Genomic DNA, 230,686 nt, shown 5'->3' with positions numbered 1-230,686 from the left:
GTCGGCGGCGTCGGCCATCCGGGCGGCGCGAGCCGGGTGGGCGAGCGGCAGGACTTCGCCGCCGTCAACGCGGCCACGCTGGTCGAGCAGCAGCTCTACCGGACCGACCCGGGCGCCCAGGTGAAGGACGAGGGCAAGGTCTCGGTCAGCACGACCGGCAAGCCGGCCCGGCGCACCGACCCGGACGACAAGCTCACCGCCGCGGTCGAGTACGACGTCGAGTTCCGTTTCGTCGCGCGTTCCCGCGACGCCGCAGGCAGGCACCGGGCCGGCACGGAGGTCCGGGTGCCCGGCGGTTTCGTGGTCCGGCTGGACGAGGCGGCGGCCCGGGACGTCATCGGCCGGGACCTCTCCCCCGGTCTGCGCGCGTCCGCGCTCGCCGTCGCCGACGCGGCGAAGAAGCTGTCGGCCGCGGCGGCCCGCCTGGACGGCCTGGCCTCCCGGACGGACGCGGACGCCGACGCCGTCGCCGAGGCCGAGCAGTCCGTGACGGAGGCCGAGAACGCCTGGTGGGACGCCTACCGTGCGCACGAGGCCGAGGTGGCCCCGCCACCACCGGCCCCGGCTCCGCCGGTGGACGTGCCCGCCGCCGAGGTGGCCACGCCCACCGCGCAGGCCCCTGTGGTCGGCGACCCGGTCGACGTCACCACCGGCCGGGTCCTCTACACCGAGGTCGACGCCCGCCTGCCGGGGCTCACCCTGGAACGGACCCACCGCTCCGACTACCGGTGGGGCCGCTGCTTCGGCCCGGCCTGGGCCTCCACGCTGGACCAGCGCGTCGTCACCGACGACACGTACGCGCGGTTCCTGGCCGCCGACGGCTCGATCCACACGTACCCGATGCCGGCCGAGGGCGACGAGACGCTGCCGGTCGCCGGCCCCGGCGGGCCGCTGCGCCGGCTGACCGGCGGCGGCTGGCTGCTCACCGAGCCGGGCCGGTCGCTGCTGTTCGCGCCGGCCGACGCGCACGGCGACTCCTGGCTCACCGACGTGGTCACCGACCGCACCGGGTGGCGGATCGAACGCTCCGCCGACGGCATGCCCGGCCTGCTGCTCTCCGCGTCCGGCCTGGTCGTAGTGCCGCACTTGGCCGGCGGCCTGGTCGTCGGCGCACACGTCCGCGCCGCCGACGGCACCGTCCACCTCCCCTCCTTCGGCTACGACGACAGGCGGCGCCTGGTCGAGGTCCGCAACTCCTCCGGACACGAGACGCGGCTGCGCTACGACGACGCGGGCCGGCTCGTGCGCTGGCAGGACCGCAACGGCGAGTGGTTCGGCTACGACTACGACGAGGCGGGCCGCTGCGTCCGGGCCGGCGGCGGCGGTGACGTCCTGCGCTACTCCCTGCGCTACGACGACGGCGTCACGCACGTGACGAACTCGCTGGGCCGGGTGACCCGGTACGAGTTCGACGAGCGCCACCTGGTCACCACGATCGTCGACCCGCTGGGCGCGACGGTCCGGCAGGAGTGGGACGCGGCGCACCGGCTGCTGTCGCGCACCGACCCGCTCGGTCGCGTCACCCGCTTCGACCACGAGGCGCGCACGCTCACGCTTCCGGACGGCTCGACCCACCCGGTCCCGCCGCGCCCGCCCGCGCACGCGGACGACATCGAGTTCGACGCGCTCGGACGGGTCCGGGCGACCCGGGCCCCGGACGGTGCGGTCACGACGTACGGCTGGACCGCCGAGGGGGATCTCGCGTGGCGGGTCCGCCCGGACGGCTCCACGCAACGGTGGTTCTACGACGGTGAAGGGAATCTGGTGGACGTCATCGACGCATCAGGAAGGGCGGTGAGCTTCGAGTACGGCCCCTTCGATCTACCCACGGCACGGGTGGATCAGGCGGGGAACCGCACCGAGTTCACGTACGACACGGAACTACGGCTCATCGGGGTGACGAATCCGGCGGGCCGGACGTGGCGCTACGAGTACGACGCGGCAGGCCGGCTGTGCGGGCAGACCGACTTCGACGGCCGTACCCAGCGCTACGAGCACGACGAGGCGGGCCGGCTGGTCGCGCACACCGACGCCGCCGGCACCGTCACCCGCTACCGCTGGGACGCGCGGGGCCGGGTCGTGGAACGCCGGGTCGGCGACGCCGTCACCCGCGTCGAGTACGACGCCGACGGCCACGTGGCGGCAGTGCTCAGCCCGGACGCGCAGGTGCGGTTCACCCGCGACGCCGAGGGCCGGGTGCTGTCCGAGACGATCAACGGCCGGACGGTGCGCACCTCGTACACCGCCTCCGGCACGGTCGAGGCGCGCACCACGCCGTCGGGCCGGTCGAGCCGGTGGACGTTCGACGCCGCCGGCCGCCCGGAGAGCCTGACCGCCGGGGAGCACCTGCTCGGCTTCACCCACGACGACGCCGGCCGGGAGATCGGCCGGACCGTCGGCGGCCTGGTCGCGCTGCGGCAGACCTTCGATGCGGCCGGGCGGCTCACCGGGCAGCACATCGCCGACGCCGCCGAGCGCCGCTACACCTACGACGCCGCCGACCGGGTCACCGCGATCGCCGACTCGCTCGCCGGTGACCAGTCCTTCACCGCCGACGACACCGGCCGCATCCGGGCCGTCGACGGGGACGTCCCGCAGCGGTACGACTACGACGAGGCCGGCAACCTGGTCGGCGCCGGTGGCGGGCGCTGGGAGTTCACCGGCACCATGCTCGTGCGCTCCGACGACGCGACGTTCTCCTACGACGCGAAGGGCCGCCTCACCGGCCGGGTCGACGACGCGGGCGCGTGGCGCTTCGAGTGGGACGCCGAGGACCGGCTGGTCCTGGCCGTCACGCCCGGCGGTGACCGCTGGCGTTACCGCTACGACGGCTTCGGCCGGCGTATCGCCAAGCAGCGTCTCGGCGACGGCGACCGGGTGCTGGAGGAGGTGTCGTTCGCCTGGTCCGGTGACCTGATGCTGGAGCAGACGCACCGCGACGCCGCCGGCGCCACCACCACGACCACGTGGGACTACCGGCCGGACGCGGCGGTGCCGGTCGCGCAGACCGACGACGGCACGCTCCGCGCGGTGATCACCGACACCATCGGCACCCCGACCCACCTGGTCGAGCCGGGCGGCGGGCTGCGCTGGTGGTCGCGGGGCGACCTGTGGGGACGCGGCGCGGACCGGACCGCGACGCCGCTGGCCTTCCCCGGCCAGTACGTCGACGCCGAGACCGGCCTGCACTACAACCGGTTCCGCTACTACGACCCGGCCACCGGCCGGTACGTCAGCCCCGATCCGCTGGGCCTGTCCGGCGGCCCGAACCCGACCGCGTACGTCAGCAACCCGCTGACCGTGGCCGACCCGCTGGGCCTGACCAGTTGCACGCCCGCTCCGACGACGCCGCACCCGCTGGCCGCTGTGGAGCCGGCGCTCGCCGCGCCCTCCGACCAGACGCCCAGCAGCCTGCCCACGAACGCGGCGCCGCCACCGCCGAGCGCGCTCTACGGCATGCCGACCTGGGTGCGGGAGGCCAGGCGCAACCCGGACGGCACCGTCACCTACGAGTACGTGGAGCGCGACACCCCGTCGCCGCCGCCGCTGAGCACACCGGTCGGGCAGGTCACCGCGCAGGCCCAGGCCTGGTTCGACACTGTCGGTTTCGCCTCGCAGACGACGCTGGCCGACACGTCCTCGACGGCGTACCAGAGCTACCAGAGCATCCGTTCCGACCTGTACGCGAGCACCGGGCACCGCCCGCGTACCGGGCCGCGGAGCAACCGGGACGGTCACTTCAACGAGCCGATGGTCGGCAACCGCCCGTACAACAACGCGGAGGGGACCGGCCTCGGCGACCGGATCGGCGCGGAGGCAGACGGCGGTCGCCGGACCGCCGGCCAGATCGCGAACTACCTCCGTGGGTTCACGGCGCTGGACTCCATCACCAGCGCCGCCGGCCGGGAGTTCGCCACCGTGGTCACATTCGCGGAGCAGGCCCGCGGCTACGCCCAGGAGCGCCACGAGGCGGCGAACGCGCTCCAGGAGATCCACTCACTGGCGAGGAGCGAACGCGCACAGCACTACTGGGAGAACGTCGGTCACTGGTACGGCCCCGCCCGTCGTGGCTACGCCAGCGAGGAGGACTACGTTCCGCCGTCGCAGCGGCCCCGGCCCGATCAGCTGATCACCGGTACACGCAGGCCGCAGCGGACCACGACGCACGCGTTCGCCGTCGACGGCGAGCCGAGCGGCAGCCGTGACCGCAGCGACCGGTCGCGCAGCCCGCGGGACCGGAGCCGCCCCAGCGGCAGCAGCCACCGGCGGGGCCGTCGCCAGGAGTACGGCTTCCAGGGGCAGCAGACCGGCCCGGTCAGCATCGGCACCGCCTCTGCCGCGACGCAGGCGGACACCACGACGCCGCTGGCCGAGCAGCTGGCAGCGGCGCAGGGCGACCCGCAGGCACAGAACCGGATCCTCGACACCTTCCGGGACGCGCTGTCCCGGGACGTCCCGTTGAGCAACGGGTCGACGTTGCAGATCATGGCGGCGAACTCGCACGGCGGCACGGCCAACACCGCCGCCGACCTCGAGACGCTCAACGACGCGGACCGGCGGCACCTGCGGCAGATCCACCAGTCCCGCGACGCCGGCAACCAGAACGACTGCATCACGCTCACGATGGCGGTCGACAGCTACAAGCAGTCCGGGCTGATCACCCAGATCCCGTCGCAGACGCAGCCGAGGGAGCTGAGCGACCTCCAGAAGCAGTACCCGGGGCGCACCACCGAGGAGGTCGGCACCCTCCAGGGGCTGGTGGACGCGCTCGGCGCCATGCCGAACGGCACCAACGGCATCGTCGGCTTCCGCACGGGCGGTCCCGGCACCGTCGGCCACGTGGTGAACGTGTCGAAGGACTCGCGGGGCCGGGTGACGTTCGAGGACTCGCAGGTGCCCGGTCTGGCGACGCTGCCGCAGATCGGACCGGACGGCTCTGTCGTCCTGATCCGGACCAGCGACCCGGTGCCCGGCCCGTCCAGCGACGTGGACATGGCCTCGGTCCGCGACGCCGACAGCGACGTCGACATGGCCTCCGTCCGCGACGCCGACAGCGACGTGGACGTGGCCTCGGTCCGCGACGCCGACAGCGACGTCGACATGGCCTCGGTCCGCGACAGCGACTCCGACGTGGACATGACGGACTTCTCGCCGACCACCGAGACGTTCGCCGGGGTGGCGCCCGAAGCGGTGGCGAAGACCACCGCGGAGACGCCGACCGTGGGTGACCCGATCGACGTCACCACCGGCCGGATGATCCTCACCCACACCGACGCCGTGATGCCGGGGCTCACGCTGGAGCGGACCTACCGCTCCGACTACCGGTGGGGCCGGTCGTTCGGCCGGGCCTGGGCCTCCACGCTCGACCAGCGGATCATCGTCGACGGCGAGCAGGTCCGGTACCTGGCCGCCGACGGCTCGCTGCTCACCTACCCGCTACCGGCGGAGGGTGAGGTTGCGCAGCCGGAGACCGGCCGGACGCTGCCGCTGCGCCGGCTGGTGGGCGGCGGGTGGCTGCTGACCGATCCGACGTCCGGCCGCAGCCTGCTGTTCGCCGCGGCGTCGCGCACCGAGTCGCTGCTCACCGACGTCACCGACGGCGGCGTCCGCTGGACGATCCACCGCGACCGCCGGGGTACGCCGACGCAGCTGCTGTCGTCCACCGGGGCCACCATCGCGTTCACCTCGTCCGCCGGACTGGTCACGATGGTCTCGCTGCCCAACGCGGCGGGTGACCTGATGGCGGCATCGCAGTTCGGCTACGACGGCGACCTCAACCTGATCGAGGTGACGAACTCCTCGGGCGACCCCGAGCGCTTCACGTACGCCGACGGGCGGCTGGTGCGCTGGGAGGACCGCAACGGCGAGTGGTACACGTACACCTACGACGAGGCCGGCCGGTGCGTCGCCACCGACGGCAAGGGCGGCTACCTGCGCTACCGGTTCGACTACCAGCCGGGCCGTACGGTGGTGACCGACTCGCTCGGCGCGGTGCGCGTATACGAGCTCAACGACCGCTTCCAGGTGGTCGCGGAGACCGACGCGCTCGGCGCGACCACGCGTAACGTCTGGGACGAGGCGTACCGCCTGCGGTCCACGACCGACCCGCTGGGCCGCACCACCGCGAGCGAGTACGACGCGTACGGGCGGCTGGTCGCGGTCACCCGGCCGGACGGCAGCCGGTCCGTCACCACGTACGACGAACTCGGTCGCGCGGTGTCCTGGACCGACTTCGACGGCAGCACCCGCAACCGCCAGTTCGGCCCGGACGGCCTGCTGATCGCCGAGGTGGACGCCTCCGGTGAGGTGGTCCGGTACGAGCAGCCGGCCGCCGACGGCCGGGGCACGACCACCCACGTCGGACCGACGGCCGTCGTGCACGACACGGCCCGGCAGATCACCGCGGTGAGCACCGGGCAGGGCGAGACGGAGTACACCTACGACGCGCTCGGCCGCCTGTTCAGCATCCAGGACGACACCGGTCTCACCGAGTTCGGCTGGACGCTGGAGGGTGACCTGGCCTGGCGGGAGAACCCGGACGGTTCGGTCGAGGAGTTCCTCTACGACGGCGAGGGCAACCTGGTCGAGTGGGTCGACGCCGCAGGCCGCCGGACGATCCGCGAGTACGGCGCGTTCGACCTGGTCACTGCCGAGATCGACGACGAGGGCAACCGCACCGAGTACGCGTACGACACCGAGCTGCGGCTGGTGCGTGTCACCGACCCGGCGGGTGCGACGTGGAGCTACACGTACGACCCGAACGGGCGGATGGTGTCCGAGACCGACTTCGACGGCCGCACCCAGCGGTACGTCTACGACGCCGCCGGGCAGCTCGTCGAGCACACCGACGCGGCCGGCGAGGTCACGCACTACACGTACGACCTGCTCGGCCGGGTGGTGGAACGGCGCACCGGCGAGTCGGTGACGCGCATCGCGTACGACGCTGCGGGCCGGGCCGTCCCCGCCGAGGACGGCGGCTCGCAGGCCCGGCTGGAGCACGACGCCGCCGGCCGGGTGGCGAACGGCGCCACAGTGTCCACCTCGTCCGGCGGTTCCCTGCCGGAACCGCACACCGCTCCAGTACCCCGGCGGTGACCCGCCGCCCGCCCCGGCCGTCACGGCGGCCGGGGCGGGCATCCCGTCAGACGAACCACGACAGAGAAGGACTACCCGATGAACGCCGACGACGCCCGCACCCGGGCGCAGACCGCGCTGCGCCGGCTGGAGAACCCGGAGCAGCCGCTGACGCTGCTCGCCCCGGACGCACCGGCCGAGTACGAGTGGTGCTGGGTGTACCCGTTCAACACGGTCCGGGCCACCGAGACCGGCGACATCATGGACACGCTCGCGGTGGGCCCGCTGGTCGTGCCGAAGAACGGCGCCGAGCCGTGGGTGGCGCCGTCCGGCCCGCCGCTGGAGCGCTGGCTCAACGAGTACGCCGCGCGGGAGGGACTGCCTCCGGTGCCGGTCCCGGCCGCACCGGACCCGTTCGCCTGAGCCGGACGGACGGCCCGCCGTGACCGTACCGTCGCGGCGGGCCGCCGCCACCTGGAGGAACCATGACCCACGGCGCCGAGCCGCTCGACGTGCTGCTGCACCGGATGATGCGCGGCGACGCCGCGATCGAGCAGGTCCAGTCCGCGCTGCGCGCCTCCCCGCTCGACCTCGCGACGAACGGCGACGGCCGTCCCCTCGTCGTCCGCTCCTTCGACGACCTGCCGTGCGTGGTCGTGGCCACCTCGGCCGACGAGCGCGCCCGCACCTTCGCGCCCGGGTGGCGCCGGGTCGAGGCGGCCGAGCTGGCCGAGCTGCTTCCGGACGGCATCGACGTCCTGGTCGACCCGAACGGCCCCGAGCCGGTACAGCTGGCCGCCGCGATCGTCTGGCACGCCCTCCGGTTCGCCGACGAGGACACGGACGGATGAGCGACGACGAGTTCCTGTTCCTGCTCGACCCGCAGTGGCCGGCAGGCGAGGACGACGAACCGCCGTTCGAGGCGGTCGTCGGGGTGTGGCAGGTCGGCGCGGACGGCGAGGTGGGCGAGTTCCGGCGCAACCCGGACTACCGCCCGCACTTCCCGGACTCCCCCACCGACCCGGTCGACGCGCTGCTGCGCCTGGTCGCGGCCGGTGCGGCGCAGCCGGCTCACCTGCGGTCGGTGCTGCGCGCGTCCCCCCTGCACCTGGCCGTGAACGGCGACGGGCGGCCGCTCGTCGTCAGCGCCCCCGGCGACGAGCGGTGCGTGGTGGTCGCCACCGGCGAACCCCACCGCGAGCCGGTGCCGGCGCCCGGGTGGCGGCTGCTGGACCTGGCGGAACTGGCCGGGGCGGCCGGTGACGGTGACGTGCTCGTCAACCCGGGCGGCCCGGCGCCCGCCCGGCTGGCCGCCGCCTTCCTGCACGAGACGGCGGCGACGCGATGAGCACCGGTCTGCTGCACCTGCTCTGCCTGCGTGCCGCGGGCCGGATCCCGGACGGCGACCTCGCCGGCCTGCGTGGCCTGCTCGTCCACGGCGACCACGGCGACCACGGCGCCTGCGCCGCACGGCTGCTCGGCGCGTTCCCGCAGTCAGCGGCGGAGATCGCGGTGCTCACCGCGCTGCTGCCCCCGGAGACGCCGCTGCTGCCCGAACCGGCTGCGGACGAGAACGTGGACGCCGAACCGACGGCCCTGTTCATCCCGTTCCCGCCGGCCGACCTGCCGCTGTACGCGACGGCCGCGCCGCCGGTGGTGGACGAGACCGCCGGTGGCACCGTGGACGACCTCGACCGGGCCCTGCTCGACGTGCTGGACCCGGCGCGCACCGCCGGGGTGTGGCGCTGCTGGCGGATCACCCGAGGGCCGGACGGCACCGTCGACGCCGTGCGGGTCTACCTGGTCGAGGCGACGGCGCCCGACGACGAACTGCCCGCGATCGCCGACCGGGGACAGCAGGCCCTCGCCGACGCCGGGCACGCCGCGCCGGTCGAGGTGTACCGGCCCGACCTGCCGCTGCCCGCGTACCAGTGGGCGGCCCGGTCCCGGTCCGCGCTGATCTGGGCTCCTCAGCCGCCCGGCGAGGTGCACCTGGCCGCCGACGGGGACGCCCGGCTCCCGGTCGACGACGACGAGATCGCGGCGTTCGTCACCCACCTGCGGTCGGCGCCCGCCCTGACCGCGCACCTGCGCACCGACGGCACCTGGGTCTGGCCGGCCGACGTGGCCGACCGGCTGCTCGACGAGGGCGCGCTGGCCGACGAGGGTCTGCTGCGGCACCTGCGGCGGTGCCGGGCCGACCCGCCCGCGCCCGCCGACGCGGTCGCCGTCCACCGGGCGTTCGCCGCCCTGGTACGCGCGAGGGCGCTCTGACCGGGTGCACGAACGCCTCGGGTCGCGGTGTCCTTCGGGCACGAGCCCCGGCGCTGCGCGGCGCTCCCGTCGGCCGCCGTGGTCGAATGCGCCGACGCCCGCCGACGAGGACGCGAGGAGGCCGGGAATGACGGACCAGGACGAGCTGCACACCGCGCTGCTGCACCTCGGTGGCCGGGTGCCGGACGCGATGCTCGCCGAGGCGCGGCTGCGGCTCGCCGACACCGGCACGGTGTCTCTCCCGGAGCCGCCCGGACCGGTCGACCTGCCGTTCACGTTCGCGTCGGCCGTACCGAATCCGCGTGTCTTCGGTGGCCGGGTGCCGCCACTGGCCGACCTCACCGGCCGCGACGGCCTGATGGACGACACCGACCGGGTCGCGGTCGCCGCGGCCCGGCAGCAGCCCGGCGCGGTGGCGCTGTGGCGCGGATGGCGGATCGCCCCGGAGTGGGCGGCCTCGGTGATCCCGCCCGCGCCGGTCTACGTGCTGGAGACGAACGGGCCGCAGGCGGTGACGGCGGCGACAGTGATGCGGGCACTCGCCGGGGCCGGGATCTCGGCCCCGCTGGTCGAGGTGTACCGCCCCGGCGACAAGCTGCCGCCGTACGCGGCCGCGGCCCGCCGGTCCGGCGCGCTGCTCTGGGCCGGCCGGGACACCGAGCCGCTGCGGATCGCCCGCGTCTTCGACGAGGTGGACGACGACGGTGCTCGCTTCGCGCCGGACCGGGAGCGGCTGTCCGGCACCGACCTCGAACGGGCGGCGGCGTACCTCGACGCGGGCACGCCGGTGCTCGCCACCACCGCGCGCGGGCCCGACGTGGTGGAGCCCGGACGCGGCCGGGTCGTGCCGATGACCTACCGCACCGACGGACGCTGGCTCTGGCCCGAGTCCGTCGCCTACTACCTCCAGGCGTACGGGCTGGCACCGGAGCCGGACCTCCTGGCCCACATCCGGTCACGTGGTGACCGGCTCCCGGTCACCGACCCCGCCGACGAGCACCGCGCGCTGGCGCTGCTGTTCCAGTCGTACGCCCTCGTCCCGGCGGAGGCGGACGCGGACGCGGACGCGGACGCGGACGCGTGACGATCTTCGTGGCGGTCGCGTCGTACCGGGACCGGGAACTGGTGCCGACGGTGCTGGACTGCCTGGCCAAGGCGGCGCACCCGGAGGACGTCCGCATCGCGGTGTGCTGGCAGCACCTCGGCGACGAGGACATCTCCGCCATCCGGGACCTGCCGCAGGTGGACGTGCAGGAGTACGACGCCCGGGACAGCCGCGGCGCCTGCTGGGCCCGGGACAAGACGTTCCAGCGGTACCGCGGCGAGGACTGGCTGTTGCAGGTGGACAGCCACACCCGGTTCGCGCCGGGCTGGGACGTGCGGATGATCCGGATGGCGCGGGAGACGGGTGCGGCGAAGCCGGTCCTGACCGCGTACCCGGCGAGCTACGAGCCCGATCAGGAGTTCACCGGCGCGGGCGCGCCCGCCGAGATCGTCGTCAGTGACTGGACGACGTTCGGCGTACCGGTCTTCGGTCAGCGCCTGATCGAGGGGGCCGCGCCCGGCGTACCGCCCAAGCCGGCGCTGTTCCTGGCCGCCGGGTTCCTCTTCGCGCGCGGCTCGTTCGTCGCCGAGGTGCCCTACGACCCGGGCATCTACTTCCACGGCGAGGAGATCACCCTGGCCCTGCGCGCCTACACGTGGGGCTACGACCTGTTCCACCCCACCGAGGTGCTGACCTGGCACTACTACATCCGGCAGGACCGGCCGCGGCACTGGAGCGACCACGTCGAGCAGGACTGGTCCCGCTACGAGGAGCTGAGCCGTCGCCGGGTGCTCTACATGCTGCACACCCCGCCGGTCGACCGGCTCGGCATCGGGCCGGTACGCACCCTGGAGCAGTTCGTGGCGCACACCGGCTGCAACTTCACCCGGCGCACCTGGACCGACATGCTGGCCCAGGAACTCGTGCTGCTCTGATCAGCTGCCCCGCGCCGGCTCCCCGGCGCCGCTCGACCAGCGGGCCTCGGCGATGGCGGTGGCGAGCCGGTCCAGTTCCGGATGCTGCTGCGCATACGACGTGACGTGTTCGGCCAGCTCGTGCTGGGACTGCCACCGGACCTTCCCGGCGCGCACCAGCGCCCGGTCCAGCGCGAGCGGGTCGCCGCGCAGGTGACGCCGGACGTCGACCAGGACGCCGGTGAGCGACTGCTCCTGCTCGTCGGTGCCGGGCAGCGCCGTCACCATCGCCGGCAGCGCTGCCACCGTCTCGTCGTCCATGCCCGGCACCAGGCCGATGAGCGCCTTCTCGCGCGCCTCCGGCCGGGTCTCCGCCAGATACGCCATGCCCGCCTCGTCGGCGGCCAGGTGCCGCAGCGCGGGGTCGCGGCTCAGCTCCGCGACCGCCGCCGTCACGTCCGGGGCGGCGACGGCCGGATCGGTCGGGGGCGGGGCGGCGACGGCCGGATCGGTCCGCGTCGCGGCGGCGTCCGCCGTGACGGTGGGGACGGACGGGGCTGCCGTCCCGGTCCCGGCGGGTGCCGCCTCCGGCCGCCCGGCGCCCGTCCGCGCCGACCTGCGGGCGCGCAGGCCCAGCAGGAGGGCGGCGAGCGCCGCCGGCCCGGCGAGCGCCAGCAACGCCGCCCGGCGGCCGATCCCGGCGGAGCCGGACGCCTGCGCGGCCGCCTGTGCCCGGGGCGCCTCCTCGGGCAGCACGGCGGTGACGGAGGCGGTCAGGTCGATCTCCGGCGCGACGCCGCCGGTGGTCTTCGCGGTCTTCAGCACCCGGTTGCGGACCTGCGCCGGGTCGAGATCCGGGTACGCCGACCGGATCAGCGCCGCCTGCCCCGCCACGTACGCGACGGCGAGGTGGGTGCCGGCGCCGTTCACCGGTCGCGCGCCGGTGATGCCGAGGCTGGTCACGTCGACGCCGGGTGCGACCACGTCCACGCCGCCGGACCGGTAGCTGTCGGCCGTACCCCCGTCCGGCCCGATCCCGCCGACGCGCAGCACCGCGTCGTTCAGTGGCACGTCCGGGTCCGGTGGCGCCGACTCAGCGGCGGCGCCCACCACGACCACCACGCCGTCGTCGACCGCCTCGTTGACGGCGGACACCACCTCGGCCTGGCCGAGGTCCACCTGCGGCCCGAGCGCGACGACGGAGGCGCCGGAGCCGACCGCCGCCCGGATGCCCGCCACGCTCGCCGCGGTCGAGGCGCCGGGTGTCCGGCTGGCTACCCGGACCGGCATGACCGCCGCGTCCGGCGCGATGCCGGCCACCGCCGACCCCTTCACCGGCTGCGCCACGATCAGCGCGGCCATCGCCGTACCGGTGCCGAGACAGTCGGTGTCACCGCGAGCGCCGCCGGTCGCCCGGTCGACACCCGTCGTCACCCGGCCGGCGAGCGGGGGCAGGCCGCCGGCGACGCCGGAGTCGACGACGGCCACGAGCTGGTCCCGGCCCCGGCTGTGCGGCCACGCCTGGTCGGCGGCGACGCGCGGACCCGCCCACTGTGACCGGGCGCGCGACGTCGCGGCGGTGCGGCACCCCTTCGGCGGGCGGACGGCCGCGTCGCCGTCGGCGGCGGGCTGCCGTCCGGCCGGCGTGGACGCGCCGGGCGCCGGCTTCGCGGCCGGCGGGACGCCCTGGCGGACCTCGCTGCCGTACGCGTCCCACGGCAGCACCAGCACCCAGCCGGCCCGGAGCCGGGAACCGTCGGTGAGGGTGGTGCCGTCCGGCTGGATCCGCCCGGCGTTGAGCGCGAACAGCTCGGCCGCCCGCGCGCCGTCGCCCAGGAACCGCTCCGCGATCTCGGTGAGGTTCTCCGGCTCGCCCTGGTGGGCCGCCTCGACCGTGTAGTACTTGACGTGGTCGCCCTCGGCGCGGGCGGCCGGCGCGAGCGGCGTCAGCGCGAGCACCGCCGACGCGACGACGGCGGCGAGCGCGGCCCGGGCGGCCGCCGGTGCGGTCCGGGTCATCCGCGACCACCTCGGCTGCCGGCGCCGGTCACGGGTGTGGTCCCGGACGTTGCGTGGTGCCGCGAACGCCGGGCGTCCGAACCATCCGTCATCGATCCACTCTTGAACCCGGTCGAGAAGACTGTCCTTACCAGACGGGCAGGCTAGCATCGCGGATCTCCGATGCACGAAGGGCCGCCGGAGGGTCCGGGCGCGGCATCACCGCGACCCGCTTCGGCGGACGCAGGCGAGAGGCGGCCGCCTCGGGTGCCGCGCCGTTGTGGAATTCCCACCGCGACACATTCTCGTAAACGCGTGATGACGCGTGATCGGAAGGCGGTCAATTCGGTTTCCGACAGCCGGACCGAAGAGACCACTCCGAATCATCCTTTCGATGCCGGCGATTCGCCGAGAACTCATCCGCAAGCGGAGTGACAGCCGCCGGACAGCCGCCGGGAAGGACGGTTGGCGAGTTGCGTCACACGGCATCACTGCGGGAAACGACTGTCGGCTACCGGGTAGCGCCACACGCCCTCATGGAGTAATCGCCACGAGCACGCGCCGGCCGGTCGGAGACATCCCGCGACCACCCGTCCGGCCCGGGTGAGCGGCGCCTCCGGCCCGGTCCGACCCGGCAAGGTGGACAGATAGCGCGGATCCGGGTACGGACGGCCAGGTCCGACATCGCCGATCCGGACCGGGTCGGCCGGGAACACCGGAAAGGCGAGCCGGCCGCGTCCGCACGAATCGCCACGGTGCCGCATTTCCGACTGACACGCTCAGTCGTACTGCCGTCACCCGCCGAGTCGGAAAAGCATTGACACCCCCGATCGCGGTTCGGCAAAGTTCCTTCCGCCGACCGCAACCGGAGGACACTTTCCGGCGGCTTATCGCGATCCCCGAAATCCTTTCCGCACCGATCACCATCGCCGGCGGACAACCGTGCGCCCACCCGGGCGATTCCCAGCCCGCTCGCGGGCCGGTTCCGGCCGCCTCCGACCCGAACGAAGGAGCATTTCCGTGCCCATCCAGGAATCCGAGCTCATCGACACCGTCAAGCGCGTGCTCGCCGACGTGACGCACGACGACGCCGTCCTCGACATGGATCTCGACACCCAGCTCCGCGAGGACCTCGGGATCGACTCGATGACGTCGTTGACGTTCCTCATGGCGCTGGAGGACGCGGTCGACGGGTTCTTCGTGGACGCGACGACGCTGGAGGCCGAGCACTTCCAGACCATCGGCAGCATCTACGAGTACGTCCGGACGCAGCTGAGCACCGCGAAGATCGCCTGACCGATGACCGGCCTCTACGTACAGGCGGCGCACCACGCGGTGCTGCCCACCCGCGACGACCGGCACCCACCCCGGCCGCGCTTCGTCGAGTACCAGGCGGACCTGCACCGGATGGCCGGCGTGGTCCTCGACGAGGCCACACTCACCCGGGGCGACCAGTACACCTTCGTCGACCTGGCCGACGCGCTGGCCGACCGCACCGGACCCGGTCTCTTCCGCGACCTCGGTGTGCTCGTCACCAGCTACTGGACGCCGGAGTTCGACCCGGACGTGTCCGCGTTCGGCCCGTACCTGCACCACCGGCACCGCCTCGACTGCACCTCGTTCGACCTGGTCGACCAGGGCAGCATCTCCCCGGCGCTCGCGTTGCTGGTGCTCTGCGACTTCCTGCGGGCCGGTCCGGCGGACCGCGACGGCCTGCTGCTCAGCGTCGAGCAGACCACAGTCCCGGCCCCGGTCGGCGCCCACTTCCCCGGCCCGAGCCGGTCCACCGCCGGGGCGGTGCGGATCGGCCGCCGGCCGGCCGGAACGGAGATCCTGACCGTCACGGCGCTCGGCGAGCCGGCGGTGCTGGGCGACGACGGGGACCTGTCCCGCCTGGTCGCGCGCTGGTGCGCGGAGTACGACGTGGACCCGGCGGAGCTGACCGTGCGGGTCAACCGGGCCACGTTCCTCTACCGGCGGTGGGCCTACGCGTACGGGCCGGACTCCTGGCCGTGCCGGGTCGAGTTCCTGCCGCCGGAGCGCACCTGCACCGGGCTGTTCCGCTGGCTCGGCGCCGAGTCCACCACCCCGGCCGGCGGTTACGTCGCCTACGTCGAGGAGGACGTGGAGAGCCTGTCCGCCGCCGTGGTGCTGACCCGGGCGGTGACGCCGTGACGAACGTGCTGCGACTGCCCACCCGGCCCGCCGGGCCGGCCGCCGACCCGGTCGCCGTCCGGTTCACAGTCGGCGCCGCCGCTGCCCGGGCCCGCGAGACCGGCGCGTTGCCGGCCGGATCCGGCCGGGCCGCCGGGTACGCCGGGCTGGTGCTCGCCGACCGCGACGCGGCGCCGGTGGAGGCGTTCGACCTCACCACGGGCGCCGTCCTCGGGGCGGAACGGCTCACCGTCGTACCCCATGAGCTGCTGACCCGCGCGGGCCTGGTGGTGCTGCGGTACCGGGCGGCCGGCGGACCGGCCGACGCACCGGCCCTGCGGCTGTTCCGGCAGGCCCTCGCCGACGCCGAGCGGGACGCGCTCGGCGAGGCGGTCCGCTGGTGCCGGCGGTTCCTCGCCGGCCGGCGTTCGGCCGGTCAGCGGCTCAGTGCCCACCCGGTGGTGGCCCACCAGATGGCCGGGCTGGTGGCCCGGGCCGCCGCCCTGCGCCAGACCGACGCGGCCGCCGCGCTCGCCGAACCGGCGGGCCGGGCCTGGTGGGTCCGGGAGGTCGACGGGCTGGCCCGCGACCTGATCCGGATGGCCGGCGGCCGGTCCGTCCTCGCCGGGCAGATGGCGCAGATGCGCACCGCCCTGCTCTACGCCAACCGGATCTACCTGGACGGTGCCCCGTGTTCCGACTGAATCCCGACCGCTTCGCCGCCCGTTACGGGCTGGAGTGGCTGGCCGCGGCCACCTGGTACCGCGAGAACTCGCCGGCCGTGCCGGACGATCCCGACCTGGTGCTGCGGCACCTCGACCACCCGGCGGTCGCGCAGAAGATCGAGGCCGAGTTCGCGGCGGACACCCGCCGGCGGGCCGCGATGTTCGAGGCGCTCAGCTACGGCAGCGCGAGTTTCCTGCTCACCACTCCGGGCCCGTCGCTGTCCGGTGTGCTGCTGGACGCGCTGGGCACACCGCGGCAGCGGGCCTGGTTCCGGGAGCTGGTGTCCACCACCCGGTGCCGCACGTTCTTCGCGGTCACCGAGCCCGGACGCGGCTCCGACGCCGCCCACCTGGACACCACGCTGCGCGACGGCCGGCTGACCGGCGAGAAGCTGCTGTTCGGCAACGGGGCGGTGGCGCCCGTCGGCACCGTCCTCGCGCGCACCGGCGACGGTCCGCTGGACCTGGTGGCGGTGCTGATGACGCCAGAGCTGATCGAGTCCGGCGCGGTACGACGACGCGTGCTCCCGATGTTCGCCCTGCCCGGCGCGCAACTGTCCGAGCTGCGCGTCGACGGACTGCGGGTGCCGCCGGAGGCGGTGCTCGGCAGCCACCTGAAGGCCACCGAGCGCGGCATGATGGGCATGCTCAAGACGTTCCACCGCTTCCGGCCCGGGGTGGCGGCGATGGCTCTCGGCCACGCCCAGGCCCTCGTCGACTACGTCCGGGACCACGTCGGCGCCGCCCGCCCGGAGCTGGACCGGTTCGACCAGATGCTGGAGCGGTCGCGCGAGCTGAACGCCGCCGCCGCCCGCGAGGTCGACGAGGAGCCGCTGCGCGGCGCGCTGGTGTCGCTGGCGAAGCAGCGGGCCACAGCGGCGGCCGAGGAGGTGGCCGCGGTCCTCGCCCGGGAGCTGCCGGTGGCGGCGCTCGTCGACCACCCGTGGCTCGCCCGGTCCCTGACCGACGTGGTCGCGTACGAGTTCATGGAGGGCACCACGCCCATCCAGCTCGCCAACGTGCACGCCGGCTATCTGCGCCGGGAGGTGCCGGTATGACAGCCGTCGACCAGTCGCGCCCGGCCGGGGACAGCGCCGCGCCGCCGGTGCTCGGGCCGGTGCTGGCGATCGCGCTGCCGGTGCTGCTCGCGTCGCTGGCGAGCCTGGTGGCGCCGCTGCTGAACACCGCCGTGATCGGCCGGCACGACCCGGCCTACCTGTACCCGCTGGCGCTGGTGCTGCCGATGATCCTGTTGCAGAACTCGGTGAACGAGAGCCTGCGTGTCGCGTCGGTGGCGTTCGCCGCCCAGGCGTCGGGCAGCGGCGACCTCGACACGTACGCGCGGCGGCAGCGGACCGTGCTCGTGCTCGGCGTGGCGGTCAACCTCGGCGTGGCGCTGCTGTTCCTGGTGGCGCACCCGCTCTTCCTCGACCTGTACGCGGTGCCCGCCGGTTCGCGCACCCTGGTGTACGCGTTCGTCCAGCTCAACACGCTCACCGGCGCGGTGCTGGCGGTGAGCGTGGCGCTGATGTCGAGCCTCTACGGGCTGCGGCAGGTACGCGCGGTGACCGTCGGCACGCTGGTGAGCCTCGGCTCCGGGGTGGTGCTCACCGCCGCGCTCGTCGGCTGGCTCGGCGTGTTCGCCCTGCCGGCGGCCACCGCCACCACCGCGACCGCCACAGCGGTCTGGGCGTCCCGCCGCCTGGCCCGCTGCGGGGTGCGGCCCTGGGCCCGGATCGGGCGGCGCGCACCGGTCCGCCGGTCCTGGCGGGAGGTCTGCCGGATCAGCGTGCCGGTGAGCCTGGGCTACCTGCTGCTGTTCGGCAGCGGGCTGGTGCTGACCCGGATCCTCGCCGGCTACTCCCCGCTGACAGTGGCCGGGTACGGCGTGGCGTACCGGGTGCAGAACCTCGTGCTGCTGCCGGCCATCGCACTCGGTGTGGGCGCCGGCATCACCGTCAACCGGCTCGCCGCGCAGCGCCGCGGCGGGCGGGTCGGACCGTCGGTCGTCGCCGCGGTCGGGCTGTCGGCGGCGGTGTTCGCGGTCGTGGCCGCCCTGGTCTGGCTGCTCCGCGGGCCCGGGACCGGGCTGCTCACCGGCGATCCGGCGGTGGCCCGGGCCGCCGCCGACTACCTCGGCCACCTGGCGCCGGCCTATCTGGTCGCCGGTCCGCTGCTCACCCTGTCGATCTTCCTGGAGGAGACCGGGAACGGGGTCCGGGCGCTGGTCGTGAACGCCACGCTCACAGTCGTCCAGCTCGCCCTGGCCGCCGGGCTGGCCCGCGCCGGGCATCCGGTGTCCCACGTCTACCTCGCGCTGGCCGTGGCCCACCTGCCGGCCGTCGGCTTCGTCGTCCACGAGCTGCTCCGCGCCCGCCGCCTCGGTGGGCGGGTCAGCGCCATCCCCACGAGCTGAAGGAAACACGATGCACCGAACCCTGTACGACGTCCTCACCGCCACAGTGGACAGTCATCCCGACAAGCTCGCCCTGATCGCGGGACCGCACCGGCTGACCTACCGCGACCTGGCGGCACGCGTGGCCGGCCTGGCCGGCCGCCTCCAGGCCGACGGCGTGCGCCCCGGCGACCGGGTGGTGATCTGCGCCGGGAACCGGGTCGAGACGGTGACCGCCTTCTGGGCGGCGCTGGCCGCCGGCGGGGTGGCCGTGGTGGTCGGCCACGAGCAGCGGCCCGAGCGGGTACGCCACGTGCTGGCCGACTGCGCCGCCACCGTCCTGCTCGCGCTGGAGCCGATGGCGCGCTCCCTGACCGGCCTGGGCCTGCCGGCGTCGGTCCGGGCGGTGCTGCCGGTCGGCGCCGAGGACACCCTCTTCGCCGGTACGCCGGCACCCGTCGACGTGATCAGCGAGGATCTGGCCGCGCTGGTCTACACGTCCGGCTCCACCGGCGACGCCAAGGGCGTGATGCTCAGCCACGCGAACATGCTGACCGCGCTGGACTCGCTCAACGAGTACCTGCGCAACGGCCCGGAGGACGTGTTCCTCTGCGCCCTGCCGCTCGCCTTCGACTACGGGCTCTACCAGATGATCATGGCGTTCTCGCAGGGCGCGACGCTGGTCCTGGAGCGGGACATGAGCCTGCCGTTGCAGGTCGTCAAGGACATCGCCCGCTACCGCTGCACAGTCGTGCCCGGCGTGCCGGTGCTGTTCGAGCTGGTCGAGCAGTTCAGCCGCTTCGGCATGCCGGACGTGAGCAGCGTCCGCTGCCTGACCAACACCGGCGCCGCGCTGCTGCCCCGGCACATCGCCGCGATCCGCCGGCTGTTCCCCGGCGCGGACATCTACTCGATGTACGGCGTCACCGAGTGCAAGCGCTGCACCTACCTTCCGCCGGAGCTGCTCGACGCCAAGCCGGGCAGCGTCGGGCAGGCCATCCCGAACACCCAGATCCTGGTGGTCGACGAGCAGGACCGGCCCTGCCCGCCGTACCAGGTGGGGCAGCTCGTGGTGCGCGGCGGCACGGTGATGCAGGGCTACTGGGGACTGCCGGACGAGACCGCCCGCAAGATCCGCGAGCACCCGGTACGCGGCGGCCGCTGCCTCTACACCGGCGACTACGGCTACCTCGACGAGGACGGTCACTTCTTCTTCAAGGGCCGGATCGACGAGGTGATCAAGGTCCGGGGACGCAAACTGATCCCCCGCGACGTCGAGGAGGTCCTGCGGTCCGCGCCGGGCGTCGCCGAGGCGAGCGTGGTCTGCACCGCCCTCGACGACGGCGACCACGACATCGCCGCCTTCGTCGCCGCCGACCCGGCCGCCGTCGACGCGTCCGCGCTGCGTGCGGCCTGCCGGTCCGGCCTGGAGACCTGGCAGCGGCCCACCCGCTACGAGGTGCTCGCCACGCTGCCGCGCAACAGCAACGGCAAGGTGGACAAGCCCGAGCTGCTGCGCCGGTACCCGGTGCCCACTGCGGCCCTGGCACCGGCCGGTGCGCCGTGCTGAACCTGACCGCCGTGCAGGCCGTCGTGCCGGACGACCGGCCCAGCCTCTTCGCCCTCGCCGGCCGGTACGACATGCCGCGCGCCGAGCTGGCCGTGTTCCACCGGATCTACGGCCTCGACCGGGTACCGGTGTGGTCCGGCGACACCGCCGCCCTGGTCGAGGAGACGGTGGCGAACCTGCTCAAGGAGTCGGGTGTGGACTCCGGCCGGGTCCGCTGGCTGGTGCACGCCCACACCGGCACCCACCAGGACGTGGTGGGCCGCGCCGGCCTGGCCCGGATCTGCCGCCGGCTCGGGCTGGACCGGGCGCAGTCGTTCGGCATGACCACCAACAACTGCGCGTCGACGGTGTCCGCCATGCGGGTGGTCGACCGGCTGCTGGCCCGGGGTTCGGCCACCGACGTGGCGATCGTGGTGACAGCCGACGTCGCGTTCACCCCGATCATGCAGGTGATCCCGAACAGCTCGGTCACCGGCGACGCCGGGGTCGCCTGCCTGTTCAGCCGCCGCGACGCCGGTCACCGCGTCCTGGCCGCCCGGATCGACACGTACGGCCGGCACGCCGCCTGCCAGTGGCAGGACGAGGCGGCCAACGCCGAGTTCGAGGCCGAGTACCCGGCGCGGCTCGCCGACGTGATGCGCCGCGCGCTCGACGACGCCGGGCTGACCTGGCCGGACATCCGCATGGTGCTGCCGCACAACGTCAACACGTTCTCCTGGAAGCAGGTCGCGGCGCGCGCCGGCATTCCGTTCGAGTCGGTCTACCTGGACCAGGTGCCGCACACGGCGCACTGCTTCGGCGCCGACATCTTCCTCAACCTCGCCGCCGCCGACCGCGCGGGCCTGCTGCGGCCCGGTGACCGGCTGATGCTCGCCACGGTCGGGCTCGGCGCGGTCTTCGCCGCCGTGGTGCTCGAATACGGGAGTCACACATGACCATCGGATACCGCGCCGAGCTGCGCGACCGGCTGCTGGCCGCCGCCCGGCGGCACCCGGAGCGTACGGCGCTCTGGGTCGACGACCGCGCGTACACGTACCGGGAGCTGTTCGCCCGCGCCGACACCCTGGCCGGCCGGCTCGACGAGCGGGACGAGCCGTTCTGCCTGGTGTACTGCGGCCGGAACCTGACCCGGTACGTCGCGATCCTGGCGAGCCTGCTGGCCGGCAAGGCGTTCGTGCCGATGTGCCCCACGTCGCCGCCCGCCTACTGCGAGAAGGTGCTCAAACGGCTCGACGGACAGGTGGTCGCGGTCCTGGACAGCGGCGACCCGGACCAGGACGACCGGCTGCGGACGATGATGGCGCCGCCGGCGCCGGTGCTCGACCACGGCCCCGGGCCGCGGTGGGAGGGCGAGCCCCGGCGGCCGCAGGGCGGCGCGTACCTGATGTTCACCTCCGGCAGCACCGGGGTGCCCAAGGCCGTCCTGGTCACACTGGACAACCTCACCGCGTACCTGGACGGCGCGATCGAGCTGTTCGGCCCGACCTGCGAGGACCGGTTCGCCCAGGTCAACAACTTCACGTTCGACCTGTCGGTGCACGACATCGCGCTGCCGTGGACCGTCGGCGCGGCCGTGTACGCGCTGCCCGACCAGGCCGTCTACAAGCTCCCCGCGCTGGTACGGGAGCACGCGCTGACGTTCTGGCTGTCCGTGCCCACCACCGGCGTCAGCCTGCTCGACCTCGGCCTGCTCCGGCCCGGCGCGCTGCCCAGCCTGCGCCGGACGCTGTTCTGCGGGGAACCGCTGCCCCGGCGGCTCGCGCAGGCGTGGCACGCCGCCAACCCGGACGGGGAGCTGTTCAACGTGTACGGGCCGACCGAGTGCACGATCGCGGTGACCTCCTTCGGCTGGCGGCCGGACCAGGACCTGCCGGACGTCGTGCCGATCGGATGGCCGTACCCCCGGCAGGAGGTCCGCGTCGTCGGCGCCGACCTGGCCGGGGTGGCCGCCGGGCAGACCGGCGAGTTGCTGCTGCGTGGCAGCCAGCTCGTCCCGGGCTACCACGGCGACCCGGAGCAGACCGCGGCCCGGTTCGTCGAGCTGCCGGACGCGCCCGGACGCTGGTACCGCACCGGCGACCTGGTCGCCCACGACCCGCGCTGGGGGCTGGTGTTCAAGGGCCGCCGCGACGACCAGATGCAGGTCCGCGGGCACCGGGTGGAACGGCTCGAGGTGGAGACCCTGCTGCGGCAGGTGCTCGGCACCGAGGCCGTGGCGGTGGTCGGCTGGCCGGTGGCGCCGGGCGGCCTCGTCCAGGGGCTCGTCGCGTTCGTCGCGGACACCGCGACGCCGGTGCCCGAGATGCGCCGCCGGATCAGCCGGGAACTGCCCGAACACCTGTGGCCGAGCCGCATCCACGTCGGCCCGCTGCCGCAGAACCGCAGCCTCAAGGTGGACTACCCGCAGCTGCGGCGCCGGCTCGAGGAGGAATCGTGACCGCCGCCGTGCGGACACCGGCCGCCGGGCTGGACCGGATGCTCGCCACCTACCGCCGGCACACCCCGATGACCGAACCCGGACCGCACGCCGAGGCGCTGCGCCGGCTGCCGGCCGACGTGCCGGCCCTCGTGGAGGTCATCGGCGGGCTCTTCGCCCACTACGAGCTGGACCCGCCCGCGGCCGGCTGGAAGCCCGGACCGGACCGGCTCGCCGAGGTCGACCTGCGCACCACCCGGCGGATGCTCGACCGGGTGCTCGCCCTCGACCCGGCGCCGCTGACCCGGGCCCGGCCGCTGCACCGCCGCTGGCTGGGCGTCTGCCGGGACGCGAGCCTGCTGCTCTGCGCCGTGCTGCGGGAGCAGGGGGTGCCGGCCCGGCTGCGGTACGGCACCGCCCACCACCTGTACGTGCCCTACCGGCCGATGCACGACCACGTGGTGGTCGAGTACTGGTCGGCCGGCGAGGGCCGGTGGCGGTACGCCGACGGCCGGATGTACCGGACCGCCCGGGACACCTTCCAACTGCCCGACCACTACCGGGACGACGTACCGGAGTCGGTGTTCCTCACCGGCGCCCGCGCCTGGCGCCGGGCCCAGGAGGGCGAGCGTGCGGCGCTGCGCCTCAGCGGCCTGATGCTGAACGCCGACGCCGGCCGCTGGCAGGCCCGCAACCTGTTCCTGTACGACCTGGCCGCCCTCGCCGGCTGGGAACCGCTGATGTGGGACGCCTGGGGCTACATCCGCCGGGCCCGCCCGCAGTCCCGCCCGCGCGGGTTCCTCCAGTACCGCAAGCTCGGCCGGCTCGCCGCGCTCGACGACCGCGATCCGGAGCAGTGGCGCGAGCTGCTGCGCCGCTACCGGGCCACCCGCCTGGTCCGGGTGCCGGCCCGGGTGCTGTCGTGCAGCCCGGTCAACGGCCGCCGCGTCGTCGCCGCGCCGCCCGCCCGGAGGACACCCGATGATCGCGATTGACGCGGTGGTACGCGTGGAACCGGAACGACGGCTGTCGGTCACCGACGACCACGCGCTGCTCGGCCTCACCTCGGCCCGCGCCCGGGTGTACGGCCGGCTCTACGGCTACGACCGGATCCCGGTGGCCGCCGCCGGGCAGGAGTTCCCGATGCTGCTGGACGCCGTCCGGCGGCTGCTCGACGAGGCGCGCGTGACACCGGACCGCGTGGCGGTGGTGGTGCACGCGCACACCGGCCCGTACATCGGACCGGTGGGCGCCGGCCTGCCCCGGCTGGTCGCCCGGCAGCTCGGCGGCGACGCGCTGTGCTTCGGCACCCAGTCCAACAAGTGCGTCTCCAGCATCAGCGCGCTGGACCTGATGGACCGGCTGCTCGCGGGGCGGCCCGGCGACGCCGTCGGCGTCCTGCTGATCGGCGAGACCGCCGACAGCCCGGATCTGCGGGTGCTGGACACCGGCATCGCCGGGGACGTGGCGTGCGCGGTGCTGCTGCGCCGGAACGGGCCCCGCGACCGGGTGCTCGCCCACGCGGTCGCCACGCACGGCCAGTACGCCGGCGGCATCTACACCGAGCCCGGCGCGCCGAGCCGCCAGGAGTACGAACGCCGCTTCCAGGAGCATCTCGGCGACGTGGTCGACCGGACGCTGCGGCGGGCCGGACGCCGTCCCGACGAGCTGACAGTCCTGTTGCCGCACAACGTCAACGTCAACGTGTGGCGGGCGGCGGCCGGTGTGATCGGCGTACCGGCCGATCGGATCGTGCTCGACAACGTGCCCCGGTACGGCCACTGCTTCGGCGCCGACATCTTCCTGAACCTGGACACCGTCCGGCCCCGGCTGCGCCCGGGTGACCTGGCCCTGATGGCGTCCGTCGGGGTCGGCGGCACGTTCGGCGCCGTCCTGCTCGAACACTGACCCGCGAGGAGAGTCGCGTGAAGAAGCTGTACGTCATCCTCATCAACGACAACGTGATCCGATCCGGCCTGGCCGACCTGGGCCGGCTCGCGGACGCGGAACTCTGGCTGGTCTCCAGCCCGCACTACGCGCGCCGGCTCACCGACGAGCAGCGCGCCGCGTACGCCCGGATCGTCGTGCCCGACGACATGGAGACGACCGACCTGGTGGCGTTGCTGGACCGGGAGCTGCCCCGCCCCCGGCCGGAGCAGCTCCGGTTCCTCACCAACGACGAGTCCTGCGAGCTGATCTGCGCGCGACTCGCCGAGCACCTCGGCACGGCCGGCTGGCCGGCCGCGCGCCTGCTGCCGTTCGTGGACAAGATGGCCAGCAAGGCCGCGCTCGCCGGCAGCGGGCTGCGGCTGCCGCGGCACCTGCGCTTCGACCGGGACCGGCACGCCGCCGACCCGCGCGGCTACTGCGAGCGGATCGCCGCGGAGATCGGCTTCCCGATGGTGGTCAAGCCGGTCGACAGGTACGCCAGCATGGACGTGCGGCGGCTGGACGGGCCGGCGGCGTTGCGCGCCTGGGCGAGCTGGGCGTCCTCGCCGAAGGACCGCAACAGCTACGAGGTGGACGAGTTCGTCTCCGGCACGCTCTACAACTTCGACGCGCTGGTGCAGGACGGCCGGGTGGTGTGGAGCAACGTGTGCGCCAACCTCAACCCCTGCATGGAGTTCGCCGCCGGACGGTCGCTCGGCGTGTGGACGCTGCCCGCCGACGACCCGACGGCCGTGCGGGTGTCCGGGTTCGGCCACCGGGCGCTCGCCGCGCTGCGGCCACCGGACGGCGGCGTACACATGGAGGTGTTCGGCACGCCCGACGGCGAGCTGGTCTTCCTGGAGGTCGCGGCCCGGCCGCCCGGCGGCGAGATGCGCGCCGTCTACCTGCGCACCCACGGCGTCGACATCGACCTCGCGCACTACCTGCTGCGGGCCGGCGAGCCGTACGACGTGCGGGCCCGGCCGACCGGCGAGCTGGGGGCCTGGGTGATCACCCCTCGTCACGCCGGCCGGGTCAGCGCCGTCGACCTGCCCGCGCTGCGCAGCGAGCACACCGTGCAGGTGCACGTGTCGGTCGGCGAGACCGTCGCGCGCGCCAGCGCGCACATCGTCGAGCCGCCCTCCGCCGTGTTCATGGTCTACGGCGCCGACCGGGCCGCCTTCGGCCACGACATGGACCTGCTGCGTGACCTCACCCTCTACCGCGTGGAGCCCTGATGGACCTGAACCTCGCCGCCGACATCGCCGGCCGCACCCCCTTCTACCTGTACGACTTCGCCGCCGTCCGCCACCGGGTCGCCGAGCTGCGGGCGGCCCTGCCCGACGGTGTGCTGCTGCACTACGCGATCAAGGCCAACCCGATGCCGGCCCTGGTGCAGCGCCTCGCGCCGCTCGTCGACGGTCTCGACGTGGCCAGCCACGGTGAGCTGCTGACCGCGCTCGGCACCGCCGTCGACCGGGAGCAGATCAGTTTCGCCGGGCCGGGCAAGCGCGACCCGGAGCTGGCCGCCGCGATCGCCGCCGGCGTGGTGGTCAACGTCGAGTCCGGCGACGAGCTGGCCCGGCTGCGCCGGATCGAGACGGCGGTCGGGCGGTCCGCCCGGTTCGCGCTGCGGGTCAACCCGGACTTCCAGCTCTCCGGTTCCGGGATGACGATGGGCGGCGGTGCGACCCAGTTCGGCATCGACGCCGAGGCGGTCGGCGAGGTGCTGCGCGGGCCGGGCCGGCGCGGACTGTGCGGGCTGCACATCTTCGCCGGGTCGCAGAACCTGCGCCTGGACGCGCTGACCACAGGGGTCAGCCAGACGTTCGAGCTGGCCGACCGGCTGGTACGCGAGCACCGGCTGGACCTCGCGCACGTCAACATCGGCGGCGGGCTCGGCATCCCGTACTTCCCCCGCGACGAGGCGCTGGACCTGGCCGCGTACGGCCGGCACCTGGCCGTGGAGGTGGAGCGGTGGCGCCGCCGCCACCCGGACACCGCTGTCGTGCTGGAGCTGGGGCGGTACCTGGTCGGCGAGGCGGGCGTCTTCGTCAGCCGGGTGGTGGAGCGCAAGCACTCGCGCGGCGAGACGTTCCTGGTGGTCGACGGCGGCATGCACCACCACCTCGCCGCCTCCGGCAACTTCGGCCAGGTGGTACGCCGCAACTACCCGGTGTCCGCTGTGACCGCGAAGCCGGCCGACGAGCGGGAGACGGTCACAGTGGTCGGACCGCTCTGCACGCCGCTGGACACGCTCGGCCGGCGGGTGGAGCTGCCCCGGTGCGAGGTCGGCGACCTGGTGGTGGTGCACCAGTCCGGGGCGTACGGGCCGACCGCCAGCCCGGTGCACTTCCTCGGCCATCCGGCGCCGGTCGAGGTGCTGCTCTGAGTGGGCACGGCGCTGCGCCGCACCGCGACGGCCGGCACACCCGCCAGAGCGTCCTAGGACATTGGTGTGCCGGCTGCCGCGGGAGGCCGGGCTGTGGGTAGGCGTGTTCAGACCGGCCGGACGCAGCTCACGGGCAGGGTCCGCCCGCGCAGACGTCGATCACCTTGCCGGTGAGCAGGAACACCGCCTTCTGCCGCTGCGCGCCGGGCTGGGCGCGCGGGAACTCGTGCGAGTCCTCGCCGTACTCCGGTCCGGCGGGGGCCAGGTTGGTCGGCGGCGGCGCGTACGCGGCGCCGCTGTTCCAGACCACCATGGCCGAGCCGGCGTACGGGTACCTGCGGATCGGCGCGATGCCCCAGAACGGCCGCACGTCCGGTGACCAGCCGTCGGCCAGCGCCGGAGTGTGCAGGCGGGCGCCGATGGTGCGCGCCTGGACCTCCGCTGCGGCGGTCGAGACCTGCTGGTCGGCGAAGGCCACGTGCATCAGCACCCGGTGCGCCGGGGTACGCGGCAGCGGCCGGCCGGTCATGTGCTGGGCGTACCCGTTGGCCTCGGACCGGTCCCACAGCATCTGGAGCAGACCGAAGATGAGCTGCTGGTCGATCCGGTCCGGGTAGTAGCCGTCCATCACGGACTGGAACGGGGCGAAGTCGACGCTGCGTTGCAGCAGCGTCGAGTAGTTCATCGCGGGCACGCCGAGCACCGAGCGGGTCCAGTCCTGGGCGACGGCGGTGAGCGCGCCGCCGTTGATGCCGCCCTGGCTGTTGCCGTCGTAGTGCAGCCCGCCGGCCACGTCGATCAGCGGCCGCCCGGCGGCGTCGCGGAACGCCGGGTGGGCGGCGAACCCGCTGCGGTGGATCATCGTCCGGCCCAGGAACAGGAAGTTCAGGAAGCTCTGCTGGAGCCGGTCGGCCACCGCGGGAAAGGCGCTGAGGTCGGTGAAGGCGCCCGCCACGTACGGGACGTCGGCGGCGGCCATGCCGATCCAGCTCGTGGCGCAGAAGGTGAAGTCGTACGTCTGCGACATGGTCTTGACGTTGCCGGCGTTGACCTCGGTCGGCCGGCCGAGCAGGCCGTGGCCGTAGAGCGAGAGGTGGGCCGGCTTCGCGGCGGACGCGCTGCGCGGGATGTTGCAGACGAAGTCGGCCGCCACCGTCGTGCCGGACGGTGTGGGCAGCGCGTCCGGCGCCGGCGGGGTGCCGTCGCCGCCGGGCGGCCCGTAATGCAGCCGGGAGCCCGGTCCGCCGTCACCGGTCAGGTAGGACGGTACGGCGACGGTGCCGGTCACCTGCCGGGCGATCAGCGGATCCTGCTCCGGCGTGTAGTCGGTGACCTGGTTGACTGTGAACGAGGGCGCGCGGCGGCCGAGCGCGGCGAACGCGCCGTCCCGGACCGCGAGCATCCGCCCCGTGAGGCCCTGCCGGCTGGCCACCGTGAAGTCCCAGGCCAGGTAGAGGCTGTGCCGCTTGACACCGGCCCGGCTCAGGTCGGCGAGGATCCGCCTCATCTGCGGCGCGCGCGGGTCACGCCGGTCCAGGCCGGCGCCGGTCACGTACGCGCGGAACGCCTTCGGCGCCGGGATCAGCGCGCCGTCGCCGTCGCGCATGCCGCGCAGGCCGACGACGTACCTCGTGCCCTCGGTCAGCGCGACCGCCGGCCGGATGATCAGCGCCTGCCGGTCCGGGTCGCCGGCGGCGTGCGCGTCCAGTTCCGCCCAGTAGGGCGTACGCCTGCCGGTGCGGGCGTCGAGCAGCACGATCGGCGCGTCCGGCGCCAGCGAGCGGCCCACGTCGGTGACCGGCGCGATCCGCGTCCGCTCGGCGTCGAGGCCGGGTACGCGCGCCAGGATCGGCGATCCGGGGCTGAACCCGTCCTGCCGGTTCCACTCCGCCGGGTCGATCGGCACGCCGAGCACGTTGGCGGGCATCGCGGAGGCCGCGAACCGGACCCGCTTGCCGGTCGGGGTGCTGCGGTCCGGGACGGTGAAGTAGTCGTTGGGGAACGGCAGCAGGCAGGCCGCCGGGTCGATCGGGTCGCAGGACCGCTGCCCGGCCGGTGCGGGAGGCGCGGACGGCGCCGCGGCGGCGCCGGAACCGAGCAGCACGGCCGATGCGGTCACCAACGCGGACACGGCGAGACGGAGCCGTCTGGGGGTGGGCACGCGTGTCTCCTTCGACAGCGGACGGTGGTGTTCTTCCTACGCCCGTGACCGGATCCCGGCAAGGCCCACCATGGACAGGGCCGCGAAGCACTACGTGGTGCGACGGGCGCGGCCTCCCGCCGTCCGCCTCTTCCCAGCGGCGGACGGCGGGAGGGACACCGGGCTAGCCGACGACCACGACGCGGCCCTGGTTCAGCGGTTGCAGGTGCGCCGGGTCGAGATCGTCCGGTGCGCCCCGGCCGCTGTCGTAGACGACGCGCCCTCCGTCGCTCTCCCAGATCCTGATCCGGAACCGGTCCACGTCACGTCCGTCCGGGGCGTCGGCGACAGTGAGCTGGTACGCGTACCCCGGCCGGCCGTTCACCGTGCCCTCACCCTGGTACCGGCCCACCGGCCCGGCGACGGTCAGACGCTCGTGTGTCGTACCGGCGAACGTGAACTCGCGTCCCGGCAGCCGGAAGGTGGTCGCGCCGAACGGCGTGGGTGAACCCTTCACCAGGCCCGCGACGAAGGCGAACTCCCCCGGCCCGGTGGCGGCCACGTCGGCGCTGAGCGCGCCCGCCGGTGAGACGATCGCGCCGGCGCCGGCCACCGTCACGTCCGACGGGTCGTAGACCACGATCCGTACCGTCTGCTGCCCGGTTCCGCCGTCGTCGCCGGTCACCGTGAGGCGCGCGACGTGCACGCCGGGCCGGAGATCGCCGGTGGCGACGCAACCGCCCTCGTTGCGGTCCTCGCTGACCGCACCGGGCGTGGCCGGGGCCGGACCCCCGCCGTCCCAGTCGACCGCGCAGCGGTGGGTGTCCGGCACGCCCGGGTCGGTGAACGTGGCCCGCACGGTGACCGGACCGGCCACCCGCAACTCCTCGTCCAGTGCGATCGGGCTCACCTCGATCGGCCGGTTCGCCACGGTGACTGTCACCGTGTCGGTGGCGGTGCCGTGGCGGGCGTCGGTGGCGGTCAGTTCCAGCCGGTACGTGCCGGCCCGGTCGGCGCGGAACGACGGCGTGCGGGCCGGACCCTCCAGCCGCAGGCCGCCGCCGAGGCCGCCACCCTCCGGCTGGGCGAGCACCGTCCAGGACAGGGTCACCGGATCGCCGTCCGGGTCGGTGGTCCGGGTCGCGTCGAGGGTGACGGTGTCGCCCTCGACGGCGGTCCGGTCCGGCCCGGCGTCGGCTGTGGGCGGGCCACCGGCCGGCAGGACCCGGCCCACAGTCACCTCGGTACGCGCGGTGGCCCGCAGGCCGTCGGCGTCGGTGGCGGTGACCGTGAGGACGTGCCGTCCCTCGCTGAGCTGCCCCGGCGTACGGGTGGCGCCGGTGCCGAGGTCACCGTCGCGGTCGGAGGTCCAGCGCACCGCCGCCCCGTCCAGGTCGCCCTGTTCCGGGTCGGTGACGGACGCGGCGAGCGTGACCGTCTGCCCGGTGGCGAAGAACGTGCCGCCCATCGGAGCGGTGATCCGTACCGCCGGGTTCTTGCCGGCGACAGTGAGCGGACCGCTCGTCGCGTCGGCGGTGTGCACACCGTCGGTGACCCGCACCCGCAGCCGGCCGGTGGCCGCGCCGCCGGTGCCCGCGAGCTGCGCGGCGTCCAGCGTGTACGACGTCCCGGTGAGCCCGGTGGCCAGCACCCGCCAGTCGTCGGCGCCGTCCGGGCTGTACAGGACGCTCGCGGTGACCGGGCCGCCGTCGGCGTCGCCGGAGCTCCAGCCCACAGTGACCGGCCCGGTGGCCGGCACCGACGCGGGCGGCGCCTCGCCCGCCAGCGCCACGACGGGCGGGTTCGCCGACACCGGGAGGGTGGCGAGGTCCCGCCCGGCGCGGGTGTCCACGAGCGTCACCCGGCGGGTGCCGGGAGCGAAGTCGACGACCTCGTGGAAGGGACGAGTCGCGGCGTGCTCGGTGGCCGCCGGGGTGAACGGGTGCTCGGCGAGCGTCGCCCCGGCGGCGTCGAGCAGCCGCAGCGCGTACGGGCCGGGCGTGGTGGCCGGACGCTGGGTGGTGCGGGTCAGGCGCTGCCCGGTGAGGGTGGCGGTGCCGTCGCCGACGGCGCCGGACAGCGCCAGCAGGTCACCCGTCGCGCCCTGCTGGGCGGGCGGGTTCTGGACGCGGTTGCGCCACAGCCGCCACAGGTCGTCGGAGACCCAGGTGTTGCGGCAGTAGCTCATCAGGTCGGCGACCGGCGGGCTGGTGTCCGGCGCCCAGACGATCCGGCGCGGAGCGCCGACCGAGGCGTCACCGATGTCGTAGCCGGCGAAGCCGGGATTCGCCGGGTCCGGCCCGCCGATGGTGCCGCGCGGGTACGGGTAGGACCGGGGCCCGGTCTCGTCGCCGGGATTGTCCGTGCACTCCACGTGCCCGGCGCCGAGCAGGTGCCCCAGCTCGTGCAGGATGGTCGTGGGGTTGTGCGCTCCGCCGACCGCCACCCATCCGGGGATGTTCTCGGCGATGCCGCCCATCCGGTCCCGGTTCACCATGACCAGGTGGTAGACGCCGGGCTCCCGCGTCCCTGCCGTCGCCTGCCGGTAGCGGTCGAGCACCGAACGCGCGTCCTGCGCGTCGAGGAAGAAGCTGTCGTCACCGATCCAGAAGAACGGGTGGTCGTCGCGGTAGTCGGCGCGGGTGACCTCCAGCCGGCTCGTCGGCAGCGTGCGCCGCAGCAGCGACTCGGCCCGGTCCAGGTCGGACTCGGGAGGCAGCACTGTCTGTCCGTCGCGCTGGTAGCCGAACCGGATCAGCTTGACGCGTACCGGTTGGGACGCCTGGAAGCGCACCGTGCGCTCGGTCACGTTGTCCAGGTGGTCGGGCTCGGTGACCCGGCGGTCCGGGTTGATCTCGACCCGCAGCCTGATCTGGCCCTCGCTCGTCCACTGGGTGGGCAGCTCGAACAGGAACCCGCCGCCCAGTTGTCCGCGTCGCACCGTCCGGTCGGGCACCAGCAGGCGGCCCGGGTTCGCCGGGGCGAGCGGCGGGCCGAGCGACGTGCCGTCGGCCCGGAACCCGTGCAGGGCCGCGGTCACCGCGGGCGTCTGCGCGTCGGTGCCGACGTACGCCCGGACGACGGTGCGGCGGTCGGCGACCAGGTCGACGGAGTTGCCCAGGTCCTGGATGACCTGGGTGACCTCCAGCCCGCCGGCGGTCAGGTTCGGTCCGGGCGCGGTGCAGGTGTTCAGGTAGACGCGCAGGGTGTTGTCGACCTCGTCCAGGACGGCCACGTCGAGGGACTGGTTGTTGTCGAACCGCCCCACGGCCGCCTGCACCGGCTGGCTGCCCGCCGCGAGGACGGCCGGGGTGCCGAACGTGCCGTCGCCACGGCCCGGGAAGACGTAGACCGCCCGGCTGGCGTAGCCGACCACCACCAGGTCCGGACGGCCGTCCCGGTTGACGTCGGCGACGTCCACGTCGTGCGGACCCTCCCGCCCCGGGGTCAGCGGCCCCAGGTCCAGCGACGGCAGCTCCCGGGGCGCCGGCGGGAAGCCGCCGGACGGTGGGTCGCGGTAGTCGCTCCACAACCGGATGCGGTCCTCGCCGGGGATCGCGACGGCCGCGTCGAGCCGCCCGTCGAGGTCGAAGTCGGCGATCGCGGGCTTCCACGCCTCGCCGATCCCTTCGACCCGGGGCGCGGGGCTGTTAGCGCCGTCGCGGATCACCGACACCGTGCCCTGTGTGCGGCTGCTGACCAGGAGATCGGGCACGCCGTTGCCGGTCAGGTCGCCGGCGGCGAGGAAGTCCGGCTGGACGTACGTCGGCTGGTCACCGAGGAGGAACCTCTGGTCGAAGCTGCCGCCGTTGAGGTTGCGGAACACCCGCACCCGGTCGTCGTCCCGGTCGGTCCGGTCCTCCGGGTCGAGGGCCGCCAGGTCGGGCAGCAGATCACGGTCGAAGTCGGCCACCGCGACGTCCGCCACGCTGCGGCCGGCCAGGACGCGCCCTCCCGGCCCGAAGCCCGGGTCTCCACCGGCGGCGCCGAACCAGACACCCACCCCGTCGGTGGTCGCGACGGCGTAGTCCGGTTTGGCGTCCCGGTTGAAGTAGCCGACGGTGACGGCGCGCGGCGTGCCCGGCGCCGGATAGACCTCCGGCGGGGCGCCGGGCCCCACCGACGTTCGGAACGTCCCGTTACCGACGGCGATGAGCTGGTGCACGTCGCCGTCACCGCTCGCCGAGGCGACGAGCAGGTCGTCGAAGCCGTTCTGGTTGGTGTCGACCGCCTCGACGTCACGGGGAGCGGCCACACCGGCGACCGCCGGCATGGCCGTGAACCCGAACGTCTCGCAGCCGGCGACGAGGCCCGCTCCCGGCGGGCCGGCGACCCGGACCGGTGCCGCGGCGCCCGGCACTGTCGCCCCGGGCCCCAGCAGGACCACCGCCAGAGCGGCCGCCACCGCGCCGGTCCACCGGCCTGATCTTCGTGAACGCATCACTGCCACCTTTCCGCGCGCACGACCGTCCGGCGCGAGGCCGGACGGCGGCGCACGATCGTCGTAGGAGAGTGGGAAGTCTCGATCGGGTCGACCGGGAGACGGCCGGCCCGGGCCGGGTGCCGCACGCGGGGCACCGCCGGTCCGGTACGAGTCTCGTCCCCGGGGGACGTCCGGCTACAGGGTCGGCGGTCCAGGGCGGCGCAACGGCGTGCCGGATCTTTCTGCCCGCGCGCAAGACAACCCCCTGCCCGTCCGGCCACATCGGGCGGCCGAGTCGGGAAGACGATTGCGCGCGGCGGTGGACGCCGAGCCGGCTCGGCACCGCCGGCCGGCGGACCGCCACGGCCGGGGCCGCACGTCGGCACGCCGCGACGGCGGGCGTGGGAGATCGGCCCGGCTGCCGACGAGGGCGGTCACGACGACGAGGGCACTGCCGGCGCCGTCGCGAGTCCCGGGCCGGCCGCCCGGTTCCGGCCGCCGTCCGGCGGCGCACCGAGGGCGGCCGACAGGTCCCGTGCGGCCTGCTCGATCCCGCCGGCCGTCGCCAGCGCGAACACGAACCGGTCCGGCCGCAGCACCACCAGGTCGGCGCCGTGCCGCCGCAGCCACCCGCCGAGCACCCCGTCGGCGTCCACGACGTCGATCCGGTCCGGACGGCCGTCCGCGGACGACTCCGGCGGGCCGGCGAGCGGGTCCGGCAGGCCGGCGAGCGGCGTGCCGGACGGGTGGACCGCGACGAACCGCACCGGCAACCCCTGCCACCACGCGCCGGGCGGGTCGTCCACACCGGCGCGACCCAGCACGACGAAGCCGTCGCCGAGCGCCTCGTCGAGCAGGCGCTCACCGGGCGCACCCGGGATGAGGACCCGCGGCTGGGGGAACATGGTCCCGACCACGCCGTCCCGCCGCCCGCCGGTCATCAGGCCCCGCCGGTACGCCGGCACCGGCTTGAACTCGAAGCGCTCCACGAACCGCCGTACCCGGGGAACCGTCTGGACCGCACGCAGCGCGGTGTCACGCAGCCAGGCGGAGATCCGGTTGCGGGCCAGGAAGACGCGTCCCAGCCGGACGCTCGTCTGTGCCATCTCCACCGTGTGCGGGCGCCGCTCGGTCTCGTACGTGTCGAGCACCGCGGGATCGGCGGCACCGGACAGCACCAGCGACAGCTTCCACGACAGGTTCGCCGCGTCGCGCAGGCCGCTGCACAGGCCCTGGCCCATGAACGGGGGCATCTGGTGGGCCGCGTCGCCGAGCAGGAACACCCGTCCCTCCCGCCACCGCTGCGCGACGAGGTGGTGGAAGGTGTAGACGACCGCCCGGGTGACGGCGAACCGGTCCGGGTCGACGTACGGCGAGACGAGCGCGGCGACGGTCTCCGGCCGCTGCACCTCGTCCTCGGTCTCGCCCGGGCGCAGCATGAACTCCATCCGGTAGCTGCCGGCCGCGCCGGGAGAGACGAACGCCGGGCGCCGCCAGTCGCACACGAACGTGGTGTCGGCCACCCGCACGGCGTCGAGCGGCACGTCGCCGGAGACCGCGAGCCACGGCTCGGCGTAGCTCGCCCCGGACAGCGGGATCCGGACGGCGGCGCGGGTGGCGCTGCGGGCGCCGTCGCAGCCGAGCACGTACCGGGCGCGGACCGCCCGCCGCTGCCCGGTGACCACGTCGGACAGGAGCACCGTCACTCCGTCCTCGTCCTGGGTCAGGCCGACCAACTCGGTGCCGAGCGCGAGCCGGACGTGCGGGAAGCGGTCCAGCCCGGCGCGCAGCGTCCGTTCCAGTCGCGGCTGGTCGAAGAAGCGCAGCGGCGCGTGCCCGTACCCGAAGTCCGTCTCGGACAGCTTCATCCGGGCGAAGACCCGGCCCGCGCCGTTGACGTACTCGACCAGCGGCGGCGCGATCGTCTCGTCGCGTACCTCGTCGAGCAGCCCGGCCTGCTGGTAGATGCGCAGCGCCTCGTCGTCACAGGAGAAGGCCCGCGGCTGACCGTGCGGCGTGGCGCTGCGCTCCACGACCAGCGTGGTGACCCCGCGGGCGCCGAGCAGGTTGGCGGTGAGCGCACCCACCGGCCCGCAGCCGACGACGGCGACCTCGACCTCCTGGACCTCCTGGTGAGCCGGCGGCTGAGCTGATCCCATGGTGGTGCCCCTTCGGAACATGGTCCCGGACGGCTCCGGCCGTCCTACCCGACACCGACCAGGGCACCAGCCGGGCGTGGAACGGCTGTGGAAAGTGTGTGGAGGCGGCGTGGAGGCGGGATTCCACGCCGGTCAGAAGACGGCGAACCGGGGCAGCAGCAGCCCGGCGCCCTGTTCGGCGGCGATCCGCGCGCCGAGGTCCCACTCCGCGCGGTCGCGCCGGGCCGCGCCGCGGATCCGGTGCAACTCCGCGACGAAGACGCGCTCGCCCACCCGGTCCGCCACTGCCAGCGCCTCCTCGGCCAGTGTCGCCGCGGTGTCCGGACGGCCGCCGGTCAGGTACGCCTCGGCCATCGCGCAGAGCGTGATGGTCCGGGTGGACCGCAGTCCGGGACGGTAGAACTCCTCGGCGGCGGCGCGCATCGCGTCGAGCCGGCCGTGGTCGCCGCCGCGCGCGGCGGCCCACTCCAGGAAGTACGCGCCGGTCGCGGTCATGTGCGGCAGGCCGGTGGCGCGGCCGATGTCCCGGCACCGTCGCCCCGCCGCGTCGGCCGCGGCGACGTCGTGCTCCTGCATCGCCAGCCAGGCGGCGTAGAGCGCCGCGTTGGCCCGGCCGTACGGGTCGTCGAGGTCCTCGGCGAGGGCCTCGGCGGCGGCGATGTCGGCCCGCGCGCCGGCCGGGTCGCCGCGCATCGAGCGCACGAGCGCCCGGAAGTTGTGGCAGGCCAGCACCGGACGCCGGCCCACCTCGCGGCGCAGCAGCGCCCGGTCGACGGTACCCAGCCGCTCGATCCCGGCGGTGAGCCGCCGCTCGCTCTCGGCCTGCCGGCCGGTGAAGTAGGCGACCGCGCCCAGCAGGTACTCACCTGCGACGGCGGTCAGCCCGCTGCCGTCGTCGGGCGCCCGTACGAGCCGCCCGGCGAGGTCGGCGCAGATCGCGAACTCGGCCCGGTTGGCGGCGAGTTCGCCGAGCGCCCAGAGCGCGTGGCGGATGTCGGCGTCCGGCCCGACGAGCGTCAGCAGCTCTCGGGCGCGGGCGCAGACCCGGTCGACCGCGTCGCTGCCGACGCCCACCGTCATCTGGAGCAGGGACGCGCGGTGCAACTGGACGGTCAGCTCGGTGGCCGCCGCGTCGGGCGAGACCCGCGCGGCCGGGGCCAGCCGGAGCGCGGCGCGTTCGAGGTGGCCGAGCGCGTCCTCGTAGGCGACCCGGCGGGTGGCGTCGTCGGCGGCGCGCAGCGACCACCGCAGGTGGTCCTCGCCGTGGCCCAGACCGACCGCCTCCCCGTAGTGGTGGGCCAGCTCGGCCGGCGCGGTGCCGGCCGTCCGCTCGTACGCGGCGGCCAGCCGGGCGTGCAGCGCGGCCCGGCGCGGCGGGACCAGCTCGGCGTAGGTGACCTCGGCGATCAGCGGGTGGCGGAACGCGAGCGCGCCCGGTCCGGTCTCGACCACCAGCGCGGCCGGATAGGCCGGGGCGAGGTCCTCGGCGACGGTCTCGGCGGTGCTGTCCAGTGCCGCCGCCAGCACCGCCAGGTCCAGGTCGTGCCCGGCCACGCTGAGCAGGTCGAGGCAGCGCCGGGCGGGGCCGGGCAGTCCGGCGAGCCGCAGCCGCACGGTGTCCCGGATGCTCGGCGGCAGCTCCGCTGCGGCGCCCGGATCGGTCCGGGACCGCAGCAGCTCGGTGAGGAAGAACGGGTTCCCGCCGGTCCGGGTGACGAGCCGGGTCACCACCGGCTCCGGCGGCGCCACGCCGGTGCGGCCCCGGACCAGGTCGGCGACCGCCGCGGCGTCCAGCCCGGCGAGCCGGACCTGACCGAAGCCGCCCCCGCGCGCCAGCTCGGCGACCGTCGCCACCAGGGCCGGGTCGTCGCCGTACGGCCGCAGCGTGGCGACCACCAGCGCCCGGGACGCGGGCAGGGCGGTGGCGAGGAACCGCAGCAACAGCAGCGAGTCCGGGTCGGCGGCGTGCAGGTCGTCGAGGACGACGAGCAGGCCGCGCTCCCGGGCCGCCGCGTGCACCAGTTCCGACACCGCCTCGTACACCTGGAACCGGGCCGTGGGGTCGAGACCGCGACCGTCGGCCGGTCCGCTCGGCGCGCCGGCGGCGAACCCGTCCAGGCGGCTCGCCGAGCCGGTGGCGCGGGTCTGCGGCATCGCCACCAGCGCGCGTACCACCTGGCTCCACAGCCAGAACGGCGGCGCCTGCCCGACGTCCGGACAGCGGCCCCAGACCACGGGGACGCCGGTCGCGGCGGCGCGGGCGCCGAGTGCTGCGGCGAGGCTGGTCTTGCCGATGCCGGCCTCCCCCACCAGCGTCAGCACGCGCCCGCTCTGCCCCGTGGCCGCGTCCAGCGTGCCCCGCAGCCGTTCCAGTTCCGCGTCCCGGCCCACGAGCGGTCCGCCGTCCCGCTCCGGCGCCGCCCCGGCGGTCGCCGGGCCGCCGGTGTCCGCGGGACTGCTCCGATCAGGCGGTACGGCCTGCTCCAGGATCAGCCGGTGCACCGCGCGGGTCTGCTCGCCGGGGTCGATCCCGTACTCGCCGGCCAGGATCCGGCGGCCCTCGTCGAAGACGGCGAGCGCCTCGGTCTGCCGCCCCGAGCGGTACAGGGCCAGCATCAGCTGCGCCCGGGCGCCCTCGCGCAGCGGGTGCGCCGAGACGAACCGGCGCAGTTCCGGCAGCAGCGTCGCGTGCCGGCCCGCGGCGACGGCGGCTGTCAGCCGCCCCTCCTCGGCGCTCAGCCGCAGCTCGGCCAGCCGGGCCGCCTCCGGACGCACCGCGGTCAGGTCGGCCACGCCCGCCAGCGGCTCGCCGCGCCACAACGCCAGCGCCTCGGTGTACGTCCGCTCGGCGGCCGCCGCCTGCCCGGCCGCGAGCGCGTCCGCAGCCCGGTCCACCAGGCCGGCGAACCGGATCGCGTCCACCGCGTCGGCGTCGACCCGCAGCTCGTACCCCCCGGGGTGGCTGCGCAGGACGCGCGCCGGCTCGCGGTGGGACCGTTGGGGTTCCACGGCCCGGCGCAGCCCGGCGACGTACGTGCGCAGCGTCGTCCGGGCGCTGGCCGGCGGTCGTGCGTCCCAGAGCGCGTCGACCAGCCAGTCGGCGGCGACGAACCGGTTCGGCCGCAGCAGGAACAGAGCCAGCAGCGCCTGCTGCTTCGGCCCGCCGAGGGGCACCACCCGCCCGTGCCGGACGACCTCCGGCGGACCCAGCACCCGGAACTGCACAGTCACCTCGACGACGACCCCATCGGGCCGAGTATGGCAGCGCCGGTCCACTCCGGACACCGGCGATCGGTCAGGGGACTGTGAGCGGGGTGCCTGCTCTGCGCACCTCCCCCATGAAGTGCAGGATCTCCTCGTGGTTCGTCGACATGACCGCGGTCATGGCGCCGGTGCGGTAGTAGATGTCGACGCGGATCGGTTCCGGCTCCAGCGAGACCGGCTCGTCGGCGCGCATCCGCGCGAGGACGCCCGGCACGTCGTAGGCCAGGGTCACGTCCGGGCGGTGGAAGTACTCGACGCCGCCGATCTCGACGACGGCGAGTCCGTCCGGCTCGCAGACCGGCTGGGTCAGCAGGTCGTAGCGGTACACCTCGTCGAGGAACGGGCGGACGTCGGCCGCGAGCTGCCGCGAGACCACCTCCTGCCACCACAGCTCCAGCGCCCGCCGCCCGTCCGCCTCGGTGAAGAGGTAGCCGATGGCGGCCGCGTACGCCGGCGCGCCGCCGCCGTGACCCCGCATCGCGGCCTCCCGCAACGGGATCGCCTCCCGCGCCGTGGTGGTGTCCGCCCAGTCGGCGAGGCTGTTGAGGACCCGGGACTGCTCCCACCCGGCGAGCCGCCGCAGCGGCAGCCAGCAGTGACGCAGGACCGCGTTCTCGGCCATCACCCGGGCCCAGAACAGGAATCGCTGCATCACCGCGTTGTCCGCGAAGGTCATGGTGCGGTGGGCGAGCACGTACTCGAAGTCGTCGTTGTCGCCGCGCAGCGCGACGATGCCGTACAGCTCCTTGTTCTCCGCGTACTCGGTGTTCGGCAACAGCATGATCGGGTAGACGGCGATCCGGGACACGTGCTGGGCGAGTTCGTCGTACCCGGCCAGGAACGACTCGACGGTGTCGCCCGGCGCGCCCCAGATCAGCTCGGCGTAGCAGTCCAGCCCTTCCCGGTTGAGCCACCGCACCAGGTCACGCCAGTCGTTGACCTTCATGTTCCGCCGGCGCATCAGGGTCAGGGCGTCCGGGTTGAGCGACTGGAGGGCCAGGGTGAAGGAACTGCGCAGCCCCGCCTCCTTCATCCGCCGCACGATCTCGTAGAACACCTTCGACTTGTTCTTGGCCCACGAGCTCTCGAAGGCCAGCGGGAAGCCGTGCCGCCGCTTGATGTCGATGAGGTCGTCGACGAGTTCCAGGTCGATTGGCAGCATGCCGAAGTTGGCGTCGCAGGCGACCACTGTGTGCACGCCGCACCGGGCGAACAGTTCCAGCTCGGCGCGCAGCCGTTCCCGGGAGAACGCGCGTACCCGCTGGCCGACCGCGCCGCCCCAGTAGCAGAACGAGCACTTGTACGGGCAGCCGCGGTTGGTCTCGAACAGCGCGACGTCGTAGCGGAACCGGCCGTCGGCGTCGAGCAGTTCGACGGCTCCGGTGAGGAACGGCGACGGGATGATGTCGAGATCCTCGATCCGGGGCCGGTCCGGGTTGGTGACCACGCTGCCGTCGGCGCGGTGCCAGGAGATGCCCTGCACGTCGCCGAGGGCGTCGGGGGCCACGCCGGCCAGCCGGGCGCGGAGCAGGTCGAGGAAGGTCAGCTCGCCCTCGCCGTTGACCACCACGTCGATCTCCGGGTAGAGCCGGAACACGCGGTCGGCCTGCGCGCTGACGTGGGTGCCGCCGAAGATGACCCACCCCTGCGGGTTGAGCTGCTTGTAGGTGGCGGCGAGTGCCCCGAACGCGCGCTGGCTCCAGCCGAAGACGGAGAACCCGATCACGTCGGGCAGCGGGCCGGCGAACAGCCGGGCGGCCATCTCCCCGTGCGTCACCCGCCCCCGGAAGTTGCAGATCTCCACCGACACCTGGTCGTTCAGCTCGGCGTCGCCGGACACCATCGCCTTGAGGTACGCCGAGGCGAGCGGCAGCGACTCCAGCGGCATGTCCCAGACGCCCTGCTGCACCAGGACCACCCGAAGGCGCCGGCCCGCACCGCCGGCGCTCGTCTGGCTGTGCTCCACCGATCCGCCGCTCTACTTGCGGTAGACGGTGATGTGCCGCTCGTCGGAGTCGCGCAGTGGTCGTCCGTCCCAGTGACCCCAGCGCGACTCCATGGTGAGCCCGCCGAGGCGCGCCATCAGGTCCATCTCCGACGGCATGACGGTGCGGATGCGCATCGGGAAGAACCGGATGCCGTCGGGCCGCAGGACCGCGAACTGGATCGACGAGCACTGGGAGATCCGCTCGCGCCGGGTGAACGTCATCACGACGTGGTCCTTCTCCACCCGTACGGTCTGGGTGCGCTGGTTGCGGTCGTACCGCGCCGGGTCGGGGATCGACGTCTGGATCACGAACCGCCCGCCCGGCTCCAGGACGTCGGCGACCTTCTGGAAGCAGCGGATCTGCTCCTCCTGGTCGGTGATGAACGGCAGCGTGTCGAAGACCGCGTACGCCAGCGAGAACTTGTACGGCAGCGTGAAGTCGGTGAAGTCCTGCACGTGCACGTGCACCAGTTCGCCGCCGGGTTTGTCGCGCAGCTGCGTCAGCATCCCCTCCGACGCGTCGATGCCGTGCACCTCGATGCCCCTGCGGGCCAGCGGGACGGCGACCCGGCCGGTGCCGACGCCGAGTTCGAGCACGGGCCCGCCGCCGGCGTTCTCGGCGAGCCACTCGATCGTCTCCTCGGTGTCACCCGGGTCGCCGGCCCATCCCGTCCCGTCGAAGACGTCGGCGACGGCGTCCCCGTAGGTGAAGATCTCGAAGCCTTCCACCGTGTTCTCCTCCACGCCGGTGATTGGGGTACCGGCGAATCGTGGCGGACGAGTGCGCCTGACGCTGCGCTGTTGTGAGCACGAAGTGAGGGCAACTCGATTGGTGTATCGGTGGCGCCGCCGACGGTTCAGCCGGTATGCTGCCGAACCTTCGGGGCCTGCTGTCCATTCGCAACCGTCTAATGAGCAGGCCGGTCGCGACACACCCGGCGACCGTGGCGTGGACGACGGCGGATTGCTAGGCTCGGGCCACGCTTTCGATCGGACGACAAATCTCCAGGAGACATGAATGGCTGTCGGTCGCTTGGCGGCGGTAACACTGGATTGTTCCGAAATCGCCCCGCTGGTGGCCTTCTACCGGGAAGCGGCCGGCCTCGAGCCGGTGCACGAGTCGGAGTCCGGCGCGTTCCTCAGCAACGGTGACGGCGTCGCCGTGGCGTTGCAGCGGGTGGAGAACTACCGGCGTCCGGAGTGGCCCGGGCAGACGGTTCCCCAGCAACTGCACCTCGACCTGGCCGTCGACGACATCGAGACGGCCGAGACCGAGCTGCTGCGCCTGGGTGCGACGAAGCCCGCCGACCAGCCCGGCGACGCGAAGTGGCGGGTCTTCCTCGACCCGGCCGGTCACCCGTTCTGCGCCTCGGTCTGGGACTGAAAGAGAACCACGGAAGGAATGAGACAAGGTGAGCACCGCGACTGCTTCATTTACGCTCGACTCCTGGGACGAAGACGAGTGGCAGGAGACCCCCGACGGCATGAAATTCTCGCGGGCCTCGGTCACCAAGACGTATTCCGGTGAACTCGAGGGCACCAGCCGCGCGCAGTTCCTGTTCGCCTATGGCAAGGGCGGCGCCGGATACGTCGGTCACGAAGTGATCGAGGTGTCGATCGGCGGTTCCAAGGGCAGTTTCATGCTCCAGCACCAGGCCGTCGGGTTGATGAGCGACGAGGAGGGCGGCGCCGAGTGGCACATCGTGCCGGGGACCGGCACCGAGGGGCTCGCCGGCATCCAGGGCACCGCCACCATGCGCAAGCTGGAGGACGGCAGCCACACCTTCACGCTGAACTACGAACTCCTCGACGAGCTCGTCTGACGCGCTGAGATCGAGGCGGAGGGCCGCTACCGGGAAGCCGGTAGCGGCCCTCCGCCTCGGGCTGTCACGGCACGTCCGCCACCGCCGTGACGGGCCGCGCGGCGTCCAGCAGCATCCTGCTCGCCTCGTGGCGCGGGTTGCCGAACACCTGCTCGACGGTCCCCTCCTCGACGATCCGCCCGCCGCTGAGCACGGCGACCCGGTCCGCGTTGCGGGCGATCACACCGAGGTCGTGCGTCACGATGAGCACCGCCAGGCCCAGGGTCCGCCGCAGCGAGTCGAGCAGGGCCAGGACCGAGGCCGCCACCTGGGCGTCGAGGTTCGACGTGATCTCGTCGCAGACGAGCACGTCGGCCCCGGCGGCGAGCGCGCGGGCGATCGCGACGCGTTGCCGCTGCCCGCCGGACAGCTCCCGCGGCAGCCGCGACGCCAGCTCCCCCGGCAGGCCGACGAGCCCCATCAGCCGGCGGGTCTCCGCCGCCACCGCCTCGGCCGTCATCCCACCGGCCAGGCGGACCACCCGGCCGATCGCCGCGCCCACCGGCCGCCGCGGGTTCAGCGACCCGCCGGAGTCCTGCGGGATGAGCTGCATGCGGCGTCGCTGGTGCACCGGCCGGCGCCCGAGCGTCGGCTCCAGGACCTCGCCGGACAGCGTCACCCGGCCCGAGCTGGGGCGCAGCGTCCCGACGACGGCCCGGGCGAGCGTCGTCTTGCCGCAGCCCGACGTGCCGAGCAGGGCCAGCGCCTCGCCGGCGCGCAACCGCAGGGACACGTCGTCCAGGACGACCCGCCCCCCGCGCGGCACGGTCAGCCCGGACACGGTCAGGACCTCCGCCCCCCGCACCGGCGTGGCGGCGCGGCGGCGCATCTCGGCCGGCAGGTCCGGCACCGCGGCGAGCAGGTCCCGGGTGTACGCGGCGGCCGGGCGGGCGAGCACCTGCGCTGCCGGTCCCTCCTCGACCACGACGCCGCCCCGCAGCACGATCAGGCGATCGGTCATCCGGGCGGCCGCGGCGAGGTCGTGGGTGACGAACACGACCGCCAGCCCGCGGTCGGCGGAGAGCCGGTCCAGCTGGTCGAGCACCTGCTTGCGCACCAGCCCGTCCAGGCCCGTCGTCGGCTCGTCCAGCACCAGGCCGCGCGGGTCACCGGCCAGCAGCCGGGCCAGCGCCAGGCGTTGCTGCTGGCCGCCCGAGAGCTGGTGCGGGTACCGGCGCAGGAAGGCCCGGTCGCCCGGCAGGCCCACCTCGACCAGCCCTCGGCTCACGGCCGCGTCGGACCGGTCCGCGGCCAGTTCCCGGATCTGCGCCCGGACCCGCAGCGTCGGGCTCAGCGCCGACGGCGGGTCCTGCGGAAGGTACGCCAGCACCCGCCGCCGGACCCGGCGTACCTCGGCGCCGGAGGCCGTCAGCACGTCGTGCCCGTCGACCACGACCGTGCCCCCGGCCACCCGCAGTCCGCGCCGTACCGCGCCGACGAGGGCCATCGCCAGTGTCGTCTTGCCCGCCCCGGACTCGCCCACGACGGCGACCCGCTCACCCTCGGCGACGCGCAACGACAGGTTCTCCAGGACGGCCCGGCCGGCGGTGTCCTCGACCCGCAGCCCACTGATCTCGATCATCGCAGCACCCGCCCGACGATCCGGTCGATGCCGAGGTTCGCGGCGACGGTGAGCACACCGAGCAGGATCGCCGGCACCGCGACGCCCCACGGGGTGAGCTGGATGCCCTCGACGTTCTGGCTGATCATGGCCCCCCAGTTCGGGCCGCTGGAGCCGAAGCCGAGGAACGCCGCCGCCGCCGTCAGCGTGACCGCGATGGCGAGGCGGGTGCCGAAGTCGGCGAGCACCGGCCGGACGATGTTCGGCAGGATCTCCCGGACGATCACCGACAGGTGCGAGTCGCCGCCGGCGTAGGCGGCCACCACGTACCCGTCCTCGACCGCGCGGAGCGTCTCGGCCCTGGTGACCCGGGAGACGAACGGCGTGCCGGTCAGCACCACCACGATGATCATCGTGGTGGCGCTGTACCCCCAGCCGTGCAGCAGCACCAGCAGGATCAGCACCGGCGGCAGGCCCAGCAGCAGGTAGTCCAGCCGGGACACCACGGCGTCGGTGATCCCGGCGAAGTAGCCGCCGACCAGGCCCAGCACCAGGCCGAGCACGGTGGCCAGGATCGTCGCCACCACCGGCACGGCCACCAGCGGCCGGCCACCGGCCAGCACCCGGTCCAGCACGTCCCGTCCGGCGCTGTCGGTGCCCAGCGGGCTGCCGGCCGTCGGGGCGCTGTAGGGCAACCCGACGATCCGCTCCGGCTCGCCGGCGAACAACGGGCCGAACAGCGCCACGCCCAGCACCAACAGCACCACGGCCACGGCCGTCCCGGCGAGCAGCCACCGCGCGGCCCTCATCGGGCGGCCACCCGCAGCCGGGGGTCGACCGCGAGGACGAGCAGGTCGGCCACGATGAACGAGACGAGGATGATCGCGGCGAGGAGCAGCCCGACCCCCTCCAGGACGGCGGTGTCGTGGTTGCGGACCGCCGCCACGAGCGTCTGCGACAGGCCCGGGTAGTTGAAGACCACCTCGACCACCGTGGTGCCGCCGAACAGCCCGGACAGCAGCCACGCGAACGTCTGCGCGCACGGCGGCGCCGCCGCGGGCAGCAGGTGCCGCGCCACGACCACCCGCTCGGGCAGCCCGGCCAGCCGGGCCGCCTCGACGTGGGGCATCGCGTCCGCGTCGATGACAGTCGCCCGCACGATCCGGCTCGCCCACGCCGCGCCGAACAGCGTCAGCGCGACCACCGGCAGCACCAGGATCTCCGGCCGGTCCAGCGGTCCGCCGCCCAGCGGCGGCAGCGAGATCGCCGGCAGCAGCGGCCACAGGTCGGCGAACACCAGCACGAGCAGGCCGGCGGTGACGAACTGCGGGATCGACACCGCCACCACCGCGACGGCCGACACCGCCCGGTCCACCCGGCCGCCCGGCCGCAGCCCGGTGAGCAGCCCCAGTCCCATCGCCAGCGGCACCGTCACCGCCGCGGTGAGCCCGACCAGGAGGCCGGTGGCGGCCAGCGGCTCGGCCACGACGTCCACCACCGGCCGGTGCATCGAGGTGCTGGTGCCCAGGTCGAGGCGCAGCGCTGCGGTCCCCCACTCGGCGAACCGCACCGGCCAGGGCCGGTCGACGCCGAGTTCGGCCCGGCGCTGCGCGACCTCCTCGATGGTGGCGTCGGGCCCGAGTGACGCCGACGCGGCGTCACCCGGGAGCACCTCCGAGCCGGCGAAGAGCACCACCGCCACCGCGAACAGCGTGGCCACCGTCGCCAGCAGCCGTCGGGCCAGGAACCCGAGCGCGGTCACGCCGGCCCGGTCGCCCGGTCGAACAGCTGGACCGACTGCATCGTGCGGACCCCGCTGATCCCCTTACGGGCGGCGTCCAGCTGCTCCTGGAAGCCCCACAGCAGGTCGCCGCCCTCCTTGTAGAACTCCTCCTGCAACGCCTTGAACGCCTCGGCGCGGGCGTTGTCGTCGACAGTCGCCTGGGCCTTGGCCAGCCGCGCCTGGTAGGCCGCCGACGTGCCGGTGACGTTGAACGGCGCCTTGCCGTGGGTCACCGCCGACAGGTGCACGGCGGCCGGCCGGTTGACGTAGTAGAACGCCTGGAACGGGTGCGTGGCCAGCGTCATGAGGTCGGCGTAGTAGGCGTCGGGCGAGATCTCCTGGAGGGTCAGCTCGACGCCCGCCTCCTTGAGCTGCTGGGCCATCAGCCGGCTGGCGTTGAGCATGCCGGGGACGATCTCGCCGGTCCGCAGCGTCAGCTTCGTGATCCCGGCCTCGGCGAACAGCCGCTTCGCCTGCTCCAGGTCACGGGCGCGCGCCGGCAGGTCGGCGTAGCCGGGCAGGCTCTTGCCGACCACGTCGTCGGCCGTCGAGCCGAGCCCGAGCAGCGCGTTGTCGACGAGCGCCTGCCGGTCCACGGCGAGCCGGACCGCCTGGCGGACCCGGACGTCGTCGAACGGCGCGAGCTTCTGGTTCATCGCGAACGACAGCGCGTTGGCGTTCGCCGGACCACCGCGTACGACGGTGAGCTCGCTGTTCGCCGCCTCGGTCTTCGCGCCGGTGGAGCTGATGCTGACGGCGTAGTCGACCTGTCCCGCCTTCAGCGCCGACAGCCGGGCGCCGGCGTCGAGGATGCCGACGATCTGGAGTTCGGCGACGCTCGGCTTGCCACCCCAGTACTGCTCGTTGGCGACCAGCCGGGTCGTGGTGCCGTTGCGCTCGGCCAGCCGGTACGGGCCCGAGCCGATCGGCTTGCTGAACTCGGTCATGCCGGCCGGGAAGACCGGCGAGAAGACGACGAGGACGGCTTCCTTGAAGTCACCGCGGGGGGTCAGCAGCGGGACGGTGACGGTGCGGTCGTTGACGGCTGTCACCTTGGCGAGGTCGACGTTGGCGTAGACGGAGGCCCGGTTGCTGGGCTTGGCGCCGAGCGTACGGATGCTGTGCACCACGTCGGCCGCGGTGACCGGCTTGCCGTCGTGGAACGTCACCCCGGAGCGCAGGTTGATCGTCCACACGCTGCCGTCGGCGTTCGGCTGCACCGACTCGGCGAGCTGGTACTTGTACTCGCCGTTGTCGAGCACCATCAGCGAGTCGTACACGTGCCGCATGACGATGAGGGTCGCGCCGATGCTGGTCAGCAGCGGGTTGCCGGCTTCGGCGTCGGTGACCGCGTTCGGCGCGCCCACCTTCAGCACCGCCAGCGACCCCCCGCCGGCCGCCGCCGGCGACGGCTGCTCGTCGTCGTCGCCGCAGGCCGACAGCAGCGGCACGCCGGCCACCGCGGCGCCCGCGACGAGCCCCATCCGGAGCAGCGCGCGGCGATTGAAGGGCGAGTCGTAAGGGGTGGGCGACATGGTTCCTCCACAAAGGTCGTGCCGGTGAGGTCGGATCGCAAGACGTCTGCGGATCTGACGGTCGCCGATCACCGGCACGGGTGTCTGCTCAATAGGGCGCGGTGTCAGGGGGCCGTCGGGGCGGACATCAGCGCCATCAGTTCCGGTGTGTACAGCTCCCGCAGCGGCACGATCCCGGCCACCGCGTCGAAGTAGCGGGTGGTCAGTTCGGGGCTGCTGCCGACGGCGCGCAGCAGCGCGCGGCGCTTGTCCCGGGCCTCGGCCTGGGCCACCAGCAGGGTCGCCTGGTAGTTCTCCATCAGCCGCTGCTCGCGTTCCCGGTCGTAGTCGGCCAGCGCGGCGTCGAGCCGTGTCCGGTCGGCCAGGTGCTCGCCCACCGACTCGGCGAGCAGGTCGGCCTGCATGAACGCGTCGGAGATGCCGCGCGCGGTCAGCGAGTCCTTGTGGTGGCCGGCGTCGCCGACGAGCGCCCAGCCCGGGCCGTGCGCGCGGCGGAAGAAGTTCTGCTGGTCACCCGTGCCGTGCACGCCGCCGATCTGCCGGCCGCGCTCCATCTGCTCGTACAGCCGCGGCGCGTTGGTCCGCACGTTGTCGAGGTAGGCCGCGCGCGCGTCGTGCCGGACCTCGTCGAAGCGCTGCTGCGGGTAGTAGGCGGCGATGAGCACCGCGCCGTCGTTCGTCGGCACCGCTGACACCCAGCCGGTGTCGCCCTCGTACATCTCGAAGTGTGTCTTCGGCCCGTCCCAGAACGCGTAGTACGCGCAGGTCAGCGGCGGGTGGGACGTCGTCGTGGGCGCGCCGGTGAGCCCGGCGACGGTGGAGCGCATCCCGTCGGCGCCGACGACCAGTGCGGCCCGCTCGTCGCCGCGGTCGGTGCGCACACCGACGACCCGGTCGTCCTCCCACAGCAGGCCGGTGACCCGGCAGTCGTCGCGGAACTCGGCGCCGGCGTCGACAGCGGCGCCGGCCAGCAGCGGGTCCAGGATCGAGCGGCGGGGCGCGTACGCCGCGCGGATGCCGTCGATGCCGCTGCAGCAGCCCTCGACGCGCACGTCACCCAGCTCGTAGACGACGTGGTCCAGCGGCGGGCAGCCGGTGGCCCGAAGCGCGTCCAGCAGACCCCAGCGGGCCAGCCGCGCGACGCCCGGCTGCTGGATGTACAGCGTGGAGAGCTTGTCGGCCGGGAAGGCGCTGCGGTCCAGCAGCAGCACCCGGTGGCCCTGGCGGGCCAGGAGCATGGCGGTCGGCGCGCCCGCGCAGCGGGCCCCGACGACGACGACGTCATACATGATCGTTCAACCTCCATCGGCGGTACGGGCGAGGACCACGGCCGTGTTGATGCCCCCGAAGCCGAAGCCGGTGGACAGCGCGTACCGCAGCCGGGCGGGCTCGGGCCCGGCGCCGGCGAACCGGATCCGGGCATCGATCGGTCGGGCCAGGTTCGGGTTGGGGTGCACGAAGCCGCCGGTGAGCTGCGCGACGGTGGCGACGGCCTCGACCACCCCGGCCGAGCCGAGGCAGTGACCGGTCAGCGCCTTGGTGGCGTTCACCCACGGCCGGCCGGCGGCGGCGCCGAGCACGTCGTGCAGCGCCGCGAGTTCCGTCTCGTCGCCCAGCCGGGAACCGGTGGCGTGGGCGTTGACGTAGTCCACCTCGTGCGGGGCCAGCCCCGCGGCGGCCAGGGCGGCCCGGATCACGCGGGCCTGCCCGGCCGCGTCGGGGTCGGCGAGCCGGTTGGCGTCCAGACCGAGGGCGTACCCGGCCACCGTCGCCAGGACCGCCGCGCCGCGCCGGGCCGCGGCGGCCGGGTGTTCCAGCACCAGCGCCGCGGCGGCCTCGCCGGGGACGAAGCCGCGCCGGTCGTGGTCGAACGGCCGGCAGGCGGCGGCCGGGTCGCCACCCGGCTCGGCGAGCGCGCCGAGCACCGCGAAACCCCGGTGGTGCATCGGTGTCAGCTCGGTGACCGCGCCGACCAGGACGCAGCAGTCCACCGCGCCGGCGGCGACCAGCCGGGCGGCGTGCACGATGCCGACGTTGCCGCTGGCCGAGGCCCCGCCGACGGTGAAACCCTCGCCGGTGGCGGACAGCACCTCGCTGAGCGTCCCGACGTGGTCGGTGTCCTGGACGTGCAGGGCGAACCGCGCCGGCAGGTACGCCGGCCGTTCCTGCCAGGTCCGGTACAGCTCGTGCGTGTACCGCGCGGTCAGGTTGTGCCCGGCCACCACGATCCCGACCCGGTCGCCGGGGATCCGGGCGCCGGGCAGGCCGGCCCCGGTCCACGCCTGGAGCGCCGCCGCGACGGCGGCCCGCACCGGCTGCGGCGCGCGCGCCGCGGCCCGGACCGCCCGGCGGCGCAGCGGCTCGGGCACGCCGGCCACCGCGTCGTCGAACGACCACCCGGTGATCGGCGCGGCCAGGCCGTCAGCGGTGCCGACGACACCGCTGCGGCCCGCCCGCAGCGCCGTGGTGAACGACGGGACGTCCGCACCGATCGCGCAGACGATCCCGGTGCCGGTCACCGCGACCGTGCTCACATGTGCGTCCGCAGCAGCTCGACGATCCGGTCGAGGTCGTTGACGTCGCGGAACTCGGAGATCGGCACCACGATGCCGAGCCGCTCCATGGCCAGCGTCACGACCTCGGCCCGGTCGATGCTCGTGCAGCCGAGGTCGCTCAGCGTGCGCCCGGCGGTGACGCTCGCCGGGTCGACGTCCGGGACGACCTCGACGAGGCTCGCCTTCACGACCTCGAAGACGGTCATGCCGGTGACACCCGCGCCCCGGAGCGGTCCCGCCGGGTGAACCGGTGGCCGCGCGTGGTCTCGGTCGCCATCCGGTTGTGCGGGTTGCCGTTGTGTCCCGCGACGAGCACCGAGCCCCAGCGGTCCAGCGACACGGCGCCGCCGTACTCCTCGATGACGTCGGTGTCCGGGTAGACGTCCACCGACACCGGCACGTACCGGCCGGCGAAGCCGAGCCGCATCTCCTCGGTGCGTCCCGCGTGCGGCAGCGACGCGTGCATCAGCGTCGACCAGAACATGATCGCCTCGCCGGGCCGCATCACCATCGACACCGCCTTGGACTCGTCGGGCTTCCAGTCCGGGTCGATCTGCAGCTCGCGGTAGTCGTAGCCGAAGAACCCGCGGCGTACGCCGTCCTTGTCGGTGCTGTTGATGGAGGCCGGGTCGTAGTGCATGCGCTTGGTCTCGTCGTAGAACATCGTCCGGTGGGTGCCCGGGATGAACTGGAGGCACCCGGTCTCCTCGTTGGCCTCGGTGAAGGCCGTCCAGACGGTGATCGTGCCGCCGAAGTCCTTCGCGTCGCCGGGCCAGAGGATCTGCGGCTTGCCGGAGGCGTTGGCGAACGTGTCGGCCTGGTGCCAGTCGGTGCCCTCGTCGCCCGGGTACTTGGGGAAGAACTCCGACCGCCAGCACTGCACGTCCGGGCCGAGCACGCTGACGACGCGGTCGACGATCCGCGGGTGGCAGATGTGGTCGGCCAGGAACTCGTTGTCCAGGTGCCGGTCGTAGTTGGAGATGTTGGTGTTCCCGGAGAGCGCGGCCTCGTCCTGGTAGACCGCGTGCGAGCGGTCCAGCAGGCGCAGCCGTTCCCGCCGCCACCGCCGCTGCATCTCCTCGACCTCGTACACCGGGAACGGGCCGAAGTACCCGTTGCGGTGGAAGTCGGCCAGTTCCTCGTCGGTGAGCGTGTAGTCGTCCTCCATGTCATCCTCCTACCTGTTGCAGGGAATGGTGGCGTCGGGACGCGTCCACCACCTCGGCGAGGCACCCGACCGTGGGCTCCTCCATCTCGGCGCCGGTCAGCGCGATGCCGAACCGGTCGTTCACCATGGCCACGATCCGGGTGAGGGCCAGCGACGTGGCGCCCAGGTCGAACAGGTCGCCGTCCACCGGCACGTCGCGGCGCAGCACCTCGTCGGCGATGGCCTTCACCCCGGACACCGCGTCGTCGCCGGCCGGCTCGGCCAGGCGGTCCAGGACCGCCACGTCGGCTTTGCCCTGCACGGTGAGCGGGATGTCGGCGACCACGTGGAAGCGGGACGGCCGCAGATAGCCGGGCAGGTCCGCCACGGTCACGGCGAGGTCCGCCTCGGTGAGCGCGGACGGGTCCGCGCCGGGCGGGGGCGCGACGTAGGCGACCAGGCGTACGTCGCCCTCGCCGAAGTCCTGGGCGGTCACCAGCGCGGTGCCGACGCCGGGGTGCGCCAGGACCGCCGCCTCCACCTCGCCCGGCTCGATCCGGTAGCCGCGGACCTTCAACTGCCTGTCGACCCGGCCGAGGTAGACCAGGTCGCCGTCGGTCCGCACGGCCCGGTCCCCGGAGCGGTACCAGCGTTCACCGCCGGACTCGGCGAAGCGTTCGGCGGTCAGCTCCGGCTGGTGCAGGTAGCCCCGCGCCAGCCCGGCGCCCGCCACGTACAGCTCCCCCGGCGTGCCGTCCGGCACCGGCGCACCGGTCTCGTCGCGCAGCTCGATCCGTACGCCGGGCAGGGGCCGGCCGATCGGGCTCACCGACGGCCGGTCGAGGTCCGCCGCGACGATCCGGCGTGCGGTGGCGTGCACGGTCACCTCGGTGATGCCGTACATGTTGACCAGTTCCGGCCGGTCGTCGCCGCGCCGGGCGATCCACGGCGCCAGCATCGCGACGTCGAGCCGCTCGCCGCCGAACACCACCAGGCGCAGGTCGTCCGGGCCCTCGTCGGCCAGGTAGGCGGCGGCGAGCTGGCGGAACGCCGAGGGGGTCTGGTTGAGCACCGTGACCTGTTCGCGCCGCACCAGGTCCAGCATCAGCGCCGGGGTCCGGGCGACGCTCCCCGGTACGACGACGAGCCGGCCGCCGGACAGCAGCGCCCCCCACAGCTCCCAGACGGAGAAGTCGAAGCCGATCGAGTGGAACAGCGTCCACGTGTCGTCGCCGCCGAAGCCGAAGCGCTCCGCGCCGTGCTCCAGCAGCGCCACGACGCTGCGGTGCGACACCTCCACGCCCTTCGGCGCCCCGGTGGAGCCCGACGTGTGGATGACGTACGCGGGGTCGTCCGGCCCGGCCTCACCGGCGGGCTCCCGTACCGCGTCCGCGCCGACGGCCCGGTCCGCCGGGCCGGCACCGGCCGCGGCCTCGGCGGCCGTGCCCTCGCCGTCCTCGTCGTCGGTGTCGTCGTCCTCGCTGTCGTCGGCCCACAGCACCGGACCCGACCACTCCGCGAGCGAGTCGGCGGTCCGGGTCACCGCCACCGTCACCGGAACCCGGCTGCCGGCCAGCACGGCCGCTACCCGCGCGGCCGGATGCTCGGCGTCCACCGGCACGTAGGCGCCGCCCGCCTTCACCACCGCCAGCACGCACACGACCAGGTCGACCGAGCGGTCCACGCACACCCCGACGTGGACGCCGGGGCCGACCCCGTACCCGCGCAGCCGCTCGGCCAGCTCACCGGACAGGCGGTCCAGCTCGCTGTAGGACAGCCGGTGGTCGCCGCAGGTCACCGCGATCCGGTGCGGCTGTTCCGCCGCCCGCCGGGAGAAGATCGTGTGCAGGCAGTCAGTCACGGGCATCGGTCACCGCTCCGTCTTGGTGGCGTACATGCCCCAGTGCTGGGGCGTGAGCGACAGGTCGGACAGGCTGGACTGGACGAACATCCGTTCCCAGCCGCCGCCGCCCTTCTCCTCCGGGATCCACTGGCGGGTGAACACCTCGCGGGTGGCCGGGTCGCTCATCGCGCGGACGCCCATCAGCGTGTAGTACGAGCTGAGTGACTTCAGGTGGATGAAGTGGTGGATGCGGTCGGACCGGCCGAACGCCTCCTCGTACAGGTAGATGGTGGCGTGGCCGGCGAGCGCCCGGTTCCAGCTCTCGCACAGCGCCCGGGCGAACGCGCGCCCCTCGGCCCGGAACTCGTAGCGCAGCTCGCCGGTGCGGTGCATGAGGATGCCGCAGGTGGCGGAGTTGAGCTGGTCCTCGACCGGCACGTCGGTCTGGAGCTGCGCGGTGGGTACGGTGAACGTGGCGGCGCCCTCGGTGGTCCGCACCGAGTCCGGCGTCTCGTCCGACGTGCCGTACATGCCGAAGGCCGACGGGATGAGCACCGTCTCGTGCAGGTCGCCGTCGAGGAACATCCGGTCCCACGTGCCGCCGCCGCGCGCGGGGTCGATGCGCTGGCGCATGATGATGTCCCGCCAGCCGGCGTCGCGGCTGCCCATCTCGATCAGCGTCTCGTACGCGTGCAGCGACTTCAGGTGCATCAGCCAGTGGAGGCGGTCCTTCGTGCCGAAGGTCTCCTCGTAGACGAACACCGTGATGATGCCGGCGTAGTTGGTGTTGAGGTACTCCGACAGCTCCCGGGCGAACTGCCGGGCCTCGGAGCGGAACTCGGCACGCAACTGACCGACCCGTTCGACGATCACGCCGGCGTTGCCCGAGTGCAGGATCGCGGCCCGGTCGATCGTGGTCTGGGCCTGGGCGGTCGGCAACACGAACGGCGGACTCGATGTGGTGGTCATCGGAGACTCCTTCGCTTCGGCTGGTTCGGTGGGCGCCCGGACACGCTAGTCAGCATCGGACCAGCGGCTCTGCTCACTAATGGCCACCGGCGGACAGTGCCGGCGCAGGACGTCGGCCGCCCCGCGCATCAGCAGTTCGGCTATGACGTCGACGTGCCGCAGCCGCCAGTCGGCCAGTTCGGTGCCGCGCACGTACCTGTTGAAGGCGCCCATCGCCGGTCCGGTGTGGACCTGGAAGTTCGCCCGTTCGGTGGTGTCGCCGCGCAGCGCCACCTCCGTGGCGTGGGCGAAGTACCACTTGAACGCCAGTGCCATCCGCCGTCGCGGGCCGGCGCGCTCCACCTCCGCGGCCCGGCCGGTGTCCCGGTAGTGCCGCTCGGTCTCCCGCCACACCTGCGCGAACGGCCGGCGGAAGGTGGTCCGTTCCACGGCGTCGCGGATCGCGGCGGGCACCTCGTCCCAGGTGTCGTAGCGGTGGTAGAGCTGGAGCAGCTGGGTGGCCCGCGCCGCGAACATCGTGCCGCGGCGCAGCACCTGCACGCGGGAGCCGAACTCGAACGTGTCACCGGCCGGCGCGTACGCCGTGTCCTGGATCCCGGCGCCTGCCAGCAGGTCCTTGACCTCGGGTGACGTCCCGGCCTCGGGCGTGGCCTGGTTGATCGACCCGGTGACCACGAAGTCGGCGCCGAGCACGAACGCCGCGGCGACCGCCTCCGGGGTGCCGAGGCCGCCCGCGGCGCCGACCCGGATCCGTTCGTGGTAGCGGTGCCGGAGCATCTCCGCGTCGCGCAGCAGGGCGAGGTCCGGCACGAGGGTGAACGGGGACCGCGCGTCGGTGTGCCCGGCCGAGTCGGCCTCGGCGCACAGGTCGCCGCTCACCGGCAGCCGCGCCGCCGCGGCTGCCTCCCCGGCGGACAGCGCGCCCTCGGCCACGAGAGCGGCGAGCATCGCCGGCGGCGGCGGGGCCAGGAACGCGGCCGCGACCTCGGGCCGGGACACCTTCGCCACGACGTGCCGGACGGCGACCGGGGTGCCGTCGGCGCTCAGGTGCGCGCCGGCGAAGCGGAACCGCACCAGGGCCGCGGTGACCCCGGTGTACCCGGCCGCCTCGACGTAGCGGACGTCGTGCCGGACGTACAGCTCCGCCAGCGCCGACTCCAGCGCCGGGTTGTCCGGCATCGCCAGCAGGTTCATGCCGAAGCGGCCCGGACCGGGATCCGCGGTGAGCGAGCGCAGGACCGCCTCGACCTCGTCGCGGTCGAAGCCGCCCGCGCCGAAGAAGCCGAGCAGGCCCGCCTTGCCCAGGCGGGCGACCATCGCCACCGAGCTGATCCCGCGGTACATCGAGCCGGCGAGGTAGGACCACGTGACGCCGTAGTCGGCGCGGAACCGCTGACAGCCGAGCGCCGCCGGTCCCGGATCGCCGCCGTCCGGCACGGCCGGCGCCGCCGCGAGCACCGGACGGAACAGGTCCGTCAGCACACGGCCCGGACCCAGCTCGCGCACCGTGCGCACGCCGCGGCCGACCAGATACGCCATGGTCTCGCGCCACCGCACCGGGCGACGCAGCTGCACGGCGAGCAGGTCGGGCAGCAGCAGCGGGTCGTGCGGCCGGGCGGTCACGTTGGAGATCACCGGCACCCGCGGCGGCGCGAAGCGGACCTGCGACAGCACCTCGGCGAACTCGCCCGCCGCGGCGCGCATGTACCGCGAGTGGAACGCGGCGGCCACCGGAAGCGGGACGCATCGGCCCAGACCGGCGCCGGTGACCGCCCGCGCCGCCGCCGACAGCGACTCGCGCGGGCCGGAGAGCGTCACCTGGCCGTCGGCGTTGTCGTTGGCCACGTCCACGTCGTCGACACCGGCGTCGGCGAGTACCCCGGGCAGCCGGTCCAGCCGTTCACCGAGGACGGCGAGCATGCCGCCGCCGGCCGCCCGGGCCATGATCTCGCCGCGGCGGCACACCAGGCGCAGCGCCTCCTCGAAGTCCAGGCAGCCGGCCGCGAACAGCGCCGCGTACTCGCCGAGGCTGTGCCCGGCGAGGTAGTCCGGCGGCGGCTCCTCCTCGCGTGCCGCCAGGTAGGCCAGCGCACCGACGACGAACAGCGCCGGCTGGGCGTACCGGGTGTCGCCGAGCAGGTCGTCGTCCCGGCACAGCCGGGTCACCGGTACGCCGATGATCCGGTCGGCGGCGGCGCACTCGTCCGGGAAGCGGTCGAACAGGTCACCGCCCATGCCCCGGCGCTGCGCGCCCTGCCCCGGGAACACCCAGGCGGACTTCGGTCGTAAGGACACGACTTGGACTGTCCGGCCCGCCGGACGGACGTGCTGCCCAGAGTTGAGCAGCACGTCCGGTCCGGCGCCGCTTAGGTTGCGGCGAACGCCGGCCTTCGGAGCGGGGAGCGCATGAACGAGCAGACCGCCATCCCGGACCGCGTGGAGATCGTCCTGGACGTCCTGTCGGGCGTGCTGCCGGCCGGGGTCACAGCGGACGCCGACACGGCCCTGGGCGACCTGGGACTCGGTTCCCTCGCCGCCGCGCGGCTGCTGCTGGAGGTCGGCGCCGCGTTCGGCACCGAGCTGCCGACCGACGCGCTGCGCCGCTGCGCCACCGCCCGGGAGCTGGCCGAGCTGGCCGCCCACGCCGCACCCGCCGGCGCGGGGCTGCGTCCCGACGTACGCCCCGAGCCCGGGCGGCGGCACGAACCGTTCCCGCTCACCCCGCTCCAGGAGGGGTACCTGCTGGCCAAGGCGACCGGTCTGCCCGGCTGCCACCTCTACCGTGAGTACGACCTCGCCGACCTGGACGTGGACCGCCTGCGCGCGGCGTGGGGGCGGCTCGTCGGGCACCACGAGGCGCTGCGGCTCGTGCTGACCCCCGACGGGCGCCAACGGGTGGCCGAGCGGCCGCCGGACTGGACCATGCCGGTCGGCGACGACGCCGAGGACGTACGCCGGCGCCTCTCCCACCACTCCTACGGCCCGGCCGACGAGCCGTTGTGGACGGTCGAGGTGACCCGGGCCCCGGACGGCGGCGGCGTGCTGCACCTCAGCGTCGACGCGGCGATCGTCGACGGCGCCGGGCTGGAGCTGCTCGTCGGTCAGCTCCGGGCGCTCCACGACGACCCCGGGCGCGAGCTGCCCGCCCCCGGCGCCGGCCTGCGGGACCTCGGCGTGGCCCTCGCCGCCCACCGCGACGGCGACGGGTACCGCGCCGGCCTGGAGTACTGGGCCGACGCGCTGCGCGACCTGCCGCCCGGACCCGCCCTGCCCACCTCCGGCGTGGAGCCCGGCCCGGTGCGGGTGCCGTACACGGCGGCGCTGACGCGACGCGAGTGGGCCGCGGTGACCGCGTACGCGGGCGATCTCGGCGTCTCACCGACCGCTGTGGTGCTCACCGCCTTCACCGAGGCACTGCGGCGGGCCGGCGCCGACGCGGCGTTCTCGCTCGTGCTGACCACGAACAGCCGGCTCTGGCTGCCCGCCGAGGCGGCGGGTGTGCCCGGGCCGTTCACCTCGACCACCGTGTTCGTCGCCGAGGCGACGACCGGGCGGCCGTTCGCCGAGGCCGCCCGGGCGGTCCACGACCGGCTGCGCCGCGACCTCGAGCACGCCGACGTGCCCGGTGTGGCCGCGCTCCGTGAGCTGCGGTCCCGCCGGCTGCCGGTCCCGGCGCAGCTGCCGGTGGTGTTCACCAGCCTGCTCGACGTGGGCGGGACCGGCGCCGACGGCCGGTACGCGGTCAGCCAGACCACTGGCGTCACGCTCGACGCGCAGATCGGCGAGCGCGACGGCGAACTGCGCGTGCGGTGGGACGTCGCGGAGGACGCCTTCGGCCCGGGCGTGGTCGCCGCGACCTTCGCCTGGTTCGTCAACACGCTGCGCTGGCTGCGGCCCGTCCCCGACGACGCCGGCCGGCCCCTGAACGACCTCCAGCAGGCGTACTTCGTGGCCCGGACCACGGGCGGCACCGGCCCGTGGAGCGGCTGCCAGGTGGTGCACGCCTTCGCCGTCGACCGGCTCGACCTGCCCCGGCTGGAGGCGGCCTGGCTGGGTCTGCTCGCCGCGCACGAGCCGCTGCGGACCGTCGTCACCCCGGACGGACGGCTGGTCACCTGCGACGACGTGCCGGACGGGTGGCACATCCCGGTGACCGGGCCGGACGAAGCGGGCGGCGTGCCGTCGCCCGACGCGGTGCAGCGGGACATGGTGGGCCGGGCCTTCCCGCTCGGCCGGCTCCCCCAGGGTGAGCTGCGCGTCCAGGTGGACGAGGCAGGCGGGGCCACCGTGCACGTGGCGCTGGACCTGCTGGTGGCCGACGGCCGCAGCATCCACCTGCTGCTGCGCGAGCTGATGCGCCGCTACGCCGAGCCGGGCACGCCGGTGGCCGGGCCGCCCCGCGCACCGCAGGCGGCACCGGACCCGCACGCCCGCCGGTACTGGCAGGACCGCCTGGCCGACCTTCCGCCCGGCCCGCCGGTCGAGGCGCGCACCGGGCCACGGCAGCGGCGTACCGCCCGGGTGCCGGGCTGGACGCGGATCCGGCGGCTGGCCCGGGAACGCGGCCTCGCCCTCGACGCGCTGCTCATGGCCGCGCTCACCACAGCGATCGGCACCTGCCACCGCGACCGCTTCGCGGTGCCGCTGGTGCGCTGGACGTCGCGGTCCGAGCCGTTCCGGCCCGCCGAGCTGACCGCGCTGAGCTGGCTGGCCGCCGGCGAACCGGGCGAGGGCCTGCTCGACCTCGCCGGGCGCTACGACCGGCAGATCACCGCCGACGCGGCGGCGGACGGCGCCTCGGGCCTGGCCGAGCTGCGGCGGCTGGTGCTGCGGCGGATGCGCGACGGCGGCGCCGGGTACCCGGTCGTGTGCACCGGGCTCCTCGAACTCGGCGACGTGCCGCTGCCGGACGGCGTGACAGCCGGCCCGTGGCTGACGTGCACGCCCGACGTGGCGCTGGACTGCATCGCGATCGACGAGGGCGACGACACGCTGCGGCTGTTCTGGGACGCCACCGAGGGTGCGATCGGCGACGACGACCTGGACCGGATCTTCGACGCGTACCGGTCGGCGCTGGCCGAACTGGCCGACCTCAGCGACGTCGTGTACGGGTGGAACGACACCGCCGTCGAGTTCCCGCACGCCGGGCCGGTGCACCTGCTGTTCGAGGCCCAGGCCCGGACCCGGCCCGAGGCGGTGGCCGTACGCGGGCGCGGCGGGACCACGTCCTTCGGTGAGCTGAACGCGGTGGCGAACCGGATCGCGGTCCGGCTGCGCGCCGCGGGCGTCGGCGCCGGGTCCGTGGTCGGGATCAGCGTCGCCCGGGGGCCGCTCATGGTCGCCGCCGTGTACGGCGTGCTCAAGGCCGGTGGCGCCTACCTGCCGGTGGAGCCGTCGCTGCCGCCGGCGCGCGCCGCGCTGATGCTCGCCGACGCGGGCGCGGTCGCGCTCGTCACGACGAGCGACCTGGACCTGCCGGCGCCGGGATGGCCGGACGGGATCGCCGTGGTCCACGCCGACCGGGTGGGTTCCGCAGCCGTGCCGGATCCGGAGCCGTGCACCGGCGAGGACGACCTCGCCTACGTCATCTTCACCTCCGGCAGCACCGGCCGGCCCAAGGGTGTCGCGGTCACCCACCGGGCCGTGCACAACCTCCTGCACTGGGCGCGCCGGACGTTCCGCTTCGGACCCGAGGACACCGGGCTGTGCGTGACCTCGCTCGGCTTCGACCTGTCCGTGTTCGACATCCTCGGGCTGCTCGGCTACGGCGCCTCGATCTACGTCGCCGACTCCGAGCAGCAGAAGGACCCGGCGCTGCTGCTGGACGTCCTGCTGCGGGAGCCGGTCACGTTCTGGAACTCCGCGCCGACCACGCTGGCGCACGTCGTACCGCTGACCGCCGCGCACCGCGGCCGGCCCGGCACGACCGACCTGCGGCTGGTGTTCCTCAGCGGTGACCACACGCCGCTGTCCCTGCCCGACGAGCTGCGGGCCTGTTTCACCGCCGCCGAGATCGTCAACCTCGGCGGGGCGACCGAGGCCACCGTGTGGTCGAACTGGTACCGCGTCGGGACCGTCGAGCCCGGGTGGCGCAGCATCCCCTACGGCCGGCCGATCGACAACGCCCGCTACTACGTCCTGGACGACGACCGGCGCCCGTGCCGGCCCGGCGTCGAGGGCGACCTCTACATCGCCGGGGAGGTGCTCAGCGCCGGTTACCACAACCGGCCGGACCTCACCGAGGACCGGTTCGTGCCGTGCCCGTTCGGGCCGCCCGGCGACCGGATGTACCGCACCGGCGACCGGGCGGCGTTCCTGCCGGACGGCAACCTGACCTTCCTGGGCCGGGCCGACCACCAGGTGAAGATCCGCGGGTTCCGGGTCGAACTCGGCGAGATCGAGCACCGGCTGCGCGGCCATCCGGGCGTCAAGGACGCGGTGGTGGTGGCCCGTGAGGAGGGCGGCGAACGCAAGCTGGTGGCGTACCTGCTGTCCTCCGGTGGCGCCGCACCGGCCGTCCGCGACCTGCGGGCCTTCGCCGCCGAGACGCTGCCCGACTACATGGTGCCGAGCCATCTGGCCGTGCTGGAGCAGTTCCCCGCCACCGACAACGGCAAGCTGGACCGCGCCCGGCTGCCGTGGCCGCTGCCGCCGGTCGGGCCGCCGGTCGGGCCGCCGGTCGGGCCGCCGGTCGGGCCGCCGGTCGGGCCGCCGGACCCACCGGGACCGGCGGACGCTCCGCACGAGCCCGGTGTCCGTCAGGTGCTCACGGAACTGTTCGGCGAACTGCTCGGCGAGACCGTCGACCCCGCGGCCGACCTGTGGGACCAGGGTGCCACGTCGTTCACCATGGTCCAGGTCTCGGCCCGGCTGCACGAGCGTCTCGGCACGCGGGTGCCGGTGGCGGCGCTGCTGGAGAACCCGACGATCGACGGCATCGCCGCGCACCTGTCGCCCGGCACGCCCGCGCCCGTACCCGCGGACCCGTCCCCGGCCGTCGCGCCGCCTCCGCGGACGGTCGACGTGCTCTCCCCCACCGAACGGTCCGCCTTCGCCGCGGCCCGGCTCGACCTGCGCGACGACGGCGAGGCCGTGCCGCTGCCCGGGGAACACCCCGCGCCACGGCGGTACCGGCGACGGGCCTCGCGCCGCGACTTCCTCGACCGGCCCGTGCCGCTGTCCACTGTGGCGGACCTGCTGAGCCTGCTGCGTCCACTGTCCGACGGCGACCGGACGCGGCGGCTGTACCCGTCGGCCGGCGACACCTACGGCGTGCAGGTCTACGTCCACGTGCCCGGCGACCGGGTCACCGGGCTGCCGGCCGGCGTCTACTACCACCACCCCGACGAACACACGCTGCGCCGCATCGGCGACGGATCGGCCCTGGACCGCACCGCGCACTTCGTCTACAACCGCCCGGTGTACGACCGGGCGGCGTTCCAGCTCCTCCTCGTCGGGCAGGCGCGGGCGATCCGCCCGCTCTACGGCGACGACGCCGACCGGTACCTCGCGCTGGAGGCCGGCTACCTCGGCCAGGTGCTGATGGGCGCCCAGGCCGACCACGGGCTGGGGCTGTGCCCGGTCGGCGCGGTCGCCGAGGCGCCGGTCCGCGCCGCGTTGCGGCTGGACGACGGCCACGTGTTCCAGCAGGCGTTCCTGTGCGGTCCGGTGACGCGCGACGACGAGGCCGAGACGCCCGGCACCCCCGCCGCCGGTCCGCCGTCCGTCGCCGGGCCGGGCGAGATCGCCGTGGTCGGGGTGGCCGGCCGCTACCCCGGCGCGGACGACGTCGGGACGCTCTGGCGCAACCTCGACGCCGGCCACTGCGCGATCACGCCGCCCCCGCCCGGGCGGGGCTCCGGACCGGCCGGCGGCTACCTGTCCGGCCTGGAGACGTTCGACAGCATGGCCTTCGGGATCGCGCCGGCCGAGGCCGCCGTCCTCGACCCGCAGGTACGCGTACTGCTCGAAGTGGTGTGGGCGTGCCTGGAGGACGCCGGCCACACCCCGGCGTCCCTCGGCCGGGTCGGTGTCTTCGTCGGTGTGATGTGGCACGACCACCGCCTCGCCGGCACCGACCGGTGGCGCGACGGCGACCCGGCCCGGATCTCCGGCACCGGCTCCGAGATCGCCAACCGGATCTCCCACACCTTCGACTTCCGCGGCCCGAGCGTCGCCGTGGACACCTCCTGTTCCTCCGCGCTCACCGCCCTGCGCCAGGCGGCCGAGAGCCTCGACCGGGGCGACTGCGACGCGGCTGTGGTCGGCGCGGTCAACCTGCTGGCGCACCCGTACCACGTGGCGGTGCTGCGCGGTCTGGGCCTGGTCGCCGAGACGCCGCACCCGGCACTGGACGCCGCCGCCGCCGGCTGGTCGCCCGGCGAGGGCGCCGGCGCCCTGCTGCTGCGCCGGCTCGGCGACGCGCGCCGCGACCGCGACCGCGTCGACGCCGTGGTGGAGAGCACCTGGGTGGGGCACAGCGGCGCGACGAGCCGCTTCGGAACGCCCGACGCGGCCACCCTCGCCGGGTCGCTCGCCGAGGCGGTGAGCCGGGCCGGGCTCACCCCCGCCGACATCGGATACGTCGAGTGCGCGGCCTCCGGCGCCGCCCTGTCCGACGCCGCCGAGATCGAGGCCGTGGGCCGGTTCCTGGCCGCCGCCGCGCCCGGTCCCGAGGGGGTACGCGTGCCGATCGGCACCCTCAAGCCGAACCTGGGCCACGCAGAGGCCGCATCCGGGCTCGCGCAGTTGACCAAGGTGCTCCTCCAGCTGCGGCACCGCCGGCTCGTACCGACCCTGCTGGCGGAGACGCCCCACCCGCTCGTCGACCTCGACGCGCTGCCGGTGCGGTTCGTGCGCCGGCCCGAGCCGTGGACCGGCGTCCCGCTGCGCGCGCTCGTCACCGCGGTCGGCGCCACCGGCACTGTGGGGCACGTGGTGCTGCGGTCCGACGAGGAGGAACGATGAGCAACCAGTGGATCAAGGGCCCGGCCGACCGGGACGCCCCGATGCTGCTGTACTGCGTCCCGCACGCCGGGGGCGGCGGCTCGTTCTTCCGGCCGTGGCGCGCCGCGCTGGAGCCGTACCTGGGCGTCTGCCCGGTCGTGCTGCCCGGCCGGGAGTCCCGCCTGCGGGAGCCGCCGTACACCAGCATCGACCACCTCGTGCCCCCGCTGGCCGCCGCGATCAGCGCGCACGCGGACCGCCCGTACGCGTTGTTCGGCCACAGCATGGGCGCGGTGGTCGCCTACGAGACCGCCCGGCGGCTGTCCGCCGGTCCGGGCGGCGGCCCGGCACGGCTGTTCGTCTCCGGCCGGCGCGCGCCGCACCTGCCCGCCCGCCGGCCGGACCGGCACACGCTCGGCGCGGACGAGTTCCTGCCCGCGGTCGCGGCGCTCGGTGGCACGCCGGACGAGGTGCTGCGCCGGCACGACCTGATGGCGTTGTTCCTGCCGGGGCTGCGCGCCGACTTCGCGGTCAACGAGACGTACCGGCAGTTGCCCGGCCCGCCGCTGCGCTGTCCCGTGTCGGCGTTCACCGGCGACGCCGACCCGGAGGTCGACGTGGTGGAGATGCGTTCCTGGGCCGACGTCACGTCGGCCGGCTTCAGCCTGCGCGTGTTCAGCGGCGGGCACTTCTACCTGGCCGGCCCGCCCGCCGAGCTGGCCGAGGCGCTGCTGGCCGATCTCGCCGTGCGGTCCTGAGGCGGTTCGGAGACGGTCCTGAGGCGGTCCGGAGACGACGGAACGGGACGGGCCTCTCGCCCGTCCCGTTCCCGTTTCTCCGTGCTCAGGCCGGCAGTGAGGCCACGACCTCCTGCGTCGCCTGGAGCAGGATCCGCGCCATCGTGCGCAGCTCCTCCTCGGTCATCACCAGCGGCGGCACGATCACGATGGTGTCGCTCGGCGCCGAGTGGATGATCATGCCGAGTTCCCGGCACCGCTCGGTGATGCGCGTCGCGACGCCCAGCTCCATCGGGAACGGCTCGCGCGTCTCCACGTCGGCCACCAGCTCGACGGCGGCCAGCAGGCCGCACTGCCGGACGTCGCCGACGTGCGCCACGCTGCGGAACTTGTCCAGCTCCTCGGCCAGGACCACGGCCTGCGCCTGGCCGTGCCGGATCAGGTCGTCCTTCTCGAACAGGTCCAGGCTCGCCAGCGCCACGGCGACGGCGAGCGGGTTGCCGGAGAACGTGTGCCCGGACAGCAGCATCTTGCCGTCACCGCGGAACGCGTCGAACACCTCCGCCGACGCCATCGTCGCCGTCAACGGCATGTACCCACCGGTCAGGCCCTTGCCGACGCAGAGGATGTCGGGCGACACGCCGTCGGCCTGGCAGGCGAACATCGGGCCGGTACGGCCGAAGCCCACACCCAGCTCGTCGGCGATGAGCAGGACGCCGTACCGGCGGGCGATCTCGGCGACCCGGGCCAGGTGACCGTCGCGCGCCACGATCATGCCGCTGACGTTCTGCACGCGCGGCTCCACGAGCACGGCGGCGACCTCGTCGCCCTCACGCTCCAGCACCTCCTCCAGCGTGTCCGCGCAGGCAAGGTTGCAGTTGTTGTTGCACAACCCGCAGCGGTACGCGTACGGCTGGGCGAACGAGCTGGTCTCGCGCAGCAGCGGCTGGTAGAAGTTCTTCAGGATCGTCATCTGGCCCACCGACAGCGCGCCGATGGTGTCGCCGTGGAAGGCCCCGCCCATGGACACGAACTTGTTGCGCTGCGGCGATCCCTTGAAGACCCAGTAGGAGTACGCCATCTTCATCGCCGTCTCCACGGCGCTGGAGCCGGACTCCAGGAACAGCACCTTGTCGATGCCCTCCGGGGCGAGCCGGACCAGCCGGTCGGCGAGTTCCGCCGCGCCCGGGTGGGTCATGCCGTAGAGCGTGGTGTGCGCGATCTTCGCCGCCTGCGCGGCCAGCGCCTCGTTCAGTTCCCGACGTTGGTGGCCGTGGATGTTCACGCCCAGCGAGGAGCCCGCGTCGAGATAGCGGTTGCCGTCGCTGTCCACCAGGTAGACACCCTCGCCGTGGGTGATCACCAGGGGCTTGGCGTTGAGGTAGGCGTCGGTGGGGGTGTACGGGTGCCACACGCGCTGCTGGTCCAGCGTGCGCAGGCGTTCGGTCTCCGTGGTTTCGAGGTCCATGCGTCGGCGCTCCGTCATCGAAGGGAACCAGGACAACAGCACGCAGTCCACCGGAAGAGGGCCGGTGACGTCTGCGCAGTAGTGCGCAGGGTGGCCGGTGCTCAACTCTGAGCAGAGGTGTCGCCATGGCCCGGAAATGCTCATCCGGAGCCGGCGCCGACCGGTGCGGCCGAACGCTGGAGAGGGGACGCCGACGTGACGACCTCCGAACAACCGGACCTGATGTCACCAGCCGCACGGGAGACGGCCTACGACACCTACGCCGCCCTCCGCGACACCAACCCGGTCTCCCGGGTCCGGATGCCCACCGGCCAGGACGTCTGGCTGGTCACCGGCTACGACGAGTGCACCAGCTTCCTCACCGACTACCACCGGTTCAAGACCAGTCCGACAGTGATGCCCGAGGGCATGGAGGCGCCGGCGCTGCCCGAGGCTGTGGTACGGCTGCTCGGCGGCAGCATGGGCAGCGTCGACCCGCCCGAGCACACGCGGCAGCGCCGGCTGGTGCAGCAGGCGTTCACGCCGCAGTACGTCGAACGGCTGCGTCCCGGCGTCCAGCAGATCACCGACCAGCTGGTCGACGGGCTGCTCGAACGCGAGGGACGGACCTTCGACCTGGTCGAGGACTTCGCGGTGCCGCTGCCGCTCACCGTCATGTCCGACATGCTCGGCATCCCCCGCGCCGACCGGGACCGGTTCCGGCTCTGGTCGGAGCTGCTGCTGTCGCTGGATCCGACCTCCGCACAGTCCGCGCCGCAGGGCATGAGCCCGGCCGAGGTGATGGCGGAGATCGAGGAGTTCGTGCGCTACCTGGACGCGCTGATCCAGCGCAAGCGCGCCGAGCCCGGCGACGACCTGATCTCCGGGATGGCCCTGGCCGAGGCCGACGGCGAGCGGATGAGCGACGACGAGCTGCTGAAGATGGTGGCGCTGCTCGTGGTCGGCGGTCTCGGCACCACGCAGCACCTGATCGGCAACATGGTCCTGGCGCTGTTCCGCAACCCCGAGCAGTTGCAGCTGCTGCGCGACAAGCCCGAGCTGGCGCCGGGCGCCGTCGAGGAGATGCTGCGCTACCACGGCCCGATCGAGATCAGCTTCCCGCGGTTCGCCGCCGAGGACACCGAGATCGGCGGCGTGCCGATCAGCCGCGGCGAGATGGTCATCGGGGTCCTCGCGGCCGCCGACCGCGATCCGGGCCGCTACCCGGAGCCGGACCGGCTCGACATCGAACGGACCGCCAACCGGCACCTCGCCTTCGGCCGGGGCGCCCACATGTGCCTGGGCGCGCCGCTGGCCCGCGTCGAGGGGCAGGTCGCCATCACCACGCTGCTCGCCCGGATGCCCGACCTGCGCCCGGCGGAGAGCCTCGACGAGACGCCCTGGCGGCCCGGGCTCACGCTGCGCGGGCTGACCGCGCTCACGGTCGAGTTCTGACCGGGCCGGCGCGACCGGCTCCCACTGCGGTTCGGCCGGCCGGCCGGTGAGCATCCGACCGAACCGCAGAGGGAGGAGACGACGTGGCGAACGCCATCGTCGCTGACGGGCTACGCAGACAGTTCGACAAGGTGACCGCGCTGGACGGCCTGGACCTGGTGGTGCCGGAGGGCACCATCACCGGGATCCTCGGGCCGAACGGCGCGGGCAAGAGCACCGCCGTCCGGTTGCTCACCACACTGCTCGCCCCGACCGGCGGCCGGGCCGAGGTGGCCGGGTTCGACGTGGTCACCCAGGCCGCCGAGGTACGCCGGGTGATCAGCCTGTCCGGGCAGCACGCCGCCGTCGACGAGAACCTCTCCGGGTTCGAGAACCTGGAGATGCTGGGCCGGCTGCTGCACCTGGGCGCCCGGCAGAGCCGGCAGCGGGCCGACGAGCTGCTGCAACGCTTCGACCTCGTGGACGCCGCCGGACGCCGGGCGAAGGAGTACTCCGGTGGCATGCGGCGGCGCCTCGACCTGGCCGCCGCGCTGATCCGTACCCCCCGGGTGCTGTTCCTGGACGAGCCGACCACCGGCCTGGACACCCGGAGCCGGACGGCGCTCTGGGACACCATCGGCGAGCTGGTCTCCGGCGGCATGACGCTGCTGCTGACCACGCAGTACCTCGAGGAGGCCGACCGGCTGGCCGACCAGATCGTGGTGATCGACCACGGCCGGGTGGTCGCCGGCGGCACGCCGGACGAGCTGAAGCGGCGGGTCTCCGGCACCAGCCTGGAGATCACGGTCGGGCCGGACGCCGACCTGACCGCCGCGCAGACGGTACTCACCTCGCTCGGCACCGGTCCGGCCAGCGTCGACGAGACAGCCGGCCGGATCTCCGTGCCGGCCGGGGACGGGGTGGACACGCTCCTGGCCGGCGCGCGGCTGCTGCGCCAGGCCGGCATACCGGTCCGGGACGCCGCGCTGCGTACGGCGACGCTGGACGACGTCTTCCTCGCCCTCACCGGCGGCCCCGGCCGGGGCACCGGCGACGAGCCCGTCAAGGAGACCGTGGAGGAGAAGCAGTGAACGCCGTCGTACTGGCCTTCGGTGAGGGCGTCGTCGTCGCGAAGCGCAACCTGCGGATGATCCTGCGCGTACCCGAGATGCTGCTCAACGCCGCCATCGCGCCGGCGATGATGACGCTGCTGTTCGGCTTCATCGTCGGCGGCGCGATCGACGCGCAGGGGGTGCCGTACCGCGAGTACCTGCTCGGCGGCATCTTCGTGCAGGCGGTCCTCTTCGGTGCCGTCAACACCGGCACCGCGATCGCCGCCGACCTGCGCAACGGCATCGTCGACCGGCTGATGTCGATGCCCATCTCCCGGTCCGCGGTGCTCGTCGGCCGCACCACGAGCGACCTGGTGAACAGCGGGGTGGTCATCACCGTCACCGCGCTGCTCGGCCTGGTCGTCGGGTGGCGCAGCCGCACGTCGCTGCCCGAGGCGGCGCTGGGGTTTCTGATCCTGCTGGCGTTCGCGTACGCGCTGTCGTGGCTGATGGCAGTGGTGGGGCTGGCGTCCCGGGCGCCGGAGGCGGTCAGCAGCACCGGCTTCACCATCGCCATCCCGCTGGGCTTCCTGTCCAACGCATACGTGCCGATCGACTCCATGCCGGGCGTCCTGCAACCGGTCGCCGAGTGGAACCCGGTCTCGGCGATCGTCCAGGCGGTCCGGGTCCAGTTCGGCAACGTCGACCCGTCCACCGCGCCGGACGTCTGGCCGCTGCAACACCCGGTCGCCGCCTCCGGGCTGTGGATCGGCGCTCTGCTGGCCCTGTCGATCCCCCTGGCGATCGCCCAGTTCCGCAGGTCCGCCGGGCGCTGAGGCGCCTCGCAGACGACGACTCCGCCCGCGCCGTCGGCGTGCGGGCGGAGTCGTCGTCCGTGGGGGCCTACTCCACCAGGACGCGGTCCGGCGCGCGGCGGCGCAGCCGGCTGGAGCGTCGCAGCGACCGCAGCCACATCAGGGTGCCGCCGCCGTCGAGCAGGAACGACAGCATCGCCAGCGCGAGGACATCCGCCCAGGTGAACTGGCCGGTCATCTCGTCACCGCGGAAGAAGCCGACGACCCGGACCAGGTAGAACCACAGCAGTGGGATCGTCGCGGTGAACAGGACGGCCAGGGCCACGACGCGGCCCAGCACCCAGACGACCGCGTAGATCCGGATGGTGCGCATCTCGCCGCGCCCCACCCCGGACTGGTCGATGAGCCGGCGGCGCAGCACCCGCCGGACGAGGTTGCGCAGGTAGGCGCCGGTGTCGGCCATCAGGCTCCGGGTGTCCAGCGCCGTCGTGATCAGGTAGTAGAAGTCGGTACGCAGGAACAGGAACGTCTGCCAGAGCAGCCGGATGAACGAGGTGAACAGCACGCCGGCCACCACCAGCCGTACCGGCTCCGGCAGGCCGAGGACGCCGACGTCGTTCAGCCACAGCGTGATGAACAGCAGCGCCGCGCCGATCACGTCGACGAGCGGCCCGACCAGCACCGCGACGAAACGTTCCCGCTTGGACGCCATCCACATACCGGACAGGTCGGTCTGCGCGACGATGGCGTACATCTGGTTGCCGACAGTCATGCGGGCCGACGTGCCGGCGGCGCGCGCCCCCACGACGTGGGCCAGCTCGTGCAGCCACACGCCGATCACCGCGATGCCCAGGACGACCAGCAGGTAGGCCCAGAAGTGGGAGTGGAACATGAGGCTGGACGGCCCGGGCACCAGCCCGGGCCGGTCGACGGCCATCGCGACCGCGACTCCGACGACCACTCCGCAGACGGCGAGCACGGGCCGGCTCAGCAGGCGCCGCGCGGCCTGCGGGGACAGCCACTCCAGGTGTCCGGGGCGTGGCGGCCGGGCCGGTTCGGCGTCCGGTGGCGGGTCGTGCGCGCCGGCCGGGGCGAGGAACCCCTCGTCGGCCAGCGCCTGGAGGAACGCGTCGGCGTCCGGTGACGCCTCGTGCGTCGCCTCGAAGCGGCGGACGGCCTCACCGACTGTGGCGCCGTCGCGCAGCCACTCCAGCAGGTCGAGGCCCTCGGCCGGGATGGACAGGTAGACCTGACGACTGTCGTCACCGATCACGGCGAAGTCACCGTCTCTGCGGGCGGTGTACGGCCGGACCAGGACCGGTGCGTCGAGGGCGAACTCGGTCACTGTGGGACCTCTCCTCTGACGGTGCGGGACTGGGCGCAGGGGCGGGGGTCCGGCAGCCGGACCCCCGCCCCCGTGTCACCGGGTTCAGTTCAGCGCGGGCGCGCACGGGGCGACGGTGCTGGCCTTGATGGACTCCAGCTTGCGCACCGGGAGCGACTTCTTGGGCGCGGTCTCCTTGGTCATGGGAACACCTCCTCTCCACCTCTCGTCGGGACGGGGGGCACCCGCCGGCCGGCTTCGGCGGGAGATCGTGTGCCGAGGGCGTCGTCGCCGGCGACGAATCGCGCGGCGAGGTCGACGAGGCTCTCCTCGGCGTGGAACAGCGACAGGTGGTCGCCGTGCTCGGCGACGTGCAGGACGGACCCGGCGATCCGGGCGGCCACGGCCCGCGACCCGGCGGGGTGCGCCGTGTGGTCGTCCTCGCTGGTGACGACGAGCGTGCGCGTGGTCAGCCCGGCGAGGTACGGGCGCAGGTCCGTGCCCATGATCGCGCCGTTGAGCCGGCAGTACCGGCGCAGCAGCTCCGGCGTCGCGTACGGGTACGTGACCAGGTGCGCCAGCCGTGGCGGGGCGACGCCGAGCATGGTGTTGGTGAGCACCGCGTGCACCGCCGCGGCCTGCTGCGGGCTGCGGGCGGCCATCGCCATCAGGGCCTGCAGGTTCTGCTGGTGGTCGGTTTTCGGGCTCTCGTCGCCGAGGTCGAAGTCGCCGTGCCAGAGGCTCAGCGACGACACCCGCTCCGGCGCCCGCGCGGCCGCGACGACCGCGAGCACCGCGCCGCCGCACAGGCCGATCAGGTGCGCGCGGCGCAGCCCGAACCGGTCCAGCACCGCGAGGAGGTCGTCGGCCTGGGCCACCACGCCGGTGTCGGCGGAGAATCCGTCCACGTCCGCGAACAGGCCCCGCGTCTCGGGGACGAGCACGTGGAAGTCGCGGGACAGCCGGCCGGCCCAGCCCTCGGCGAGCCGGGCGGGCATCCCGCACGCGGACACCATCAGCACCGGCGGCCGGTCCGGGTCGCCGGCGGCGTACGTGGGCAGCACCACCCCGTCGCCGGTACGCACGTCGGTGCGCCGGAAGCGGCAGGTGAAGTCCTGTTCGCGCGCCTCGGCGACCACGCGCGGCTCGTCCGCCGGCGGCGGTGCCGGGTTCGCGTCGAGGTCCAGCAGGTCGCTCACCACCCGCTCGAAGGGGCCGAGGTCGGCGGCGTCGGTCACCGGCGTCGGTGCCGGCACGTCCAGCCGGTCGCACAGCCGGGCCAGCGCGGCCGCGGTGGCCGGGTCGGCGCACCGCACCCGTACCGGTGGCGGCAGCACCCGCAGCAGCGGACCCGCCGCCAGCAGCGCGGCGGCCAGATCCCGCCCCGGCGTCACGCGCCTGCTCCGATCCACTCGTAGCTGCGGTGGTAGGCGCGGACGCCGGTGCAGGCGAGCAGTGTGCGCGCACCGGCCACCCGGTCCAGCACCTCGGCGTACCGCCCCGGGTCGATCCGCTTGTCCGCCACCGGCACCAGGCAGTCGGCGTTGTCGGCGAGGATCCGCTTGTACTCGTCGAACGTCAGCTCGCACCGGCCGGCGAGGTGCTCGCCGATGCGCATCCGGCCGACCTCGGCGGTGGACCGGCCGTCGACCAGGCCGCTGTAGAACTCGGCGGCGCAGCCCGAGCCGTACGAGTACATCCCGACGCGTACCGGGTCGTCGGGCCGCAGGTGGTCGATCAGGCTGGCCAGGGCCAGGTAGACCGAGCCGGAGCAGAGGTTGCCGACCAGCCGCGGGTACTCCAGGCCGGGCGCGACCCGGCGGGCGAAGTCCGCGTCGGCGTCGGGCAGCCGGTGCTCGCGGGCGAGCTTGCGGTGCGCCGCGCGGACGATGCCCGCGAACGGCGTGTGCATGGCCAGCCCGGCGAACGTGGTGGCGAAGTCGACGTCCGCCACCTTCTCCGCGTAGTGCGCGTAGGCGTTCGTCAGGCAGTCCAGGTAGGCGAACAGCGAGCGGTCGGCGTCGGCGACGTCGAACGTCGGGCCCGGCCGGGCCGAGTCGAACGTCTCGTAGCTGTGCGTCCCGAACGCCCCGAGGTCCACGTCGAGCACCCGCGGGTCGTCGCCGAGCAGCACCGCGGCGGCGCCGGTGCCCATCGCCGGCTCGGTGTACGAGGCGTTCTCGTTCACCAGTGACACGTCCGTCGCGATCACCAGCGCCTTGGCGCCCGGTGACAGGCCGGCGGCGAGGTAGCCGCAGGCGAGCTGGAGCGCCCCGGTCGCGGCGTAGCAGGCCTGTTTCACCTCCAGCATCCGGCAGCGGCGGCTCAGCCCGAGGTGCCGGTGCACGTACGAGGCGATCGACTTGCTCAGGTCCAGGCCGGACTCGCTGGAGGTCACCAGCAGTTCGATCCGGTCGCGGTCGGCCTCGTCCATCGCGTCGAGGATCGGCTTGGCGGCGTTCACCGCATGCGTGACCGGATCCTCGAACGGCAGCGCGACCGACTTCGCGGTCATCATCAGGTTGCCGAGGCGGGCCGCGTCCAGACCGCGCCCCTCGAACAGGACCGGCACCGCGACGGAGGCCACCCCGCAGTACACGTTCAGGGCCTCGATGCCCACGTTCATGCCGTCACCTCGCAGAGGTACGCGACCAGGTGGTCGATGTCGGGCAGGTCGCTGAAGCTGCCGAGGGGCTCGTCGACGCCGAGCCGCTCACGGAGGGCCAGGATGATCTCGACCCGGTCGATCGAGTCGGCGCCCAGGTCGCGCAGGTGCGCGTCCCCCGGGATCCGGTCGCCGGGGACCGCCGGCAGGATCTCGGCGATCACCTCGTGGACCACCCGCCGGACCGCTTCGTCGCTGGGGCTCACGTCGTTCCCTCCGTCCGGGTCTGCGAAAGGGCCACCGCGAGCGGCCGTCCGGTGTCGCGGTCGGCGAGCACCACCCGGACCGTCTCGTCGGCGCCGGGCACGTCGCCGCCCGGCCGCCGGGACACCCGCACCCGCAGCACCGCGCCCACGTCGGCGTTGCCGAGGTAGCTCATCCGCTGATCCAGCACGATCCGCCGGAGGAAGCCGGCGTCGGTGCCGCCGCGGTGCCGCCACAGCCGCAGCGACGCCCAGTCCACGATGGAGAAGTAGGACGCGAAGTAGAGCAGTCCCACCCCGTTGAGGTCGCGGCTCGGATCGACCGGGTAGTCCAGCGCCAGCCGGTCCAGCGGGTCGGACGGGTCGGGCTCGGCGCCGAGGGCGCGCAGTTCGGCGTACGCGCGCCGGGGCGAGTGCCGCGCGGGCAGCACGGGCAGGTGCCCGTGCCGGAACCCCGGTGGGGACGCGCTGCGCAGGTCGCCGTTGCCGCCGGACGGGCCGCGCACCACCCAGCGGTTGAAGTTCTGCGCGTACAGGCATCCCGGGTCGGGGTGGGCGTAGAACTCGTCCGGGTCGACGACGCGTCCCGGCCGGTCGCCGCGCCGGATCTCGTGCAGCGTCAGCACCGACTCGCTGCCGGAGGCGAAGGACCGCGAGTCCACCCGCAGCACGTCGCCGAAGGTCATGCCGCGCACGTGCAGGTCCGCGCCGCCGCGCAGGTGGATGTAGTGGAACGCCAGGTAGGTCGGCATCCCGTCGGCGTCGCGGGCGGTGTAGACGTTGGTGTCGCAGAGCGCGCTGACGGTGTCCCAGGTCCAGTCGCCGACCTGGCCGACGAACAGCGACCCCGGCCCGCACATGCCGGGCCGCACCACAGTCGTACGGGTCGTCGCGTCGGGACCGAGCAGTTCCAGCTCGGGAGTCAGGACGGTCACGACCCCTCCCCTCCGGCGCCGCGCAGGAAGTCGGTCAGGATCCGGTTGCACTCCCGAGGGCTGGTCAGATACGGGAAGTGGCCGGCGTCGGCGATCTCCTCGTAGCGGGCGCCCCTGATGCCCTGGTGCAGCAGCCGCGCCGTCTCCGACGGGATGACTGTGTCGTGCCGGCCCTGCACCACGAGCGCCGGCAGGTCCAGCTCGCCCAGCCGGTCGCGGAGGTCCGGCCGGGCCGCGAACACGTCGAGGTAACGCAGCCCGGTCTGGGGGTCCATGCTCTCGCAGCGCAGCAGCAGCGCCTCCACGGCGGCCCGCTCGTGCCGCAGCCGGTCCGCGCCGGACCCCTCGATCGTGCGGTCGAGGTCCTGGGCGGCCACGACGGCCAGCCGGTTGATCTCACCGACCCGGTTGCCGATCTTGTAGGAGCTGCCGAGCAGGATCAGCGAGGCGGTGTCCTCCGGATGATTCAGGGCGAACGTGAGCGCGACCAGGCCGCCGAACGACGCGCCTGCGACGTGGACCGGGCCGTCGACCCCGATCTCCCGCAGCACCCGCAGTTCGAGGGCGGCGATCCCGTCCAGGGTGAGGTCGGCCGAGGCGGTGCTCGCCCCGACGCCGGGGTGGTGGACGCTGATCACCTGGTACCGCCCGGCCAGCGCCTCGAACTGGCGCGCGAAGACGCCCGCGCCGATGTTGAACGGGTGCGCGAGCAGCAGCGGCGGGCCGTCGCCGGCGGTGAAGACCTCCACCTGGGCGCCGGCCACCGGCACCACCCGTCGGCGTACGGCCGGCTGGTGTTCCCGCAGCACGCTGCCGTTGTCGTCGGCCGGCGCCTGGTCGCGCAGCGCCTGCCGGACGTCCTCGGGCACCCGGTCGGCGGGCTGGTAGACCGCCCGGGCCGCCTCCCCGGCCGTGCGGACCCCGCCGGTGACCAGTTCGGGCATCTCTCCCGGTGCGGCGGCGAGCGCGGCGACGGCGGCCACCACCGCCTCGGCGTCGTCGGGCCCGAAGCCGACCGGCACTGCCAGCCGGACGGTGCCGGCGAGCGGCCCTCCGATCGCCAGGTGCGGCGCGCCCCGGACTCCGGCGCCGGCGTAGAGCCAGGCCAGCCCGGACATCGTGGGGTGCTCCTGACCGGCCAGGCCGGGCATCCGGGCGAGGTCGAGCAGGACACAGTGGGCGCCGTCGACGTCCACGACCGGCAGGCCGGCCGCCCGCAGGCCGTCGCGGAGCACCGCGACCGCGGCGACGCGCCGCCGGACCAGTTCCGTGACGCCCCGGCGGTCCGCGAGGGCGGCCCGCAGCGTCATCCGGGTGGCCCGGTCCACCTCGGAGCCGCGCCGCGCCACGTGCTCGCGCAGCCGCGCCGCCAGTTCCGGGTCGCGGGTGGCGACCAGGCCGCCCGCTGTGACGCCGAAGTCCTTGGACAGGCTGAGCGTCGCCGTGTCGGCGACGGCGAGCAGGTCCCGCACCACCGCCCAGGGATCCCCGCCGGGGCCGGCGAGCGCGACGGCGTTGTCGACGACGCGGCTGGCGTCCAGGACGAGCGGCACCCCGTGCGCGGCGGTGACGCGGCGCAGCTCCCGGAGGGCGTCGGGTTCGACGGGTACGCCACCGGCGGCGTTGTTGGCCGCCTCCGCCACCACGAACGACACCGACCCGGCGGGCCGGCGGGTCAGCTCCGCCGCGAACGCCTCGATCGTCTCCGGGTCGAGCCGGCCCACCCCAACGGCGACCGGTTCGTAGCCGAGGTCGGCGAGCGTCGACAGCCAGGTCGGGAAGGCCGCCGCGTGCAGCACGACGCCGCGCGGGCCGGGGTGGCAGCGGCACAGCAGTTCCTCGGCCGTCCGCCCGGACCGGGTCGGCACCACCTCGGGCATGGGCAGCCAGTCGTGCGCGGTGAGCTCCGGCGGGCCGGACCGTTCGGCGAGCAGCCGCGTCCGGGCGGCGACGAAGCCGTCCGCCCGCTCCGCCCAGGAGTCGGTGAGCAGGTCGAAGGGGACCAGCTCGGTCGGCAGGGCGAGCGCGTTGTACCCGTGCGCGGCCAGCAGATCCGTACGTCCCGGCCGCAGCGCCGGGTCCGGCGGCGGGCCCGCGTCCTCCGGCGGCGCGGCGTTGTGCGACGGCACGGCGGCGTCCGGCGGCACGATGGCGTGCGGCGGCGGTGCGGCGTTCAGCGGCGCGGGATCGGCGGGGGCGCCGTCCACGAGGTCTGGATTGGCGATCATCAGGATGATGTCGGTGACCGACGTACGGTCGCCGGTCGCCGGCTGGCACAGGTAGATCGGCGTGTTCTCGGGCCGGAACTTGTTCTTGAACTGGAAGTTGCCCGGCCCGAAGACGCCCACCGAGTGCAGCTCCGCCAGCGCGTCCGCCACCGCCGGGTCGGCGTTCGGCGACTCGGTGATGGCGACGCCGAAGCTCGCCCCGAAGCTGAACGACGTGCAGCCCTCGGCGGCGGTCACCTCGATGATCCGGACGATCGCCCACTCCAGGCCACCGGCGGGCATCTCGTCGGCGTAGAACTCCAGATCGAGCAGGTATCCCCGCTCGGACGGGATCCGGGTGACGATGACCGCGTTGACGAGAACGTCGTCCACACGGGTGAGGAAGACCCGGTGCCGGGGGTCGAGCGTGCCGCCGCCGATCTCCTCCCGGACCACGCCGACGTACGGGTTCACCATCTGCTTGCGGCGACCCCAGGAGTCGATCAGACCGACGATCTGCCGGTCGGTCTCCGGCGACGCGCCGGCCTGATACTCCTCGATCCGGCAGTCACCGGCCCGCTCGAACCGGTGCAGGAGGCTGCGCAGGCGCTGCATCCGGCCGCCCCGTACGGTGAACGAGGCCAGGTCCGTCAGGCGCTGCACCGCCCCGAACGGGGTCGCGGTGACCGGTTCCCCGGCGACCTCGGTCAGGTGGGCCAGGGACAGGAAGTTGGGCCGCAGGCCGTTGCGCCGTGCCCACGCGATCCACTCCGCGACGAGGTCGTGGAAGTGGTCGTGGTGCCCGACGAAGCTCCAGGCGAACACGTCGTCGCCGCGGACCGAGAAGTTGACGTAGCCGGCCCGCGCCGAGTCGACGAACGCGTACGGTGCGATGTCCCGTCCGGCCAGCCCGCCCTCCTTGGCGTGGCGGCGGTCGAGGTCGGCCAGGAGGTCACGCAGCGCCGGGCGGCCGGGCAGGGTCCGCTTGCGGACGACTACCGGCTCGCCGTCGACCTCGGCGCCGCTCTCGATCGTCCGGCCGGTGGCCCGTGGACCGGTGCCCGTCTCGGTCCGGACGCCGGTCCCGGCGGACCGCCCGGCCAGGAACGCGGTGAGGTCGGGCATCGTGGGGTGGTCGAACAGCAGGGTCTTAGGCAGCGCGCCGTAGCGCTGTTCCAGGGCGCCGACGACCCGCAGCATGTCGAACGAGGTGAGGCCGCTGTCGGCGAACGTCCGGCCGGGCTCGACGGCACGCTCCAGCACCCCGGTCACGATCTCCTCGACGCCGTCTCCGGCCGGTGTGACCGGGCGTGATGCCTGCGTACCGGCGGCCACGAGCGCCGCCACCGCCTCGACCGTGTCGTGCTCGTACAGGTCGGCGGCGGTGATCTCCACGTCGAACGTCGCCACCACCAGCCGGGCCAGCTCCATCCGGAAGATCGAGTCGAGGCCGAGGTCGGCGAACGCCCGGTCGGCGGTGATCTCCGTACGGTCGGCGCCGAGCACCCGCGCCACACAGTCCCGTACCGCCTCGGCCACCTCCGCGGGCGCCGGCCCCTGGGCGACGGCGGCGGCCGGCCGTTCGGCGCGGCCCGGCTGGTCGACGGGGGCGTGCGGTTCGACGGGGCTCGGCCGCTCGGGGGCGGCCGGTAGCGCGGCGGCGGGTGGCGCGGCAGCGGGTAGCGCGGCAGCGGGTGGCGCGGCAGCGGGTGGCGCGGCAGCGGCGGAACCGGCTCCGGCCGGGTGGGTGGCCGGTCGGGCCGGGCGGGCGAGCACGCCCACCGGGGCCGCGCCGTTCGACGCGGGTCCGCCGTTCACCGCTCCCGCGTCGGCGGCCGTGCGCCGGCCCGCGCCGTTCCTGCGCAACGCCGACGGATCACGCAGCACGATCCGGTCGGCGGCGGTGCGCCGGACCGGGGCGGGCGGCTCCGCCGGAACACGCGGGGCGGGCAGCTCGGCCGGGGCGGGCCGGGAGGGTGCGGCGGCGCGGGCCGGTCCCTCGTCGAACCAGAAAGGCCGGGCGTCCAGCGGCGGGGCGGGGACGGAGATCCGGGCCGGCCGGTGGTCCCAGGTCGCCGCCCAGTCGACGTCGCCGCCGGCCAGCCAGGTCTCGGTCTCCGCGTCGAGGCGGGGCGGCGCCTCGCCGCGCAGCACCGCCACCGCCTCGGCGGCGTCGGCGACCACCGCGGCGAACCGGTGGGCCAGGGCCTCCCGTCCCACCTGGAGCGTGTACGTGGCACGGGCCATGTCGGTGCTCTCCGCGAGGTGGTCCGCGACCCGGCGCCGGTACTCCGCCAGCGCCGCGGGGCCGGACGCGGACAGCACCAGGCGCCAGGGGCCCGACGCCGGGGACGCCGGCAGCGGCGGCGGCGACTGCACGACCACGTGGGCGTTGGTGCCGCCGAAACCGAACGAGCTGACCCCGGCGACCCGGTCGCCGGTCCACGGCACGTCGTGGTCCAGCACTGTGAACGGGGTGCCGTCCAGCCGCAGGTACGGGTTGCGCCGATGCTGGTGCAGCGTGCGCGGCAGCCGTTCGTGCCGCAGGCTCAGCAGCACCTTGAGCAGCCCGGCGATGCCGGCCGCGGCCTCCAGGTGGCCGATGTTCGTCTTCACCGTCCCGACCGCGATCGTGGCGTCCACGCCCTCGAACGCCTTCTTCAGCCCTTCGATCTCGATCGGGTCGCCGAGCCGGGTGCCGGTGCCGTGGGCCTCGATGTAGCTGACGCTCGCCGGGTCGACGCCGCCGGCCCGGTACGCCCGGCTGACGACCTGCGCCTGCGCCTGCGGGTTCGGGGCGGTCAGCGACGGCCCGCGGCCGGCGTGGTTCACCGCGCTGCCCCGGATGACGGCGATCACCTGGTCCCCGTCGGCGACCGCCGCGCGCAGCGGTTTGAGCAGCACGACGCCGCAGCCCTCGCCGCGGCCGTATCCGTCGGCGGAGGCGTCGAACGTCTTGCACCGGCCGTCGGCGCTGAGCATGCCCGAGGACTGGAACGCCACGAACAGGCCGGGGCTCAGCAGCACGTTCACCCCACCGGCGAGCGCCGTGGCGCACTCCCCGGCCAGCAACGCCCGTACCGCGCGGTGCACCGCGACGAGCGAGCTGGAGCAGGCGGTGTCGACGGCCTCGCTGGGGCCGCGCAGGTCCAGCAGGTAGGAGACCCGGTTGGCCAGGATGCAGTCGGCGAGGCCGCTGGCGGTGTGGGCCTCGACCGGCACGTCGTGCGCGCGGAGCAGGTCGTCGTAGTCGCAGGCGGACACGCCGACGAAGATCCCGGTGTCGGTGCCGGCGAGGTCCTCCGGCCGGTATCCCGCGTCGGCGACGGCCTGCCAGGCGGTCTGGAGGAACAACCGCTGCTGCGGGTCCATCAGCGCGGCCTCGCGCGGCGCGATGCCGAACAGGTCGGCGTCGAACGAGCGTACGTCGTCGAGGAAACCGGCGCGGACACCGGCGGTGGCCGGGTCGCCGAGCAGGTCGGTGCGGTCGGCCGGGACCGCGCGGACGAGGTCGTCGCCGGCGGCGAGGTGCCGCCAGAAGGCGTCGAGGTCCGGCGAGCCGGGCAGTACCCCGGCCATTCCCACCACGGCGACCGCGTCGGCCGGCAGGTCCGCCGAGGGCTCGGCGGCCTCCGCCGCGGGCCGGGCCGCCGTGAGCCCGGCGTCCACGGTGGCCGGGGCCGGCCGGGCCGGGAGTACGGTGCGCAGGTACGCGCCGAAGGCGGCGAGCGTGGGGTGCTCGTAGAGGACTGTGGGCAGCAGGTCGACGCCGAAGCGCTCGTTCGTCTCGTTCACCAGCCCGGTCAGCGAGATGGAGTCGAAGCCCAGGTCGAGCAGTTGGATGTCCGGGTCGACCTCGTCCGGTTCGACGAGCAGGAACCCGGCGGCGAGCGCACGCAGCTCCGCGTCCAGGTCCAGCTCCGGGTCCGGAACACCGGCCGGGGCCTCCGGCGCGACGTCCACCGGGCGCTGCACCGCCACCACCGGCTCGGTGCCCGACACGACGCGGTCGAACGCCCGTACCGCGTCGGCCGTCGGCAGCGGGGCACTCCCCCAGCGCCGCGCGAACAACCGGCGGGTGGCGTCGTCGACGGCCATCCCACCGTCGGCCCACAGCGGCCAGCAGACGGACACCGTGCCGGGCCGGCCTGCGGCGAACTCGTCCAGGAACGCGTTGGCGTACGCGTAGTCGACCTGCCCGAGGTTGCCGGTGCGTCCGGCGATCGACGAGCACAGCGCGAGGAACTCCAGCGGTTCCGTGCCGAGCGCGTCCACCAGGTGCCGCAGGCCGAACACCTTCGGGGCCAGCACCGCGTCGACGGCGGTCGCCGGCTTCGTCAGGGCGCGGGCGTCGTCGTGCACGCCCGCGGCGTGAATCACCCCGTCGATGCGCCCGTAGCGGCGGCGGATCTCGGCCACGGCGCTGCGCACGTCGGACTCGACAGTCACGTCCGCGCGGACGAACGCGAAGGCGTCGTCGGCCGGCGCGGTCCGGCCGACCAGCACCACCGCCGAGGGCGTACGGGTCGCGGCGAGGTGTGCGGCGAGGTGCCGGCCGACGGCGCCGGTGCCGCCGACCACGACGTACACGCCGCCGGTGCGCCGGACGGCCGGGCCGGGCCGGAACGGCACCATCCGGCGTACCTCACGGACGCCGCCGGTCCAGCAGATGTCGTCGACCCGCTGCTCCGGCGGCCCGGAGACGTGCCACAGGTCCGCCTCGGCGGTCACCCCACCCCGGACCACCGCCCCGGAGAAGCCGCTGTGCTCCAGCGCGAGCGTGCGCAGCGCCGCCGTCACGGCGGTGTAGGCAGGCCGCTCGTCCGGGCAGCCGACGACGATCCGCAGCGACGCGGCCGGATCCGGGGTGAGCACCTCGACGGCGGCCCGCAGGACGGTGTGCAGGCTCTCGCGCACCTCGTCGGCGAGCCCGCCGGCACGGGCCGGCAGGTGCACCACGATCACGTCCGGGTCGGCCTGGTCGTGGCGGCCGCCGAACGTCGGGCCCTCGCCGATCACCCGGATGCGGGCCGGCGGCCGCCCACCCTCCGGCGGCGGCTCGGCCCGCCACTGCGGCCGCAGGTACACGCACGGGTCGCTCTCGGGCACGCCGGTCTCCCGCGCCGCCACGTCCGGCACGACGCTCCCCGGCACGACGATCTGCGGCACCGCCGCCTCGGGCACGACGGTCTCCCGCACCGCCGCCTCGGGCGCGGCGGTCTCCGGCACCGTCGCCTCCGGCACCGCCAGGCCCGGCAGCGCGGCGGCCCGGCCGTCGGCGGTCCGGTCACCCTCCGGTACGGACGGCGGCGCCGGTGGCCGTGCGGTACCGGTCGGCTCGGGCAGCCACAGCCGCTGCCTGTCGAACGGGTACGGCGGCAGCGGCACCCGTCCCGGCCGTACCGGCCAGCGGCCCGCCCAGTCGACCGGGACGCCGCGTACCCACAGCTTCGCCGACTGGTCGAGCCGGCCGCGGCGCAGCAGGTCGGCGGCGATCTCGGCGCCGCCGTCGCCGTCGAACAGCGGATCGGTGCCGGCGGTTCCGGTAATGACCTCGCCGGCTCGCAGCCGGCGGACCAGCTCGTCGATGTCGGACACGACGACGGCGAGCCGGTTGTCGAACTCCGCCCGCCCGACCTGGGTGCTGTACGCGAGCTGGTCGAGGCGCGGGCGCGTCCGCTCGACCAGGTCGGCCAGGTCGGCCGTGAGCGTCCGCAGCTGCTCCGGGGTCCGCGCCGACAGCACCACGACGTGCGGCCCCGGCTGGACGGGCGCGGGCGGCGGCGCGGGATGCTCCCGGACCACGAGGTGCGCGTTCGCGCCGCCCGCCCCGAACGAGCTGACCCCGGCGCGCCGGGGCGCGGTCCACGGCTGTGCGCTCGTCGGCAGCAGGAACGACCCGGACAGGTCGATGCGGGAGTTGACAGTGGACAGGTTCGCGCAGGGCGCGATCGTGCCGTGCGCGAGTTGCAGCAGCACCTTCGTCAGGCCGGCGATGCCGGCGGCGCCTTCGAGGTGACCGATGTTGGCCTTGACCGAGCCGACCGGGATCCGCCGGCCGTCCGGCAGCGCGTTACCGAGCGCCCGGCCGAGACCGGCGATCTCGATCGGGTCGCCGAGAGCCGTGCCGGTGCCGTGCGCCTCCAGATAGCCGACGTCGCCGGGTGTCACCCCGGCCGCGGCGAGCGCCCGGACCACCAGGTCGGCCTGCGCGGTGGGGTTGGGGACGGTGTAGCCGGCGGTCCGGCCGCCCGCGTTGACGAAGCCGCCCTCGATGACGCCCCAGATCCGGTCGCCGTCGCGCAGGGCCGCGGACAGGGGTTTGAGCAGTACCGCGCCGACGCCCTCGCCGGGCACGAACCCGTCGGCGCGCTCGTCGAACACCTTGCAGGCGCCGTCGGCCGACAACATGGTCATCGACGACAGCGCGATCAGGTGCGCCGGGTGCAGGACCAGGTTGACGCCACCGGCGACGGCCGCCGAGCACTCCCCGCGGCGCAGGCTCTCACAGGCCAGGTGGACCGCCGTCAGCGAGGAGGAGCAGGCCGAGTCGACGGCGAAGCTCGGTCCGGTCAGGTCGAGCGTGTACGACACCCGGTTGGCGATCGACCAGTACGCCGAGTGCCCGTCGGTGTAGCGGCCCTCCGGCCAGCCCTGCGCGGCGGCGATGCGGCCGTACGAGCCGTACATGGTGCCGACGAAGACGCCGGTGTCGCGCGGCAGGGCTCCGCCGAGGGCGCCCGCGTCCTCCAGCATCAGCCAGACGGTCTCCAGGAACAGCCGCTCCTGCGGGTCCATCGCGGCCGCGTCCTTCGGCAGGATGCCGAAGAAGCCGGGGTCGAACCGGTCGACGTCGGTGAGGAACCCGGCCCACCGGCTGTACGTGTGCCCCGGCCGGCCGCGGCGCGGGTCGAAGTGCTCGCGCCAGTCCCACCGCTCCGGCGGCACCTCCGTGATCGAGGTGGTGCCGGTGACCAGGTTCTGCCAGAACCGCTCCAGGTCCGGCGCGCCCGGATAGCGGCCGGACAGGCCGACGACAGCTATCGCGTCCGCGTCGCCCCGGGCGGCGGAGGCCGAGGTGACCGAGGTGACCGAGGTGACCGGGGCGGCCGGGGCGGCCGGGAACGCCGGGACGGCCGGTCGCTCCGGTTCCGCCGGGTGGACCGGCGCCGGCACGGCGTCCACCGCCGCGACGCCGAGCGTGGCGGCGAGCGGGCCCGGCCGTTCCCGGGCCAGGTGGTCGGCGAGCTGCTCGATCGTCAGGTGCTCGAACAGCAGGGTGGCCGGCAGGTCGCCGAGGTCGGCCGAGAACCGGCGTACGAGGTGCTGGCTGACCAGCGAGTCGACGCCGAAGTTGTCGAACGTGACGTCGTCGTCGAGCTGGTCGGGGCGGTACTTGAGGACCTCCGCGAAGACCGCGCGGACGTAGTCCCGGGCGGCGCGGGCCGGCACCCGGTCCACCGGCGCCGCACCGGCCGTCGCCACGAGCACGCACTGCTCCTGCTCGTCGTCGGGGACACCGGGCATGCCGAGGATCCGGCCGGTCAGGCCCGCCTCGGCGAGCGCCGCGCGCCACCCGGCCGGCGACAGCAGCGGGGAGTGCGGCAGCCGCCGCCGGGCGTCGGTGAACCGCCACCAGCCCGGCAGGAGGCCGAACGTCGCGGTGAGGAAGTCGGAGGCGCGGGTGACCTCGTTGAGCAGCAGCACACCGCCGGGGCGCAGCAGGGATCGGGCATGGCGCAGGCTGTGGACCACGTCCGCGGTGGCGTGCAGCACGTTCGTGGCGAGCACGACGTCGTACGAGCCGGCCTCGAAGCCCTGCCCGGCCGGTTCCCGTTCGATGTCGAGGACGCCGAACCGCAGGCCCGGATGGCGTCCGCCGAAGCGGTCCTCGGCCTCGCGGAGGAACGCGGTCGACAGGTCGGTGAAGTCGTACCGGACGCCCGGGCAGGCGTCGAGGACGAACGCCGAGCCCGCGCCGGTGCCGGCGCCGATCTCCAGCACCCGGCCCGGGCGGCCGTCCGTCCGTCCGAGCGCAGCGGCGGCCTGCGCCGCCACCAGGCGGTGGTAGAAGTCCGCGGCCTGCTGCCCCTGGTAGACGGCGGCGACCAGGTCGGTGCTGCCGCCGGGGAAGAGCACCTCGGTCGGTGAGGTCCGGCCGTCCAGGACGCCGGGCAGGGCGTCGACGCACCGGGCCAGCAACGCGACGTGCGGGGCGAGGTCGGGGTGCCGGGCGAGCACGGCAGCGGTGGACAGGCCGGCCGGGGGCGCGGACACGGCCGCGGCGACGGCGGCCGCCAGCGGCCCGGAGGCCGGCACCTGACGGTCCCGGAGCCGGTCGCGCAGCAGGTCGCGGGCCAGCCCGTCGAGGGTACGGAAGGCCGCGCTGGACCGGTCCAGCGACGGGTCGGTGTCCCCGGCGGCGGTGCCGTCCGTCGAGGGTGGTGCCGCGAGCGCGGTGACGGCGTCGTCGGCGGGCGCCGACGGGTGGACGCCGAGTGCGGCGAGCCCGTCCCTCGTGCCCTTGAGGACAGCCACCTGTGGGTGCGGGCCGGCGAGGATCCGCTCCAGCGCCGCGACGCCCTCGGCCGGCTCGATGGAGCCGATGCCCAGCGTCGCGAACCGGGCCGCGTACCCGGGGTCGGCGACCACGCCGACGCTGCCCCACCAGCCCCAGTTGACCACGCGTACCGGTTGTCCCCGGCGGTGCAGCGCCAGCCCGTACGCGTCCTCGAACGTGCTCGCGGCGGCGTAGTTGGCCTGCCCCGGGGCCGGAGCGAACGACAGCGCCGAGGAGAACAGCGCGAGGAAGTCCAGCGGCTCGCCGGCCAGCGCGTCGGCGAGCACACCGACACCGGCGACCTTCGGCCGCAGCACCTCGGTGAACGCCGCCTCGTCCATCGCGGACAGGGCACGGTCACGGAGCACGACCGCGGCGTGGAACGCGCCGTCGACGGGCCCGAACCGCTGTCGAGCCTCGGCCACCGCGCGGCGGACCGCGACGGCGTCGGTGACGTCGGCACGCAGGTAGACGGCCTGTCCGCCCAGCGCCTCGATCTGCGCCACCAGGGACCGGATGCGCTCGTCCTCCGGGGACCGGCCGAGCCACACGAGCCGGGCACGGCGGGTCCGGGCGAGGTGACGGCTGACTTCGAACCCGATGCCGCCGGTGCCGCCGACGACGAGGTAGACACCGCCGTCGCGCAGCGGCGCCACGCCTGCCGGCCCGGCCACCGGCTCCAGTCGGCGGACCAGGCGGCGGTCACCACGCAGCGCGACGAGTCGGTCGGTGCCGTCCTCGCGGCGGATCGCGTCGGCCGGGGTGACGTCGCCGGGACCGGCGTCGACACAGGTGACCCGCCACTGCGGATACTCGGCCGCGATCGCGCTCGCCAGCCCGGCCAGGCCGGCGGCGTGCGGGTGGACCGGCTCGCCGGGCAGGCCGGCCACCCCGGACACGACGAATGTGAGCGTCAGCGGTCCCCGGTCCGCGCCCAGGTCGAGCAGGCGGCGCAGCAGGCGGAACGCCTCGGGCGTCGCGGAGTCGTCCTGCGGCGGGGCGGCCGGGTCGGCCGTGCGGGCGAGCACGTACACCGTGTCGTACCGGCCGGTGGGCAGCTCGCCGAGCGGCAGCGTGTCGTCGGCGCCGAGGGCGGCGGCGAGCGCGGCGTCGGCGGGGCCGTGCACGGCGAGGGCCCGCCCGGCAGGCGGTTGGCCGGAGGGCGCACCGGCCGGCCGCCAGGCCGGGACGTACAGCAGGTCCTCCGGCGGCGCCGTCACGACCGGCCGGCTCTCGGCCGATGCGGCGCCGGACGCCATGTAGGGGCGCAGCGTCACACCGTCGAGCCGGGCCCGGACGTCACCGGTCAGGTCGGTGAGGACCACGTCGAACCGTCCGCCGTCCCGGCGTACCACGTGGACGCGGGCGGTCGTCGGCAGCCGGTCCGCGACGAAGACCGACTCGACGGCGAACGGGACGAGCATCCGGTCGGCGGGATCGACCAGCCCGGCGACCGCCTGCAACGCCCCGTCGAGCAGCTGGACGTCGCTGTCGGGGCCGGTGGCGAGCATGCCGAGCGCCTCACCGGCGCCCAGCCGCAGCTCCGTCAGCACCCGGAAGGACGGCCCGTAGCGCAGACCGGCCCGGGCGAATCCCGCGTACAGGTCGTCGACCGGACGGCGGACGGGGCAGCGGGCCTCGACTGACGGCAGGTCCACCCGCTCCGGCGGTGCCGGGTCGGGGGCGCGGCGGGTGGCGACGGCGTGCGGTGTTCCCCCGACGGTGAGGGTGATCCGGTCGTCCCGGGTGACGACAGCCGTCACCGGCTCGGTGACCACGACGGGCCGCAGCCAGGTCACGTCGGCGGCGCGGGCGGTCCCGCCGGCGGTGGCCTGGTGCAGGAACGCCGCGCCGGGCAGGACCGGGACGCCGTGCAGCCTGTGGTCGGCCACCAGCGGGTCGGCCGGGGTGAGGGCCGTCTCCCGCCGGTCGCGGCCGGTCCAAAAACGGTCGCGGTCGAAGGGGTACGTGGGCAGCGGGATGCGACGCCCGGCCGGCATCGCCGTCCAGTCCACGTCCGCGCCGGCCACCCAGCGCTCGGCGAGGGCGACCAGGTCGGCCGGCGCGTCGGGCGCGGGCGGCCCGCCGGCGAGCTGCCGGACCAGGTCGGCGGTGTCGGCGGCGACGAACGCGGCCCGGACCGCCAGGTGCGCCCGGCCCCGCGCGAGGGTCGCGGCGACGTCGTGGACGTCGGCCGGTTCGGTACGCAGGCGCCGGGCCAGCCGGTCCGTCAGGTCGCGCAGCGCGGACGCGGTACGGGCCGAGACGGGTACCACCACCGGCCCGGTGCCGGTGCCCGCCGTCGCGGCCGGCGCCTCGGCCACCACGAGATGGCAGTTGGTGCCGCTGAAGCCGAACGAGCTGACGCCGGCGACCAGCCGGTCGTCGTGCCACCCGGTGAGTTCGCGCACCACCGGCAGCCCGGGGATCGCCTCGGTGGCGTGCGGGGTCGGTGGCAACTGCCGGTGCCGCAGGCTGAGCAGCACCTTGATCAGGCCGGCCACGCCGGCGGCCATCGTGGTGTGACCGATGTTCGCCTTGACCGAGCCGATCCGGCAGTGCGGGCCGACGACCTGGGCCAGCGCCTTGACCTCGATCGGGTCGCCGAGCGCGGTGCCGGTGCCGTGCGTCTCGACGTACCCGACCTCGACGCCCGCCCGGGCGTGGACCTCACGCAGCAGACGGACCTGGGAGACCGCGCTCGGCGCGGTGATGCCGTTGGTACGGCCGTCGCCGTTCACGCCGCCGGCGAGGATGACGCCGTGGACGTGGTCGCCGTCGGCGAGCGCCCGGTCCAGCCGCTTGAGGACGACCACGCCGACGCCCTCGCCGAGCACGATGCCGTCGGCGGCGGCGTCGAACGGCAGGCACCGGCCGGTCGGCGACAGCATCCCCGTCTGGCTGGTCCAGACCTGCATCTGCGGCGTGCACATCACCGCGACGCCGCCGGCCAGCGCCGTGTCGCAGTCGCCCGAGCGCAGGCTCTCGCAGGCCAGGTGCACCGCCGTCAACGACGACGAGCACGCGGTGTCGATCGCCATCGTGGGCCCGGTCAGGTCGAGCAGGTACGCGATCCGGGCCGGCAGGATCGAGCTGGCCCCGCCGAGGAACGCCTCGCTGCTGTCGCTGCGTCCGTGCCGCTCCAGCAGCCGGGGATAGTCGCCCGCGCCGCAGCCGACGAAGACGCCGCACCGCATCGGCCGCCCGGCGTACCCGGCGTTCTCCAGTGCCGCCCACGCCTGCTCCAGGAAGATCCGCTGCTGCGGGTCCATCGCCTCGGCTTCGAGCGGTGAGATGCGGAACAGCCCGGCGTCGAACGCGTCCACGTCGTCCAGCAGCGCCGCCCACCGGCTGCGGGTGCGGCCGGGTGCGGCCGGGTCCGGGTCGTAGAGTCCCGTCAGGTCCCAGCGGTCGGACGGCACCTCCCGGATGGCGGACCGGCCGGCGGCGAGGTTGTCCCAGAACGTGTCGAGGTCCGGGGCGCCCGGGAATCGTCCGGCCATCCCGATCACCGCGATCGCAGTCGACGGGTCCGCGCCCGGCGACGCCGCGTCCGAGGCCGGTGTCCCGGCCGGTGCGGATGACGACGCCGGTGCCGGTGTCGCCGCCGGTGCCGGCTCTCGGTGGGAAGGCGACGCGGGCGGTGGGCGGACGGCGAACGTCAGCGGCGGGGGCTCCGGGGCCGTGGCGGGGGCGGCCCCGGACGGCGGGGCAGTCCCGGGCGCCGCGCCGGGCGCGGTCAGGACCAGTGGCGGCGGGCCCGCGGCGGCCGGCGAGGCGACAGCCGGCGCGGTGACAGCGGCCGCAGCGGGCGCGGCCACCTCGGCGACGGCCGGCGTAGCGGCCTCGGTGACAGCGGGCGCGGGTGCGGCGGGCCCGGGCACCTTGGCCGGGACCGGTTCGTCCACGACGGACGGCTCCGGGGGCGCGGTGGCCTGGGCGCGCAGGGAGGCGGACTCGGCCAGGTTGCGCAGCACCGCCTGGGCGAGATCGGGCACTGTGGGGTGGTCGTACACGGCTGCCGAGTCCAGGTCGGTGCCGAACCGGCGGTTGAGGTCCCGCACCAGCTCGACGGCGCCGATGGAGTCCAGTCCCAGGTCGGCGAAGGTGCGGGACGGCAGCACCTCGTCCGGGCGCAGGTACAGCAGGGCGCCCACGATCTCCGTCACCGCGTCGCCCACCGCGCCGTCGTCCGGTCCGGGCTCCGGCTGCGCGGCCGGCGTCGCCCGGCTACGGAACTCGTCGACCTTGGTGAAGTGCTCCCGTACCAGGGCGGCGGACTCCGCGCCGAGGACGTTCCCGTGCATTCGGACCTCGCTGGCGATGACCTCGGGCAGCCGGTCGAGGATCCGGCCGGCGAGTTCGTTCTTGAGCGACCGGATCACCGCCGGTGGCTTGTCCGCCATGGACCGGGCCAGGTCCAGCGCGGCCGGAACGACTTCCTGCGGCGGCAGCACGGTCACGCCGGCTCCGCGCCGGCTCAGCTCGGCGCCGGTCATCGACCGTCCGGTCAGCATCATCTCGGCGGCCAGGGCGGGGCCGAGGCGTTGCTCCAGGATGTAGGTGGCGCCCATGCCCGGGGTGAAGCCGTAGCGGGTGAAGTTCGCGCTGTACACCGACGTGTCGCCGAGGACGACCACGTCGCCGTAGCAGGCGAACGCCAGTCCCCCGCCGGAGGCGTGCCCGGCGGCGGCGGTGACGACCGGCCGGGTGCAGCGCAGGATGCCCTCGTACACGAGCGCGGCGTCGGTGAACGTGCCCTCGCCCTCGGCCAGCGCCCGCAGGGCCTCGGGAGTGCCGCCCATGCTGAATACCGAGCCGTGGCCGGTGATCACCACCGCACGTACGTCGTCGCGCCGCTCGATCTCCGCGAACGTGTCCCCCAAAGCCGCGAGCAGCCCGTCGGTGAACATCGGCGCGCGCATCGACACCAGCGCGACGCCCTGGTCCAGGACACGGAACTCCAGGTCCGGCCCGTCCGGCACGACCACGTCGCCGTCGACGGCCGGTGGCGGGCTCGCGGCCACCGCGACGGCGTCGCCACCGCCGGTCCCGGCGCGGAGCGTGCCGGCGGAGCCGGCGCGAGCGGCGTCCCAGCCGCCGATCCAGCAGGGCTCCTCCGGCAGCGGGCAGGTCGGCAGCGGTACGCGGCGGGGATGCCCGTCCGGGTAGCAGGCGGACCAGTCGACCGCGCCGCCGCCGACCCAGTGCCGGGCCACCTCGTGCAGGTCACCGGCCCGGAAGGCCGCCACCGGATCGCCGGTGGCGGGCGCGCCGGTGGTCACCACGTCCCCGGTGTCCGCACCGCGGGCGAAGCGTTCCAGCGCGCTGCGCAGCGCGTCGGTGCCGGACGTCACGACGGCGATGCGGACCGCCTGCGGCGCCCGTCCCACCTGCGTCGTGTAGGCGATGTCGCGGACGCCCCGGTCCGCGGCGAGTTCGTCGAGGCGCGTCGCAACGCTCAGCCGGCCGATCGCCTCCACCCCGACCAGGTCCGCCAGCCGCGCCGGGTCGAGCCCGAGATCGCCGAGGGTCGCCGACGGTTCCAGCGCCTCCTCGGGTACGCCGAGAAGGTCGGCCACCGCCGCGGTCGGGCCGGTCGACTCCGGCAGGCCGGCCGCCATCGCGCCCGCGTACGCCCGCAGTGTCTCGGCGGTCGGCGCGGAGAGCACCACGAGCGCCGGCCCGTCCGGCGCGGGTGCGGCGGCGGGGGCGAACTCCTCGACCAGCACGTGCGCGTTGGTGCCCCCGGCGCCGAACGCGCTGACGCCGGCCCGCCGCGGTACGCCGGGCGGCGGAGTCCACGGCTCCAGCGTGCGCTGGACCCGCAGCGGCACGGCGGCGAAGTCGATGTGCGGGTTGAGTTCCTCGGCGTGCAGCGACGGCACGAGCGCGCGGTGCCGCAGTTGCAGCAGCACCTTCGTCAGGCCGGCTATCCCGGCGGCGCCCTCCAGGTGCCCGATGTTCGACTTGACCGAGCCGATCGCGCACGCCCCGGCCGGCAGGTCCGCACCGTCGAACGCCTGCCGGAGGCCCTCGACCTCGATCGGGTCGCCGAGCGCGGTGCCGGTGCCGTGGGCCTCGACGTAGCCCAGCGTGGCGGGGGCCCAGCCGGCCGAGTCCAGCGCGGCGCGGACGAGCGCGGCCTGGGAGCCGGGGCTCGGTACTGTCGCCCCGGCGGTACGTCCGGTGTGGTTCACCGACGTCGCGCGGATGACGCCGTACACGTGGTCGCCGTCGGCGAGCGCGCGCGACAGCGGCTTGAGCAGCACCGCGCCGACCCCCTCGCCGGGCACGTAGCCGGTGCCGTCCGCGCCGAACGCGCGGCACCGGCCGTCGGTGGACAACCACTGCCCCTGCGCGAGCTGGAGGTACTTCTGCGGGTGCACCGTCACGTTCACGCCGCCGGCCAGGGCGAGCGTGCACTCGCCCCGCCGGATGCTCTCGACCGCGAGGTGCACGGCCATCAGCGACGACGAGCAGGCGGTGTCGACGGCCAGGCTCGGCCCGGTCAGGTCGAAGGTGTGCGAGACGCGGTTGGCGATCGCGCAGTGCATCGCGGTCGGGGCGACGCCGTCGGTGGCCCCGCCGACGAGCTGGTAGTGGTTCCACATGACGCCCGCGTAGACGCCGACGACCTCGCCGCGCAGGGTCTCGGGCGGATGTCCGGCGTTCTCCAGGGCGTGCCAGCAGGTGGTGAGGAACAGCCGTTCCTGGGGGTCCATCCGCTCGGCGTCGCGCCGGGACACCCCGAAGAAGGTCGGCGCGAAGCGGTCGACGCCGTCGAGGAAGCCGCCCCACCGGCCGTACGTACGCCCGGGGGTGCCCTTCTCCGGGTCGAACAGCGCCGCGTGGTCCCAGCGGCCGGCGGGCACCTCGGTGATCGCGTCGACGCCGCCGGCCAGGTTGCGCCAGAACGCGTCCAGGTCGTCCGCGCCGGGGTAACGCCCGGCCACGCCGACCACCGCGACCGCGTCGTCGCCCGGCCCGCCCACGGCCGGCTCACCGACAGCCGGTCCGCCGTCGGACCCGGCAGCCGGGCGCGAGACGGCGGCAGCTCCGAGGGCCGGGCGCGAGGCGGCGGTGGCCGCAGCCGCACCGGCGGCCGGCACGAGTTCCCGCAGCCGGTCCGCCTGCCCGTGCAGGACCAGCACCGCGTCGTACGGACCGCGCAGCACGTCGCGCAGGACGCCCAGCGCGGTGTCGGTGGGCATCGGCTCCTGGCCGGTGTGCTCGGTCGAGCGGCGCAGGGCGTCGGCGGGCGCGCGCATGCCGCCCTCGGCCCAGTACGGCCAGCCGATGACGACGGTCCGGCCGCGACCGCGCCGCTCGACGTGCCGCAGGCCCGCGTTGGCGTACGCGTAGGCGGCCTGACCGGGGTTGGCCACGTCGGCCGAAGCGGAGGAGAAGGCGACCAGGAAGTCGAGCGCGTCACCGGCGGTGGCGGCGTCGACGTGGCGCAGGCCGTCGAGTTTGGGGGCGGCGACGGCGGCGAGGTCGCCCGGATCGCCGCGGAAGAACAGCCCGTCCCGGGTGACGCCGGCGCAGTGCAGGACCCCGTCGATCCGGCCGAACCGCTCCCGTACACCGGTCACCGCCGCGTCCACAGCGGCGGCGTCGGTGACGTCGGCGATGGCCACGTGCACCTCGGCGCCCGCCGCGCGGCACCGGTCGACGAGCGCCGCCGCGGGCGCGGTACGCGACAGCAGGGCGATCCGGGCCCGGTGCCGCCGCGCGAGGTGCGTCGCGAGGACGGCGGCGAGACCACCGGATCCCCCGGTGATCAGATAGACGCCGCCGTCGCGGAACGGCTCCCCGCCCGTGGCCCCGGCGGCCGGGTCCACCTCGCGCCATCGCCGCACGAGACGCCGGCCGCCGACGTGGCGGACCTCCGGCTCGGCGTCGCCCGCGCGCAGCTCGGCGCGTACCGCGGTGGCGAGGTCGCGGGCGTGATCGACCTGGACGAACCGGCAGCGCAGGCCGGGGATCTCGGCGGTCACGGTACGGGCCAGCGCCGCGGTCGCCGCCTGCTCGGCGGTGGTCTCACCGGCGTGCACGACGAGCAGGTCGCGCGGTCCGGCGTCGACGAGGGCGGTGGCGGCGCGCCACAGGTCGGCGGCCGGGTCGTCGGTCAGCAGGACGACGGCGGGCGGCAGGTCAGGGGCGTCGCGGAGCCGGTCGACGGAGTCCACGTGGGCGGCGGCGAGCCCGGCGGGGAGCGCGCCGCCCACCACGAGCGCCTCCGGGGTACCGGTGCTCGGCGGCGCCGGGTCCGCGGGCACCCAGGCGTCGACGAAGGACAGCACCGTCGACTCGGGGGCGGCCGGAGCCGCGGCGGCCACCGGCGCGTCGGACGACTGAGGGACGGCCGGCGCGGCCGGGGCCTGCCCGGTGGACAGGTGCGCGGCGAGCGCGTCGATGGTGGTGTGCTCGAACAACAGCGTCGGGTAGAGCTTGCGGCCGACGAGCTGCTCGACCCGCTCGGTGAGCCGGAGCAGCGCGACCGAGTCGAAGCCGAGGTCGTAGAACCCGGTGCCGGTCGCCACCTCGGCGGGCGGCCGGCCGAGCATGTCCGCGACGGCGGCGCGCAGCGTGTCGGTGAAGCCGTTCGCGGCGCCCGGCGAGGACGCCGCGGGCTGCCCGGGCACCGTCGCCGGTGGCGCGGCGGCGGGCCGGACCGGCGCGGCGTCGGCCGACACGTCGGCGAGCAGCCGGCGTACCAGCCCGGATTCGCGGATGCGCTTGCAGGTGAGGCCGGTGAAGCCGGCCAGGAACCGGCCGTCCGCGTCGCGGATCGTGTAGTCGGTGGTGATCACGTCGCCGGACGGCGCGAGCCGTTCCGGGCGCGGCACGTGGACATGACACGTCGGCGGCAGCGGCTCGGGTGCCCGGAACTCCTGGACGAACATCGGCACGAACGGGTCGTCGGTCGGCATCCCGACCTGCCCGAACCCGGCCAGCGTCGAGGCGTCCAGCGAGGCCGGGTGCAGGTGGAACCCGGCGGCTGCGGCCCCCGGTTGCTGCTCGCGGGTCAGGTCGGCCAGGAGCGCGCCGCCGCCGATGTGCAGGGTGCCGCGGCAGCGCATCGCCGGGCCGTGGCGGATGTGCTCCCGTACCGCCCGCTGGTAGAGCACCTCCACGTCGTCGTGCCGGTCGGCGGCGGCCCGCAGCGCGGCCAGGTCGAGCGGCGGCGGGACCGGCTCGTCGGTGAGGCAGATCAGCCCGTGAGCGTTGTCGTGCCAGCCGGACACCGGGTCGTCACCGCGAAGCCAGCGGCTGCGGACGGTGAACGGACGCCCCGCGTCCTGTGGTTCGCCGATGGTGAGCACGACCTCGCGGTCGAAGCCGTCGGTGGTGACGATCGCCTCGGCGAGCACTGTGTCCCGTACGCAGAGCCGGCGGTGGTCCCAGCCGGCCGCGACGGCGGTGCGGTAGACGAGGTCGAAGAAGACGACGCCGGGAAGCACCGACACCTCGTGCAGCCGGTGGTTCCGCATGACGAAGTCGTCGTGGGTGAGCCGGAACCGGCTCTGGACGTCGGCCATCGGGAACCTGCCTCCGGTCTTCTGGTCAGTCGGTGGTGACGAGTTGCAGTCGCAGCAGGGACGCCGTGAGCGGCTCGCCCGTGTCCGGCCGGGCCGGGGGTGGCGCCCCGGCCGGGCCGTCGCCGTCGAGCCACAGCCGCCTGCGCCGGAACACCGGGCGGGGCAGCGGCGCCCGGCGTACCGGCCCCGGCGGCGCGCCACTGAGTACGAGGTGGGCGTTGGTGCCGCCGAGGCCGAACGAGCTGACGCCGGCGACGCGTTCCCGTCCGGCCGGCCAGCCGACCGGTTCCGTGGTGGGGTGCAGCGGTGAGCGGTCGAAGTCGAACCGCGGGTTCGGGGTGTCGCAGAACAGCGTCGGCGGGATCGTGCCGTGTTCCAGGGCGAGCGCCACCTTGAACAGCCCGGCCATGCCGGCGGCGCTGAGCAGGTGGCCCAGGTTCGACTTCACGCTGCCGATCTCGATCCGGCCGCCGGGCCGGTCGCCGAAGACGTCGTTGAGGGCACGCAGCTCGATCGGGTCGCCGATGAGCGTGCCGGTGCCGTGCGCCTCCAGCATCGTGATGTCGGCGGGGCGCCGGCCGGCGGCGGCCAGCGCCTGCCGGACCACGTCGGCCTGGGCGGCGGGGCTGGGGGTGGTGACGCCCATCGTGTGCCCGTCGTTGTTCACCGCCACGCCGTCGATCACGGCGTGGACGCGGTCGCCGTCGGCGAGCGCGGCCGCCAGCGGTTTGAGCAGCACCACGCCGCAGCCCTCGCCGGGCACGAAGCCGTCGGCGCGTTCGTCGAACGTCCAGCACCGGCCGGTCGGGGACAGCGCCCGCGCGGCGCTCAGGTCGAGGTACGTCTCCGGGTCCAGCAGCACCTCGACGCCGCCGACGACCGCCAGCTCCGACTCCCCCGCGAGCAGGCTGCGGCAGGCGACCTGCACCGCGACGAGCGACGACGAGCAGGCGCTGTCGACGACCAGGTTCGGGCCGCGCAGGTCGAAGTGGTGTGCGACGCGGGCGGCGATGAAGTTCTGGTCGGAGCGCAGGACGTCGGTGCGGATCGGGACGCGTCGGCCGTAGTCGGACAGCCGCGCCCCGGCCACGACGGCGACGCGCCGGCCGCGCAGTTCGTCCGGGGCGTACCCGGCCTCGGCCAGGCACTCCGCGGTGCCCTCCAGGAACATCCGGATCGCCGGGTCCAGGCAGCGCGCCTCGTCGTCGCTCATGTCGAAGTAGCCGGGGTCGAACCACTCGATGCCCTCGACGAAGCCGCCCCACTTGCTGATCGACCGTCCGAGGCCGGGCTCGGGCGAGTACCAGCGGCGGTGGTCCCACCGCTCGGCCGGCACCTCGGTGACCGCGCAGCGCCCGTGGAGCAGGTTGTCCCACAGCGTCACGACGTCGGTCGCTCCCGGGAACCGGCAGGCCATGCCGATCACCGCCACCCGCCGGTCCAGGTCCGGCCGCGCGCCGCCGCCCGCGACCACCGCCGCCTGCGCCGCCGTCGGCACAGGCTCATCAACGGGTACGGGCGCAGTCACGGGTACGGGCGCCGTCACCGCGTCGGGTGGAGTCACGGGTACGGGCGCAGCCACCGGCCCGGGCGAGTTCACCGCCTCGGGCGCAGTCGGCGGCTCGGGCTCGGGAGTCGCGGCCTGCACGCCGAGGTGGGCGGTGAGGCGCTCCAACGTGGGGTGCAGCAGCAGCGTCGCCGGGTCGAGATGGGTGCCGAGCCGCTCCTCGATGCGGATCAGCAGCTCGCCGAGGAGCACCGAGTCCACGCCCAGGTCGCCGAACTCGACGGTCGGGTCGAGGTCGCGCTCGGGAATGCCCAGCGCCGCCGAGAAGATGCCCACGAGCCAGCCCGGCGGGGCCGTCGCCGTGCCCGTCGTCAGGGCCGGCGCCGGCGCCGGGGCCGGGACCGAGGCTGGGGCCGGGGCCGGGATCGAGGCTGGGGCCGGCGCCGGGACCGAGGCCGGGGCTGGGACCGAGGCTGTCGCCGAGCCCGGGGCGGGCGTACCGGCGGCCGGAGCGCCTGCCACGACGGGGGGTGACGTCGGCGCCGGGCGGCGCGGGCGCAGCCGCAGCAGGGCGTCGGGGTCGGGGGCGTCGCCGAGCGGCGGGCACGGCAGCACCACCGCGCCGGCCGGCAGGGCGAGCACGCGGTCGACGACGCGTAGTCCGGCGGCGTCGTCCAGCGGGGCGAGACCGGCCGGCGCGCACGGGTTGGGGCGTCCGCTCGTGGACCCGGTCTGTGCCCACTGCGGCCAGTCCACCGAGCGGAACTCCGTACGGCCGGCGGCGATCCGCGCGCGGACCAGCTCGTCGACGGCGATGTTCGCGGCGGCGTAGTCGGAGACCCCGGCGGCCAGCCCGGTCACCGTGGCGCACACCGAGGAGAACACCAGGAAGAAGTCGAGCGGGTCGGCGGCGCACAGCGGCACCAGGGTCTCGAAACCGTCCAGCTTGGGCGCCATCGCCGCGCGGACGTCCGCCAGGTCCTTGTGCAGGAACGCCGGGTTGCCCCGGCTCTCCACACCGGCGCAGTGCACCACGCCCCGCAGCGGGCCGAGTTCCGCGCGGACCTGCCGCAGGAACTCCTCGACACCGGGGAACCCGCCGGCGTGCTGGAGCACGCGCACGCCGCGGGCGCGCAGGTCGTCCGCGACGCCGGTGTCCGCGTGGACGCCGACCAGGGCGATCGACCGGGCGCCGTGACCGGCCAGGTGCCGGGCGACGAGCGCACCGACGCCCCGGGTGCCGCCGGTCACCAGGTAGGCCCCGTCCGGGTCGCAACGCAGCGGCGCGTGGGGCGCCGGTACGAGGTCCAGGCGCGGCCGGTACCGCCGGCCGTCGGCGTACCGGACCTCGCCGTAGGCGTCGGCCCGTACCCATTCGGCGAGGATCCGGGTGGCGAGATCGGTGTCGTCGCCGGGCCGGTCGGTGTGCAGCACGGTGGCGGTGACGCGGGCGTACTCGGCGCCGAGGACCTTGACGAAGCCGGCCGTGCGGACGTCGTCGACGGCCGTCTCCAGGATCCGCAACGGCGTGGTGGGACGCTCGGCCAGCAGCCGCTGCACCATCCGTACCCGGGTCTCCCAGCCGGGCCCGCCGGGCAGGCCGACCAGCCCGCCGACGTCGGGCACGCGGGACAGCACGGCGGCGAGGTCCGCCACGTCGTGCACGGCCAGGCCGCCGAGACGGGCGACGAGATCGGGACTGCCGCCGACGCACAGCATCACCCCGGCCACCGGCGACGCGGCCGGCCCGGGATCGGGATCCGGCTCCCACCCCTTGGCGTAGAGCGGCACCTCGGCGTCCGGCGCCGCCGCGACGGTCGGCGCCTGCGTGCCGGACGGCCCGGCACCGGCCGGTGTGTCCTCCGGCACCCAGCACCGCATGCGGGCGAACGGGTACGCCGGCAGGTCCACGACCGTCCGGCCCGGCTCGTGGAGCGCGGCCCAGTCGACGGCTCCGCCGGCCACCCAGTGCCGGGCGAGGTCGGTCAGGCTCGCGCCGGCCGGCGGCACGGCGTCCGGGTCCGGCGCGGCGGGCGCGCGCCCGCGCAGCACGGCGGGATCGGTGCGGTAGGCGGTGAGACGCTCGCACAACGTTGCGACGTCCTCGACCACGACCGCCAGCCGCTGCCGCAGCGGCTCCCGGCCGACCTGGAGCGTGTAGGCGATGTCGGCGAGGGCCGGCCCGTCGTGCGCCAGCAGCGCGGCGGCGTGGTCGGCGGCCGAACCGGGGTGCTCCCCGGCGGCGATCCGCCGGACCGCGGCGACGAGGTCCGCCGTGCTCGGTCCGCGGTCCCGGCGCAGGTACGCGACGAGCCGCCGCACCACCTCGTCGAGGCGGTCCTCGTCGTAGGCGGACAGGACGACGAGCTGCGGGCCGGGCGGCGCGGCCGGGCGGGTGCGGGCGGGTGGCGCGGCGACGACCGCGTGGGCGATGGTCCCTCCGGCGCCGAACGAGCTGACGCCCGCGACCCGGGGGCCGGTCCACTCGGCCCGCTGCCGCTGCACCCGGAACGGCACGGCGTCCCAGGGGATGTTCGGGTTGAGTTCGTCGGCGTGCAGCGACGGCGCGAGCACGCCGTGCCGCAGTTGCAGGATGACCTTGGTGAGACCGGCGAGTCCGGCGGCGGCCTCGGTGTGCCCGATCGTCGACTTCACCGAGCCGATCGGGATGCTGCCGGGCGGCAGGTCGGTCCCGGCCGCGTCCCGGTACGCCCGGGTCAGGCCGTCGATCTCGACCGGGTCGCCGAGCGCCGTGCCGGCGCCGTGTGCCTCCACGTAGCCGATCTCGGCGGGTCCGGTACGGGCGTCGCGCAGCGCCCGCCGTACCACGTCGGCCTGCGCGACCGGGCTGGGCACGATGTAGCCGTTCGTCCGTCCGGCGTGGACGACGGCGGTGCCGCGGATCACGGCGTGCACCGGGTCACCGTCGTCCAGCGCCCGCCGCAGCGGCTTGAGGATCAGCGCGCCGACCCCCTCGGCCGGCACGAACCCGTCGCCGCCGGCGCCGAAGGTCCGGCTGCGCCTGTCGGTCGCGGTGAGCTTCATCCGGTGCTGCTGGATGAACTTGTTCGGGTGCAGCGACAGGCTGACGGCCCCGGCCACCGCCAGTTCGGCCTCGCCGCGCCGCAGGCTCTGCACCGCCAGGTCGAGCGCCACCAGCGCGGAGGAGCACATCGTGTCCACGGTGAGGCTCGGGCCGTGCAGGTCGAAGCAGTACGACACCCGGTTGGCGATGCCGCCGAGCGTCGCGCCGGAGTCCTGCGGGACGCCGCGCAGCGTCCGCTCCGCCCCGAACAGCGGGTACTCGTTCCACATCGCGCCCGCGTACACGGCGACCGAGGATTGGTGCCGCTCCCGCAGCCGGGCGCGGGTGTATCCGGCGCTCTCCAGCGCGGCCCAGGTCACTTCGAGGAACAGCCGTTCCTGCGGGTCCATCAGGGCGGCGTCGCGGGGGGTGATGCCGAACAGCAGCGGATCGAACCGGTCGACGTCGTCGAGGTACCCGCCGTCCATGAGGTGGGTCGGCCATCCCGGCCGCGCGCGTTCGGGCGGGTGCGGGGTGACGCAGTCGCGGCCGCCGGCGAGGTTGTCCCAGAACGCGTCGAGGTCGGGCGAGCGCGGGTAGCGTCCCGCGACGCCGATCACCGCGATCTCCGTCTCGCGCTCCTCCTCCGGCTCCCGCTCCACGGCGACGGCCGGCGCCGGCACGACGTCCGCAGCGGGCGGTGCGGCGGACTCGGCAGGTGCGGCGGACTCGGCGGGCTCGGCGGGCTCGGCGGGAACCGCGCCGGCGGGAGCCGTGCGGCCGGCCGCCGCCAGCGCCGCGGCGACCTCTCCAAGGGTGGCGTGCTCGAAGAACAGCGTCCGCGACCGCTCGCCCAGGTCGTTCTCCAGCCGGGCGGTCAGTCGCGTCACGAGGAACGACGACAGGCCCAGCTCGGTCAGCGGCAGGAGCGGGTCGACGGACTCGGCGGGCAGGCCGGACACCTCGGCGTACACCTGGACCAGATAGGCCCGCAGCGACCCGGCCGGGTCGCGCGGCCGTGCGGCGGGCGGGGCCGGCGGCGCCGCACCGAAGGGGTAGCCGGGCAGCGGCACCCGCGGGCGTGGTCCCGGCCAGTACCGCCGCCAGTCGACCAGGCCGCCGCCGACCCAGTCCGCGGCGGCGTCGGCGTCGGTCGGCGCGGCGGCCGGCGCGAACGGCGCCCCGGCGACGCCGTGCAGCACCCCGTCGCGGGCCTCGCCGCGCAGGTAGGCGTCGAGTCCGCCGACCAGGTCCGCGACGCTCGCGCACCGCACGGCGAGCCGGTGCGGCAACGGCATCCGGCCGACCTGCGTGGTGTACGCCACGTCGGCGAGGTCGAGCGCCGGGTCCGCGGTGGAGACGTGCTCGCGCAGCCGGTGCGCGGACCGGCGTAGCCGCTCCGGATCGGCGGCGGAGAGGACAACGGCGTGGGCTGGATCGGTCTGTTGCGTCACGGCACCTGCCCGCCTGGGAAGGGTCGACGGCCGAGGATCCCGGCCGAGTCATCACGCTAGGCAGTCGTACCGGCTTCGCCTGCTCAACCTTGAGCAGGCCGGTTGCTTCCGGCGCCCGCTCAACCGTGAGCAGACACGCCGTCGGCCGTCCCCGTAGAAACGGGCCGGAACCGGCGATCTCACCTGAGGAGCGAACCGATGACCACGACGGTCGAGCCGTACCGCGCGCTGAACCAATCGTCGCTGCCGCTGGAGCGGGTGCTGCACACGCTCAACTCCGGCTTCATCCTGCACCGGGTCGGCCAGATGGCCTACGGGTTCGCCGCCGAGGGGCGCCAGTTCAGCGTGGACCTGCTGCAGTACATCAACACCTCGCAGGAGGGCGTGGCGACGTCGTTCGCCTTCGAGGAGGTGTTCGGCGGCCGGGACCGGATGCACTGGTTCATCCACCTGAAGTCCCCGCAGGACTACCGGATCCTGCTCAACATGGTCGACCACGACCTGGAGTTCCGCCGGATCTCCGACGAGGACCGGCTGCCGCACAAGGGCGGCGGCAACTGGGACCGCATCTTCGTCCACCGCAGCCTGCACGAGGACGTGCTCGTACCGCAGCACGGGATGGACCACGACGGCGACGACGCCGAGCCGGCGACCTTCGTGCCGCCCGCCTCGTCCCAGCTCAACCAGCCGCCGGAGCAGCAGATCAACTCGGCGACGGCCGGCGCGATCGTCATGCGGACCTCGGACGTCAAGTACGAGTTCCGCGAGGAGGGCCGGATGTACGCGGCCCACTGGCAGCACTTCGTCAACGAGCGGCTCGCCGGCCGGGTCACCGCCACGCTGTACGAGCAGACCTGGGGCCAGCAGGACCACCTGTTCCAGCTGATCCACCTGCGCAGCGTCGACGACTACCACGAGCTGCGCGAGCTGGAGCGCGGCAAGGAGATGGCCACCGAGGTGTTCGGCCGGCGCCGGCTGCACGAGTCCAAGGGCGGCGGCACCTGGGACCGGCTGTTCATCGAGGGCAGCATCCGCGACACGCTGCTGCTGCCGCAGGTGCCGAGCGGCGCGGCCTGAGCTCCGATGGCGTACCGCACGATCGAGCTCCGGCGCGAGCCCGGGCTGTTGCGCGTCACGCTGGCCCGGCCGGAGCGGCGCAACGGCATCGACGACGAGACGCTGCGCGAGCTGCACGCCGCACTCGACGAGGCCGAGGGCGACGCCGCCTGCCGGGCGGTGGTCCTGGCCGGGCGTGACGGCGTGTTCAGCACGGGCATGGACTTCCAGAGCGCCGCCGGTGACGGTGGCGCGTCCGACGGGGGCGCGGCGTTCTTCGCCCTGCTGGAACGCTTCACCACAGTGCCGCGGGTGGTGATCGCCCAGGTGGACGGGCAGGTCGCCGGTGGTGGTGTCGGGCTGGTCGCCGCCAGCGACTTCGTGCACGCCACCGCCCGCAGCACGTTCGCGCTGCCGGAGGCGCTGTGGGGGTTGCTGCCCTGCTGCGTGCTGCCGTTCCTGGTGCGGCGGGTCGGGTTCCAGAAGGCGTACGCCGCGACGTTGAGCACGCAGACGATCGCCGCGGCCGAGGCGTACCGGATCCATCTCGTCGACGAGGTCGCCGAGCGTCCCGAGACGGTGCTGCGGCAGCTGCTGTTCCGGCTCAACCGCCTCGACCCGGTGGTCGTCGGCGACGCCAAGCGGTACTTCCGGGCGTTCTCCGGCGTCGACGACCGGCTGCGCGACCACGCGGTCACCGAGTTCGGCCGGCTGATGTCGGCGCCCGCGGTGCGGCAGCGGATCACGGAGTTCGTCGCGCACGGCCGCTACCCCTGGGAACGGTGATCGCCGTGCGCGCGTGGGTCTTCCCGGGGCAGGGATCGCAGCATCCCGGCATGGGCGAGGGTCTCCTGGACCGTTTCCCCGCCGAGTGCGCCACCGCCGAGCGGCTCATCGGCGTGCCGCCGGCGCAGCTGTGCCGGGACGCCCGGGGCGAGTACCTCGGCCGCACCCGGTACGTGCAGCCGGCCGTGTTCCTGGTCAGCGTGCTGGCCGCCCGGGCCGCGCTGGCGGACGGCCGTCCGCCACCCGAGGTGGTGGCCGGGCACAGCCTCGGCGAGTACGCCGCGCTGCACCTCGCCGGCTGCCTGGACTTCGACAGCGCGCTGAGCCTGGTCGTCCGCCGTGGGCGGCTGATGGAGAGCGTGACCGGCGGCGGCATGGTGGCGGTGCTCGGCCTGCCGCTGTCGCGGGTGACGGAGCTGCTGGCCGGGATCCCGGACGTCGACCTCGCCAACCACAACCTGCCCGACCAGTTCGTGCTGGCCGGCAGCACGGCGGGCATCCGCGCGGTCGTCGACGCCGTGCCGCGGCTCGGTACGGGCCGGTGCGTGCCGCTGGCGGTCAGCGTGCCGGCGCACTCCCGGTTCATGGCCGGCGCCGCGGAGGCGTTCGCGGTGGCCCTGCGCGACGTCACGCCGGGCCCGCCGTCGATCCCGGTGGTGAGCAACGTGACCGGGGCGCCCCACGTCCCGGGCGAGATCCCGGGCACGCTGCTGCGGCACTTCGTCGAGCCGGTCCGGTGGTGGGACACGATGTGCCTGCTGGCCCGGTCGGGGGTGACCGAGCCGGTCGAGGTCGGTCCCGGTGAGGTGCTGACCAAGATGTGGCGCCGGGCCGCCGGGAGCCTGCCGGCACCCGCTCCCGGCGGGCCGCTCGCGCCCGCCGCGCCCGTCCCGCCGCCCGCGCCGGTCCCGCCGCCCCCGCCAGCGACGTCGGTCGCGCCCGCCGCGCCGGCCGCGCTTCCGGTGACTGCGCCGGCCGCGCCGGTGGCGCGAGGTCCCGCCCTCGGCCCACCGCCGGCCACCGCGTCGCGTCCGCGCCCGGCGGGCTCGCCCGGGCTGCGGTCCGACTACGGCATCCGGTACGCCTGCCTGGCCGGGTCGTCCCCGTTCGGCGTCACGTCGCCGGCGTTCCTGCGACGGCTGTCGGAGGCCGGACTGCTCGGCTTCTTCGGCGCCCAGGGTCTGGCGCCGCCGGAGATCAGGGCCGCGCTGGCCGAGCTTCGCGACGTCCGCCGGTACGGCATGGCCTGGCCGTCCGGTGGTGACGAGCGGGCGCTGTGCGACCTGTACCTCGCCCACGACGTCCGCCATGTGGAGGTCACCGGTCCGCTCGCCGTGGTGTCGCCGCAGCTCGTGCGGTTCCGCTACGGCGACGGTCCCCGGCAGGTCCTGGTCCGTGCCCCGGATCTGGCCACGGCGGTCCGGTTCCTGCGCCCCGCCGACCCGGCGACGGTACGGGCGCTGGCCGCCGCCGGGCACCTGGACGGCGGAGCAGCGGGCGCGGCGGCACGGGAGGCGGTCGCCACCGACGTGGCAGTCGAACGGGACGCCCATGCGCTGGTGCCGGCTCTGGTGGCCCTACGCGACCGGGAGGCGCCGGGGGCGCGGATCGGGGTGGCCGGGGTGGGCACCCCGGCGGCCGTCGCCGCCGCCTTCGCGCTCGGGGCCGACTTCGTCGTCACGACGACGGTGAACCAGTGCACCGCCGAGGCCGCCACGTCGGACGCGGCGAAGGATCTGCTCGCCGCGCTCGACGTCACCGACATCCGTGAGGCGCCCGATCCGGACCTGTTCGAGCTCGGCGCGCGGTCTCCGGTGGCGCACCGGGGCACCCTGTTCGCCGCTCGTGCCGAGGAGCTGTACCGGATGTTCCTGCGCTACGACCGGCTGGCCGACGTCGGCCCGCGGCGGCTCGCCGAGTTGGAGCGGACGCACTTCGGCCGCCCGCTGGACGACGTGCGCGCCGATCTCGGCGTCGCGGGGCGGGACGACCGGCGCGTGCTCGCGTCGGTCTGCGCCGCCTACTGCCGGGAGGCCACCGCCGCGGCCCTGCGCGGAACGCCGGGTCAGCGGCTGAACTACCGGGTGCCGGCCTCCACCGACGTCGGGGCGTTCAACCGGCTCGTCGCGGCGGAGCCGCTGGCCGACTGGCGCGCCCGGCACGCCGAGTCGGTCACCGAGCGGCTGCTCAGCGAGGCAAATTGACCTAAATCATTAAAAAGGCCAGCCGACTCCCATTCCGCTGACAATCACCCCCTACGAACCCAACCGAGGTCGCAAAATGCCTGGTCATTGCGCTGCGTAGACACCCGCCACCCAATTAGTTACGATGGCGGCGGGCATTAATACGGCTCAATCAAGCAGTATGCGCAACCCTCGCCCACACCCCCGAAAGGCCCCTTGCATGCATTTGCTTCACTGGATGAACGCGTCCCGAACATGGAAGAAACCAGACACCACAGATAGATGGACATCGTAGGTCGCGCCATGCCGCCGCCCAGATCAAGCGCTCCTGCCTGCGGAAATGCAGGTGAGTCGCCTCAGCGCCGGGCGCGCGGCATGCCGAGCACGACCGACGGGACGAACGGCCGGCACGGGCCGTATTGCAATTCCGACAGTTTGCCGACACCGGCTGAAGAAATACTTGCCGGCGTTGCGGCTGTACTGTCAACGATTGATAGCGTCACGCATTTCACCAGCGAATGATCAGGAACCTGACAACACGCCCGAGCCACGACATCGGGCGCCAGGAGGCCTCCTTGCGAATCGCCGGCGCCACCACCAGTTTGCGTAACGAGCTGCATCGGCTGATCCGGGACGACCCGACTTTCGCCGTCCGCACACACGTCCCGCGAGGCGGGGCCGCGTACAACTCCGGCGACCACGATCTGCGGATGTACCTCGTGGAGGTCGGCCAGTTCAAGACCATCGCGTCCTCCGCGGACGGCAAGCAGTGCCTGCTGTCGATCCACACACGGGGCGACATGTTCGGCGAGCTCGGCCTGCTCGGCGGGCCACGCCACGACACCGCCCGGGCCATGCGCGACAGTGTGATCAGGAGAGTCAACTCGGCGAAGCTGTTCGACCTGCTGAGCAGCGACGAACAGCTCAACTGGCACTTCACCCGGTTCCTCATGGCCAAGCTGCTCGACCAGCAGCAGGCCATCACCCAACTGGTCACCATGGACAGCGAACACCGGCTGGCCGCGACGCTGCTGCGACTCGCCCGCAAGGTGGGCCGGCGGCTCAACCTCGGCATGCAGATCGACGCGAAGATCACCCAGGAGGAGCTGGCCAGCATGGTCGGCACCACCCGGTCCCGCGTCGGGCTGTTCCTCAAGCACTTCCGCGCGGCGAAGCTGGTGGATCAGCTGCCCGGCGGATATCTCCTGATCAACGAGCCGGCGCTGACCCGGTACGTGGAGTGCGGACAGTACGAGCCCGCCCGGTGGGGCGCCGAGCCGATCCGGCCGGTGAACGGCGCACGCCTGCTGCGCGGCGACCGGGAACTGTCCGCATGAGCGCCGTCCTGGTCCTCCTGCACGGAGCCGCGCTGCTCGTGGCGCTGCTGCTCGTCGGCGGGACCGGACGAGCCGTGGCGCGGCTGTTGCGGCAGCCGCCGGTGATCGGGGAGATCGTCGCCGGTCTCCTCGTCGGCCCGGCCCTCGTCCTGTTCGCCGGTCACGACGGGCTGGCGGCGGTGCTGCCGGAGGACATACGCGCACTCCTGCGCCTGGTCGCCGAGGGTGCCCTGGTGCTCTTCCTGGTCGGCCTCGCGCGTGAGCTGCGGGTCGGGCCGGCGCGCGACGACCGCAGGCTGGCCTGGGTGACCGCCGGTGCGCTCGTCCCGGCGCTGGCCTGCGGGGTGCTCGTCGCACTGTGGGTCCAGTTCGTCGCCGGACCGGCCGTACGCGGCGACGCGCCGATGCCGGCCTTCGTGCTGGGCGTCGCGGTGACGCTGTCCATCACCGCCGTACCGGTGCTGGCGCGGCTGCTGACCGAGCGGGGCCTGACAGAGACGACGGCCGGGGCCCTCGCGCTGGCCGCCGCCGTGGTCGTCGACGTCGTCGGCTGGCTGCTGCTGTCCCTGGCCGTCGGGCTGGGCGCCGGAGACCCCGCGACCTTCGGCCGCGCGATGGCGGTCCTCGCCGGCGCGTTGCTGCTGGCCGGCGGGATCCGATGGGTGCTGCGCCGCGCCCGGGCGGCACTGTGGTGCGGCCGGTGGCCGGCCGCCAGTGCCGTGGTGCTCGGCGTGGTGGCTCTCGTGGTCGGCTTCGGCGTCCACCTCCTCGGGCTGACCGCGGTGTTCGGCGCGATCCTGGTCGGCCTGGCGGTGCCGCCCGGCGAGCCCTGGGACGCGCCGACCGCCGCCGTGTCGCGGCTCGGGCGGTCGCTGCTGCCGATCTTCTTCGTGAGCGCCGGGCTCACCGCGCTGACCGGCGCGGTCGCCAGCACGCCGTGGTCGCTGGTGGTCGTCGTGCTCGTCCTCGGACTCGCCGGGAAGATCGGCGGCGGCTATCTCGGCAGCCGGCTCGGCGGCTGCTCTCCCGCAGAGGCGACACGGATCGGCATCCTGCTCAACACGCGCGGGCTCACCGAGCTCATCGTGCTCCAGGTCGCGTTCCAGGCCGGCATCCTCAGCCCGCCGCTGTTCCTCGCCCTGCTCATCATGGCGCTGGTCACGACGCTTCTCACCGGCCCGCTGCTGTCGTTGGCGGACCGGTTCGTGCGGGCCGCCGACGCCGGTGACAGCGCCTCGGGCGCCGTGTCCGGCCCGTCAATGGTGAGCCCGCGATGACGGGTACGCGGTCAGGACGCCGCCATGTCGCGCAGCTTCAGCACCGAGCGCCAGTTGCGGGTCGTCCCGACCACACCGGTCTTCTTCTCCACGAAGGCGTTGCTGAGCTTGCTGCGCCCGTACCCGTCGGGAACGTGCACGAACACGTCGCGGCCGAGCAGCGTCAGCGTGCCGCTCTCGCCGGGCGGGGCGGCGAGCGCCGCCTGCTTGTCCGCGCCGGGGTCGCCGCTGAGCATGGTGACGAGCAGCTTCGTGTGGTCCGTCTGCACGTCGAGATACGGGTTGGCGGCGATCATCGCGTCGAGCTCGTCCAGGCTGCGCAGCAGCACCGGCACGTCGCGACCCCACCGCTGCTTGATGCCCCTGTCGATCTCGGCCAGGATCGCGACCTCGTCGGTCTCGGGGCAGCCGAACACGACGTTGCCGCTCTGGATGTACGTGGCCACGCCGTCGAAGCCGCAGGAGACGAAGACCTCTTTCAGCTCCGTCATCACCATCGAGCTACCGCCACCGATGTTCACCGCACGCAACAGAGCGACGTATCTCGTCATGACCCGGGATGGTAACCGGCCGGGCCGATCGCGGGCGCTCAACTCTGAGCAGACACGCCCGGCCCGCGGTCGTACAACGTCAGGGACCGCGGCGGTGAGGGATCCACGAAGAGGAGAGGCCCGAGGATGATCACCACGGCGGTCGGCATCGAGGATCTCCACGTCTACCCCGGCCGGGCGTACGTCGACGTGCCCAGCCTGTTCGAGGCGCGCGGCCTGGACCCGTCGCGGCTGCCGAACCTGATGATGCGCCGCCGGTCGGTGAGCCTGCCCTGCGAGGACCAGGTGACCCACGCGGTCAACGCCGCCCGGCCACTGGTCGACGCCCTGTCGCCAGAGCAGCGGGAGGCGATCGAGCTGGTGGTGGTGGCCACCGAGTCGGGGCTCGACTTCGGCAAGCCGATCAGCACCTATGTCCACGACCTCCTCGGCCTGCCGCCGCGCTGCCGGTCGTTCGAGGTCAAGCACGCCTGCTACGGCGGCACCGCCGCCCTGCAGAGCGCGGCGGCGATCATCGCCGCGAGCCCGGCGCCGGACGCGCGGGCGCTCGTGATCGCCACCGACATCGCCGGCGTCGCGGCGGCCGGCAGCTACTTCGAGCCGTCGGAGGGCGCCGGCGCGGTCGCGATGCTGGTCAGCCGTACGCCCGACGTGCTGCGGCTCGACCTGGGCGCCAGCGGGTACCACACCCAGGAGGTGATGGACACGCTGCGGCCCCGGCCGGACGTCGACGTGGTGAACTCCGACCTGTCCCTGCTCGCCTATCTCACCTGTCTGGAACGGTGCTTCGCCGCCTACCGGGACCGCGTCGAGGGCGCCGACATCGTCACCACGTTCGACCACCTCGTCTTCCACATCCCCTTCGCCGGGATGGTCAAGGGCGCCCACCGCACGCTGCTGCGCAAGACCAAGCGCATGGCGCCGGCCGACATCGACAGGGACTTCGCGGCGCGGGTGGCCCCGTCGCTGTCGTACACGAGCCAGATCGGCAATCTCTACTCCGGTTCGCTCTACCTCGCGCTGTGTTCGCTGATCGACCACGCCGACTTCACGGTGGCCCGCCGGATCGGCCTGTTCTCCTACGGCTCCGGCTGCGGGTCCGAGTTCTTCAGCGGCGTCGTCACCGAGCGCGCCGCCGGCCGGCTCGCGGCCCGCCCGCTCGCCCGCGCCGTCGAGGAACGCCGCCGGCTCACAGTCGCCGAGTTCGACGAATGGAGCCGGCACACCGCCGACCGCGCCTTCGGCGTCCGCGACGCCGTCCTGGACACCGGCCCCTACCGGTCCGTCCTGGACAGCCACGTGGCCGGCCGGGGCCTGCTGCTGCTCGACCGGATCGAAGACTTCCACCGCGTGTACCGGTGGAGTTGAGCGCGCCATCCGAGGGAGGACCCATGAGTGTGCCCACGTCCGCGGTCGTCGTACCCGACCTGCTCCGGCACCGCACCGGCCTGATGCCCGAGCAGGAGGCGATAAACGTCCGCGGCAAGACGGCGATCACCTACCGGGACTGGGACCGGCGCTCGAACGCCGTCGCCCGCGCGGTGCTCGACCGGCTCGGCGGCACCGGGCGGGGCGCCCGGGTGGCGCTGCTGTTCGGCGGCGACGACTGGATCGACTACGCCGTCGCCTACCTCGGCGTGCTCAAGGCCGGCGCCACCGCCGTACACGTGAACGACACGATGCCGGCGGTGGAGCTGCGCCGCCGGTTCGACCAGTGTGCGGTGGCCGGTGTGATCCGCGGCGCGGCGCTCCCGCCGTGGCGGGACGACGCCGGACGCTGGTCGGTGGTCGTCGCGGACCTCGACCAGGGCGACTCCGCCGCCGTCGACACCGGCGTCACCCCCGAGGACATCTCCGACATCCTCTACACCTCCGGCACCACCGGCCCGGCGAAGCCGTTCACCAACCCGCACGGCAACCTCACGTACGGGCGCGGGTCCGCCGCCCTCGGGCAGCTGGTCGACCCAGCACCGCTGCTCGCGCCGATGCCGCTGGGCACCACGTCGAGCGCGACGACTGTCGCGGTGCTGGCCACCACGACGCCGTCACCGCTGATCGTGTGCTCACCGGACGACCCGGAGGAGATCGCCCGCCTGCTCGCCACGCACGGCTGCGCGACCCTCATCCTCACCCCGTGGACCGCGATCCGGCTCGCCGCCATCCGCCCGCAGGACCGCTACGACCTCGGCTCGGTCAAGACCATCGGCAACGCATCGGCGATCATGCCGCCGCGCATCGCCCGCGACCTCCTCGCGGCCATGCCGAACGCCACCATCGCCAACGCCTACGCGCAGTCCGAGGCGGTGCCGGCGATCATCCTGGGCAACGTCGACCCGGACCGGCCGATGTGGCTGGGACGCCCCGGACGCGGCACCGAGATGCGCGTCGTCGACCAGCAGGGCGAGCCGCTGCCGCCGGGCGAACTCGGCGAGGTGTGGCTGCGCTGCGAGGCGCCCAAGCGGCTGTACCTCGACCAGGCGCTCAACGCCCGCGTGCACGCCGGCGGGTGGACCCGCACCCGCGACCTCGGACGCGCCACCGCCGACGGCGAGCTGTTCCTGTTCGACCGGATGACCGACGTCATCACCACCGACGGGAAGCTCGTGTCGTCGCTGGAGGTCGAGGCCGCACTCTACGACCACCCCTCGGTACGCGAGGCCACAGTCGTCGCGCTGCCCGACCCCGAGCACGGCGAGATCGTCGCCGCCGTCGTGGCGGCCGACCCGGCCCTGGACGACGCGACGCTCGCCGCGTTCCTCGCCGAGCGGCTGGAGCCGCACCAGGTCCCCGCCCGCATCCACCGCCTCGACGCGCTGCCCCGCGGCGGCACCGGCAAGGTGCTGAAGTACCAGTTGCGGCAACGCTTCGGCGGCTGACCGTCGCGGTTGCCGCCGGCGCACGGCCTCCGCCGCGTACCCTGTCAGAGCTGGTGGCGGCACGAGCCGGCTGCCTCCGACCACCCCGGCCACCGGGGGGCTCGGGCCTGCGCAAGGGCCACTGACAGACATCGAGGTGGGAGATGCCGCAGTTGAACCCGGTCGCGGCGCAGCGCGTGGAGGCCGTCGCCGTCGCGGCCCTCGCCGTCGTCGTGACCGTCGCGGCCGGGTACCCGTGGTGGTCGCTGCTCGCCCTCTTCCTCGTCTTCGACCTGTCCATGCTCGGCTACCTGCGCGGGCCGCGCGTCGGCGCCGTCTGCTACAACGTGGCGCACTCGTACACGCTGCCGGCGGCGCTCGGCGCGGTGGCAGTGGCAGCGGCCGCGTCCGGCGACCGGATCGACTGGCTGGGAGTCCTGGCCGTCGCGTGGGCGTTCCACATCGCCGTCGACCGCGCCCTGGGCTACGGCCTCAAGACGACCGAGGGGTTCGAGCACACCCACCTCGGCCTGATCGGAAAGGCCCGGCGTGCCGGATCGTCCACCGACGAACGCTGACGGTTCCGGTCACGGGCGCGTCGGCCGGCAGTTCGCGCTCGTCAGCCGCACCGAGTACTCGCGGTCGTCGGACGTGATCCCGGACGGCACGCCGTCGAAGTATGCCTCCACCTTCTCCCAGCCCCGGCGCTGCTCGTAGTGCAGGTGCGGGGCGCCGGAGTTCCCGGTGCTGCCGACCCGTCCGAGCTGGTCGCCCCGGGCCACCCGCTGACCGGCCTGCACCGACGGCGGTTCGAGCAGGTGCAGGTACTGCGTCTCCCATTTGCCACCGTGGTCGATCTTGACCCAGTAGCCGCCGCCGCGCCCCCGCGGCCCGTCCGGATCCTGCGGGGTACGTCCGCCCAGCGAGCCGTTGATCCCCGCCACCGTGACGGTGCCGTCGGCGGAGGCGAGCACCGGCCGTCCCCACGCGTCCCCGGAAGTCGGGAAGAAGTCGACGTCGTAGTCGTCGTGCCCCGGATAGGTGGACAGCCGCCACGTCTCGCCGCAGGCCACCGGGAGCTGGAAGTCCGGTCGCGGGCCTGGTGGCCGTACCAGCGGCACCACGACCGCCGCACCGGCGGCGAGCGCCGCGAGGACGCCGACGATCAGCAGGACGCGCGGGGCGCGGCGGCGCGGGCGGCGGGAACCGTGGGGACGCTCGGTGGTCATCCGGGCCTCAGCCCAGCTCGATGACGGGCCGGGTCAGGATCTCGTCGGCGTATCCGTCGTCGGAGGCGACCCACCGGCCGAAATCCTCGTCGCGGTACGCGGTCGCGAGGGTGAGCCAGCCCAGGAAGAAGCCGCTCCCGCCACAGGTGGCACCGCCGCCGTCGCCACCGCAGACGACGGTGCGCTCGGTCGTCGCCTCGTGCCGGTAGGGGTCCTGCCCGATCGCCAGACCCCAGAGGTTCTCCTGCCGGTGCGGGCCGGTCCTGTGGTCGTACGGATAGCCGTCTCCGGGGCAGTCGTCGCCCCAGCGGAACAGGGTCGTCGCACCGGCGCCGCACGCCCACTCCCACTCGTCCGGAGTGGTCGTCCGCACGCCGAGGCTCCCGAGCCCGGCCATCGCCTCGTCGTACGAGACCTCGCGGATCGCCCGGGCGCGCACCACCTGCCCGGTCGTCCGGTCGAACTCCACAGTCAGCCCGTCACCCGACCGGAAGGTGCGCACCCCGCCGAACCGGTTCCCGACCGACGCGACCAGCTCCCGCACCCGAGGGTCGTCCGGCGCCAGCGGCACCTCGCACGGGTCGAACGCGTCCACCGCGACCAGCATCGCCGGCATGTCGACGTCGCGTACGGGCGACGTCATCGCGTCGACGTACTCGGTCAGCGACGGAAGGCCGAACTCGGCGGCGCTGTCGGCGTAGTCGGCGGCCTGGTGCGCAGCGGGCCGGAAGCGGGCCGCGTCGTAGCCGAGCGTCGGCCGGCCGCCGGGTACGAGAGCGAACCGCATCCCGCCCCGGTCGAACAGCGCAGTCCGGTGCGACCGCCCCGCGTACGCCGTGTCGCCCAGGCCGGTCACTGTCAGCTCGTGCCGCGCGGCGACGTCCTGGGCGAGCCGGCCGGCAGCGCCGTCGGAGAGATCGTTCCACTGGGCATGACTGAGATCGGCGTACGACACGGCGAAAGGATAGCCACGGGCTCCGACAGAGCCGGATCGACGCCGGTGCGACCGGTCGGCCCGCCTCCGGAGGCGGGCCGACGCGAGCTGTCCGGGTGCGCGACGGCACGCCGCGACCCGTCGACGAAGCGGTCAGGCTTCGTCGGCGTCCGTGCTGAGCGCGAGTTCGCGGCCGGCCTCGATGTCGGCGAGCAGCGTCGCCACGCGGGCCTTGGCCAGGCCGTATGAGTCGGAGCCGAGCACCTGGTGCAGCGGCGCTCTGCCGCCGACGGCCACCTCGACGATGGCGGCCGCGGCCTTGACCGGGTCGCCGAGCTGGGTGCCGGGCATGGCCAGGTGCGCCTCGGTCATCTCGCGGATCGCCTCGTAGCCGTCGGTGGTGCGCGCCGGCAGGCCGAGGGAGGACGTCCGAAGGAAGTCGGTACGCGTGTACCCGGGTTCCACGACGGTGACCTTGATGCCGAGGTGTGCGACCTCGGCCGCGAGCGAGTCCGACAGACCCTCCAGGGCGTACTTCGCGGAGCAGTAGAGGCCCCAGCCGGGGAACGCGGTCAGCCCCAGGATCGAGGACACGTTGACGATGTGGCCGCTGCCGGCGGCGCGCATGCCGGGCAGGGCCGCGCGGAGCACGTTCCAGACGCCGAAGACCTGCACCTCGAACATCGTCCGGACCTCGGCGTCGCCTGCCTCCTCGACCGCACCGAGGAAGCCGTACCCCGCGTTGTTGACCACGACGTCGATCCCGCCGAAACGGTCGGTGGTGGCCCGGACGGCCGCCGTCACCGCGGCCTCGTCGGTCAGGTCGAGTTCGAGGGGAAGCAGTCGCTCACTGTCGACCGGCCCGAGGGCCGCGACGAGCCGCTCGGCCGACCGGGTCGTCGCCGCGACGTCGTCACCCCGCTCCAGCAACTGCTTGACCAGTTCGAGGCCGATGCCGCGGGACGTGCCGGTGACGAACCACGTGGCCGGACCTGCGGTGGGGTAGGGCATGGGAACTCCCGGATCTCGGTGTCGTCGTGTCCCCGGCCGGGGACGCCACTCCATCGTGGGTACGAGGGTGGGCCGAGAACACAGCCGGACGAGCCCAGCGCTGCCTGGGAACGGCGTACCCACCCAGGCGGTGTCGCGGACGACGTTCGCGGCGGATCATCGGGTCATGGCAGGACACTCCGACCTCGGCCGATTCCTTCGTCAGTGCCGGGCCGACCTGACTCCGGAAGCGGTCGGCATCGCCGCCGTGGCGCAGGGACGCCGCGTCCGCGGACTGCGCCGCGAGGAGGTGGCCCTGCTCGCCGGCGTGAGCGTCGACTACTACACCCGGCTCGAACAGGGCCGGCACACCAGCCCTTCGGCCGCTGTCGTCGACGCCTTGGCCCGGGTCTTCCGGCTCGACGCCGCCGCCCGCGCCCACCTCGCCGACCTCGCGCGGCCGGCGAGGCGCAGCAGCCGGCAGATGCCCGCCCAACGGGTACGCCCGGCGATGCACCAGCTGCTCGCCTCGATGACCGAACACCCCGCGCTCATCCTCGGACGGCGCACGGACGTGCTCGCCTCGAACGCCCTGGGCCGTGCCCTCCTCACCGACTGGACACTGCTCCCGCCGCGGCACCGCAACTACATCCGGTGGGTCTTCCTCGACCCGGGCGCCCGCGACGCCTTCCTGGACTGGCCGGCGGTGGCCGCCGACGTGGTCGGCACCCTGCGCCTCTACGCCGGACGCAATCCCGACGATCCGCAGCTCAGCGAGCTCGTCGGCGAGCTGAGCATCAAGAGCCCGGAGTTCCGGGCCTGGTGGAACGGCCGCCACGTGCACGAACGCACGCACGGCACCAAGCGGATGCACCACCCCGCGGTCGGGCCGATCACCCTCCGCTACGAGGCCCTCGTCCTGCCCGGCGACCCGGACCAGACGCTGTTCCTCTACACCACCGATCCCGGCAGCCCGTCGTACGACAACCTGCGCCTGCTGGGATCGCTGGCCGCCCGGACCGCGCCGGCCCCCGGCAGAGCCTCGTCCACGCCGCTGCCCGACGCGAGCAGGACCGAACCGAACCCGTCCTGACGCCGGCCGCGCGTCGATCTCAGGCCCGCGAGGCGTCCGCGGTCCGAGGGACTCCGGCCAGCCGGTCGCGGCAGAAGTCCCGGAACGTCCGGGGTGGCCGGCCGGTCACGTCCGCGACGGTCGTCGTGACCCGGTCCTCCGAGCCCGCGGCGACGGCCGTGTCCAGGCCCGCGAGGAAGCGGGCGTAGTCGGGCGCGAGGCCGTGAGCCTCGTGGTACGCGGTGAGCGCGTCCTCGTCGACCGCACGGTGCCGGACCGGGCGGCCGAGGAAGTCGGTGAGCGTGGCGGCGACGTCGGCGTAGCTCAGCCGCTCGGGACCGGTGATGACGTGCTCGGTGTCGTGGGGCGCGGGATCCGTGAGGGCACGCACCGCCACCTCGGCGATGTCGGCCGGATCCACGAAGCCCACGCGGGCGTCGCCGGTGGCGCTGACGATCTCGCCACGCTCCCGGGCGCTCGCGGCGTGCGGATGGTCGCCGACGAAGTTCTCCATGAACCAGGACGGTCGCAGCACCGCCCACTCGGGGATCATCTCGCCGAGCTGGGCCTGCACCTCGCCCAGTCCCGGCGTGCCGGCCTCGATCGCCGACGAGCTGAGCAGGACGGCCCGCCGTACCCGGGCACGCCGGGCCAGGTCCAGGAACGGCAGCATGGTCGGCGCCGGGTCGGCGTCGCCGAGGGGCGCGATCAGGTAGAGCGCTGTCACACCGTCCAGCGCCGTGTCGTGCGTGCTGCGGTCGTACCAATCGAAGCGGACGCCCTCGGCGGACGCCCGGCGGCTGGCGACGCGGGCCCGGCGGCCGGCGGCGGCGAGTCTCGCGGCGACGAGCCGGCCCGTCGTTCCCGTGCCTCCGACGACGAGGATCATGCCCGCACCCCCTCGCCGAACAGTTCCCGCACGGCCAGCGGGTTCCAGTAGTCGCGATAGCGCAGGATCCGCCCGGCCCTGATGGTGAGGACGGCGATGTAGCGCAGCCGGTACGGCTCGCCCGTGGCGACGACGACGCCGGTGGCGGTGAACTCGGCGACGATCACCTCCCGGTCGGCGGTCTGGTGGACAGTGACGTCGGCGATCTCGCGGATGTCCAGGGTCCGCGGGTAGTCGATGAGGTAGTTGTGCAGCTCGGCGCGGTCGGCCACCCGGCTGGGCCGCCCGGCCGGCGCGAACGGGAACTCCATGACGGCGTCGTCGGCGAACAGGGCGATGAAGCCCGGCATGTCCTTGGCGAGCAGACGGTCCAGGGCCTGGTGGAACACATCGGTGGCGGTACTCGGCACTGCTGTTCCTTCCTGTCGGCGGGCCGCCCGCGGTGATCTACGATAAGCGGACGGCCGGTCCGCTTCACCATAGCGGACTGGCGGTCCGTTTGCGAGAGGGGGCAGAAGTGCGGGCTGACGCGGCGCGGAATCGGGAGGCGGTGCTCGCCGCGGCCGATCGGCTGTTCGAGGCGGCGAACGACCCCGACCGGATCTCCATGGACGACGTCGCCGCTGCCGCCGGCGTGGGCAAGGGCACGCTGTTCCGCCACTTCGGCGACCGGCTGGGCCTCGTCCGCGCCCTCTACGGCACGCGCGGCGAACAGCTTCAGGCGTCACTCGCGGCGAGCCCGCCCGGCGACTCGCCGGCGGACCGCGCCCTGCACCTGCTGCGGGAACTGGTCCGGTTCAAGCGGGCCAACCGGGTCCTCACACTGGCCCTGGAGAACGCGGGAAGCGGAAGCCCCTATCGCAACGAGTCGTACGAGGAGTGGCACGCGACGCTGACCGCCATCGTGTCCGAGGCCCGGGGCCCCGAGTCGGCGGAGTTCCTCGCCCACGCCCTGCTGGCCGCGGTGCGCAGCGATCTCGTCGAGCATCTTCGCGACTGGCCCGACGAGCGCTGGGATGCCGGGCTCACCGCACTGACCCGTTCGGTGCTGACCTCCGGGCGGTAGTTCCTCCCGACGGGTGCCAGGGTGGTGGGGCGTGAGCCGTGCCGCGCTCACGCCCCTGCCCTCACCTGGTCCGCTCGATCACGGCGGTGAGGCGGAGCCCGGCTGTCGACACCGTGCCACTCCCCCAGAAGGACGCGGTCCCCGGGATGTTGGCCAGGGCGTCCAGGCTCGGATCGTTACCCTCGACCTTCGGCCCGTACGCGACGCTCCATCGCCCGCCGGTGTAGCGCAGCAGCAGCGTGCCCGGGTACTCGACGTACGGCGGGATCGGGTTCGTGCCGCTGATCCAGACGTTGCCGTTCGCGTCGCCCGCGACCGCGTACACCCAGCCGGCCGACGCCGGTCCGGCCACCCGCTGCCACGTCCGGCCGTCCCAGTGCAGGATGACCGGCTTGGGGGCGGAGTCGTAGTCCTGGGTGCCGACCGCCCAGGCGTCGGTCGACGAGCGGGCCCACACGCCGGTGAGCCGGGCGCTCGGGATCGACGGCAGCGGCGCCACCCGCCACGACCCGCCGACGCGCTGCGCGATCATCGGCTCCGGGTAGGGCGCGTCGGCGACGTACCGTTCCCCGGCGGCGAACACGCCGCCGTCCGGGGTACGCGAGACCGCCCGCAGGACGCCGTTGAGTCCATCGGTTCCCGGCACCGCGACCCGGCCAAACTGACCGGTGTCACCCTCGACGACCAGCGGCCGGCCACCGTCGTGGCCGACGAACACGGCCCGCCCGCCGCCGGTGGCGGCCACGTCCAGCAGCTCCGCGGTCCCGGCCGGGGCGGGCCACGGCGCGTGCGCCGTCCAGGTCGTGCCGTCGAAGTGCCCGGCGTACGACTCGCCGAGGCGCCGGGAGCCCACCGTCCAGACGTCCCGGGCGCTCGCCGCGTCCACCTTGTACAGCAGATACGCCTGGTGCGGCAGCCGCCGTTCCGTCCACGTCCGCCCGTTCCACCGCAGCAGCGCGTACGGCTGGTCGATCGAGTACCCCGTGTAGGTCGACGCCTGGTAGCCGACGGACCAGGCGTTGTTCGGGCCGGTGGCGGCCACGTCGGTCAGCCGGCTCTCGTGGATCAGCGCGGGGACCGTCGCCGTCCATGTCGAAGGGGCCGCGGCTGCGACCGGCGTGACGGGCGGGAGCAGTACACCCGCCGTCAGAGTGGAGACCGTCGCTACCGACAGCCCGTACCGTGCCAGTGATCCCATGGTGGCCCTCTTCCCCGATCGGTGGTCGGACCTCAGCATCGCGTTCCGCGAAGCTGCGCGCGTGCCCGGCTGCTGTCCCGTAAGGGAGTGGTAAGAACGGTCCCTCCGAGGGGGCATCGACTGTGGCCGGAACGGTGCCGCCCGCCGTCAGGCAGCGCGGCGGGCGCGGCGACGGGCTCGGAGGAAGACGGCGTCGCCCCGCTCGTCGCCCCACCAGCCCCACGGAACGCCGGTCATGTACCGGCCGATCGACGCGAACACCGGCGCGGCCTCGGCGGCGCGGCCGGTGCGCACCAGCCCGTACGCCAGGAAGTTCGCGTCGTCGAGCCAGGCGGCGTGCCGGGTCGCCGGCTGGTGGAACCACCGGGACAGGGCGTTGTCGAGATCCGCCTGCATGACCGGATCCTGTCGCCACCGCTCGCCGATCTCGTCGGGGGTACCGCCGTGAGGTTCGCGATCCTGCTCCCACAGCGCCCACTCCGCGGCGGCCCGAACCGGCAGCACGAGCAGTGGTGAGCCGGTAGGAGCCGTGGCGGCGACCGAGCGGGCGAAGCCGAACATCGCCTCGTGCGAGCCGCTCCACTTCCGGCAGTGGTAGGTCAGCCGGAGCACGTGGCCCAGATGGTGCCCGGGATCCCGCTTGGTCAGCTCACGCCACGCCTCCTCGACGTCCTCCAGTGGCGCACTCGTGTCGATCATGAGGTCCAGGCGGTGCGCCCACGGCGTGGGGTCGTCCGGCGCGAGCCGCATCGCGACATCGTTCACCTGCCGGGCCAGGTCCAGCAGGCGGCTGAACTCGACCCACTGCTCCCGGCGTACGCCGGCGGCCCAGTCACCGCCGCGCACCTCCCACGCCCGTGCCATCAGGGAACGGGCACGGACGAGCTGGGCATCCGGGTCCGCGGGCGCGCGCGACGCCCAGCGATCGGTCCAGGCGTCCGTGGTGTCGACCCGGCCGGTCGTACGGTCGATCCGCGATCCCAGCCCGCGAGCTGTCGATTCGGCGAGCACACGGACGTACCGGGCCCGGCGGTCGTAGTCGTTCCGGGTGGCGACCAGCGCCGTCCGGGCCGGCCCGATGTCGGAGCCGTACCGCGCCTGCGTACACGCCTCGCGCAGCACGGCGTCGTCCTGCGCCGGGTTGGGGTCGATCTGGCGGGTGAGTACCCGCCACACGGTCGAGATCATGATCAGGGATGGTAGATGTCGCGGGCCCCGCCGGTGAGCCCGTCAGCCGGCGGCCGCCCCGGCGGGACGGAGCACCGCGTCGAGCCAGCGCAGCTGCCGCCGGACGTGGACGGCCTCCCCGCCCTCGTGGCCGTTGAACGGGTACGTGTGGATCTCCCGTAGCGGCGCTGCCGATCCACCGGCGGCGTACTGGTTGTAGGCGGCGAACCCGGTGCTCGGCGGGCAGACCTCGTCCCGCAGACCGATCCCGAAGTGCGCCGGGGCGGTGGCCCGCCGGGCGAAGGTCACGCCGTCGACGTAGGACAGCGTGCGCCGGACCGGCTCCTCCGCCTCGCGGTGCACCGCCAGGTAGCGGGCGATCTCGCCGTACGGGGAGGCCTCGGTCAGTTCGATGGCGCGCTGGATGTCGCACAGGAACGGGGCGGTGACCAGGAGCGCGGCGAGGCCGTCGACGAGGCCCGCCGCCGCGAGCGCGAGTCCACCGCCCTGGCTGTTGCCCACCGCGGCGACGCGGGCCGGATCCACCCCGGGCAGGACGCGGACGGCGTCGATCGCGCGGACGGCGTCGGTGATGAGGCGGCGGTAGTGGTAGTCGTCCGGGGACAGGATCCCCCGCGTGGCGGGGCTGGGCCCGCCGGGCGCGTCGTGCGGGTCCGGGGTGTCGCCGCGGCTGAACAGGCCGGCCTGTCCCCGGTTGTCCACCAGCAGGTGGGCGTAACCGGCCACCGGCCAGGTGAGCCGCTCGCCCGGCAGGCCCCGGCCGCGTCCGTAGCCGGGGTACTCCACCACTGCCGGCAGCGGCGCCGGTACGCCCGCGGGTCGGGTGTACCAGGCCCGGACCGGTTCGCCGGCGTACCCGGCGAACGTCACGTCCCACACGTCGACCAGCCGCAGGTCGGTGGGTTCGGGACGGACGTCGACGAGCACCGGGGTGGCCGCGGCGGCGGTGAGGGTGGCGCGCCAGAACCGGTCGAAGTCGGCGGGCTCGACAACGGCCGGTGTGTAGCGGCGGAGCCGGTCGAGGGAGATATCAATCGACGCTCTTGACACGCTGATAACGATACCCATAAATTTCCGAAAGGCTTACGACGTATTACCGGAAAGTTCCGGCCGACGGTCAGGCGGGAGGACGAGTTTGGCAGCCCCGACCCCGCGCAGTCGCCGTACGCCCTGGCGGCGTGCCCTGCGCCGGGACTGGCAGCTCTACTCGCTCGCCGTCCTGCCGCTGCTGTTCTTCCTGACGTTCCGCTACCTGCCGATGCTCGGCAACGTGATCGCGTTCCGGCGCTTCCAGCCGGGCGGCAGCATCTTCGGCGAGTACTGGACCGGGCTGCGGTACTTCCGGCTGTTCTTCACCGACCCGACCTTCTGGAGCGTGTTCACCAACACGCTCGTGCTGGGCGCGCTGACCCTGCTGTTCTGCTTCCCGCTGCCGATCGTGCTCGCGCTGCTGCTCAACGAGGTGCGCAACCGTGCCCTCAAGCGGTTCGTCCAGTCGGTGTCCTACCTGCCGCACTTCCTGTCGATCGTGATCGTGGCCGCCATGGTCCTCCAGTTGCTGTCGGTGGACGGCACTGTGAACCAGATGGTGCGTGCCGTGGGCGGTGAGCCGGTCCCGTTCATGCAGCAGGCCGGATGGTTCCGGACGATCTACGTCTCCTCCGAGGTCTGGCAGACCGTCGGGTGGGGCACCATCCTCTACCTCGCCGCGCTCACCACCGTCGACGGCGACCTGTACGAGGCGGCCCGCATCGACGGCGCCAACCGGTGGCGGCAGACCTGGCACGTCACGCTGCCGGGGATCCGGCCGACGATGGTCACCCTGCTGATCCTCAACATCGGCACCTTCATGGCCGTCGGCTTCGAGAAGATCCTGCTGCTGTACAACCCGCTCACCTACCCGACGGCGGACGTGATCTCGACCTACCTGTACCGGGTGGGCATCGTCTCCGGGAACCTCAGCTACGCCGCCGCGATCGGCCTGTTCGAGTCCGTGATCGGGCTGACGCTGGTGCTGTCGGCGAACGCGATCTCCCGCCGCACGGTGGGGACGAGCCTGTGGTGAGCACGCGCGCCCGCACGCGGGCACCGGCGGTCCGCCCGCGTGGCCCCCGGCCGACAGCGGGCTACCGGGTCTTCCAGGTCGTCAACGCCGTCGTGCTGACCGGCGTCGTGGTGGTGACCCTGTATCCGTTCCTCACCATCGTGGCCCGCTCGCTCAGCGACAACGCGTACATCGTCGCGGGTGAGGTGAACCTGGTGCCGCGCGGGTTCAACCTCACCGCGTACCGCGTGGTGACGTCGGACCCGACGTTCTGGATCAGCTACCGCAACACCGTCTTCTACACGGTGGTCGCCACGCTCATCTCCGTCGTGCTGACCACCTGCTACGCGTACGTGCTGTCGAAGCGGCACCTGCGGGGCCGGACCGCGCTGGTCGGGATCGCCGTGTTCACCATGTTCTTCACCGGCGGCCTGATCCCCAACTACGTCCTGGTCGCCAGCCTGGGACTGAAGAACACCGTGTGGGCGATCGCCCTGCCCAACGCCATAAACGTGTTCAACCTGCTGGTGATGAAGGCGTTCTTCGAGAGCCTGCCGGTCGAGCTGGAGGAGGCCGCCGCCGTCGACGGGCTGAACACGTACGGCACGCTGCTGCGGATCGTCCTGCCGCTGTCGAAGGCGATGGTCGCCACGATGGTGCTGTTCTACGCCGTCTCGTTCTGGAACTCCTGGTTCGCCGCGTTCCTCTACATGGACCGCCAGGACCTGCTCCCGGTGACCGTCTATCTGCGCAACCTCATCGCGGGCGCGACCGACGCCACGCAGACCGGCGGCGGCCTCGGCAGCGCCGGCGACGTCGTCCAGTCCGCCGCCACCATCCAGTCCGTGACCATCGTGCTGACGATCCTGCCGATCCTCGCGGTCTATCCCTTCATCCAGCGCTATTTCGTCTCCGGGATCATGCTCGGCGCCGTGAAGGGATAGCCGCCCCCCGCACCACCACCCCACCACCGGAAGGAAGAATCCATGGCCAAGCTGTCCCGGCGCCAGGTGCTGCTCGCCAGCGGCGCGGCCGCCGTCGCCGCCCTGGCGGGTTGCGGCGACGACACCCCGGACAAGAAGGACCTCGACCGCAACCGTACGGGCGCGATGGAGAAGTACGGCATCGGTGACCAGTTCAAGGCCACCGAGCCGGTCACGTTCTCGATCCTCTACAACAACCACCCGAACTACCCGCTCAAGCCCGAGTGGCTGTTCTGGGCCGAGCTGGCCCGGCGGACGAACGTCAAGCTGGACCCGGTCGCCGTGCCGCTGAGCGACTACGAGCAGAAGCGCAGCGTGCTGGTCGGCTCCGGCGACGCCCCGCTGATCATCCCGAAGACCTACCACCCGCAGGAGAGCTCGTACGTCTCGTCCGGCGCCATCCTGCCGGTCAGCGACTACCTCGACCTGATGCCGCACTTCAAGGACAAGATCGAGCGGTGGGGACTCCAGCCGGAGATGGACACGCTGCGGCAGGAGGACGGGAAGTTCTACCTGCTGCCCGGCCTGCACGAGAAGCCCTGGCAGGACTACACGCTCGCGGTCCGCACCGACGTGCTGGAGCAGTTGAAGATCCCGTCCCCCACCACCTGGGACGAGGTGTACGCCATGCTCAAGGCGATGAAGGCGGCCCACCCGGACGTCATCCCGTTCTCCGACCGGTTCGGCAAGCCCAACCCGGCCGGCAACCTGCTGAACATGCTCGCCCTGGCACACGGCCTGCCCGGCGCCGGCTGGAACTACCAGCCGACGAGCTGGGACGCCGGTGCCGGGAAGTACGTCTTCACCGGCGCCTCGGACGGCTACCGGCAGGTGGTGGAGTACCTCCACAAGCTGGTCGCCGAGGGGTTGCTCGACCCGGAGACGTTCACCCAGACCGACGACCAGGCCCGGCAGAAGCTCGCCAGCGGCAAGTCGTTCGTGATCAGCACGAACGCGCAGACCCTGGTGAACGACTACCGCCCGGACATCGCGAAGATCAACCCGAACGCCCGGCTCGGCAAGATCCTCTTCCCGGTCGGGCCGGCCGGCCCGGTCAACGCGGCGAGCCGGCTGGAGAACGGCGTGATGATCTCCAGCAAGGCCCGGGAGGGCAAGAACTTCGTGGCCATGATGCAGTTCGTCGACTGGCTCTGGTACTCCGACGCCGGCCAGGAGTTCGCCAAGTGGGGCGTCGAGGGAACCACGTACACCAAGGACGCCTCGGGCAAGCGCGCCCTCGCCCCGGACGTCAACGTCATCGGGCTCAACCCCAAGGGCAGCAAGCACCTGCAGAAGGACTTCGGCTTCTACAACGGCGTCTTCGCCTACGGCGGCAAGCTCGACCTGGTGCAGTCGTTCTTCTCGCCCGAGGAACTGGAGTTCCAGAAGGAGATGAACGCCCGCAAGCCCGCGCCCTGGGTGACTCCGCCGCCCGCGCCGCTCAGTGATGAGGAGCGGGAGCAGACGACGCTGTGGGCGACCGCGCTGAAGGACCACGTCACCCAGAACACGCTGAAGTTCGCCCTCGGCCAGCGGCCGCTGAGCGAGTGGGACGCCTACGTCTCGGAGCTGAAGGGCAAGAACGCGCAGGCCTACACCGACCTGGTCAACAAGGCGTACGAGCGGTACCGCAAGAGCCACGGCTGACCGGCGATGCGCGGCACCGTTCCCGAGCGGCCCGTCGGCCGGCTGACCGACGCCTGGCGTACCTGCGTGGGCACCGGCAGGTTCGACCTGGCTCTGCGACGCGACTATCAGGACTCGCTGGCGCTGGTGCAGCGGGACATCGGCTTCCGGCACATCCGCGGGCACGGGCTGCTCAGCGACGGCGCCGGCGTGCACCGCCCCTACTCGTACCAGGGCGAGCGCCGGGTGCGGCACGCCTTCACCTACGTCGACCAGGTCGTCGACGCCTACCTCGCGATGGGCGTCCGGCCCTTCGTGGAGCTGGGGTTCATGCCCTCGGCGCTCGCCTCCGGCGACCAGACGGTGTTCTGGTGGCGGGGCAACGTGACGCCGCCCCGGTCGTACACCGAATGGGGTGACCTGGTCCGCGCCACGGTGGCCCACCTGGTCGACAGGTACGGCCTCGACGAGGTGCGCGGCTGGCCCGTCGAGGTGTGGAACGAGCCCAACCTGACGGCGTTCTGGCAGGGTGCCGACCAGGACGCCTACCACCGCCTGTACGAGGTGTCGGCGCACGCCGTCAAGGACGTCGACGCGTCGCTCCAGGTCGGCGGCCCGGCCCTCTCCCCCGGCGCCGACGAGTGGCTCAAGCCGTTCGCCGAGTTCGTCACCGGCCGCGACGTGCCTGTCGACTTCGTCAGCCGGCACGCCTACACCTCCGGCCCGGCCCGGCACCTGCCGTTCGGCACCCGGCAGACGCTGGCCCCGGCCGCGGACCTGCTGGAACAGTTCGCCGCGCCCCGCCGGCACCTGGCCGGCACCGCGCTGGCCGACCTCCCGGTGCACATCACCGAGTTCAACTCCTCCTACCGGCCGGACAACCCGATCCACGACACGGCCTTCCACGCCGCCTACCTCGCCCCGGTGCTGGCCGGCGGCGGGGACCTGGTCGACTCCTTCTCCTACTGGACCTTCAGCGACGTGTTCGAGGAGGAAGGGGTGCCGACCGCGCCGCTGCACGGCGGCTTCGGCCTGCTCACCCACCGGCAGATCAAGAAACCCACCTACCACCTGTACGCGTTCATGGCCCGGCTCGGCGACGAGGTGCTCGCACGCGGACCGGACCACCTCGTCACCCGGCACCCCGACGGCCGGGTCGCGGTGCTGGCCTGGGCCCCGGTCGACGTCACCGGCCGGGAACCGGCACCCGAGCGGCACACCCTGTCGCTGTCGGTCCCGATCGGCCCGCCGGGCACCGTGTCGGCATTCCTGCTCCGCTCGTCGGTGAGCGAGGACGCCGGCAACGCCTGGGCGGCCTGGCGGGAGATGGGCAGCCCGCACTCGCCCCGGCCCCGGCAGCTCGACGCGTTGCGGGAAGCCGCCGAGCCGGCCCGTACCCATCGCGCAGTGCCGGTCGCGGCCGGGCGGGCCGACCTCGACCTCGTCCTCACCCGGCACGAGGTGACCCTCGCCGAACTGACGCCGGTGGTGGACGAGACCCCGCCGTGGTGGGACGACAGGTTGCTCGACCCGCCCGGGGACCGGCAGTGACCGGCGCGACCGGCGGGCTGCGGGAGTTCGGCGACGGGCCGTTGTCGCGGGCCGCCGCGAGGGTCCACATCCTGCTCGTGGTGGAACTGCTGCTCCTGGTGAGCACGCTGCCCGGCCTGGCCGTGCTCGTGCTGCTCGACCGCGACAGCAGCAACCTCCCGCTGGTCGCCGCCGCCGCGCTGCCGCTCGGTCCGGCCGTCTCGGCCGCGCTGCACACGCTGCGGCACCAACGCCCCGACCTGACCGATCTCCGTCCCGCCGCCACGTTCCTCCGGGCCTACCGGGCCAACCTGGCGGGCGTGCTGCGCGTCTGGGCGCCGACGCTGCTGTGGCTCGCAGTCATCGCTGTCAACCTGGCGAACCTGCCCGCCGCCGCCGTCCCCGGCTGGTGGGCAGTGCCGCTCGTCGCGGTCGGGGCGGGGGTGATCCTGGTCGGGGTCAACGCGCTGGTGATCGTCTCCCTGTTCACCTTCCGCACCCGCGACGTGCTCCGGCTCGCCGTCTACTACGTGGCGCGCAAGCCCGGCGTCACAGTCGGCAACGTCGCCCTGCTGGCCGCCGTCGCCGGCGTCACAGCGGTGTTCTCCGAGGCGGTACTCGCCCTGCTCGCCGCGCTCCTGGTGCTGGCACTGCTGCGGATCGGCGACCCGATGATCGACGAGATCCGGGCGGAGTTCACCGCATGAGCGTCCCGGTCACCGGCCGGGCGTCTGCGGACGCCGGCGAGTCGGCCTGGCACGCCGCCTGGCTCCCGCCCGCGGCGTTCCGCGAACTCGGCTCCCGCGGGGTGCTGGTGCACGGCGACGGGCCCCTGGTCGACACGGTCCTCGACGAGGTGAGCCGGGCCTGCGGCCGGTACGGCGGACGGCTCTGGCACGGTCCACCGTGGCAGGTCGACGCCGACCTGGTGCTGGCCCTGCGCGGGGCCGGCCCGGTGCCGAACGCGGCAGCCGAGACGGCCCGGCTCGGCGCGACACCGACGGTGAACGGCACCGGTGACGGCTCCCTCGGCGACGAGGGGTACCTGCTGGCGCGGGTGGACGGCGTGACAGTGGTCCTGGCCGACGCGCCGGCCGGCCTGCTGTACGGGATGTTCCACGTGGTCCGGCTCGGCGCGGCGGCCTTCGACGACGACCTCCCGGCGCGGCGGCACCGACCGGCACTGGACCGGCGGACGCTCGACCACTGGGACAACGTGGCCGTACACCCGGTGTCGGGCCAGGTCGAGCGGGGCTACGCCGGCGGCTCCCTGTTCTGGCGCGACGGCGCCGCCCGGCACGAGACCGCCCGGCTCCGCGACTACGCACGCCTGCTCGCCTCCTGCGGCGTCAACGCCGTCACGGTGAACAACGTCAACGTGCACGACACCGAGGCGCGGCTGCTGACCGACCGGCTCGGCGACGTCGCGGAGATCGCCGAGGTGCTCCGCCCGTACGGCATCCGGGTGCATCTGTCGGTGACCTTCGCCGCCCCGGTGGTCCTCGGCGGCCTGCCCACGGCCGATCCGCTGGACGAGCGGGTACGGGCCTGGTGGGCCGCCGCCACCCGGCGGGTGTACCGGCGGATCCCCGACTTCGGCGGCTATCTGGTGAAGGCCGACTCCGAGGGCCGGCCCGGCCCGTTCGCGTACGGGCGCGACCACGCCGACGGCGCGAACCTGCTCGCCGACGCGCTCGCCCCGTACGGAGGCGTGGTGCGCTGGCGGGCGTTCGTCTACGACCACCACCAGGACTGGCGGGACCGGTCGACCGACCGGGCCCGGGCCGCGCACGACCACTTCGCGCCGCTGGACGGACGATTCGCCGACAACGTGATCCTCCAGGTGAAGTTCGGCCCGATCGACTTCCAGACACGCGAACCGGTGTCCCCGGTGCTCGCCGCGATGCCGGCCACCCGGCTGGCGGTGGAGGTGCAGGCGACGCAGGAGTACACCGGCCAGCAGCGGCACGTCTGCTACCTCGCGCCCTGGTGGAGTGAGGTGCTGCGGTTCCGGCCCCGGGGCGCGGCCGGCGGCACGATCGCCGACGTGGCGGCCGGGCGGGCGGGCACCGGCGGCGGTCTGGTGGCAGTGGCCAACGTGGGCGACGACCCGTTCTGGACCGGGCACCCGCTGGCGCAGGCGAACCTGTACGCCTTCGGCCGGCTCGCCTGGGATCCGCTGCTGGATCCTGCCGCGATCCTCGACGAGTGGATCGACCTGACCTGGCTGCCGGTCACCACCGGCGATCCGGAAGCGCTGCGGCGGACGATGCACGCGGTCATGGACGATTCCTGGCGCACCTACGAGCGCTACACCGCCCCGCTCGGCGTCGGTTTCATGGTGCGGCCCGGCCACCACTACGGCCCGGACGTGGACGGCTACGAGTACACCCCGTGGGGCACGTACCACTTCGCCGACCGCGACGGCGTCGGGGTGGACCGGACCCGGGCGACCGGGACCGGGTTCACCGGCCAGTACCCGCCGCCGTGGTCGGAGGTGTACGAGTCACGCGAGCGCTGCCCCGACGAACTGCTGCTGTTCTTCCATCACGTCCCGTACCGGCACGTGCTGCACAGCGGCCGTACCGTGATCCAGCACATCTACGACACGCACTTCGCCGGGGTCGAGGAGGTCACGGCGATGCGGGAGCGGTGGCGGCTCGTCGCCGGGGCGGTCGACCCGGCCGTCCACGACCGGGTGGCCGAGCGCCTCGACGAACAGTTCCGCAGCGCCGTCGAGTGGCGGGACCAGATCAACACCTACTTCTTCCGCAAGTCCGGGGTGCCGGACGCGCACGGTCGCCGCATCCACTGAACCGGCGCGCTCACCACGGGTGCACGGTGCCGTCCGTCAGCCGGTTCACCGGCAGGTAGGCCGGCGCGTACGGGTAGCGGGCCGCGGCCTGCTCGTCGATGTCCACACCGAGCCCCGGAGTCTCGGCCGGATGTAGGTAGCCGCCCTCGTAGTGGTAGCCGTGCGGGAACACCTCGTCGGTCGCCTCGGTGTGCCGCATGTACTCCTGCAGGCCGAAGTTGGGGATGGCGAGGTCCAGGTGCAGCGCGGCGGCCATGCAGACCGGGGACAGGTCGGTGGCTCCGTGCGAGCCGCTGCGGACGTGGTGCAGCGCGGCGAGGTCGAAGATGCGTCGCAGGTGGGTGATCCCGCCGGCGTGGACCACTGTGGTGCGGACGTAGTCGATGAGCTGTTCCCGGATGAGCTGGGCGGCGTCCCAGATGCTGCTGAAGACCTCGCCGACCGCGATCGGCGTGGTGGTGTGCTGCCGGATGAGCCGGAAACCCTCCTGCAGGTCCGCCGGTACGGGATCCTCCATCCAGGTCAGCGCGTACGGCTCCAGGCTCCTGCCGAGCCGCGCCGCCTCGATCGGGGTGAGCCGGTGGTGCACGTCGTGCAGCAGCCGGAGGGTGGGCCCGAACTCCTTGCGGACCCGGGCGAACACGCCCGGCACGTGGGCCAGGTAGGCCTCGGTCGACCAGGTCGCCTCGGTCGGCAGCGCGGCGTCGGCGGGCTCGTAGAACATCTTGTCGGCGCTGACGCCGTACGTCCGGGGCAGGCCGGGCACGCCGCACTGCACCCGGACCGCGCGGTAGCCGAGGTCGACGAAGCGGGCGACCTCGGTCAGCACCTCGTCGACGGTCTCGCCGTTGGCGTGCCCGTACACGGTCACGCCCTCGCGGGACCGGCCGCCGAGCAACTGGTAGACCGGCAGCCCGGCGACCTTGCCCTTGATGTCCCACAGCGCGGTGTCCACAGCGGCGACGGCGCTCATCGTGACCGGCCCGCGCCGCCAGTACGACCCCTGGTAGAGGTACTGCCAGGTGTCCTCGATCCGGGCCGGGTCGCGCCCGATCAGCAGCGGCACGACGTGGTCACGCAGGTAGGACGCGACTGCCAGTTCCCGGCCGTTGAGGGTGGCGTCACCGACGCCGGTGACGCCGGCGTCGGTGACGACCTTCAGGGTCACGAAGTTCCGGCCGGGGCAGGTCACGATCACCCGGGCGTCGACGATCCTCATCCGGTCTCCCCTGCGGTCGGCGCGCCGGTCACCACAAGATTATCCATCATCGTCGATCTGTCGGGTGCCCCGGTGCCGGCCGGTCAGGCCGGTTCGGGTACGCCCCCGGGCTCCCCGTCGTCGGGCATCGGCTCGACCGGCGCCTCGGGCAGTTCGCCGGGCGTGTCCGGGAGGAGTTCGCCGGGGTCGTCCGGCACGTCCTCACGCGGGTCGATCGGCGGGTACACCTCGGGATCGAGGTCGGGGTTGGTCATCGGCTCAGTATCCGACGCCTCAGCCGGGACCGCCCGTCGAGCACGACGACGGGCGGCGCCCGCCGGAGTGAGCGGCGGGCGGACGTGTCACCGCGAGCGCCGGCCCTCTCCCGGCCTCGATCCGCGCGCCGTCACGGGCTCTCACCGTCACCGGCCGAGGGCGCGGACGACCGGTCCGCCGGCTTGCGCAACCACAGCCACACCCCCGCCAGCAGGCACGCCGCGCCCCCGATCGCGACCGCCGACTCTGCCGGTTCGGAGAGATCGTCGAGGAACGGGAAGGTGTGGGAGGCCGCCATCGCCAGAAACCCGATCAGCAACAGCAGGCCGGCGGTGATCCGCTGGACAACCATGCGCTTCATTGGATCACGACGTCGACAGCAGCCCGCAGGCCGCTGCGCCGACCCGCCCCCCGGAACACCCGCTTCAGCGGGCTGGTGCCGGAACGTGGAGGCGGCCGTCGTGGACCTCGGCGATCTGGTCGACGGCGGTGAGGTGGGTGCGGTCGTGGGTGACCAGGACGGTGGCGGTGGCCTGCTGGTGGGTGAGGCGGGTGATCAGGTCGATGACGGCGGCGCCGCGTTCGTGGTCGAGGGCGCTGGTGGGTTCGTCGACGAGCAGGACCGTGGGGTTGTTCATCAGGGCGCGGGCGATGTTGACGCGTTGGCGCTGGCCGCCGGAGAGCTGGTGCGGCCGGCGGTCGGCCTGACCGGCGAGGCCGACCGCGTCGAGCAGTTCCACGGCGCGGGTACGGGCATCGGCCGGTGGGCGGCCGTCGATCTGGGCCATGACCTGGAGCTGCTCGGCGGCGGTGAGGGAGGGCAGCAGGTTGGGCTGCTGGAAGACGATGCCGATCTTGCGGCGGCGCAGGTCGGCGAGTTCGGCCCGAATGAGACCGGTAGTCGGGGTGCCGTCGACGGTGACGGTGCCGGTGTCGGGGGTGATGAGGGTCGCGGCGACCGCGAGGAGGCTGGACTTGCCGGAGCCGGAGGGGCCGATCACGGCGGTGAGGCTCCCCTTGGGCACGTCCAGGGTGACGCGGTCGAGGGCGGTCAGGCGGCCCTCGCCGTCGGGGTAGGTGAGGGTGATGTCGGTCAGGTTCAGGCTCATCGGGCGCTCCCCAGGGCGGTCAGCGGGTCGACGGAGGTGATGCGGCGGATGGCCAGGGCGGCTCCGAGGGCGCCGAGGACGACTATCACGGCCGCGGGAAGGAGGACGGTCACCGGGGTGAGGACGAACGGCACAGCTGACCCGGCGACGAGGGCGCCGAGCGCGGCGGCGATGCCGGTGCCGAGCAGGGTGCCGCCGGCGAGCAGGACGACGGCCTGCCCGATGGCGTCCTTGAGAAGGGTGGCGGTCGAGGCGCCGAGTGCCTTGAGCACTGCGACGTCGCCGCTGCGCTGGATCGTCCAGACGGTGAAGAACGCTCCGATGACGAGGGCGGAGATGGCGAACAGGAAGCCGCGCATCAGCTGGAGGGAGCCGTTCTCGGAGGTGTAGGAGCCGATCGCGGACAGCGAGTCGTCGACGGAGACCGTCTTGGTGCCCGCCTGCCGGTCGGTGGCCACCAGATCGGCCCCCGAGGTGGTGGTCAGGGCGACGACGGTGGCCGCCGGGCTGCCGCCGCCGGTGCCGGTGGGAGGCGCGATCTTCTGCCACACGTCCAAGCTGATCCACACCACAGGGGTGTGACTGAAGGAGGCGTCGCCGCGTACGGCCGCCACTGTCAGTCGCTGCCCGGCGAGGGTGACGGAGTCACCGGCCTTCACACCGAGGTCGTCGGCGGCCCTGGTGGACAGCACTGCCGAGCGGCCGTCGATCCGGCCGCTGCCGGGGGCCAGGTGGGAGCCGGGCCGGACGCCGAAGGCGGAGACCCCGGCGCTCCTGTTTCCGGCGGTGGCCCTCGTCGTGGCGATGCCCAGCGGTTCGGCGCCTGTCACTCCGGGCGCCTCGGCCCACTGCTGCCACTGCTTCTCGGTGACTGTGGAGTTGGAGTACGACACGCCCTGGCCCTCGCCGGGGGCCTGGAAGGCGATCCTGTCGGCGGGCAGGCCGGTGATGGCGGAGACGTTCTGCCGGCCCAGTCCGGCCGTCAACCCGGACAGCAGCCCGACCAGCAGGGTGATCAGCACGATGACGGTCCCCATCAGGGCGAAGCGTCCCTTGGCGAACTTCAGATCTCTCCAGGCGACAAACACGGCAGTGGCCTGTCCTTTCGGCGGTGGAAGCGGTACGACTCCACCATCGCGGCCGGCGCCCGTGTCCGCGTCTGGCGTAGGCGGGCACTTCGCGGGCCGAAGGACGGCGCACGGGTTCTAACTTTCGATAGAGGCCCCCGGGGCGCCGGTCTCGGTAACGTGGGACGCACTGTGAGCACCGCTGCCCCTGCCCTGACCCCGACCACCCGAGCCCTGGCCTGGTGCCTGCACCTGCTGATCATCGGCCTGCTCGTCCTGGCCGCCGGCCGGGCGGTGGCCGACGACCGGCCCCGCGCCGGATCGATCGTCGCTGCGTCGGTGGCGTGCGGCCTGGCGTACGCCATCGGGCCGCTCCTCCCCCGCATCCGCCGCTCACGGTGGGCCGCCGCCTGGTGGCTGGCCGCCGTGGGCGCCGCGTGGCTGGTGTTGCTGGGCCTGTCCCCCGATGCGATCTGGGTGGCCTTCCCGCTGTACTTCCTCCAGCTCCACCTGCTGCCGCGCCGCGCCGGCCTGGCTGCCGTGATCGCCACCGCCGCGGCGGCCGTCGCCGGGTTCGGTGCCCACACCGGCTCCTTCACCGCGGCCACGGTGATCGGTCCCGCGCTCGGCGCCGCCGTCGCCGTCGGGGTGGTGTGGGGATACCAGGCCCTGTATCGGGAGAGCGAACAGCGCAGGCAGCTGATCGAGGAACTCACCGCCACCCGGGCCGACCTGGCCCGGGCCGAGCACACGGCCGGCGTACTCGCCGAACGCGAGCGTCTGGCCCGCGAGATCCACGACACCCTCGCCCAGGGCCTGTCCAGCATCCAGCTGCTGCTGCGCGCCGCCGAGCGCGCCCTGCCCGGCCGGCCCGGTGCCGCCTCCGGCCACGTCGACGCGGCCCGCCAGGTCGCCGTGGACAACCTCGCCGAGGCCCGCCGCTTCGTCGCCGCACTCACCCCGCCCACCCTGGAAGGCACCACCCTGGCCGGCGCCCTGGAACGCCTGTGCACCACCACCAGCGCCCGCCACCGCCTCGCCGCCCGCTTCCACCTCGTCGGCGCCCCCGTATCGCTGTCGACCGCCCACGAGGTGGCGCTCCTGCGTATCGCCCAGTCCGCCCTCGCGAACACGGTCCGCCACGCCCGGGCCACCACGGCCGAGGTCACCCTCAGCTGTCTCGGCGACCGCATCGCCCTTCACGTCGTCGACAACGGGCAAGGCTTCGACCCCGACCGTCTGCCCGCCCCCGACGTCGACAGCGGCGGCTTCGGCCTGACGGCCATGCGCGCCCGCATGAACGCCCTCGGCGGCACCCTGGCCGTCGAATCCGCGCCCGGCCACGGCACCGCCCTGACCGCCGAGCTTCCCCTCACCCCGCCCAGCAGGACCGAGCCCGAGGGCCGCCCGTGACCGACGACGTCCCCGTCCGCCTCCTCCTGGCCGACGACCACCCGGTCGTACGGGCCGGGCTGCGCGCCGTGCTGGAAACCGAACCCGGCCTCGTCGTCGTGGCCGAAGCCGCCACCGCCGAGGAGGCCGTCACCCGTGCAGGCGAAGGCGACATCGACGTCGTGCTGATGGACCTGCAGTTCGGGAAGGGCATGGGCGGCGCCGAAGCCACCGCCCGGATCACCGCCCGCCCGGAAGCGCCGCGCGTGCTGATCGTCACCACCTACGACTCCGACGCCGACACACTGCCCGCCATCGAGGCCGGTGCCACCGGCTACCTCCTCAAGGACGCCCCACCCGAAGACCTGGCTGCCGCCGTCCGCACCGCCGCCGCCGGACGCACCACGCTGGCGCCCACCGTCGCGAACCGGCTGATGAACCGGCTGCGCACGCCGGGCACCGCCCTGACCCGACGCGAGACCGAGGTTCTCGCCCTGGTCGCCGACGGTTTGTCCAACCACAGCATCGGCACCCGCCTGCACCTGACCGAAGGCACCGTCAAGTCCCACCTGGCCCGCATCTACGCCAAACTCGGCGTCGACTCACGCACCGCGGCCGTCGCCTCCGCCACCGAACTCGGCCTGATCCGCCGCTGATCCGAGCGCGTGCCCGGTCACGACGTCTCCGTCCTGACGCGAGGACGACAGCGGGACGCCGGGCGTGGTCACGTCGTCGCCGTCCGCCCGGGGCGCGGGCGGGTCGCACGCCGTGGCGAAGGTGACCGGCGCGCCGAACGCGGCCCGCCGGACGGCGCGCCGCAGCGCGGCGAGGACGGCCGGACCGGCGAGGACGATCGCCACGGCGGTGGTGATCGCGCGGCCGGTGTCCCAGCCGAAGGTGGAGGTGACGGCGGTGAACAGCGCGAGACGGTGCAGGTTCTCCAGTACGGGGGCGCCGGCGACGTAGGACAGCTGGGTGTCCGCGCCGACGCTGAACGGCCAGAACCACAGGTTCATCAGCAGGCCGTAGCCGTAGGCGGCGAGAGCCCCGTACCCGGCCAGGACGGCGACCTCGGCGCGGCCGCGCAGCCGGGCCGGGAGCAGGCCGGCGCCGAGGCCGATCCAGGAGGCGCAGAGCATCTGGAACGGCAGCCACGGCCCGACGCCGGCGGTGAGCAGGGCGGAGGCGAACAGCGACGTGGCGCCGAGCAGGAACCCGAACCCGGGTCCGAAGACCCGGCCGGCGAGGACGAGCAGGAAGAACACCGTCTCGATGCCCGCGGTCCCCGCCCCCAAAGGGCGCAGGGCGGCGTTGACAGCGGCGAGTACGCCGAGCATCGCCAGGGCTTTGCTGTCGATACCGCCGGAGGTGAGTTCGGCGAGGACGAGCGCCACGAGTACCGGCAGCATGACGATGAAGACCAGCGGCGCCTCGCCGGTGCGGGCGGTGGTCTCCGGGTGTGCGGGGACGAAGAAGGGCCAGGTGAAGGTGGCCAGCGCGGCGGCCGAGGCGAGGGTCAGCACCACTGCGGTACGCGGGGCGACCCGCAGGACACTCATGCCGGTGCCCCGGTCGCGTTGATCGCGGCGGCGACCTGTTCCACTGTCAGCCAGGGTGCGGGGGCGAGAACCTTGGCCACCTGCGGCGCGAACGCCGGCGAGGCCAGCATGACCTCTGCGGTGGTGCCGTCGGAGACGATCTCCCCCTCGGCCATCACGATCACCCGATCGGCGAGGGTCGCGACGAGTTCGACGTCGTGGGTGGCGACCACCACGGCCCGGCCGTCGCCGGCCAGCATCCGGACGACGGCGGTGAACTGCCGCTTGGCGTGGTAGTCCAGGCCGCGGGTCGGCTCGTCGAGCAGGACCACCGGCGGAGCGGCGGTGAGCTGCACGGCGAGCGCGAGGGCGAGCCGCTGTCCCTCGGACAGGTCCCGGGGGTGCCGGTCACCGGGCAGTCCGGGGACGAGCTGGTCCACCAGCGCCCGGCAGGTGCCGGCCGGCACGCCGGTCTCCCGGTCGGCCTGGGCGCACTCCGCGTCGACGGTCTCCAGGTAGAGCAGGTCGCCGGAGTTCTGCGGGACGAGGCCGACGTGCCGGCGGGCCTGACCGGCCGGCAGGGCCTTCGGGTCGACGGTGCCCTGCGGCCCGGTCACGGCCACGGTGCCGCCGTGGCGGGGGCCGCTGCCCTGCACCGCCCAGAGCAGGCTGGACTTGCCGGATCCGTTGCGGCCCATCAACGCGACGACCCGGCCGGCGCGCAGATCGAGGTCGACACCGGCCACCGCGACGGTCCCCGGATACCGTACGACGATCTTCCGCGCGGTCAGCGCGGGACCGGTGTCCGCGCCCGCCGGGACCGGCGGCGGCGCCACGCCGGCGAGCCGGTGCCGCAGGTCGGACGCCCGTCGGCGGGCGTCACGGACCGACAGCGGCAGCGGTGTCCAGCCGGCGAGGCGACCCAGCTCGATCAGGGGTGGCGCGATGTCGATGCGGGCCAGCCCGGCCGCCGGTGTCCCGTCGTGGACGTGGCCGTCGCCGGGCAGGTACAGCAGCCGGTCGGCGTACTGCAGCACGCGCTCCAGCCGGTGCTCGGCCAGGACCACTGTCACTCCGAGGTCGTGCACCAGCCGGGTGACGGTGGCGAGCACGTCCTCCGCGGCGGTGGGGTCCAGCGCGGACGTGGGTTCGTCGAGCACCAGCACCCGGGGGTGCGCGGTGAGCACCGCGCCGATGGCGACCCGCTGTTGCTGCCCGCCGGACAGCGTCCGCAGAGGCCGGTCACGCAGGTCGGCGATGCCGAGCAGGTCCAGGGTCTCCTCCACCCGCTTGCGCATCACCGCGGGTGACAGGGCGAGCTGCTCCATCCCGTACGCCAGTTCCTCCTCGACGGTGTCGGTGACGAACCCGGCCAGCGGGTCCTGGCCGACCACGCCGACGACGTCCGCGAGATCGCGCGGCGGGTGCGTGCGGGTGTCCCTGCCGTCGACGGTGACGGCGCCGTGCAGGGTGCCGCCGGTGAAGTGCGGGACGAGGCCGTTGATCGCCCGCAGCAGCGTCGACTTTCCGGCGCCGGTACGGCCCGCGACCAGGCAGAGTTCGCCCTCCTCGATGCGGAGCGTCACGTCCCGCAACGGCGGCGGGCCGCCCTCGGCGTAGTGGACGGTGACCCGGTCGAAAGTGATCATGGACGGTCTCCCGGTGTCGTCGCCGTCGCGGCGCGCTCTCCGTCTGCCGGCACGTCCGTGACGGGGAACGGCCGGTCCACCGCCGGCGGGCGTCCGGCACGTGCCGTCGGTGGTGGTGGCGGCGCCAGCCAGGCGGGTGCCGCCGCGACGCCCACGGCGAGAAGCATCAGCGGGGTCAGCTGGGGCCAGGTGAGCGGGCTGACCGGCGGGTAGAGCAGTTCCGGGTCCACCGAGCCGGCGAGCATGGTCAGTGCCGCGGCGGCCACCCCGCAGCCGGCCACGAGCAGCTCGGCCGGGCGCCAGCGGTCCGGTCGGTACCGGCTGCGGCGGACCCGGCGGCCGGCGAGCAGCATGCCGGTCACGGCGGCGGTCAGTCCGGCCAGGAGCATCGGCAGCCCCAGGTAGCCGGGTGCGGCGGTGTCGAGCAGCCCGTAGGTGCCGGCACACACGCCGACCAGCCCGCCGAGCACGAGCGTGCCGGTGACGGTTCGCTGCCCGGCGGGCACCGCCGCGGTGCGGCCGTAACCACGGGAGTCCATCGCCGCCGCGAGGGCCAGGGACCGGTCCAACGCGTCGGCCAGCACCGGCAGGGCGACACCGCGCAGCGCCCGCATCCCCCGGCCGGACGCGCCGCGCAGCCGACGGGCCCGGCGGACCCGAAGCACGCTCTCCACCAGCTGCGGGGCGACCGACAACGCGACCACGACGGCGGTGCCGACCGCGTACAGCGCTCCGGGTACGGCCTTGAGCAGCCGTTTCGGGTTGGCCAGGGCGTTCGCCGCCCCGAGGCAGACCAGCATCGTCGCCAGCCGCAGCCCGTCGTAGAAGCCACCGAGGATCTGCTCGACGGCGACCGGTCCGAACAGGCGGATGCCCGCCGCCCACTCGGGCAGCGGGATCTCCGGCAGCCGGACCAGGATGTGCTCGCCCTGGCCGCCGCCGAACACGATCCGGAACACGACGCGCATCGTGACGATCACCGCGCCGAGCCAGACGTACATGCGGAACGCCAACGCCCACGGCGCGTCGCCCCGGCGGCGCACCACCACCAGACCGGCGACGGCGACGAGCAGGGCCAGCGGCAGCGGATTCGTGGTGTGGCTGGCCGCGGTGGCCAGGCCGAGCGCCCACAGCCACCATGCGCCCGGGTGCAGCCCTCGGGGTAGCCACCACACCGGCCACCGGCCCGGCAGCCGACCGGCGTCAGCCGTCCGCGACCCGGTGGCCGTGGCGTCAGTCATCCGGGTCGGCGGCACGGCGTCGTCGGGCCGCGACCAGCGCGCCGGTGGCGAGCACGGCGAGCAGCAGCACCCCGGCGATCGTGCCCAGCGGCAGGCCGTCGTCGTCACGGGACGCGGCGACATCTGTCACCACCGGCTCGTCGGAGGAGCCCTGCGGTGCCGTTCCGGTGGCGGCACCCGGCGTCGCCGCCAGGGTCGGCGTACCGGCCGTCGGTGACGCGCCGGCGGAGGCCGGCGGGCTGACGGAGGCCGGCGGGCCGGAGGTGCCGGCCGGCCGGGTGGGCTCGCCGGGCCGGCCACCGGCGACCGGCGGCGGTGCGACGGTTCCTCCCGCCGGTGGTGGCACCGCCGGCCCGCCGCCCGCGGGTGGCGGCGGCGGAGGGGGCGGTGGTGGTGGCGGTGGAGGGGCGGGGCGTTTCGGCGCGGCGCCGGGACGAGGCGCGTCATCGGCGTTGCGGTTGAGGGAGAACGACCAGCCCTCGAAGCTGCCGGCCGCCGGCTTGCGGTTGAGCACACCCCTGTCGCTGTACGTCCAGCTGCCGCCGTTCGGCGCGTGCCAGTACGACCAGTAGGCGCTCGCAGGCGGCGTGTCGACGCACTTCTCCGTCGCGGCCGACGGCTTGCCGTCGATCCGGCAGATGAACCCCTCACCCCAGCGCAGGGTTCCGGTGATCGGGAAGCCCGCGTTCTTGAGCGCCGCGAGGCCGCTGGCCTGGGCGCCCGGCGCGCAGCGCACCACCGTTCCGCCGCCGAGTTCGTGGAAGTCCACCACGACTGTCACCCCGGAGGCGTCTGGGCAGTACCCGGCCGACCCGGCGGCCACCGCAGGACCGCCCGGTCCGATCGTGGTGCCCGCGGTGACCAGGGCGACGGCCAGCGCACCGCGGGCGGCGCGGAGGCTCATCCCGCCCGCCGTCGGCCGAGCACGAGCAGTGTCACTCCGCCACCGATCAGCAGCAGCGCGATCAGCAGGTAGCTGCCGATCGCCGCGCCGGTGGTCGGCAGTCCGCCCAGCCCTGACGCGGCCGGGGTCGTGATCGGCGGAGCGGCGGTGGTCGGCGCCGCGGTCGTGGGCGCGGGTGTCGCCGGAGGGCTGGTCACGCTCGGCGTCGGGCCGGCGGTGCCGGTCGGCGGAGGCGACGTGGTGAGCGTGGGAGACGCCGTGGGCGTGGCGGGCGCGGTGGGCGAGGCCGTGCCGGTCGGGGTGGGATGCGACGTGGGCGGCGGGTCGAGGCCGATCCGGCCCAGCGGAACCTGGGCCAGCCCGAGCAATGCCTGCGCGGTGGCCCGGCGCCACTGGTCCCGGTCGGTGTCGGTGATCCCGGCCGCGGCGGCAGTCGTGAACCCGTCGGTGTTGTAGGCGATCGCGCCGGCGTCGGCGGAGGCCGCCCCACCGTTGCCCGCGGTGAGCTGCAGCGCGGCCAGGGCCTTCGCCGCCCGGGCGGCCTCGTCGTCGCGGCCGGCGGCGGCGAGGGCCTGCCCGGCCAGGCCGGTGCTGTTGGAGTTCGCGCCGGTGGTCGGTCCGGATCCGCCGAAGGAGCCGTCGGTGTGCTGCTGGGTGACCAGCCAGTCGGCGCCCTTACGCGCGGCGTCGCCGGCGCCGGGGGCGCCGTCCTCGGCGGCGGCCAGCAACGCCTGCACGGCCATTGCTGTCGAGTCGACGTCGAGGGTGGCGCCGGGTTGGTCGTCGCAGGACGGCGAGGGTCCGTCGGCGGCGTCCGGGTAGAGCCGGAAGCCACCTGCCGCACACTGCTGCCGGATCAGGAAGTCCACGGTGTCCTGTGGCAGGTCGCCACTGCGGGCCAGGCCGAGCACGGCGAAGGACTGGTCGAAGGTGTTGCTGGCGTCCGGGCCGCTGTCGGCGGTGGTACGGCTGGTGATCCGCCCCCGCTGGTGCCCGGCGTCGGCCGTGGCGATCAGCGACAGCGTTTCCGCCCGCAGGTCGTAGCCGCCGAAGTCGGTGGGGTCCGCGTCGGCGGCGGCCGCGGCGTAGAGCAGCTTGGCGGTGGCCCCGCCGTCGGTGAAGCCCTCGATGCCCCAGTCGTCGTAGCTGTTGTAGGACCGTACGTGTCTCGCGACCTGCGCGGCTGCCGCCTGCCGGGTCGGCGCGTCGACGCCGGTGGCGGACAGCGCGACCAGTCCGTCGATGGTCAGCCCCCAGTCCTCGGGGGCGAACGGGCCGGGCAGCGAACCGTCGGTGAACTCGCCGACCAGCCAGGACGCGGCCTCGCGGGCGGCTGTGACGTGGGCCGGGGCGGGTGCCGCGACAACGGCCGGCGGGGCGCCGGTGATCGCGGCGAGAGCCGTCACCGTGGCCATACCGAGGCCGGTGGTGAGACGCCGGGACAGGGGCATCAGGGGTGCCTTTCGCAGAGCGGTCGGTGAAACCTCCGGAAAGCACCCCGAGAAACGGACACCCCGCTCCGCGTGCTGCGGTGAGCGGGGTGGTCGGGCCTCGGCGGCCCGGACTTCACCCTGTAGACCTCGACAGTGGAAGCCGCTCGTCCCGGGCGGGGCATTCCGGCTCGCGAAAGGGGGACTCTCGCTCACGGTTGCGGGTCAGCGCCGGCTTCGAACCGGCTTCCCCCCGCGCGGGACGTATGCAGTTGTGTGCCCGGCGCACCGGGTGCCGACACCGTACCGCCCGGGCGCGCGACGACGCCAGAGCAGCTGCCGGCACCCGGTGCGCCGCTGGTCACACCACTTAGAAGCGGCGGTTCAGGGAGCGGCGATGCTCGGCGGGGCGCCGGCGCCGAAGGACCAGCCCTCAACACTGCCCGGCGCGGGGTTGTAGCCGGTCGCCCCCGACGTGCTGTAGGACCAGGAGCCGCCGCTGGACGCATGCCAGTACGACCAGTACGCCGTGGCCGGCGGGGTGTTGACGCACGGCTCCGTCGCGGCGGTGGGCTTGCCGTTGATCCGGCAGACGAAGGCCAGGCCCCAGCGGGCGGTGCCGGTGACTGTGAAGCCGGCGGCCTGGAGCGCGGCCAGGCCGGTGGCCGGATCGCCCGGCGCACAGGCGACCTGGACGCCGCCGCCGAGCGCGGCGAAGTCGACGACCACAGTGACTCCCGAGGTGCCGGTGCAGGCGGCGGCGTGCGCCGCCCGGGGCGCGGGTTCGACTGCGGTCAGCGCGACGCCGGCGACGACGGCGGCCAGCAGGCCGGCCAGCCAGGTGCGGACTGTGGAACGGTGACGGAACACGGATCCTCCTATGATCGGGTGCGCGGCGAAGGGGTTCACGGGCAGGCGAGTGCCGGTGCGCCGGGGTCGGCGCCGGCGGCGGACAGACGGGCGTACCCGATCCCGGTTAGACCGAGGACGGCCTGGGCGGTCGCCCGGGGTGCGGTGGCCGGGTCGAAGCCGCCGCCGTCGAAGTCGACAGCGCCCCGGTCGGCCGGCGCCCCGGCGCAGCCGACCTGGAGTCCGGCGAGGAATGCCCGGGCCCGCGCCCAGGCCGGCAGCCGGTGGCCGTCGCGCAGGGCCTGCGCGGCGAGGCCGGTGCTGTTGGCGTTCGGCGTGCCGCCCGCGTTGGCGAAGCCGCCGTCGGCGCGCTGAACGGACACCAGCCAGCGCAGCCCGGCGGCGGCGTCGGCCGGACGGTCCGCGGCGCGCAGCGCCTGTGCCGCGAGCGCGGTGGCGTCCACGTCGGACGTGCAGACCGGTTGCGCGGGCAGCAGCGGGTAACCGCCGTCCGGGCACCGGGTGCCGGCGAGCCAGGCGGCCGCCGCCGGTGGCGCCCCGGCCGCCGTACGGTCCAGCGCCAGCAGCGCGAAGGATTGGCTGAACGCGTTGCTGTAGTCGCCGTACGCGGACCGGTCGCTGAACCTGCCGGCCGGCGTCTGGAGCGAGCGCAGCCGGGCGATCAGGTCCACCCCGCCGACGTCGGCCGGGTCGCCGCCGCGCACCTGCACGGCGAGGGCGAGCTTGGCGGTCGCACCCGCGTACGCCTCGGAGACGCCGTCGCCGAGGTAGCCGTCGCGGATGTCCGGCCGGGTGACCCAGGCCAGCGCGTCGGCGCCGTGGTCGTCGGCGACGCCGGTGGCGGCGAAGGCGAACACGGCGTCGAGGGTCAGCCCCTGGTCGGGGTACACGACACCGTCGAAGACCGCCTCGAAGCGTTCGCCGTCGACGAGTTGCCGGGCGAGCCAGCCGCCGGCGGCCTCCGGGCGGGTGAGGGCGGCGCGCTCGGGGGCGGCGACGGCGGGTGTGGTGAGGGTGAGAGCGGCGAGTACGCCGCAGAGGAGCGCGAGCAGGCGGTGCCGGCTTCGGCGGACGACCATCGGAAGCGCCTTTCCGGCCCGGCGGTCGTCGAAAGCCCGGACGACCGCGGCAACGCCGCGTCGACCGGGACTCCGACCCGTGGGCCACGACGGGTGGGGAGCGGATACACGCGTACGACGGGTATTCGGGCTCGCCGCCGCAGATCTCTCTGGGCGGCCTACCGTTGCGGGCCAGCGCCGGATTTCGACCGGTCTTCCCCCGCACGTACACGCGGTGGTTCAGTTGTCGCGACAGTCTGCTGTGGCCGGAGCGCCGATGTCAATGCGCCAGGAACCGGACACGTGCCGTGACGGCCGGCAGGACGCCCGGTGAAGACCGGGCGTCCTCGACCGCGTGGTCACTGTCAGCGGGGCCGGGAGCCGGTCATCGGCGGAACGGTCCGGTGACGCAGTAGGTGATGCCGCCGGAGGACGAGCCGGTCGTGCCGCGTTGCGACGAGAAGTACAGCCGGTCCCCCGCCGGGGTGAACGCCGGCCCGGTGATCTCCGAACCGCTCTGTCCGGTGATCCGCAGGAAGACCGAGATCTTGTCGTCGGGCGTGATCATGCAGATCTCCATGTTCCCGCCGTCCTCCGCGACGTACAGGTCACCGGCAGTGGACCCGGTGATGTTGTCGACCCCGGTCAGCGGAGGGGTGCCCGGACTGACCAGGTTGTCGTCGTAGGCGAGCTCGTACGTGCCGGCGGCCAGGTTGACCTGCCACACGCGGTTGTCGCCCTTCGTGGTGAACCAGACGGTGTCATCCGCGTAGTGACAGCCCTCGCCGCCGTTGAACGTCTTCGCGCCGGACACCTGCTGCCGGGTCGGGGTGGGCGAGCCGTCCGGGTCGGGCACCGTGGCCCAGGTGAACGTGCCGGAGGTCGCCGTACCGGCGCGGAAGACCTGGAGGGTTCCGGCGGAGAGGTCGCCCCAGGTGGTCGGCACGAACCGGTAGAACTTGCCGTCGGTCTCGTCCTCGGTCAGGTAGACGACCCGGCGGACCGGGTCGGCCGCGGCCGCCTCGTGCTTGAACCGGCCCAGCGCGGGACGCGCCACGGCGGTCCCGCCGAGGGGGTACGTCTCGAAGACCCGGCCCAGGGACACCTCCTCGCAGGAGAGCCAGGTGTTCCACGGTGTCTTGCCCCCGGCGCAGTTGTTGTTGGTTCCGGAGAGGATCCGCGACGCCCCGACCACGGTGCCGCTGGAGTCGAAGACGAGGCGTGAGGCACCGCCGCCCGCACCGGCTGACACCTCGGAGTTCGACACGTAGATCCAGCCGGTGCCGTTCGGGAACACGGCGCCACCGTCCGGAGCGTCGTGCCAGGTGTACGACGTCCCCGGCACCGTCCGACGGGATCGTGCGACGATCGAGCTGGTGAAGCCGGCCGGCAACTGGATGCCGTTGGCGTCGGCGGGCTGGAGCCCACCGTAGGGGCCCGCCGCGTTCTGCGCCGGGGCTCCGTACGCCGCCGACCACGCGGTGAACGGCAGCGCGACAGCGCCCGCACCGACGACAGTGGCCCGCAGCATTGCTCGACGATCCATGGAACCTCCTCGGTAGGTTCCCCAGATCTGACCGGGCGGAGCTTACGCACATCGATCTGTTGGATGAACGTCGATGGACGCCTCGGTGCGCGGCGTCGTGTCGGCCGTCTCGTCCGTCGCCTGCCGGTGACGGGAGCGACTCGCGGTCGGCCCCCGCCACCGTTCGCATGGCTGGTCAGCCCTTGCGCCACTTCTGGTTGGCCGTGCCCCCGCAGTCCCAGAGCTGGAGCCTCGCGCCGTCGTTGCCGTTCCAGTCCTTGATGTCGACGCACTTGCCGGCCTGGAGGTTGACCAGGTCTCCGGCCGCGTTCAGGGTGAACTGCTGGGCGCCGGTGCCGTTGCAGGTGTAGAGCTGCACCGCCGCCCCGTTCGCGGTGGACCCGGCGTCGACGTCCATGCACTTGTTGTTCTGGCTCTTGAGCGCCGTGCCGCTGAACGTCCACTTCTGCGCGTTGGTGTTGTTGCAGTTCCACATCTGCAACGGCGCGCGGTCGACGAAGTTGGAGCTCGGCACGTCGATGCACTTGTTGTTCCAGTTGCTGACCACTGGCACCCCGGTGGTCGGGGTGCCGCCGCCACCGCCGGTGAACGGGCTGAGGATCAGTCCGGCCGAACGGGGATCGCCGTCGTGCACCAGCGACTCGAATCCACCGACGTCGTCGAAGGCGAACGCGTACGCCCGGCCGTCGGTCATGTTGGCGTGGATCAGGCGTGCGTACTGGTTGGTGGGGTTGCTGCGGTAGAAGTCGGCGGCGTTCGTGCTGGGCTGGGTGTCGACGGTGCCGAGCGTGCCTCGGTTGAGGGCGGCGCAGAGCGTACGCGAGATCGGGCCGACCACCTGGTCGTTCGGCGCGGGCAGGTCGCCGTCACAGCCCCAGACGCTGGCCGAGGAGGGCCGGTTGAAGGAGGCGACGACCTGGCCGCTGCCGTTGGTGAAGGTCATGGTGTTGCCCGAGGTGCGGCCGTAGTACCGGATGGCCGGCTGGTCGGCGAAGGGCGCCACGGTCAGGGTCTTCGTGGTGTACGCGTTCCACGCGGAGGCGATGTACGAGTCCAGGTACGTGGTGCTGAGCAGGCCGGCCCCGGCCGCCTTGCCCGGAGCCAGGACGCGTAGCACGGTCCCGTCGGAGCGGGTGTGGACGGTGCCGGCCCAGCCCGGCTGCGCCCGGATCCCGTCGATCACCGCGTTGCGTCCGTTGGCCACCACGTCGCCGGTGCGCTTGGTGACGCCGTTGGCGCCGGTCACGGTGACCGCGTGCGGGATCGCGAACATGTCGACCTGGGAGCTGTTGAGCCACAGCCCGGAGTCGTTGTAGGTGAACTCGCTCCAGTCGAAGAGGATGTCGCGGTTCGCGTCACCGGCCGCCCAGGGCGCGGGCTGCACCAGTCCGTCCGGGGTGAGGAAGAACTTGAGCTTCTGCCCGAGGGAGAAGTAGGCCCGGCCGGAGAAGCCGCGGGGGAACTGGATCGTGGTGCTGCCGCCGTTGCCGGGGCCCGGGATGGAGACGTCCGGCGCGGGTGACGGCGGGAGCTGCCCGCCGGTCCACGGCACGAAGGTGCCGCCGGAGGTGACGTAGCCGAGCCGGCCGGAGGACAGCTGGACGCCGATGACGTAGAGGTGGACCGGGTCGCTGCGGCCGGTGGTGTTGGTGACGGTGACCGGCAGCAACGCCGGTCCGACCGCCTGGGCGGGCGTGGCGACGACAGCGCCGGTGAGCCCGGCGAGCAGGGCGGACGCGGCGGCGAGCAGCCTTCTTCGGAGACGCATGGGGACACCTCGCGGGAGACAGGGGGACGGGAGAGCGCTCTCTCAGCAGGGTCCAATTGTCAATATTGTTTGTCAATAGGTGGTTGCCTATGGACCAGGGCCACGGCGAAGGTCATCGGTTGATTAAGATCCACTACGGAACAGTCGACTGTGGATTGGGTAGGTAGGTACATGAAACGCATGCTTTCGGCGCTGACGGCGCTGGTGACCGTCGCGGCGGGCCTGACTGTCGGCGCCCCCGCCGCCCAGGCGGCCGGCTCCTGCTCGGGGACCATCACCTACAGCCAGGTGCAGTCGTCCGGGCTCGGTGAACTGGTGATCTACTACAACAGCAGCAACGGGGGCACCAACAGCGCCTGCTTCTACCACCGCGGCGCGGCGTACGGGAGGTCGGCGCCCACCTTCGTGCAGATCTACCGCTGCGCGGAGCGGTCGGGCGAGGGCGCGCACTGCACCCGGTCGGGCGGCGCGGACACCAATTCCGGTGACTTCAGCTATTACGCCGGCCCGGTCGCCGTCACCGGTACGGCGAACTACTGCGTCGAGGCGGTCGGCTACATCGGATGGGCCGGTGAGCGCCACCAGATCTACAGCCGCCGCCAGGGCTGCTGAACCCGCTCCCCTCCCCCGGACCGGGGCCGGCGCACGATGAGCGCCGGCTCCCCGGCCGGGCCGGGTCAGACGGCCAGCGCCCGGCGGCACCTGGTGAGTTCCGTGCGCAGATCCCGGCGCAGGGCCCGGTCCAGGCCGGGCTGGGCGAGCGCCTGGGCGAAGTCGCGGGCCGCCTCGTCCCACCGGCCCAGCCGGGCCAGGGCCGTACCCCGGTTGTAGCGCGGCACGGGGGCCTCCGACAGCGCCACCGCCCGGTCCAGGTCGGCGAGCGCGGCGGCCACGTCGCCGCGCTCGAACCGGGCGGCGGCCCGGTTCGTCCACGCCTCCACCAGTTCGGGGTCCCCGTTCAAGGCCCGGGTGAGCAGTTCGTCGGCCTCGGCGGGCCGGCCGCGCTCGGCGAGGACCAGGCCCAGGGTGCACAGCAGCGCGGGCTCCTGCGGAGCGCCGGCCAGCCCGGCCCGCGCACCCGCCTCGGCGGCATCCAGCGCGCCGCGCTCCACGCAGGTTGACCAGGGCGATCCGGGCGTCGAGGTGCCCCGGTTCGATGGCGAGCACCCGCTCCAGGTCGGCGCGCGCCCGCTCGGGGCGGCCCCGCTCCTGCTGGAGCACGGCCCGGTTGTAGTACGCCTCGGGCAGGTGCGGTCCCAGCCGGATGGCGGCGTCGTAGTCCCTGATCGCGGCTCGGGTCCGGCCCGCCGCCCGGTGGAGGGCGGCGCGGTCCACGTAGTACTCGCAGTTGTCGGGGTCGTGGGCGATCACGGTGTCCAGATCGGCCAGCGCCCGCGCCGGGTCGCCCAGCGCGAGGTGAACCTGCGCCCGGTTGTGGCGCAGCCGGGCCAGGTCCTGCGGGCGTTCGCCGGGGCCGAGCGCGGCCGTCAGCCGGGTCAGCCCGTCGTCGACGAGCCGCAGCGCGCGGTCGGGCCGGCCGGCCCGGCTGTCCAGCAGCGCCAGGCCCTGCTCGTAGAAGACCGTCGACAGCAGCCGCCGGCGTGGGTCGGCCAGTTCGGCGGCGAGGCGCAGCGCCACCTCCAGCCAGTGCCGGGCCAGCGCCGGGTCCTGGTCGGCCGCCGGCAGGTGCCGGGCGTGCAGCATGGCGGTGGCGTACGCCGCCGACATAGTGATCTTCGGGTCGTCGGTGACGGCCCGCGCCTCGTCGTAGAGGTCGAGCGCCTCGGCGGCCCGGTTCAGGGCCGCCAGGGCGGTGGCCAGGCCGGTGGTGAACGCCCACCAGTGCCGCAGGTCGCCGTCGGGGGTGACCGCCGCCCGCCCGCGCCGGGCGACCCGGGCCGCGTGGTGGTAGTAGCCGCGGGCCAGGCTGTCGCCCAGTGCCCGTCGCAGCGCCTGCGGGGTGCGCTCGCCGGGCGCCGGATCGGGGGCACCGTCGTCGCGCAGGTCGAGGCGCACCGGGGCCGGCCCGAGCCGGCGGGCCAGCGCGTCCAGCAGTTCGGCTGTCGTCTCGTCGGCGCCGGCGACGTGATCGAACCGGACGGTGACGGGCCGCCGGAGCGTGCCGGCCCAGGCCGCCACGAGTTCCGCCGCGCCGTAGGCCAGGCAGGCGGTACGGCGGGCGGGGTGGAAGCGGATCGGCTCCTCCTCGGCGGCCGGCCGGGCCGCCGGGTCGAGCTGGGGAGCGATCGCGTGCAGTTCGACCGCGTGCCGGGCCGCCAGGCGGGGCCGGTCGGCGGCGACCCGGCCGAGGAAGGCCGAGACCCCGGCGTACGGCCCGTGGTCGCGGTGGCAGTCGTAGCGCTCCGCCCCGTCCGTCACCGCAGGGCCCACCGCCGCAGGGGCGGGCGCCCGGGAGCGCCCGCCGGGGCGACAGTTACCAGCACCACTCGATCCACAGGCGGCGTGCGCCGGACACCAGGCGGAGTGCAGTCGTGCGACGGATGGTCATCGTCCTCATAGGAACCTCCGATGTGATGCACCTCAGGGCTGGCCCAGAGCGTAATGCCGGTCGATGGAAATAAGAAGGGTTCTCGCGATTCGCGGCGGGCTGCTCGCGCCGCCACGCCGAACGCCGCCGTCGCGGCGCCGGCCATTCCGCTGCCGAGCAGGCGTACGACGGTCAGCGCGACAGCATCCGGCGGACCCGGCGGCCCACCGCTTGCTTGACCTGGTCGCGCAGTGGCTGCGCGCGGCGTGCCGTGAGCTTCTGCTGCAGCGTCCGGTTCTCGTCCCGCAGCCATTGGATGCGCGTCAGCAGTTCCTCGGCCGTGTAGGCGGAGGCCGGCCGGACCGCCGGCGGGTAGACGGTTCGGCGGACCTGCTCGTCGAAGCGGGTGGCGCTGTCCCCGTCGGCGAACGACAGGCCGAGGTCGTGCTTGGCGAGGAACGCGGTGATCCGCGCGAAGCGCTCCTTGTGGCCCTCGTTCAGGGCCGTGTAGTCGGCTTCCTCGTAGAGTCGGGCGGCGTCGACGTCGGCCAGCACGTCGCGCATCAACCGGTGCGGGATGTCGAAGTAGCGGGCCAGTTCCAGGGTGCGCGAGTCGTGTGCGAGGAGATACCCGGGAGTGCCGGAGATCAGCGCCGTGATGGTGCCGTGGATCCGGGTGCCGAAGGCGAAGTCGAATCCGGAGAGATACTCCATCCAGGGCCACGGGTCCATGAACATCCGCACCTTGTCCTCGACGAAGAGCGGGTGTGAGGTGTGGATCGGCATGTCGTCGGTCTTGCCGCGCAACTTCGGTGCGTCGCCGTAGAGCAGGGTGCCGAGGGTGTACAGGCCCTGCGCCACGTAGCGCAGATTCGGGTAGCGCTGGTGGTGGTGCTGGACGATCGGGGCCAACGCGCGGACGTACGGCGAGATGACGAACGCGAGCCGATCCTCGGTGTCCAGGGTGGCCTTCGCCTTCTCGACCCGGAGGCTGTCGCCGTGCAGGAACATCGACGGACAGCCGATCTGCTCGACGGCGGAGAACCCCAGCGTACGCAGGTAGTTCTCGCTGATCTCGCCGCGTACGCCGATGCTGTGCGATCGGTCCAGCACCGCCCGGCAGAACGCCTTCACCGGCTCGTCGATCGGGCGCAGGTACTCCCGGTCGCCGTCCACGTCGGTCTGCGCCCCGACCCCGAGCACCACCACCGGGATCTTGAGCCGCTCGATCAGCCGGGTCATCGACGTCAACCGGTTCACGTAGTCGTGGCGGAACGCGTTCGCCAGCGGGATCACGAAGACGTCGTACTTCTCGTTGATCTCGTCGGCATCGCGCGGGTCCGTCCGGAACCGCGACGGGGTGATCTCCGCCGTCGAGGTGGACAGCAGCTTGTGCGCGGCGTGGCTGAAGACCAGGTTGCCGCTGTTCTTGCCGATCCAGTCCCGCTCGTAGGTCTCCTCGGCGGTGACGACGTCGAACGGGCCCTTGCGGGCTCGCAGCAGGATCCGCTGGTGCATCCGGGGTGTCCACCCTTCGTCCCGGACGCCACGGCGCCCGGCGAGGCCGAAGCGGCGCGACCGGCCGGGCACGGCCCCGTTCCGTGCAGGAACCGAAATCCTACGCCCTGACACGGAGAGGTGCCGTCAGACCTACACCGGGTCGGGTCAGGCGGCGTGGACCGCTGTGGTGTCCGCTGCGGGCCGGCCGTAGCGGCGACGCAGTCGGGCCTCGGCGCGGGGGTTGCGATTGGCGAGGTTCAGGTCGCCGCCGTAGTGCGCCAGAACCCGTGGGTTCATCACCCGGTACCACAGCGGCGGAACGAGAGCGAGCAACACCATCGAGGCGTAGCCTCCGGGCAGTCGCGGCGAGACGTCGAAGCTGCGCAGCGTCTGGTAGCGGCGCAGCGGGTTGGCGTGGTGGTCACTGTGGCGTTGCAGTTGAAAGAGGAACACGTTGGTGACGACGCGGTCGCTGTTCCAGCTGTGCCGTGGGTCGACCTTCTCGAAGCGGCCGGTGGCGGTGCGCCGGCGGCACAATCCGTAGTGCTCGAGGTAGTTGACCGCTTCCAGCAGCGAGAAGCCGACGATCGCCTGCAGGAACAGGAAGGGCACGAGCCGCCAGCCGAACACAGCGATCAGCAGGGCGAAGAGCACGACGGTCATGAGCCCGGCGTTGAGCAGGTTGTTACGCAGCGTCCACGGGCTCTTGTGCCGCAGCCGGAAGCGGCCGATCTCCAGCCGCCACGCCGAGATGAGGCTGCCCCAGACCGTACGCGGCCAGAACGAGTAGAAGCTCTCCCCCAGCCTGGCGCTGGCCGGGTCCTCCGGTGTGGCGACACGGACATGGTGCCCGCGGTTGTGCTCGACGTAGAAGTGGCCGTACCCGGTGGGCGCGAGGGCGATCTTCGACAACCACCGCTCGACCGTTTCGCGCTTGTGGCCGAGCTCGTGTGCGGTGTTGATGGCCAGTCCGTTGACGATCCCGATGGTGGCGACCAGGCCGGCGGCGCCGGCGGCACCGAGGCCGCCACGCGTCCAGACCCACGCTCCGAGCAGCAGGGCGGCGTACTGCACCGGCAGGAACAGGAACGTGATCCAGCGGTAGTAGCGGACCTCCTGCAACCGCCGGGCGATGTCGTCGGGCGGGTTCTCTCCGTCGTCACCGAGCAGCACGTCGATGATCGGGATGAGTCCGAAGACCACCGCCGGGGTGAGCCACCAGGCAGCGGGTCCGGCGCCGGCCTGCCACAACGCGTACGCCAGAAACGGCAGCACCGGCACGAGGAGAGCCAGTGGCCACAGGTGCTTCTTGCCGTCACGCCAGCCGGCGGCTGGAGCATCGATCGAGGTCTGCATGTACCGCCTCCGGAGTGTCGAGCGCTGCGTCGACTGTCACACGGATAACCACGCTTGACAATATCCGGCTCTGCGTAAATTGAGTAGACACGCAAGGCATGTGTGTCTACTCGATAGACTCGACGCACCATGGCCGCCCCTCCGCCTTATCGCCACACCGCGCGCCGGCACCTGCGTGACACGGTCATCACGGCCGGCCGCGACCTGGCGATCGACCGCGGCTGGGACGCGGTACGAATGGCCGACGTGGCGGCCCGCGTGGGCGTGAGCAGGCAGACGCTCTACAACGAGTTCACCAACAAGGCCGGACTGGGCGAAGCCATCGCACACCGCGAGATCGACCGGTTCATGGACGGTGTGCGGGAGGCGTTGTCCGCCCACGGCGGCGACGTGCGAGCCGCCGTCCATGCCGCAGTCACGTTCGTGTTGACGCAGGCCGGCACCGACCCGCTGGTCAAAGCCGTCCTCAACAGTGCCCGGGGCACCGACGCCCTGCTCCCCTACCTGACCACCCGCGCCGACCTGGCCCTGGCCGCCGCCGTCACGGTGCTGAGGGAGTGGGCGGACACGCACCTGCCCCGGGTGCCTCCCGATGAAGTCGCCGTCGGCGCCGAATCCCTCGCGCGACTGGTCGTCAGCCACATCGTGCTGCCGACCGCGCCCGTCGACAACACCGCCGACACCCTCGCCGAACTGGCACAACGCTTCCTGGACCCGCCGCGCGCGTGAACGAGCGCATCAGCTGGGATGCGGGCGTCGGCCGGGTGCGTACAGCGGCGGACGACCGGACGTGCCCGAGGGCCTCCTCGGCCGGGTCCGGCCGCCACGGCGGGGCGGGGCGGGGCGGCGGTCGCCACCCCGCCCGGACGCGACTCGCCCCCTTCAGGTCACCGGGCCCGCCGGTCGATCGGCGCCGAAGTACTCGGGCCGGCTCACCCAGGCCTCACTGACGAACATGACGCCGGGCCGGTGGGCCAGGATGTCGCGCAGGCCGACGACGACAGGCTCGGCCCGCTCGAGCGGCAGCACGGCGATCACCATGACGAGTCCGGCCCGGTCGTTGAAGAGCAGCCGGCCCTCGTGGGTGCCGTGGTGGCCGAAGCCGGAGACCCCGCTGAGGCTGGTCCAACCGCTCACGCCGGAGGCGTGCAGCAGCGTCCGGACGGCGTCGACGTCGTCGGCGCGGGTCACGACCTCCACCTTGACCATGCGCGTCAGTCCGAGCTCGTTCATACGCTGTACTCCTTCTCTGGGCCGAGGGCCGGGAGCGGCGTGGTGCGCCGGGATCCGCCCGGGTCACTCCATTCGCCGGTACGGGGGTCGATGACGGTCAGGGACATCCAGCCGCCGTCGATCAGCTGGCGCAGGGCCGGGTTGCGGCCGAGCACGGTGTCGACGAGGTGGTGCGGGGCGTGGACCACGGCGAGCAGCCGCAGCGGGTCGTGCGCCGGCCGTGTCCCGTCGTCGACGGACTGCAGCGGCAGCCCGGCACGCAGGTCGCCACCGGATCCGGAGAGGACGCCGAGCGCGTCGCCGAGGACGGTGTGCACGGTCTTGGTGCCGGCACCGAGGCGGTGCGGATCCACCGTGGAGAAGTAGTACTGGAGGTTGATCCAGGACGCCACGACGAGCGGGCCCGTCATGATCGTCTCCAGCGCGACCGCGTCCGGATCCGCGGTCCAGTCGTAGGAGTGCAGGAACGTGCGGCAGCCGAGATCGCGCCCGGCGCTCAGCTCGCGCGGCGCGGCGATGAACGCGGCGTTGCCGGCCAGCGCCCACTCCGGCCGCACCTGGGCCCAGTCCGAGGCGCGGCCGGGCAGGTGGCGGGAGCCCGGCCGGCCGGGCAGCCGGGTGGCCCGTTCCGCGCGCAGACCCGCTCCCGCCTCGGCGAGCCGGCGCGTCAGGTCGTCGACGTGCGGGCGCAGCCGGACGGGGACGGTGTCGACATCGAACAGGCGCACCTCGTCGGTGACGGTGTCGTGCTCGCCGGCCAGGACGTGGGTGTCGGCGGGCAGGTGGATCCCCCGGGCGACCAGCGCCTCGCGGATCTCGGGCCGGTTGAGCAGCGCGGCGACCAGCCGGGCGCTGACCCCGCCCCGGTTGCCGCCGCAGGCGCCGCAGTCGAGCGCGGCCGCGTAGGGGTTGTTGGTGCTGGTGGCCCCGTGCCCGCAGAGCAGCACCAGCGGGGCGAAGCCGGTCGTCAGCCCGACGGTGCGCAGCGTCGCCTCCGCGTAGTAGACCTGCTCGTCGAGGGTCAGGGCGGCGGCGAGGTCGGCCACCGTCGGCGCGGTGTCGTCGGCGGGTGGCGCGAACCGGCCCGGCGCCACGGCGCGCACCGCCAGGGCGGCGGTGGCGAGCACGCCGGCGACCTCCACGAAGGCGAACGCGCCGACCGGGTCGGCCTTGGCCGAGGCGAACGCCCGGCGCCACGCCTGCCGGGCCCGCCGGCGGCGTACCCGCGTGGCGTCGGCGGTCTCCCCGACGGTGGCCACCGGTCGCATGAGCACCGGGCAGCGGTCCCGGCCCCGGGCGGCATCGGCCGCCACGGTGCGCACGGGTAGGCCGAAGAAGCCGGCGAAGCCGTAGGTGTCCACCGGCCCGGCCGCCTCCAGGTGCCGGCGCAGGCCCTCGCTGCGCACGTCGATGCAGAACACCGCCTGGGCGAGCGGGGTGACGCGGGCGGCGCGGCGTGGGCGCGGCCGCGCCCCGTGGTCCAGCCGGTTCCGCAACCGACGCCGGTATGCGTGCTCCGCGGCGGCGAGCCACACCTCGGCCTGCCGCGCCGGGGACAGCTCGGCCACCACGTCGCGCACCACCGCCACCGTCTCCTCGGGCAGCAGCGCCAGGGCCGGCGCGTCGACGCCGAGCGCCGCGACCAGCCGGGCGAGAGCCGCCGGCTCGTCCGTCCCCGGCGCACCGGCGGCCGGTACGGTCCCCGCCGTCCCGGCGGTGGGCGTCGACACGGCGGTCGGCGTCGCGGCGGTGGGGGTCGTCGCGGCGGTCACCGCTTGGAGCGTCGGCGGGACGCCGAGGTGGCGGTGGGTGGCGGTGCCGGCCAGCGCCAGCTCGTAGCTGAGCCGGACCGCGAGCAGGTCCAGCGGGGTCAGGTCCGGTCGCTCACCGGGACGCGTCTGAGACCAGCGGGCGTAGCCGGCCCAGCCCGGCAACCGGAGCAGGGACCGGGTGAGATACGCCGGCCAGGCCGCCGGCGCCACGCCGAGGGCGCGCAGGAGCAGGGCGACTGCCCGCTCGGGCTCGGCGGGCAGCGCGGCGACGAGTGCCCGCAGGCCGCTGACGCCCGCGCGGTCGACGCCGGCCACCCGCCGCCAGCGCGCCCAGCAGCTCTCGTCGGCCGGGCCGGGAACCGGCCAGCGGGCGGCCGGACGGCCGCAGTGCGCCGCGCACCAGCCGGCCACCAGCTCGTCGACGTCGGCGCCGATCCGGGTACCCAGGACCCGGTCGAGCAACTCGGCCAGGGTGAGCGGGTCCGGGTCGGCCTCGACGGCGGGCCGGGTCACCGCGAGCCGGCGCCGCGCCACGGCGAGCAGGTCGGGTGGCGGGGGCGGTCCGTCGTGCACCTGGTGGGCCAGTGCAGCGACCTGGAGGTCCGCGGCCGTGATCGACCGTCCGCCGAGCGTGACCGGCGCCGAGGCCGCCGGGGGGAGCACCGCGGTCAGGTCGGCCGGCTCGATCTCGCCGTCGCGCAGCCGCCGCCGGTACTCGTCGGCCGGCAGGTGGGTCCGCGCGCCGCCGAGCGCCCGCAGCTCGGCAGTGGCCCGCGCGAACGGCACCCGCTCCCGGCCGGCGAGCGGGTTGACCGCCACGAACGTGTCCAGCGGCCAGACCGCGGCGACGTGGTCACCGGCAGCGGCCAGCGCGGCGACGACCCGGGCGGCGTCCGACCGGTCGGACGCGTCGCGGCGGCGTACGGCGGTCACGGCCCAGGCGGCCGGCTCCCCCGCCGCCACGCCGGCGGAGCGGCGCCACCACGCGCCGGCGCCGTCACGCCAGGCCCACCACCACAGCGCGGCGCCGTGCCGGCGCACCAGGAACGCGCCGGCGACGGCCACCAGGGCCAGCGTGACCGCCGCGACGCCCACCCCGGCGTCCGTCACCGAGGTCGGCAGCCCCAGCCACCGGGCGACGGCCCGACCGGCGACCAGGTAGCCGCCGGCCAGCGCGCCCGCCGCGAGGGTGATCGCGACGGCGGTCCGCGCCGGCACCTCGCGGTCCGCGAGCGCCGACCGCACCGCGGTCAGCGCGGCCGCACCGGCCAGGACGGCGCTGAGCAGGCCGCTCGGGCTGGCGCCGAGCGACAGCTCGGTGAGCGCCACGGCGGCGAGCACCGCCGCGCCGGCCAGCGCCACGGTCCGGGTCCGGGGCGGGCCGACCGGGCGGGGCGCGGCCGCGGTCCGCGCCTGGGCCTGGAGCGCGCCGCCGGCGGACAGGAACGCGTACGCCTTGTAGACCGCGTGCCCGACCAGGTGCACGGCGGCCAGGCCGAACGCGCCGAGCCCGCACTGGGCGAGCATGAAGCCCATCTGCGCGACAGTGGACCGGGCGAGGGTGCCCTTGACGTCGGTGCGCACCGCGGCGAACACCGTCCCGGACACCGCGGTCACGAGGCCGGTCAGCACCATCGCCGGCATCACGCCGGGTGTGGCGACCACCACCGGCGCCAGTGTGATCATCAGGAAGCCGGCGACGTTGACCATGCCTGCGTGCAGGAAGGCGGAGACCGGGGTCGGGGCGTCCAGGGTGTACGGCAGCCAGCGGTGCGCCGGCACCTGGGCCGATCGCACCGCGCCGGCCACCAGCAGCAGCCCGCCGGCGGCGGCCAGGAGCCAGCCGGGCCGGTCGCCGGCGGCCGCCCGGACCGCGTCCAGGTCGGCGTCGCCCGTCGGCGCGACCAGCAGCGCCAGGCCGGCGACCAGGGCCACGTCGCCGACGAGGAACACCGCCCGGGTACGGCGCACCGCCGCCCGTACCCGGGGCTGCTCCCGGTAGTAGCCGATGAGCCCGATGAGCAGGTGCCCGGCCGCGATCCAGCCGACGGCCAGTTGCACGAGGCTGGGCGCGGTGGTCATCACCAGGGTCGCCGTGGTGGCCGCCGCGATCCGGGCCTGCAGGGCGCGGGCGCCCGGCTCGCCGTCGAGATAGCGGCGCGCGTAGCCGGCGACGACGGCGGCCAGCCCGCAGACGAGGAGCGCGAACAGCGCGGTGAACCGGTCGAGCCGGATCCCCACGGAGAACGCCGGCCCGGGTGGGTCGAGCCGGAGCAGGAGCGCCGGGACCACCGGGTCGTACGCGACCCGGGCCAGCAGCGCGGCGGCCGCGGCGGCGGTGAGAGCGAGCAGCGCCCCCACCACCCGGGCGGCTCGACGGGGATCGGGTACCGCCAGCGCGCACAGCGCCGCCGATGCGGGCCCGGCCAGGACTCCCAGAACCAGTGCGACGGACATCGTCACCTCCTCAGACACGCGCACTGTATTACACGATTCGTAATTCGTGTATCGTGAGACGCACGACAGTGGCTCGGCACGAGGAGGAGCGATGGACGCGACCGGATCCCCGTCGCAGGTGTGGCAGACCAGCCCGAGCTTCGCCCTCGCCCGGCTACGCGCCGGGCACCACCGGTTCCGGGCCGGCGGCCTTCCCGTCCCGTCGGCCGGCGCGACACCGGTGGCCGCGGTCCTGTCGTGCGCCGACCCGCAGCCCGAGGCCGTGACCGTGTTCGGCGGCGTCGACGTCTACGCGGTCCGCACCGCCGGCCTGCAGGTCGGCCCGGCCGCGCTGGGGAGTCTGGAGTACGCGGTCGCGCGCCTCGGCGCACCCCTGCTGGTCGTGCTGGGCCACGCCTCCTGCTCCCTGGCGGGCGGCAGCGGGCCGGACCGGGTACGCGCCACGCTCACCGCCCTGCGCCGCCGGTCTCCCCTGCTCGACCAGGCCGTCCACTCCGGCCGCTGCGGCATCCACGGCATGATCTGGCACGACGCGGACCGCCTCCTCAACGAGGTGCGGCCCGTGCTGCCACCGCCGGCCCGGCGGGCCTGCCGCCTGCGGCCACCGAACAACGCGTCGATGCGGTCGCACTGAGTGGGGCGATGCCCCATCAGGGGTTGCACACCGGGCACGCACCGGGGTCCGCGGCGCCGCCCACGGGCCGGCGCGAGCGGTACGCGCACCTGCCGCATCCCGAGACCAGCAGCGCGTCGTGGGCGGTGGGCGTGCCGCAGTCGCGGCAGGGTAGTCCCGGCTCGGTGCCGACCAGGCCGAATCCCGGCGCCGCACAGGTGGGACAGGGCGTGGCGAGACGCCGGGCCAACCGGTCGGCGGCGGCGGCGATGACCCGCATCCGGGTCGGATTGACGTGGGCCCGCAGGTCCGCGCCGAGCACGGCGGTGCCGTCGGCGGAGTCGAGGGCGGCCCGCCGGACGGCGACGAGGACGTCGGCGAGCCGGCGGAGTCCCTTGACCGGCCGACCGGGCCCGGCCGCGGGCCGGACGACGACCGCGTGGTGCGGGAACCCGGCCCGGCGCAGGAACGCGAGCACGGCGCCGCGGTCCCGACCGTCGGTGACCACCTGGCCGTGGTTGGTCTCGACGCTCAGAGCGCTCTCCACCAGGGTCAGACCCGACCGGTCGTCGACGAGCGCCACGTACTCCACGTCGGCAGGAGTCCAGGGAGCCGCCGGGTGCGGGCCGAACGCCCCTTCGCTGGCCAGCCCGACCACGGACCCGGTCGCGGCCATCCCGAGCCGGGCCTTGCGCACCACGGTCTCCCGCGCCGAGCCGACCCGCCGCACCTCGCCGGTGAACGTACCGAGCGCGTCGGTGTCCACCGGCGCCACCCGCACACTCATCCCGAGCCGTCGTCGCAGCAGCGGACGCAGCGCCCACTGTTTGCCGTGCATGGTGGCCAGGCAGGCCACCACGCCATGGAACGGTGACGCCTCCACACCACCGATCCTACCCGGGATAAGAAGTAGGATTCCGGAATTCGGTTACGTATCGGCCGGAATTCGGTTACGTATCGGAGCGGTCGCCCGGGCTGTGGTGTCATCGTGGTGACGTAGCGGTACCGGTCGCCGGCGGCGCCCGGGTGGTCGAGGTCGATCGGGATCCACTGGGCGTCGGCCGCCCCGCAGGTCCGGAAAAGGCCGGCGCAGCAGTCGCCGTTGTTGCAGTCCGGAGTGCCGGCGTCGGATCCTCGGCCCGCACCGGCGCGGCGGCGGTGACGATGCCGATCCGGGTCCGGCCGGGGCCACCGGCCAGCCGCACGATGTCCTCGTAGATCTCCCGGTTGTCATCGGCGAGCGCGCCGCCACAGCGACACCTGACATCGCATCCGGGTCCAGCCACGCCCGGCGGAAGGGGGTCGCCGGTGTCGTCCGGTCTCCACGTGGGCCTGCCCCTGCCAGGCACCGGCACCGGCACAGCGGGCCACCACCGTCGCCTCCGCGGCTGTGGCCTGCCGATGCCACCGCTCCACCGGCAGGCGGCGGCTGGGCCCGTCCGCAGGCACCAGCCAGTGCACGTCTCCGGCGGGGTCGCGTAGCGGAGGCGAATCCGTCCCCGTTCACGCGCGTACCACCATGTCGCGACGCACGGCCTCGACCTGGCGGGCGAACCGGCCGTCCGGGACCGCCGACGCCACGGCGTGCGCGTCGGACCAGTCGTCCACGTCCCGCAGCACGGGCAGCGGCACGGGGCGTAACCCGCGTCCGGTCAGCGCGGACCATGTCGATCGGCCCGTGACCGGCGTCGACATCGGCACCGCCCGTAGCATCACGGCCTGCCGGGGGTCGCGCAGCCCGAGCGCCCACCAGCCGCCGTCGTGGGCGAAGCCGAGCGCCGCGTCGGCATCTTCGAGCCGGCGCACGGCGGCGGCCAGTGACGCCGGGGTCAGTTGCGGGGTGTCCATCCCGATCTGCAGCACCCAGCGGCCGGGGAACATCTCGGCGACGTCGAGGTGGGCGTGCGCGAGCCGGTCGGCGAGGTCCGTGCCGCGCTGCGGCAGAACCGACCAACCGGCGAGGGCGGCGGTCAGCTCCACGCCGTCCACGGCTTCCGCGAGATGTCCGGCCAACGCCAGAACCGGCGTCACCCCTGGTGTCCCCCGGACGGCGTCCAGGGTGTCGAGCAGCGCGGCGGCGGCCAGCAGGGCGGCCTGGACGGGAGTCACCGGCGGGCACAGCCGGGTCTTCACCAGACCTGGCACGGGCGCCTTGGCCATCACCAGTACGACGGTCACCGCGACTTCCGGACGGTACGCAACACGGCGGCGAAGTCTCGGGTGGCCCGCAGGGTGCCCCGTACCGAGCCGGAGACCTTGGAACGGGTGCCGGCAGCGCGCGGTGCGTAGGTGACGTCCACCTCGTGGATGCGCCAGCCCGCCGCGGCGGCTCGGATCAACAGCTCCAGCGGATAGCCGAAGGCCCGGTCGGTGACCCCAAGGGCGAGCAGCGCCTCCCGGCGCGCCACCCGCATCGGGCTGAGGTCGCGCAGCGGCATGCCCCGGTGCCGCAGCAGCGCGGCGACCAGCGCCGTGCCCGCCCGGGCGTGCCAGGGCCACACCCCGGCGCCGACCGGTCGCCGACGGCCGACGGCCAGATCAGCGACCCCGTCGGCGACGAGGGCGACCAGAGCGGGTAACTCCCGGGGAGCGAAGGAGCCGTCGGCGTCCAGCACGCAGACCAGTTCCGTGTCGGCGGCCTCGACCCCGGTGTGCACGGCCGCTCCGTACCCGCGCCGTGGTTCGTGCACCACCCGGGCCCCGTGCCGGGCGGCCACCTCGGGTGAGCCGTCGCGCGACCCGTTGTCAACGACGATCGCCCGGTACCCGGGCGGCAACGCGGTCAGCACGGCGGGCAGAGCAGCGGCCTCGTCCAGGCACGGCAGCACCACGTCGATCTGTGTCGGCATACCGCCGACGCTAGGGCCGCCCGACGGCGGTGCGCGCTCGATTCAACCTTACGGAACACTTACCGTGCCGACACTCCTTACCGTCCGGTGACGTACCGGCGAAGCGGCTGACAGCGGAGGAACCGAGCCGTACCGTCCGGTCGACATGAGACCCGGTGCCACCGTTTCCCGCTCGTCCGTCCACCACCGCCTCCCGGATCGACACCGGGGGGACCTGCTGGTGCTGGGCGTCGAGGCGACGCTGCTGGTCACCGCCGTGGCGGTGGGCGCGATGCTCAACCGCGCCGGAGTGGGCCTGCACGCCGACGCCGCGCCGCTCTACGCCACCTGGAGACCGCACCTGGGCTGGGGCACGCCGGCCGCGTTGGCGATCGCCGTCGCGGTGGTCGGCCCCGGAACGCAGTGGGCCCGCACCGCCCGGTGGGGCCCTCTGCTGTCCGTCGGCTACCTGGCGGCGGTCGGCTGGACGCTCGCCCTGGCGCTGGTGGACGGCTGGTCGGCGGGGCTGACGACACGGCTCACCGCGCAGGCGGAGTATCTGCACGAGGTACCCCGGGTCACCGACGTCGGGCGGATGCTGGCCGGTTTCGCGGACCGCATCCTGGACTTCCAGCCGGACTCCTGGTCCACCCACACGGCCGGCCATCCACCAGGTGCCCTGCTGGTGTTCGTCGCACTCGACCGGGTCGGCCTGGGCGGTGGCACGGCCGCGGCGATGGCCTGCGTCCTGGTCGGGGCGAGCGTCGTGGTGTCCGTGCCGATCGCCCTACGGGCACTGGGCGCCGGAGGGGCCGCCCGCACGTCGTTGCCGTTCCTGGTGCTGCTGCCCGGAGCGGTCTGGGCGGGTGCCTCCGCCGACGGTCTCTTCGCCGGGGTAGTGGCCGCCGGCCTCGCGCTGCTGGCCGTGCGGGGAACCGCGACCGCGTTGGCGGGCGGCGTGCTGCTCGGCTTCGCGCTGTACCTGTCCTACGGCTTCGTGCTCGTCGCGCCCCTGGCTCTCGTCGTGCTCGCGCTGCGTCCAGGAGGCCGGGTTGCCGCGCTGCTCGCCGGTGCGACCGGGGTGGCCACTGTGGCGACGGTGTTCACCGTCGCGGGTTTCCACTGGTGGCAGGGGTACGACCGGGTGGTCGAGCGCTACTACCAAGGCTGGGCGGCCGACCGTCCGTACGCCTACTGGGTCTGGGCGAACCTGGCGGCGCTGCTGCTCTCTGCCGGTCCGGTCGTCGGACCGGCACTGCGCCGCACTCTGCACGCGGCCCGCCGGGCCTGGCGAGGGTGGGACGGTTCCCCGGCACCGGCCGCTTGGACGCCCGGCACCGGCAGACCAGCACCTGGCGGTGACCCGCTGACCCACGTCGCGGTGCGGAACCGGCGGCTCGGCGCGCTCGCGCGACGGGTCGGGACACTGGGGCCGACCGTTCTGCTACCGGCCGCCGCGGTGCTGGCGGTGCTCGCCGCCGACCTGTCGGGCATGAGCAAGGCGGAGGTCGAGCGGATCTGGCTACCGTTCACGGTCTGGCTGCTCGTCGCCGTGGCGCACCTACCCGCCGCGACGCACCGCTGGTGGCTGGCCGGGCAGGCGCTCACCGCCCTCGCCGTCAATCACCTCGTGTTCACCGTCTCGTGAGCCGCCCTGCCGCCGGTGGCGGGCCGGGGCGGCCCGCTCAGACCGACACGGCGGCGCGTTCCCGCAGCGGATCCGTGGCGAAGGCGGCCACCCCGTCGGCGAAGCTGACCCGTGCGGTGTATCCGAGCAGCTCACGTGCGCGGCGAGGGTCGGCGACCACGTGCCGCACGTCGGCCGGCCGGGCACCGCCGACGACCACCGGCGCCGGACCGTCCATCGCCGCTGCCAAGGCGGTGGCGAGATCACCGACTGTGTGCGGCCGGCCGGAGCAGACGTTCACCGGCACCAGGCCGTCCGGAGCCGGAGCGGTCAGCGCCAGCACGTTGGCGCGCGCAACGTCGGAGACGTGCACGAAGTCGCGCTGCTGCAAGCCGTCCTCGTAGAGGCGCGGCGGCCGGCCGTGGGCCAGCGCCGACCGGAAGATCGACGCGACTCCGGCGTACGGCGTGTCGCGGGGCATCCGGGGGCCGTACACGTTGTGGTAGCGCAGTGCCCAGACCCCCGCCCCGGTCTGCCGGCTCCACGCGGCGGCCAGGTTCTCCTGGGCCAGTTTGCTGGCCGCGTAGGTGCTGCGCGGTTCGAGCGGGGCGTCCTCCGGCACGAGCGCGCTGGCGAGTGCGCCGGCGCAGACCGGGCAGGTGGGGTCGTACCGGCCGACGGCGACATCGGCGGCGCGGCGCGGGGCCGGCCGGACGACGCCGTGCCGGGCGCACGTGTATCGCCCTTCGCCGTAGACGACCATGGAACTCGCCAGCACCAGGCGAGACACGCCGGCCCGGTGCATCGCTGCCAGCAGCACCGCCGTGCCGTAGTCGTTGTGGCTGACGTAGTCGGGCGCATCCGACGGGTCCAGCCCGTGCCCGACCATCGCCGCCTGGTGACACACGGCGTCGACGCCCGCCAGCAGATCGTCGAGCAGGTGCGCATCGCGGATGTCGCCGACGACCGGTTCATGGCGGCGGAACCACTCGGGCGGCTCACTCCCGTGCGCCTGGGGCAACAGCGCGTCCAGGCACACCACCTGATGGCCTTGCGCGACGAGCAGGTCCGCGACCTGCGATCCGATGAACCCGGCGGCGCCGGTGACGAGTACCCGCATTGCGTCACGCTAGGTCAGCGGAGAAGCCGCCGGGGCTCGTTCGGCTCCGACGTCAGCACTTCGTAAGGGGGCGGCCGGTAAGCCTTCGGTAATGCGGCAAAGCCCGCCCGAGGGCGCCGTTGCCGGTTAGCGTCCTGCACGAAGCCCGTCGCGTCCGGTCCGACGGCCTCGCCGACTGGAGGAACCGTGCCAGCCGACCCGCCGTCCGACGAACCACCTGCCGCCTACCCGGCGCGGCTGTGGCGTACGTTGGACCGGCATCGCCCGCCCGGAGCCGACGCCACCGCCGACGCGTGGCGCAGTCCGGTGCGTGGTCCCTGGCTGACGTCCGTGTTCGGCGTCGTCCTGCTCGCCACGCTTCCGTTGGTGATCATCACCGGTTTCCTGGACTGGATCGCGTACGGTCCCCGGCTCGGCCAGGCATTTCCCAGCGACGTGGGCTGGCTGCACCCTCCCGTCTTCGACTGGCCGACCCGTCCCGCCTGGCTGTTCCGGCTCACCCAGGGACTGCACGTGACGCTCGGCATCGTGCTGCTACCGGTGGTCGTGGCGAAACTCTGGTCAGTGGTACCCAAGCTGTTCGACTGGCCGCCGGCCCGGTCCGTGGCCCAGGTGCTCGAACGGCTCTCCCTACTGCTCCTGGTGGGCGGAATCCTCTTCGAGACGGCCACCGGCCTGCTCAACATCCAGTACGCCTACCTGTTCGGATTCGACTTCTACACCGCGCACTGGTACGGCGCCTGGATCTTCACCGCCGCCCTCGTCGCGCACGTGCTGATCAAGCTTCCTCGTACGATCTCCGCGCTGCGCGGCCCGCGCTTCATGCGTACGACGGCGGAGGAGACAGTGCCGGAGCCGCCGGATCCGGACGGGCTGGTGGCCCGCCGGCCCGGCCCGGCGACAATGAGCCGGCGTGGCGTCCTCGCCCTGACCGGGGGCGGCGCGTTGCTGCTGGCCGCGCTGACCGTCGGGCAGGGCCTGGACGGGGTGCTGCGCCGTACCGCGCTGCTGCTACCGCGGGGCCGGCAGCACGACGACGGACCCAATGGTTTCCCGGTCAACCGGACCGCCGCCGCGGCCGGTGTCCGACCCGACGACACCGGTGCTCAGTGGCGGCTGACGGTGCGCGCCGGCAGCCGCACGGTGGAGGTGGACCGCGACGGCCTGCTCGCGATGACGCAGCACACCGCGGACCTGCCGATCGCCTGCGTGGAGGGCTGGTCGACGACGCAGACCTGGACGGGGGTACGGCTACGGGACCTCGCGGCGCTGGTGGGCGCAGCCGGCAGCGCCGTGGCGCGGGTCGAGTCGCTGGAACGGGGCGGCCTGTTCCGTCAGGCCCGGTTACAGGTCAACCAGGTCCGCCACCCCGACTCGCTGCTCGCCCTGAGAGTCAACGGCGTGGACCTCTCGGCCGACCACGGCTACCCCGCCCGCGTCGTCGTGCCGGCGCTGCCGGGCGTGCACTGCACGAAGTGGGTCCGCGACATCACCTTCGAGGACCAGCCTGATGACTGAGTTCCGGCGTGACTACGGCGCCGCGCCCTGGCACCTGCTGCTCCTGCTGGGCTGCTTCGCGGTGACCGGCTGGATTGCTCTGCGGCTGGCCGGAGAACCGGCCGCCGGCCGGATGCTGCTCTGGTTCGTCGGCGCGGTCGTCGCCCACGACCTGCTCCTGTTCCCTTTCTACGCGCTGGTCGACCGGGCGCTGCGCGCCGCGGTGTGCGGCCCCGGGCGCCGATCGGCGCTGAATCACGTGCGGGTGCCCGCGCTCGCCTCCGGACTGCTGCTGCTCGTCTATCTTCCCGGCATCCTCGGGCTCGGCGGCGACACGTACACGGCGGCGACCGGCCTGACCCCGCAGCCGCTGCTGGCCCGCTGGCTGCTGGCCAGCGCAGCGATCTTCGCGGTCAGCGCGGCGTTCTACGCGCTGCGGCACCGTCGTGGCACGCTGCGTCCGCAGCGACGCCGGACTCCAGGACGAGCAGCCCGTCGACCACCGGCGGAGACGTGAGAATCAGGTGATCCGGCGCGACCAGGGGCCGGTCCGACATCCGCTCATGTCCGGTCCTCGTAGCACTTCCCTGCCCGGTGCGGACGCCTTGACCGCTGGCGTTCTCGCCCTCGCCGCCTGCGGCGCCGCGGCGCGGGTATCGGCCGCTCGGCGTGGTCAGAGGCCGGCGGCGGCGTCGTACCGGCGCCGCAGGTCGGCCATCTCCGACGGGGGCAACGCCTCCCTGAGTGCCAGGACCTCGTACTTGTCGGGGAACATCTCCCGTAGCCGGTCGACGAACCTGACGTCGGCGGTCGCCTCGACCACCTTGATGCCGGGAGGCTGGGTGGTCATGTCCATGATCACCGGGCCGACGAGTTTGACCGCCCCGTCCCAGTGGCGCTTCTGTTCGGCGACGCCGCAGAGGTGGAAGCCGTAGACCGTCCGGACGTCGGCCAGGGTGGCGGCCCCGGTGGGCTCGTGGCCGTAGACATGGACTCCGCAGACGACCGCCGGCGCGGCCTGCTCTCCGGCCGGCACCTGCGGGGCGGTGTGCCCGGCGTGCTGGTGATGTGCCGGGTCCGCCTGCTCGAGGGTCGTACGCATCCGGGCCAGGATCTGCCGGCGGAGATCTGCCGGGTCCGTCCTCGGGTGGTCGAGGTGACCACGGCGGCCACACCGATCGACGCGGCCAGCAGGCACACCTCGATCCACACGACGCGGCTCCGGTACCAGCCGCCGACGCCTACCCGGGAAGTCATGATCGTTCTTCACCTCGTCGCGGTTCCTGATGGTGGCGGAGGGCACCGACGGTGGGGTGGCGCGTGCCGCGCCACCCCACCGCAGATGCTGTTACCGAGCGGTGCAGGTGAGGGTGGGTGTGGAGTTGGTGCCGTTCCAGGAGGCGTTGAAGCCGAAGCTGGTGGAGCCGTTGGCGCTCAGGGAACCGTTGTAACCGACGTTCGACGCGGTGACCGACGAACCGCTCGAGGTGACCGTCGCGTTCCAGGCGTTGGTGATGCTCTGGCCGTTGGGCCAGGTCCATGCCACCGTCCATCCGGAGATGGCGGCGTTGCCGGCCCGGACGGTGACCTCGGCGCCGAATCCACCGGACCACTCGTTGGTCTTGCGGTAGGTGGCGGTGCAGGCACCGTTTCCGGCCGGCGGCGGCGTGGTGGGCGGCGGAGTCGTCGGCGGCGGGGTGGTGGGCGGCGGCGTGGTGGGCGGCGGGGTCGTCGGCGGCGGGTTGCCGCCGCCGCCGAAGATCACGTCACTGCAGAGGTAGTACGGCTGGTCGAGGTGGGACGCCTGCCAGATGGTGTAGACGACGTGCCGCCCGGTGCGGTTGCCCGCGTTCACCTGCGCCTCGTAGAGCCCGGTGGTCGGGTAGCTGCCGGTGCGGAGCACCAGTTCCAGGCTGTTCCAGGTGAGGGGCTGGGTGGTCGGGTCGAAACCCTGCTTCGTGATGTAGATCAACATGTAGTCGGCGCCGTGCTTGGCGCCGTCGGTCAGCGTGAGGGTGAAGTTATTCGGCATCGGCTTCGCGGTCCACGCGCCGACCGCGTCGAGCGAGGCGTACAGGCCGCCCTGGGTGCGACCGCCGCTGCACAGCTGTCCGTCCGGCACGGCGGCCTGGTGGTTGCCGCCGACGTTCTCGCGGTACAGGCCGTTCCAGTTCCACATGGTGTTCGGGTTGGCCTGCCACGCCTGCCAGCACATCGGGTCGGTCTGGGCCATGGTGGGGTTGAGGTGATCGGAACCCCAGCGCTCCCAGCATCCGTAGTTGCGTGTCGGCGGGTTGGTGACCGATCCGTGCGCCGAGGCCGGATCGGCCTGGTTGACGACGACCATCGTGAACGAGGCGAGGAGAACTGCGACCGCGCCCAGTCCCAGACGGCGTCCTGTCCGTGAGATTTTCATGATGCTCCAGTGGATGCGCCGGCGCCCAGTGGCCCTCGCTGGGTGCCCACCCCGGAGAAGGTGACGCCGATCGATTCAAGCCGTCCCAGGGGTGGACGGCACTGCTGCCCAGCAGCGCATGGCGACTCCCAGCCACGATGTTAGTAAAGACGGCTGTCAATGTAAATTGATACCGGCGTATCGGGTCAGACCGCGAGGGCCGCGCGTACCTCACGCTCCGCCGTTACTCCCCCTCGCCGTGCGAGGTGACCCGGCCGGATTCGAGGACGTGGTAGCGGTTCGCCGGATACCGCTGGTCAGACGACGGTCACGATGACTTTCCCGAGGGCTCGGCCCTCTCCGACGTGGGCCAACGCCTCGGGCACCTCATCGAGGGTGAAGGTCCGGTCGATGTGGATGGTGAGGTCACCCGTGGCGCAGAGGTCGGCCACCGGTTCGAAATGCGTCGGCCCTTCCTTGACGGCGAGCACACCCAGGCGGCGGTGGGTGAGCCGGCCGGCCGCGGCACCGATCGTCAGTACGCGGAGCAGCGCCGGGACCGAGCCGCCGACGCACCGGTAACGGCCGCCGGGGGCCAGTGCCCGGCGGTAGTCGAACACCGACCGGTGCGCGACCAGGTCGAGGATGAGGTCGTACGGGCCGCTGCGGGTGAAGTCCTGGCTGCGGTAGTCGATCACCTCGTCCGCGCCGACCGATCGCATGAAGTCGAGCTTGCCGACGTTGTCGACGCCGGTCACCTCGGCGCCGAACCGCTTGGCGACCTGAATGGCGAATGAGCCGGATCCGCCGCCGGCACCGTTGATCAGAACCCGTTTTCCGGCTGCCGCGCCTTGAGTCCCTTGCCATGCGATGACTCCCGCCTGCGGAATCGCTGAGGCCTCGGCGTAGGTCAGGGCGGCGGGCTTGTGGGCCAGAACCGACTCGGGAGCGATCGCGTACTCGGCGAAGCCGCCCTTGAGCATGAGGTTGTCACCGTACACCGCGTCACCGGGCCGGAACCGGGTGACCGCCGGGCCGACCGCATCGACCCGGCCTGCGATGTCCGAACCGAGTGTCCGGCGTGCCGGTGAGCGCAGCCCACCGATGCGCGAATACAGCGGCGAGCCGCGCAGGGTCTCCCAGTCGCTCAGGTTGACCGAGGTCGCTGCGATCTTGACGAGCACCTGCCGGCCGGTGGGAGACGGCTTGGAGACGTCCTCGATCCGTAGCACATCCGGCGACCCGTACCGGTCGTACACAATCGCTCTCATCCACGCACCCCTAGCCCTTCACCCAGGCGCTCCGGCCGCACTATGCCCACGGCCTGCCGGCAACGGCCTCTTGGTAGCAGACAGAGACAAGGGATCAACCGCCTCCACGTATGGGACGTTGCGCAAGGATCAGAGCGTCGCCAGCACCCCGGCCAGAACGACCAGGCAGCACCCGATCTCGATCATCCCGACCTGCACAGGGCGGAGCCGGCGTGCCGGCAGCAGCGCGGCCCGGAGCAGGAGCAGCAGGAAGACCGGACCGAGCAGCACATCCAGCAGCCAGACCACGGCGGCCAGGGCGAGCACGTGGTATCCGACGGAGAGACGGAGGAAGCGGCTGTCACCGCGTTGCCGGATCATCGTCTTGACATAGAGGACAGTGCCGAACAAGTAGAGCAGGAGCACCGCGAAGGCCGGGGTGACCCGGGTGACGGACACACCGGCGATGGTCGCCGCGACGAAGACCAGCAGGCAGCTCTGCGCCACCGAGGCCAAGTCGTTGAGCAGGGCCCGTTCCCGGCGACGCCAGGCGTATCCGGCGTTGACCGCCAGCAGCGCGGCGTAGCCCGGGGCGTACCAGAGGACGGCGGGCCGGGCGAGCGCCACGGTCGCCGCGAGCGGCGCCGCCAGCAGGCCGTACACCAGCAGCTGGGGGGTGAAGCGGCTCGGCCGACGGCTCTTGATCGCCTGGAAGGCGTAATACGACAGCAGGTAGCCGGTCAGCCAGGCGCCGAGCAGCGGCAGGTGCGGCCAGCGCGGGCCGGCCAAGGCCACCCCCACGGTGTACGGCAGCAGGAGCATCGCCCACGCGCCGTGCTGGGGTGGGACGAACTGCCGCACGCGGCGGCGGCGCGTTACCGGGCGGTCGGCTACGACAGCGGTGTTCATGGTGGTCACCGGACCTCGAACAGGCCACGGGCGCCGCGCTCGGCGTCGACCATGGCGTGGCTGACGAACGGGTAGTGCCCGGCTGCGGGGAAGACCGTCTCCACGAAGCCGCCACCGGCCGGGGTGAGGGACAGCACCTGGGCTCCGCCGGGGTCGGTCGGCCGGTTCTCCCAGTGCCCCTCCCGGTAGACGGTGTCGAACTGGGCGCCGACGATGTGGAACGAGCTGTCTCGGTTGGGGCCGGCGTCGAGCAGCCAGATTCGGACCCGTTCACCGGCCCGGGCGGGTAGTGGACGGTGCGCGTACTGGGCGGGGTAGCCGTTGAAGACGACGGCGTCGGGGCGCTCCGCCTGCATCGCGGCCAGGTCGCCGGGCTCGCCGTCCGGGCCGAGATAGAGCTCGGACTGGACGAGCACGTACTCGCGATCGACGCGGGGCAGGTCGGGCGGGTCGACGATGACCGCACCGTACATCCCGTTGCCGATGTGGTGCAGCATCGGCATGGTCGAGCAGTGGTACATCCAGATGCCGGCGCGGGTCGCGGTGAACCGGTAGGTCAGCCGCTGCCCGGGGTCGATCGGGCGCATCACCTCGTCCGGGGCGACGGCACCGGCGTGGAAGTCGATGCCGTGGTCCAGGGTGCCGTCGTTGACCAGGGTGATCTCGAAGGTGTCGCCGACCCGGCCGCGCAACACCGGGCCGGGCACGGTTCCGTCGAAGGTCCACAGCCGCTGCCGTACCCCGGGCACGACCTCCCGGACGACTTCCCGGACGTGCAGCTCACGCCGGTGCAGCCGGCCGGGCGGCGCGGGCGGCGCGGTGGCGTCCCGGGCGACGAAGGCCGCGCCAGGGTCGGCCATGGCATCGAGGCGCGGCCTCGTCCCCTCCGTCGCCACGGCCGTCCCTGTCGGAGCGGTCACCGTGGCCCCCGTCGGGACGATCCGCAGTGTCATGCCGGCCTGCCGGTGGGCGGGCAGGGAGCACCAGCCCTCCACCGTCGCCCCGATCACGCCGGCGTCCAGCCGGGCGTCGCCGCCCCGCGTCAGCAGCGGTGTCCTCGCCCCGGAGGCCAGGACGAGGTCGTGGCGGCGGTTGTCCCGGTTGGTCAGCTCGATGACCAGTCGATCGCCCCGGGGCACGTCGATCCGGTCGGGGTGGAAACGCATGCCGTCTGCGACCACTGTGACCGTGGTGGTGTGCCCGGTCGGAGTGACGGCGGTGGCGGCGGGGACGGGTGCGTCACCGGAGACGCGTTGGGCGGCGACCCCGACGAGGACGGCGACGAGGACGAGGGCGAGACCCACGGCTGCTCCGCCGAGCGGGCGGGGCACGGGGGCGTCGGTGCGCGCGGACACGGGTTACCTCCGAGCGGTGAGCAGGACCCGCACGGCCGGCACGAGGAACTGCACCAGCGCGGCGAGGACCAGCAGTGAGGTGGTGATGCGGACGAACGGCGGGGTGGGCAGGACGAGGACCAGCAGGGCGGCGTTGGTCATCGCGACGCGCTGCGGGCCGTGCCGCTCCAGCAGGGCGGCGCGGCGGCGCACCGGCGCGGGTCCGCCGCCGAGCACCACGGGCAGCAGGTGGGTCAGGGCTCCGACGAGGACCTGGGCGACGAAGCCGACCAGCAGCGGGAGCAGCACCGCACCGAAGCGGTCGGCCGCGCCGGCCGGGTCCGCAGCGGGCAGCAGCGTCGCGGCGTCCACGGCGAGAGCGACCATCAGCCAGCCGCCGGCCGCGGCGAGCGACCAGGACGCGAACGCGTACGGGGGGCGGGTGCGCGCGACGGCCAGCGCGGGGCGCAGGGCGATCAGCGCGCCGAGGGCGAACAGGCTCAGCCCGGCCGCGGCGACGACCCGCCACCAGGCGAGCAGGCCGACGCCCAGCAGGACGAGTCCGGTCGTCGCCACCGGCAGCGCGACGGTGGCGGCGCGGACCGCACCGTCGGCCATCCGGGTACGCAGCACGGTGGGCCAGAGTGTCAGCAGCGTCCCGAGGACGGTCAGCGTCACCCAGCCGAGCAGGTTCACGTGCGCGTGGAACAGCAGCAGCCGGGGGCGCAGCGGGTCGTCGATCACCAGCATCCCGGCGCCGACCGGCACGCCGGCGAGCAGGGCCACGGTCGCCGCCAGGTAGTAGCGGACCGTGACGGAGAACCGGGCCGGCAGGGCGCGGCGCAGCCGGCGGGTGAGCGCGACGAGGTGGGCGGTCACCGCGACGAAGACCAGCGTAGCGCCCGCCACGCCCAGCCAGGGGCGGTCGGCCGTGCCGCCGGTCAGGACCGCCAGCACGCCCACGTTGAGCGCGGCCAGCCGGGCCGCCTCGGCGCGGCGGCGGTCCGGGGCGGGAGCACGCAGCACGGCGGCGGCGAAGTGGGCGCTCCACACCACGACGGCGTTGCTGACCGCACCGAGCAGCAGCAGGTGGATGGCCGTCCAGCGCCACGCCGGGAGGAACGGATGGACGAAGGCGAGCACGACCAGCCCGGCCAGGTAGGCCAACGGCAGCGCAGCGACCCGGCGGTGCCAGCCGGCCCGCCCAAGGCCCGCCGCCACGGCCGGAGCGGTCACCGGGCCGGGGGCCGGGGCGGCGGGACCGGCCGACGCGACTGCCGAGACGGTCGGCCCGGCCCCCAGGCCCGAGGGCGCGGTCGGGGCGGAGTCGCCGCGGGTGCCGGCCATCACCGCACCGCCGGCACGACCGGCGGGACGACCGCCGTCCGGGTCCGCCGCCGGGCGGCGCGGACCAACGCGGCCACCACTCCGCCGACGAAACCGAGCACCGCCAGGACGTTGCCGACGCCGCCCCAGCGCCACCCGGCCGGCACGCCGAGCACGTCGCCGACCAGGACCCGGATCGTCAGGGTGGTGTGCAGCAGGGCGAGCGGGGCGTACAGCCACGGCCCGTAGGGCAGTGGGCGGCGAAGCACCGCCGGCAGGATCACCGGAGCGTGCGCGAAGATCATCGACATGGTGAAGCCCAGGAAGACCAGGTGCAGGGTGGCGTCGTAACGGGAGCCGCCGGTGACCGGCCCGGCGCCGGCCCACAGCAGGCCGGCCAGCGCCAGCCAGGCGTACCCGGTGAGCAGGCCGACCGCGACGTAGCGGGGCAGGCCGACGGCGCGCACCGTGCGGCGGGCGACGTCGCAGACCACCAGCCAGGCCACCGTCGCGAGCAGGCCGACCCCGAAGAGGTACGCCCCGACGGCCGGCCAGAGCGCGGTGGCGGTGGCGCCGGCGGTCAGCATGCCGAGGGCGGCGAGGAACCAGCCGACGCCGTGCCGGGGCAGCGTGAGGTGAGCGAGTTCCAGACGCTCCCCGGCGATGGTGGCCACCACGAAGGTGGCCAGCCAGGGCACGATCTCCGGCACGCTGAGGCCGGCGAGCCAGAGGAGGGTGGCGGCGTACCAGCTCAGCGCGCCGGTGACCTGGGCCAGCAGCGCCGGGCCGGGCTGCCGCCACCACAGTCGCTGGTAGATCAGCAGCAGCAGCACCGAGGCGAGCACGAGCAGCAGCCGGCCGGGCAGGCTCGGCCCGGTCAGCACCAGCAGCACCGCTCCGGCGCCGGAGCAGGCGGGCGCGAGCAGGGCCCACCGGGTGCCGAGGGCCACCGCGCGTTCCAGCGCCACCAGGGTGCCGACGAAGCCCAGCACCATCAGCGGGCCGTGCACCTGCTCCAGTGGGATGTGAGGCGCGGGCACCGGCAGGCCGAGCAGCAGCAGGGCGGCGTAGAGACCGCTCACCAGGGCGAAGCCGCCCGCGGCGAGGACGGGGAGCCGCCACTGTACGGCGAGCGGCCGTGGGTTCATGCCGGCTCTTCGGTGATATTCGGCAGGGCCAGCCGCACCACGCAGGCGTCGGGTGCGCCGAAGGGTTCGAGCACGGCGCCGGCCGGTGAGGCACCGGCGTGTTCGAGCGTGCCGCGGACCACGCCGACGTGCAGGGCGCAGATCGCGTCGGGGTTGCGGTTGACCAGCTCCAGGAAGGGACAGGTGTGCAGGTGGATCTCGGTCGCCCCGTCGGCCGTCCGGTGTCGGCGGGGACTGAAGCCCAGCCCGCGCAGGACGTCGAGCAGCGTATCGACCGGCTCCATGCCGGGCGGGGTGGCGGCGGCGAGGTGGCGTCCCCAGTCCTGGCCGGCGCGGGTGGCCTCCGCCCGGACGTCGCCGTGGCCACGCCGCGACAGGTGGTCGAGCAGTGCGGCGGCGAGTGCCCGGTACGGCGCGGGGGCCGGGGCCTCCGCGACGGCCACCCGGTAGCGCCACGCCGGCCGTCCGGGCTGGCCCCCACTGGCCCGCGCCTTGACCAGCAGTCCTGCGTCGACCAGGCGGTCGAGGTGGGCGCGGGCGGTGGACAGGTGCAGGCCCGTCCGCTCCCCCACCTCGGCGATCGTCATGCCGGCGCCGGCGGCGCGCACGAGCTCCAGGATCGAGGCCCGGCTGGCGGTGCCGAGAGCCCGGTGGCGCTGCGGGTCGATGGTCTCGCCGACCGGCCCTGTTCTCGGGGTTTCCACGTTAGATAACGTTACAACGTCGTTCAACCGCAAAACCCTGGAGGGTTCCATGTCCGCCTCACGCTCCCCGGCCGACCGCGAGGCCGCGCAGGCCGTCGTCCGGCACCACGCCCAGCTCGCCGCCGACCTCGACCGGCACGTCGGAAGCCTGCTGACCGCGGCCGACCAGGGTGACGCCGCCGGCGCGCTCCGGCACCGCGACGAACTGCTCCGATGGCTCCGCGACGAACTGCTGCCGCACGCGCACGCCGAGGAGGACTCCCTCTACGCCGCCGCCGGTGAGCGGGCCGAGGGTGCGCTGCTGGTCCGGGGCATGCTCGACGAGCACCAGGCGATCACCGGCCTGGTCGCCGAGCTGGAGACCGGCAACCGGCCAGTACGCCTCGCCGGCACCGCGCGCGCCCTCGCCGCGCTCTTCGCCGTCCACCTGGCCAAGGAGAACGACCTGGTCGTCCCGCTGCTGGTGGACGCGGCCGACGTCTCGCTGGCGAAGTTGCTGGAGGGGATGCACGATCTGCTCGGCTCCTCGGAAGTCTCGAATGGCGGCGGTTGCGGCGGGGGTGGCTGCGGCTGCGGTGGTGATCGGGCACCGGCCGACGCGCCGGCCCCGACCCTGACCATCGATCCCCGGCTGGACGTCCGGCAGCTCCCGCACGACCAGCGCCACGCGCGGGTGCTGGCGGCGCTGGAGGCGCTGCCGGCCGGTGGAGCGCTGGTGCTGGTCGCCCCGCACGCACCCCGCCCGCTGCTGGCCGAGGTCGCAGCCCGCTACGGCGACGGCATGACCAGCGAGTGGCTGCAGGACGGGCCGGACGTGTGGCAGATCCGGCTCTCCCGCCGGCCGGTGACGGTCTGAGCAGTCTGTCGGTGCCAGGGCGGTGGGGATCAGGGCCCGCCGTCCCGGCGTACCGGGCCGTCCGGCCCTGCTGACGGAGGTTGCCGGTGCGCACGATGGAGTCGCCCACCCTCGTGGTCAGGAGACGAAGTGTGCAACTACTGCGGCTGTCGGGAGTTCCCGCTGATCGGCCGGCTCTCGGCCGAGCACGAGGCGATCGCGAACGCGGCCGGCCGGCTGCGCGGCGCGGTGCGGGCCTCCGGCCCGGACGCCCTGGTGGCGCTGGACGCGCTGCTGGCGCTGCTGATGCCGCACACCTCCACTGAGGAGGACGGCCTCTTCGTGGAGCTGCGGGCCGAGGGCAGCCTGGCCGGGGCGGTGGCGAAGCTCTGCGCGGAGCACGACGACATCCACGGCGTGCTCGGCGGCGTCGACCGGGCCGACCCGGACTGGCCCGCAGTGCTGGCCGCCCTGGACCGGCTCCACCGGCACATCGACAACGAGGAGCACGGTCTCTTCCCGGCCGCGGTGATCGCGCTGCCGATCCCGGCCTGGGACCGGATCACCCCGGCGGAGGCGGCGGCCAGGTGAGCCGGCCCGGATGTCGGCCGCTGCCGACGCCGCCCCGCGGCCACCGGCGGTGCGCCTCGGTGGTCTTGACCGGCACGGTCTCGCCGAGGTCGTAGAGGGCGTCGAGCACGTCCTCGGTCTGCCCGCGTCGCGGCCGCCCAGCGCGGCGCCCCACCCGGCCGGCACCAGGAAGAACACGCTCCACGGTGGCCCCGGTCCCGAACCTGCCCGGCGATCTCCGGCAGGGTGACACCGAGACGGCCGGGCCCCGCTCCGTGCCCCGCCGGTGACCGCCCGACCGGGCCCGAAGTCCCGCCACGGACCCGCAGGTACAAAGCCGATGATCTCGGGACCTTCGGCCCGGTTTCCCGAGGTTGTACGTCGGCACCATGGCCAGGACGCCCTCGCTCGGGGTTGCGCTCCGGCGCATCTGCCGAGAACGTGGGGCAGGACGGCCATCTATCGAAGGAATGAGGCGTATGTCGCGAGCCACCGATAGTGCGGGGCGGGCGCTGCTGGCCGTGGGCGGCCTCGTACGCCGGGCCGAGGTCTCCGCCGACGGCCGGACATTGCACCAGATCGGCGGCCGGGAGGCGGACGCCTTCTACCGGGACCGCTGGTCCTACGACAAGGTGGTGCGCTCCACGCACGGGGTGAACTGCACCGGCTCGTGCTCCTGGAAGGTGTACGTCAAGGACGGCATCATCACCTGGGAGCAGCAGCAGACCGACTACCCGAGCGTCGGGCCGGACCGGCCGGAGTACGAGCCTCGGGGCTGCCCCCGGGGTGCCGCCTTCTCCTGGTACACCTACTCCCCCACCCGGGTGCGCTACCCGTACGCGCGGGGCGTGCTGGTGGAGATGTACCGGGAGGCCAGGGGGCGCCTCGGTGATCCGGTGGCCGCGTGGGCGGACATCCAGGCCGACCCGGAACGACGCCGCCGCTACCAGAAGGCCCGCGGCAAGGGCGGCCTGGTGCGGATCACCTGGGACGAGGCGCAGGAGATGGTCGCCGCCGCGCACGTGCACGCGATCGCCGAGTACGGCCCGGACCGGGTCGCCGGCTTCTCCCCCATCCCGGCCATGTCGATGGTGTCGCACGCCGTCGGCGCCCGGTTCCTGTCCCTGCTCGGCGGCTCGATGCTGTCGTTCTACGACTGGTACGCCGACCTGCCGGTGGCCTCCCCGCAGGTCTTCGGCGACCAGACCGACGTGCCCGAGTCCGGGGACTGGTGGGACGCCTCCTACTTCGTCATGTGGGGCTCCAACGTCCCGGTGACCCGCACGCCGGACGCACACTGGATGGCCGAGGCGCGCTACCGGGGGCAGAAGGTCGTGGTGGTCAGCCCCGACTTCGCCGACAACGTCAAGTTCGCCGACGAGTGGATGCCCGCCCAGCCGGGCACCGACGGCGCCCTGGCGATGGCGATGGGGCACGTCATCCTCAAGGAGTTCTTCGTCGACCGGCGCACCCCACGCTTCGTCGACTACGTCCGCAGGTTCACCGACCTGCCGTTCCTGGTCACCCTGGAGCCGGGTGCCGACGGGGCGTACCGGCCGGGCAAGTTCCTCACCGCCGACGACCTGGGCGAGACGGACAAGGAGGCGGCCTTCCGGACGGTGCTCTGGGACTCGGCCACCGACGCTCCCGCCGTGCCGCGGGGCAGCCTCGGCCACCGTTGGGGCGAGCAGCAGGGCCAGTGGAACCTGGACCTGGGCGACCTGGAGCCGGCGCTGACCTGCCTCGGGGCGGGCGACGCGGTGGAGGTGGAGCTGCCTCGGTTCGACACCGACACCCCGCAGGCGCTGCGCCGGGGCGTGCCGACCCGCACGGTGCGGGGCCAGTTGGTGACCAGCGTCTTCGACCTGGTGCTGGCCCAGTACGGGGTGGGCCGCGACGGCCTGCCGGGCCAGTGGCCGACCGGGTACGACGACGTCGAGGCGCCGTACACGCCGGCGTGGCAGGAGCCGGTCACCGGGGTGCCGGCGGCGCAGGTGGCCCGGGTGGCGCGGGAGTTCGCCGACAACGCGGACCGCTCCGGCGGACGGTCGATGATCCTGCTCGGCGCCGGCACGAACCACTGGTTCCACTCCGACGCCACCTACCGGGCGATCCTGGCGCTGGTCACCCTCACCGGCTGCCAGGGGGTCAACGGCGGCGGCTGGGCGCACTACGTGGGGCAGGAGAAGTGCCGCCCGGCGACCGGCTGGGCGCAGCTCGCGTTCGGCCTGGACTGGGTCCGCCCGCCCCGGCAGATGATCGGCACCGCCTTCTGGTACGTGCACACCGACCAGTGGCGCTACGACACCTACTCCGCCGACGTGGTCTCCTCCCCCACCGGCACCGGCGCGTTCGCCGGCAAGCACACCATGGACCTGCTGGCCCAGTCGGTCCGCTCGGGGTGGATGCCGTCGATGCCCACCTTCGACCGCAGCCCGCTCGACCTGGCCGACGAGGCTCTCGCCGCCCGGCCGGACGACCCGGCGGGCTGGGTGGCCGAGCGGCTCGGCGAGGGCGACGTGAAGTTCGCCTGCACCGACCCGGACGCGCCGGAGAACTGGCCACGGGTGCTGACCGTCTGGCGGGCCAACCTGCTCGGCTCGTCGGCCAAGGGCAATGAGTACTTCCTGCGGCACCTGCTCGGCACCGACGCGAACCTGCGCGCCGAGGAGGCGCCGGAGGAGTTGCGGCCCAAGGACGTGACCTGGCGGGAGGAGGCCCCGGAGGGCAAGCTCGACCTGCTGCTGAGCCTGGACTTCCGGATGACCTCCACGACGCTCTTCTCCGACATCGTGCTGCCCGCCGCCACCTGGTACGAGAAGCACGACCTGAGCAGTACCGACATGCACCCGTTCGTGCACGCCTTCACCCCGGCGATCAACCCGCCGTGGCAGACCCGGACCGACTTCGACGCCTTCCACGGCATCGCGAAGGCGTTCTCCACGCTCGCCGGGCCGCGGCTGGGCGTACGCAAGGACCTGGTCGCGGCGCCGCTGCTGCACGACACCCCGGACGCGATGGCGACCCCGCACGGCCGGGTCCGCGACTGGGCGGCGACCGGGGAGACCCCGGTGCCGGGCCGGACCATGCCGAAACTGGTGGTGGTCGAGAGGGACTACGGCGCGATCGCCGACAAGATGGCCGCGCTCGGGCCGCTGATGGACACCCTCGGCACCACCGGCAAGGGCTTCTCGGTCGACGTGCGGCCGGAGGTCGAGTATCTGCGCCACAAGAACGGTGAGGTGCGCGGCGGCGCCGCGGACGGGCGGCCGTCGCTGGCGAAGGACACGCACGCCTGCGAGGCGATCCTGGCGCTGTCGGGCACCACCAACGGGCGGGTCGCCACCGCGGGCTTCCGGGACGTGGAGAAGCGCACCGGGGTACGCCTGGCGGACCTGGCGGCCGAGCACGAGGGCAAGCAGATCACCTTCGCCGACACCCAGTCCCGCCCGGTGCCGGTGATCACCAGCCCGGAGTGGTCGGGCAGCGAGCACGGCGGCCGGCGCTACTCCCCGTTCACCATCAACACCGAGCGGCTCAAGCCCTGGCACACGCTCACCGGCCGGCAGCACTTCTTCCTCGACCACGACTGGATGCACGAGGCCGGCGAGGCGCTGCCGATCTTCCGGCCGCCGTTGGACATGCACAAGCTCTTCGGCGAACCGAGACTCGGCCGCAACGGGGAGCTGGAGATCACCGTCCGCTACCTCACCCCGCACTCGAAGTGGTCCATCCACTCCGAGTACCAGGACAACCTGATCATGCTCACGCTGTCCCGGGGCGGGCCGACGATGTGGATGAGCGAGGCCGACGCGGCGAAGATCGGCGTCCGGGACAACGAGTGGATCGAGGCGGTCAATCGCAACGGCGTGGTGGTCTGCCGGGCCGTGGTGACGCACAAGATGCCCGAGGGCACGGTCTACATGTACCACGCCCAGGAACGGGTGATCGACGTGCCCAAGTCGGAGACCAACGGCCGGCGCGGCGGCATCCACAACTCGCTGACCCGGCTGCTGGTCAAGCCCACCCACCTCATCGGCGGGTACGCGCAGCTGTCCTTCGCGTTCAACTACCTCGGCCCGACCGGCAACCAACGCGACGAGGTCACCGTGATCCGCCGCCGCTCCCAGGAGGTGCAGTACTGATGCGGGTCATGGCACAGATGGCGATGGTGATGAACCTCGACAAGTGCATCGGCTGCCACACCTGCTCGGTCACCTGCAAGCAGGCGTGGACCAACCGCTCCGGCGTCGAGTACGTCTGGTTCAACAACGTGGAGACCCGCCCCGGGCAGGGCTACCCGCGCACCTACGAGAACCAGGAGCGCTGGCAGGGCGGCTGGGTGCGGACCCGCTCCGGCAAGCTCAAGCCACGCTCCGGTGGCCGGGTGAAGAAGATGTTCAGCATCTTCGCCAACCCGAAGCTGCCGTCCATGCAGGACTACTACGAGCCGTGGACGTACGACTACGAGCACCTGATCAACGCGCCGGCCGGCGAGGACACCCCGGTGGCCCGGCCGAAGTCGCTGCTCACCGGCCAGGATACGAAGATCACCTGGAGCGCCAACTGGGACGACTCGCTCGCCGGCGGCAACGAGATCGCCGCCGGTGACCCGGTGCTGGCGAAGGTCTCCGGCCAGGTGAAGCAGGAGTTCGAGAAGACCTTCATGTTCTTCCTGCCGCGCATCTGCGAGCACTGCCTCAACCCGTCCTGCGCGGCCTCCTGCCCGTCGGGGGCGATCTACAAGCGGGCCGAGGACGGCATCGTGCTGGTCGACCAGGACCGCTGCCGGGGCTGGCGGATGTGCGTGACCGGCTGCCCCTACAAGAAGGTCTACTTCAACCACCGCACCGGCAAGGCCGAGAAGTGCACCTTCTGCTTCCCGCGCATCGAGATCGGCCAGCCCACCATCTGCTCCGAGACCTGCGTGGGGCGGCTGCGCTACCTCGGGCTGATGCTCTACGACGCCGACCGCGTCGCCGAGGCCGCCGCCATCGCCGACGAACACGACCTGTACGACGCGCAGCGGTCGGTCTTCCTCGACCCGCACGACCCGGCCGTGGTCGCCGCCGCCCGCGAGGCCGGCATCCCGGACGACTGGATCGACGCCGCGCAGCGCTCGCCGATCTGGGACCTGATCATGCGCTACGAGGTGGCGCTGCCGCTGCACCCGGAGTACCGGACCATGCCGATGGTCTGGTACATCCCGCCGCTGTCGCCGGTGGCCGACGCGCTGCGCGAGACCGGCCACGACGCGGAGGAGGCCGGCAACCTCTTCGGGGCCATCGACGCGCTGCGCATCCCGGTGGAGTACCTCGCCGAGCTCTTCACCGCCGGCGACCCGGAGCCGGTGCGCGGGGTGCTGAACCGGCTCGCCGCGATGCGCTCCTACCAGCGCCGGATCAACCTGGGCGAGGAGCGCGACGAGTCCATCGCCGCCGCGGTCGGCATGACCGGCGCGGAGATGGACGAGATGTACCGGTTGCTCGCCATCGCCAAGTACGAGCAGCGGTACGTCATCCCCGCCGCGCACGCCGAGGACGCGCACCGGCTGGAGAAGATCGCCACCGAGTGCAGCCTCGATTACGAGGGCGGCCCCGGGATGGGCGGCGGCGGCCCGTACGGCCAGGGGCCCTTCGGGGAGTCCTCCGGCACGCCGGTGCCGGTCCAGGTGGAGACCTTCCACATGCTGCGCGACCGGCAGACCGCGGAGGGCTTCACCGACCCGGGCGACGAACCCCGCCGGGTCAACCTGCTCAACTGGGACGGCAAGGGCAGCCCGAAGGGCCTCTTCCCGCCCCGCAGCCGCGAATCCGCACCCGTCGACGGAGGTAACCCGTGAGCCGGCCGACCTGGCGGCCGGTGGCCGCCCGCGCGGCGTCCCTGCTGCTGCGCTATCCCGAAGAGGAGGTCCTCGCAGCGCTGCCCACCGTGCGGGCCGCGCTCGACGGCCTGCCGGCCGAGGTCGCCCGACCGCTGCGCGAGGTGGTCGCCCACCGGGAAGCCGCCGCGCCGGTCGACCTGCGGACCGCCTACGTGGAGGTGTTCGACTTCCGGCGCCGCTGCTGCCTGCACCTGACGTACTACACCTGCGGCGACACCCGTCGCCGGGGTGAGGCGCTGGTCGACTTCGCCGCCGCGTACAAGGCGGCCGGACTGACCGTCGTCGACGGCGAGCTGCCCGACTTCCTGCCCGCCGTCCTCGACCTGGCCGCCGCCGACGACGAGGGGTGGCGGCTGCTGCGGGAGAACCGCGTCGGCCTCGACCTGCTGGTCGAGGCGCTGGGGCGGGAGAAGTCGATATACCGGCAGGCCGTCGCCGCCGTCCGGGAGATGCTGCCGCCCGCCCAGCCCGGGGACATCGCCGCCGCCGCCCGGCTGGCCCGCACCGGGCCGCCGGTGGAGCAGGTCGGACTCGAACCATTCGGACTGGTCGACACGACTGGAGGACGCCGATGAACATCCTGCTGTGGGTGGTGTACCCGTACCTGTCGATCGCGATCCTCGTCGGCGGGCTGATCTGGCGCCACCGCTACGACAAGTTCGGCTGGACGACCCGATCCTCCCAGCTCTACGAGAGCAGCATCCTGCGGTGGGGCAGCCCACTGTTCCACTTCGGAGTGCTGATGGTCCTGATCGGACACATCGGTGGCCTGGTGGTCCCGAAGTCCTGGACCGAGGCGGTCGGCGTCACCGAGCACACCTACCACCTCATGGCCGTGTTCATCGGCACGGTGGCCGGCTTCTGCACCCTGATCGGGCTGGGCATCCTGATCGCCCGCCGCCGGTTGACCGGGCCGGTCTTCGCCGCCACCACCCGCAACGACAAGGCGATGTACGTGGTGCTGGCGGGGGTGATCGTGCTGGGCCTCTGGGCCACGGTGCGGGCCAACGTCGCCGGCCCCGGCTACGACTACCGGGAGACCATCTCCCCGTGGTTCCGGTCGCTGTTCTACCTCCGCCCGGACCCCGAGATCATGGCCGGCGTCCCGGTGGGCTTCCAGATCCACATCCTGGCCGCCTTCGCGCTCTTCGCGTTCTGGCCGTTCACCCGCCTCGTCCATGCGTTCAGCGCTCCGGTCGGCTACGCCACCCGCCCCTACGTCGTCTACCGCAGCCGGGACGACCGGCCCGGACTGCGGCCGACCCGCCCCGGATGGGAGGGGCCGCCCCGGCTGCCCACCCCGCGCGGCGGTCGGACCCGCTCACGCCGGTGACCACCGCACCGCACCACACCGGCAGTCACCATTCGTCCCGACCCGCGACGGAGTGGGCCGCGGCGCGGGCGCTGGCCCACCGGCTCCCCGCTCCCCTGCCCGCGGAGTCGGTACCGCTGGCCTCCGCCGCCGGCCGGACCCTCGCGGCGCCACTTGTCGCGGCGGTCCCGCTGCCCGGGTTCGACAACTCCGCGATGGACGGATACGCGGTGCGCGGTCCGGGCCCGTGGCGGGTGGTCGGCCAGATCCTGGCCGGTCGCACCCACGCCGTCGCGCCCCTGGTCGAGGGGACCGCCGTAGAGGTGGCCACCGGCGCTCCCGTCCCGGGCCGGGCGGACCGGGTCGTGCCCTACGAGATCGCCGACCGGATCGGTGACGTCCTGCGGGCGGTGCCGGGCGACCGTCGGCACATCCGGTGCGCGGGCGAGTACGCCGCCCGCGGTCAGGAACTGGTGCCCGCGGGTTCGCCGGTCACGCCGGCGGTGCTGGGGCTGGCCGCGAGCGTCGGCCTCGACCACCTCACCGTCCGGGCCCGACCCCGGGCCCGCCTGTTGATCAGCGGCGACGAGGTGGTCCACGCCGGCCGTCCCCCGTGGGGCAGGGTCCGGGACGCGATCGGCCCGATGCTGGCCCCGCTGCTGTCCGCCTGGGGAGCGGACCTCCTCGGTCCGCGAATGGTCGGCGACCAGCCCGACTGGTTCGCCGGGGCGATCGCGGACAGCACGCGAGACGCCGACGTGACGGTCGTCTGCGGGGCGTCCTCCGTCGGCCCGGCGGACGGGCTGCACGCGTCGCTGCGGCACCTCGGGGCCGTGGCGCACGTGGACGGGGTGCGGTGCCGGCCCGGGCACCCACAGGTCCTGGCCCAGGCCGGGGCCCGCTGGATCGTCGGCCTGCCGGGCAACCCGTACGCGGCGCTGGTCGCCGCGCTCACCCTGATCGACCCGCTGCTCACCGGGCTGGCCGGACGGCCGCCGGCCGATCTGGACACCGCCGTCCTCACCGATCCGTTGCGCCTCGACGAGCGGAACACCCGGATCGTGCCGGTCCGGCGCGGCGCGCGGGGCCTGCGGCTGGTCGACGGGGCGCACCCGGGATACCTGGGCGCGGCGGCGGACGCCGACGCGCTGGCCGTGGTGCCGCCCGGTTGGCGTCCCGGCACCCCGGTCGGTCTGCTCACCCTGCCGTGGCAGGTGGGACGTCCTCCTGGGCCGGGTCTTCCGGCCCTGCCGGGGTGGGTTGGCTCGAGCGAGGCTCGTACCGGTGAAGCGGACCGCCGAATTCCCCTTTGACGCCGCGACAGCAGCACGACGATCCCGACGGAGTTGAACGATGACCAGCATCCGTGACCGGCAAGCCGGGTCCACCGCCCCGGTCGGGCGTCCCGAGGCCACCTCCGGCGCCGCCCTCCAGCTAGCCATGGCCACCCTCGGCTTCCTGGTGAACTTCTGGGCATGGGCCCTGCTCGGTCCGCTGGGCCCCGGCATCAAGGAACGGCTGGGGCTCGGCTTCGCCGCGCAGTCCCTGCTCGTCGCGGTGCCGGTGATCGTGGGCTCGCTGGGCCGCATCCCGGTCGGCGCGCTCACCGACCGGTACGGGGCCCGGGTAGTCTTCCCGCTGGTCACCGTCGCCACCATCGTGCCGGTGCTGACCCTCACCACGGTCTCCTCCTACCCGGCGCTGATCGTGACCGGCTTCTTCCTCGGCATCGGCGGCACCGCCTTCGCCGTCGGCGTCCCGCTGGTGTCCGGCTGGTATCCGCCGGCCCGGCGCGGCTTCGCCATCGGCGTGTTCGGTGTCGGCATGGGTGGCACCGCGATCGCCAACTTCACCACCGTCCGGCTGGCCGACGCCTACGGGGAGCGGGCCCCGTTCCTGCTGGTCGCGGCGATCCTGGCGGCGTACGCGGTGCTGTCGTTCCTGCTGCTGCGCGACGCGCCGGGCCCGGCCCGGCCCACCGGGTCGGCCTGGCAGCGGCTCGCCGGCGTCGCCCGGCTGACCGTCACCTGGCAGCTGTGCTTCCTGTACGCGGTCGGGTTCGGCGGGTTCGTGGCCTTCAGCGTGTACCTGCCGGCGTACCTGCGCACCGCCTACGGGCTCAGTGCCGCGGACGGTGCGCTGCGGACCGCCGGGTTCGTCGTGCTCGCCGTGCTGGCCCGCCCGGTGGGCGGCTGGCTCTCCGACCGGCTACACCCCGTGCCGGTGCTGGTGTGGTGCTTCTCCGGGGTGGCCGGGTTCGCCGTCGTGCAGGCCTTCCAGCCGGCCCTGATGCCGGTGGCCACGGTCGCGCTGCTCGGCATGGCGGTGCTGCTCGGCGCGGCCAGCGGCGCGGTGTTCGCCTTGGTCGGCAAGGTCGCCCCCGCCGATCAGGTGGGCGCGGTCACCGGGCTGGTCGGGGCCGCCGGCGGGCTCGGCGGGTTCGTGCCGCCGCTGATCATGGGCTGGGTGTACGGGTCGCAGGGCTCCTACGCCATCGGGCTGATGCTGCTCTCCGACGTGGCGCTGGCCGCCGCGGTGTTCACCGCGGTGAAGATGGGAGGCCTGGCCCGCCGCGCCGGTTGACGGTCCCGGTACGGCCTGACCGGCGCCGGACCGGTCGGGCCAGGCACGACAAAGCTGAATCCGGGTAAACGCCAGCCCCGTGCCGAGCCGCCGTGATAATCCTTCTACTATGCGGTTGTAGTAGAAGAGGATGTCGGGGCGGCCGACCTCTGGGGGTGGGATGCGACACGTGAGGGTGGGGCGTCCACCGGCGCGCGCGCCGCTGCGGCTGGCGCTTCTCGTCGCCGTGACGCTCGGCGTGTTCGGCATGCACACCCTCGGCCACCCGGGCGAACCCGGAGCCGCCCACGCGAGCACCGCCCACCGGAGCGCCGCCGCGCCCGCCGCCGAACACGGACCCGACGGCTCGCCCGGACACCGGGGCGGGGAGCACGCGTTCACCGTGTGCCTGGCGGTGCTGGGCGGCGCACTGATCCTCGGCGTCCTGTCCCTGCTGCGGTCCCGCCATCGCGGCGCACGCACGCCGACCGGCCACCGCCGGCGGGTGATCAGCCCGGATCGAGGTCCACCCCGCCGGCCCATCGGGCTGCGACTGCGAGCCGTCACGGTCCTGCGCACGTGAGCAGACCCCGGTCCGGCGCCTCGCCCGAACCGACGGCCCTGTTCCGACCCACCTCACGACAAGGACCACGTACCAGATGACGCCAACCATCCTGCGTCGCGCCGCCCTCGCGGGCGTCGCCCTGTCCGCCCTGCTCACCGTCGCCGCCTGCGGCGGCGCGGACGACGCCGGCGGCATGACGCACGACGCCGGCAGTGCCACGCCGAGCGCCTCGTCCTCGGCCACCGCCACCGCCAACGACGCGGACGTGATGTTCGCCCAGATGATGATCCCGCACCACCAGCAGGCCGTCGCCATGGCCGACCTGGCCCCGACGCGCGCGAGCGACAGCGAACTGAAGGACCTGGCCGCAAAGATCAAGGCGGCGCAGGATCCGGAGATCGCCACCATGAAGGGGTGGCTCACGGCCTGGGGCAAGCCCACGGACCTGCCCAGCGACCACAGCATGCCCGGCATGAGCGCCACGCCCGGGCACGGCATGCCGGGGATGGACGCGGGGATGCCCGGCATGATGTCCGAGCAGCAGATGACGGACCTCGCCGCGGCGAAGGGCCCCGCGTTCGACAAGATGTTCGCCGAGATGATGATCGCCCACCACAAGGGCGCCATCGACATGGCCCGGACCGAGCAGGCCGACGGGAGCAACCCCGAGGCCAAGGCGCTGGCCGCCAAGATCGCCTCGGATCAGGCCGCCGAGGTGCAGACCCTGCAGAAGATCCTCGACCGCCTGTAGCCGGCGTGGTGCGGCCGGTTTCGGCCTTGGCGTCGGAACCGGCCGCACCGCCGCGCGGTGACTCCGCCGCGTCGCCTCGCGTACCCTGAGCGACACGAAGGAGGGCACGTGGCGGAACTGGGCAAACTCGAATCGGCCGTCATGGACGTGCTGTGGCGTGCCTCTGATCCGGTGCTCGTGCGCGACGTCCTCGACGCGGTGACCACCGAGCGGGCGCTGGCGTACACGACCGTCCTCACCGTGCTGGACAATCTGCACCGTAAGGGCTGGGCCGTTCGCGAGAAGGACGGCAAGGCCTACCGCTATCGCGCCGCCGGCACCCGCGAGGAGATCACCGCGCGCACCCTGCGTCGGGTCATCGAGACGAGCAGTCATCCCGACCTGGTGCTCATGCACTTCGCCCGGTCCGCCTCCGACCACGAGCTGCACATCCTGCGGCGGGTCCTCGACGAGCGGAAGTCCGAGGCGTGAGCCTCGCGCTCGCCCTCGTCACCGGCGCCGCGGCCGTGGCCTGGTGGGGTCCCGCCGCGCTGCGGTGGTGCTTCCGGCATGTCGCCGATCCCGTCGCGATGCTGCTCGGCTGGCTCGGCCTGCTCGTCGCGATGATCGCCACCTTTCTCCTGGCCACCGTGATGCTCCTCGCCCCGGGCAGCACCCGGCAGTGGGCACTGCACGACCTCGCTCGCGTCTGCTGGCACTGGGCCCAACCCAGCCGGCCGGCCGCCGTCGACGAGGTCGTCGGGGCGGTAGGGGCCCTGCTCCTGCTGACCGTGCTCGCCCGCTTCACCATGACCTGCACCCAGCGGGCCTACCGCGCCCACCGCGCCCGTCGCGCCCACGCCGACCTGCTCACGCTCGCCGGCGGGCCGCCTGCGTCCGGTGAGGCGGTGCTGTGGATTCCACACCCGACCCCGATGGCGTACAGCATCGGCGGATCCCGCGGACTCACGGTCCTGGCCAGCGCCGCCGGTGACCTGCCGGCAGAGCAGCTCGCCGCGGTGCTCAGCCACGAACGCGCCCACCTGCGCGAGCGCCACCACCTCCTCGTCGGCGCAGTGGAGGGGCTCGCGGCGGCCGTACCGTGGCTGCCACTGACCCGGCAGGCGCCCTCGGCCGTACGCCTGCTCGTCGAACTGCGCGCCGATGCCGCCGCGGTCCGCGAGTGCGGCCCGAGCGCCGTACGCGACGCGCTGCTGACCTTCGCCGGCGCGCCGCACCCACCGTCGGCGCTGTCGATGGCCGGCGCCGAGGTGGCCATCCGACTCCAACGCCTTCAGGGGTACCGGCCGGACCGCCGCAACGTGCTCGCCCGCGCCGCGCTCGCCTCGGCCACCCTGGCCGCACCCCTGGTCGTCGGCGTGGCCGCCGGCATCCTGTTCTGCCTGTAACCCCCGCGACCCCGTCCGCGACACGCGGCCGTGCGTCCGGTGGGCGTTGCCTACGTGCCGGCGTTGACCAGGATCGCGGTGACCAGCAGGACAGCGACCATCAGCACCGCCTCGACCAGCACCGTGCGACGCAGGCGACGCGTGCCGCCCGGCACGGGATCGTCCAACCGGGGTACCACCCGCCTGCTGTTGTAGAGCCCGATGACGGCGACGACCGCCACCAACGCGACCTTGACCAGCAGCACCCGCCCCCAACTGGTGCTCACCAGGTGACCCGGCCGGTCCAGGATCGCCACGGTCAACGCGACGCCGGCGACTCCGGTCAACGTCACCGCCGCCGTGGCCGGCACGGAGAACCGCACCGCCATCTCGGCGGCCCCGGTCGGCGCACCGAGACGTGCACGCCCCAGCAGCAGCGCGGCCAGGAGCAGGACCCCACCGACCCACACGGCTGCGGCGAGAGTGTGCGCGACGTCCGCCGCCACGACGATCATCCGCGGTCGCGCGGTGACGGTGTGCCCGTCGAGCAGGAACGAACCCACCAGCAGCGCCACGGTGACACCCAGAAGCACAGGCCGGACCGCGCGCGCCCGGACCCGGTGCGCGTCGTCGTCGTGCGCTTCGCCGACGGTGGGCACGACCAGGGGTTGAGGGTCGGTCGGGATACCGGCGACGGTCGCTGCGGCGTGCCGACCGACCGCGTGCCGGCCCCGGATCAGCGCCGGCTCCAAGGACCCGGCCACGAGCAACCCGGCCGCGCCGGCGAGCCGCAGACCCAGGCCGGCGGCCACCGGTGTACGACTGAGCGCGGTCAACGCCTGTGTGCCGGCCGCCGAGGCGAGACCACCATCGGCACTGAACACCGCCGCCAGCGCCGCGAGTTCGAGCACCGCGCCGGCTGCCACCGTCAGCCCGGCCGCCCGCACCCAGACCTGGACCAGCTGGATGTCGCGGCGCGTTCCCACCAGCGTGGTCAACGCGAAGACCAGACCACCGACACCGAGCAGGATCGCCCCGTAGGACAGCCACCGGCCCGCCACGCCGACGAACCGCACCGCCCCCTGTTCGGCGTCAGCGGTATGACCCACCGCGTGCCCGCCGGCATGGGCCGACGGCGACGCCGACGGCAGTCCTGGCACACCGTGACCGGCATGCCCGGGCGGACCGGCGGTGGGCCGGGGCGTGGCCGTCGCCCCGGGTGCCGCAGCCGACGGAACCACAGTGAACGCCACGTCGCCGGTCAGCGGGTGAGCATCAGGGGCGGCGACACTCCACCGCAGCGCGAACTCCCCGCCGGTCAACGGGGCGGCCGGGTGCACCAGCCACGTACGACCCCCGTCCGGGGTGTGACTGGTCACCGCAACGGCCTCGCCGTCGCGGGAAAGCCGGAAACCGGCCCCGGTGGGCGTGCCGGGCGCGCTGAACGTCAGCCGGACCTCTCCGACAGCGCCACTCACCCGCGCGCCGTCGGCCGGCACGGCCTTGACCAGCTTGAAGTGCGCGGCGGCCGGCGAGGCGAACCCGAGCACCACGAACAGGGCTGGACACCACGCCAGCCATACCAGCAGCACCCACCGTGCCACGCCACGCATCGGCAACCTGCGCCGGGAAGACCTCGTCGATGCGGCGGACACCGTCAGGCCACCTGGGCATGCCGCGAGAAAGGCACTGCTGAACCCTCCGTCGAGAAGACATGGACCCGGCGCCCATCGCTCCGACCTGACGCGGTCGCCATCATAGGGCAACTACTAGCAAGGAGTAGTAGCTCACTGGTGCCGCGCAAATCGACGGCGGCCCCGCCAAGGTCGGACACGCGCAGGTCACCAGGGCTCGGGCAGGCCACCGGCGTCGCGGTGTCCGCGTCGGACCGGCCACCCCGCGACCGGGCAGACAGTGGCTCTGGTCACGATCTTCGGGCCGGATCGTCGTGACCAGCGCTTTCAGCGCCGGGAACGTTCCGGACGTGCGGTCACGAAGGGCGCAGACCGCGCTAGTTTTGCGCCGTGCGTGGGTATCGGATCGGCATCCTCGGTCGGATCGAGGTGAGCATCGACGGTGTGGCCGTGTCGCTCGCCCCGCTGGAGCGGGCACTCGTCGCGAGCCTGGCGGCCCACCACGGACGCATCGTCTCCGTCGACCGCCTGATCGACGGGCTCTGGCCGTACGATCCGCCCACGGGGGCGCGCAACCGGGTCCAGGCGGTCGTCGCCTCGGTCCGCCGCGGCGCGAAGCCGGAGCTGATCCTCACCCGCTCGCCCGGCTACCAGCTGAACCCCGTGGCGGTCGTCGACTCGGCGGAGTTCGCCGCCGAGGTAGCGGCCGCCGCGGCCACCGCCGATGCCCGCCGCGCCGTGGAGCTGCTCGACCGGGCGCTGGCGCGCTGGCGCGACGACGCGTTCGTCGACGTCGGGTCGCGGCTCGTCGAGTACGAGCGCGATCGGCTTCGTGAGCTGCGCGAGCACGCGACGGAGCTGCGCGCCGAGGCACTGCTCTCGCTCGGTCTGCACCGGGAACTCGTGCCGGAGCTGACCACGCTGGTCCGCGACCGACCCCTGCGGGAGCGGCTGCGTGGCCAGCTGATGGTGGCCCTGCACCGCAGCGGCCGACAGGCGGAGGCGCTCGCCGTGTACCGGGCCGGGGTCCGGGTGCTGGCGGAGGAGCACGGCATCGACCCGGGGCCGGAGCTGCGGCAACTGCACCGGGAGATCCTCGGCAGCGAGCAGGAGACGTCCCCGCGGGGGTGGGTGCGCCCCAACCAGCTTCCCGGAGTCACCGGTGACTTCGTCGGGCGGGACAAGGAGCTGGGGCTGCTGCTGTCGTTGCTGGGGCGCACCCCGACGGTCGCCGGGGTCGCCCAGGTGATCGTCGTGACCGGGCTGGCGGGAACGGGCAAGACCACGCTGGCGCTGCGCGCGGCCCACGAGAGCCGGCACCGCTTCCCCGGGGGGTGCCTCTACGCGGACCTGCGCGGCAACACCCCGGATCCGGCGCGGCCCGGCACGGTGCTCGGCGCGTTCCTGCGCGCCCTCGGCGTGGCCGGCGAGGCGATCCCGGCGGCGGCCGAGGAGCGCGCGGCGCTGTACCGCTCCGTGCTCGCCGACCAGACCTTGCTGGTGATGTTGGACAGCGCGGCGGACGCGGCGCAGGTGCGTCCGCTGCTGCCGCCCGGCGGCAGCGCTGTCGTCACGAGCACGGGAGCGCTGCCGGGGCTGGCGGGCGCCGAGGTCGTCCCGCTCGACGTGCTGCCGATCGACGACGGCCTGGACCTGCTGGCCGGGCTCGCCGGCGGCGAGCGAATCGACCGGGAGGCCGGGGCCGCCGCCGACGTTGTGGAGCTGTGCGGTCGCCTGCCGCTGGCGTTGCGAATCGCCGGCGTGCGGCTGGCCGAGCGGGAGGCGATGACCGTGGCGCGGTTACGCGAGCGGCTGCGCGACGAGCGACGGCGCCTCGACGAACTCTCCCTCGACGGGCTCGACGTGCGCAGCAGCTTCACCGTCGGGTTCGAGCGGTTGCCGCAGCCCGCCGCGCGGCTGCTCGCGGTGCTCAGCCGCACGTCGCTGCGCAGCTTCGGCATGTGGGACGAGACCACCGAGCCGCTGCTGGAGCAGCTGTGCCGGGCCCACCTGCTGACCGACGACGCCAGCGGCCGGGCACGCATGCACGACCTGGTCAGGCTCGTCGCCCGGGAACGCACCGAGGTCCCCGTCGACGAGGTCGTCGCCTGGTACGCACGGCTGCACGCGTACGCCGAGCGGGCCGACGCGTCGCTGCCCTGCGGGGCCCTGCCGGTGGCCGACGCGGGGCCGGCGCTCGACGCCTGGGAGGCCGTCGACTGGTTCGAGGCGGAGCGGGAGAACCTGGTCGCGGCGGTGCAGGACCTGCTGCGGCTGGGCGCCGTCGACCTGGCGGGGCGGTTGGCCTGCACGATGGGCAACTTCGCGACGATGCGCAGCCAACACCTGCCCGAGCTGGTCGACTGTCTGCGCGCCGTGCTCGGCCGCCACGCCGAGCTGCCGTCGGCGACCCGGATGTCGCTGCGGCTGCACCTGGGCACGGCGTACCGGTCGCTGAACCGGCACGCCGAAGCCGTGCCGCTGCTGCGCGCGGCGCAGCGGGCCGGCCGCGGGCGGTGGGTGGCGCACCGCCTCGTCGCCCTGCAGGGCTACTCGCTGTGCTGCCGCCACCTCGGCAGGTTGCGGGAGGCGGACGCCGCGCTGCTGGTGATGGTGCGGCTGTGCGCCGCGCACTGGCCGGTCGGCCGCGTCGGCGGGCACGTGCTGCTGGCCCTCGGCATGCAGCACGGGCAGTACCGGCTCACCTCCCCGTTCGCCTTGGACGCCTGCGCTGCGGCCCTGCGGGTCTTCGTCGACGACGGCGACCTGTGGGGCGAGGCGCTCGCGCGGGAGACCATCGGGCTGCTGCACCGGCACGCCGAGCAGTGGCCGCCAGCCGTGGAGCAGCTTCGGCAGGCGGTGGCCGCCGCGCGCCGGCTCGGCGATCGGATGAGCGTGACCACGGCCGAGCAGGCGCTGGCCGCGACGCACCTTGCGGCCGGCGACGGCGAGGCGGCACGGCGGCTGCTGCGGCGTACGGTGCTCGCGTTCCACGAGCTGCGTCACGAGTGGGGCGAAGCGATCTCCCGGCGGCTGCTCGGCAAGGCGCACCTCGAGGAGGGCGACGCGGACCGGGCGGTGGTGGAACTGGAGAGTTCGGTGGCGATGCTGCGCGGCGTCGGGCAGCCGTTCCCGCTGGCGAACTCGCTGCACCTGCTCGCGCGGGCGCAGGCCACCCTCGGCAGGCACGACCGGGCCGTCGCGCTGGGCGAGGAGGCGCTGCACATCTTCGAGCACTTCGACTCCGCGTACGTCGACGACCTGCGCGAATCGCTGACGCGTTGGCGGAGCGCAGCCGGCGCGCAGTAGGAGCGCAGGGCGCGCGCAGCGGCACCCAGCACAGTGATGGCAGTCACCCACCAAGGAGGTCTGCCATGACCAAGCTCATCAACCGCGTCGGCGACGCGATGCTCAGCAAGGTGCTCGGCCGCGAGGTGGCCGGCGCCTGCGTGCCGGAGCACGGCCAGTCGTGCTGCGCGGTGTCCAACGGCTACTGCTCGGGCGGTTCGTACTTCCGCTACTACCGGCGGAGCACCCTGTCCTGCACCGGCGTGTGCTCGGTCACGACGTCGTCGCCGATCTGCTACACGAAGAAGGTCGGCGTCTGCTGACCTGGCTCATCCTCGGGGGCCGCGCCGGCGGCGCGGCCCCCACTCCCCGCTGACTCGTTGAGGAGTTCCCATGCCGGGTTTCGCCTACGCCGCCATCGCCGTGATCGGCGCGGTCGCCGTGCTCAACCTCGTCCTGACCCTGGCCCTCGCCCGGCGGCTCCGGGAGACGCAGACCGCCGCCGCCCACGACGGCGGGGCCGCCCCCGAGGTGCTGCCCGCCCCGGGCCTGGAGGTCACCGGCTTCCCGCACGTCGACCTGACCGCAGGTCGGCGCACGGTGGTCATGCTGACCCCCACCTGTCCACCGTGCCAGACCATCCTGGACACCCTCACCGTCGACGCCCGGCGCTACCGCCACGACACCTTCGTGTTCATGATCGGCATGCCGGAGGACACGGTGGAGATGGCGCCCCGCCTGGCCGACTTCGACACGGCGACCATCAACGAGGACCAGGCGGAGAAGGAGTTCGGGGTCAAGGGCTTCCCCGCCGTGCTGTCGGTCGTCGACGGCGTCGTCGTCAACTCCAGCCACCAGCTTCCGGTCCTGGCCTGAGACGTGGCCACGTTGCGAGCCGCCCTGCGACTGGGCTGCGCGGACCGCAGGGCGCTCGCCGCCACGGTCGCCCTCGTCGTCATCGGCGCGGCGCCCCCGATCGGCGTCGCGTGGTTCACCAAGCTGCTGTTTGACGAGGTCGGCAGGGGCCGCTCGGCCGACCCGTCGACCGCCACCTGGTACGCCGTGGCGATCGCCGTCCTGGGCGCGCTGGCGGCGATCGCCAGCCGGGTGTCCGGATACTTCACCACGGCCCTGCAGAACGCGATCACGATCGCCGCCGACGTGCGGCTGTACCGGAAACTGAACACCTTCGTCGGGCTGGGCCCGTTCGAGCAGCCGGCCCTGCGCGACCGGCTGGCGCTGGCCCAGCAGGCCGCCACCCAGGCGCCGTACGTGGTCGTCATGTTCGCGGTCGACGTGGCCCAGAACGTCGTCACCATCGGCGGCTTCGCCGTGATCCTGACGTCCCTCTGGCCGCCGGCCGGTCTGCTCCTGCTCGCCGTGGCGGTGCCCGACTTCCTCATCCAACTGCGACTGTCCCGGCGGACCGCGCGGGCCGTGGAGGAGAGCGCCAGCCTGTTCCGGGCCCGGTTCCTGTTCCAGACCGTGCTGACCGACCTGCGCGCCGCCCGGGAGGTGCGCCTCTACCACCTCGGCCGTTTCTTCCACGACCGGCTCATCGGCGCGGTGCGCTCGGCCGCCGGGATCGAGCTGGCCGCCGCCCGGCACACCACGACGGTGCAGGCGTGCTGGGCGTTGGCCGGCGCCGCGGTGACCCTCACCGCGACGGTGTTCGCGGTGAACGCCACGGTCCGTGGCCGGCTCAGCCTCGGCGACCTCACCCTCCTGCTGGCCGCGTTCACCGCGGCGCACAGCGGCCTGGCCGGCATCGCCGCCCAGCTCGGCGAGGCCGGTGCCGCCATGCGGCTGTTCCGGCACTACGTCGCCGTCCTCGACAGCCCCACCGACCTGGTCGACGGGACCGTGCCGGCGCCGCCGCTGCGCACCGCGATCAGGTTCGAGGACGTATGGTTCCGCTACGACGAGGACGGCCCCTGGGTCCTGCGGGGCGTCGACCTCACGATCACCGCCGGGCAGGCCGTCGGGCTCGTCGGACTCAACGGGGCCGGCAAGAGCACCCTGGTCAAGCTGCTCTGCCGGTTCTACGACCCGGACCGCGGCCGGATCACATGGGACGGGGTGGACCTGCGCGAGCTGCGGATCGAGACGGTGCGCCGGCGGATGGGCGCGGTGTTCCAGGATTTCATGTGCTACGACCTCACCGCCGAGGAGAACGTCGGCATCGGCCGGCTGCCGCACACGACCGAGCAGGTCGCCGAGGCCGCCGCGCACGCCGAGATCCACGACCGCCTCCGCGCCCTCCCCCACGGGTACGCCACGCTGCTCAGCCGCACCTTCGCCGGCCAGGACGGCGAGCCCGGCGTGACGCTCTCCGGCGGGCAGTGGCAGCGGGTCGCGCTCGCCCGGTCCCTGATGCGCGCCGACGCCGACCTGCTCATCCTGGACGAGCCCAGCTCCGGGCTCGACGCGGACGCCGAGACCCGCGTGCACGCCTCGCTGACCCGGATCCGCCACGGCCGCACCGGGCTGCTGATCTCCCACCGGCTCAGCACCCTGCGCGACGCGCGGCGCATCGTCGTGCTGGACGCCGGGCGAGTCGTCGAGTCGGGCACGCACGACGAGCTGATGGCGGCCGACGGTGAGTACGCCCGGCTCTTCCGCCTCCAGGCGGACGGCTACCAGCTGGCGGCGACATGACCGGCTGGCTGCGCCGCCGCTGGCGCCTCGTGGTGGTGAGCGGGCAGAGCATGGCGCCGACGCTGCGGGACGGCGACCGGCTCATCGTCCGCGTCGGCCGGGCGCCCGCCGTCGGTGACCTCGTCGTCTTCCGGGCCCGCGACGTCGTCCCCGCCTCCGACCTGACGTGGATGGTCAAGCGGGTGCACCGGGTCGAACCGGACGGCGCCGTGACGGTACGGGGCGACAACACCCACAGCCAGGACTCGCGGCATTTCGGCGCGGTGCCACCCGAGGCGGTCCTCGGCGTGGTCAGAGGGAGGCGATGACAGATGTACGTCGAGATCGGGTGCCGGGTGCTGCTCGGCACGGTCCTGCTGGCGGCGGCGGTCGGGAAGGTCTCCGGCCGCGACGCCTACCGCGAGTTCACGCGCTCCCTGCGCGACATGGGCTTCCGGCCCGCCGGCCCGCTCGCCGCGGCCGTGGTCGCCGCCGAGTTCACCGCCGTGGTCCTGCTGGCGGTGTTCCCGCTGGCCGGATTCCTCGCCTCGGGCGCCCTGCTGCTCGCCTTCACCGCCGCCATCGTCGCGAACCTGCGGCGCGGCGGCGGCACCTGCCGCTGCTTCGGCCGCACCGCCGCGCCCCTGGGCCGGCACCACGTGTGGCGCAACGCGTTCCTCGTCGCCTGTGCCGTCGCCGGCGCGCTCGCGCCGGCCGGTGCCGTACGCCCCGGCGAGGCGGTCCTGGCCGGCGCCGCCGCGCTGGCCGTCGGCGTGCTGGTCGTCATGCTGGACGAGCTGCGCTACCTGTTCGGCGCCGCCAGCCGCACGTGACACAGCCGACCACGGCCGGGATGCCGCGGGTCCGGGCCAGGATCGCGGTGTGGCTGGTCGGCCCGCCCTCGGCGGCGACCAGGCCTGGTTCGAGACCGGCGGTGTCGGCTGACGCCAGGTCGCCGGCGATGAGCAGGTACGGGTGGCCGGGGTCCGGCACGCCCGGCATCGGCGGCCCCAGGCATGCCGCGACGTGGGGCCCCGCAGGTCGTCGAAGTCGCTGACCCCACGTCGCGGTCGCGCTCTTGGAGGCACACACCGGTACCGGTGATGCCCGATGGTTCCGCCGGGCGTGTCCTACGCCCGGCGGAACCGCAGTGGTTATCCGAGGACGAACCGGAAGAAGCGGGGGCGGTAGATGCCCGGATCGCGGTAGTGGTCCGCGTCCGGGGAGACACGGGTGTCCATGCTGTTGACGTTGTAGGAGGCGATGAAGGTGTCACCGGAGCTGAGCGCGGGGTGCACGTGGGCGTTGTAGGAGATGACGTTGGGGTTCCAGTAGCTGCCGTAGGGGCCGGGTTCCGGCATGCGGTAGACCGGGGTCTTCTGGGTGAAGGGCCCGTACGGTGAGCAGGACGTCCAGGCGTTGATCTGTCCGCTGAACGCCTCGGTGCTGTCCTGGCTGAGGAGGAGGAACTGTCCGCCCCAGGGGGTGACGCTGTACTCGTTGGCGATGCCGGTCAGCAGGTTGCGGGAGTTCTGCTCGCGGAGCGTCCAGCCCCACGGCGTGTGGTACTGCCAGGTGCCGTTGGCGAGGTCGCTGCCGTACACCCGGGCGATGCGCATCTGCTTGTTGATCGGGGAGTCGTCGACGCCGTAGACGTAGGTGTAGCCGTCGCCGCTGCGGCTGGCCGGCAGCAGCCCCGAGCCCCAGGCGACCCCGCTGGCAGAGGGCAACTCCCGGACGCTGACCGGGGTCCGCAGGTTGGACAGGGCGAAGTTGGCGACGACGTTGCGGTTGAACCGCCAGTCCCAGGCGCCGGAGCCGAACCGCTCGTACTCCTGGTACACGACTTGAAGTTGTCCGCCCGAGAGGTGGCCGTCACCGACCCAGTACCACTTTCCGGGTCCGGACGGCGGCATCAACGCCCGAGGCGCCCCGGCGGTGCCACCCTGGTAGGTGGTGAGGCTGCCGCCGTTCTGCACGACGAAGGTGTTGTTGACCAGGGGGGCGCTCACCGGGCGGGTGCCGTCGCTGTTGAGCGGGCCCATCCAGGTGTCGGAGAACAGCCAGACGATCCGGCCGTCGGGCAGCTTCACCGAGTACGTGGAGTCGCCGCCGGTCCAGCCGTCCGGCGTGCTGGCGGCGTATCTGTTGAACGCGCCCTCCGGCTCGACCGTGGTCTCGACGCTGTGCACCGAGAGCGGGCGCAGCGCGCACGAGCGGGCCGTGAGTGGCAGCACGCTCTCCACATTCGTGGTGAACGTCTTCGGGCTGCTGTCCGCGTCGGCGGAGTGGATGTCCAGTTCGGTCCAGGTGGTAACCAGAGTGGCCACCATGGGGTACGCGAAGTCCGGCACCGTGATCAGTCCACCCGCGTCGGGATGGCGCACGGTGTGGATGCTCGGGTACTTCGCCAGCGTGCCGGTGCTTCCCGTCGGCGACCAGACGACGACGGCAGATCTGCGGTTGGCGTCCCTGGTGGTGTCCACCATCAGTGTCGAGCAGTATCCGCAGCTCGCGTCGCCGGAGTTCCTGACCGCGCGGAAGTCGTGGTAGACAGCACCGCCCTTACGCAGGATGTCCTGGTACTCCGCCTGGGTGCCGGCGGGCGTCGAGTGACTCTTCCGGGCCGGTCTGGCGCCCCCGAGGGCGTCGTCGCTCGTCCCGCTCGCGCCGGTGAGGTTGCTGCGCCACAGGCTCGCGTCGGAGTCGGAGTAGCCGTAGATGCGCCAGGCGTCCACGGTCGGGGCGGGCGCGGCGTTCGCCTTGGCCAGTCGGTAGTTGGCGATGTGGTAGTTGAGGAGCATGTCCGCGAAGTTCAGGCCGTAGCCCTCAGCGGTGTGCCGGATCGCCTCGATCGGCAGATGGTCGTGGTCCCGGATGCTCTCCCACGTGCGTCGCACGAAGGAGGCGTCGACCTGCTCGGTGAGATAGGTCGGCAGCAGGAACGCGCCATACTGCGGACCGCCGCCCAGCCCGCCCCAGGAGTTGAGTGCCGCCCCGGGCTTGCTGAGCACGTCGTAGACGTTGCGGGCGTACAGCTTCTCCTCGCCGGGGATGGGCACGTACGGCGCCCGGACGTAGGTCTGGCGGGTCGCCCACTCCGCGGTGGCCTCCATCCACCAGTTCATCGAGCCGAACTCCTTGCCGCCCACGAAGAGGGCCAGGTAGTCCAGGCCGACGTCGGACCGGTCCCAGTACTGGTACTGCATGACGTGGAACAGCTCATGCCGCGGCAGGTAGTCCCAGTCGTCCTGCCCGTTGGGCACCAGCATGGTCGCCTGCTGGTTCAAGCCGAACGGCAGAACGAACGGCGCGTCGATCGGCAGGCCGACCCCGCCGACGATCGGAATCTCGTCGACGCCGTAGACCAGCACCCAGGGCTTGCCGTCCCGCACGGGCAGCGGGTAGCCCATCTCGCGATACTCGTCGACGGCGATCGAGAGCGCGTTCAGCAGATGCTGCACCGCCTTCGCCCGGCCGTTCGGGTTGGCGTCCGCCGGGATGCCCGGCCTGCCTCCACCGGCGATGTTGTAGAGGACGAGGAACTCGCCGGCCGACGCCCGGCAGCGATAGGTGACCCCGAGGTAGTCGTACGGTTCGGCGGCGCAGTCGTCGTAGCCGGCGGCCGTGGCGGCGCCGGCAGGCACCGCGACATCTGGCGCGATCGTCCGCGCCGCCTCCGGATCGGCGCTCGCCGCCAACATCGACAGGTATGTCAGATATCGCTGCGGGTCGCGGATGGCCCCGGTCGGTCGAAGGTGCGCCGGCACCGACCGGGGCGAGCGCACCGCGCCCAGGCCGTACCGCACCGCGTCGTCGCGGGAGAGCTTCCCCCGGTGGTACGCCGAGAGCACGCGTTCCCCGGGGCCGAAGTCGGGCGGGGCGGCCGTCCTGCCGGTGGCGGTGCTGAGCGGCGCCTCCTTGAACGGCGTCGGTTGCGGGACCGGCGGGGCGGCGACTCGCGGTTCGGTGTGCGGCGGCGCGACGGCTCCCACGGCGGCTGGCGCCGCGGCCGAATCGGGCGCCGCCTGCGCGGCGCCACTGGTCAACACGGCCGCTGCCAGCACAACTGTCGCGCTGAGCAGGGCCAGGGGGTCTCTCATCGCACTCCCTCTGTTGGATGACCGGCCGGTGCCGGTGCCGTCCGGCGGACGGCGCGTCGGGCCGGTGGATCGTTGTGCTCGGCCAGCAGGCATCGCACCCCGGCGATTGCGTCGCTCATCGCCCCCCGGATGAGCGCACCGGACTCTGCGCACCCTTCGTCGCTCGCGGCCACCCCGTGCTGGCCGCGCCGCGAAGCGCACGCTCGTACCGCCCGCTCACTGTCAGCGGGCTCGACCATAATCAGGGCCGGCGCATGCAGCGATCTTGCAAAATGCTTGCAGAGGAGTCGCGCCGGCCCGCACACGCAGCGACGGCAGGGAAGTGCACATGGAGTTTCGGGTCCTCGGGCCGGTGGAGATCTGGTCCGAGGGTGTCCGCGTCGCCATCGGAGGACGACAGCCCCGGTTGCTCCTGGCGGCGCTCGTCCTGGAGGCCAATCGACCGGTACCTGCGGACCGGCTCATCGACCTGATCTGGGCTCAGGCGCCCCCACCCAGCGCACGAGCGACGGTGCAGGCCATGGTCTCGCGCCTACGGGCCACCTTCCGGCAGATCGGTGCATCCGCGCAGCTGCTGAGCGAGCGCGGCGCCTACCGGCTGCACACCGATCCGGCGACCGTCGACGCACACCGCTTCTCCGCCCTCGTCCAGCAGGCCGCAGGCTCTTCCGACGATCGCACCACCGTGGAGTTGCTGGACCAGGCGCTGGACCTGTGGCGAGGTGAGCCACTGCTCGACGTCGTCGACGATTCCGGACGCCAACTGCTCTGTTCGGGTCTCGTCGAGGCCCGTTGGACGGCTGCGGAGGACCGGGCGGACGCGCTGCTGCGGCTGGGTCGCACGAGGAGAGTGGTGCGCGAGGTGTCCGACCAAGTGGCCGGACAGCCCTATCGGCACCGCCTCGTCGGTCAGCTCATGACAGCCCTGTATCTCGAGGGCCAGGCCGATCGAGCATCGGAGGTCTACCGCAATCTCCGCACCCGGCTACACGACGATCTCGGCCTGGAACCGTCACGCGAGCTCAGCCGCCTGCACCGGCTCATCCTCAGGGGCGATCCGGTGCTGCCGGCGGAACGCGACGACGCACTGCCGAGCGTCCCGCACCGTCCGGAAGAGCTGCCACAGGACGTGCCAGGTTTCATCGGTAGAACTGACGAGATGACCCGTCTCGACCAGCTGCCGGGCGGATCCAGCGCCACGACGGTCTGGGTTCTCAGCGGAATCCCCGGCGTCGGAAAGACTGCGCTGGCGGTGCGCTGGGCGCATCGGGTACGTGACGCCTTCCCCGACGGTCAGATGTTCATCGACCTGCGCGGCTTCGACGTCGAGCGCCCACCCGTCACACCGTCCGCCGCGCTCGGACAGCTACTTGGTGGGCTTGGTGTCGACCCCCGCGTCGTTCCGGACGATCAGGACGGCCGGGTCTCGCTGTTCCGCTCGACGATGACCGGCCGCAGGATTTTGCTGGTGCTGGACAATGCTCGTGACGCTGACCAGGTGATACCACTGATCCCGCCCAGCGGCACCGTTCTGATCACCAGCCGTCGTCGGCTCGGTGAGCTGGTCGTCCGGGCCGGCGCCCGATCTCTGCTGCTGGGTGTGCTCAGCCCGACGGACTCCGTACGGCTGCTGGCGGCGATGCTCGGCGACGAGGCCGTCCGGGTCGAGGCTGGCGCCGCGGCCCGCCTCGCCCACCTCTGCGGGCACCTGCCACTGGCACTGCGGATAGCGGCAGCGAACCTGCAGACGAGCGGCCATCCCCGCATCGCCGGACTGGCCGAGGAACTCGACGAGGGCGGTCCTCTCACCAGCCTGACCGTCGACGGTGCCGACGAGGGCGCGGTCACGAAGGCCTTCGCGATGTCGTATCGGGCCCTGCCCACCGCTCAGCAACGAATGTTCCGTCACATCGGGCTGGTCCCCGGTGGCAGCTTCACCCCCCACGTCGCCGCCGCGCTCGAGGGGGTCGCGCCCCCCATCGCGACGAGAACACTTCGCGCCCTCGCGTCCGCACACCTGATCGAGCATCAGGGAGGCGACAGATACCGGTTTCACGACCTGCTCCGCCAGTACGCCGTGGACCGGCTCGTCACGGAGGACGACGACACCACCCGTCACGACGCCCGGCAGCGTCTGCTTGAGCACTATCGCAGCAGGGCCGACGCCGCCGGACGTCAACTCATCCCCCACTTCCTCAGGCTCCCCGGGCCGGTCCCGCAACAATCGTTTCCGGATGCCGACGAGGCGTCGGCGTGGCTGGACGCAGAAGCAGCCAATGTCATCGCGGCGATCAACCACGCCGCCGACCACGGGCATGCACGCTTTGTCTGGCAGCTCACCGACGCCCTACGCGCCTGGTTCCACCAGCGTGGACGCCGCGCCGAGTGGCTGTCCGCGGCCACCGGAGGGTTGGCCGCCGCCCAGGCCGCGAACGACCTGACAGCCCAGGCGAGCATGCACCTGAGCATCGCCCTCGCCCACGTCACCGCCGGCCGGTACGAGGAAGCCCGCCAACACCTCCTCGACGGCCTCCGCATCAACGCCCATGACCGGTGGCCGGAGGGACGCACGGCCCTGCTGAACAATCTCAGCGCGGTGCACCAGCGCCTCGGCAACCCCCGAGCCGCAATCGACTGCGCCCAACAATCCCTGGAGCTCAACCGGCAATACCGCAACGACGGCGGCGAGGCCATGTCCCTCGCCAACCTCGGCTTCGCACACTGGCAGCTCGGCGCGCTGTCACAGGCGGACCAGCACATCCGGGACGCACTAGCCTGCGCGGAACGGAGCGGCTCGCGGTACAACGAAGCGGTGCTTCTCGTCGACCTCGCGGGCATCCGCCGCGACCGTGGAGACCGGGAAGCCGCCGAGGAGTTGTACGACCGGGCGCTGGTCGCCAACCGCGATCTGGGCTATCGGTACGGCGAGGCGACGGCACTCAGCGGACGTGCGTTGTTGTGGTCGATGACCGGCCGCGCACCACGCGCCTGCGCCGACGCGCGACAAGCAGTGGCGTTGACCCAGGAGATCGGCGACGCCGGCACCGAGGCGTGGGCACGCGAGGCTTACGGCCGCGTGCTGCTGGCCGCTGAACGGCCGGCAGAGGCAGCCGAGGAACACCGCCTGGCGCTCGACCTGGCCCGGCAGACCCGGTTCGTGTGGTGCGAGGCGAGTGCCCTGGTGGGGCTGGCGGCGGTGTGCCTGGCCACCAAGCAGCCCGACGTCGCTCGCGAGCACGCCGAGGCCGCGCTGCGCATGGCGATCGAAGCCGGCTACCGGCTGATCGAGTCGCGCGCGCTTGGTCTGTTGAAGACGCTCGACGACTGAATCGTCTTGACCGGGCCCACGTACGGCGGCGGCCAACCCGGCGAGATACCAGGCAACAGACTCCCTGTTCCGCTCTGGATGGGTTTCGGGGGCGCTATCCAGGGCTACGGCGGGCCGGCCGACGTCCGTCGCGATGGTCCCTCGAATCCTCCTTGACGGCGATGATGCCGCTCCAGTGAGGCTCAAATCGTCCGGAGCAGAGTCGGATGCATCTGACGCACACGGTCACAGACTGGAGCATGGATGACCACCACGCCTGTACGAGCACCGGCGGCCGGGGAGTTGCTGGCACCGGTAAGCAAGGAGGGGCAGGCGTTCCTTGACCTGCTGGCCGTGCACATTCCGTACGTACGGGAGGTAAGCGGAGCGCACGACCGGGACGGCACATTTCCGTTCGAGGTGTTCGATCGCTTTCGCACCTCGGGGGTGTTGGCCGCCACCGTTCCCGCCGAACTGGGCGGTCTCGGGGTGAGCCACATGCACGACGTGGCGCTCGCGCTACGTACCCTCGCCGAGTTCGACGCGTCCGTCGCGCTCGCGCTGCACATGCAGCTCAGCCGTGGGCTCACCCTCACATACGAGTGGCGTTACGGCGCGCCGGAGGCGCAGTCCCTCGCCGAGCGGCTCATGCGTTCGGTCGGCGAGCGCGAGGCGATCATCTGCGGCGCGGTCAAGGACGCGCCGCGTGCCACGACCAGGCTGACTCCGGCGCCTGGCGGAGGTTGGTTGCTCAACGGTCGCAAGACCCTGGTAAGCCTCGCGCCCGCCGCCACACACTTCGCGGTATACGCCGAGGTGCACGTCGACGAGGAACCGCTCCGCCTCGCCGCGCCGGTACTGACCCGCCAGACGCCCGGCCTCACGGTCCTCGACAACTGGGACGGCCTCGGCATGCGCGGCTCGGGCACTGTCGACATCGTCTTCGACAACTGCCCGATCGCAGCGGAGGACGTCCTCCCCAGGGCCGCCGTCGGTGCCCGCCAGGACGCGGTGCTCGCTGGGCAGACGGTCAGCTCGGTCACCATGCTCGGCATCTACGCCGGGATCGCGTCGGCGGCGCGCAACGTGGCCGTCGACTGGACCGTCCGGCGCCGGGTCGACCCAGGAGCGGCGGTCCGGACGCTGCTCGCCGAGATCGAGGCGCGATTGTTCGCACTGCGCTCGTCGGCCGCCGCCGCGCTACGCAATGCCGACGAGCTCGCATTCGACTTCTCGGTCGTTGCCGATGAGCGCGGCCGCCGGATGATGACCCCGTTCCAGTGCGCGAAGCTCATGGTCAACCAGCTCGCGTCAGACATTGTTGATCGCTGCATGACGGTCGTCGGTGGCGCCTCCTTCTCGGCCCGGCACCCGCTCGCCCGCCACTACCGCGACGTGCGCGCCGGCCGATACATGCAGCCGTACACCTACGTCGACGCGATCGACTACCTCAGCGGCCAAGTCCTCTGCTTTGACCAGGACAACGACTACGTCAGCGCCCGGGCGATCAGAGCCCGGCGCGAGCCGTCCCCTTAGGAGAGCCATGCGCGTCCTGTTCATCCCGTCCCCCGGGCTCAGCCACATCCTGCCCACCGTGCCGCTCGCCCACGCCCTTCAGGCCGCGGGCCACCACGTCCGGTACGCGGGTGGCGGCGAGATCCATGCCGTCGCCGAGGCCGGTTTGTGTGGCGTCGACGCCTCGCCCGGCGCCGACTACGCGAAGTTGTTCATCCCGGACGAGACCGACGGCGTCGACCCGATGCACTCCGACGAGGCGGGCGTCGCTGATCTCGCAGCCATGTTCGCCCGGGTCTCGGGGGCCGTGGTGAACGGCGCGCTCGCGTTCGCGAAGCAGTGGCGGCCGGACCTGGTCGTGTACACCCCGACGCAGGGTGCCGGGCCACTCGTCGCCGCTGCGCTCGGGATACCCTGCGCCGAACTGCCGCTCGGGCCGGCCGACGGTGAGGAGCAGCTGCCATCGCTGATCCGTGCGGCGATGGCCACCGACTACGAGCGGCACGCTGTCGGCGGCTCGCCCGGTACCCGGGTCCGGCTCATGCCGATGGCGCCGAGCATCGAGTCATTGTTGCCCGGTCCGCACACGCCGGGTGCCTGGCCGGTGCGGTACCAGCCTTACAACGGCGGTGCGATCCTGCCGGAGTGGCTCGTGGAAGCGCCGGCGCGGCCGCGCATCGCGGTCACGCTCGGCACGATCGACGCCCGCTGGGGTGGGATCGCCCAGCTGGCCCCGTTCATCGAGGCCGCCGGTTCTGTCGAGGCCGAGTTCGTGCTCACTCTGGGCGGCGGTGACGAGGCGCTGCTCGGCAAGTTGCCGCAGAACGTCCGCGTCATCGAATGGCTCCCGCTGGGTGTGCTCCTGGAGTCCTGCGCCGGGATCATCCACCACGGCGGCAGCGGCACGATCATGACCGCGCTCGTCGCCGGGGTGCCGCAGTGTGTGATCCCGCAGGGTTCCTTCCAGAACATCGGGCGCGACGTGCTGGTTAAGCGAGGCATCGGCTTCTCGACCAGTTCGGCCCAGCTGGGTCCTGCAGAGTGCCGGCGGCTCCTCGAGGACGACTCGATGCGCGAGGCGGCTCGGGACGCGGCCTCCGAGGCCGCCACCATGCCGCCGGTCGCCGACCTCGTTCCCCGGTTGGTGCAGCTCACCAGGTGAGCCGGTACGCGAAACGGCCTCGCCGGCGGCGACCGGACGAGGCCGTTTCACACTGCCGGCGCTGCCCGGCGTGACGCTCAGAGCGCCGGTGCCGGGTGGCCGAGTTCCCGGAACAGCGGGGCGAAGTCGAATATGTCCCAGTGCTCGACGACCTTGCCCTCCTCGTTGAAGCGCAGCTCCTCGAGGTAGTGCCAGGTGACCTTCCGCCCGGTCGCCGGTATCCCGGCGAACTCACCGCTGTGCGTGGCGGTCGCGGTCAACCGGAGCATCACCCGGTCGCCTTCCGCGAGGATGCTCCTCACTTCGAGTCGCAGGTCTGAGAAGGACACCAGCGAGCCACGCATCGCCGTCAGGACGAGTTCGGTGTCGTGCGGCTCGCCGTCCAGGTTGTAATGCGTGACGTCGGGCGCCCAGTGCTCAGTCACCCCCGACACGTCTGCCCTGTTCCAGGCGGCGACCATCTGCAGGCAGCGATTCTTGTTCTCCAGCGGCGACATGCCAACTCCTCATGCTCTGGGGTCTGCCGGGTTGCCGCCGATGCTGGCACCCGGCGCTCGGAAAGGGCTTCAGTCCTCCTGGTGTCCGGCACAGCCGACGAAGAGGCCACGGCCCGACTGGCTGCCCTCGAGGTAGCGCACGCTCAATCCCGCGCCCCGGAATGCCTTCTCATACGTGTCGCGGGGGAAGAGCGTGATGCGATGCTGCTCGACGAAGTGGTGGACGCCGCCAGCGGGGCGAGCGACGATGTAGTGGACCTCCATTCGGGAAGCGTCGCCGTCGCGCTTGGAGTGCGAGACGCGTACGACGGTCGTCCCGTCGGCCTCGACAAGGGAGGCCGACACGTATCCGTCGAGGTAGGTGTCCGGGAACCACCAAGGGTCGATCGCGACCACACCGCCGGGCGAGAGGTGCGCCGCGAAGCGCCGCAGGGCCGCGTTCAGCTCCTCGACGTCGGTGAGGTAGCCCACGGAGCCGAACATGCAGGTGATCACATCGTACCGCTCGCCGAGATGGAAGGAGCGCATGTCGCCGTGGTGCACGACCGCCCCCGGGGTGTTCGTGCGGGCCGCCTCGACCATCGCAGGGGACAGTTCCAGGCCCTCCACCCGGTCGAAGAGGCGAGCGAACGCGCGCAGGTGCGCACCGGTGCCGCAGGCGACGTCGAGCAGGGTCGCAGCGCCGGGCAGCAACGCCCGCGCCTGCTCGGCGACGAACGCGGCCTCCTCGTCGTAATCCTTGCCTCGGGCACGGTGCACCAGCTCGTACACCTCGGCCTGTTCCTCGCCGTACATGCCGGCCGCCGGCACCGATGTCGTCATCGCCGCGCTCCCGCCACCGTCGGCCGCACCCGACGGCGGGCGGCGACGAGTACCTGATCCAGCAGAATCTCCAGAGCGGCCCGAGTACGGGGGTCGGCGGGCGCTCCGGTCGTGTCCAGTTCGGCGCGCTCACCGGACAGGGCGAGGCCGAGCGGGGTCGGCCAGCCGCGCAGCGCGTGCGCGATGGTCCGCAGGGTGGCCAGGGTGGAGTGCGCGCCCTGTTCCCCGGAGGAGATGGCAACGCAGCCGATCGGCCGGTCGCTGAGGAACGGCTCACGGGCGTCGGCGAGGTCGTTGGCGTAGTCGAGAGCGTTCTTCAGCAGGCCGGAGACGGTGCCGTGATACGTGGGTGAGAGGAGCACGACCCCGTCGGCACGGGCGAGGGCCGCCACGATCCGTGGTACCCGCTGCGGCCCGTCCCCGCGGTGTGGCCGGTAGAACGGCAACTCGAGGTCGGCGCCGCGCAGGCACGTGACGACGGCTCCCTCCTCGGCGCATCTACCAGCACACCACACGGCAAGCCGGCCGGTGCGCGACGATGCGCACAGCGAGCCACCGATGAGTACGACCTGGGGAGCCGGATGGTTGCTGCGGTGGGGTGGCCCAGGCATCGACGGACCTCTTTCTGTCGTGCTGAACGTCGTGTCATGGCGACTCTGCCCGGCTCCGGTCGGCGACGCATCGACGCCCGCTCGAGCACCTTTCGACCGGATGTGGCCAGGATGGCGACGCGCAGGCCGTGCGCATCCGTATCGAGGGAGCTGCGGTGAAGGTCCTGTTCACGGTGTCGTCCTGGCCCACCCACTACGCTGTGATGGTGCCGATCGGCTGGGCACTGCAGGCCGGCGGGCACGAGGTGCGCGTTTTGTGCACCCCGTCGCAGGTAGCGCCGCTGTGCGCAGCGGGGCTGATTCCGGTGCCGATTCTGGACAGTCCGTCGGACGAGATCCGGCTCCGCCTGCAGTACTTCATGGAGGCGGTCGACGGGGTATGGCCGTACCCGTGGCCGCCGTTGCATCCGATCACCGGCGCGCAGCTGGACGGCTTGGACGACTTCGATCTGCCCGGGTTTCGCGAGCGTCAGCTCCCGGAGGTCGCCGCCCGGGCCGCGGCCAGCTTCGACGCCGCGGTCGAGTACACGACGGCGTTCCGGCCGGACTTCGTGCTGCACGACCCGGCGAGCCTGGAGGGCCTGCTCGCCGGCCTCGTCACCGGCGTCAAGACGGCCATGGTGCTGTGGGGTCCGGTCGGTCCGGCCGAACCAGAGCACATGCGGATCGTGCCGGATGACATCAGCGGCTCCTTCGCCCGCTACGGTCTCGGCCCGTTCGACGCCGGCATGATCAAGACGGTCGTCGACCCGTGCCCGTCATCGGTCGAACCGCCGCTGGCGGCCGAGCGGCTGCCGGTGCGCTACGTCCCCTACAACGGCACCGCCCCGGCTCCGACGTGGCTGCTCGAACCCATCGACCGTCCGCGGGTCTGCCTGTCCTGGTCGACGGCGTTGCGCTCGATGTCGGGTCCCCGCTCGTTCGTGCTGCCCGAGGCAGTGCGTGCGCTCGAAGGCCTGGACGCCGAGGTGGTGCTCACCGCGACCGCGCAGGACGTGGCCGAGCTCGGCCCGGTGCCGCCGACGGTGCGGGTACTCGAGCGGCTTCCGTTACGGCTGCTGCTGCCGACGTGCTCAGCGGTTGTCCACCACGGAGGCGGCGGCAGCACCCTGACCTCGCTCTGGGCGGGCGTGCCACAGGTGCTGCTGACGTTCGCCTCCGAACAGGCCGCGTCGGCGACCCGGGTGGCCGCAGCCGGCGCCGCCGTTCAGCTGCCGGGTCACCTCGTCGACGCCGCCGCGATCCGCCGTGCCATCGACGAACTGCTCGCCGACGGGTCGTACAGGCGGTCGGCCGTGCGGCTGCGCGGAGAGATGGAGCAGCGGCCGACGCCCGCGGATCTCGTAGACCTGATCGTCGTCTGACTCTCTGCTTCCTCCTCCGTGACAGCTCTCCGGCTCCCTGACGGCGATCATCGAAGCTGCACGTGTCGAGCGGACCGGGTGGCGGCACGAGGACGCGGCTGCGGCTGCGGCTGCCGCTCAACGACGCCGACGACCGCCCCGCCTGACCACCGGGCGGCCGGCGGGTGCTCAGGTGATCAGGCTGTGCAGGCAGGCGAGCATGCTGCGTGCCTGGACACTCAGGTAGTGGCTGTGTCGCAGCAGCGCCACAAGCTGGTGCACGGCGATCCAGCGGAACGCCCGATGCTCCAGCTCGGCGCCGCGACTGGTCTCGACGATCATGTACCGGTTGAGCGCGTGGAAGAATCGACCGCCCTCCTCGGACAGCACGGTGTCGAAGTGGATCTGGTCGGCAGGCGCGTTGAGAAAGTCTGGGAGGAACCGCGGCCGGTCGCCGGGTGGCAGCATCTCGTGGTTGCCGGGGATGCACTGCACGGTGGGACCGAGTTCGACGACGTCGAGATAGCCGGGCTCGACTCTGGCCTGCACGAGGACGTGCAGCACGCCGCCGATGTCCTGCACCAGGAGTCCGATCAGCCCGGTGCCGACCGGCTCGATCATCGGCTGCGTCCAGTGGGCGACCTCACGCCCGCCCGCCGAGACGCCGACTCCGATGACCGAGAAGAACCGGCCGCTCTCGTGGACGATCGCGTCCTCGGTCCGATGCCAGCCGGTCACTTCGTTCAGCGGGATCCGCCGGGTCTCGACGTCGAGCCCGCAGCGCATCTCGGTGATCCAGCTGAGGACCTCGCCCGTGGTGTGCAGACTGCCGGCGGTCTCGTCGCAGGCACGGATCAGCGACTCGCGGATCGCGCCGCCGCCGGGCAGCACCCTGTGCACACCGGCGCCAGCGAACGGCAGGCATGACAGCACGGTGCGAGCGTCCATGTTCACCAGATCGTCTGCGCTGAGCAAGGCATGGATCTGGCCGAGCGTGAGCCAGCGGAACCCGTCCAGCACCTCGACGTCCCCGGTCACCTCGACGACCATGTTCCGGTTGCGCTTGCGGTAGAACCAGGACCCCTGCTCGGACTGGCGTACATCGCCGATCACCCGGTGCATACCGGGGTGGCGGAAGTAGTCCAGGTACGGCACGGCGCGACCGTTGTGTACCCGCGTGTAGTTGCTTCGGGTCGCCTGTACGGTCGGCGACAACTGCAGGCCGTTGCCGTTGCCCGGTTCCACCTTCGCCTGCATCAGGAAATGCAGTACCCCGTCGAACTCCTTGGCGATGATGCCGAGAATTCCGATCTCCGGCTGGTGGATGATCGGCTGGCGCCAGTGGGCGACCGGCCCGCCGGGAACCGCCACGTCGATGCCCTGCACCACGAAGAACTTGCTCAGGTCGTGGCGGATGTCGCCGGTCGCCGGGTCGGTGTGCCAGCTCTTCAGCGCCGACAACGGAATCCGGCGTACGTCGGTGTACGCGCGCCGGGCGAATTCGTCAAACCAGCCCCGGACGTCCGCGACGCCGGCGCCGTCGCGGACGAGAGCCGAGCGGGCTAGGCGCAGGTGGATCGGCTCACGATCGACCCGTAACGTCGTGGCAGGGGGCAGGACAGGCATGCGGCAGTCCTCCGTCGTCGTTACCAAGTGCGAAGTCTCGACGGTCGCGCACCCGTCACGGGTAACCGTCGACGATGGCTGGATCCGCGCTCTACTGGCGCGCGAGCAGGCTCGCGCACCGGCCCGGTCACAGCTTGGCCAGAACCGTTTGGAGCGCATCGATGATCCGGTCCTGCTTCGCCGGCTCCAGCGCGGGATACATCGGCAGCGAGAAGATCTCCCCCGCCAGCTTCTCCGTGATCGGCAGGGCGCCCTCGGCATAGCCCAGGTGCGCGAAGCCGGTCATCGTGTGCACCGGCCAGGGATAGCTGATGTTGAGGTTGATGTCGTACTCGCGCAGAGCGGCGATGATCTCGTCCCGCCGGGGATGGCGCACCACGTAGACGTAGTAGACGTGCTCGTTGTGGGGTGCGACCACCGGCAGCGCGAGGTCCGTCCCGGCCAGCGCGGCGGCATACCGGTCGGCCACCGCCCGCCGAGCCGCGATGTAGCTGTCCAGCCGGCGCAGCTTGCGGCGCAGGATCTCCGCGTGGACCTCGTCGAGGCGGCTGTTGTGACCGGGCGTCTCGACGACGTAGTAGCGCTCCTCCATGCCGTAGTACCGCAGCCTGCGCAGCCGCCGGGCCGTCTCGTCGTCGTCGGTGACGACCGCTCCCCCGTCGCCGTATGTGCCGAGCACCTTGGTGGGGTAGAACGAGAACGCGCTGGCGTCACCGGTCGTTCCGGCCAGCCGGCCGCGGTGGCGCGCGCCGTGCGCCTGCGCGCAGTCCTCCAGCAGGATCAGATCGTGGGCGTCGGCGAGTGCGCGCAGTTCGGTCAGGTCGACGCACTGTCCGTACAGGTGAACCGGCAGGATGCAGGTGGTCCGCGGGCCGACCACGCTGCTCACCGCTGAGTTGTCCATCAGGTACGTGTCACTGTCGACGTCGACGAAGACCGGCACCGCGCCGACCGAGTCGATCGCGACGATCGTCGGCGCTGCAGTGTTCGACACCGTGATCACCTCGTCGCCCGGGCGGACCCCGGCCGCCTGCAGCGCGAGCTTGATCGCGTTCGTGCCGTTGTCGACGCCGACGCAGTGGGCCATCCCGTGCCAGGCCGCATACTCCGCCTCGAACGCCTTTACGCTCTGGCCCAGCACCAGTTGACCGGACCGGAACACGGTGTCGACCGCGTCGAGGATGTCGTCCCGCTCGGTCTCGTACTCGCCGAGGTAGTCCCATACGTTGTCGCTCATCGATGCGCCGGCCCCTCATCCGTTCGCTGCGCCAGGCTAGGTCGGCACGACGTTCGCAGCACGCGCTCGGGAACCGCTGCAACGCGGCTCGATACACCTTGGTGAGCCGTTCAGCACGTCGCGAGCGGGCTCTGCCAGGGTTCTTGGCCGACACCCTCCCCTTTTCGCAGGAGCGCCGATGTACAGCGCCGATCTGGCCGACGTGTACGAGCAGATCTATCAGAGCCGGGGCAAGGACTGGGGCGCCGAAGCCGTCCTCGTCGACGAGGTCGTGCGCCGGCACCGCCCGGCGGCGCGCACGCTGCTCGACGTCGCCTGCGGAACCGGGGCCCATCTCGAAGCGCTGTCCCGCCGATTCGCGCACGTCGAGGGCCTCGAACTGGCCGAACCGATGCGGGAGCGGGCCAGGCTGCGGCTGCCCGGCGTCCACATCCGGGCCGGCGACATGCGCGACTTCGACCTGCACACCACCTTCGACGCGATCACGTGCATGTTCTGCTCGATCGCGTACGTGGACACGGTCGAGGAGATGCGCGCCGCCATCGGTTGCATGGCGCGGCACCTGGCGCCCGGAGGGGTCCTGGTCGTCGAGCCCTGGTGGTTCCCTGAACAGTTCATCGAGGGCTACGTGGCGGGTGACCTGGCCCGTGGTGAGGACCTCACGATCGCCCGGATCTCCCACTCGACACTCGACGGCCGGGCCACCCGGATGGAGGTCCGGTTCCTGGTCGCCGACGAGTCGGGTATCCGCGAGTTCGTGGAGATCGACCGCCTGACGCTGTTCACGCGTGAGGAGTACGAATCAGCTTTCCGCGATGCCGGATGCTCGATCGAGTTCCTCCCCGGCCCGCCGACCGGGCGCGGCCTGTTCGTCGGTATCCGACAGTGAGGGCGTGCGGCACCGTCATCCGGCCGCACGCAGCATTCTCGCCGGAGAACCAGTCACGCGTGCCACGTCGCGGACCGCCTCGACCAGTTGGGCCTGCCGCAGGGTGGCCCGCTCCTCGATCGGCCCGTCGACACCGGAGCGAACCGCCTGGACGAACGCCCGCACCGCGTTGCGTACCTGCGGGTCGGCTGGCATCGCCAACTCGGTGGCCTGATCCTGGCGTTCGACCCGGACCGGCGGTTTCAGCTGGTCCGGCGGCGTGAACGCCCGGTCGACGGCGATCCGGCCGGTGCTGCCCCACAGCGCGTACTCGCACCGGTAGGAGTGGTCGAAGCCGAACGCCAGCTGTACCGCCACGCCGTCCGGCGCGGCCAGCAGGGCGGATCCGGCCACGTCGACGCCGGTGGTCTCGTCGTACCGCAGGGTGGCGGCGAGCACCTCGAGCTCCGGCAGGAACAGCTGCGCCGCCCGCAGCGGGTACACCCCCACGTCGAGCAGTGCGCCGCCGCCGAGGGCCGGCTGGTAGCGGAACCCGGCCGGATCGAGTGGCGGCACACCGAACGAGCTGGAGAACACCTGCAGCCGGCCGATGGCGTTGGCGGCGACCATGGCCCGGACTGCGTCGTGCTGCGAGTGGTGCAGGAACATGAAGTTCTCGGCGAGGACACGTCCGCGTTCGCGGGCGACGGCCATCAGTTCGACCGTCTCCACGTGCGTGGTGCACAACGGCTTCTCGGCGAGCACGTGTTTGCCGGCCTGCAGCGCCTCCGCCACCCACTCGTAGTGCAGCCGCGGCGGCAGCGGGATGTACACCGCCTCGACGTCGTCGCGCTTGAGCAGATCGCGGTAGCCGGTCACCGCCGCGCAGCCGAACCGGCCGGCGACCTGTTCGGCCTTGGACCGGCTCCGGCTGGCCACCGCGACGACCTCGACACCGTCGAGCCCTGCGATCGTGGGCATCAACCGCCGGATGGCGATGTCGGCGCACCCGAGCACGCCCATCCGAAGCACAGAACCGGATCCAGACAACGGGCACCTCTCAGCGCGGGCGTACGTGCGAACCAAGGCGACCCTGGCGGGCACGCCTCATCGGCTGCTCGACACCCGCTCGATCGGGTTCGGCGGCAACTTACGCATCGTCGACAGCACCGAGTCGAGCCGTTCCCGGGCGTACAGGTGCGCCACCCTCGGGAACGAGTAGTGCAGCTGGTCTCGGGCGCCGGGTACGACACTCACCTTCAGCAGGTGGTTGTCGGCGAACCGCTCCAGGAGCCGCTCCGCCGGCAGGACCTCCCAGCCGAGCAGGTCGGCTACGGCCTCAGCGGTGAACTCCCCGTGCGGCAGCATGCTCAGCAGCCGGAAGGTGCTCTGCTCCACCCGGTTGAGCAGGTCGTAGCTCGCGTCGTATGCCGATCGCACATCCAGCTCGCCGAGGCACAGCTCGTCGAGTACCTCGCGCGATCTCTGCAGATGCTCGGCCATGCCGCTGAGCGAGCGGGCCGGTACCGCGGCGAGCCGCGCGCCGATGCACCGCAACGCGAGCGGCAGCCGGCCCACCATGTCGACGAGGGTGCGGGCGGCCCGCTGTTCGCGGTCGACACGGTCCCGGCCGATGATGCGGGCGAGCAGCTCCAGACTCTCGGCGTGGTCGAACACGTCGAGATCGATGTTCCAGAGGCCGCCCAGCCCGTACAGGCGGCGACGTCCGGTGACGACGACCGCGCACCGCGGGTCGCTCGGCAGCAGTAGCCGCACCTGGTCGACGGAGGCGGCGTCGTCGAGGAGCACCAGGAGCCGCCGTCCCGCCGTCGCCGACCGGTACGTCTTGCACCGCTCGGTGAGGTCGTCGGGGATGTGCTCCTCCGCCAGACCCAGCGTCCGCAGAAAGCCGTGCAACACCTCGGCCGGGTCCAGGGCCCGGCCTGAGGATCCGTTGAGGTCGGCGTACAGCTGGCCCCCGGGGTACGAGCGCCGCAGCCGGTGCGCCAGGTGCGTCGCGAGGGCGGTCTTGCCGACACCGGGCATGCCGGTGATGAACCCGATGCGGGTCGCGGTCCGCGACCCGACGTCCGCGTCCATCGCGAGGTGTGCGCCGAGTTCGGCGAGTACGCCGGCCCGTCCGGTGAAGTCGGCGATGTCGGTCGGCAGCTGGGCGGGCCGCGGCAGCTGACTCGCCGGGGCGGTGGGCACGGGCCGGGGCTGTTCGGACACCGTCCGGCGACCCGGAGCCGGCTCGGCGGGCGTCTGCCCGCCGGCGACGATCCGCTCACGTGCCGGCGGCCCGGGCTGGCTCGGTACCATCGGGGCGTCGGACAGCAGCGAATGGTGCAGCGCGCCGAGGGCGTGGCCCGGTTCGAGCCCAAGGTCCTCGATCATTCTGCCGCGCAGGGTCCGGAAGACTTCGAGGGCCTCCTGACGGCGGCCGGAGCGGTGCAGTGCCAGCATGAGCGAAGCGTGCAGCTGCTCGTCGAGCGGGCGGGTGAGGACGAGGGCTTTCAGTTCACTGACCAGCTCGTTGTGCCGGCCGAGGGTGAGATCGGCCTGAATGCGCAAATCGAGGATGCGGGCCCGGAGTTCTTCGAGGCGGGTCACGTACGAGGTGAGCAACGCGCCGGGCACCACGTCGACCAACGCGGCCCCGCGCCACAGGGCGAGGGCACGGCGCAGCGTCGTCGCGGCCCGCTCGGCGTCATCGGCCTCCAGTAGCGCGCGTCCCTCGGCGGCGTCGGTCTCGAACCGGTACAGGTCGACCGCCTCGTCCGGGACGTTGAGCAGGTAGCCACCCGGCTTGGTGGACAGGATCGGCTCCGACCCGCACCCGACCAGGGCCCGGCGCAGCTTGTACACGTAGGTCTGCAGGGTCGTCATCGCGCTTGCCGGAGGGTCCTGCTCCCACAGCTCGTCGATGAGCTCGCCGGTCTGCACGAGGGCGTTTCGACGCAGCAGGAGAAGCGAAATGACCTGGCGCGGCTTGGGTGCGGTAGGAACGACCTCCCGTCCGTTGGCGTACATTTCCAGAGGCCCGAGCACTCGAAAGTCCATTGAGTCCCCCAAACTCGACGTTCGGTGTAGACGAGGTCGAGCGTAAACGACCTTTACACCGCAGGCCAAAGACTCGGCACCGCAGTGCACAAAGGAAGCAGAGAGTGGTATCGAAAGTAGTAGAGCGTCGATATGGGCATTTCAGAGGTGGCGTTGGCGACGAGTTGGGCGCCCAATTTGTTGCATGCATGTAAACATATCTTGCAGCCATCTTGGGAATGCTGGACAGCCGAGAGATTGACCGGCCTTAAGGCCCCTGTCAATTCTTGGTGCGACTACGAAAGGGCCGCACCGCCCCTGCGACGAGGCCCGGCCGGGAGGAATTGCGGGCGCCCGGAGGTTGAATGATCGAGGCGGCCACCGCCTTGTTGACGGCATCGATTCGCGAGACCGCGCTGAGCTTGGCGAAGATGTTGCGCAGGTGCCGCTTCACGGTTGTCTCCGCGAGAGACAGACGGGTCGCGATCTGTGCGTTGCTGAGGCCCTCGGCGGTAGCAGCGAGCACTTCGAGTTCGCGCGGCGACAGCACTTCGTCGCGCCGGCCGTAGACATGGTCGAGGCTGCTGCGTGAGACTCCGAGCACGACCCGGGCCCGATCGCGCGAGACGGCTCGGACCGCGCTCACCAGGTCGTGCCGCGCCACGCTCTTGTGCAGATAGCCCCGCACGCCGACCTCGAGCAGATCGCGCACCAGCTCCGGGCCATCGAGCATGCTCAGGATGATGACGGCCGTGTCGGGTGACCCCTCCCTGATCCGGCGCACCGTGCCGACGGGGTCGCCACCCGGGATCTCGATGTCCAGCACGACGACATCGGGCCGGACCGCCGTCGAGACGGTCACTGCGGTGACGCTGTCACCGGCCTCGGCGACGACCGACAGATCCTGCTCGGTCTCGAGGATCTGGCGCACTCCATGCCGGATGAGTTCGTGGCCATCCACGATCATCAATGTCGTCGGGCGGACGTGACCAACAGGCGACCCCATCGCCGGTGACGTCGAGTCGGGCTCCGATCGTGAATCGATCTTCATCAACACCTCAGCGAGTCGGTGAGCACCCGCCAGCCCCCGCCGGAAACATGCCCCTGTGAGTGAAAAGAGTACGTCGATGCCTTACGAAAGAGTACCAGCGAAGCCCATTCTGCCAAGAGATCGAATCTCAATGGAACATCAGTGTTCCATTACTGGAGTTTCGTGTGCTAGATTCAGGGCGCCGAGAGGAGGCGCAGCATGCCGACCAGACCTGCGCTCATCGCCCGTGACCTGTGCAAGAAGCTAGGCAAGACGAAGGCGTTGGACGGCTTCGACCTCACGGTCATGGAGGGCACGGTGTGTGGCCTTCTCGGCCCGAACGGCGCGGGCAAGACCACCGCGGTGCGCATCCTGACAACCCTGCTTCTGCCCGACAGCGGCAGCGCGACCGTCGCCGGGTTCGACGTGGTACGCGAGCCCGCCCGGGTGCGCTTCCAGATCGGACTCACCGGGCAGCAGCCGACCGTCGACGAGATGCTGACAGGCCGCGAGAACCTGCGCATGTGGGGCCGCCTGTACCATCTTCCGGCCCGGGCGGCGCGGATCCGCGCCGACGAGCTGCTGGAACAGTTCAGGCTCACCGACGCAGCCGACAAGCAGGTTCGGCACTACTCCGGCGGCATGCGCCGCCGGCTCGATCTTGCCATCGCGTTCATCCTCGCCCCACGGTTGCTCTTTCTCGACGAGCCGACCACCGGCCTCGACCCTCGGAGCCGCAACGAGGTCTGGAACGCCGTGCGCATGTTGACCCACGGCGGTACCACCGTTCTGCTGACGACGCAGTACCTCGACGAGGCCGACCAGCTCGCCGATCAGATCGCCGTGATGGCCCACGGCCGCGTGATCGCCGACGACACCCCGGAGCAGCTCAAGTCCACCCTCGGCGGCGACCAGCTCGACATCGTCGTGCGCGACGCCGCTGAGCTGGCCGCGGCTACCGCCCTGGTGGAACGCGTCACCACGCAGAGTGCGCACAGCGAGCCAGACACCCGCCGCATCAATGCTCCGGTCAAAGACCGGGTCGGCACGCTCGTCGAGGTGACGCGCCGGCTCGCTGAGGCCGGCATCGACGTCGCTGACATCGCGCTGCGCAGGCCGACCCTCGACGAGGTGTTCCTGCGGCTGACCGCAGACCCGGCGCAGGAGGGCATACCCATCGATCAGACCAAGGAGCCGGTCGGATGAACCCGACGGTCGTATCGTCGCCGGACCGCCTCACCGGACACCTGCGCTGGACGTTGACCGAGAGCTTCGTCATGTGGCATCGCAACCTGATCAGCTGGGTTCGCGTGCCGATTCAGATGGCATACAGCCTGTTCTGGCCGGTTGAGATGGTCGTGCTGTTCGGCTTCGTGTTCGGCGGCGCGATGGCCGTCGACGGGGTCGACAACTACCGCGAATACCTCATGCCGGGCCTGTTCGGCCAGACCATGCTCTTCGGCATCGTCACCACCCTGATGACGGTCGCCAACGACAGCTCCAAGGGGGTGACCGACCGCCTCCGCTCGATGCCGATCTCGCGTTCGTCGGTCGTGCTCGGGCACTGCTTCACCGGAATGTTCCACTCCTTCCTCGAACTGGTCAGCCTGATCCTGTGCGGCCTGGCCATCGGCTGGCGCTGGCACAACGGCTGGGAGAGCGCCGTTCTGGCGGTGCTGCTACTGCTGTTGCTGCGATACTCGCTGATCTGGGTGGGCATCTACATCGGACTCCGGCTCTCCCCGGAGGCCGCCGGGTCGTCGTTCGTGGTGCTGTTTCCGGTCTCGCTGCTGGCCAACACGTTCGTGTCGCCGGAGCAGATGCCGACGTGGCTACGGGTCATGTCCGAATGGAACCCACTCTCGGCGACCATCGGCGCCAGCGCCGAACTGTTCGGCAATCCCGGGCGCACCGGTGGTTCCTGGGCCGCGGACCACGCCACCCTTCTGGCCATCGTCTGGCCGCTGGTGATCACCGCGGTCTTCCTCCCGCTGGCCGTGCGTCGGTGGCGCAACCTGAGCCGGTGACGCGCCGGCCGACCAGCGATCGTCGATCCCCGCGCGAGGCGTCCCTGCCAGCCTGACCGGCGCCGGGCCCGGTAGGCCCGACGCCGCACCGCAGCGAAGGGCGATCAGGTGGCAGGTAACGAACCAACCGGACCGGTAGCACCGGTCACATTCATCAACCGCTTCACGGTGCACGCGTCCGCGGAGGAGTTCGAACGGACGTTCGCCGCGACCACCGCGTTCATGGCCGCGCAGGACGGCTACCTCGGCAACACGTTGCTGCGACACACCACCGACGAGCAGAGCTACGTCAACATCGCGGTGTGGCGCGACGCCGAACGATTCCACAACGCGCTGGCACAACCCGGATTCACCCCGCACGCCCGCGCCCTGCGAGCCCTGAGCAGCAGCGAACCGAACCTGTACCGGGAAGTCGCCGGAGAGCAGCGATGACCCCGTTGACCCGCCGCCGGTTGCTCGGCGGATCGATCGTCGCGGGCGGCTCCGCACTCGTCGGCGGTATCGGCGCGCCCGGCGGCGCCGCAGCCGCCGGCTGCGCACCCGAGTTCGGCGCGGTGAGCGTCGGGCGCGACGACCCGCGCTACCAGGAGCTCACGATCCGGGGCGCGAACCGCCGCTTCACCGGCACACCCGACTCGGTACGGCTGGTGAATACCCCCGCCCAGGTCGTCGAGGCGGTCCGGGACGCCCGGCGCACCGGAGCCCGGCTCGCGGTGCGCAGCGGCGGGCACTGCTTCGAGGACTTCGTCGACAGCCCCGAGGTTCGCCTGGTCATCGACGTCTCCGAGATGCGCGGCATCTCCTACGACCCGGTGCACCGGGCCATCTCCGTGCAGTCGGGAGCAACGCTGGGCCAGCTGTACCGGACGCTGTACCTCGCGTGGGGTGTCACTCTGCCGGCCGGCGTCTGCCCCAGTGTCGGAATCGGCGGGCACCTCGCCGGCGGTGGCTACGGCACGCTGGCGCTACGGCACGGGCTCGCGGCCGACCATCTCTACGGCGTCGAGGTCGTCGTCGTCGATGCGTCAGGACGGGTGCGCACGGTCGTCGCGACCCGGGCACCGAACGACCCGAACCGCGACCTCTGGTGGGCGCACACCGGCGGCGGCGGCGGGAACTTCGGCGTCGTCACCCGCTACCTGCTGCGCTCCCCCGGCGCTACGGGCGCCAGCGCAGCCGCCCTGCTGCCCCGGCCGCCCGCCACGCTGCTGCACGCCGCGGTCAACTGGAACTGGAGCGACATCAACGAGCAGATCTTCCTCCGCCTCGTCCACAACTTCTGCCGGTGGCACGAGGAGCACGGCGGCGACGGGACGACCGACACCGGAATCGACGCGGGAATCTTCCTCTACCATAAGATCAACGGTCAGATCCAGCTCGGGGTGAACGTCGACGGCACCCGCCCGGATGCCGACGCGCTGCTCACCGGATACCTGGCCGCGCTGTCCGACGGACTCGGCATCACCAACACCGAGGAACGGTCGGTGACTCCGTGGCTGAAGGCCACCCTGTCGATGCCGCCTGCCGGCGACTACTCGTTCAAGGCCAAGGACGCGTTCCTGCGTACGGGCTGGACCGGCGAACAACTGTCCACCCTGTACCGCTATCTGTCCGAGGGCAGCTACGAGTTCTACGGCAGCAATGCCTTCATCGGGTACTTCGGCGGGAAGGTGAACACCGTCGATGCAGCGTCCACGGCGATGCCGCACCGCGACGCGCGCTTCGCCTCGGTGATCCAGTCGGTGTGGTTCACGCCTGAGCAGGAGACCAAGCTCCTCACCTGGGCCCGCGAGTGCTACCGCGATGTGTACGCCTCCACCGGCGGCGTACCGGTGCCGGGTGAGGCCTACAGCGGTACCTACATCAACTACCCGGACGTCGACATCGCCGATCCCGCGTGGAACCGGTCAGGGGTGCCCTGGCATGCGTTCTACTACCGCGACAACTATCCACGGCTGCAGCGGGTCAAGCGGACATACGACCCGCTCGACGTGTTCCACCACGGGCTATCCGTTCGGGCCTGGGAGTAGACGATGAGGATTCTGATCACCGGTGCGACCGGCAACGTGGGCCGGCACCTCATCGCGCATCTCCTCGCCCTACGCGTCGAGGTACGCGCGCTGACCCGCCAGGAACCAGCCGTCGCCGGGTTACCCGCGGGCGTCGAGATCGTCCGGGGCGACCTCGCGGCACCGGACACCCTCGGTCCCGCCTTCGACGGCGTCGACCGGATGTTCCTCTTCCCGGTCGCGGAAACCGCCGGGGCGGTGGCCGAGCGCGCCCGCGCCGCCGGGATCCGCCGCGCCGTCGTGCTCTCCTCGGACGCGGTCACCGACGGCACCGACACCGTCTACCACCTGCCGGTGGAGCGCGCGATTGAGAAGTCCGGCCTCGAGTGGACCCACGTGCGGCCCGGCGAGTTCGCGCTCAACAAGCTGGACACCTGGGGTCGCTCGATCCGCGAGAAGGGCGTGGTGCGTGCGGCCTACCCGGCGGCGCGCGGCGTACCAGTGCACGAGGCCGACATCGCGGCCGTCGCGGCGGCGGCGCTCACGAGCAACGACCACGTGGGCGCCGCGTACCGCGTGACCGGCCCGCAGCAGCTGACGCCGGGTGAGCAGGTGGCCGCGATCGCGACCGGCATCGGCCGTCCGCTCACGTTCATCGAGGTGAGCCCGGCGGAGGCACGCGCGGACCTGATCGGCCTCGGCTTCCCGGAGCAGATCGCCGACTACCTCCTCGCCTTCGAGGAGCGGTGGGTCGAACATCCACCGCAGGTCTCTCCCGATGCCGAACGGGTGATCGGCCGCCCGACCCGCACGCTCGCCGAATGGGCCGCCGACCACGTCGCGGACTTCTGACCGGACTCCCGAGAGAAGACCGGGTCGCTGTGTTCGTCGGTCACCTGACCGACGAACACAGCGACCCGTTATCGCACCGGAGGCGTCTGCGCGGTGACGAACCGGACCGGGGTGTCGATGACGAGCGGTCCCGCGCCGTCGCGCATCTCATCGAGGGCCTTGATGAGCCGGGCCCGCAGCGCGGCGGCGTCGTCGGCGGTCAGGTGGTCCCACATCAGCCGCATGCCGTGCGTGTGTGACCAGTCGACCCAAACCTCTCCGGTGGCCGCGACGAGCGGTACCGCCTCGTCATGCACGTCGACATCGACGAATCCCGCCGCCTCCATTGTCGCGCGCAGGTCGGCCGGGCCCTCCAGCCAGCTGTTGAAGCGCCGCTGCAGCGCCTCCGGCCGCCATTGCTCGGGCAGGCTGCGCAACAGATCGTTCGGAATCAGCTCGGTGAAGACCGGCGGGAGGAAGGGAAAGGTGCCGGTGCGGAACTGCGGGCTGGTGAAGCCAATCCGGCCGCCCGGCACCAACACCTGCGCGTAGCGGCGCAACGCGCTGCGCACGTCGGGCAGGAAGATGAGGCTGTAACTGCCGATCACGACGTCGAACGAGGCCGCCGGGAAGTCGACCCGTTCGCCGTCCATGACGCGTGCCTCGACGTTGCCGACGCCGCGCCGGGCGGCTTCGGCACGGGCTGTTTCGACCATGCCCGGCGCGATGTCGATGCCGACGACGCGGCCGGCCGGACCGACCCGGGCCGCAGCCGGGAACAGGCAGGCGCCGGAGCCGCAGCCGACGTCGAGGACCCGGTGGCCGGGTGCGGGCGCGACACGCTCGACCAGCCGTCGCCCCATCGGTCCGAAGAACTCGACCCCGAGCCGGTCGTAGGTCCCGGCGACCCGGTCGAAAGCAGCGGCCACCTCGGTCTTGTAGTCCGAGGCCTTGAGCGTCGTCACGGCCGCCACCCGCCGTTCTCCGGCCACGGGTCACCGAGCTGGCGCAGGGTGCCCTGGAAGTCGGGCCAGTCGCGGTGGTCGCGGATCTTGCCGTCGACGATCCGGAAGAGGTGGATCTGCTCGCCGGCGAAGCGCCGGCCGGTCGGCGGGATCCCGACGAGGTTGCCGACGTGACGGCCGTACAGCACAAGGTGGGCGCGGACCCATTCGCCGTTCTCGGTAACGTTGATCTCCTCGAGGTGCGCCTCCTCGGAGAACGTCCGGCGTACCCAGGCGACGACCATCGCGAAGGCCTTCGGACCCTGCGAGATGCCGTGTTCGAGCGTCGCCGGGTTGAGGTACTCGTCGTGGATGTACTCGTCGACGTCGTCGGTCTTGCCGGTGTTGAACGCGTTGATCACGCGCCGTACGGCGTCGGTCTGACTGCTCATGCGGTGCTCCTACCGATGGTCGGGGCGGTTGCCCGACCCTGGCAGCAGCCGATCGTCACCGGTTCGAACCCGGCTCGAACGGCGCTCGCCCACACGTACCCGACGGTCCGGTCTCCAGACAGACCCGCTCGAGGTGCGGAGCGCAGAATCCGGCCATGGGTAATGGGAACAGGTCCGCGCTGAGGCGCAGCATCGTCATCACCGGCGGCGGCACCGGCATCGGCCGCGCCGTGGCCCGCGGGTTCGCCGAGCAGGGCGATGACGTCCTGATCGTCGGCCGTACTGCGGCGAGCCTGAGGGACACCGCCGAGGGTTACCCGGGCATCCGGACGTCTGTCGCCGACATCACCGCTCCCGGCGCACCGCAGGCCGTCGTCGACGCGGCTCAGCAGGCGTACGGGCGGATCGACGTCCTGGTCAATAACGCCGCCACGTCGGTCGCGAAGCTCCTCGCCGACACCACGGAGGAGGAGATCCAGTCGCAGTTCGCGACGAATGTCATGGCACCGATCCACCTGACGCGGTGTGCTCTCGAACCCCTCGCGGCCAGCCGGGGCGTGGTGGTCAACATCAGCACGGCGGGCGCGCTCGGCCAGCGGACGTGGCCCGCCAACGGGGCGTACGGCGCGAGTAAGGTGGCGCTGGACTTTCTGACCCGCACCTGGGCCGTCGAGATGGCTCCGCGCGGGATCCGGGTCGTGGGGATCGCGCCCGGCGTCGCCGATACGGGTATCGGGGTCCGCAGCGGCATGACCGAGGAGCAGTACGCCGACTTCCTCAAGTGGATGGCCGACCGTGCGCCGGCGGGACGGGTCGGCACGCCGGAGGAGATCGCCACTTGGGTGCGCAAGCTCGTCGAGCCGGACGCCGGTTACCTGACCGGCGTAGTGATCCCGATCGACGGAGGCCTGTCCCTCACCTGACGCCGTGACGTGCCGTCAGCCGTTCGAGGACTGGTACCACCTCGCGGGGGGCCGGCATGCCGAGGGCCTCGCGCCGCAGCCGCGCCGCCCGGTCGCGAAGCCGTCTGTCAGTCAGGGCCCGCTCCACCAGCGCGGAGGTCGCGGGCACCTCCCGCACGCGCAGACCCGCGCCAAGCTGCTCGAGGCGGCTCGCCTTCAACCCGGTGTCCCACAGCATGTCCGGCACCAGCACCTGCGGCACCCCGTGCACGAGCGCGGTCTGGAACGAACCGGCTCCGCCGTGGCTCACCACGGCGGAGCAGAGCGGCAGCAGCGCGTCCAGCGGCGCGAAGTCCACCACCCGTACGCGCTCGGTGTCGACGCCGTCGCGCTGACCGCCCGACAATGTCGCCACCACCTCGACGCCCAGGTCGGCGATCCCGTCCAGCAACCGGGCGACGGGTACGCGGTCCGCGCCCCAGATCTCCCGGTGTGAGATTCCCATCGTGACGCATACCCGGGGCACCTCCGGATCGAGTTCGGCCAGCCACGCCGGAACGACCGAGGGCCCGTTGTACGGCACGTATCGCATGCCGATGCGGGGCGATGCGGTGCCCAGGCTCAACGAGGACACCACCGGATCCACGGTCCACTGCCCGACCACCACGTCCTCGCTGAACGTGCTTCCGTGCCTGCGCAGCACGCCGTCGAGCCACTCGCGCAGCGGATCGTCGCATGCGGACGCGGGGCGTCGTGCGGCCGCGCGCAGGAACGCGCCGCGGGCGTGGCCGAGGATGTCCAGTCCGAACAGCACCCGCGCATGGGCGGCGCCGCACGCCGCCGCCGCCACCGGGCCGGCGAACGACATCGTGTCCCACAGCACCAGATCGGGCTTCCACCTGCGGGCGAACTCCACCAGGCCGTCGACCATGCCGTCGGTGTAGTACCGAAAGACCATCGGCGTGTACGCCGCGAAGACGCCGAGAAGGTAGTCGTAGGTGAGCGTCGTCGGGTCGGTCTCGGCGAGGTCGAGCAGCTCCGGCCAGTCCGCCCAACCGAAGGTCCCGCCGCTGTCTTGTGCGGCACCGCTCTCGACGTCCCCGCCGGTGTCCTGTTCACCGACGCTCGGGATCGGCTCGCCGACCCCTGCGAACGGCAGGCCGGCGCTGACGACGTGCTCCTCCCCCTCGGGGTGGGTCGCGACGCACACGTCGTGGCCGACCGCACGTAGCGCCCACGCGATCGGCACGAGGCTGTAGATATGGGACCGGACCGCGAAGGTCGTCAGGAGTACCCGCATACCGCGAAGCTAGGAGCGGGCCGTGGTGGCCGGCTCGAAGCGCGCTGGGCAGCCCGTCAGCGAAAGTCGTCGGCGTGGTCCTGAGCCCACTGCGCGAACGTGCGCCCGGGCCGGTTGGTCACACTCTCGGCCGTGGGGTGCTCCTCCACCGTGTCCTTGTCGTACTGGTGCTCGGCCTCCGGCGTCGTCTCCTCGTTGGAGTACGTGACGAGACCTAGCAGGAACGGTGCGTTCGCTGCTGCCCAGCCACCGAGCGCCTGGTAGTACGCCAATGCCTCCTGCGCGGTGACGTCCTTGAAGGACAGTTCCCGTCCGACCGCCGCGGCGATCGCCTCCAGCTGCTCGGCGTGGGTGAGCGGCTGCGGCCCGACGATGGTGTAGGCCTTACCTGTGTGCCCGTCTTCGAGTAGCGCGAGAGCAGCGATGTCGGCGACGTCACGCTCGTGCGTCGGCACGCCGACGGCGTCCGGATGCGGGTCGTACACTGCGTTCTCGGCACGGATCGACGGCGCCCACATGTGCAGAGTGTTGGTCGCGAACTCGCCGGGCCGGACATGGGTCCACTCCAGGCCGGACTCCTCGACTGCCCGCTCGACCGGCAGGTGGAAGTCGGTGTCGTAACCCGTGGTCACCGCCCCCGACGACAGCACGACGATGCGCCGCACGCCGGCCTTCACGGCGCGGGCGACTACCTCACGCGCGGTCTCCGGTGCCGGGAAGAGGTACATCCGCTCGACGCCTTCAAGCGCCTCGCTCAACGAGTCCGGCCGGCTCAGGTCGCCGCGGACCAGGTCCACGCCGGCCGGCACCTCTGCCCTGGCCGGGTCGCGGGTCAGCGCGCGGACGTCGACGCCGGCGGACACCAACTGCGGCAGGACGTTGCGGCCAACGTAACCCGTCGCACCGGTCACAAGGATCCTCATCGTTGCTCCCATTGGCTTGTAGGGGTGGTGTCCGGTCGCGTTCACGCGTCGCGGACGACACCACGCTCGAGCGTGCGGATGACCGTCGACGTGACCTCGTGCCGCGACATCATGCCCTGGCCGGACATTTCGCAGCCGGTATAGACCAGCGACCACAGGACGTGCTGGATCCACCGCGCATCAACGGCGTGATCGAAGACCCCCTCCTGCTGACCTCGCTCGATCAGCAGGATGACCGGCTGCACGATCGGCGGCTTCTCGGGCTTACGGTTGGCGAACTCCTCCGCCAGCCGTGGGTCGCCGAACAGGAACAGCAGACGGTCGCCGAGCTCCACCATGGCCGCCACCAGGCGGCGCATGGCGTCGAGCGGCTTGCCCTGCTCGACGTGCGCGTCGACGACGGCTTGCTCGATCGCCGTGTAGCAGTCGGCGACCACCGAGTTGATCAGCTCGTCGCGGTCGGGGAAGTAGCGGTGCAGTGTGCTACGACCCACGTCGGCCGCCACCGCGACGTCGGCCAGGGTGGCCGAACGATTGTGCGCGAAGACCGACGCCGCAGCGTTGAGAATCGCGCGCCGGGTTCGGTTGCGCGTTCCGGACTCCGGCACCTCCGTGACCATTGACCCAGCCTAGCAGGATAGTGGCCCAGAGCGGAACATGAGTGCAACTAATTTGGAGATCGTACTCCACGATTGGCACATCCTGATCCCACTTCTCCGGCTCGAAAGCGGAGACGGAGTCATCGAGTCCGACTCGAGCGGATCGCAAGCGCCCGGTGCGAATCTCTGGGCCTGAGGCAGCCGCCGTCCGCATTCGAGGAGACCTTCATGCGGGTCCTGTTCACGACGTTCGCTGCCCCCTCGCACCTGCAGATCCAGGTGCCGATCGCGTGGGCGCTGCGCGCAGCCGGGCACGACGTCCGGATCGCGGGCCAGCCGGATCTCGCCGACGCCGTCGCGCGGACCGGCCATCTGTTCGTGCCCGTCGGCGAGCCGCTCGCCCTGTCCGAACAGATCGACCGGCCCGACGACGGCTCCGTCGACTTCACGGCACTGGCCGACCTGAGCTGCCGGCGGCCCGACCGGCGCACGCGCGAATACCTGCGCACCGCCCTGGCGATATCCACCGACGTCTACCGAGCACTGAACCCGGAGCCGATGATCGCACAGCTCGTCGACCTCGTCTTCGACTGGAGGCCCGACCTCGTCGTCTGGGACACGATGACGTTCGGCGGCGCCGTCGCCGCGATGGCCGGCGGCGCCGCGCACGCGCGGCTGCTGTTCGGACTCGACCTGATCGCCCGCGCACGGATGGAGTACCGGCGTCACGACGCACCCGACGACCCGTTCCGCGACTGGCTCGGCAGCGCGCTCGACAAGTACGGCGTCGCGTTCGCCGAGGAAGCCGTGGTCGGGCAGTGGACGATCGATCCCGTGCCACCCTCGGTCGGGCTCGCCACCGACCAGCTTCGCGTGCCGGTCCGGTACGTGCCCTACAACGGCGCGGCCACGGCGACGGAGATGACGTGCGCCCCGGCGCACCGGCCACGCGTGTGCCTGACGCTCGGTCAGAGCGGACGCGACGTGCTCGGCCGCGACCGCACCGCGAGCGCCGAACTGCTCGCCGCCGCGGCCGACATCGACGCCGAGATCGTCGCTACGCTCGACGCACGGCAACTCGCCGGCCTCGGCCCGGTGCCGTCAAACGTCCGGGTCGTCGATTTCATGGCCCTTGACGTGCTGCTGCCAACCTGCTCGGCGATCATCAACCACGGCGGCTCCGGCTCGATGCAGACCGCGCTGCTGCACGGCGTACCGCAGGTCGTCGTGCCCGACCTGATGTGGGACACCGAATACAAGGCCGAGCTGATCGAACGTGCGGGTGCCGGGGTGTGGATCCGGGACCCGGACTTCCCCGCGCCGGCCCTGGCCGCGGCCGTCCGCCGTGTCTTGATCGATCCGTCGTACCGCGAGGCGGCGGCGCGGCTGCGACGCGAGGTGCTCGGCGCCCCGACACCGGCCGACGTCGTTCCCGCCCTCGAACTGCTCACCGAGCAGCATCGTCGGCCGGTCACCGCCGGTCCGAACTGATCGTCCATCGCCCAACCGATTCGGGAGCACCGAATGTCATCCACCATGCAGGCCCGCGCACTGAAGGTCGAAGGCGCCGTCGAATTCACCCCACGGGTCTTCCCCGACGACCGCGGGATCTTCGTCTCACCCTTCCAGGAGACCGCCTTCGTCGAGGCGCTCGGCCACCCACTTTTTCCGGTGGCCCAGACCAACCACAGCCGCTCACGCAAGGGCGTGGTCCGGGGCGCGCACTTCACCCTCACCCCGCCCGGAATCGCCAAGTACGTGTACTGCGCGCGGGGCAAGACGATCGATTTCGTCGTGGACATCCGAGTCGGTTCCCCGACCTTCGGGCAGTTCGATCAGGTCCTGCTCGACCAAGAGGCGTTCCGGGCGGTTTACCTGCCGGTTGGCGTGGCCCACGCCTTCGCCGCGCTCGAGGACGACACCGTCGTGTCGTACATGCTCTCCGACGGCTACGTCGAGGCGCACGAAAAGGCGGTCAACGTGCTGGACCCGGCGCTGAATCTGCCGCTGCCGACCGGCGTCGAGCGGGTGCTCTCCGATCGGGACAGGTCCGCGCCCACGATCGAGGAGGCCCGCAGACTGGGTCTGCTACCGGACTACGCACAGTGCCAGAAGCTGGAGAGCGAACTGTTCGCCGCGCCCCGGGGCCGCGAGTGAGCACCGCGGTCGCGGTACTCGGGGCCACCGGTGGCGTCGGGCAGCACGTGTGCTCGGCGTTCCGTGCCTCCGGTGACCACGTGCTCGGCATCGCCCGGCGCCCATCCGCGGCGGGCTCCGCCCTCCGCCTCGACCTCGCGGAGGCTGCGCCGGCGCAGCTCGCCGCAGCGTTGACCGCACACCGCACCGAGATCGTGGTGAACGCGACGGGGGGCTGGGTCCTCAGCGCCGAAGCGATGCACCTCGCCCACGTCCAGATCGTCGAACGGCTGGTCGCCGCCAGCACACTCATGCCCGATCCGCCGCGCATCGTCCACATAGGCACCATCCACGAGTACGGCCCGGTGCCGGCCGGGACACTGATCGACGAAAGCCGCACGCCGGAGCCGCAGACCGGATACGCCCGGACGAAGCTGGCCGGTTCACAGGCGCTTCTGAACGCGACCGCCGCCGGCACCGCACGGGGCGTGGTCCTGCGCGCGGTCAACGTGTGCGGGCCGGGCACGACTTCCGCCAGCTTCCTCGGCGCGGTCCTCGACCGGATCCGCGACGTCCGGCCGGGCGACCGCGTGCCGATGACGATTGCCGACGCGCGCCGCGACTACCTCGACGTGCGGGACCTCACCGACGCGGTCGTCCGGGCGGCCCGCGCGCCCGAGAGCACGGTGGGTCAGGTCATCAACGTCGGCCGCGGCGAGGCGGTCGCCATGCGGCAGCTCGTCGACTGGCTCCTGGCCGCGGCCGGACTGCCGCCCGACACGATCGACGAGCAGGGCGCCGCGGTGCAGAGCAAGGGCGGAGACTGGACCCGGGCGGACAACCGCCGGGCGGCGCGGCTGCTCGGCTGGCAGCCGCGGACCGCGCTCGACGCGTCGCTGCGCGACATGTGGCACGACGCGGCAAGGCGATACAGCGAAGCTTGAGGGCACCACGAGCGCGCGTTCCTAGCTTGTCCGCATGACGGCGACCAGCACAGACGACGCCCTCGGCTCGACCCTCATGACACTGCGCGGCTTCCAGTGGGTGTACGGGGCCCGGCAGGACCCCTACGCCCTCCTGCTCCGGGCAGAGAGCGACGACCCCCACGAACTCGGCCGGCGCGTACGCGCGAACGGTGCGCTGACCTGGAGCAGTGCCGAGGCCTGGGTCACCGCGACGCACGCCTTGGCCGTCCGGCTGCTCCGCGACGAGCGGCTCGGGCTGCGCAAACCGCCGCCCACCGACAGCGCACCGTCGTGGGCCATGCCGACCCTCGACGACGTGCTGCCCCTCGACGACGTGGGGCTCCAACTCGACCGGACGGACTGCGAACGCTTCGGGCGAAGCGTCGCGGCCGCACTCGCCGCACCACGCCTGAAAAGGGCACACACGGAGATCACCGTCCGGATCGACCGGCTGGCCGCCGGCCTCAACGGCACGTTCGACCTGACCTCGGACTACGCGGTGCCTGTCGCCACCATGGCCACCTCTGTCCTGCTCGGCGTGCCGGCAGCGCACCAGGAGGAGTTCGCGCGGCTGTGTGCGGGCGCCGCGACCGCCCTCGACGCCACGCTGTGCCCGCCGCGGTTGGACACCGCCCGGCTGCTGCTCGACTCGATCGCCGGGCTGCGGGAACTGCTCGTCTCGCTGCCGACCGGCGCCGGTGACGACCTGCTCGGCGAGCTGACGCGCACCGAGCCGGACAGCGTCCTGCCGATGGCGCTGCTCCACTGTGCCGTCGGCGCCGACCTTACGGCGACGCTGATCGCCAACACCATGTGCGCGCTGCTCGCCGAGCCTGGGCGGTGGACAGCCGTGGCGACGGATCCGGGTCTCGCTGCCGCCGCGGTACGCGAAACCCTGCGCTTCGCGCCGCCCGTCCGGCTGCAACGCCTCGTCGCCCGCACCGACCTCGATCTGGACGGCACCGCGATCACGGCGGGCAGCGAGGTCGTGGTCCTGCTCGAAGCTGCCAATCGCGACCCCGCCGCGTTCGCCGACCCGGACCACTTCGATCCGGGACGCGAGCCGGCTGCCGAGATCCTCTGGGCGCACCCTGCGATGCCGGCCGGCGTCGTCGCCGAGACGGTACGCCGGCACGCCACCGTCGCCGTGTCCGCCCTCGCGGCACACCTGCCCACGTTGCGTGCCGCCGGCGAGGGCTACCGGCGGCTGCGGTCCCCCGTGACCGGCAGCCCGCTGTCGCGGCCCGTCGTTGCGTGAGCGAAAGGAGGCGCGGACATGCGAGTACTCATCACCTGCTTTGCCGTCGACAGCCACTTCAGCGGATGCGTGCCCCTCGCCTGGGCCCTGCGCACCGCCGGGCACCAGGTTCTCGTCGCCGGACAGCCGGCGCTCATCGAGGCCGTCGTGCGTGCCGGACTCACCGCGGCGCCGGTCGGCGTCGACCACGCCCACGATCAGATGCTCGCCAAGGTCGGCGCTGACATCCTCGCGCTGCACGACGACCGCGACTACCTGGAAAAGCGCCACGACAGGCTGGGCCTGGAGTTCCTCAGGGGCCACGAGACCGTGATGACTGCGCTGTTCTACTCCAAGGTGAACAGCGACTCGATGATCGACGACGTCGTAGACCTGGCCTACGGCTGGCAGCCGGACCTGGTGCTGTGGGAGCCGTTCACGTTCGCGGGTGCGGTCGCCGCCCGGGTCACCGGCGCGGCGCACGCCCGGCTGTTGACGATGCCGGACATGTTTCTCAGCACCCGTGAGCGACACCTGTCCATGCTCGACCGGCTACCTGCCGGGCGGCGCGACGACGTGCTCGCGTCCTGGCTCGACTCGACCCTTGCGCGCTACGGTCACGGCTTCGACGAGGAGATCGTCACCGGGCAGTGGTCCATCGACCCGATGCCCGAGGGCATTCGGATCGACACCCGGCAGCCGACCGTGCCGATACGCTACATCCCCTACAACGGCCAGGTGCCGTCGATCGTGCCGGACTGGTTGCGCGAGCCGCCCGGCAGGCCGCGTCTGTGCGTGACGCTCGGCATGACCGCCCGTACCAGCAACTGGTCGAACATGATCGCCATCGAGGACCTCTTCGAGGTCGTCGCGGAGCTCAACGTCGAGGTGGTCGCCACGCTCTCCGCCGAGGAGCAGGCCCTCGTGCCGGACGTGCCGGACAACGTCCGGCTGGTCGAACACGTGCCGCTCGACGTTCTGCTGCCGACGTGCGCCGCCGTCCTGCACCACGGGGGCCTGGGCACCTGGGCGACTGCTGCAGCGCTGGGCGTACCGCAGTTGTCGCTCGGATACATGTGGGACGCGGTCTACCGGGCCCAGCGCACCGAGGCGCTCGGTGCGGGACTGGCCCTGCACTCCTCCGACCTCACCCCGGCGAGGCTGCGCGGCCTCCTGGCCCGAATCCTCGACGAGGGCTCGTTTCGGCACCGGGCCGGACAGCTGCGCGAGGCCATGAGTGCGATGCCCTCGCCGAACGACGTGGTTCCAATGCTGGAGAAGCTCACCGCAGAGCGCGGGTGAGGCGCCGCAGCGCCGGCACCAGTTCGGCCGGTGCCGGCGCGGCGAGCATCTCGACCCGCAGCCGGGCGGCCGCGGCCGCGAACGACGACTCCTCGAGCACTCTCGACAGCAGTGCGCGCAGCTCCCGCGCCGTGCACTTCTCGGCGCTGCCGCACAGTGCCGCTCCCGCCTCCGCCACCCGCCACGACTTCAGGTGGTTGTCGAGCAACACCGCCGGCACGATGACCTGGGGTACGCCGTGGATGAGTGCGGTCTGGGAGGTGCCTGATCCGCCGTGGTGGATGATGGCGGCGCAGGTGGGCAGGAGCA

167 protein-coding genes, 2 pseudogenes and 2 riboswitches (1 of these 171 cut by a window edge) are annotated in these 230,686 nt (G+C 73.3%); of the genes and pseudogenes, 85 read left to right on the top strand and 84 right to left on the bottom strand.

All coding sequences use genetic code 11. The features are described from left to right. The 7 genes from FB455_RS15785 to FB455_RS15755 form a co-directional block, all read left to right on the top strand. Positions 1 to 7,095, top strand: partial view of a DUF6531 domain-containing protein gene (locus tag FB455_RS15785; RefSeq protein WP_145753843.1) — the final stretch only. 12,969 nt of this gene lie to the left of the window's left edge; the window shows 7,095 of its 20,064 coding nt (coding positions 12,970-20,064); its start codon lies beyond the left edge, outside the window; it ends in the stop codon at positions 7,093 to 7,095. 78 nt (positions 7,096 to 7,173) lie between these two features. Then, positions 7,174 to 7,497, top strand: coding sequence for a YrhB family protein (locus FB455_RS15780; RefSeq protein WP_013286993.1), 324 nt, complete (start codon positions 7,174 to 7,176; stop codon positions 7,495 to 7,497). A 62-nt stretch (positions 7,498 to 7,559) separates the two neighbouring features. After that, complete coding sequence (locus tag FB455_RS15775; protein ID WP_145753840.1) at positions 7,560 to 7,925, top strand: hypothetical protein; 366 nt, start codon at positions 7,560 to 7,562, stop codon at positions 7,923 to 7,925. Next, on the top strand, positions 7,922 to 8,422 hold the full coding sequence (locus FB455_RS15770) for a type VII secretion system-associated protein (RefSeq protein ID WP_013476333.1): 501 nt from the start codon (positions 7,922 to 7,924) through the stop codon (positions 8,420 to 8,422). The genes FB455_RS15775 and FB455_RS15770 overlap by 4 nt, the downstream gene beginning before the upstream one ends. Next, positions 8,419 to 9,348 carry a hypothetical protein gene (locus FB455_RS15765; RefSeq protein ID WP_145753838.1) on the top strand — a complete coding sequence of 310 codons (930 nt, stop codon included), beginning with the start codon at positions 8,419 to 8,421 and terminating at the stop codon, positions 9,346 to 9,348. Before FB455_RS15770 ends, FB455_RS15765 begins: the two co-directional genes overlap by 4 nt. Before the next feature lie 127 nt (positions 9,349 to 9,475). After that, the gene (locus tag FB455_RS15760; RefSeq protein WP_145753836.1) at positions 9,476 to 10,432 is read left to right on the top strand and encodes a hypothetical protein; all 957 of its coding nucleotides are present in this window, start codon (positions 9,476 to 9,478) and stop codon (positions 10,430 to 10,432) included. After that, the gene (locus FB455_RS15755) at positions 10,429 to 11,328 is read left to right on the top strand and encodes a GlcNAc-transferase family protein (RefSeq protein ID WP_145753834.1); all 900 of its coding nucleotides are present in this window, start codon (positions 10,429 to 10,431) and stop codon (positions 11,326 to 11,328) included. The genes FB455_RS15760 and FB455_RS15755 overlap by 4 nt, the downstream gene beginning before the upstream one ends. Here FB455_RS15755 and FB455_RS15750 read toward each other — a convergent pair whose 3' ends face one another. Beyond that, positions 11,329 to 13,326 carry a S8 family serine peptidase gene (locus FB455_RS15750; RefSeq protein ID WP_145753832.1) on the bottom strand — a complete coding sequence of 666 codons (1,998 nt, stop codon included), beginning with the start codon at positions 13,324 to 13,326 and terminating at the stop codon, positions 11,329 to 11,331. A gap of 999 nt (positions 13,327 to 14,325) precedes the next feature. Here FB455_RS15750 and FB455_RS15745 point away from each other — a divergent pair. The 12 genes from FB455_RS15745 to FB455_RS15690 are packed head-to-tail and all read left to right on the top strand — an operon-like array spanning position 14,326 to position 26,886. Next, on the top strand, positions 14,326 to 14,601 hold the full coding sequence (locus FB455_RS15745; RefSeq protein ID WP_013476329.1) for an acyl carrier protein: 276 nt from the start codon (positions 14,326 to 14,328) through the stop codon (positions 14,599 to 14,601). A gap of 3 nt (positions 14,602 to 14,604) precedes the next feature. Then, complete coding sequence (locus FB455_RS15740; RefSeq protein WP_013287001.1) at positions 14,605 to 15,480, top strand: hypothetical protein; 876 nt, start codon at positions 14,605 to 14,607, stop codon at positions 15,478 to 15,480. Next, complete coding sequence (locus FB455_RS15735) at positions 15,477 to 16,163, top strand: hypothetical protein (RefSeq protein WP_145753830.1); 687 nt, start codon at positions 15,477 to 15,479, stop codon at positions 16,161 to 16,163. The genes FB455_RS15740 and FB455_RS15735 overlap by 4 nt, the downstream gene beginning before the upstream one ends. Further along, on the top strand, positions 16,151 to 17,242 hold the full coding sequence (locus FB455_RS15730; RefSeq protein WP_145753828.1) for an acyl-CoA dehydrogenase family protein: 1,092 nt from the start codon (positions 16,151 to 16,153) through the stop codon (positions 17,240 to 17,242). The genes FB455_RS15735 and FB455_RS15730 overlap by 13 nt, the downstream gene beginning before the upstream one ends. Beyond that, on the top strand, positions 17,239 to 18,600 hold the full coding sequence (locus FB455_RS15725; protein ID WP_145753826.1) for an MATE family efflux transporter: 1,362 nt from the start codon (positions 17,239 to 17,241) through the stop codon (positions 18,598 to 18,600). Before FB455_RS15730 ends, FB455_RS15725 begins: the two co-directional genes overlap by 4 nt. A 10-nt stretch (positions 18,601 to 18,610) precedes the next feature. After that, positions 18,611 to 20,149 carry a class I adenylate-forming enzyme family protein gene (locus FB455_RS15720; protein WP_114920712.1) on the top strand — a complete coding sequence of 513 codons (1,539 nt, stop codon included), beginning with the start codon at positions 18,611 to 18,613 and terminating at the stop codon, positions 20,147 to 20,149. Further along, positions 20,143 to 21,084 carry a ketoacyl-ACP synthase III family protein gene (locus FB455_RS15715; protein ID WP_013287006.1) on the top strand — a complete coding sequence of 314 codons (942 nt, stop codon included), beginning with the start codon at positions 20,143 to 20,145 and terminating at the stop codon, positions 21,082 to 21,084. Before FB455_RS15720 ends, FB455_RS15715 begins: the two co-directional genes overlap by 7 nt. Then, positions 21,081 to 22,586, top strand: coding sequence for an AMP-binding protein (locus tag FB455_RS15710; protein WP_145753824.1), 1,506 nt, complete (start codon positions 21,081 to 21,083; stop codon positions 22,584 to 22,586). Before FB455_RS15715 ends, FB455_RS15710 begins: the two co-directional genes overlap by 4 nt. Next, entirely contained in the window at positions 22,583 to 23,560 is a 978-nt protein-coding gene (locus tag FB455_RS15705; protein WP_071094428.1) for a transglutaminase domain-containing protein, read from the top strand. Before FB455_RS15710 ends, FB455_RS15705 begins: the two co-directional genes overlap by 4 nt. Next, complete coding sequence (locus FB455_RS15700) at positions 23,547 to 24,473, top strand: 3-oxoacyl-[acyl-carrier-protein] synthase III C-terminal domain-containing protein (protein WP_013476321.1); 927 nt, start codon at positions 23,547 to 23,549, stop codon at positions 24,471 to 24,473. The genes FB455_RS15705 and FB455_RS15700 overlap by 14 nt, the downstream gene beginning before the upstream one ends. 17 nt (positions 24,474 to 24,490) lie before the next feature. Continuing rightward, complete coding sequence (locus tag FB455_RS15695; protein ID WP_091326875.1) at positions 24,491 to 25,732, top strand: ATP-grasp domain-containing protein; 1,242 nt, start codon at positions 24,491 to 24,493, stop codon at positions 25,730 to 25,732. After that, positions 25,732 to 26,886, top strand: a complete 1,155-nt coding sequence (locus FB455_RS15690) for a pyridoxal-dependent decarboxylase, exosortase A system-associated (RefSeq protein ID WP_145753822.1) — start codon at positions 25,732 to 25,734, stop codon at positions 26,884 to 26,886. The genes FB455_RS15695 and FB455_RS15690 overlap by 1 nt, the downstream gene beginning before the upstream one ends. Positions 26,887 to 27,013: 127 nt before the next feature. Here the strand turns inward: FB455_RS15690 and FB455_RS15685 are convergent, their stop codons facing one another. The 6 genes from FB455_RS15685 to FB455_RS15660 all read right to left on the bottom strand — a co-directional run bounded on the left by FB455_RS15685 (position 27,014) and on the right by FB455_RS15660 (position 41,588). Further along, positions 27,014 to 29,047, bottom strand: coding sequence for a hypothetical protein (locus FB455_RS15685; protein WP_145753820.1), 2,034 nt, complete (start codon positions 29,045 to 29,047; stop codon positions 27,014 to 27,016). A 163-nt stretch (positions 29,048 to 29,210) separates the two neighbouring features. Continuing rightward, on the bottom strand, positions 29,211 to 33,467 hold the full coding sequence (locus tag FB455_RS15680; protein WP_145753817.1) for an FG-GAP-like repeat-containing protein: 4,257 nt from the start codon (positions 33,465 to 33,467) through the stop codon (positions 29,211 to 29,213). Positions 33,468 to 33,883: 416 nt separating this feature from the next. Next, positions 33,884 to 35,608: a bifunctional 3-(3-hydroxy-phenyl)propionate/3-hydroxycinnamic acid hydroxylase MhpA gene (gene mhpA / locus FB455_RS15675; RefSeq protein WP_486481538.1), complete on the bottom strand. Its 1,725-nt coding sequence runs from the start codon at positions 35,606 to 35,608 to the stop codon at positions 33,884 to 33,886. 132 nt (positions 35,609 to 35,740) lie between these two features. Then, entirely contained in the window at positions 35,741 to 38,839 is a 3,099-nt protein-coding gene (locus FB455_RS15670; protein ID WP_232236578.1) for an ATP-binding protein, read from the bottom strand. Between the two features lie 64 nt (positions 38,840 to 38,903). Beyond that, complete coding sequence (locus FB455_RS15665) at positions 38,904 to 40,838, bottom strand: KedN5 family methylcobalamin-dependent radical SAM C-methyltransferase (protein ID WP_030268246.1); 1,935 nt, start codon at positions 40,836 to 40,838, stop codon at positions 38,904 to 38,906. Positions 40,839 to 40,850: 12 nt separating this feature from the next. Then, positions 40,851 to 41,588: a class I SAM-dependent DNA methyltransferase gene (locus FB455_RS15660; RefSeq protein ID WP_013287017.1), complete on the bottom strand. Its 738-nt coding sequence runs from the start codon at positions 41,586 to 41,588 to the stop codon at positions 40,851 to 40,853. Between the two features lie 289 nt (positions 41,589 to 41,877). On the opposite strand from FB455_RS15660, the gene FB455_RS15655 reads away from it, so the two are divergent. Both FB455_RS15655 and FB455_RS15650 read left to right on the top strand, forming a co-directional pair. Further along, positions 41,878 to 42,243 (top strand): VOC family protein, encoded by a 366-nt coding sequence (locus tag FB455_RS15655; RefSeq protein ID WP_013287018.1) that lies wholly within the window; start codon positions 41,878 to 41,880, stop codon positions 42,241 to 42,243. A 28-nt stretch (positions 42,244 to 42,271) separates the two neighbouring features. Further along, a complete protein-coding gene (locus FB455_RS15650) occupies positions 42,272 to 42,682 on the top strand; it encodes a DUF3224 domain-containing protein (protein ID WP_013287019.1) in 411 nt (136 codons plus the stop codon). Between the two features lie 64 nt (positions 42,683 to 42,746). Here FB455_RS15650 and FB455_RS15645 read toward each other — a convergent pair whose 3' ends face one another. The 11 genes from FB455_RS15645 to fabD form a co-directional block, all read right to left on the bottom strand. Continuing rightward, positions 42,747 to 44,303 (bottom strand): ABC transporter ATP-binding protein, encoded by a 1,557-nt coding sequence (locus FB455_RS15645; protein ID WP_145753813.1) that lies wholly within the window; start codon positions 44,301 to 44,303, stop codon positions 42,747 to 42,749. Further along, positions 44,300 to 45,091, bottom strand: a complete 792-nt coding sequence (locus FB455_RS15640) for an ABC transporter permease (protein ID WP_013287021.1) — start codon at positions 45,089 to 45,091, stop codon at positions 44,300 to 44,302. The genes FB455_RS15645 and FB455_RS15640 overlap by 4 nt, the downstream gene beginning before the upstream one ends. Continuing rightward, on the bottom strand, positions 45,088 to 46,044 hold the full coding sequence (locus tag FB455_RS15635) for an ABC transporter permease (protein ID WP_145753811.1): 957 nt from the start codon (positions 46,042 to 46,044) through the stop codon (positions 45,088 to 45,090). Before FB455_RS15635 ends, FB455_RS15640 begins: the two co-directional genes overlap by 4 nt. After that, entirely contained in the window at positions 46,041 to 47,600 is a 1,560-nt protein-coding gene (locus FB455_RS15630) for an ABC transporter substrate-binding protein (protein WP_013476312.1), read from the bottom strand. Before FB455_RS15630 ends, FB455_RS15635 begins: the two co-directional genes overlap by 4 nt. 104 nt (positions 47,601 to 47,704) lie before the next feature. After that, positions 47,705 to 48,889, bottom strand: coding sequence for an NAD(P)/FAD-dependent oxidoreductase (locus FB455_RS15625; RefSeq protein WP_013287024.1), 1,185 nt, complete (start codon positions 48,887 to 48,889; stop codon positions 47,705 to 47,707). Positions 48,890 to 48,895: 6 nt separating this feature from the next. Next, on the bottom strand, positions 48,896 to 50,134 hold the full coding sequence (locus FB455_RS15620) for a beta-ketoacyl synthase N-terminal-like domain-containing protein (protein WP_047890694.1): 1,239 nt from the start codon (positions 50,132 to 50,134) through the stop codon (positions 48,896 to 48,898). Then, positions 50,131 to 50,361, bottom strand: a complete 231-nt coding sequence (locus FB455_RS15615; protein ID WP_013287026.1) for a phosphopantetheine-binding protein — start codon at positions 50,359 to 50,361, stop codon at positions 50,131 to 50,133. Before FB455_RS15615 ends, FB455_RS15620 begins: the two co-directional genes overlap by 4 nt. After that, on the bottom strand, positions 50,358 to 51,323 hold the full coding sequence (locus FB455_RS15610; RefSeq protein WP_013476310.1) for a chlorinating enzyme: 966 nt from the start codon (positions 51,321 to 51,323) through the stop codon (positions 50,358 to 50,360). The genes FB455_RS15615 and FB455_RS15610 overlap by 4 nt, the downstream gene beginning before the upstream one ends. A 1-nt stretch (position 51,324) precedes the next feature. Further along, entirely contained in the window at positions 51,325 to 53,169 is a 1,845-nt protein-coding gene (locus tag FB455_RS15605) for a non-ribosomal peptide synthetase (RefSeq protein ID WP_030268235.1), read from the bottom strand. A 3-nt stretch (positions 53,170 to 53,172) separates the two neighbouring features. Next, complete coding sequence (locus FB455_RS15600) at positions 53,173 to 54,114, bottom strand: DUF6039 family protein (RefSeq protein WP_013287029.1); 942 nt, start codon at positions 54,112 to 54,114, stop codon at positions 53,173 to 53,175. Between the two features lie 45 nt (positions 54,115 to 54,159). Continuing rightward, positions 54,160 to 56,409 (bottom strand): ACP S-malonyltransferase, encoded by a 2,250-nt coding sequence (fabD, locus tag FB455_RS15595; protein ID WP_327651922.1) that lies wholly within the window; start codon positions 56,407 to 56,409, stop codon positions 54,160 to 54,162. A 111-nt stretch (positions 56,410 to 56,520) separates the two neighbouring features. Here fabD and FB455_RS15590 point away from each other — a divergent pair, with 111 nt between their 5' ends. Beyond that, positions 56,521 to 63,081 carry a non-ribosomal peptide synthetase gene (locus FB455_RS15590; RefSeq protein WP_030268231.1) on the top strand — a complete coding sequence of 2,187 codons (6,561 nt, stop codon included), beginning with the start codon at positions 56,521 to 56,523 and terminating at the stop codon, positions 63,079 to 63,081. Then, positions 63,078 to 63,818, top strand: a complete 741-nt coding sequence (locus FB455_RS15585) for a thioesterase II family protein (RefSeq protein WP_013287032.1) — start codon at positions 63,078 to 63,080, stop codon at positions 63,816 to 63,818. Before FB455_RS15590 ends, FB455_RS15585 begins: the two co-directional genes overlap by 4 nt. 85 nt (positions 63,819 to 63,903) lie before the next feature. Here the strand turns inward: FB455_RS15585 and bioA are convergent, their stop codons facing one another. Next, entirely contained in the window at positions 63,904 to 65,265 is a 1,362-nt protein-coding gene (bioA, locus tag FB455_RS15580) for an adenosylmethionine--8-amino-7-oxononanoate transaminase (protein ID WP_013287033.1), read from the bottom strand. Positions 65,266 to 65,460: 195 nt separating this feature from the next. Here bioA and FB455_RS15575 point away from each other — a divergent pair, with 195 nt between their 5' ends. The 3 genes from FB455_RS15575 (at position 65,461) to FB455_RS15565 (ending at position 68,566) form a co-directional block, all read left to right on the top strand. After that, positions 65,461 to 66,699 carry a cytochrome P450 family protein gene (locus FB455_RS15575; protein ID WP_013287034.1) on the top strand — a complete coding sequence of 413 codons (1,239 nt, stop codon included), beginning with the start codon at positions 65,461 to 65,463 and terminating at the stop codon, positions 66,697 to 66,699. Positions 66,700 to 66,782: 83 nt separating this feature from the next. After that, a complete protein-coding gene (locus FB455_RS15570; RefSeq protein WP_013287035.1) occupies positions 66,783 to 67,769 on the top strand; it encodes a daunorubicin resistance protein DrrA family ABC transporter ATP-binding protein in 987 nt (328 codons plus the stop codon). Next, on the top strand, positions 67,766 to 68,566 hold the full coding sequence (locus FB455_RS15565) for an ABC transporter permease (protein ID WP_013287036.1): 801 nt from the start codon (positions 67,766 to 67,768) through the stop codon (positions 68,564 to 68,566). Before FB455_RS15570 ends, FB455_RS15565 begins: the two co-directional genes overlap by 4 nt. Positions 68,567 to 68,633: 67 nt before the next feature. Here FB455_RS15565 and FB455_RS15560 read toward each other — a convergent pair whose 3' ends face one another. The 7 genes from FB455_RS15560 to FB455_RS15530 form a co-directional block, all read right to left on the bottom strand. Further along, positions 68,634 to 69,890, bottom strand: a complete 1,257-nt coding sequence (locus FB455_RS15560) for a hypothetical protein (protein WP_030268228.1) — start codon at positions 69,888 to 69,890, stop codon at positions 68,634 to 68,636. A 179-nt stretch (positions 69,891 to 70,069) separates the two neighbouring features. Then, positions 70,070 to 71,263, bottom strand: a complete 1,194-nt coding sequence (locus FB455_RS15555; RefSeq protein ID WP_013287039.1) for an alpha/beta fold hydrolase — start codon at positions 71,261 to 71,263, stop codon at positions 70,070 to 70,072. Then, on the bottom strand, positions 71,260 to 72,495 hold the full coding sequence (locus tag FB455_RS15550; protein ID WP_013287040.1) for a hydroxymethylglutaryl-CoA synthase family protein: 1,236 nt from the start codon (positions 72,493 to 72,495) through the stop codon (positions 71,260 to 71,262). The genes FB455_RS15555 and FB455_RS15550 overlap by 4 nt, the downstream gene beginning before the upstream one ends. Continuing rightward, entirely contained in the window at positions 72,492 to 72,740 is a 249-nt protein-coding gene (locus FB455_RS15545; RefSeq protein WP_013287041.1) for an acyl carrier protein, read from the bottom strand. The genes FB455_RS15550 and FB455_RS15545 overlap by 4 nt, the downstream gene beginning before the upstream one ends. Next, complete coding sequence (locus FB455_RS15540; RefSeq protein WP_030268226.1) at positions 72,737 to 73,672, bottom strand: LnmK family bifunctional acyltransferase/decarboxylase; 936 nt, start codon at positions 73,670 to 73,672, stop codon at positions 72,737 to 72,739. Before FB455_RS15540 ends, FB455_RS15545 begins: the two co-directional genes overlap by 4 nt. Then, the gene (locus FB455_RS15535; RefSeq protein ID WP_145753806.1) at positions 73,669 to 93,984 is read right to left on the bottom strand and encodes an SDR family NAD(P)-dependent oxidoreductase; all 20,316 of its coding nucleotides are present in this window, start codon (positions 93,982 to 93,984) and stop codon (positions 73,669 to 73,671) included. Before FB455_RS15535 ends, FB455_RS15540 begins: the two co-directional genes overlap by 4 nt. Positions 93,985 to 94,009: 25 nt before the next feature. Further along, the gene (locus tag FB455_RS15530; protein WP_030268220.1) at positions 94,010 to 99,970 is read right to left on the bottom strand and encodes an SDR family NAD(P)-dependent oxidoreductase; all 5,961 of its coding nucleotides are present in this window, start codon (positions 99,968 to 99,970) and stop codon (positions 94,010 to 94,012) included. A 198-nt stretch (positions 99,971 to 100,168) separates the two neighbouring features. Between FB455_RS15530 and FB455_RS15525 the strand changes: the two genes are divergently transcribed. From FB455_RS15525 to FB455_RS15505, 5 genes are all read left to right on the top strand, one after another. Next, positions 100,169 to 101,047 carry a DUF6039 family protein gene (locus tag FB455_RS15525; RefSeq protein ID WP_013287045.1) on the top strand — a complete coding sequence of 293 codons (879 nt, stop codon included), beginning with the start codon at positions 100,169 to 100,171 and terminating at the stop codon, positions 101,045 to 101,047. A 6-nt stretch (positions 101,048 to 101,053) separates the two neighbouring features. Further along, entirely contained in the window at positions 101,054 to 101,812 is a 759-nt protein-coding gene (locus tag FB455_RS15520; protein WP_013287046.1) for an enoyl-CoA hydratase-related protein, read from the top strand. Then, complete coding sequence (locus FB455_RS15515; protein ID WP_013287047.1) at positions 101,809 to 104,016, top strand: acyltransferase domain-containing protein; 2,208 nt, start codon at positions 101,809 to 101,811, stop codon at positions 104,014 to 104,016. The genes FB455_RS15520 and FB455_RS15515 overlap by 4 nt, the downstream gene beginning before the upstream one ends. A gap of 554 nt (positions 104,017 to 104,570) precedes the next feature. After that, complete coding sequence (locus FB455_RS15510) at positions 104,571 to 105,332, top strand: Crp/Fnr family transcriptional regulator (RefSeq protein ID WP_013287048.1); 762 nt, start codon at positions 104,571 to 104,573, stop codon at positions 105,330 to 105,332. After that, positions 105,329 to 106,609 (top strand): cation:proton antiporter, encoded by a 1,281-nt coding sequence (locus FB455_RS15505; RefSeq protein WP_013287049.1) that lies wholly within the window; start codon positions 105,329 to 105,331, stop codon positions 106,607 to 106,609. Before FB455_RS15510 ends, FB455_RS15505 begins: the two co-directional genes overlap by 4 nt. An 11-nt stretch (positions 106,610 to 106,620) precedes the next feature. Here the strand turns inward: FB455_RS15505 and FB455_RS15500 are convergent, their stop codons facing one another. Next, positions 106,621 to 107,160, bottom strand: a complete 540-nt coding sequence (locus FB455_RS15500) for a DUF1697 domain-containing protein (RefSeq protein ID WP_013287050.1) — start codon at positions 107,158 to 107,160, stop codon at positions 106,621 to 106,623. 126 nt (positions 107,161 to 107,286) lie between these two features. On the opposite strand from FB455_RS15500, the gene FB455_RS15495 reads away from it, so the two are divergent. From FB455_RS15495 to FB455_RS15485, 3 genes are all read left to right on the top strand, one after another. After that, entirely contained in the window at positions 107,287 to 108,528 is a 1,242-nt protein-coding gene (locus FB455_RS15495) for a hydroxymethylglutaryl-CoA synthase family protein (RefSeq protein WP_013287051.1), read from the top strand. Between the two features lie 23 nt (positions 108,529 to 108,551). After that, complete coding sequence (locus tag FB455_RS15490) at positions 108,552 to 110,036, top strand: class I adenylate-forming enzyme family protein (RefSeq protein ID WP_013287052.1); 1,485 nt, start codon at positions 108,552 to 108,554, stop codon at positions 110,034 to 110,036. Between the two features lie 143 nt (positions 110,037 to 110,179). Then, entirely contained in the window at positions 110,180 to 110,593 is a 414-nt protein-coding gene (locus tag FB455_RS15485) for a DUF4260 domain-containing protein (protein ID WP_013287053.1), read from the top strand. Positions 110,594 to 110,602: 9 nt separating this feature from the next. Here the strand turns inward: FB455_RS15485 and FB455_RS15480 are convergent, their stop codons facing one another. The 3 genes from FB455_RS15480 to FB455_RS15470 all read right to left on the bottom strand — a co-directional run bounded on the left by FB455_RS15480 (position 110,603) and on the right by FB455_RS15470 (position 113,189). Further along, complete coding sequence (locus FB455_RS15480; RefSeq protein ID WP_030268217.1) at positions 110,603 to 111,244, bottom strand: M23 family metallopeptidase; 642 nt, start codon at positions 111,242 to 111,244, stop codon at positions 110,603 to 110,605. 7 nt (positions 111,245 to 111,251) lie between these two features. Next, positions 111,252 to 112,199 carry a hypothetical protein gene (locus FB455_RS15475; protein WP_013287055.1) on the bottom strand — a complete coding sequence of 316 codons (948 nt, stop codon included), beginning with the start codon at positions 112,197 to 112,199 and terminating at the stop codon, positions 111,252 to 111,254. A gap of 132 nt (positions 112,200 to 112,331) precedes the next feature. Then, on the bottom strand, positions 112,332 to 113,189 hold the full coding sequence (locus FB455_RS15470; protein WP_013287056.1) for an SDR family NAD(P)-dependent oxidoreductase: 858 nt from the start codon (positions 113,187 to 113,189) through the stop codon (positions 112,332 to 112,334). Between the two features lie 166 nt (positions 113,190 to 113,355). Here FB455_RS15470 and FB455_RS15465 point away from each other — a divergent pair, with 166 nt between their 5' ends. Next, the gene (locus tag FB455_RS15465; protein WP_013287057.1) at positions 113,356 to 114,261 is read left to right on the top strand and encodes a helix-turn-helix transcriptional regulator; all 906 of its coding nucleotides are present in this window, start codon (positions 113,356 to 113,358) and stop codon (positions 114,259 to 114,261) included. A gap of 19 nt (positions 114,262 to 114,280) precedes the next feature. Here FB455_RS15465 and FB455_RS15460 read toward each other — a convergent pair whose 3' ends face one another. Beyond that, complete coding sequence (locus FB455_RS15460; RefSeq protein WP_013287058.1) at positions 114,281 to 115,129, bottom strand: Rossmann-fold NAD(P)-binding domain-containing protein; 849 nt, start codon at positions 115,127 to 115,129, stop codon at positions 114,281 to 114,283. Then, entirely contained in the window at positions 115,126 to 115,539 is a 414-nt protein-coding gene (locus FB455_RS15455) for a nuclear transport factor 2 family protein (protein ID WP_030268214.1), read from the bottom strand. Before FB455_RS15455 ends, FB455_RS15460 begins: the two co-directional genes overlap by 4 nt. Positions 115,540 to 115,646: 107 nt before the next feature. Here FB455_RS15455 and FB455_RS15450 point away from each other — a divergent pair, with 107 nt between their 5' ends. Then, positions 115,647 to 116,195: a TetR/AcrR family transcriptional regulator gene (locus FB455_RS15450; protein ID WP_013476286.1), complete on the top strand. Its 549-nt coding sequence runs from the start codon at positions 115,647 to 115,649 to the stop codon at positions 116,193 to 116,195. A gap of 61 nt (positions 116,196 to 116,256) precedes the next feature. Here FB455_RS15450 and FB455_RS15445 read toward each other — a convergent pair whose 3' ends face one another. The 3 genes from FB455_RS15445 to FB455_RS15435 all read right to left on the bottom strand — a co-directional run bounded on the left by FB455_RS15445 (position 116,257) and on the right by FB455_RS15435 (position 119,649). Beyond that, positions 116,257 to 117,393: a hypothetical protein gene (locus FB455_RS15445; protein WP_145753804.1), complete on the bottom strand. Its 1,137-nt coding sequence runs from the start codon at positions 117,391 to 117,393 to the stop codon at positions 116,257 to 116,259. A gap of 147 nt (positions 117,394 to 117,540) precedes the next feature. After that, complete coding sequence (locus FB455_RS15440) at positions 117,541 to 118,581, bottom strand: DUF4034 domain-containing protein (protein ID WP_145753802.1); 1,041 nt, start codon at positions 118,579 to 118,581, stop codon at positions 117,541 to 117,543. A gap of 42 nt (positions 118,582 to 118,623) precedes the next feature. After that, entirely contained in the window at positions 118,624 to 119,649 is a 1,026-nt protein-coding gene (locus tag FB455_RS15435; protein WP_145753800.1) for an acetylxylan esterase, read from the bottom strand. Between the two features lie 67 nt (positions 119,650 to 119,716). Between FB455_RS15435 and FB455_RS15430 the strand changes: the two genes are divergently transcribed. Genes FB455_RS15430 through FB455_RS15405 form a run of 6 tightly spaced genes read left to right on the top strand, consistent with a single transcriptional unit; the run spans position 119,717 to position 127,579 of the window. Beyond that, positions 119,717 to 120,646: an ABC transporter permease gene (locus tag FB455_RS15430; protein ID WP_013287064.1), complete on the top strand. Its 930-nt coding sequence runs from the start codon at positions 119,717 to 119,719 to the stop codon at positions 120,644 to 120,646. Continuing rightward, positions 120,643 to 121,569, top strand: a complete 927-nt coding sequence (locus FB455_RS15425; RefSeq protein WP_356997182.1) for a carbohydrate ABC transporter permease — start codon at positions 120,643 to 120,645, stop codon at positions 121,567 to 121,569. Before FB455_RS15430 ends, FB455_RS15425 begins: the two co-directional genes overlap by 4 nt. A 42-nt stretch (positions 121,570 to 121,611) precedes the next feature. Beyond that, a complete protein-coding gene (locus FB455_RS15420) occupies positions 121,612 to 123,255 on the top strand; it encodes an ABC transporter substrate-binding protein (RefSeq protein ID WP_030268204.1) in 1,644 nt (547 codons plus the stop codon). 6 nt (positions 123,256 to 123,261) lie between these two features. Beyond that, the gene (locus FB455_RS15415) at positions 123,262 to 124,785 is read left to right on the top strand and encodes a GH39 family glycosyl hydrolase (RefSeq protein WP_030268202.1); all 1,524 of its coding nucleotides are present in this window, start codon (positions 123,262 to 123,264) and stop codon (positions 124,783 to 124,785) included. After that, on the top strand, positions 124,782 to 125,471 hold the full coding sequence (locus FB455_RS15410) for a YesL family protein (RefSeq protein WP_030268200.1): 690 nt from the start codon (positions 124,782 to 124,784) through the stop codon (positions 125,469 to 125,471). Before FB455_RS15415 ends, FB455_RS15410 begins: the two co-directional genes overlap by 4 nt. Next, positions 125,468 to 127,579, top strand: coding sequence for an alpha-glucuronidase (locus tag FB455_RS15405; RefSeq protein WP_030268198.1), 2,112 nt, complete (start codon positions 125,468 to 125,470; stop codon positions 127,577 to 127,579). The genes FB455_RS15410 and FB455_RS15405 overlap by 4 nt, the downstream gene beginning before the upstream one ends. 10 nt (positions 127,580 to 127,589) lie before the next feature. Here FB455_RS15405 and manD read toward each other — a convergent pair whose 3' ends face one another. From manD to FB455_RS15385, 5 genes are all read right to left on the bottom strand, one after another. Then, positions 127,590 to 128,798: a D-mannonate dehydratase ManD gene (gene manD / locus FB455_RS15400; protein WP_030268196.1), complete on the bottom strand. Its 1,209-nt coding sequence runs from the start codon at positions 128,796 to 128,798 to the stop codon at positions 127,590 to 127,592. A gap of 83 nt (positions 128,799 to 128,881) precedes the next feature. After that, a complete protein-coding gene (locus tag FB455_RS34285; protein WP_013287071.1) occupies positions 128,882 to 129,052 on the bottom strand; it encodes a hypothetical protein in 171 nt (56 codons plus the stop codon). A 131-nt stretch (positions 129,053 to 129,183) separates the two neighbouring features. Then, a complete protein-coding gene (locus FB455_RS15395) occupies positions 129,184 to 129,405 on the bottom strand; it encodes a hypothetical protein (RefSeq protein WP_225319635.1) in 222 nt (73 codons plus the stop codon). Positions 129,406 to 129,478: 73 nt separating this feature from the next. Then, on the bottom strand, positions 129,479 to 130,162 hold the full coding sequence (locus FB455_RS15390) for an ABC transporter ATP-binding protein (RefSeq protein ID WP_013287073.1): 684 nt from the start codon (positions 130,160 to 130,162) through the stop codon (positions 129,479 to 129,481). After that, positions 130,159 to 131,199, bottom strand: coding sequence for an ABC transporter permease (locus FB455_RS15385; protein ID WP_230650160.1), 1,041 nt, complete (start codon positions 131,197 to 131,199; stop codon positions 130,159 to 130,161). Before FB455_RS15385 ends, FB455_RS15390 begins: the two co-directional genes overlap by 4 nt. A 222-nt stretch (positions 131,200 to 131,421) precedes the next feature. Here FB455_RS15385 and FB455_RS15380 point away from each other — a divergent pair, with 222 nt between their 5' ends. Both FB455_RS15380 and FB455_RS15375 read left to right on the top strand, forming a co-directional pair. Continuing rightward, positions 131,422 to 132,642: a sensor histidine kinase gene (locus tag FB455_RS15380; protein WP_013476275.1), complete on the top strand. Its 1,221-nt coding sequence runs from the start codon at positions 131,422 to 131,424 to the stop codon at positions 132,640 to 132,642. After that, positions 132,639 to 133,277 (top strand): response regulator, encoded by a 639-nt coding sequence (locus FB455_RS15375; RefSeq protein WP_013287076.1) that lies wholly within the window; start codon positions 132,639 to 132,641, stop codon positions 133,275 to 133,277. Before FB455_RS15380 ends, FB455_RS15375 begins: the two co-directional genes overlap by 4 nt. Here FB455_RS15375 and FB455_RS15370 read toward each other — a convergent pair. The 9 genes from FB455_RS15370 to FB455_RS15330 all read right to left on the bottom strand — a co-directional run bounded on the left by FB455_RS15370 (position 133,224) and on the right by FB455_RS15330 (position 144,625). Continuing rightward, entirely contained in the window at positions 133,224 to 134,180 is a 957-nt protein-coding gene (locus tag FB455_RS15370; RefSeq protein WP_145753793.1) for an ECF transporter S component, read from the bottom strand. The two genes, FB455_RS15375 and FB455_RS15370, sit on opposite strands and share 54 nt — an antisense overlap. Then, complete coding sequence (locus FB455_RS15365; RefSeq protein WP_145753790.1) at positions 134,177 to 135,808, bottom strand: ABC transporter ATP-binding protein; 1,632 nt, start codon at positions 135,806 to 135,808, stop codon at positions 134,177 to 134,179. The genes FB455_RS15370 and FB455_RS15365 overlap by 4 nt, the downstream gene beginning before the upstream one ends. Continuing rightward, complete coding sequence (locus FB455_RS15360) at positions 135,805 to 137,049, bottom strand: CbiQ family ECF transporter T component (RefSeq protein ID WP_145753788.1); 1,245 nt, start codon at positions 137,047 to 137,049, stop codon at positions 135,805 to 135,807. Before FB455_RS15360 ends, FB455_RS15365 begins: the two co-directional genes overlap by 4 nt. Then, a complete protein-coding gene (locus FB455_RS15355) occupies positions 137,042 to 137,953 on the bottom strand; it encodes a hypothetical protein (RefSeq protein WP_145753786.1) in 912 nt (303 codons plus the stop codon). The genes FB455_RS15360 and FB455_RS15355 overlap by 8 nt, the downstream gene beginning before the upstream one ends. Then, positions 137,950 to 139,404 (bottom strand): prenyltransferase/squalene oxidase repeat-containing protein, encoded by a 1,455-nt coding sequence (locus FB455_RS15350; protein ID WP_145753784.1) that lies wholly within the window; start codon positions 139,402 to 139,404, stop codon positions 137,950 to 137,952. Before FB455_RS15350 ends, FB455_RS15355 begins: the two co-directional genes overlap by 4 nt. Before the next feature lie 158 nt (positions 139,405 to 139,562). Then, positions 139,563 to 139,636: riboswitch (cobalamin riboswitch) on the bottom strand. 131 nt (positions 139,637 to 139,767) lie between these two features. Further along, the gene (locus FB455_RS15345) at positions 139,768 to 140,253 is read right to left on the bottom strand and encodes a hypothetical protein (RefSeq protein WP_091331676.1); all 486 of its coding nucleotides are present in this window, start codon (positions 140,251 to 140,253) and stop codon (positions 139,768 to 139,770) included. 35 nt (positions 140,254 to 140,288) lie between these two features. Further along, a complete protein-coding gene (locus FB455_RS15340; protein WP_145753782.1) occupies positions 140,289 to 141,332 on the bottom strand; it encodes a peptidase in 1,044 nt (347 codons plus the stop codon). 99 nt (positions 141,333 to 141,431) lie between these two features. After that, positions 141,432 to 141,567: riboswitch (cobalamin riboswitch) on the bottom strand. 129 nt (positions 141,568 to 141,696) lie between these two features. Then, positions 141,697 to 142,857, bottom strand: a complete 1,161-nt coding sequence (locus FB455_RS15335) for an alkaline phosphatase PhoX (RefSeq protein WP_013476266.1) — start codon at positions 142,855 to 142,857, stop codon at positions 141,697 to 141,699. A 175-nt stretch (positions 142,858 to 143,032) separates the two neighbouring features. Further along, entirely contained in the window at positions 143,033 to 144,625 is a 1,593-nt protein-coding gene (locus tag FB455_RS15330) for a beta-1,3-glucanase family protein (RefSeq protein ID WP_145753779.1), read from the bottom strand. 171 nt (positions 144,626 to 144,796) lie between these two features. Here FB455_RS15330 and FB455_RS15325 point away from each other — a divergent pair, with 171 nt between their 5' ends. Next, positions 144,797 to 145,237 carry a hypothetical protein gene (locus FB455_RS15325; protein WP_013287086.1) on the top strand — a complete coding sequence of 147 codons (441 nt, stop codon included), beginning with the start codon at positions 144,797 to 144,799 and terminating at the stop codon, positions 145,235 to 145,237. A gap of 65 nt (positions 145,238 to 145,302) precedes the next feature. On the opposite strand, the gene FB455_RS34555 is transcribed toward FB455_RS15325, so the two are convergent. After that, entirely contained in the window at positions 145,303 to 145,737 is a 435-nt protein-coding gene (locus FB455_RS34555; RefSeq protein WP_222434135.1) for a tetratricopeptide repeat protein, read from the bottom strand. Positions 145,738 to 145,984: 247 nt separating this feature from the next. Between FB455_RS34555 and FB455_RS34785 the strand changes: the two genes are divergently transcribed. Then, positions 145,985 to 147,145, top strand: a complete 1,161-nt coding sequence (locus tag FB455_RS34785; RefSeq protein ID WP_486481537.1) for a hypothetical protein — start codon at positions 145,985 to 145,987, stop codon at positions 147,143 to 147,145. A 160-nt stretch (positions 147,146 to 147,305) separates the two neighbouring features. On the opposite strand, the gene FB455_RS15315 is transcribed toward FB455_RS34785, so the two are convergent. Together FB455_RS15315 and FB455_RS15310 are read right to left on the bottom strand one after the other, a co-directional pair. Beyond that, positions 147,306 to 148,631: a polysaccharide pyruvyl transferase family protein gene (locus FB455_RS15315; RefSeq protein WP_013287087.1), complete on the bottom strand. Its 1,326-nt coding sequence runs from the start codon at positions 148,629 to 148,631 to the stop codon at positions 147,306 to 147,308. Positions 148,632 to 148,778: 147 nt separating this feature from the next. Then, entirely contained in the window at positions 148,779 to 149,969 is a 1,191-nt protein-coding gene (locus FB455_RS15310; RefSeq protein WP_013287088.1) for an alkane 1-monooxygenase, read from the bottom strand. A gap of 129 nt (positions 149,970 to 150,098) precedes the next feature. Here FB455_RS15310 and FB455_RS15305 point away from each other — a divergent pair, with 129 nt between their 5' ends. Continuing rightward, positions 150,099 to 150,698 carry a TetR/AcrR family transcriptional regulator gene (locus tag FB455_RS15305; protein WP_013287089.1) on the top strand — a complete coding sequence of 200 codons (600 nt, stop codon included), beginning with the start codon at positions 150,099 to 150,101 and terminating at the stop codon, positions 150,696 to 150,698. Between the two features lie 153 nt (positions 150,699 to 150,851). Here the strand turns inward: FB455_RS15305 and FB455_RS15300 are convergent, their stop codons facing one another. Beyond that, a complete protein-coding gene (locus FB455_RS15300; RefSeq protein ID WP_030268168.1) occupies positions 150,852 to 151,202 on the bottom strand; it encodes a DUF190 domain-containing protein in 351 nt (116 codons plus the stop codon). Next, entirely contained in the window at positions 151,199 to 155,431 is a 4,233-nt protein-coding gene (locus FB455_RS15295; RefSeq protein ID WP_145753776.1) for a putative inorganic carbon transporter subunit DabA, read from the bottom strand. Before FB455_RS15295 ends, FB455_RS15300 begins: the two co-directional genes overlap by 4 nt. Before the next feature lie 91 nt (positions 155,432 to 155,522). Between FB455_RS15295 and FB455_RS15290 the strand changes: the two genes are divergently transcribed. Next, positions 155,523 to 156,065, top strand: a complete 543-nt coding sequence (locus tag FB455_RS15290; protein WP_145753774.1) for a carbonic anhydrase — start codon at positions 155,523 to 155,525, stop codon at positions 156,063 to 156,065. Between the two features lie 16 nt (positions 156,066 to 156,081). Here the strand turns inward: FB455_RS15290 and FB455_RS15285 are convergent, their stop codons facing one another. The 3 genes from FB455_RS15285 to FB455_RS15275 form a co-directional block, all read right to left on the bottom strand. After that, entirely contained in the window at positions 156,082 to 156,927 is an 846-nt protein-coding gene (locus tag FB455_RS15285; protein ID WP_145753772.1) for a DUF6671 family protein, read from the bottom strand. A gap of 620 nt (positions 156,928 to 157,547) precedes the next feature. Next, complete coding sequence (locus FB455_RS15280; protein WP_030268161.1) at positions 157,548 to 158,222, bottom strand: TIGR04282 family arsenosugar biosynthesis glycosyltransferase; 675 nt, start codon at positions 158,220 to 158,222, stop codon at positions 157,548 to 157,550. Beyond that, positions 158,219 to 158,893 carry a glycosyltransferase family 2 protein gene (locus FB455_RS15275; protein ID WP_145753770.1) on the bottom strand — a complete coding sequence of 225 codons (675 nt, stop codon included), beginning with the start codon at positions 158,891 to 158,893 and terminating at the stop codon, positions 158,219 to 158,221. Before FB455_RS15275 ends, FB455_RS15280 begins: the two co-directional genes overlap by 4 nt. 145 nt (positions 158,894 to 159,038) lie before the next feature. Between FB455_RS15275 and FB455_RS15270 the strand changes: the two genes are divergently transcribed. Further along, positions 159,039 to 160,520 (top strand): hypothetical protein, encoded by a 1,482-nt coding sequence (locus FB455_RS15270; protein ID WP_071094348.1) that lies wholly within the window; start codon positions 159,039 to 159,041, stop codon positions 160,518 to 160,520. A 37-nt stretch (positions 160,521 to 160,557) separates the two neighbouring features. Here FB455_RS15270 and FB455_RS15265 read toward each other — a convergent pair whose 3' ends face one another. Next, complete coding sequence (locus tag FB455_RS15265) at positions 160,558 to 161,619, bottom strand: NAD-dependent epimerase/dehydratase family protein (RefSeq protein ID WP_145753767.1); 1,062 nt, start codon at positions 161,617 to 161,619, stop codon at positions 160,558 to 160,560. Between the two features lie 186 nt (positions 161,620 to 161,805). Between FB455_RS15265 and FB455_RS15260 the strand changes: the two genes are divergently transcribed. Both FB455_RS15260 and FB455_RS15255 read left to right on the top strand, forming a co-directional pair. Continuing rightward, positions 161,806 to 163,137: a molybdopterin-dependent oxidoreductase gene (locus tag FB455_RS15260; protein ID WP_145753764.1), complete on the top strand. Its 1,332-nt coding sequence runs from the start codon at positions 161,806 to 161,808 to the stop codon at positions 163,135 to 163,137. Continuing rightward, on the top strand, positions 163,130 to 163,633 hold the full coding sequence (locus FB455_RS15255; RefSeq protein WP_071094346.1) for a hypothetical protein: 504 nt from the start codon (positions 163,130 to 163,132) through the stop codon (positions 163,631 to 163,633). Before FB455_RS15260 ends, FB455_RS15255 begins: the two co-directional genes overlap by 8 nt. 156 nt (positions 163,634 to 163,789) lie before the next feature. Here FB455_RS15255 and FB455_RS15250 read toward each other — a convergent pair. From FB455_RS15250 to FB455_RS15215, 8 genes and pseudogenes are all read right to left on the bottom strand, one after another. After that, positions 163,790 to 164,373: pseudogene (locus FB455_RS15250) on the bottom strand (hypothetical protein). Between the two features lie 91 nt (positions 164,374 to 164,464). Then, the gene (locus FB455_RS15245) at positions 164,465 to 165,532 is read right to left on the bottom strand and encodes a lytic polysaccharide monooxygenase auxiliary activity family 9 protein (protein WP_013287101.1); all 1,068 of its coding nucleotides are present in this window, start codon (positions 165,530 to 165,532) and stop codon (positions 164,465 to 164,467) included. Between the two features lie 296 nt (positions 165,533 to 165,828). Beyond that, on the bottom strand, positions 165,829 to 166,695 hold the full coding sequence (locus tag FB455_RS15240) for an NAD(P)-dependent alcohol dehydrogenase (protein WP_357089644.1): 867 nt from the start codon (positions 166,693 to 166,695) through the stop codon (positions 165,829 to 165,831). Between the two features lie 216 nt (positions 166,696 to 166,911). Next, a complete protein-coding gene (locus FB455_RS15235) occupies positions 166,912 to 167,670 on the bottom strand; it encodes a YwiC-like family protein (protein WP_013476254.1) in 759 nt (252 codons plus the stop codon). Positions 167,671 to 167,675: 5 nt separating this feature from the next. Then, on the bottom strand, positions 167,676 to 169,025 hold the full coding sequence (locus tag FB455_RS15230; protein WP_145753760.1) for a multicopper oxidase domain-containing protein: 1,350 nt from the start codon (positions 169,023 to 169,025) through the stop codon (positions 167,676 to 167,678). Positions 169,026 to 169,028: 3 nt separating this feature from the next. Next, the gene (locus FB455_RS15225; protein WP_145753757.1) at positions 169,029 to 170,351 is read right to left on the bottom strand and encodes a hypothetical protein; all 1,323 of its coding nucleotides are present in this window, start codon (positions 170,349 to 170,351) and stop codon (positions 169,029 to 169,031) included. Continuing rightward, entirely contained in the window at positions 170,351 to 171,478 is a 1,128-nt protein-coding gene (locus tag FB455_RS15220) for a hypothetical protein (protein ID WP_145753755.1), read from the bottom strand. The genes FB455_RS15225 and FB455_RS15220 overlap by 1 nt, the downstream gene beginning before the upstream one ends. Continuing rightward, entirely contained in the window at positions 171,475 to 172,233 is a 759-nt protein-coding gene (locus FB455_RS15215) for a helix-turn-helix transcriptional regulator (RefSeq protein ID WP_420915193.1), read from the bottom strand. Before FB455_RS15215 ends, FB455_RS15220 begins: the two co-directional genes overlap by 4 nt. Between FB455_RS15215 and FB455_RS15210 the strand changes: the two genes are divergently transcribed. Together FB455_RS15210 and FB455_RS15205 are read left to right on the top strand one after the other, a co-directional pair. After that, positions 172,232 to 173,038, top strand: coding sequence for a DUF2249 domain-containing protein (locus tag FB455_RS15210; protein ID WP_123109490.1), 807 nt, complete (start codon positions 172,232 to 172,234; stop codon positions 173,036 to 173,038). The genes FB455_RS15215 and FB455_RS15210 overlap by 2 nt on opposite strands. A gap of 129 nt (positions 173,039 to 173,167) precedes the next feature. Then, positions 173,168 to 173,608, top strand: a complete 441-nt coding sequence (locus FB455_RS15205; protein ID WP_013287109.1) for a hemerythrin domain-containing protein — start codon at positions 173,168 to 173,170, stop codon at positions 173,606 to 173,608. A 49-nt stretch (positions 173,609 to 173,657) separates the two neighbouring features. Here FB455_RS15205 and FB455_RS15200 read toward each other — a convergent pair. Then, positions 173,658 to 173,832, bottom strand: a pseudogene (locus FB455_RS15200) (radical SAM/SPASM domain-containing protein); the annotation flags it as partial. A gap of 234 nt (positions 173,833 to 174,066) precedes the next feature. Here FB455_RS15200 and FB455_RS15195 point away from each other — a divergent pair. The 10 genes from FB455_RS15195 to FB455_RS15150 all read left to right on the top strand — a co-directional run bounded on the left by FB455_RS15195 (position 174,067) and on the right by FB455_RS15150 (position 186,049). Then, the gene (locus tag FB455_RS15195) at positions 174,067 to 177,732 is read left to right on the top strand and encodes a nitrate reductase subunit alpha (protein ID WP_145753754.1); all 3,666 of its coding nucleotides are present in this window, start codon (positions 174,067 to 174,069) and stop codon (positions 177,730 to 177,732) included. Continuing rightward, positions 177,732 to 179,429: a nitrate reductase subunit beta gene (gene narH / locus FB455_RS15190; RefSeq protein WP_013476247.1), complete on the top strand. Its 1,698-nt coding sequence runs from the start codon at positions 177,732 to 177,734 to the stop codon at positions 179,427 to 179,429. Before FB455_RS15195 ends, narH begins: the two co-directional genes overlap by 1 nt. After that, on the top strand, positions 179,426 to 180,046 hold the full coding sequence (narJ, locus tag FB455_RS15185) for a nitrate reductase molybdenum cofactor assembly chaperone (RefSeq protein WP_145753751.1): 621 nt from the start codon (positions 179,426 to 179,428) through the stop codon (positions 180,044 to 180,046). The genes narH and narJ overlap by 4 nt, the downstream gene beginning before the upstream one ends. Then, positions 180,043 to 180,804 (top strand): respiratory nitrate reductase subunit gamma, encoded by a 762-nt coding sequence (gene narI / locus FB455_RS15180; RefSeq protein WP_030268129.1) that lies wholly within the window; start codon positions 180,043 to 180,045, stop codon positions 180,802 to 180,804. Before narJ ends, narI begins: the two co-directional genes overlap by 4 nt. Further along, positions 180,801 to 182,096, top strand: coding sequence for a molybdopterin molybdotransferase MoeA (locus FB455_RS15175; protein ID WP_145753749.1), 1,296 nt, complete (start codon positions 180,801 to 180,803; stop codon positions 182,094 to 182,096). The genes narI and FB455_RS15175 overlap by 4 nt, the downstream gene beginning before the upstream one ends. A gap of 127 nt (positions 182,097 to 182,223) precedes the next feature. Then, entirely contained in the window at positions 182,224 to 183,366 is a 1,143-nt protein-coding gene (locus FB455_RS15170) for an MFS transporter (RefSeq protein WP_174361801.1), read from the top strand. 160 nt (positions 183,367 to 183,526) lie between these two features. Further along, positions 183,527 to 183,928, top strand: a complete 402-nt coding sequence (locus FB455_RS15165; protein ID WP_030268124.1) for a DUF6153 family protein — start codon at positions 183,527 to 183,529, stop codon at positions 183,926 to 183,928. 76 nt (positions 183,929 to 184,004) lie between these two features. After that, entirely contained in the window at positions 184,005 to 184,661 is a 657-nt protein-coding gene (locus tag FB455_RS15160; protein ID WP_030268123.1) for a DUF305 domain-containing protein, read from the top strand. Positions 184,662 to 184,769: 108 nt separating this feature from the next. Continuing rightward, positions 184,770 to 185,132, top strand: a complete 363-nt coding sequence (locus tag FB455_RS15155) for a BlaI/MecI/CopY family transcriptional regulator (protein WP_013287118.1) — start codon at positions 184,770 to 184,772, stop codon at positions 185,130 to 185,132. Further along, positions 185,129 to 186,049: a M56 family metallopeptidase gene (locus FB455_RS15150; protein ID WP_013476241.1), complete on the top strand. Its 921-nt coding sequence runs from the start codon at positions 185,129 to 185,131 to the stop codon at positions 186,047 to 186,049. Before FB455_RS15155 ends, FB455_RS15150 begins: the two co-directional genes overlap by 4 nt. Before the next feature lie 50 nt (positions 186,050 to 186,099). Here the strand turns inward: FB455_RS15150 and FB455_RS15145 are convergent, their stop codons facing one another. Next, positions 186,100 to 187,641: a copper resistance CopC/CopD family protein gene (locus FB455_RS15145; RefSeq protein ID WP_030268119.1), complete on the bottom strand. Its 1,542-nt coding sequence runs from the start codon at positions 187,639 to 187,641 to the stop codon at positions 186,100 to 186,102. A gap of 411 nt (positions 187,642 to 188,052) precedes the next feature. On the opposite strand from FB455_RS15145, the gene FB455_RS15140 reads away from it, so the two are divergent. The 6 genes from FB455_RS15140 (at position 188,053) to FB455_RS15115 (ending at position 194,420) form a co-directional block, all read left to right on the top strand. Then, positions 188,053 to 190,971, top strand: a complete 2,919-nt coding sequence (locus tag FB455_RS15140) for an AfsR/SARP family transcriptional regulator (RefSeq protein ID WP_030268117.1) — start codon at positions 188,053 to 188,055, stop codon at positions 190,969 to 190,971. Between the two features lie 65 nt (positions 190,972 to 191,036). After that, positions 191,037 to 191,273 carry a hypothetical protein gene (locus FB455_RS15135; RefSeq protein WP_013287122.1) on the top strand — a complete coding sequence of 79 codons (237 nt, stop codon included), beginning with the start codon at positions 191,037 to 191,039 and terminating at the stop codon, positions 191,271 to 191,273. A gap of 70 nt (positions 191,274 to 191,343) precedes the next feature. Then, the gene (locus tag FB455_RS15130; protein ID WP_030268115.1) at positions 191,344 to 191,826 is read left to right on the top strand and encodes a hypothetical protein; all 483 of its coding nucleotides are present in this window, start codon (positions 191,344 to 191,346) and stop codon (positions 191,824 to 191,826) included. A gap of 3 nt (positions 191,827 to 191,829) precedes the next feature. Further along, the gene (locus FB455_RS15125; protein WP_030268113.1) at positions 191,830 to 193,608 is read left to right on the top strand and encodes an ABC transporter ATP-binding protein; all 1,779 of its coding nucleotides are present in this window, start codon (positions 191,830 to 191,832) and stop codon (positions 193,606 to 193,608) included. Beyond that, positions 193,605 to 193,916 (top strand): S24/S26 family peptidase, encoded by a 312-nt coding sequence (locus tag FB455_RS15120; protein WP_013287125.1) that lies wholly within the window; start codon positions 193,605 to 193,607, stop codon positions 193,914 to 193,916. Before FB455_RS15125 ends, FB455_RS15120 begins: the two co-directional genes overlap by 4 nt. 3 nt (positions 193,917 to 193,919) lie before the next feature. Next, positions 193,920 to 194,420 carry a MauE/DoxX family redox-associated membrane protein gene (locus tag FB455_RS15115; RefSeq protein WP_030268110.1) on the top strand — a complete coding sequence of 167 codons (501 nt, stop codon included), beginning with the start codon at positions 193,920 to 193,922 and terminating at the stop codon, positions 194,418 to 194,420. On the opposite strand, the gene FB455_RS15110 is transcribed toward FB455_RS15115, so the two are convergent. Both FB455_RS15110 and FB455_RS15105 read right to left on the bottom strand, forming a co-directional pair. Beyond that, a complete protein-coding gene (locus FB455_RS15110; protein WP_084588780.1) occupies positions 194,371 to 194,589 on the bottom strand; it encodes a PEP-utilizing enzyme in 219 nt (72 codons plus the stop codon). The two genes, FB455_RS15115 and FB455_RS15110, sit on opposite strands and share 50 nt — an antisense overlap. Before the next feature lie 152 nt (positions 194,590 to 194,741). Continuing rightward, complete coding sequence (locus tag FB455_RS15105) at positions 194,742 to 197,690, bottom strand: glycoside hydrolase family 183 protein (protein ID WP_030268107.1); 2,949 nt, start codon at positions 197,688 to 197,690, stop codon at positions 194,742 to 194,744. Positions 197,691 to 198,018: 328 nt separating this feature from the next. Between FB455_RS15105 and FB455_RS15100 the strand changes: the two genes are divergently transcribed. The 3 genes from FB455_RS15100 to FB455_RS15090 all read left to right on the top strand — a co-directional run bounded on the left by FB455_RS15100 (position 198,019) and on the right by FB455_RS15090 (position 203,674). Beyond that, the gene (locus FB455_RS15100; protein WP_030268105.1) at positions 198,019 to 201,018 is read left to right on the top strand and encodes an AfsR/SARP family transcriptional regulator; all 3,000 of its coding nucleotides are present in this window, start codon (positions 198,019 to 198,021) and stop codon (positions 201,016 to 201,018) included. A gap of 243 nt (positions 201,019 to 201,261) precedes the next feature. Continuing rightward, positions 201,262 to 202,533: an acyl-CoA dehydrogenase family protein gene (locus FB455_RS15095; RefSeq protein WP_030268103.1), complete on the top strand. Its 1,272-nt coding sequence runs from the start codon at positions 201,262 to 201,264 to the stop codon at positions 202,531 to 202,533. Between the two features lie 7 nt (positions 202,534 to 202,540). Further along, positions 202,541 to 203,674: a nucleotide disphospho-sugar-binding domain-containing protein gene (locus tag FB455_RS15090; RefSeq protein ID WP_030268100.1), complete on the top strand. Its 1,134-nt coding sequence runs from the start codon at positions 202,541 to 202,543 to the stop codon at positions 203,672 to 203,674. A 77-nt stretch (positions 203,675 to 203,751) separates the two neighbouring features. On the opposite strand, the gene FB455_RS15085 is transcribed toward FB455_RS15090, so the two are convergent. From FB455_RS15085 to FB455_RS15075, 3 genes are all read right to left on the bottom strand, one after another. Further along, a complete protein-coding gene (locus FB455_RS15085) occupies positions 203,752 to 204,171 on the bottom strand; it encodes an ester cyclase (protein WP_013476232.1) in 420 nt (139 codons plus the stop codon). A gap of 69 nt (positions 204,172 to 204,240) precedes the next feature. Further along, a complete protein-coding gene (locus FB455_RS15080) occupies positions 204,241 to 204,993 on the bottom strand; it encodes a class I SAM-dependent DNA methyltransferase (protein ID WP_030268099.1) in 753 nt (250 codons plus the stop codon). Next, positions 204,990 to 205,604, bottom strand: a complete 615-nt coding sequence (locus FB455_RS15075; RefSeq protein WP_030268096.1) for an NADPH-dependent FMN reductase — start codon at positions 205,602 to 205,604, stop codon at positions 204,990 to 204,992. Before FB455_RS15075 ends, FB455_RS15080 begins: the two co-directional genes overlap by 4 nt. Positions 205,605 to 205,759: 155 nt before the next feature. Here FB455_RS15075 and FB455_RS15070 point away from each other — a divergent pair, with 155 nt between their 5' ends. Beyond that, positions 205,760 to 206,968, top strand: coding sequence for a nucleotide disphospho-sugar-binding domain-containing protein (locus FB455_RS15070; protein WP_030268094.1), 1,209 nt, complete (start codon positions 205,760 to 205,762; stop codon positions 206,966 to 206,968). Positions 206,969 to 207,136: 168 nt separating this feature from the next. Here FB455_RS15070 and FB455_RS15065 read toward each other — a convergent pair whose 3' ends face one another. Beyond that, a complete protein-coding gene (locus FB455_RS15065) occupies positions 207,137 to 208,573 on the bottom strand; it encodes an NDP-hexose 2,3-dehydratase family protein (protein WP_030268091.1) in 1,437 nt (478 codons plus the stop codon). A gap of 127 nt (positions 208,574 to 208,700) precedes the next feature. After that, complete coding sequence (locus tag FB455_RS15060) at positions 208,701 to 209,810, bottom strand: DegT/DnrJ/EryC1/StrS family aminotransferase (RefSeq protein WP_030268089.1); 1,110 nt, start codon at positions 209,808 to 209,810, stop codon at positions 208,701 to 208,703. A gap of 178 nt (positions 209,811 to 209,988) precedes the next feature. Here FB455_RS15060 and FB455_RS15055 point away from each other — a divergent pair, with 178 nt between their 5' ends. After that, on the top strand, positions 209,989 to 210,699 hold the full coding sequence (locus FB455_RS15055; RefSeq protein WP_013476227.1) for a class I SAM-dependent methyltransferase: 711 nt from the start codon (positions 209,989 to 209,991) through the stop codon (positions 210,697 to 210,699). Positions 210,700 to 210,714: 15 nt separating this feature from the next. On the opposite strand, the gene FB455_RS15050 is transcribed toward FB455_RS15055, so the two are convergent. The 3 genes from FB455_RS15050 to FB455_RS15040 all read right to left on the bottom strand — a co-directional run bounded on the left by FB455_RS15050 (position 210,715) and on the right by FB455_RS15040 (position 214,771). Continuing rightward, positions 210,715 to 211,701: a Gfo/Idh/MocA family protein gene (locus FB455_RS15050; protein WP_030268087.1), complete on the bottom strand. Its 987-nt coding sequence runs from the start codon at positions 211,699 to 211,701 to the stop codon at positions 210,715 to 210,717. Positions 211,702 to 211,785: 84 nt separating this feature from the next. Continuing rightward, positions 211,786 to 213,711 (bottom strand): AfsR/SARP family transcriptional regulator, encoded by a 1,926-nt coding sequence (locus tag FB455_RS15045; RefSeq protein ID WP_232236597.1) that lies wholly within the window; start codon positions 213,709 to 213,711, stop codon positions 211,786 to 211,788. Between the two features lie 289 nt (positions 213,712 to 214,000). Beyond that, complete coding sequence (locus FB455_RS15040) at positions 214,001 to 214,771, bottom strand: response regulator (RefSeq protein WP_013476225.1); 771 nt, start codon at positions 214,769 to 214,771, stop codon at positions 214,001 to 214,003. 198 nt (positions 214,772 to 214,969) lie between these two features. Between FB455_RS15040 and FB455_RS15035 the strand changes: the two genes are divergently transcribed. The 5 genes from FB455_RS15035 (at position 214,970) to FB455_RS15015 (ending at position 219,638) form a co-directional block, all read left to right on the top strand. Next, positions 214,970 to 215,956 (top strand): daunorubicin resistance protein DrrA family ABC transporter ATP-binding protein, encoded by a 987-nt coding sequence (locus FB455_RS15035; protein ID WP_013287140.1) that lies wholly within the window; start codon positions 214,970 to 214,972, stop codon positions 215,954 to 215,956. Next, complete coding sequence (locus FB455_RS15030) at positions 215,953 to 216,777, top strand: ABC transporter permease (protein WP_013287141.1); 825 nt, start codon at positions 215,953 to 215,955, stop codon at positions 216,775 to 216,777. The genes FB455_RS15035 and FB455_RS15030 overlap by 4 nt, the downstream gene beginning before the upstream one ends. A 108-nt stretch (positions 216,778 to 216,885) precedes the next feature. After that, a complete protein-coding gene (locus FB455_RS15025; RefSeq protein ID WP_013287142.1) occupies positions 216,886 to 217,209 on the top strand; it encodes an antibiotic biosynthesis monooxygenase family protein in 324 nt (107 codons plus the stop codon). Continuing rightward, on the top strand, positions 217,206 to 218,807 hold the full coding sequence (locus FB455_RS15020) for an FAD-binding oxidoreductase (RefSeq protein ID WP_030268080.1): 1,602 nt from the start codon (positions 217,206 to 217,208) through the stop codon (positions 218,805 to 218,807). Before FB455_RS15025 ends, FB455_RS15020 begins: the two co-directional genes overlap by 4 nt. A gap of 3 nt (positions 218,808 to 218,810) precedes the next feature. Continuing rightward, positions 218,811 to 219,638, top strand: coding sequence for an NAD(P)H-binding protein (locus tag FB455_RS15015; RefSeq protein ID WP_030268078.1), 828 nt, complete (start codon positions 218,811 to 218,813; stop codon positions 219,636 to 219,638). Between the two features lie 68 nt (positions 219,639 to 219,706). Here the strand turns inward: FB455_RS15015 and FB455_RS15010 are convergent, their stop codons facing one another. Together FB455_RS15010 and FB455_RS15005 are read right to left on the bottom strand one after the other, a co-directional pair. Continuing rightward, complete coding sequence (locus tag FB455_RS15010; protein WP_036310121.1) at positions 219,707 to 220,582, bottom strand: class I SAM-dependent methyltransferase; 876 nt, start codon at positions 220,580 to 220,582, stop codon at positions 219,707 to 219,709. Beyond that, a complete protein-coding gene (locus FB455_RS15005; RefSeq protein WP_013287146.1) occupies positions 220,579 to 221,013 on the bottom strand; it encodes an ester cyclase in 435 nt (144 codons plus the stop codon). The genes FB455_RS15010 and FB455_RS15005 overlap by 4 nt, the downstream gene beginning before the upstream one ends. A gap of 155 nt (positions 221,014 to 221,168) precedes the next feature. Here FB455_RS15005 and FB455_RS15000 point away from each other — a divergent pair, with 155 nt between their 5' ends. Continuing rightward, positions 221,169 to 221,936 carry an SDR family NAD(P)-dependent oxidoreductase gene (locus FB455_RS15000; protein ID WP_052166114.1) on the top strand — a complete coding sequence of 256 codons (768 nt, stop codon included), beginning with the start codon at positions 221,169 to 221,171 and terminating at the stop codon, positions 221,934 to 221,936. Here FB455_RS15000 and FB455_RS14995 read toward each other — a convergent pair. The 3 genes from FB455_RS14995 to FB455_RS14985 are packed head-to-tail and all read right to left on the bottom strand — an operon-like array spanning position 221,929 to position 224,758. Next, positions 221,929 to 223,215: an activator-dependent family glycosyltransferase gene (locus tag FB455_RS14995; RefSeq protein ID WP_071094301.1), complete on the bottom strand. Its 1,287-nt coding sequence runs from the start codon at positions 223,213 to 223,215 to the stop codon at positions 221,929 to 221,931. The genes FB455_RS15000 and FB455_RS14995 overlap by 8 nt on opposite strands. 56 nt (positions 223,216 to 223,271) lie before the next feature. Continuing rightward, positions 223,272 to 224,138, bottom strand: a complete 867-nt coding sequence (locus tag FB455_RS14990) for an SDR family oxidoreductase (RefSeq protein WP_013287149.1) — start codon at positions 224,136 to 224,138, stop codon at positions 223,272 to 223,274. 41 nt (positions 224,139 to 224,179) lie between these two features. Further along, complete coding sequence (locus FB455_RS14985; protein WP_013287150.1) at positions 224,180 to 224,758, bottom strand: TetR/AcrR family transcriptional regulator; 579 nt, start codon at positions 224,756 to 224,758, stop codon at positions 224,180 to 224,182. A 207-nt stretch (positions 224,759 to 224,965) separates the two neighbouring features. Here FB455_RS14985 and FB455_RS14980 point away from each other — a divergent pair, with 207 nt between their 5' ends. The 5 genes from FB455_RS14980 to FB455_RS14960 are packed head-to-tail and all read left to right on the top strand — an operon-like array spanning position 224,966 to position 230,377. Next, complete coding sequence (locus tag FB455_RS14980; RefSeq protein ID WP_071094299.1) at positions 224,966 to 226,228, top strand: activator-dependent family glycosyltransferase; 1,263 nt, start codon at positions 224,966 to 224,968, stop codon at positions 226,226 to 226,228. Between the two features lie 45 nt (positions 226,229 to 226,273). Next, entirely contained in the window at positions 226,274 to 226,894 is a 621-nt protein-coding gene (locus FB455_RS14975) for a dTDP-4-dehydrorhamnose 3,5-epimerase family protein (protein ID WP_174361802.1), read from the top strand. Next, the gene (locus FB455_RS14970) at positions 226,843 to 227,817 is read left to right on the top strand and encodes an NAD-dependent epimerase/dehydratase family protein (RefSeq protein WP_255367937.1); all 975 of its coding nucleotides are present in this window, start codon (positions 226,843 to 226,845) and stop codon (positions 227,815 to 227,817) included. The genes FB455_RS14975 and FB455_RS14970 overlap by 52 nt, the downstream gene beginning before the upstream one ends. Before the next feature lie 34 nt (positions 227,818 to 227,851). Beyond that, on the top strand, positions 227,852 to 229,096 hold the full coding sequence (locus FB455_RS14965) for a cytochrome P450 family protein (RefSeq protein WP_145753747.1): 1,245 nt from the start codon (positions 227,852 to 227,854) through the stop codon (positions 229,094 to 229,096). An 18-nt stretch (positions 229,097 to 229,114) separates the two neighbouring features. Continuing rightward, the gene (locus FB455_RS14960; RefSeq protein ID WP_013287155.1) at positions 229,115 to 230,377 is read left to right on the top strand and encodes an activator-dependent family glycosyltransferase; all 1,263 of its coding nucleotides are present in this window, start codon (positions 229,115 to 229,117) and stop codon (positions 230,375 to 230,377) included. Here the strand turns inward: FB455_RS14960 and FB455_RS14955 are convergent. After that, the coding region (locus FB455_RS14955; RefSeq protein WP_356997111.1) for a nucleotide disphospho-sugar-binding domain-containing protein at positions 230,358 to 230,686 on the bottom strand (329 nt) is incomplete at its 5' end. The genes FB455_RS14960 and FB455_RS14955 overlap by 20 nt on opposite strands.

This window comes from Micromonospora sp. CNZ296 (assembly GCF_007827635.1).
The sequence above is the reverse complement of the archived record's forward strand: the minus strand, read 5'-3'. Positions and strand labels throughout refer to the sequence as shown.

Coding starts and splice junctions, on each gene's coding strand:
- FB455_RS15780 (WP_013286993.1), top strand. CDS start 7,174: ATGAACGCCGACGACGCCCGCACCCGGGCGCAGACCGCGCTGCGCCGG.
- FB455_RS15775 (WP_145753840.1), top strand. CDS start 7,560: ATGACCCACGGCGCCGAGCCGCTCGACGTGCTGCTGCACCGGATGATG.
- FB455_RS15770 (WP_013476333.1), top strand. CDS start 7,922: ATGAGCGACGACGAGTTCCTGTTCCTGCTCGACCCGCAGTGGCCGGCA.
- FB455_RS15765 (WP_145753838.1), top strand. CDS start 8,419: ATGAGCACCGGTCTGCTGCACCTGCTCTGCCTGCGTGCCGCGGGCCGG.
- FB455_RS15760 (WP_145753836.1), top strand. CDS start 9,476: ATGACGGACCAGGACGAGCTGCACACCGCGCTGCTGCACCTCGGTGGC.
- FB455_RS15750 (WP_145753832.1), bottom strand. CDS start 13,326: ATGACCCGGACCGCACCGGCGGCCGCCCGGGCCGCGCTCGCCGCCGTC.
- FB455_RS15740 (WP_013287001.1), top strand. CDS start 14,605: ATGACCGGCCTCTACGTACAGGCGGCGCACCACGCGGTGCTGCCCACC.
- FB455_RS15725 (WP_145753826.1), top strand. CDS start 17,239: ATGACAGCCGTCGACCAGTCGCGCCCGGCCGGGGACAGCGCCGCGCCG.
- FB455_RS15720 (WP_114920712.1), top strand. CDS start 18,611: ATGCACCGAACCCTGTACGACGTCCTCACCGCCACAGTGGACAGTCAT.
- FB455_RS15710 (WP_145753824.1), top strand. CDS start 21,081: ATGACCATCGGATACCGCGCCGAGCTGCGCGACCGGCTGCTGGCCGCC.
- FB455_RS15700 (WP_013476321.1), top strand. CDS start 23,547: ATGATCGCGATTGACGCGGTGGTACGCGTGGAACCGGAACGACGGCTG.
- FB455_RS15690 (WP_145753822.1), top strand. CDS start 25,732: ATGGACCTGAACCTCGCCGCCGACATCGCCGGCCGCACCCCCTTCTAC.
- FB455_RS15680 (WP_145753817.1), bottom strand. CDS start 33,467: ATGCGTTCACGAAGATCAGGCCGGTGGACCGGCGCGGTGGCGGCCGCT.
- mhpA (WP_486481538.1), bottom strand. CDS start 35,608: ATGGGATCAGCTCAGCCGCCGGCTCACCAGGAGGTCCAGGAGGTCGAG.
- FB455_RS15655 (WP_013287018.1), top strand. CDS start 41,878: ATGGCTGTCGGTCGCTTGGCGGCGGTAACACTGGATTGTTCCGAAATC.
- FB455_RS15645 (WP_145753813.1), bottom strand. CDS start 44,303: ATGATCGAGATCAGTGGGCTGCGGGTCGAGGACACCGCCGGCCGGGCC.
- FB455_RS15640 (WP_013287021.1), bottom strand. CDS start 45,091: ATGAGGGCCGCGCGGTGGCTGCTCGCCGGGACGGCCGTGGCCGTGGTG.
- FB455_RS15630 (WP_013476312.1), bottom strand. CDS start 47,600: ATGTCGCCCACCCCTTACGACTCGCCCTTCAATCGCCGCGCGCTGCTC.
- FB455_RS15625 (WP_013287024.1), bottom strand. CDS start 48,889: ATGTATGACGTCGTCGTCGTCGGGGCCCGCTGCGCGGGCGCGCCGACC.
- FB455_RS15615 (WP_013287026.1), bottom strand. CDS start 50,361: ATGACCGTCTTCGAGGTCGTGAAGGCGAGCCTCGTCGAGGTCGTCCCG.
- FB455_RS15610 (WP_013476310.1), bottom strand. CDS start 51,323: ATGGAGGACGACTACACGCTCACCGACGAGGAACTGGCCGACTTCCAC.
- FB455_RS15605 (WP_030268235.1), bottom strand. CDS start 53,169: ATGCCCGTGACTGACTGCCTGCACACGATCTTCTCCCGGCGGGCGGCG.
- FB455_RS15600 (WP_013287029.1), bottom strand. CDS start 54,114: ATGACCACCACATCGAGTCCGCCGTTCGTGTTGCCGACCGCCCAGGCC.
- FB455_RS15590 (WP_030268231.1), top strand. CDS start 56,521: ATGAACGAGCAGACCGCCATCCCGGACCGCGTGGAGATCGTCCTGGAC.
- FB455_RS15585 (WP_013287032.1), top strand. CDS start 63,078: ATGAGCAACCAGTGGATCAAGGGCCCGGCCGACCGGGACGCCCCGATG.
- bioA (WP_013287033.1), bottom strand. CDS start 65,265: ATGGACCTCGAAACCACGGAGACCGAACGCCTGCGCACGCTGGACCAG.
- FB455_RS15550 (WP_013287040.1), bottom strand. CDS start 72,495: ATGAACGTGGGCATCGAGGCCCTGAACGTGTACTGCGGGGTGGCCTCC.
- FB455_RS15535 (WP_145753806.1), bottom strand. CDS start 93,984: ATGGCCGACGTCCAGAGCCGGTTCCGGCTCACCCACGACGACTTCGTC.
- FB455_RS15525 (WP_013287045.1), top strand. CDS start 100,169: ATGACCACGACGGTCGAGCCGTACCGCGCGCTGAACCAATCGTCGCTG.
- FB455_RS15520 (WP_013287046.1), top strand. CDS start 101,054: ATGGCGTACCGCACGATCGAGCTCCGGCGCGAGCCCGGGCTGTTGCGC.
- FB455_RS15505 (WP_013287049.1), top strand. CDS start 105,329: ATGAGCGCCGTCCTGGTCCTCCTGCACGGAGCCGCGCTGCTCGTGGCG.
- FB455_RS15500 (WP_013287050.1), bottom strand. CDS start 107,160: ATGACGAGATACGTCGCTCTGTTGCGTGCGGTGAACATCGGTGGCGGT.
- FB455_RS15495 (WP_013287051.1), top strand. CDS start 107,287: ATGATCACCACGGCGGTCGGCATCGAGGATCTCCACGTCTACCCCGGC.
- FB455_RS15490 (WP_013287052.1), top strand. CDS start 108,552: ATGAGTGTGCCCACGTCCGCGGTCGTCGTACCCGACCTGCTCCGGCAC.
- FB455_RS15485 (WP_013287053.1), top strand. CDS start 110,180: ATGCCGCAGTTGAACCCGGTCGCGGCGCAGCGCGTGGAGGCCGTCGCC.
- FB455_RS15480 (WP_030268217.1), bottom strand. CDS start 111,244: ATGACCACCGAGCGTCCCCACGGTTCCCGCCGCCCGCGCCGCCGCGCC.
- FB455_RS15470 (WP_013287056.1), bottom strand. CDS start 113,189: ATGCCCTACCCCACCGCAGGTCCGGCCACGTGGTTCGTCACCGGCACG.
- FB455_RS15465 (WP_013287057.1), top strand. CDS start 113,356: ATGGCAGGACACTCCGACCTCGGCCGATTCCTTCGTCAGTGCCGGGCC.
- FB455_RS15460 (WP_013287058.1), bottom strand. CDS start 115,129: ATGATCCTCGTCGTCGGAGGCACGGGAACGACGGGCCGGCTCGTCGCC.
- FB455_RS15445 (WP_145753804.1), bottom strand. CDS start 117,393: ATGGGATCACTGGCACGGTACGGGCTGTCGGTAGCGACGGTCTCCACT.
- FB455_RS15440 (WP_145753802.1), bottom strand. CDS start 118,581: ATGATCTCGACCGTGTGGCGGGTACTCACCCGCCAGATCGACCCCAAC.
- FB455_RS15435 (WP_145753800.1), bottom strand. CDS start 119,649: ATGGGTATCGTTATCAGCGTGTCAAGAGCGTCGATTGATATCTCCCTC.
- FB455_RS15420 (WP_030268204.1), top strand. CDS start 121,612: ATGGCCAAGCTGTCCCGGCGCCAGGTGCTGCTCGCCAGCGGCGCGGCC.
- FB455_RS15415 (WP_030268202.1), top strand. CDS start 123,262: ATGCGCGGCACCGTTCCCGAGCGGCCCGTCGGCCGGCTGACCGACGCC.
- FB455_RS15405 (WP_030268198.1), top strand. CDS start 125,468: ATGAGCGTCCCGGTCACCGGCCGGGCGTCTGCGGACGCCGGCGAGTCG.
- manD (WP_030268196.1), bottom strand. CDS start 128,798: ATGAGGATCGTCGACGCCCGGGTGATCGTGACCTGCCCCGGCCGGAAC.
- FB455_RS34285 (WP_013287071.1), bottom strand. CDS start 129,052: ATGACCAACCCCGACCTCGATCCCGAGGTGTACCCGCCGATCGACCCG.
- FB455_RS15395 (WP_225319635.1), bottom strand. CDS start 129,405: ATGGTTGTCCAGCGGATCACCGCCGGCCTGCTGTTGCTGATCGGGTTT.
- FB455_RS15390 (WP_013287073.1), bottom strand. CDS start 130,162: ATGAGCCTGAACCTGACCGACATCACCCTCACCTACCCCGACGGCGAG.
- FB455_RS15385 (WP_230650160.1), bottom strand. CDS start 131,199: ATGGGGACCGTCATCGTGCTGATCACCCTGCTGGTCGGGCTGCTGTCC.
- FB455_RS15370 (WP_145753793.1), bottom strand. CDS start 134,180: ATGAGTGTCCTGCGGGTCGCCCCGCGTACCGCAGTGGTGCTGACCCTC.
- FB455_RS15365 (WP_145753790.1), bottom strand. CDS start 135,808: ATGATCACTTTCGACCGGGTCACCGTCCACTACGCCGAGGGCGGCCCG.
- FB455_RS15360 (WP_145753788.1), bottom strand. CDS start 137,049: ATGACTGACGCCACGGCCACCGGGTCGCGGACGGCTGACGCCGGTCGG.
- FB455_RS15355 (WP_145753786.1), bottom strand. CDS start 137,953: ATGAGCCTCCGCGCCGCCCGCGGTGCGCTGGCCGTCGCCCTGGTCACC.
- FB455_RS15350 (WP_145753784.1), bottom strand. CDS start 139,404: ATGCCCCTGTCCCGGCGTCTCACCACCGGCCTCGGTATGGCCACGGTG.
- FB455_RS15340 (WP_145753782.1), bottom strand. CDS start 141,332: ATGGTCGTCCGCCGAAGCCGGCACCGCCTGCTCGCGCTCCTCTGCGGC.
- FB455_RS15335 (WP_013476266.1), bottom strand. CDS start 142,857: ATGGATCGTCGAGCAATGCTGCGGGCCACTGTCGTCGGTGCGGGCGCT.
- FB455_RS15330 (WP_145753779.1), bottom strand. CDS start 144,625: ATGCGTCTCCGAAGAAGGCTGCTCGCCGCCGCGTCCGCCCTGCTCGCC.
- FB455_RS15325 (WP_013287086.1), top strand. CDS start 144,797: ATGAAACGCATGCTTTCGGCGCTGACGGCGCTGGTGACCGTCGCGGCG.
- FB455_RS15315 (WP_013287087.1), bottom strand. CDS start 148,631: ATGCACCAGCGGATCCTGCTGCGAGCCCGCAAGGGCCCGTTCGACGTC.
- FB455_RS15310 (WP_013287088.1), bottom strand. CDS start 149,969: ATGCAGACCTCGATCGATGCTCCAGCCGCCGGCTGGCGTGACGGCAAG.
- FB455_RS15305 (WP_013287089.1), top strand. CDS start 150,099: ATGGCCGCCCCTCCGCCTTATCGCCACACCGCGCGCCGGCACCTGCGT.
- FB455_RS15300 (WP_030268168.1), bottom strand. CDS start 151,202: ATGAACGAGCTCGGACTGACGCGCATGGTCAAGGTGGAGGTCGTGACC.
- FB455_RS15295 (WP_145753776.1), bottom strand. CDS start 155,431: ATGTCCGTCGCACTGGTTCTGGGAGTCCTGGCCGGGCCCGCATCGGCG.
- FB455_RS15290 (WP_145753774.1), top strand. CDS start 155,523: ATGGACGCGACCGGATCCCCGTCGCAGGTGTGGCAGACCAGCCCGAGC.
- FB455_RS15275 (WP_145753770.1), bottom strand. CDS start 158,893: ATGCCGACACAGATCGACGTGGTGCTGCCGTGCCTGGACGAGGCCGCT.
- FB455_RS15270 (WP_071094348.1), top strand. CDS start 159,039: ATGAGACCCGGTGCCACCGTTTCCCGCTCGTCCGTCCACCACCGCCTC.
- FB455_RS15265 (WP_145753767.1), bottom strand. CDS start 161,619: ATGCGGGTACTCGTCACCGGCGCCGCCGGGTTCATCGGATCGCAGGTC.
- FB455_RS15255 (WP_071094346.1), top strand. CDS start 163,130: ATGACTGAGTTCCGGCGTGACTACGGCGCCGCGCCCTGGCACCTGCTG.
- FB455_RS15245 (WP_013287101.1), bottom strand. CDS start 165,532: ATGAAAATCTCACGGACAGGACGCCGTCTGGGACTGGGCGCGGTCGCA.
- FB455_RS15235 (WP_013476254.1), bottom strand. CDS start 167,670: ATGAACACCGCTGTCGTAGCCGACCGCCCGGTAACGCGCCGCCGCCGC.
- FB455_RS15225 (WP_145753757.1), bottom strand. CDS start 170,351: ATGGCCGGCACCCGCGGCGACTCCGCCCCGACCGCGCCCTCGGGCCTG.
- FB455_RS15220 (WP_145753755.1), bottom strand. CDS start 171,478: ATGAACCCACGGCCGCTCGCCGTACAGTGGCGGCTCCCCGTCCTCGCC.
- FB455_RS15210 (WP_123109490.1), top strand. CDS start 172,232: ATGTCCGCCTCACGCTCCCCGGCCGACCGCGAGGCCGCGCAGGCCGTC.
- FB455_RS15215 (WP_420915193.1), bottom strand. CDS start 172,233: ATGGAACCCTCCAGGGTTTTGCGGTTGAACGACGTTGTAACGTTATCT.
- FB455_RS15195 (WP_145753754.1), top strand. CDS start 174,067: ATGTCGCGAGCCACCGATAGTGCGGGGCGGGCGCTGCTGGCCGTGGGC.
- narH (WP_013476247.1), top strand. CDS start 177,732: ATGCGGGTCATGGCACAGATGGCGATGGTGATGAACCTCGACAAGTGC.
- narI (WP_030268129.1), top strand. CDS start 180,043: ATGAACATCCTGCTGTGGGTGGTGTACCCGTACCTGTCGATCGCGATC.
- FB455_RS15170 (WP_174361801.1), top strand. CDS start 182,224: ATGGCCACCCTCGGCTTCCTGGTGAACTTCTGGGCATGGGCCCTGCTC.
- FB455_RS15165 (WP_030268124.1), top strand. CDS start 183,527: ATGCGACACGTGAGGGTGGGGCGTCCACCGGCGCGCGCGCCGCTGCGG.
- FB455_RS15160 (WP_030268123.1), top strand. CDS start 184,005: ATGACGCCAACCATCCTGCGTCGCGCCGCCCTCGCGGGCGTCGCCCTG.
- FB455_RS15145 (WP_030268119.1), bottom strand. CDS start 187,641: ATGCGTGGCGTGGCACGGTGGGTGCTGCTGGTATGGCTGGCGTGGTGT.
- FB455_RS15135 (WP_013287122.1), top strand. CDS start 191,037: ATGACCAAGCTCATCAACCGCGTCGGCGACGCGATGCTCAGCAAGGTG.
- FB455_RS15130 (WP_030268115.1), top strand. CDS start 191,344: ATGCCGGGTTTCGCCTACGCCGCCATCGCCGTGATCGGCGCGGTCGCC.
- FB455_RS15120 (WP_013287125.1), top strand. CDS start 193,605: ATGACCGGCTGGCTGCGCCGCCGCTGGCGCCTCGTGGTGGTGAGCGGG.
- FB455_RS15115 (WP_030268110.1), top strand. CDS start 193,920: ATGTACGTCGAGATCGGGTGCCGGGTGCTGCTCGGCACGGTCCTGCTG.
- FB455_RS15110 (WP_084588780.1), bottom strand. CDS start 194,589: ATGCCGGGCGTGCCGGACCCCGGCCACCCGTACCTGCTCATCGCCGGC.
- FB455_RS15105 (WP_030268107.1), bottom strand. CDS start 197,690: ATGAGAGACCCCCTGGCCCTGCTCAGCGCGACAGTTGTGCTGGCAGCG.
- FB455_RS15100 (WP_030268105.1), top strand. CDS start 198,019: ATGGAGTTTCGGGTCCTCGGGCCGGTGGAGATCTGGTCCGAGGGTGTC.
- FB455_RS15095 (WP_030268103.1), top strand. CDS start 201,262: ATGACCACCACGCCTGTACGAGCACCGGCGGCCGGGGAGTTGCTGGCA.
- FB455_RS15090 (WP_030268100.1), top strand. CDS start 202,541: ATGCGCGTCCTGTTCATCCCGTCCCCCGGGCTCAGCCACATCCTGCCC.
- FB455_RS15085 (WP_013476232.1), bottom strand. CDS start 204,171: ATGTCGCCGCTGGAGAACAAGAATCGCTGCCTGCAGATGGTCGCCGCC.
- FB455_RS15080 (WP_030268099.1), bottom strand. CDS start 204,993: ATGACGACATCGGTGCCGGCGGCCGGCATGTACGGCGAGGAACAGGCC.
- FB455_RS15075 (WP_030268096.1), bottom strand. CDS start 205,604: ATGCCTGGGCCACCCCACCGCAGCAACCATCCGGCTCCCCAGGTCGTA.
- FB455_RS15065 (WP_030268091.1), bottom strand. CDS start 208,573: ATGCCTGTCCTGCCCCCTGCCACGACGTTACGGGTCGATCGTGAGCCG.
- FB455_RS15060 (WP_030268089.1), bottom strand. CDS start 209,810: ATGAGCGACAACGTATGGGACTACCTCGGCGAGTACGAGACCGAGCGG.
- FB455_RS15055 (WP_013476227.1), top strand. CDS start 209,989: ATGTACAGCGCCGATCTGGCCGACGTGTACGAGCAGATCTATCAGAGC.
- FB455_RS15050 (WP_030268087.1), bottom strand. CDS start 211,701: ATGGGCGTGCTCGGGTGCGCCGACATCGCCATCCGGCGGTTGATGCCC.
- FB455_RS15045 (WP_232236597.1), bottom strand. CDS start 213,711: ATGTACGCCAACGGACGGGAGGTCGTTCCTACCGCACCCAAGCCGCGC.
- FB455_RS15040 (WP_013476225.1), bottom strand. CDS start 214,771: ATGAAGATCGATTCACGATCGGAGCCCGACTCGACGTCACCGGCGATG.
- FB455_RS15035 (WP_013287140.1), top strand. CDS start 214,970: ATGCCGACCAGACCTGCGCTCATCGCCCGTGACCTGTGCAAGAAGCTA.
- FB455_RS15030 (WP_013287141.1), top strand. CDS start 215,953: ATGAACCCGACGGTCGTATCGTCGCCGGACCGCCTCACCGGACACCTG.
- FB455_RS15020 (WP_030268080.1), top strand. CDS start 217,206: ATGACCCCGTTGACCCGCCGCCGGTTGCTCGGCGGATCGATCGTCGCG.
- FB455_RS15015 (WP_030268078.1), top strand. CDS start 218,811: ATGAGGATTCTGATCACCGGTGCGACCGGCAACGTGGGCCGGCACCTC.
- FB455_RS15005 (WP_013287146.1), bottom strand. CDS start 221,013: ATGAGCAGTCAGACCGACGCCGTACGGCGCGTGATCAACGCGTTCAAC.
- FB455_RS15000 (WP_052166114.1), top strand. CDS start 221,169: ATGGGTAATGGGAACAGGTCCGCGCTGAGGCGCAGCATCGTCATCACC.
- FB455_RS14995 (WP_071094301.1), bottom strand. CDS start 223,215: ATGCGGGTACTCCTGACGACCTTCGCGGTCCGGTCCCATATCTACAGC.
- FB455_RS14990 (WP_013287149.1), bottom strand. CDS start 224,138: ATGAGGATCCTTGTGACCGGTGCGACGGGTTACGTTGGCCGCAACGTC.
- FB455_RS14985 (WP_013287150.1), bottom strand. CDS start 224,758: ATGGTCACGGAGGTGCCGGAGTCCGGAACGCGCAACCGAACCCGGCGC.
- FB455_RS14980 (WP_071094299.1), top strand. CDS start 224,966: ATGCGGGTCCTGTTCACGACGTTCGCTGCCCCCTCGCACCTGCAGATC.
- FB455_RS14975 (WP_174361802.1), top strand. CDS start 226,274: ATGCAGGCCCGCGCACTGAAGGTCGAAGGCGCCGTCGAATTCACCCCA.
- FB455_RS14965 (WP_145753747.1), top strand. CDS start 227,852: ATGACGGCGACCAGCACAGACGACGCCCTCGGCTCGACCCTCATGACA.
- FB455_RS14960 (WP_013287155.1), top strand. CDS start 229,115: ATGCGAGTACTCATCACCTGCTTTGCCGTCGACAGCCACTTCAGCGGA.